The organism is Marinobacter litoralis, from assembly GCF_003336705.1.
In the GTDB taxonomy this organism is placed as follows: Bacteria; Pseudomonadota; Gammaproteobacteria; order Pseudomonadales; family Oleiphilaceae; genus Marinobacter; species Marinobacter litoralis.
The window spans coordinates 576,149-806,834 of record NZ_QMDL01000001.1 but is presented as its reverse complement, the minus strand read 5'-3'; the positions used below and the strand labels follow the sequence as shown (position 1 = coordinate 806,834).

Below are 230,686 nucleotides of genomic sequence, written 5' to 3'. Positions count from 1 at the left end.
CACGAGCAGGTGGTTAGACTGAGTGAACGCATGCAAGCGGCGATACAACACAACCTGAGGCAGCAACAAGACAAGCTCCAGTTTCAGGCTCAGACCCTGAATGTTGTCAGCCCCCTTGCTACGCTCGGGCGGGGTTACGCCATTGTCAAAAACGAAAACGGCGACATCGTTCGAAACGCAAACCAACTCACAAAAGGCGACACCATTCGCACTCAGCTCGGCCAAGGATATATTTCCGCAAACGTGACAGAGATTGAAACATCGTAAATCGGCCCCGCACCGATCACTACGCCTATGGTCTACTAGCTCAGCCCCGCAAAACTCCTACAGTTGAGGAAACCAAACATAGAATAAAAACCACTCAACTGAGGTGGAGCCTATGAGCTACAACTCCGCATTTCGCCGTTCCATCGATCAGCGTGACGATTTCTGGCGCGAACAAGCCCTGAACATCGACTGGAGCTCGACACCCGACACCATCTGGCGGCCACTCGATAACGGTCATGGCGAATGGTTCCCAGACGGCACACTGAACACCAGCGACGTTGCACTGGATGCCAACATTCGCGCCGGCCGAGGCGATCAGGCCGCCCTGATTTACGACTCGCCGGTAACCAACACCCAGCAAACATACACCTACAACCAATTACGAGACGAAGTCGCACTGTTTGCGGGCGCGCTTAAACAGCAAGGCATACAAAAAGGTGACCGGGTCATTATTTATATGCCCATGATCCCGCAAGCCGCGATCGCCATGCTGGCCTGCGCACGCCTTGGCGCGATCCACTCGGTGGTGTTCGGCGGGTTTGCCGCTCACGAACTGGCCGTGCGCATCGATGATGCCACCCCCAAAGCACTCATCACCGCTTCGTGCGGCATCGAAATCAGCACCGTAATCGAATACAAACCTTTGGTCGAAAAAGCTATCGAGCAGTCGAACCATAAGCCCGAGATATGCGTGGTGTACCAACGCCCCCAGGCTAAAGCCACCCTGCAAGCGAGCCGGGATCATGACTGGAACGATCTGTGCGCAAACGCCACACCCGCCGAACCCGTGCCGGTAAAAGCAACCGATCCGCTCTATATCCTTTACACGTCTGGCACCACCGGCAAACCGAAAGGTGTGGTTAGGGATAACGGAGGCCACGCCGTTGCGCTCAAGTACAGCATGAACCTGGTCTACGATGCGAAACCCGGCGATGTGTATTGGGCAGCCTCGGATGTTGGCTGGGTAGTCGGGCACAGCTATATTGTTTACGGCCCTCTCTTTGCTGGTTGCACCACAGTACTTTACGAAGGCAAACCCATAAAAACGCCTGATGCCGGAGCCTTCTGGCGGGTAATTCAAGACCACAAGGTAGACATCCTGTTCACCGCCCCCACCGCATTTCGCGCTGTGCGCAAGGAAGACCCCGAGGCCGCGCAATTCAGTAAATACGACACATCGTCATTGAAACGAATCTATCTGGCCGGTGAACGTCTGGATCCGCCAACCTACGAATGGCTGAAGGAGAACACCAACCTTCCGATTCTCGATCACTGGTGGCAGACCGAGACCGGTTGGGCAATATGCTGTAACCCGGCGGGAATCGAAATGATGGCCACAAAACCCGGCTCTTCAACGGTGCCGTCACCCGGCTACGACGTTCGGGTGGTCAGAATGAACGGCTCCACCGTTCCTAATGGCGAGCAAGGCCAGATTGCGATCAAACTTCCTTTGCCACCCGGCTGCCTGATGACCGTATGGGGCGACGACGAACGCTTTCTTAACAGTTACCTACGCCCAATTCCGGGCTATTACAGCTCCGGTGATGGCGGCTACGTTGACGAGGACGGTTACGTCTTCATCATGGGGAGAACCGATGATGTCATCAACGTAGCCGGGCACCGTCTTTCAACCGGCGAGATGGAAGAGGTGGTTGCGTCCCACCCAGCCATCGCAGAATGCTGCGTTGTTGGGGCCCATGACGACCTCAAAGGTCAGCTGCCCATTGGCTTGGTGCTAATTAAAGACGGTGCGACCATCGACCCGGACGAGCTTGAAGAAGAGCTTATCGAGATGGTGAGAGAAAAAATTGGCGCAATCGCCTGTTTCCGGCGCGCCATTGTGGTCGAGCGTCTACCGAAAACCCGATCCGGAAAAATTCTTCGACGGGTCATTCGCCAGATCGCCGATCACGAATCGTACAGCGTGCCAAGCACGATAGACGATCCAGCCATTCTGGACGAAATCAGCGAAGCACTCAGGCGCTGATCATCCAGAACCGGCTTCGGGTAAAAGATTCGAGGCTACCTCGCCAGGGGTAGCCCGCCGCGCCAGCAACAAATGTAAGCAACTGTTTTTTATCAAAAATTTTTTTAAAAAAGCAACACATAAATAATTGACGGACTGCAAAGTCGGTCTATACTGAAATTGCTGTGTAATTCTGCAGCGGTATTTGGCGAATGTGCTCCAACGTCCTGCCCCGGCTTTTCGTTGTCCCTTTCATCAGAACGCCCCGAATTATTCAGCATGCATGGTCCCGTGAGGGCAAACCTTTTTGTAAGTACAGGAAAGATCAATGTCTGATACAAAAACTGGCCAGGTCAAATGGTTTAACGAAGCTAAAGGCTTTGGCTTTATTGAGCAGGAAGGCGGCAGTGACGTTTTCGTTCACTACAGCGCAATCAACTCCGGTGGTTTCCGCACTCTGGCAGAAGGCCAGCAGGTGCAGTTCACCGTTACTCAGGGCCCGAAAGGCCCGCAGGCAGAGAACGTAACGCCACTATAACGGGCTTATGTTCATTGCCTGATGCCCCTCACGGGCAGACGGGAAAAAAACAGCCGGCATTCGTGCCGGCTGTTTTAGTTTCGTTTTAGGTTAACTGGCGAACGTCAGGCCGAGACCGACTCCGAGCTATCCATAATTTCCGGCATCTGTTCGCCAACTTCCTGAGCTACAGCCGAGAACAAAGCCTGCAAGGTCGCAGATGTCGTATCTTCAGCCAATGCCGCCGCACTGCAAAGCCTGCCATTAGCGTTCAGGCGGATACACGCCAAAGCATTAGCCTTAGTACCCTCACCCAATGCAAACTCATCGTATGCCTCTACCGCGATGGATACGCCAAACCGGCGGGTTAACGCATCGGATACAGCCTCGACTGCGCCCAAACCGCGCCCCTCCAAGGTCACCGAGGTGTCATCAGCGCCTACGACCACATCAGCTCGGACACCATCGTCATCACGATGCAGGTTGTAGGTGCGCAGCGTCCAGTCTTTCGCCACCTTCAGGTACCGCTCTTCAAAGAGATGGTGAATGGTGTGTGAGTCAATCTCGCCACCGTTGGTTTCGGCTTCCGATTGAACCACCTTACTGAACTCGATCTGCAGCCAACGAGGCAGGCTGATGTCGTAATCCCGTTCGAGCACGTACGCTACGCCACCCTTGCCAGACTGGCTGTTGATCCTAACCACCTCTTCGTACCGCCGCCCCAGGTCTGAAGGGTCGATGGGCAAATAGGCAACGTTCCAGACATCGCCGTCCTTGCGGCGCGCCAGACATTTTCGGATCGCGTCCTGATGGCTGCCGGAAAACGCAGTAAAGACCAATTCACCAGCATACGGATGGCGAGGATGAGTCGAGATCTCCGTGCAAGCTTCCACCACCTCGGTGATTTCAGCCATGCCCGACAAATCCAATTCAGGATCAACACCTTGAGAGTATAAATTCATGGCCATTGTGACCAAATCCATATTGCCCGTGCGCTCACCGTTACCCATCAAGGTGCCTTCAACTCGATCAGCTCCGGCCATCACCGCCAATTCGGCTGCCGCCACCCCACACCCGCGATCGTTATGGGTGTGAACACTGATACTCAAAGCATCCCGGTATTGGATCTTTTCACAAATCCATTCCACCTGATCCGCAAAAACGTTCGGCGTGGACATTTCTACGGTTGCAGGCAAATTAATGATCACTGGCTGACCCTGATCCGGCCGCCACACTCCGGTGACCGCATCAATAACGTCCGCTGCGAAATCCAATTCAGTACCGGTGAAGCTTTCCGGGGAATACTGGAACGTCCACTCGGTATCCGGATACCGGCTCGCAATCTCTTTCACCAGCGTTGCCCCGTTGCGGGCAATATCGCAGATACCCTCACGATCCAGCCCGAACACTTGCTCACGCTGCACCGTAGAAGTCGAGTTGTAGACATGCACAATCGCTTTCTTTGCGCCATCAAGCGCCTCGTAGGTACGCTCGATTAATTCAGCACGGGCCTGGGTCAGCACCTGGATAGTGACATCGTCCGGAATACGGTTCTCTTCAATAAGCTTCCGGCAAAAATCGAAATCCGGCTGACTCGCTGCAGGGAAACCTATTTCAATTTCCTTAAAACCCAGCTTCACCAGCAAATCAAACAGTCGCTGTTTTTGAGCAACCGACATCGGTTTGATCAGAGATTGGTTACCGTCCCGGAGATCCACAGCACACCAGGTGGGCGCCTTTTCAATAACGGCATCCGGCCAACGGCGATCTTTTTTGGCAACGGGCTTGAAGGGTGCGTATTTCCGATGATCAAAAGCCATGACTGACAGTTCCTTTCACTGATCGAAGAGATAGCGCCAGTTTAACCCGTTTAAAGCGCTATGCGATTGCGAATTTTATCTTCACTTGCTGAATTTGTGGCACAATATTGTCAATATGAACAGGATGGTGAAATATTATGTCGGGCAATGACAAAGCATTAGCTAAAATCGACAAAACAGACCGAAAAATTCTGGAGCAGTTGCAGAAGAATGGGTCGTTGACCAATCAGCAGCTTGCCGAAAAGGTCGGTTTATCGCCCTCACCTTGCCTGCGGCGGGTACGATCGCTGGAAGAGGCGGGCATCATTGTCAGAACCGCCACGATTCTTGACCATAAAAAATTGGGATTATCCCTGACTGCTATCATTCTGATCGGTATGGACCGGCACACCCCGGAACGGTTTGCAGACTTCGAGGAACAAATCTCGAACTACCCCGAAGTACAGGAATGCTACTTGATTACCGGGCAAAGCGCGGATTACATGCTGAAGGTCGTGGTACCCGATATGGACCACTACCACCAGTTCCTGTTGAACCGCATTACCCGTATCCCCGGGGTCAGCGGTGTCCACTCGAGCTTTGTATTACGGAGAGTCATCGACAGCACAGCCCTGCCCTTGGGCTACTTGTCCTGACGAATCAGCTCCATCAGATAGGCACGGGCCATACACTTAAGCTCGGTTGCCAACAATGCGCCCTGAGACTCCGGCAAGGTCGCTGCCAGCCTGAGAATTGAGCCAGCGGACCGAGGCAACAACAGGCTAGCAGTCCAACGCCGCTCTTCAGGTATGCCCGGGTATTCCTGCTTGAGCCGTGCGTCAAAATCCCGGGCGTTGCTGTAGAGTTCGCGCAAATCCAGATCTCGCAACTCCGGCATCGATTCAACGCCGCTCCAGATCGCCGTATAAGCCGGTTCTGTCCGGTAAAATTCGTAAAACAAGTCGATCAGCACATCGACGGCTTCAGACAACCCGACTTCTTGCAGGCGCTCACGCAGCGCCGTTTCCATTTTTTCGACATGCCCTTCTGCAAGAGCGTGAACAATGGCCGCTTTGTTCGGAAAATAACGATAGAGCGAGGCCAGCGACATCCCCGAGTTCCGGGCAATGGCCGACATACTGGTGCCATCTACACCATTCTCGTGAAAGATCTCGGCCGCGTGGCGGAGAATGCTGTCTACACGCTCCCGGCTACGTGCCTGCACCGGCTTACGACGCGGCGCTACATTTATAGATTCGTCTGTCATCATCTGTACCTTATGGGGCAGGCTCCGTACAATAACGCTCACTTTAAGACAATGAAAGGCAGTTTCGGGCCAGTGCCACTGCCAATTAGTCCAATCCCCACTTTTCAATAAAGCGGAAGACACGATGCGAGCTAGCCGTTATCTGATTGCCACCCAAAAAGAGACCCCTGCTGACGCGGAAATTATCAGCCATCAGCTGATGTTACGTGCAGGTATGATCCGTAAATTAGCCGCTGGCCTATACTCATGGCTGCCACTCGGCCTGCGAACTTTGCGTAAAGTAGAACGGATTGTACGTGAAGAAATGGACAAAAGTGGAGCCCAGGAAGTACTCATGCCTGCGGTTCAGCCGGCTGAGCTTTGGCAAGAGTCTGGCCGCTGGGAACAATACGGCGGCGAATTGCTGCGCCTGCACGACCGACACGGCCGTGATTTTTGCGTTGGCCCTACTCACGAAGAAGTCATTACCGATCTGGTGCGCAATGAGCTGAAAAGCTACAAAGAATTGCCTGCCAACTTCTATCAGATTCAAACCAAGTTCCGCGACGAGCGTCGCCCGCGTTTTGGCGTGATGCGTGCCCGCGAATTCATCATGAAGGACGCTTACTCCTTCCACATTAATGCCGCATCGCTGGACGACACCTACCAGCTCATGCATCGGACCTACTGCAATATCTTTGACCGCTTGGGGCTGGATTATCGCCCGGTGCAGGCGGACTCAGGCTCCATCGGCGGCAGCAGCTCTCACGAATTCCATGTACTTGCTTCCTCCGGTGAAGATGCCATCGTATTCAGCACCGGCGGTGACTACGCCGCCAACATCGAGAAAGCAGAAGCGGTAGCCCCGGCTGGTGATCGTCCTGCGGCCACCGAAGACATGAAAGAAGTGCACACGCCGGATCAGAAGACGATTGATTCCGTCTCTGAATTTTTGGGCCTGCCGGCTGAGCGCAGCGTAAAAACGCTGATCGTGAAAGCCGAAGCTGACGAGAATGGCGAGTCCGGCCTGGTTGCCCTCATTGTGCGTGGCGACCACACCCTAAACGAAATCAAAGCCGAAAACCTGCAAGGCGTGGCCGAGCCACTGACCATGGCAACCGACGAAGAGATCGAGAAGGCCATTGGCTGCAAAGCCGGCTCCATTGGTCCGGTTAACCTGCCGATCCCGACCATCGTTGATCGCAGTGCGGCCCATCTGGCTGACTTCGTGTGCGGCGCGAACAAAGACGACTACCACCTGACCGGCGTCAACTGGGAGCGTGATGTTGCGGTTGGCCGCGTTGAAGATATCCGGAACGTTGTTGAAGGCGACCCAAGCCCGGACGGCAACGGCACGCTGGAGATTCGTCGCGGTATCGAAGTTGGGCACATCTTCAAGCTGGGCAACAAATACAGCTCGGCCCTGAACGCCACGGTACTGGACGAAAACGGCAAATCGGTTGTCATGGAAATGGGCTGCTACGGCATTGGCGTTTCCCGCATTGTGGCCTCATCCATTGAGCAAAACCATGACGACAAAGGCATCATCTGGCCCGACGCGATTGCGCCGTTCCAGGTGGCGATTGTGCTGCTGAACGGGCACAAAGCGCCGGCTGTTGCCGAAGCCGGAGAAAAACTTTACAACGAACTTCGCGAAGCGGGCTATGACGTTCTGCTGGATGATCGCAACATGCGCCCGGGTGTAAAGTTCGCGGATATGGAGCTGATGGGTATCCCGCACCGCTTCGTTATCTCCGAGCGCGGCCTGAATGCCGGCACGTTGGAGTACAAGGGTCGCCGCGATGAAGATAAACAGGATATTGCAGTAGAAGACGCACTGCCTGTGCTGATGAAGGCCTCGCCAAAAACCGGCCTGTAAGACGAAAACAGTTCCGGGCAGCCCGAGAGGCTGCCCGGAATGATCTACATCGGTTTAGTAAGAGCCGACGATACCAGGCTCTACTTCCAGCCCTACCCCGAATTTTTTCTGCACCGACCCCCTCACTTCCTCGGCTAACGCTAATACATCCGCGCCATTGCCATGGGAGTGGTTAATCAGCACCAGCGCCTGTCGATTATGGATGCCCACTCGGGCGTTACGGAAACCTTTCCAGCCGGCCTGATCAATCAACCAGGCAGCCGCCAATTTCACGCCATCGGCAAGTGGATAAAACACCACATCCGGAAAAGACTTTTGCAAACGCTCAAACTGCGCTTGGCCGATAACCGGGTTCTTAAAAAAACTTCCGGTATTGGGCAGGGTGTCTGGGTCGGGTAATTTTCTTCGGCGCACGGCCATGACCGCTTCAGCCACTTCCAGAGGCGTAAGCTCTATACTTTCGGTATCTCCGAGATAATCCTGAAGGTCGCGATAACCGAGTTTAAGGGGAGCCGAACGAGACAAGCGCAGGCGAATCTCCAGAATGATATAACGCCCCGGATTGCGCTTGAAAAAGCTGTCCCGGTAGGCGAACTGACACGCCTCAGTGTCCAACGTAACCACCTTCCGGGAAACACAATCCAACGCGGTCACGCTCTCAAGGGTATCGCACAGCTCCACGCCGTAGGCGCCAATGTTCTGAACCGGCGCAGCCCCCGCCGTTCCGGGAATTAACGCGAGATTTTCAATTCCGCGATAACCGGAGCGAGCTGCGTAAAGCACTGCATCGTGCCAGATTTCCCCTGCAGACAACGCCAGCACTGCCGAATCACCGTCTATCTTCTCCCAGCGCCTGCCTCGTATCGCTATGTGCAGAACCAGCCCGTCAAAGTCACCGGCAAAGACCAGGTTACTGCCACCGCCCAACACCAGCGTTTCCAGCTGTCTCTCGGCAGCGATGTCGAGCGCCTCAACCAGTTGGTCGGCATTTTCGATATCCACAAATTGTTTGGCGTTGACATCAATCGCCATGGTGTTCAGGTCTTTCAAGCTGACCTGTTCGCGGATATGCAGCCCGTAGCTCAAGCCAACCTTCCTCGAATGTGATCCAGCAACCCTTCACTGGCCTCTTGGATCAAATCCAGAACATGCTCAAAGCCCTGATCGCCACCGTAATAAGGATCCGGCACTTCCACTTCGTCGGACCGACCAAATTCAAGGAACAATTGTGGCTCAGTACCGCCGTTTTGGCGCCAAATATCTCGCACATCAGCCAGATTCGAGCGATCCATCACCAATACATAATCAAAAGTATCGAGGTCATTCGGCTGGATCTGACGAGCCTTGAGATCAGAAAGATCAATTCCTCTGCGCCCAGCCGCCTCGATAGACCTGGAATCAGGCGACTTCCCGGTGTGCCAATCTGCGGTACCGCACGAATCGATAAATACTTTGTCTGTCATACCTTGCTTGTTGACGAGCTGGCGAAACACGCCTTCTGCACTGGGCGAACGACAAATATTTCCCAAACAGACAAAAAGAACCCGAACGGATTCAGACATCACGCCCTCCGGCTTCCATCAACTTTCTGATTCGCTCTAAATCTTCTTCCGTATCCACTCCAGGCGCAGGAGGCCGCTCTGCAACATCCACATGAATGCTGGCTCCGTTATAAAGCGCCCGTAACTGCTCCAAAGCTTCTACTTGTTCCGTTGGCGCCGGAGCCCAACTAACAAAGTCGCTCAGAACACTGGCTCGGTAACCGTAGATTCCAATGTGGCGGAAGTACCCGATTCCATCCGGCAGGTCGACCTCTACGGAACTGGCATTTTGAGGCCAGGCGTCACGAGCCCAGGGAATCGGCGCACGGCTGAAATAATGGGCGATGCCCCGAGCATCAAACACCACTTTAACTACGTTTGGGTTAAATACCTGATGAGCGTCATGAATGCGCTCACACAAGGTCGAGATCGCCACCTCGGGATAACGTTCCAGATTGTCAGCCACCTGATTAATCAAAGCCGGCGGCAACAATGGCTCATCGCCCTGAACATTCACAACCCGGTACTCGGGCTCAAGTTCCAGTTTGCGAGCCACTTCTTCGAGCCGGTCCGTACCACTGGCGTGATTCGGTGAGGTCATAACCACTTCAGCCCCGAACGCGAGGCAAGCTTCTTCGATACGTGCATCGTCGGTCGCAACCACGACACGGCCCGCCCGGCTTTCCTGAGCACGTTCATGAACATGCTGAATCATGGGCTTGCCGGCAATCATCGCCAACGGCTTGCCCGGCAATCGGCTGGACGCATAGCGGGCGGGAATCACGACAGTAAAAGACATACAGACAATCCTGCTTGCGGTTAACTCAGTGCTTGTCCAGACGCTCGTCTGTGCTCAGAGTGCGCGCCTCTACGGCGATCATGACGGGGATCCCTTCCCGAATGGGAAACGCCATGGCGTCCTGGTAACACACGAGTTCCGTGCGATCGTCGTTCAGTTTAAGCTCGCCCTTGCACACTGGGCATGCCAGCATAGACAGAAGTTTCTTATCCATGATTTGATCTCTCGGTCATTTGAGACTGTAACTGCTCAGCGCATTCGTTGAGCCGTTCCAGAAAGCGTTGTTCAAAAGGTTCAGACAAGCAGGCATCAACGGTCAAGACCCAAGCGTTATCGGGGGCAAAGCCGCGACATTTCACTGCGTCTTTTGCGGTCATCACTAACCATTCTCCAGCCCCTGAAGCCAGGTCTTCAGGGCGGAACCGATGATGATCCGGAAACGCTTCTTCTTGCACGTGCGCTCCCAACTGTCGCAGAGTGTCGAAGAAACGACCCGGGTTACCAATGCCTGCAACTCCGCGCACGGGCTTCCCGTTAAGGGCATCCGGCGATCGGGTTTCCCCGGAGTTGATATTAACGAGCGAAGCCGGTCGCAAGGACATAGCATGAATGTTTGCGTGTTCGGTGCCGGCAAATTCTTCGATCCGTTGGCCGGATACCGGAAATTCGCCTCCATTGAGTATCACGAAATCGACGGAATTCAGCCGGTCAACGGGCTCTCTCAAAGGCCCCACTGGCAGAATAGCGCCATTCCCGATGCCTCGCTGAGCATCAAACACGGCTAACTCTATATCTCGGGGTAGGCGGTAATGCTGAAGGCCGTCATCGCAAATCAACACATTGCCCAGATCCTGCTCCAAGGCCCAACGCGCTCCGCGAACACGCTGAGGATCCACGACCACCGGGCAACCCGTTGCCAAGGACAACATAAGGGGTTCGTCACCACAAACGCCTGCAGGAGTCCCCTCCTTCACCAGTAACGGGTAGTTATCACTCTTACCGCCATAGCCCCGGCTCAAGATAACCGGCCGCCAACCCTGCTGGCGTATGCATTCCACCAATCGAGCCGTTAACGGCGACTTACCCGTACCGCCGACCGTAATGTTACCCACTACAACCACCGGCACCGGCAAACTTTCAGTGTGAGCCTGCCACGCCTGTCGGCGCTTGGATTCCGATATTGCACGGTATAGCCAAGCGAACGGTGCCAAAACGCTCAAAGGGCGCTTTTCGCCGTACCATAATCGATCAATTACATTACTCATGCATGCTCGCTGAACTGCACCTGGTGCAGTTGCGCATAGGCACCGCCCGCGGCCAACAATTCATCATGGGTTCCAGATTCAACGATGCGACCGTTGTCCATCACCAATATCCGGTCAGCCTTTTCGATGGTTGAAAGCCGGTGCGCAATCACCAACGTAGTACGCCCCTGCATAACGGTTTCGAGCGCCTGCTGAATATGGCGTTCGGATTCGGTGTCCAAAGCCGATGTGGCTTCATCCAATATCAAAATAGGCGCATTTTTAAGCAATGCCCGGGCAATAGCCAACCGTTGCCTTTGGCCGCCCGACAACATCACCCCGTTGTCACCGATCACGGTATCCAGACCTTCAGGCATACGATCAATAAACTCTAGCGCATGAGCCTTAGCCGCGGCCTCGCGGATCTCTTCCCGGCTGCAATCCCGCAGCGCGCCATAGGCGATGTTCGCTGCAATGGTGTCGTTGAACAACACCACATTCTGGGTCACCAAAGCGATTTGGGCACGCAGCGATTCGAGAGAGAAGTCCATCAACGAACGTCCATCAACCCGGATGTCTCCCCCGGTGAAGTCGTAAAACCGCGGTAACAGACTGACCAAAGTGGACTTACCACTCCCTGAGCGCCCCACCAAAGCGACACTCTGGCCCGCCGGTAAATCGATCGAAATCTGGTCCAGAACATTATCGAGCTGATCGCGGTAACGAAACGATACCTGATCAAATTCGATACGCCCTTCTACACGATCAGGAGCATGGGTGCCGCCATCCTTTTCCGGCTTCTCGTCCATGGTTTCGAACACGTCGTAGGCTGCCGCAACACCTTTCTGGATTTTGGAATGGATAGACGTAACCTGGCGAATGGGCTTCGCCATGGTGGTAGCGGCGGTAATGAACGCTATTAACTGACCGGTCGTCATTTCACCGCGGATTTCAGGGGCGAGCATAGTCCAGACCAGTGCTGCGATTGCAATGGCAACCAGCACCTGAATCACCGGAACACTGATGGCCTGCGTGGAAGCCATTTTCAAACTTTGTTTCAGGTTGCGTGCACTGACCTGTCGAAAGCGATCCCTTTCGTAGTCGGCACCACCGAAGGTACGAACCACGCGATATCCGGAAATCGATTCCGTCGCCACATGGGTGATATCTCCCATCGAACCCTGGATTCGCTTGCTGATCTTGCGAAACCGCTTACTGGCATAGCTGACAACAAAGCCAATTACCGGCCCAACCGTCAGGAAGACCAGCGTGAGTTTCCAGTTGGTGTAGATCATGAAGCCGAGCAAACCGACGATGGTCAGGCCTTCTCGCAAGGTGATGGTGATCGCGTTGGTCGCAGCTTCGGCCACCTGCTCAACGTTGAACGTTAATTTTGACACTAACCGGCCAGCGGCATTTTCGTCGAAATAACGAGACGGCAGTGTCATCATTCGATCAAACACATCGTTACGCAGAGCGTTAATCACGTTACGGCCAACGTAACTGATGAAGTACTGACTGAAAAAGGTGCCCAACCCACGAAGGGCAAACACCCCAACAATCAAGGCGGTCAACATCACACGATTCTGCGAAGTCGGGTTCTCGATCGCGGTGATGACGTACTCCATGGCAGCGGCCATGCCCGTGGACGCTGCAGCGTAAAGCACATTACCCACAACGGCTAATGAAAAGGCCAACCAGAAGGGCTTCACATAAGTCAGCAAGCGCTTGTAGGTTGCCCAGCTGCCCGTAGGCGGTGTTTTAAGAGGTTCGGGAATTGAGCTGCTCACTGAGACTCAGCCTCCCGCTCGGTGGTGATGCTCAGTTTGGAGAAACCCAACCGGCCGGCTACATCCATCGCACGAACAACAAACTCATGAGGTGTACGAGCGTCTGCAGTAATAATATAAGGCAAGCTGTTATCCCCTTCAGCCAATTCGCTGACACCTCTTTCCAGAGTCTCCCTGCGATTGTTGACCAACGTCTTATCGTTCAGGATGTATTGCCCCTCGGCATTAATGACTACGTCGATCTGACGCACTTCAGCCGGCTCTGCAGGATCTCCACTGGCTTCGGGCAGCTCGACCTCAAGATGACTTTCCCGAGTGAACGTAGTCGAAACCATAAAGAAAATCAGCAGCAGGAACACCACGTCAATCAGTGGCGTCAGGTCTACCCCGACTTCCTGGCTTCTCTGGCGCTTGAACTTCACGGTGTTCAGGCTCCTTCCACGTCGATTTCGCGATCACCATGAACCACTTCAACCAACTTAATGGCTTCTTGCTCCATATTGACCACCAACTCATCAACCCGGCGAATAAAATAGCGATGGGCAATCAGCGCCGGGATAGCTACGCTCAACCCGGATGCAGTAGTAATCAGGGCTTCCGAAATGCCACCGGCAAGGTTGCCGGCGTTGCCAACGCCTGCCAGCTGAATTTCGGCAAACACCTTGATCATACCAATGACGGTGCCCAACAAACCGAGCAGCGGGGTAATGGTTGCGACGGTTCCCAACGGGTTAAGGAAACGTTCGAGCTCGTGAATAACCTGACTCGCTTCGTGCTCAATGCTTTCTTTCATGATCTCGCGACCATGTTTAGCGTTCATGAGGCCGCTTGCCAGCACTCTGCCCATGGGGGACGAGCCCTGCAGAGCCTTAAGCTTCCGCCCATTCAGCTCTTTCTTTTTAATCCAGCGCCAAAGTTCGTTAAGCGATTGGGAAGGTGCCACGCGGGAAGCACGCAACGACCAGAAACGCTCCAAAATAATCGCAAGCGCTAAAATGGAACAGGCAACAATAGGCACCATCAGGATGCCACCAGCTTTCAACAGCTCAAACACGCTTGATCTCCCTGATTAATGACAAGCCGCGCTACTTTAGCATAGCTGCCGGTGCAGGCCACACCTGCAATGTCACGGTATTTTACATTGATCCCGGGTAAGGCCTGGGCCGGCAATCCAGAACGGTGCGTGCTGCGTTGATTCAATGATCTTCGGGCCCTCGGCGGCAAAACGCACGGACACCTGCCCTGAACACGCAGTATTCAAAGGAATCGCGCCCACTTGCTCGTACCGACTGACAACACTTTGATGCGGATGGCCGTAACGATGCCGATATCCCGCGGTATAAATAACCCGATTCGGCTTAACTGCCGACACCCATTGCATCGAAGACGATGTTTTGCTGCCATGATGCGGCGCTACCAGAATTCGGTGCCCCGTAAACGCCAACAACCAAGTCAGCCCGGGGTCAGCCAACATTTCCGCTTCCACTTCATGACCAATATCGCCGGCAAGAAGCACATCCGCTCCAGACTCGCGATGAAACAGCCTCAGCACACAAGAGGCATCATTTCCCGACCGCGGCAACCGGCTTCGCCAGAAATTTAACTGCAACGATCCCAGCATCTGCGGTAGACGCGGGCACAGCTGAATTGGCGTAACAGGTTGGCCCTCCAGTTTATTTTGAACCACTTCAGGTTCGCCTGTTGTGATCACTCCTACGGAGAATTCGTCCAGCAACCGATCCAACCCGCCCGAATGATCACTATCACCATGACTCACCACAAGATGATCGATTCGATTCACACCAAGCGCCTTCAGGTTCGGCAGCAAAACCGACTCGGCAGCAGAATAAACGCCTTTCACTTCGGGCCCCGTGTCATACAACAAGACTTGTTTTCCCGAACGGACCAATACCGATAATCCCTGCCCGACATCCCAAATGTGAACTTCGGGTGGGTCCACGGACCTATTCTCGGGCTCGGGGTTATTCAGCCAGCCTACCCCCAACCAAGCCAGGACAGCCGTTACACTCAGTGCCCGGAACGACCGGCTCGGAAAACGTAGCAACAGCAAAGCAACAACCGCGAAAACCACCAATACGGTTTGCGAAGCGCTTGGCAGTGGTTCTACCGGCAAAGCCGCCACCCCCTGAAGCAACGCCCATAGCATGCCAAGCGCGGCATCGAAGATCTGGATCACATGAACGGTTAAGAAACCACCACTCACCATTACCAACACGGTTCCGGCGAATAACACCGGCATCACCACAAACGACACCCAGGGAATGGCAACCAGGTTTGCCAGCACACCCGCTAAGGGCTGAGTTTGGTCAAAAGACTGGAGAACCGGCCATAGCCCGACAAACACCGCACACTGGGCCAGCAACAACCCTGAAAGCCAGCCCATACCTGCCAAACGATTGGCGAACACCCAAATGAGCAGTGCAACTGCGGAAAAAGACAACCAAAAGCCCTGATCAAGGGGCGCGAAGGGATCGAGTAACAGTACGCCTGCCATGGCAATCACGAACGGCCACCAGGGACTGACCTCCCGAGCTTTAAGAAGAAACCACCCGCCAACCACTACCATGATCAACGCTCGTCGAGTGGGTACTGTCATTCCCGCCAACAAGGCATAAAACAAGCACGCGATCAGCACTGCAAAATAGACGGTGCTACGAATGGCACTTTCCGAGATAGATCCCGGTGGTAACATCAGCAAAAAACGACGAATCACCAACCCGGAAATCAGCGCCACCAAGCCCAAATGCAATCCGGAAATCGCGACCAAATGAATCGTGCCGGTTGCCTTAAGAATCTGCCAGTGATCTGCAGACAGGTGCCCACGATTACCAATCAGCAAAGAGGCGATTAAAGCGTAGTGTTCTGCATCACCAAAAAAGCGTTCAACAGTGGAGGCCATTTCCCTGTGCCACGCGTGATAGGTGCAAGCCAATCCACAGGAAGCACCCGGCAATTCAGCGACTTCCCGGACACTTCCCGTTGCGTTCACCCCCTGCCTGAACAACCAATCCTCGTACCGGAAACCAACATTATTGAGGCTTCCGTGCGGTCGTTTGAGAACCGCCTGCAGCGCGATTGATCCTATCGGCAATACCTTCTCGCCAGAGCCGTACCAAGCCAGGCGAATCTTGTCCGGGCGCGCACCGTCTTCCACGGAATCAGGGGCTTCCGGCCAACCGTTCACGCAAAAGTTGAATCGAACGCTGTTAAAGTTTCCGGGCTGAGGTAGGTCGCAGACATATCCGAAGACGGTTAATGGAACCCCTTCCTCCAGAGGTGTAAGCTGTTTCTCTAGACGAGTGTCGGCGTTCCAGGTAGCCCAACCCAAACCAACCGCAAGCCAAAGGACAGCAAGAACAACCACACGAAAACGGGCTGTTTTCAGCTTCAAAAGCAGCGGTATTGCAAATAGGGATGAAAACAACCACGGATAAGGTGGCAAAACCGAGAACCGATACAGTAAGATAACGCCGCAACTAAATGCGAACACGCCCGCTGGGCAAAGTAGAGATCTTTCAGCTTTCGGGCTGAACTGGGTGTTTCTGGACAATCCTTGTCCTCCGATCAAAATCGACGCTCCTCATGCGCCGGTTACCATCCATACCGAGAGAACAGGCCGAACGTCCAATGCCGAAGAGGTTTATGAAACGGTATTTGCCGACCCCAGAAAAAGTGCAGTCTATGAAGAGTCTGCACTTTTTAGGCGATATCCTTCACGAGCCCAATCTGTGGCATATCAACCGCCACTGCGTGGCACGAGCTTTTCTGATCGGCATCTGGTTTTGTTTTATTCCAATGCCTTTCCAAATGGTGGCCGCAGCCTTTTTCGCCATTTGGTTCAACGCAAACCTGCCGCTCTCCGTCGCATTGGTCTGGATCAGCAATCCGCTGACCATGCCGCCTATTTTCTACTTCAATTACAAAGTAGGCGCCTGGATACTGGACCGACCGCTACTGCCATTCGAGTTCCACGCAAACTGGCACTGGTTCAGCGATCGCCTGTTTGAAATCGGCATTCCGCTATATCTGGGCTCACTACTGCTTGCAACAATCAGCGCTTGTATTGCCTACCTGGCCGTGCAATTCCTTTGGCGCCGAAAAGTACGTTCCGATTGGCAACTGCGCCGCCGCCTGAGAGCCAGACGACAGCGCAGCAAGGCTCAAGACTCCTGAACCAAGGTACCTTGTTCTAACCGCAGTACCCGCCCCAAACTTTTTGCCATGCCCATATCGTGGGTCACCATGATAAAGGCCGTACCCGAGTTATCGCGCAAGTCCTGAATCAAAGCCCGAATACCTTCTCCGGTATGCTGGTCGAGGTTACCGGTAGGCTCATCCATCAATACACAATTAGGCTCGTTGACCAAAGCCCGTGCAATGGCCACTCGCTGGCGCTCACCACCCGACAGTTCGCCAGGCTTGTGTCGCAGACGCTGCCCCAGCCCTACCCGCTCCAAAAGCGCTTCAGCCTTAGGCTTCGCCTGCCGTGGAGATTGACCTGCCAGCGCCAACGGCATCATGACATTCTCAAGTGCGGTAAATTCGGGCAGAAGATGATGAAACTGATAAACAAAGCCCAGATGCTGATTACGGAAACGCGCACGGCCCGCTTCAGACATCCCATGAATATTCTGACCACAGATTGCTATCTGGCCGGATGAGGGTTTGTCCAACCCTCCAAGAAGGTTCAGCAGCGTGGTTTTACCGGCACCGCTACTGCCCACAATCGCAACGGTTTCGCCTGCCGACACTTCCAACGAAATATCGGAAAAGATGGTCAGCTTTTCCGGGCCCTCACTGTAGGTGCGCGTAACTTTCCGGCAATCAATCACTAAAGGCGTGGCTGTGTTTGTCATCGTTGCATCACTCATAGCGCAAAGCCTCCGCCGGTTCGACTCGCGACGCCCGCCAAGCCGGGTAAATTGTTGCCAGCAGACTCATCGCCAAACCAGCACCACTGATCACTGCCACATCCTGCCATTGCAACTGAGACGGCAGGTAGCTGATAAAATACACATCGGCACTCAAGAACTGGTGCCCCATGGCCGCCTCAAGCCAGGAGATGAAGGCACTGATATTCAACGCACCCAGTACGCCCAGCGCTGTTCCAATCAAGGTGCCAAACACCCCGATCACTGCGCCCTGTATAATAAAGATGCGCATAATTCGGCCCGGGGTAGCCCCCATAGTCCGAAGAATGGCGATATCGGCGGTTTTATCAGTAACGACCATGACCAACGTAGACACAATATTGAAGGCCGCAACCGCAACGATAAACATCAACAACAGCCCTATCATGGTTTTTTCCATGCGAATGGCGTTGAACAAGTTACCGTGGGTGCGCGTCCAATCCGACACGTAATAACGACCACCCAAGCCAGACGCTACGTCGTTGACGACTCTCGGGGCCGAGAACAAATCATCCATCAGCAGTCGCAGCCCTTCCGCTTTGCCACCGGTGCGCATCAAGCGCGACGCATCATCCATGTGAATCAGCGCGTAATTACCGTCCAGCTCGGCACCGACACTGAAAATACCTTTTACGGTAAAACGCTTGAGTCTTGGTAACACGCCCGCCGGAGTCACTGAAGCCTCAGGCAACACCACCGTCAATTTGTCACCTATGCCCAATCGAAGGCTGTTGGCCATCAGCCGGCCGATAATAATGCCGAACTCACCGGATTTGAGATCGCTCAGGCCACCCTCTACAAAATGGTTTTCAATGATCGAGACAGAGGCTTCCTGCTCCGGCAAAATGCCGTTCAGCATCACACCTCGCACATTACCGCCTCCGGTAACCATACCCTGCCCCTGAATAAACGGCGCAGCGGCCAGAACATCAGGATTCTGCTCCACCCGGCGGTCCAGCTCCTCCCAATCGTTTAACGGGCCTGACGCACCCTGGATGGTGGCATGGGGAACCATGCCCAAAATTCGTTGTTTGAGCTCCTGGTCGAAACCGTTCATCACTGACAGCACAATGATCAGTACCGCCACACCCAGCATCAAACCAATCATGGATGTGAGGGAGATAAACGAAATGAAATGATTACGGCGCTTGGCTGCGGTGTACCGCAAACCAATATAAAACGATAAGGGTCTGAACATGGGGAGGTGCCTGTCGCTACCTTCGGGTCTGTCGTGGTTTAAGAAACTGCTAAACTACTTTGTACTATCAACATTTCTTAGCTATCCGGAGAAAGGATGCCAAGCCAAGATACTACGGGCTCAGTGCCCCGGTCGCCACAAGATCGTCGGGAGTTTTTCCGGATCCAGGATCGTATTGGGCTCGAAGTCCGGCGACTCGGAGACAATGACCAGGCCGATCCAGATCTTTTTAAGGACACGCCGCTGGACTCATTGAAGGCCGAATACCGTCGACTGGACCAAGACATAAAAACCCAGCTGGCCAATCTTTCCGAACGCGACCGCTTGCTAACCGGCTTGATAACAACGCTGAACAGCAAGCTGGATACGTTGGCGCGCATTATCGCCTTTGAGCAAAATCCGTTGCAACCGGATGACTGGCAAGATGTGACACTGAGCGAAGGAGGCCTCGCCTTTTTTAGCCGGTCTAGTGCCTGGCAGTCAGGAGATCTTATGGCCGTGCGTATGACCTTGCCCCCAGAACTTTACCAACCCCAAGGAATTGCTCGAGTGATCGACCTGGACCGCACCACCGCTGGAGGCGCGTGGGTTCAAGCCGCATTCACAGAGTTGAACGAAAGCGATCGTCAACAAATTGCCCGCCATGTGATGCGGTGGCAGATACGACAGAAACAAAACCGGTAAACTCTCAATAAAGTGTTGGCTTTTAGTAAGCTTTTCACCATATTACGCTTTATCCATGTGCCGAACGGGCAGCAGCAAACTCAGCATTAACGGAGTCGATGATGAAAAAGAAACACAACCTGAGCGCAGCACTCGGCCTCGCAGCCTTGCTCGTCACCGCAATGGCACCGGCCGTTCAGGCAGAAAATCTGGCGGTTCCGGTGGGCAGCCAGGCAGATCGCAGCGCAATCAGCCTGCCCAGCAACGGCATGAGCCAGGCTTCGGTGCGCCAACGCTGGGGCAACCCGCTCGACATCCGCGGTCCCGTTGGCCAACCACCTATCAGTCAGTGGCACTACACAGACTTCGTCGTCTATTTCGAGCGTGACCTCGTCATGCACGCTGTAGTGAAGCGCCAGAAAAACTGAACACTTAGATTAGAATGACAACTTTCTTCTTTTATGGCCTGACGTTCCGATAACGGTCAGATAGAATGACAGTTTTTGTGAACCAAGGTGGCTTAATACAGTGAGTTCCAAACGAGTTTTGCCTGCAGAGTGGGCACCCCAGAGCGCCGTCCTGCTGACCTGGCCCCATCCCGGTACTGACTGGGCCAAGGTGATGTCCGAAGTAGAGCCTGTGTTTCTGGCAATCGCCAAGGCCACCCTCCGTTTCGAGCATCTGGTTATTAGCTGCGAGTACGTTGCCCGGTTACAAGAGCTCGGCAACGAACTCAATGCATGGGCAGAAGATAATCAACTGCCCGGTAGAGTGATCACCGTTCCAGCGCCTGCCAACGACACATGGGCGCGAGACCATGGCCCCATCACCGTTGAGACGGAAGATGGCCCTACCCTGATCGACTTCAAGTTCAATGCTTGGGGTGGAAAATTTAACTGGGAAAAAGATAACGCTCTCAATATGCATTTGGCCGGTGCTCGGGTATTTGGCAAGCACCCCATGCAAACCGTGGACTTCGTGCTGGAAGGCGGCTCCATAGAATCAGACGGTGAAGGAACACTCCTCACCACCAGCGAATGCCTGCTGACACCATCCCGCAATCCAACGATGGACCGCACCAGCATTGAACAATTGCTGACAGAAATGATCGGCGCTGAGCGCATCCTTTGGCTAAACCACGGCTATTTGGCCGGCGATGACACCGACAGCCATATCGATACTCTGGCCCGCTTCTGCGCGCCCGATCACATCTGTTACGTGGCCTGCCCGGACGTTGCTGATGAACATTACAGCGCACTTGCCGCCATGGAAGAAGAGCTACAAGGTTTCTGCCAAAAAGATGGAACACCATACAAACTAACGGCCTTGCCTTGGCCCGATGCCATTTTTGATGAAGATGGCGAGCGCCTGCCAGCAACCTACGCCAACTTTCTGATCATCAATGGTGCCGTGTTACTGCCGATTTACGACGTGCCGCAAGATCAAGAAGCCATTCGCATTTTGGGTGACATTTTTCCCGACCGGGAGATTATTCCCATTAACTGCCGCCCACTGATCTATCAGCATGGCAGCTTACACTGCGTCACCATGCAAATTCCCGCTGGAGTTGTAGAAGTATGACCCGGGTAGAAGCCCCCAACACTCTGACCGTTGCCGCCATCCAACAACGCTGCAGTGACGACAAAGCCGTCAGCCTGGCTACGTCTGAACGGTTAATTCGTGAAGCGGCAGACAATGGCGCACAGTTAGTGGTTTTGCAGGAACTGCACGCCACCCTGTATTTCTGCCAAGCCGAAGACACCGACGTTTTTGAGTTGGCCGAACCCATCCCCGGGCCGACCAGCACACACTTATCTGCTCTCGCGAAAGAGCTGGGCATCGTATTGGTGGGCTCAATTTTCGAGCGCCGGATGAATGGCGTTTATCACAACACCTCTGTTGTTTTCGAAGCGGATGGCAGCCTTGCCGGCATTTATCGGAAAATGCACATACCCGACGATCCGGGCTTCTACGAAAAATTCTATTTCACCCCGGGCGATGCAAACTTTAACGACGGCAACAGCGGGTTTACCCCTATCCAGACCTCGGTTGGCAAATTAGGGGTTTTGGTGTGCTGGGATCAATGGTACCCGGAAGCCGCACGACTGATGGCATTGGCCGGCGCCGAAGTTCTGATCTACCCCACCGCCATTGGCTGGGACATCACCGATGAGAAAGACGAGCAAGCTCGTCAGCTCGATGCCTGGATCACCGTGCAGCGAGGCCATGCCGTGGCCAACAACCTGCCGGTGATCGCACCGAACCGGGTAGGCACAGAACCAGACCCGTCAGAACAAACCGACGGTATTCGTTTTTGGGGTAACAGCTTCATCTGCGGCCCCCAGGGCGAATTTCTTGCGCGGGCCGACGAACAGCAAGAAGGCATCCTGATTGCCAAGCTGGACCGAAATCGTTCGGAATCCGTTCGCAGAATCTGGCCGTACCTGAGAGACAGGCGAATTGATGCCTACGGCGATATTCTGAAAAGGGTCAGGGACTAACCTAGGTATGAAGCAGAAGCTGGACAAAGTCGTTAACGAACTCAACACCATTTTGTTGGGGAAGGAGCCACAAGTACGCCTTGCTCTTTGCGGCTTACTCGCTCGCGGCCACCTGCTGATCGAAGACATTCCAGGCATGGGCAAAACAACACTGTCCCACGCTCTGGCCAGCATCATGGGCCTCAGCTATCAGCGAATCCAGTTTACCAATGACCTACTGCCTGCCGACGTACTGGGCTACTCCATGTACGACAAGCAGGCCAATAACCTAGTGTTCCACCCGGGCCCTATTTTCGCACAAGTGGTATTGGCCGACGAAATCAACCGGGCATCCCCGCGCACTCAAAGCGCTCTGCTGGAAGCCATGGAAGAGCGGCAAGTGTCCATAGAAGGCGAAACTCGCCCCCTGCCCGCTCCGTTTTTCGTGATCGCCACCCAAAACCCGATCGAACAGGGTGGCACTTTCCCTCTACCCGAATCTCAACTCGACCGTTTTCTGATGCGCCTGAAACTGGGCTACCCGGATCCGAAAGCGGAACGAGAACTTCTGGAAGGCGAAGACAGGCGAGCATTGACGGCCCGCCTCGAGGCAATCCTGCCACAAGCAGAATTGGAACAGGCTCAGGCTGCCGTTGAGAAAGTCTCTACCAGCCCGGCTCTGCTTGATTACCTGCAGCGATTACTAGAGCAAAGCCGGCGGATGCCTGGCCTGATGTACGGCCTATCTCCTCGCGCCGGGCTTGGATTGTTGCGTGCAGCCAAAGCCTGGGCGTTGATGGCTGGACGCGACCACGTGTTACCGGACGATCTTCAGGCGGTGTTTCCGTCAGTGGCAGAACATCGCCTCGAGCAAGGCGAAACTGGCAAGAGTCAGGAACGCGTTCGCCAGCTCTTAAGCACGGTATCGGTTCTTTAATTCCAGCCAACGCACATATAGCCAGTTTCAATGAACGGTATATTGTGAAACAAATGGCAGCCAATCAAATTCATGATAGCCTTCTACCACACTTCGAACACCGAGCTTGCCTTACGAGCTCGAACCAGACCAAACTATTAGCGAGATTTCGATGAGCACAACCCAACACTCCCGCCTAATCATTCTTGGCTCCGGCCCGGCCGGTTACACCGCTGCAGTTTACGCAGCCCGCGCCAACCTGAACCCGACACTGATTACCGGCATAGAAGTGGGCGGGCAGCTCACCACCACCACCGATGTCGACAACTGGCCGGGTGACAACGACGGCGTTCAGGGCCCCGAACTGATGCAGCGCATGCAGAAGCATGCAGAGCGTTTCGAAACTTCAATTGTTTACGACACCATCAACGAAGCCGATCTGCAAAGCCGCCCCTTCCGCCTGAAAGGCGACAGCGGCGAATACACCTGCGACGCACTGATCATCGCCACCGGTGCATCCGCTATGTACCTGGGCATGGAATCTGAAGAAAAATTCAAAGGCCAAGGCGTATCGGCCTGCGCGACTTGTGACGGTTTCTTCTACCGCAAACAGAAAGTCGCGGTCATTGGCGGTGGTAACACCGCAGTTGAAGAAGCGCTGTACCTGTCCAACATCGCGGATGAAGTCACTCTGGTACACCGCCGCGACAAGCTTCGCTCGGAAAAGATCCTGCAGGACAAACTGTTTGAAAAAGCCGAGAACGGCAATGTGAACATCATCTGGAACCACACTCTGGATGAAGTACTGGGTGATGGTACCGGTGTTACCGGTATGCGCATCAAGAGCACAGAAGATGGCAGCACTCAGGAGATGGACCTTTCCGGTGTCTTCATTGCCATCGGGCATAAACCAAACACCGATCTGTTCGCCGGTCAGCTGGACATGGAAAACGGATACCTGAAAATCAAATCCGGACTGGAAGGTATGGCCACTCAAACCAGCATCCCTGGCGTGTTTGCTGCCGGTGATGTCGCAGATCACGTTTACCGTCAGGCTGTAACGTCTGCAGGCTTCGGTTGCATGGCGGCGCTGGATGCCGAGAAGTTCCTGGACCAGCAGGGCTAAGGCGTCTCGGCAACATGACGTCGTTACCATGGATAGAGCCAGACAAACTCTGGTTCCCTCCCGCAGACGAAGCGCTAGACGACCCCGACGGCCTACTGGCCGTCGGGGGAGATTTATCTGCAGATAGGCTGCAACTGGCCTACCGCAATGGAATCTTTCCTTGGTTCAGCGATGACCAACCCATTTTATGGTGGTCACCTAACCCAAGGTGCGTGCTGATACCCGGGAAAGTCCATGTGTCCCGGAGCCTTCGCCGCACACTAAATCAACAGCGTTTCCGTGTCACTTCAGATCAGTGCTTTGGCCGTGTGATCCGGCTTTGTGCCTCAACTCGAGCTGAAGGCACCTGGATCACCGACGATATGATCGACGCCTACAGCGAACTTCACCGCCTAGGCATCGCTCATTCTATCGAAGTGTGGAACCAGAACGGCGATCTTGCAGGCGGCATGTACGGCGTGGCTATCGGCCGATGTTTCTTTGGCGAATCCATGTTCTCGCTTGAAACCAACGCCTCAAAAGTTCTCATGGTGCACCTTGCCCACCAGCTGCAAGAGTGGGGTTATAAGATCATGGACTGCCAGGTGGAGAGTAGCCACTTGTTATCCATGGGTGCTACGACAGTTTCCCGCCCGGAATTTTTATCTATACTCAAAGCATGTGTAGACGCCAAGCCCAGAGAGTCCGGGTGGAATTTTACATGGCAGTGGCCCCGTTAGGAGAAGTGCATGAGTAATCTCCGAACGCTCGTTTTCTTTGCGACACCCGCCCACGATTGCAGCTACCTCCCTGATCGTGAAGCCACCACGATGTTTGTAGACCCGCGGGCGGAAATAGATAAAAAACTCTACAGTCAGCTCACAGCACTGGGTTTTCGTCGCAGCGGCTCGCATTACTATCGGCCGCACTGCGAATCTTGCTCGGCCTGTGTGCCTGTACGCCTGAAAGTGGATAATTTTCAGCCAGATCGAAGCCAGCGCAGAGTGCTCAAAAAGAATGACGACCTGCAATGCCGGCTCGTTCCGGCAGCCTACAGCGAGCGTTACTACCGCTTGTACGCGCACTACATCGAAGAACGCCATCAAGACGGCGACATGTACCCGCCGACGCGAGAACAATTCACGTCGTTTTTAGTCGAAGGCTCCACCGACTCCTGGTTTCTGGAAATCTCTTTAGGCAACGAACTGATAGGTCTGGCCGCCATCGACTTACTCGACGACGGCCTGTCAGCGATATACACCGTCTTCGCGCCGGAATACGAGCATCGCAGCCTAGGTACATTTGCAGTGCTTTGGCAAATAGAAGAAGCCAAAGCGCGAGAGTTGCCCCATCTATATCTGGGGTACTGGATAAAAGACTGCAAAAAAATGAGCTACAAAACCCGCTACAGACCCATCGAGGCACTGCAAGATGGTCAGTGGCATGAAATGAGCAGTACCTGATTTTTGCCAAACGGGAAGAATTCAGGCAGAATTGCGCAATTTAAAATCACCGAAAGTATTCCGAACGAGGTTTTTACTGAATGGCGAAATCAGATGTCATTGAAATGGAAGGCGTTATTCTAGACACGCTTCCCAACACCATGTTCCGCGTTGAGCTGTCAAACGGCCACGTTGTGACCGCACACATCTCAGGAAAGATGCGCAAGAACTACATCCGCATCCTGACTGGAGACAAGGTCAAGGTAGAGCTGACTCCCTATGACCTGAGCAAAGGCCGCATCGTTTACCGCGCCCGTTAATGCTCCAGTGACATCTGAAAAGCCCCGCTAAAGCGGGGCTTTTTTGTTGCTTCAGATGGCTTCCGCCGGTTCGTCTTCGTACTCAAAGACAAGCTCATCGTTTTCGAGCTGGATGAACACATCCCCACCCTTCTCCGACAACTTCCCGAACAGAATCTGCTCTGCCAAAGGCCGCTTAATCTTATCCTGGATCAAACGGGCCATTGGTCTGGCACCCATGGTCACATCGTAGCCTTTCTCTGCCAACCAGGACTTGGCAGCCTCATCCACATGCAAGACCACATGCTTCTCATCCAGCTGCGCTTGCAGTTCGGTCAAGAACTTGTCTACCACGTGAGTGATGGTCGCCTTTTGCAGGTCGCCAAACTGGATAATGCCATCCAGCCGGTTTCGGAATTCCGGTGTAAAGGTTTTGCTGATCACTTCCATACCGTCTGTGCTGTGGTCCTGCTCGCTAAAGCCAATCGAGCGACGTGCCATATTTTCCGCACCAGCGTTGGTTGTCATCACCAAGATCACATGCCGGAAGTCCGCTTTACGGCCGTTGTTGTCCGTCAGCGTACCGTGGTCCATAACCTGTAGCAGCAGGTTAAAGACTTCGGGATGCGCCTTCTCGATCTCATCCAGCAACAAGACACAGTGCGGGTGCTTGTTAACGGCTTCCGTCAGCAGACCACCCTGGTCATAACCGACATATCCCGGAGGCGCGCCAATCAAGCGAGACACCGTGTGGCGCTCCATGTATTCCGACATGTCGAAGCGAACCAGCTCGATACCCAGAACCTTGGCCAACTGCTTGGTCACTTCCGTTTTACCAACCCCCGTCGGGCCAGCAAACAGGAAGGCACCTTCAGGCTTCTCTGGCGCTTTCAAGCCTGCGCGAGCCAGCTTGATGGCGGTCGATAAGGATTCGATCGCCGGATCTTGCCCGAACACCACCATTTTCAGGTTGCGCTCAAGGTTGCGCAGAAGATCTTTGTCGCTGGTGGACACATTCTTCGGCGGAATCCGGGCAATGCTGGCCACCACATCCTCGATATCAACCACTTCAACGGACTTCTTACGCTTGTCCTCAGGCTGCAAGCGCTGGCGAGCACCGGCTTCATCGATCACATCAATGGCTTTGTCCGGCATATGCCGGTCTGTGATGTAACGATCCGCCAGCTCAGCAGCAACCCGAAGCGCCTGATCGGTATAGGTCAGGTCGTGGTGCTTTTCAAAGCTTGGCTTCAGCCCTTTAAGAATCTGATACGTGTCTTCAACGCTCGGCTCGTTGACATCAATCTTCTGGAAGCGACGCGCCAAAGCGCTGTCTTTCTCAAAGATGCCACGGAATTCCTGATAAGTGGTTGAACCAATGCAACGCAGCTCACCGGAACTCAGCATGGGCTTGAGCAGGTTGGACGCATCCATGACCCCGCCCGATGCTGACCCCGCACCAATAATGGTGTGAATTTCATCAATGAAAAGAATCGCATGCTCTTGCTTCTTCAAATCACTGAGCAGCCCCTTCAGGCGTTTTTCGAAATCACCGCGGTACTTCGTGCCCGCGAGCAAAGCCCCCATATCCAGCGAGTAAACCACCGCGTCCGAAATGATGTCGGGCACTTCGCCGTCAACAATGCGCCGCGCCAAACCTTCCGCAATCGCCGTTTTACCGACACCAGCTTCACCCACCAACAGCGGGTTGTTCTTCCGACGACGCGCCAGAATCTGCACGACCCGCTCTACCTCGGTCTCTCGGCCGATCAGTGGGTCAATGCGTCCTTCACGGGCTTGTTCGTTCAGGTTCGCCGCGTAATTTTCCAACGGACGCGCATGGCCACTTTCCTCGCCCGCGTCTTCCTGGGCTGCGTGGTCTGCTCCCTCTTGGTCCTCTGCGCCCTGCACTCGGGAAATGCCATGGGAAACAAAATTCACCACATCAATGCGGGCAATGTTCTGTTTCTTGAGAACATAAACCGCCTGACTTTCCTGTTCACTGAAGATAGCCACCAGCACGTTGGCACCTGTGACTTCCTTTTTGCCCGATGACTGAACGTGGAATACAGCCCGCTGCAGCACACGCTGAAAACCGAGTGTCGGCTGGGTTTCCCTATCGCCGTCGCTGGACGGAATCAGCGGTGTTGTGGAATCCACAAACTCAATCAATTCATCCTCAAGTTGCTTGAGGTCTGCACCACAGGCTTTCAACACTCCCACTGCCGATTCATTTTCCAGAAGAGCCAGCATTAAATGCTCCACGGTCATGAACTCATGGCGCTTGTCGCGGGCATTTTTGAAGGCTGTATTCAGCGTAAATTCAAGATCTTTACTCAGCATGGGCTACCCCTAGGTCTGTCAGTCCGCGCGTTCTATCTCGCAAAGCAATGGGTGTTCGCATTCTGAAGAATACTGATTCACCTGCGCTGCTTTCGTTTCTGCGATGTCGCGGGTATATACCCCACATACGGCCTTTCCTTGCGTATGGACGAGCAGCATCACCTGCGTCGCCTTCTCTTCGTTCATACCGAAGAACGTCATCAACACTTCCACCACAAAATCCATGGGGGTGTAATCATCATTCAGGAGCAACACCCTAAAGCGGGCGGGACGCTTCAGGGCCGGCTTTTCGGGCGCTACACTCACCCCGTCTTGACGCCCGGGCTGGTCGTCCTCCCCCTGATTAAATATTAGTAGAGAATTTTCAATTGTCCGCATGGTTCTATGTACCGATTATTCGGATGGCTATCTTAATGTGGTTACCCGGCCAGACATTTTCAAGGCAAGCACCTATTCAAGCGCGGGTTCTCTGGCTCTTAGAACATGATACCGATTCCATACCCTGATGAAACACTTATTCAATCAGCTGTGATCCTTGACTCAGAAACGTGATTGGTCGACAGTTAACATTGTATGTAATTTAATGTAACGGTTTGCAGCGAAAATGTATCAGCATCATCCGTAACGGCCGAGGCAGGCCCTGCCGGCAATGAGTATCTACTGCTGACAACTGAAAACGCTCCAATAATAAAAGAGACAGCTAAGGGACGGGGGAGTTCATCATGCCGAGGGGCAAGGTTAAGTGGTTCAACAACGCCAAGGGATACGGCTTCATCATAGAAGATGGCTGCAACGACGATTTGTTCGCGCACTTTTCTTCTATTCAGATTGAAGGCTACAAAACCCTCAAAGCTGGCCAAACAGTTACATTTGATAAAAAGCCGAGCGACAAAGGTGTTCATGCTGTCAACATTGTGCCAGATCCCGCCGACAGCGACAGGATACCCGCACAGCACGACACTCAAACCGGCGATAATCGAGACGGTTATTCTTCCCGAGCCGCTAACGCCTGAATAATTCCGGCCCAGCGCGATCGCTTCCCTGCCGGTATTTGCCGGCGGGATCCATCCCCATCTTTTTTCGTTGCCCCCATTACAGTAGGCTTGTCAGCTCAGCCCACCCGCAACTGACAGGAATCTGTGAATGGCGGACATCATCCTGTTTAACAAACCGTTCCAGGTTCTCAGCCAATTCACGGACGAGCGAACCCGGAATCCTCGGTTAACACTCGCAGAGTGGATAAAAAAACCGGGCTTTTACGCGGCAGGGCGACTGGACTACGATTCCGAAGGGCTGCTTCTTTTGACGGACAACGGCCCCCTGCAACACCGCATTGCCTCACCCCGTAACAAGATGCCCAAAACTTATTGGGCACAGGTGGAAGGTGATATCCCCGCGGGCGCAGTCGATCAACTGTCCCGAGGCGTCAACCTTAAAGATGGCCCAACGCGCCCGGCGAAAGTCCGGAAAATTGATGCGCCTGATCTGTGGCCACGCACCCCACCCGTGCGGCACAGGGAAACCGTCCCTACAAGCTGGATTGAACTGACCATCAGTGAAGGTCGCAACCGGCAAGTACGAAGAATGACAGCAGCGGTTGGCTACCCTACCCTGAGATTGATACGTTACCGAATTGGCGACTGGACACTCGGCACGCTGCAGCCGGGTGAATTTCGAACAGAACACGTGCACCTTCCCGATGCGCCACCCGCTCCTTCCGGGCCGGCGCGCCGGCCCGGCTCCCGCTCAACGAAAGCGCGCCGCCCCAACAGGAGACCTTCATCGAAATGACTTGGAAGCCGCATGCAACCGTCGCCGTGATTGCCGAAGATGATCAAGGCCGCTTCTTACTGGTTGAAGAGCTCAGTAATGGCCAGATTGTCTTTAATCAACCGGCTGGGCACATCGAAGAAGACGAACTGATTCTCGATGCTGCCTGCCGCGAAACGCTGGAAGAGACCGGATGGGAAGTTGAGCCCACTTATTTCCTGGGCATTTACACCTACAAGGCGCCAGCCAATGGCGTTACCTATCACCGGTTCTGCTATGCAGCCAAACCGGTTCGCAAGGTAACGGACGAACTCGACAACGGCATTATAGGCCCGCATTGGCTGACTCTGAACGAGATTCGAGAGCTCGGATGCAAATTACGCAGCCCTTTGGTACTGCAATGCATCGAGGATTACCGAAACGGCCGCCGATTCCCCCTTGAAGTCGTCATCGACGGACAGACGTAACCCTCACAAGGTGATAAAATCGCCGCTTTCTAACCGGTTACCAATAGGCCCATGACTCCAAATCCTGATCTCAAAGCCCCAGAAAACACCCGCGTCATCGTTGGCATGTCCGGCGGTGTAGACTCCTCGGTTGCCGCTTGGTTATTGAAAGACCAGGGTTACCAGGTGGAAGGCCTGTTCATGAAGAACTGGGACGAAGATGACGGCACGGAATACTGCACGGCCATGACCGACCTTGCCGACGCGCAAGCGGTGGCCGATGCCATTGGCATTAAGTTGCACACCGCCAGCTTTGCTGCCGAATACTGGGATCGGGTGTTCGAGCACTTTTTATCCGAATACAGTGCCGGGCGCACGCCCAACCCCGACATACTGTGCAACAAAGAAGTAAAGTTTCGGGCCTTCCTGGACTACGCCGTAACGCTTGGCGCAGATTACATTGCAACGGGCCACTATACCCGTCAGCGGCCATTGAATGATGGCAGCGGTAAAGCTGAATTACTGAAAGGGCTAGACCCGAACAAAGACCAAAGCTATTTCCTGCACGCCGTCTCTGGTGATCGCATAGCTCGCACCCTCTTTCCGGTCGGTGAACTGGAAAAACCCGAAGTGCGCCGCATTGCCGAAGAGCAAGGGTTCATCACACACGACAAAAAAGACTCCACCGGCATCTGCTTCATTGGCGAACGCAAGTTCACCGACTTTCTGAAGCAATATCTGCCCGCCCAACCCGGTAACATTGAAACCCCGGATGGTGAAGTCATCGGTAAGCATCAGGGGTTGATGTACCACACCATTGGCCAACGCCAAGGTCTGGGAATCGGCGGGCTGGCCAAATACGGCGATGACCCTTGGTACGTAGCCGAGAAAGACCTGAACCGAAACGTATTGATCGCGGTGCAAGGCAAACACCACCCACTGCTATTTTCCCGTGGACTGGTGTCTGGCCCTATTGACTGGATTGCCGGCGAAGCGCCTTCAACACAGTTCCGCTGCAAAGCCAAAACCCGTTATCGTCAGCCGGATCAGGATTGCGAAGTCACCGTCATCGATGGCGGCGTCAAAGTCGTCTTTGATGAAGCCCAGCGAGCGGTAACACCCGGCCAGTCGGTGGTGTTTTACATCGACGACGTCTGCCTTGGGGGCGGCGTTATCGAGGAAACCTGGCGCGACGACGAAGCCTTACCCGCCCGAGTGATACAAGAGAATTCAGCCGAGGCGCGCTCATGAGCCGCACCCTGCACGACCAGACACTGGCTCTGGCCGGGTTGTTTCAAGCAGCTTCGTTAGTGCAACAAGTTGCTCACAAAGGAACTTGCGACGAAGAGAGCATGGAAACCTCGCTGCGCTCACTGTTCGCCACCGACCCGGCATCGACACTCGATGTTTATGGTGGCGAGTTGTCGGATATACAGGAAGGCCTGAAAGCTCTGTCAACTTCCCTGGCCCAACAAAGCCGCTCTCAGGATGTCGAGACACTTCGCTATGTACTGAACCTGGTACAACTCGAATCCAAGCTCAAAAACAGCCCGGACATCCTTGACGTGATCGGTAGCCGTATTGAGCAGGCACGGCACACGGCCAGCCATTTCGGCTACAACCACAGCAACCTGATCGGCAATCTGGCCTCGATCTACACCGACACCATCAGCACCTTCCGCCTGCGCATTCAGGTCAGCGGTAATCCGCAAGTCCTGCAGCAGGACGAGAACGCCGCCAAGGTTCGCGCGCTGCTTCTTGCCGGCATTCGTTCTGCGGTGCTCTGGCGTCAATGTGGTGGCCGCCGCTGGCAGCTTATCTTCTCCCGGAAAAAAGTGATCAACCACGCCCGCGAGCTGTTGCGCTGATTCGTAACGCGCGCTGGTGTATCATAGATACCCTAATTTTCTTATCCGATTCTTTGATGAACTGAGAGGTTTTCGATGGAACTCAACGCCCTGACCGCCATTTCCCCGGTCGATGGACGCTACGGCAGCAAAGTCAGCGTATTTCGCAGCATCTTCAGTGAATATGGCCTGATCCGTAATCGGGTAACCGTCGAGATCCGCTGGTTGCAAAAGCTGGCTGAACACCCGGGCATTACCGAAGTGCCGGCGTTCTCGGCAGAAGCCAATGCGTTTCTGGACAAGCTGGTCAGCGAATTCAGCCTGGCTGACGCTGAACGCATCAAAGAGATCGAGCGCACCACCAACCACGATGTCAAAGCGGTCGAATACCTCATCAAAGAAAAGATTGCCGACGTTCCAGAACTGCACGCCGTTACCGAATTCGTTCACTTCGCGTGCACCTCTGAAGACATCAACAACCTGTCTCACGCCCTGATGCTGCGCGAAGGCCTGGATCACGGCTTGCTACCGGGCATGGAAAAAGTCGTCGATAAGCTGGCAGAGCTTGCCAAAGAGCATGCCGAACAGCCTATGCTGTCGCGTACGCACGGCCAAACCGCCTCCCCTACTACGGTCGGTAAAGAGCTGGCCAACGTGGTTTACCGCCTGCGCCGCCAGCTCAAGCAGATTAAGTCTGTGGAATTGCTGGGCAAGATTAACGGTGCCGTCGGCAACTACAACGCGCACTTGTCAGCCTACCCACAAGTCGACTGGGCAACCAACGCCAAAGAATTCATCGAACGCCTCGGCCTCGACTGGAACCCGTACACCACCCAGATCGAACCCCACGATTACATCGCGGAACTGTACGATGCCATTGCCCGCTTCAACACCATCCTGATCGATCTGGATCGTGACATCTGGGGCTACATCTCTCTGGGTTACTTCAAGCAGAAGACGGTTGCCGGCGAGATCGGCTCTTCTACCATGCCGCACAAGGTCAACCCGATCGACTTCGAAAACTCCGAAGGTAACCTGGGCATAGCGAACGCGATCTTTGGCCACCTGTCCGCCAAACTGCCGATTTCCCGCTGGCAGCGTGACCTGACCGACTCGACGGTATTGCGTAACCTAGGCGTTGGTTTTGCGCACAGCCTGATCGCGTACGAAGCCACACTAAAAGGCTTGGGCAAACTGGAAATCAACCCGGTTCGTTTGGCCGAAGACCTTAACAACGCATGGGAAGTTCTGGCTGAGCCCATCCAGACCGTCATGCGTCGTTACAACATCGAAAAGCCCTACGAAAAGCTCAAGGATCTGACCCGCGGCAAAACAATGTCTGCCGAAGTGATCCAGAATTTCGTGGAGACACTGGAGATTCCGGAAGAAGCGAAAGCAGAGCTGCGCGCCCTGACACCGGAATCCTACATTGGTAACGCCGTCGAACAAGCCGGCAACATCTGAATCTGGAGCAGTAACATGGACATGCTTGGCGGACTGACAGCCTCTGAATTTCTGCGCGATTACTGGCAGAAGAAACCGCTTGTCATCCGTCAGGCTTTCCCCGGTTTCCAATGCCCGGTTAGCCCGGATGAGCTGGCCGGTTTGGCCTGCGAAGAAGCGGTCGAATCCCGCATCGTTATAGAAAATGACGCAGGCAAACCTTGGCAGCTCCACAACGGCCCGTTCACACCGGAACGATTCAGCACACTTCCCGAACAAGACTGGACCCTGCTGATTCAAGGTTTAGACCACTGGGTTCCGGAAATGTCCGATCTGCTGGAAGCCTTCCGCTTCGTCCCCAACTGGCGGCTGGATGACATCATGGCCAGCTACGCCCCCAAGGGCGGTAGCGTAGGGCCTCACTACGACCAGTACGATGTATTCCTGCTGCAGGCAGAAGGCCACCGGCGCTGGACCTTTGGTGGCCAATGTGACCACACCTCCCCCAGAGTCGATGGTACCCCGCTTCGGATACTCAGCAGCTGGGACGGCGAAGAAACCGTCACTCTAGCACCGGGCGATATGCTGTACCTGCCACCCGGCATCGGCCACCACGGCGTTGCTGAAGACGACTGCATCACCCTGTCCATCGGATTCCGCGCGCCCACCATTGACGACTTGCTGACGGGCTTCACGGACTTCCTGTGTAATCAGGAAAAAGCCGCTGAGCATTTGGGCGACCCTGACCTGCAAGTTCAAGACAACCCGGGCACCATCGCTCCGGAAGTGATTGACCGGCTTGACCGGGTAATTCGTGAACAGATCAGTGACCGGCGCAAATTAGCCCTGTGGTTTGGCCAATACACCACAGCACCGAAAAGCCTCGACATCGTCGTTCCGGCCGAAGAGCCGGCGACACCCGAAGACTTGGCTGCCGCCATTCAGGCCGGCGAACAACTGCGCTGGAACGAAGGGTCTCGGTTTGCGTACCACGAACTAGAAGGCGAAACTGCCCTGTTCGTTGATGGGGAACAGTATCTTCTCAAGGGGGATGCGCAGCCAATGGCACCACTTCTGTGTGCAGGCGCGCGAATCGACCACACACAGTTGGCAGCTTATGCCGGCGATGAAGCCCTTGTTGGGCTGCTAACCACGCTTTACAACCAAGGTTCCGTGTACTTCGAGTAAGCAATGACTCCAAGATTCCGCAAGTACAGTTGGCAACTGGCACCGAGCTCCATTCGAGATATCCGCCAGCGGGTATTTATCGACGAACAGAATGTGCCGCCAGAGCTGGAGTGGGATCACACAGACGAGATCGCCGATCACTACTTGGCGGTCGACGAAAACAACCAACCCATTGCCACCGCTCGACTCTTTTCAGCCTTGGAAGAAACCGGTTACATCGGGCGCATGGCGGTGCTCCCGGAATATCGCGGACGCGGTATTGGCGAAGCGCTCATACACCACCTGCTTATAGAGTCTGCGGGCCGTTATCAGGAGCTCAGGCTTTCAGCACAGCAACATGCCATCGGCTTTTATCAGCGCTGCGGCTTTCATGTGTGCTCCTCACTCTATGACGATGCAGGCATCCCCCACCTGGATATGCGCTGCCTGGCGCCGGCTCTTGCTCACCGTGGACTCAGCCATCGCACACAGCCCTTAATCCTGGGAGCAGACACTGAAAGCTGGCTATTCGATCAGGAAACCACCTTCCGGGAACTGACGGACTCGCTGGTTGGCCAAGCAAGACAACGCCTTTGGATTTATGACCGCATGCTGGATCATGATCGCTACGACCGCCATCAGCTACGGGAACTGATCTCAGCCGTTGCACGACATCACCGGCTAAGTGAAGTCCGCATTCTGATCCATGATGACAAGCCCTTGGTGCAGAAACGCCATCGCCTGATCGAACTGATGCGCCGTTTACCCAGCCGCATCGAGCTCCGAATAATCAACAACGATTATCCGCTGGAAGACCAGCCGTTCATGGTGGTGGACCGTGACGGCTTACTCTGCCGCCACGATTTCAACAAACCAGAAGGTTTTGCCAATTTCACCGCCGGACGGCGGCTGAAACTGAAAGAAGAGGCCTTTCAGCGCATGTGGGAAATGGCCCAACCCTCAGTGGAATTGCGAGAATTACCGATCTGAACCTTGCGCCTGAGGTGATTCAAACTGGGCCCCGAAGGGGGCAAATTCGTCGTCCACTTCTTCAGCAACTTCCGCAATCAACTTCCTCAGCCATTGATGGTCCGAGTTGTGCTGTAGCAACGGGCTCCACGCCATTTTGAGTTCAAACGGTGGAATTTCAAAAGGCGGAACCTTCACCACAAGATTCGGATTATCCTTCTGAAGCCAGGCTGCTCGCGAAGGCAAAGTGGCTATCAAATCGTGCTGTTCGGCCAACAACATGGCGACCTGATAGTGCCGGGTGAACACCGAAATCTGACGTTTACGACCCATCAACCCTAACGCTTCGTCAACCCAACCCAAACGCTGCACATCCTTTGGGTTAACCCCCACCCCCACGCCAAAGCCCGTTTTACTCACCCATATATGGCTGGCGTCCAAATAGGTATCCAGAGTAAAGGGCTCCACCAGAACCGGGTTATGGGCATTCATCAAACAAGCGAAGTATTCCGTCCAGAGCGTTTTCTGGTGAAACGATTGCGGTATCTTATCGAACCGGTTAATGGCCATATCCAAACGGCCCTGCTCGACATCCAGAAAGCTGACATCACTCGGCGTCAGCACATCCAGCGTCACGTGCGGCGCTTCCTGTCGAATACGGCGCAATACCCGAGGCATCAGACAGGATTCGGCATAGTCACTGGCCATAATCCGGAATACCCGCTGACTGTTCTCAGCCGCGAATGGCGTTTTTTCCTGAACCGCTTGTTCAATATTCGAGAGAATCGAACGCACCAACGGCTGCAACTCTTGAGCTCGCTCGGTGGCCGTCATTCCCTCACTGGTGCGCACCAGAATGGGATCGCCGAAAAGGTCCCGAAGCCGTCTCAAACCATTACTCATGGCCGGCTGAGTGATACCCAGATGATTGGCGGCTTTGGTGACGTTTCGCTCCCGCAGCAAGACATCGAGGTACACGAGCAAATTAAGATCCACACGGGAAATATCCATCAAGACACCTTACGATCAGGAAACAAAAGGCAGAAACAACAACCATTCACCAAAACAATATACCGCGTTATAAAAATTCATTACATCTATACATCTCACAATTGTCTTTTTGTCGGGCGGACGAACCAAAAGATTTCTGCTAGTCTTTCATACTGTTATAACGCAAAATTCGCTGACATCCTTCGCGCTGTCCTCTTTTGCCACTCTCTATTTGGAGCCACACCAAAACATGGAAGCGACCACCATTGTCATCGTACTTGCGGCTATCGTTGCGCTGTCTTTAGTGATCATCGTGGTTAGCCAGATGCGCGAAAAGGCCCGCATTGAACGCATGCGTAAAATTCGGACACAACGAGACAACTACAATCGGGCCTTCCGGTTGCTGTCCGAAATTCCTGGCCAATATTTAAATTCAGGGCTCAAATTTATCCTGCTGAAACAGATGGAAGATGCCTGTAAGAACCTGGTCACCCTGAAAACCGACAAACCCGTTGACGAGTGGCTTAATACCGTCAAACAAACCCGTCAGCAGGTTCTTGATAAAACGGACAATCATCCACCCGTTAAAATTGATTCCCCTGAAAAATCCGAGCAAGTCAAAGAACAGCTGAACAATCTTTTCAAACTGATCGAAAGCATGCACAAAAGCGGTCGGATTGATGCCCCAACCGCCAAGCAAAACCTTAAGTATGTGTTGTTTCTGATTCACAAAACCCATGCCGATTTACACGTATTTCAAGCACGAGATCACATCCGTCATAACGAAATCCGCAAAGCCATTCACTCCTATCATTCAGCCAGCATGGAAATGGTTAAATCGAAGGACAATCCACTGGCATTGAAAGCCGTCAAAAGCTTCCGAACGCGGATTAAAGAGCTAGAGGCCAGTCTGCACGATGATGACACCGCTAAAGAACACGGCACGAAACTCGATCAGGAATGGGACAACATGCTGCAAGATGAAGAGTCCTGGAAAAAACGGAAAGACTTCGACAATTAAGCCAAAGACTCGCGCTCAAGAATAAGGACCACCAACCACCGTGCTTAACAGGTTTAAACAGCGGCTTTCGTATCGCCTCACTCGCGATACCGTTCTGGTAGCCATGGCATTAGGGCTGCTGTTGAACCTTCTTCAAATAACTCTGGACTATTCCAATGCCCAAGAGGCAATGGATCAGGAAGTTCACGCCTTACTCGAGATCAGCCGCAGCCCTGCTTCACAGATCGCCTATAACATAGACGTTCGCCTGGCTGAAGAATTGCTGGACGGATTGTTGCTGCACCCGGCCACGATCGATGCCCGAATTATTGATAGTGACCAGAAAACCATGGCAGCGTCCAGCACTCCCAGTGTGAGCTCGCCATACCGCTGGATCAGTGATTCGCTATTCGGACAAAGCCGCACGTTTTCAGAAACCCTGCAGGTGCCGCAGCTTAAAGATCTGTCCCTTGGCCGCCTGGTCCTTACCATCGACACCTATCATTACGGCCTCCAGTTTCTGAAGCGTGCAGGCAATACACTCATGATCGGCATGCTGAAAAGCCTGGTTTTAACCCTGGCGCTTCTGGCAATTTTTTACGTGGTACTGACCCGCCCCATGATGGGACTGATCAGCGCCTTGGGGCAGGCAAATAATCGGTCACCAGAGAAAGTGCGACTCCCGATTCCTCAAAATCATGAGCACGACGAAATTGGCTCCATGGTCGGAATCATCAACGACCACCTGCAAAACATGGAAGCCAGTGTCGCCAGGCTCCGTTCAGCAGAACGCACCATGAAAAACTACTCGACTCATCTGGAACAAGAAGTCGAAGAACGGACCCGTGAGATTTCCGAGAAAAACAGCGCCCTGCAGCGCGGTAACTGCGCCCTCGTCAAAGCGAAGGAAGACGCCGTGCGCAGAGCCCGCGCCCGCGCAAACTTCCTTGCCAGCATGAGCCACGAAATACGCACACCGTTAAACGGCATGCTGGGCATGCTCGGGCTCGCCGTCGAAGACGAAAGCGATCCACGGCAAAAGAGCCGCATAGAAATTGCCTCCAAAGCAGGCGAGAATCTACTGGACCTTCTCAACGACATTCTCGATATATCGAAAGTTGAAGCTGGAAAACTGAGCCTTGAACTCATTCCGTTTTCAGCACGAGAGTTGATCAGCGACTGCACAACTCTGCACGCGCAGCAGGCTCGGCGTAAGCACATTGCGTTGGTCAACGAGATCGACGGCGATTTGCCCGAATATTTTCTGGGCGATCCAACGCGAACCCGCCAGGTGCTTAACAATCTCCTGAGCAACGCCATCAAATTTACAGAAAGGGGCAAGGTTAAGGTCAAGGCCAGCCATTCATCCGGAAAGCTTCGCATTGAAGTCATCGATACCGGCATCGGGATGTCGCGGGAAGGACTGCACAAGATCTTTTCACCTTTCTCGCAAGCTGACACCGATACCACTCGCCTCTATGGCGGTACCGGGCTGGGTCTAACGCTTTGCCGGCAGTTGGTTGACCGCATGAACGGCAGAATCGAAGTGGATTCAACGCCGGGAAAAGGCACGCACTTTACGGTTACACTTCCTTTGCCTGTTCACGATAAACCGATTGAGGAAAAGACACGACCCGAGGAAACATCGTCCGATTCGATGCCCCTGCTGAAGATTCTTCTGGTCGAAGATAACCACGTAAACCAGTTGGTGGCGAGCGCAATTCTCCGGCGAATGGGACACAAGGTAGATAACGCTGAAAACGGACAGCGCGCGATTGAAGCCCTCAAACGCGAGAGCTACGATCTGGTTCTCATGGACTGTCAAATGCCGGTTATGGATGGCTACGAAGCCACTCGCGAGATACGGCGCAACCCCCACTGGAAGAATCTGCCAGTAATCGCCGTAACTGCAAACGTTATGCAAGGAGACAAAGAGGAATGCCTTGCCTCCGGCATGGATGACTACATCACAAAACCCTACAACCGCGAAGAGCTGAAAGCGGCTATTGTGCGGTGGGCTCCGCCCCTTCCAGCACCTCAAGAAGACTCCTGAGCTCGTCCCGCAGCGAGACTATCTGCGCCGGATCAACATCAAGCCCACACATGAGGCGCTCAGGCACAGACACCGCCAGTTCGCGCAAAGCACGCCCAGCGGGCGTCAGAGCCACCCTTACCACCCGCTCGTCTTCCGCTCCTCGGGTGCGCTTTATCAACGCACGTTCTTCGAGCCGCTTCAACAGCGGCGTCAAAGTGCCTGAATCAAGCCGCAAACGCTGCCCGAGTTCCGACACTTTAGGCGCCGGTTCATTTTGATCTTGCTGCCAAAGCACTAACATCACCAAATACTGGGGATACGTCAGGCCCAACTCTTTCAGCAACGGACGATACCGCGCCGTAACCGCCCGATTAGCCGCATAAAGCGCGAAGCACAGCTGGTTGTCCAGCGCCAGTAACTGGTCGGCTGGCGCAGAATCAGAGCAACTTTTCGATGTCATTCCGGATATCCGCAGGCTTGACCGTCGGCGCATAGCGTCGCACCACCTGGCCGTCTTTATTGACCAGGAATTTGGTGAAATTCCACTTCACCTTCTCGCTGCCCATCAAACCTTTTGCTTCTTTTTTTAGGAACCGGTAAAGCGGGTGGGCACCCTCACCATTGACTTCGATTTTCGCAAACATGGGGAAATCAACCCCATAATTCAGCGAACAAAACTCCGTAATGGATTCATTGCTACCCGGATCTTGGCTCATAAACTGGTTGCAAGGGAAGCCAAGCACTTCGAAGCCGTTGGCACCGAGTTCGCTATGGAGCTGCTGAAGACCTTCAAATTGCGGGGTAAAACCGCATTTGGATGCCGTGTTTACAATCAACAACACCTTACCTTTGTAATCGGCCATCGCAACGTCGTTGCCTTTCACGTCCTTGGCACTGAAATCATAAATCGACTCGTTCGCCATATTCTTCGCTCCTTTGAATTAAACGTCTCAATTTATATTGTGCACAATTTAATTGTAGAAGGCTATTCCTGAATTCGAGAACCACACGGCACTTCCGATCTTTCACTTCAACATTCGATCGTAAACTCGTCCAAATTCGCCACAATTGAACACATTTGCCCCTGTTACCCCTGCCCCTCCCTCCGCTAGAATAGAAAGCTTGTGTTATCCCGTATAACTCTTCCAGACCGTTTGTTAAGGACCTCTGCACGCCATGCATAACTTCTCCAAATCCGCCAAGCTCGACAATGTGTGTTACGAAATCCGCGGCGTGGTTCTACGGGAGGCGCGCAGGCTGGAAGAAGAGGGGCACCGCGTCCTTAAGCTGAACATCGGCAACCCGGCGGCCTTCGAACTCGATGTTCCGGAAGAAATCCAGCAGGACGTGATTTACAACATGCCTCAGGCACAGGGTTATGTTGAATCCAAAGGCCTGTTCTCGGCTCGCAAAGCCGTCATGCACTACTGTCAGCAGCGCGGTATCGCTAAAGTTGATATTGATGACATTTATCTGGGCAATGGCGTCAGCGAGCTGATTGTTATGTCCATGCAGGCGCTGCTCAATACCGGTGACGAAGTACTCATCCCAGCCCCGGATTATCCACTTTGGACAGCCGCGGTAACCCTGTCCAGCGGCAAGCCGGTACATTACCGCTGCGACGAACAGCAGAACTGGTTCCCGGACATCGAAGACATCAAAAAGAAGATCACTCCGCGCACCAAAGCCATTGTCTTGATCAACCCGAACAACCCGACCGGTGCGGTCTATTCGGTCGAGTTGTTACATCAGGTGATCGAGTTAGCCAGAAAGCACAATCTGATCGTGCTGTCAGACGAGATCTACGACAAAATTCTCTACGACGGAACCGTGCATACCTCTACTGCATCATTAGCGGAAGACGTTCTGTTCTTCACTTATAACGGTTTGTCGAAAAACTACCGGGCCGCGGGCTATCGCGCCGGCTGGATGATCATCAGTGGTGCCAAACATAGAGCCAAAGATCTGATCGAAGGCATCGAAATGCTTTCCAACATGCGCCTGTGTGCCAACGTTCCTGCGCAGCTTGCCATTCAAACCGCCCTCGGTGGTTACCAGTCTATCAACGACCTGGTCGCCCCGGGAGGACGCCTGTACGAACAGCGGGATACTGCATGGCGCATGCTGAACGACATACCGGGCGTCAGCTGCGTAAAACCTCAGGGAGCCCTCTATCTGTTCCCTAAGCTGGACCCGAAACATTTCCCGATCCACAACGACGAGAAGTTGGTTCTGGACCTGCTGTTACAAGAAAAGATTCTTCTGGTGCAGGGCTCGGCGTTTAACATAGACGATCATCAGCACCTACGCGTCGTGTTTTTGCCGCGCAAAGAAGCACTTGCAGATGCCATGGGCCGATTGGGCAATTTCCTGGAACACTACCGGCAGTAATCGGAGCGATCATGGCCGATATACACGTAGAAGAATTTTACAAAGACGTTGCCATTGCCCTGGCCCAGCTGTACGCCGCCTTTCCGCGGCGCATCAGTTTATTTGTAGAAGACATAGCGGGGCCAGACGACCCGGACGATTTCGGGCTGCACAGCAAGCGGCACATGGCGTGCTTCGGAGCACTACTCTGGCTGTCAGAAGAAGGGTTCCTGCGCTACGTGGACACCATCCGACAGGAAGCCCTCGATCAAGCGGTTTTATCCCGGAGCGCATTCACTCGGCTGAGCGCGCCGGCACCGCAGACATTGACCGAAAAATTTGGTCCGAACCCGAGCGATTCCGAATTGCCGACCTCTGTCGAACGGGACAGATCAACCTATATACATCTTTTGCGCACTGCCCTGAAGAGTGGCAGCTCGAATCAAATCAGCCTGATCGTGCAGGCAACGTTCTTCCTGGATCGCGACATTCAGACGGTTCATTAAATCGCCTTGAGCCTCTTGAAGACGTGAACCCAGCCCACATATATCGGTCAGATAGAAAACGACGTTTGGCGTAATCTTAAACAGGAAAACTCTATGCGCATTTTGTTGTTTCTGGCCACTAACCTGGCCGTTATTCTGGTAGCCAGTTTTACTCTGCGTTTGCTCGGGGTAGACAGCTATCTGGCCCATCAGGGCATCAACTACAGCTCTCTGCTCATATTCGCAGCGGTCTTCGGCTTTGCGGGCTCTTTTATTTCCCTGTTGATTTCCAAACCAATGGCGAAATGGAGCACCAAAGCCCGGGTAATCGAAGCTCCCCGCACCCCGGCCGAGCGCTGGTTGATGGAAACGGTTGCGGATCTCGCTCAGAAAGCCGGCATCGGCATGCCCGAAGTGGCAATTTTCCCTGCCTCTCAGTCCAACGCGTTTGCTACGGGCTGGAACAAAAACGATGCTCTCGTGGCGGTCAGCGAAGGGCTGCTCCATCGATTCAACCAAGATGAAATCCGCGCCGTGCTCGGCCATGAGATCGGCCATGTGGCAAACGGCGACATGGTCACGCTGTCGTTGATTCAAGGCGTTGTAAACACCTTCGTGATTTTCGCCTCACGGGTGATCGGCTCGTTTGTGGATCGGGTTGTGTTTAAAAACGAAGATGGCCACGGCATGGGCTTTTTCATCGTCAGCTTAATCGCCGAGCTCGTGCTGGGTATTCTGGCAAGCACCATCGTGTTCTGGTTCTCCCGCCGCCGGGAATTTCGAGCCGACATTGCGGGTGCGCAATTGGCGGGTCGAGGCGCCATGATCAATGCGTTGGCGCGCCTGAAACAGGAAAGCGAAGTGCCCGATCAAATGCCGGATACGCTGCAAGCCTTTGGCATCAACCGCGGTTCACGCTCGGGTTTGGCTGCGCTGTTCATGACCCATCCGCCGCTGGAAGACCGGATTGCCGCATTGCAAAAGGCATCGCTTTAAGCGGCAAGTTGTCTGGAAGAAACAAAAGGGGGCGCATGCGCGCCCCCTTTTGTTTACAGCAAACGCCAGTAGTCAGATTTTCAGTTTAAACCCCATCGCTCGGAAGCGATCCTGCAAAGACTTACTGCTGCCTTTCAATTGAATTTTCAGGCTGGAGCACTCCCGGCGTACCGGATAATCACGGCGCAAACGATCGAAGGCTTCTGCTCGTTTATCCTCAGATTCTTTCATCGCACGCCTCAACCGAAGGTCATCTTTTCTCGGATCGTAGCAGGCTCCAAGAGCAAGTCGCAGGGCTTCATCTTCAATGGCATTACGGGTAAACGACATTTTGCTGAGGGCTGGCTCGGGCAAAAACTGCCCGGCTTTTTTACGCACCGGCAGGCCAAGAAAACGGCACAAAGCCTTATACACCATTTCGGTACCCTGCATTTTCCCTTCGAGGCTATACCCTGCTATGTGTGGGGTCGCCAGCCACACTTTATCAACCAGGTCAGGGTCAATCGCAGGCTCGCTCTCCCACACATCCAGTGCGACAACAGGAGCATTAGGCTGCTCAAGCCTGCGCTTCAAAGCCGTGCCATCAACAACCTCGCCCCGCCCGGCATTAATGAGCAGCTGGCCGGCGTTAAGTCCGGCAAGCTGTTGATCAGATACCATATGAAAAGTCGGGTGTTCGCCAGTGCGCGTAAGCGGAGTGTGAAAGGTCACCACATCGCACGACATTGCTTCTGACAAGTCTACAAAATTATCGGCGTTCTCCGGCTCGGCAAGCTGTCGCGGGGGATCACACAATTTCACATCGAAATCGAGACGTTCTAACATTCGGGCAAGCTCGCTGCCAACGTTTCCGGCACCAACGATACCCACACTCAGTGTCGACCAATCACTCAGATCCCGTTGATCAGCAAACAATGAAATGACCGCAAGAACATACTCGGCGACACTTCCCGCATTGCAGCCCGGGGCCGCCGAAAACCCAATGCCTTGCGCCTTCAGCCACTCCACATCAACATGATCAGTGCCAATCGTTGCGGTACCCACGAAGCGCACCCGAGTTCCTTCAAGCAGTTCCCGGTTCACACGGCTCACGGAACGAACCAACAGAACATCCGCATCCTCTACTTCGCTCCGAGTCAGCCCGCGCCCGGTTACCCGGCGAATCTCGCCAATATCTCCGAAAAACGAATCCAATAACGGAATATTTTCATCAGCAACGATCAACATAACCCGCTCCTTTTTGCGCTAATCAGTTGCGACGAGGGCGCTGAGAACTACGCCCGCCGGTATTCCGTCCGCCACCGCTTCGGTTGCCCTGAGGCCTGCGCCCGCCACGCTTGCGCGTAATAGGCGGGTGCTCCATCGCAACCATCAAGTCCTCTTCCGGTATAGCGGTTTTCAGTTTCTGGCTAATGTAGGTTTCAATAGACGGCAGCGCATAAGCATCGTCTTCACCGGCAAAACTGATGGAGACACCGGTCTGCCCCGCGCGGCCAGTGCGCCCGATCCGGTGCACATAATCTTCCGCATTTTCCGGCAAATTGTAGTTGAACACGTGGGTCACGCCGTTTACGTGGATACCCCGGCCAGCCACATCGGTTGCGACCAACACCTGAATATCGCCTTTTTTGAACTGATCCAAAGTCTTAAGGCGCTTATTCTGTGCGATTTCACCCGACATCAAAGATACTTTGACTCCCTGATTCCTGAGGTCCTCCTCAAGGTCCCGGCACTGGTCACGACGGTTGGCAAAGACAATGGCTTTTTCCACTTCCGGGCGTTTCAGGTAGTTCACAAGTACGGGAAGTTTGTCTTCGTCGGAAATCAAATAAACCGTCTGCTCTACTCGCTCAGCGGTTTTCTGATCAGGCTCAATCTCAACGAATTCAGCGTTCTGAGTCCACATGGACGCCAGATTTAAGACATCCTGATTAAAGGTAGCGCTGAACAACAAGGTTTGGCGCTCTTCCTTCGGCGTACACTTGCGAATGATACGTTTCACATCGGGAATAAAGCCCATGTCCAGCATACGATCGGCTTCATCCAGAATCAGAATATCCAGCTGATCTAGAAACACATCCTGCGAGCCCAGGAAGTCGATCAAGCGGCCCGGCGTCGCCACCAGAATATCAACCACTTCGTTCTGTAATTGTTCCCGCTGCTTATCGTAATTCATGCCGCCCACTACGGTGACCACATTGTGGCCGGTGTACTGGCACAAGTGCTCTGCATCTTTGGCAATTTGCATGGCCAGCTCACGGGTAGGCGCAAGCGCCAGAACCCGCGGCTCAGAGGCGAAGCGGTCCCCTTCTTTCACAGGGGTTTCCAGCAGCGTCTGAATCGCCGTGATCAAAAACGCGGCGGTCTTGCCAGTACCGGTTTGGGCCTGACCGATCAGGTCTTCACAGGCCAGAGTCCATGGCAGTGTTTCGGCTTGGATCGGTGTGCAGTATTCGAAGCCAATTTTACTGATGGCGTCGAGCAGTTTCTGATCCAGATTCAAATCACTAAAACGAAGTTTACTGGTGTCTGTTGTTTCAATCGTCATAAAGTTTCAGGTGTCCTTGTGTGATCGGTTTCCAGGCCCGTTGGTGCGATGCGAACCTGGTCGAGGTTCCAGCGCTGCGTAAAACGGGCTGAAGTCATATAGAAATCTTTGAGGGTTTCGAAGAATGCTTGCGCGCGCTCAGGCAAGCCATGTTCGAGATAGTGAGCCGCCTGTTTAAGCACATTCGCGCGAAAGCCTTGCTCGTTAGCCGCGCCATTGCCCGCCAGATTATCCACGCTGATGTGGAAACGTGATCCGGCGGCCAAAGAAAACAACCACTCAATGGCTTGCGGCTTTATTTCAACACTTTCAAAGGCTTGCTGTTGCTCGAGCGTACGCCCGTCAGGACAATACCAGTAGCCGTAGTCATGCAGCTTACGGCGATGCTCACCAGCCAGGCACCAATGTGCGATTTCGTGCAACGCACTGGCAAAAAAACCATGGGCAAAAACAACCCTGGCGAGCCCGTCGGGTTCGCTGGCTGGTTGATATTCTGGTTCGTCACTGCCTTTGACCAGTATAGTCCGGTACTTTTCCCGGAACAGGTCATTAAACAGCATGATAAGATCGTCTGGATTGTGATTCATTGGTTCGCTATTGTGCGACTTTAAAGCAGCCAATGCCAGCGGGAACTTCTGACAGCTCGCTTGGTCAATCCCACCGACGTAACCTCTACACGCATTGACGACACAGGATATTAAAATAGCCATGACAGTGTCCCCACGAGCTCAGCACTTTATGTCACTAAAAGTGTTGTCTGCTGTTGCCGTTTTCACACTACTCAGCTTTTTTGTTACCGCCACAGCATTCGCTGCAGGAAGCTCTTTTTTTAACACCTCGAACAGCGACTTTTTGCCCGTAGAGCAAGCTCTCCCGTTTAACTACACCTCTGACGCGGGCGATCTTGTGTTGTCCTGGGACATCGCGCCTGAGCATTATTTATACAAAAGCCGAATCAAAGTGACCCCTCTGACCGATGGGGTCACCATTGGAGAGCCTCAGTTTTCGCTGCCCGGCACTTTGACTCACGACGAATTCTTTGGAGAGATGACGGTGTTTTTCGAGCCCGTCGAGGTTCGCTATCCAATCACTTTGCCAGAAGGGGTTACTGAAGCAAACGTGCAGGTATCATTTCAGGGCTGTGCAGAAGCTGGCCTGTGTTACCCGCCACAAAATCACGACGTTCTTTACTATCCCGGCTCAGGCAACTCTCAGTCCGCTGCTAACACAACGGCCTCCTCGAACGCTGCGCCACCAACCGCAAGCACAGACACCCGCAGCGCCAGCGGCCTCGCGGGCTTTCTGTCCAGCCAATCGATCTGGATGATCGCGGGCCTGTTCTTCTTGCTCGGCCTGGGATTAACTTTTACCCCTTGCGTGCTCCCGATGGTTCCCATCATTTCCAGCATGGTGTCTGGCCAAAATACACGCACCACGGGCCATGCCCTTCTGCTTTCCGGAAGCTACGTGCTCGGCATGGCGATTACTTACGCGGCAGCAGGCGTTATCACCGGCTTACTGGGTGCCAGTTTTAACCTTCAAGCACAACTCCAGTCCCCTTGGGTGCTCGGGGTGTTTGCGACTTTATTTGTCGTGTTCGCACTGTCCATGTTCGACTTATTCGAAATCCAATTACCGCGATTTATCCGAGAACCGCTTAACGATGCCAGTCAACGGCTGACTGGAGGGCGCGTACTGGGCATTTTCGGTATTGGTGCGCTCTCTGCTTTAGTGGTTTCGCCCTGCGTATCCGCCCCTTTGGCGGGCAGCTTGCTGTACATCTCCACCACGCAGGACGCTGTCATCGGCGGGGTTGCCCTGCTATCGCTCGGATTAGGCATGGGCGTGCCGTTAATTCTTGTCGCCGTTGGTGGTCGCAAACTGCTCCCCACCTCTGGGCGCTGGATGACAACCGTCAAACATTTTTACGGCGTGATGTTGATAGCCGTCGCGATCTGGCTGGTAGAGAGACTGATTCCCGCTTGGGCCGGATTGACTCTGTGGGGGTTGCTGATCACCGTTACCGCCGTTCAATTAGGCGCATTTGATGCAGCAAAGGCGGGCTGGGGGCGCACTCGAAAAGGGTTTGGATTAGTGATGTTTGCCTATGGTTTGGCTTTACTGGCGGGAGCCGTCAGTGGCGCCACTGACCCGCTTCGCCCGCTGGCCCCCTTCACTGCAACAGCTGGAAGCGTTCAAGGCACCACGAAAGCCCACGCGAACTTTGAACGAGTAGAAAATCCGGAGCAGATTCGCTCGCTGCTAACTCAGGCCCACTCAGCCGGCAAGCCCGTATTGCTGGATTTCTACGCCGATTGGTGCATTTCCTGCAAAGTGATGGAGCGCAATGTCTTCAACCAGCCGGAGGTGATTCAGGCACTGCGGCCTTTCACTTTGCTGCAAATCGATATGACAGACAACACGCCAGCCCAACAAGCATTTCTGGACGAACTTGGTCTGTTCGGGCCGCCGTCCATTCTGTTTTACGACGGTACAGGCGAGGAACTGGCCCAAGCCCGCATTCTAGGCGAGATGAACAAACAGGAATTCCTCAATCACCTCAGCCAGCTCCCCTCAGCAACACAAGGCTAGCAAACCGGTATCTGATCAGGCCTCACAACGCCTGATCAGATACACGAACTCTCCACTCTGCTCGCCATGCTCGAGCAGCTCGTGCCCTAAAAACTGGCAAAAACGAGGAATATCCCGAGTGGTTGAAGGGTCTGTCGCAATCACTTTAAGCACCTGCCCTACCTCTACATCGGTGATGCGCGTGTGCAACATCATCACCGGTTCCGGGCAAAACAAACCCCGAGTATCCAATTCCGCGTGAAAATTCTGGTCCGCCAAAGGTGACTTCCTCTAGTTCTCGTGATTTTAAGAATTCGGTGCTAAATTATTGTTTATAGCAACGAAAAAACGGGAGACTTACATGATTCGGGTTTTAATTGAACGCCACATTGCCGAGACACTTGAAGCCGCTTACGAAGATCGCGCCCGAAAGGTGCTGCAGCAAGCGGTCAGCGCTCCAGGCTTCATATCTGGCGAAACTCTGGTCGACAGCAAGGACTCCAACCACCGTATTACTCTGGCCAACTGGCGCTCAGAGCTTGATTGGGATCGCTGGTACAACTCCGAAGCACGTAAAGACCTGATGTCAGAGCTGGTGCCCATGATGGATCAGGATGAGCATATCACCGTTCTCTATCAAAGCCCCATGCCCTAAGGGTTCTATTCGTGCCGCTCGATAAAGCAGGTGATTTCTTCGCGGTCATGATAAAGATGTCGGGCCTTTAACGTGCAGTTGAGGCCCGCTTCTTCCAACCCGCGGATGATCATATCCCGACAGACCAGCCATTCTTCGTAGCGCTTTTTCATCGGAAGCTTCAGATTGAATACGGTATAGCGACAAAGCCTGTTGCCAACCCAGTCAACGGCCAATTTGGCTGTGCGCTGGGGTTTATCGATGATGTCACACACCATCCAGTCTACCGCACGCTTGGGCTGCCAACTGTAACCATCAGCCACTACGTGCTCAACATGCCCGCTAGCCATCAATTCCGGGTTCATCGGCCCGTTATCAACCGCCGACACCAGCATGCCCTGCTGCACTAACTGCCAGGTCCATCCGCCCGGCGCAGCTCCAAGATCAACCGCTTTTTTTCCGCCCCCGAGATAGTCCAGCCAGCGTTCTTTGGGCAGAAACACTTTCCAGGCTTCCTCCAGCTTCAGGGCCGAGCGGCTTGGCGCAGAAGCCGGCAGCCGCAAACGAAGAATACCGTCAGGGAATGGTGAACGATTACCTTCGAGACTAAAACCCACTACGGCGGACCCAAAATCACTAAGCAGCACTTCCAGGCGAACTTTGGCCGGCGCTTTCGCATCGGCTTTTAACAAACCGGCTTCGCGCAACCCCCGAGATAAAGGAGAAACCCACTTGCGCGCGAAATTACCTAGATCCCTATCCTCGTTATTCTCGGACAACCGCACTTCCACACGGGCGCAATCACCACCCGACCAATCGTGCTCTTTGAGAAACGCCACGATCGCACCTACCCGATCCCTGCTAGGCAATTCACACTCACCCACCACGGCAAACCAATCACGGGAAAATACCAGCCGGTTCAGGGGCAAGCGGGCCATCAACTCCTCGGCTGTCTCGCTACCAGCGATCGTAAAACGTACCTGACCCGAATTCCGCTCAGGCTGGAAGTACCCGAAAATTCCCTTTTCCGCGGCCTGATCCATCAACTCCTGCCCGGCTTCCGGCTCAAAGCCGGGCCGGCATATCAACATAACCTGCTGCATTTATGACCTATGTATTCATGTGATGCCGAATTTCTGACGCACCGAAGGGCACGAAACTCAACCTGCTTAACAGCAAGTTCTAAAAACACTCGTTACAGTTAAGCTACATTTTAAACAGATAACGCCTACGATGCTCGGCACACGGTTTCGGATTTTTACACGCTTCCTTATTTTGGCCAGTCTATTCGTGGCCTCTGAAGCTATTGCCCAAAACCCGTGCCCGACCCTTGTGGCCAACGATGCCGATGCCCGTCAAACCCTTAACAATTACCTCTGCTATGCGGTTACAAATCCGGGCGAACCTGCTCACTTGGCAAATGGCCCGGACAATCTACCCAGCTCGCTAAAATGGCAGCCGGCCGGTGGCCACGACCTGGTCTTTAGCCACACCCAAGCCACTTACTGGATCAAACTCACAGTAACAAACACCGGCACCCAACAATCCCTCTGGTACTTAAAGCTCAATTACCCATTACTTGACGAAATCACGTTTTGGCAGACACGTGAAACGCAAACAGACCACAGTTCGGCACCCGCTTTAACCACAGGAGATCACCATCCTTTTACAAGCCGGGGCATAGACTATCGCTATTACCTGCTCCCCGTCACACTGACGGCCAACGAAGTCGCCACGGTCTATATACGAGTTCACAGCAGTGGCGCTCTCAATGTGCCACTAAGCTTAGTAACACCCGACCAAGCCATAGAGGAAAGCAACCACCTGACGCTGATCCACGGGCTGTTTTACGGCGCGCTGCTCATACTCGCGATATTCAATCTCTTGTTATATGCCAGCTCTGGCACCCGCTACTACCTTCTCAATGCGTTCAACACAGCGTCTATGGCCATGTTTCTGTTTGCCATGGGCGGCTTTGCGAACCAGTATTTCTGGCCGGATAACTCTCAGCTGGCCAATCTTTCTATTCCACTCTTACTGGCGGTGACCGGACTGGCCATGACACTCTTCGGCTGGTCTTTTTTGGAGGTGCCTCGGCGAACATTATCCGGTAGAACACTGCACGTTCTGGCCTGGACCGGCTTCGGCTTGCTTGCGCTCACGTTGGTGATTCCCTACACCAAGTCCATCGTCATCAATACCGTTTTTGTACTGGCCGCTATCGCAATTCTCACTGTGATTGCATCGCTACGTTGGCGCCAGGGGTATCAGCCGGCATTCTGGTACTTGGCGGCCTGGATGGTGATGGTCGTTGGTGCTTTGTTCTACGCCTCCGCAGCGTTCGGGTACCTGGGCGACTACTTAGCGAGAGAAGTGACTATGCAGGCAGTGGTTGGCGCCCAAGTTGTCCTTATTAACTACGCACTGGTGCAACGCTGGCGCCTGCTGAACGAAAAGCTACTTAATGTCGAACATCAAGCCCGAAGTGAGCTGGAAATAAAAGTTCACGAACGCACCGCCCAGTTACGCACCGCTATGTATCGTCTGGAGCAGGCCAATCGAAAGCTTGAAACCTTGAGCCTTAAAGATGCGCTCACCGGCTTACATAACCGAAGACATATGGATAACTTACTGCCCGAACTTTGCCTTGAAGCCCAGAGGACCGGGAAGCCACTGACCCTGGCGCTGCTGGATGCTGACCATTTCAAACGCATTAACGATACTTGGGGGCACGATTTCGGTGACACCTGCCTACGGCGGATTGCCGACATTCTGACCGAACATGTTAAACGCCCCCGTGATGTTGCTGTGCGGTTCGGCGGCGAAGAGTTTGCTCTCCTGTTGCCGGACACAGACACCAGCGGTGCCGTCCGAATATGCAACGGCATTCTGGAAACCATCCGCACCACCCCGATTCATACGCCAATCAACGAAGCTGTCACGCTCACCATGAGCGCAGGTATCGCCGAGTTCGCCGGCCACGAAAATGCACAAGAATTGTTTCAAAGCGCCGATGAAGCGCTCTATACCTCGAAACACCGAGGGCGGGACACACTGACCTGCGCGGGAACAGTGCCTCAACCCCCTGCATAATCCTCCAAAAACTGGCGGGTAATCTTTGCTGCTTCGCGGATCAAATCAGACTGATTCAACGGGTGCCTAACCAAGGTGGCGAAATCGTGGTTGCCACCGTCCAGCCAGCGAAGCCGTGCGATACCTTTTATACTGCCCAGCGCATCCAGCTCTTCCGGTTTGCCAAACGGATCGCGCGTCCCTTGCAGTACCAGAAGCGGGCAGGACACATCAGGCAAATGGTCAATACGCCAGCGATCAAGCTTACCCGGCGGATGAAAGGGGTAGCCAAAACAAACCACCGCATCCACTTGAGCATCACCTTCACTTGCGACCAACGAAGCCATCCGCCCCCCCATGGATTTCCCCCCGATGACGAGCCGGCACTGAGAACCAACCTCCGCACGGACCTGTTGAATCTGTTGTTTGAAGGCCTCGAGCAAAACAGGCGCTCTGTCGGGAGGCCTCTTCTTCCCATCTTCCCGACGTTTTTGCATGTAAGGGAACTCGAAACGCACGCACGCAATGCCCTGTTTCTCCAGTTCGCCGGCCAACTGCTCCATAAAGGGTGAATCCGCCGGGGCACCTGCCCCATGGGCCAGAATCAGAACGGCTTTAGCACTTTGCGAATAGCTTTTACTGGTAATTCTGACCACAACTTTCACCTTAATGTTATCTGGCGGTATCATTAGCACCTTGAGAAAAACCTGCAAGACCCTTTTAAGAAACAGGAATCTACGCCAACCCACTGGCAACGCTGCCGATTATGGCAAATTTGACGGATGTCAGTAGTTGACCTGAGTCATTGCAAAGGGGTCATGGTTTCTCCATACTTGCGACCGCATAATTTCCCCATCCTGAACCCATTGGTAAGGCTATGAGCACAGTAAACGCAAACCTGACATACAACTACAAGGTGGTGAGACAGTTCGCCATCATGACAGTAGTGTGGGGTATTGTTGGCATGGCTCTGGGTGTGCTGATTGCAGCACAGCTGGTTTGGCCATCTCTCAACCTCGATCTACCCTTCACGCATTTTGGCCGTCTGCGGCCGTTGCACACCAACGCCGTCATCTTCGGTTTTGGTGGTAGTGCCCTGTTCGCAACTTCGTACTACGTTGTTCAGCGAACTTGTCAGGCACGTTTGATTTCTGACGGCCTCGCCGCCTTCACCTTCTGGGGCTGGCAAGCCATTCTACTTTCAGCTGTCATCACCTTGCCGATGGGGCTGACTTCCACAAAAGAATATGCCGAACTGGAATGGCCCATCGATATCGCTATCACCATCGTTTGGGTAACTTACGCACTGGTATTCTTTGGTACGATCACTAAGCGCAGCACGCCTCACATCTACGTTGCCAACTGGTTCTACGGCGGTTTCATCCTGACCGTTGCCATGCTGCATATTTTCAACAACATGGCACTACCTGCAACGGCCTTCAAGTCTTACTCTGCCTATGCCGGTGTTACCGATGCCATGATGCAGTGGTGGTACGGCCACAACGCGGTAGGCTTCTACCTGACAGCTGGCTTCCTGGGCATGATGTACTACTTCGTTCCGAAGCAGGCTGAACGCCCGGTCTATTCCTACCGCCTATCGATCGTTCACTTTTGGGCACTGATCGCTACGTATGTTTGGGCTGGTGGTCACCACTTGCACTACTCAGCACTGCCTGACTGGGCGCAAACTGCAGGCATGGTTATGTCTCTGATTCTACTGGCTCCCTCTTGGGGCGGCATGATCAACGGCATGATGACTCTGTCAGGTGCATGGCACAAACTGCGTACTGACCCCATCCTGCGCTTCCTGGTCGTTTCACTGTCCTTCTACGGCATGTCCACCTTTGAAGGTCCGATGATGGCTATCAAGACCGTCAACGCCCTGTCACACAACACTGACTGGACCATCGGTCACGTACACGCCGGCGCTCTGGGCTGGGTTGCCATGATCAGTATCGGTTCGATCTACCACTTGATCCCGAAACTGTGGGGTCTCAAAGAAATGTACAGCACCTCTTTGATCAACGTGCATTTCTGGCTCGCAACTGTTGGCACCGTACTTTATATCGCGGCTATGTGGGTTAACGGCATCATGCAAGGCCTGATGTGGCGCGCAGTCAACGAAGACGGCACTCTGACTTACAGCTTTGTAGAAGCTCTTGAGGCTTCCTACCCGGGCTATCTGGTTCGCTTCATCGGTGGCGCCACCTTCCTGACTGGTATGCTGATCATGGCGTACAACGTTTACATGACAGTGCGTCAGAAAGAGTCGGCTGCTGTTAACAATGCAGCAACTCAGGCGGCCTAAGGGGAGATTCATCAGATGAAACACGAAACTATCGAGAAAAACCTTGGCCTGATGATTGTGCTGATCATCATCACAATCAGCGGCGGCTTTCTGGCGGAAGTTGTTCCTCTGTTCTTCCACAAAGAAGTTAACCAGCCGATCGAAGGCCTGGAGCCTCTGAACGCACTGGAGCTGGAAGGCCGGGACATTTATATCCGTGAAGGCTGCCACGTGTGCCATACCCAGCAAATCCGTCCTTTCCGTGCGGAAACTGAGCGCTATGGCCACTACTCCGTTGCGGGCGAATTCGTATACGATCGCCCGTTCCTGTGGGGTTCCAAGCGTACCGGACCTGATCTGGCCCGTGTTGGCGGCCGTTATTCAGATGCCTGGCAGCGCCAGCACCTGTTTGACCCACGCAGCGTGGTGCCCGAGTCCAACATGCCAGCGTTTCCATGGCTCTTCGAAAACCGTGCTGACCACGGTTCAATCGAGGCCCGCATGAAAACCTTGCAGACGCTTGGCGTGCCCTATACCGACGAGCAAATTGCCAACGCAGCCGATGAGCTGAAAGGTAAATTTGAAATCGAAGCATTGGTCGCGTATCTGCAGCAGTTAGGCACCGTGCTTTCAGAGAAACGGTGATCCCATGGATATCAATGAGTTACGCGGAATTCACTCTCTATTGGTAATGGCAGCGTTCTTCGGCATCATCTGGTGGGCGTACAGCGCCCACCGCAAGAAAGCCAATGAAGAGGCGGCACATCTGCCCTTCGATGATGACGAAGTGGATAAGCGTACGCTCGAACAGGAAAAAACGGAGAAAAAGCAATGAGTACCTTTTGGAGCGTCTGGGTCATCGTGATCGTGCTCGGTACCATATTCGGCTGCGCTTGGCTGCTTTTGGCCACCCGCAAAGGGCAGACAAACGACACCGAAACCGAAAACACCACAGGCCATTCTTACGATGGCATCGAAGAATATGATAATCCGCTGCCTAAGTGGTGGTTTTATCTGTATCTGGGCACCTGTGTATTTGCACTGGGTTACCTGGCTCTCTATCCGGGTCTTGGCAACTACGAAGGCCTGCTGGGCTGGACTTCCACCAACCAGTGGGAAGCCGAAGTGCAAGAAGCCGAAGAGAAATATGGCCCGATCTACGCACAGTTCGGTGAAACCGCTATCCCCGAGCTCGCCCAGAACGAAGACGCCATGAAAATTGGCCAGCGCCTGTTTGCGAACAACTGTTCGGTTTGCCATGGCACCGCAGCACGCGGCCAGGTTGGTTTCCCTAACCTGACCGACGACGACTGGCTGTGGGGCGGAGAGCCCGAGCAGATTCTGCACACCCTCGTCAACGGTCGTCAGGGCAACATGACTCCTAAGGGCGTGATGCCTAACATGACCAATGAACAGGTCGATCAGGTGGTCAACTATGTTCTGAGCTTCAGTGGTCGTGAAAAAGAAGCAGAGGCAGCTGAGGCCGGTGCCGCTGTGTTCGCACAAGCTTGTGCAGCCTGTCACGGCGCGGACGGCAAGGGTATGCACGCAGTAGGTGCTCCGAACCTGACAGACGACATCTGGCTTTACGGCTCCACCTACGAGTGGATCAAAGAGACAGTTGTCAACGGGCGTCAGAACCAGATGCCCGCTCAGAAAGGTCGTCTGACAGATGATCAGATTCATATCTTGGCGGCTTACGTATATAGCTTGTCAAACTGAATCAAACCCGGCCGGGTAACCCCCGGCCAGGTCTTTTCAACCCTGTATCTGCGCTGCGGGTACAGGCTTGAGAAGATCCGCAGACCCTCCGAGGCCCGCTCCCAGCACGTTTATTTACCGGGAGGTATCCATGAGCAATCAGATTCCTGTAAAACAGGTAGATCCCAACCCTTCCGACAACAACAAAAATCCCGGAACGTACGATCTCTACGAAAGCCGTGAAAAGATCTACGTAAAAGAAGTCAAAGGACTATTCCAGAGAATCCGCAACGTCAGTCTTGTTGCGCTCATGGGCATGTACTTTGTTTTTGCCTGGCTGACCCTGGACGGCCAGCCACTGATTCATTTCGATCTTCCAGCCCGTGAGTTCCATCTATACGGCATGACCTTCTATCCGAAGGACTTCTTTTTGCTGTCTGCGATGCTGATCATCTCGGCATTCGGGCTATTTTTCATAACCACTTTGTTCGGGCGTGTCTGGTGTGGCTACACCTGCCCTCAAACGGTCTGGACCTTTATCTTTATGTGGATTGAAGAGAAGGTCGAAGGCAATCGCAATAAGCGGATCAAGCTTGATAAGGCCCCCAATTCGGCCGAGAAGATCACGAAAAAAACGATCAAGCACGCGCTCTGGCTTTTCGTCGCGCTGGCGACTGGCATCACCTTCATTGGTTACTTTTACCCCATCCGCGAACTGATCGTGGACATGTTCACCTTACAGGCGAACGGCTGGGCCTATTTCTGGGTCGGTTTTTTTACTGTAGCGACCTATCTGAATGCTGGCTGGATGCGTGAGCAGGTGTGCCTGTATATGTGCCCTTACGCGCGATTCCAATCCGTCATGTTCGATGAAAACACCCGAATCGTATCCTACGACCCGAACCGGGGTGAGCCTCGAGGCAAACGCAAAAAAGGCGTAGAGCCTTCCGAGGTGGGTTTGGGTGACTGCATCGACTGTGAACAGTGCGTTCAGGTCTGCCCTACCGGTATCGATATTCGGGACGGCCTTCAGTACGAATGCATTGGCTGCGCGCTTTGCATTGATGCATGCGACGAGATTATGGAAAAAATGGATTATCCGAAAGGCCTGATCCGCTATACCACGGAAAACGAACTCGAAGGAAAAACCTCGAAACTGCTTCGCCCTCGCACTTTTGGCTACGGCCTTTTGTTGGCGGTCATGATTGGCGCGGTAGGTTACATTATCGGAACCCGAGTGCCCGCAAAACTTGAGGTAATACGAGACCGTGGCGCACTTTTCAAGTTCAATGGCGAAGGCCGTGTAGAGAACTCCTTCACCCTGAAACTGCAGAATATGACGGAAGTTCCACAAACGTTCGTGCTGTCGGTAGAGGGCATGGAGGGTATCCGTATTCTGACCCAAACCAGCGTAAAGATTAAAAGCGGTGAAAACCTTTCCTTGCCGACCGTGGTGGACGTGATTCCAGAATCGATCGAGCAAACCAATAACACAATCAGCTTCCGCGCCGTGTCGAAAACCGATCCGTCACTTGAGCTTGAAACTGAAAGCCGATTTGTAGGTCCAAGACCTCGTTAATCGTCATGTTCGGCACTAATACTTAATTTGAGACGAATTGCATTATGACTGACAACACCCCCGTAGCCCCGTGGTACCGCCAGCCTTGGTTCTGGTTTCTGACCATTTTCCCGCTCGCGTCGATCACGTTTGGGCTGACCATGCTCGTGGTTTCCGTGAACCTGGACACCGCCATGGTCACGGACGATTACTCGAAGGAAGGCCGAGGCATCAATATGGCCATCGCTCGAGATCAGAAAGCTTCTGAAATGAAGGTATCTGGCAAACTGCAGTTGGCTAACCGCAAGGCCACATTACTATTAGATACGAAGGATGGCCCTGCAGATTTTCAGTACCTCATCCTTAATCTTTACCACCCTACCCTGGAAGATAAGGATCGGGTGATTCAGTTCAACCGGTTGGCAGACGGAGAGTATTCCGGGCAGATACTGGAAGATCTTGACGGTCGCTGGTATTTCGATTTGCAAGGCCCCGACAACGATTGGCGTGTCAAAGGTGAATTCTGGTTACCCGCCGAGCACCCTATCACTATTCAAGCAAAGGCTAACGTTCAAGAGTGACCCCCACCACTTGCTTCCATTGTGGCGAGCTTGCCGAGGGTAATCCGGCGATTACCCTGAAACTTAACGATCAAGAGCGACATTTTTGTTGTCAGGGCTGCAAGGCGGTGTGCCAGACCATCCATCAGGAAGGTCTGACTAACTTTTACGACATCCGCACTCAGGCTGCCAGCACTCCGAGAGAGCTCAGCGAATCCGAACTTCTGCGTTTGCGTGAACTGGACCACCCGCTGGTGCAACAATCATTTGTTGCGCCGGTTAAGGCCGGACAGGAAGCGCAATTGCTGATCGGAGAAATCACCTGCGCTGCATGCATCTGGTTGCTAGAAAACCACATGAAGCACCAAGCCGGTGTTCAGAGCTTTACCGTGAACCACACCACTCAGCGTGCCCGCTTGGTATGGTCACCCGAACAAGCTCATTTGAGCGACCTGCTCATCGCTATCTACGAATTGGGCTATACCGCTCGCCCCTACCAGGCGGACGCAGCCGAGCAAGCGCTCAAAGCAGAAAACCGCTCCATGCTCATTCGGCTCGCCGTTGCAGGCATTGCCACCATGCAAAGCATGATGCTGGCGTTCCCGCTGTATTTTGAAATCATCAGCGAGCTTTCCCCCGAATTCATCAATATGTTCAGGTGGTTTGGTTTTCTGGTGGCAACGCCGGTGGTGTTCTACAGTGCGCGGCCGTTCTTCCGGAATGCCCGACGCGACCTTGTATCTCGCCATCTAACCATGGATGTACCGGTCGCGATTGCGATTGGGCTTGCTTACGCAGCAAGCGCCTGGGTAACCGTATTTGGCGGCGAAGAAGTCTACTTTGAATCGGTATGCATGTTTGCGTTTTTCCTGCTTCTGGGCCGTTACATCGAGGTACAGGCCCGCTATCGAGCAGGACTCAGCGGCAACGCGCTTGCCGGGTTCCAACCTGCGGTTGCAGCACGGGTGACCAACGGCGAAGCAGAGATTGTTCCAGCCCACCAGATCAAACCTGATGACGTCATTCGGGTGCGGCCCGGGGAAACACTGCCGGCAGACGGCATCATCCTTTCCGGCCAGTCCACACTGAATGAAGCCGCACTGACGGGCGAATACTTGCCCGAAACCCGCTCACCCGGCGATACGGTCCACGCGGGTACAGTCAACGGCGAGAATCCGTTGGATATTCGGGTAACCCGCGCCGGGGCACAGACCCGCCTGTCCGGTATTCTTCGGGTACTGGACCGGGTTCAATCCGAGAAACCACCGGTAGCCCGAATGGCAGACCGGATTGCCGGCAAGTTTGTGGGCCGGGTTCTTATACTCGCTCCGGTAGTCTGGATTGGCTGGTGGCTGGCTGGCGCTGACAATGCCTTTGATATTACCTTGTCCGTTCTGGTGGCCACTTGCCCTTGCGCGCTCTCGCTGGCGACACCTACTGCCATTACGTCTGCCACCGTTCGCTTGCGAAAACTGGGATTTCTTCCGACTCGCGGCCATACACTGGAATCGATGAACGCAATCGATACCGTTGTATTCGACAAAACCGGCACGCTCACTCGTGGTGAACTCACGCTCACAGACCACACTGTTTTCGGCCCGATTGACGAAGCGACGTGCCTAAGAATAGCCGCAGGCCTGGAAAAACAGTCCGAACATCCGATCGCAAAAGTGTTTCACAACATGCCGTCGCTTCCGGTGACTCAAGTCACTAACCATCTGGGCGGAGGCTTATCGGGAGAGTTTGAGGGCGAAGCGGTTTATATCGGTCATAAAGCCTTTGTCGCCAACCATATCAAGGCGCCCGAACCTGAAACCGCCAGTGCCGGCGGCATGGAAATTTGGCTGGCAACCGCCTCCCACTGGCTGGCCAGTTTCCAGCTGGACGACAAGATTCGTGACGACGCAGTCAAAGCAATCCGAACACTTCAAGGCATGGGTATCGAAACCGTGCTTCTCAGCGGCGATCGATCCGGCCATGTTCAGCATGTCGCATCGGAACTCGGGATTTCACGTGCCATCGGCGAGGCATCGCCGGAACAAAAACTCGAGGTATTGGATAAGCTGAGTCAGGAAGGCCACCGTGTTATGATGGTCGGAGACGGTTTGAATGACTTGCCCTCAATGGCCGGTGCCGGCATCTCGGTCGCTATGGGCACCGCGGCTGACCTAACCCAGCTGAAAGCCGATGCTGTTTTGCTAAACGGTCAGCTTTATCAACTCGTTGAGGCCATCCATACAAGCCAGAAGACTCGCCATATCATTCGCCAAAACATGATTTGGGCGTTCGGCTATAACGTGTCTGTGCTGCCTTTGGCTGCGGCAGGGCTCGTGCCTCCATGGCTTGCCGCGATTGGCATGTCCCTAAGCTCACTCATCGTCGTTCTTAATGCTCTTCGTCTTAGCAGGGCTCGACGTACCACTTAGGAGTTTACAATGAACATTGTCATGCTTCTGATTCCCCTGATGTTGATGCTGGTAGCCCTAGGCATCCTTCTATTTTCGTGGGCGGTGAAGAGCGGCCAATATGACGACCTCGACGGACCGGCTCACCGAATTCTGCACGACGACGACAAAGATATGATTCCTACAGAGGCCCGCCCTTCAAAACCTTCCTCGAAAGATAATCAAACCGAGAGCGAGCCGGACAAAACAACCAAGCGCCCCGACTGACTCGATTCATGCATCCGGAACTTTACCTCAGTTATTCAAGCGCTTTTGCTATTGGTCTTCTTGGCAGTACCCATTGTTTGGGTATGTGCGGAGGTATCAGTGCTTCTCTCTCGATGGCGTTGCCGGTCGGGCGAGGCTTCAGGTTTCGGCAAACACTTCTATTGCTGGCGTTCAACTTCGGCCGAATCGGTAGCTACTCTCTGATTGCGGCGGGCGTAGCATTGCTCAGCACCCAAGCTGCCGGCCAATGGGCTTGGGCAGGGCTACTACTCATGACGCTCGCCGGGGTACTGCTGATATTCATGGGGCTATCGATGGGGCAATGGTGGCAAGGGATTCGCTACATCGAACGAGCGGGCGCGCCCGTTTGGCGCACCCTGTCACCCCTCACCAAACGGTTTCTTCCGGTTAATAACGCCGGGCAAGCATTGGCGCTGGGCTCTTTATGGGGCTGGCTACCCTGCGGCTTGGTGTACAGCACGCTCGGCTGGGCGGCTCTTCAGCCCACCGTACCTAGCGCCGCACTAACCATGTTCTTTTTTGGTTTGGGCACCCTGCCCTCAATGCTGGCAACGGGGTACGCAGCGCAATGGATCCGCAGCATTAAGAGCCATCAAGGCGTACGCAAGATTAGCGGAATTCTGCTGATCCTGTTTGGATTATGGACGCTGCCCATTCAAGCGCTATTGAACCTCTAACGACTAGAGATTCAACACATCCAACCGGCCAAAGTCTTGCTCGGGCTCGGCATTCTGCACCACAGCCTGACGCTTACCCCCCAAGCGCTTTCCTTCCTTAAAATCATACAGATTCGGGTCAGCAAGATGAGAAGGTTCAACATTGCACATCGCACGGAACATGGTTTCGAGACGCCCCGGGTGCTGCTTGTCCCAAGTCTGTAACATATCTTTGATGACCTGACGCTGCAGATTCTCCTGAGAGCCGCACAGATTACAGGGAATGATGGGGTATTCGCGGAGTTCACCGTACCGCGCAATGTCCTTTTCCCGGCAAAAAGCCAAAGGTCTGATCACGGTATTACGGCCATCATCACTATGAAGAACAGGTGGCATCGACTTTAACTTGCCACCGTAGAACATATTCAGAAACAAGGTTTCCAGCATATCGTCCCGGTGATGACCAAGCGCTATCTTGGTGACCCCATGCTCTTCCGCAAAGTTATAGAGAATTCCGCGACGCAGGCGCGAACACAATCCGCAAGTGGTCTTCCCTTCCGGGACTTTTTCCTTAACAATGCTATAGGTGTCTTTCTCAATGATGTGGTACTCGACACCAAGCGCATCCAAATAGGCAGGGAGCACCTCCTCCGGAAAGCCGGGCTGCTTTTGGTCGAGGTTAACGGCAATGATTTCGAAGTCGACCGGAGCGCTCTTCTGGAGATTGAGCAGTATATCCAACATCGCGTAGGAATCCTTGCCCCCGGACAAGCAACACATAACCTTGTCGCCGGCCTCAATCATCGAGTACTGAGCAATTGCCTGCCCGACCTCTCGGCGCAAGCGCTTCTGGAGTTTATTTAGCTCCACCTTGCGGAGGCGCTCTTGCTCAGAAACAGGTTGGGACTCAGATATTGCAGACATTGCTTCAGACATCAGTTATACGCTCACGAGGTAAGTGAGCCCGGAATTATACGCATGACAAACATTCAGGGACAGGACAGCAACATGGATATGTTGAATTCGAAACCGGAAACTACGGGTAAACGCGCATTAAACCGGCGGCGTAACCGTCGGGCCATCCTCGAAGCAGCTAGAGATTGCTTTCAGGAAAACGGCTACGACAACACATCCATTCGCGACATCGTACGTAAGACGAATCTGGCTTCGGGCACCTTCTACAATTACTTTTCCAGTAAGCAAGACATCTTTGCCGCTCTACTGACCGATTTTCTCTCCTCTCTCAACGATGACATATCCAGCCGAAGAAATGCGGCGTCCTCGACAAAAGAACTGATTTTCTCCACTTATCACGCGCTTTATCGGGCAACCGCAAAAGACCCCGTAATCTACGAACTGGCCCATCAGAACCAGCGGGCGCTGAGAAATCTTTTTGGCTCTGACATCCTCGGCCTGACCCTTCTGTCGCTGGAACAGGACGTTCGTACCGCAATAGAACGCGGATTGCTGCCTGAAACTGACCCGGAATATCTGTGCGCCACGTTTTTTGGTGTTGCTTACGATATGAGCCTGCTGGTCGCACGGAAGGCTCGTTCCTGCCCTAACGGTATTCACGATGAAGCCGAACGTGCCGCCAAGTTCTCGACCGACCTGTTTCTGGGCGGACTACCGGCGCTGGCGGCCCTTCCAAGCTAAGACTGACTCGCATACCATTCGTGCATGACAACTGACCATACATCCCGCCCAACAGGCAGGAACACCCGCGAAGAATTGAGCTGGTTACATAAGCAGATTGAACACCTTATCGTGGCCGCTGAGCACGAGTTAAGGGCGGCGGGCCCGTCAGGGCTCACCGAGCTGGCTCTGATCAAAGCGCTTCAAAGTGACCGCTGGGAGTTAATCGGGCCGATAGATTTTTCCCGGACCGAGCAACTTTACCCCATACACTTCCTACTGTTTCACGCGCTGCACCGTCTCAGCGATGAGTTATTGGCCGGTGGTGAAAGCATTCACCTATCGCCTCTTCAAATTCGCCTGTTTCCGACAGATTCAGTAAGTGGCACATCCCTCCCGGGGCCAAAGGATGCACTTCGGGAGTTTTATATGGATTTGGAGCAGTACTATCTGTCCAACACCGCAATCAGTGACATGATGGATCGTTTTTGGGCAGGTACAATAGTGCAGAAACCGAATAGCGCATCCGTTATTTCAGCTGCTGAAGTTCTTGGATTTGAGTCACTACCTCCAACGTTCGACACAGCAAAGCGTCGATTCAGACAGCTGATGATGAAAGCACACCCCGATCGCGGTGGCAGCACCGTAGAAGTGCAGCACCTGAACGAGGCTTTCGCGGTTCTCAAAGCGCACTATTCGTAACGTACCATCCCGCGTCAACTGGAATGCCCTGCTCATGATCAATTTCAGAAAACTGTTCGCTCTGCCCGCTCTGTCCTTGATGATGGCCTTTTCTTGCACCGCCCAGGCCGACTTGGTGGTATTGCAATATCACCATGTGGCCGACAGCACGCCGCCGGCGACCAGCACATCACGCTCTCTTTTCGAAGCGCAATTGCAAATGATCTCCGATCTGGGGTTAAAAGTGGTTCCACTGGGGCCCGCAACTCGCCAAGCGCTCGCCGGTGACGCGCCAGCAACCAATCAAGTCGCTATTACGTTTGATGATGCCTATGAATCGGTTTACAACGTTGCTGCTCCGATTCTGGATCAACAGAAGATGCCCTACACAATCTTCGTAAACACCAATGCGGTAGGTGGCCAGGGCTATATGGACTGGGCCGAGTTAAAAAGACTGAGCAGCAAAGACTGGGTAACCATTGCCAACCACAGCGCCGATCATGGACATCTGGCACGCAGGCCCGGTGAAGCTGAAGCAGATTGGCACAAGCGAGCTAACCGCAGCCTCGACGACGCCCAGCGCATCTTGGAAAAACAGTTGGGAACCACCGAGCGCCTGTTCGCCTACCCTTATGGAGAATATGACGAATCGCTCGAACAGAAGCTGAGCGAGCGAGGTTGGCTGGGTTTTGGTCAGCAATCCGGTGCCATAGGGCGCCAGTCCCATGGCACGAGACTCCCCCGTTTCCCAATGGCCAATGCCTACGGACAACTGGGCAGTTTAAAAGACAAGCTGCTGAGCAAGGCGTTTCCTGTTGACGCCAGCCGCCTACCGGATGGCGTTGTATCCAATAACCCACCGTCGTTAACGTTGAAGCTGGAAGCCCCTCTATCGGCGTCCCGCCTCACCTGTTTTGCTTCCGGGCTGGGCCGGATTGATTTCAACGTAAGCGGGGATACCGTCACAGTCCAAGCACCAAAGGCCTTGAACGCCCGCCGCTTCCGCTACAACTGTACCCACCCGGCAGGCAACGGCAGCTATTACTGGTTATCACAACAATGGCTGAATCTGGATGCCCCTGAAGACTAACCGGGACTTACGGCTCAAAGGTTGCGATACCCAGTTCGCCTTTTTCAGTATGGGGAATGGCTTGGGGGCCCGAATCGGTGGTGATGACCGTCTGCGCTTTCAGGTCCTGTGACCGCGTATAGATGACAAGCCACCGCTCACCTTGGCCCGGGAAAGCCGGGACCCAAGCTTCAAGATACCCTCGGCGGTGCCAGTTCTCGGGCGTATAGTCCATCACTAGGTCTGTGACCACTCTCACCACCTGAAATTCCCGGTCAAGGAACGCCAGGCTCGGGACAAAAACACCGTGATGATCATAGGCACGAAGACGCATAACAAATCCCGAGTTCGCCACCGACGACGGCAAGGCAATTAACTGAAAAGGGGACTCACCAGAACTAAACCGATGGCGAGGTGAATTGTCATTCATCTGCACACCAAATTCATTCCCCTCTACCCAGTTCTGAAAATCCTTGCTTGCCAAGCTTTTACAGCAGTACTCAACAAACTCGCCAAATTCACTGGTCGACTTTTGCTCAATGCCCAAGATCGCAAAAGCATTGGGATCGTAACCCTCCACGGGCTCCACTTCGCCCACGGATTGCGATGGCAGGTGCACAGAGGCAGGGGTTAGGTTGATCGGGCTGGCCCGCGAACCTGTGTTTCGGTCATTAAAATCAGGCGTGTAATAGCTGACACGAACATTGCCTTCGGCATCAAGCCACGTGAAATACGGCTGTCTCTGGCCATCACGAACAAAACCTCTGTCCGCAAGCGCTTCACCATCCGGATAGTTTTCAGCGGTAAAATCATCGTCGCTGGGAGGCGTGCTGGCCAAGAATGGGTCCTTGTCTTCCGCGCCCTGGGACTCGGCTTTTTGGGGAGTTTTTTCAGATGTCTCCGACTCGGGAATACGGGTATAACGTACCCGCCCCTGCTCGTCCACCCAAGTAAAATAACCGTCACGCTCGGCAACTTGAGCTCCCGCGCCGCCAAGCTGGCACCCGGCCAGAACAAACGCCGCTACACACAACAGCGATAAACCTTGTACGCGGGCCAGTGTCATTGGCAAACTCCGCAGTTAAATCAGAATTTGGTTCTGAAGCTTAAACCGGCCATTACAACCCGCAATGAGGTTTTAATATCCAAGCCAGCATAAGGGTTGTAAATGATGTTGGTTATGTTGTCACAGTTTACGTTGCAACTGGAATCCGCCGGAATCGTCTCAATCGACTGCAAGTACGACAAGTTCATGTCAATTTCAGTGTCTTTATCCCAGCGATACCCCATACCGATACTGTAAAGATTCGCACCACCGAATGGTGCCATGATCGAGCGCTGATCATCGGGTATGACGGAGTCACGAATTTCTACCCCTGCTCTCAGATCCAGACGCGAGGAAGCATGAAACTCCATCCCAAACGCCCAGTTCCACTGACTTTTGAAACCAAGCGGAAGCTTCAGCGTATTAGGTGTTGCATTATCAGGAGACAAAATTCTCGCCGCATTCAGGAATTCCAGATCCCGGTCAAACCGCAAATTGAATGCGTCCCACTGAGCAAAATCTGTCCAGCCGATGTCTGCGTTTAGCGTCAGCTTGGGATGCACATCCACGCTGATCCCGGTTTGAAAGTGCTGCGGGTAAACCAGGTCCATCGACACGTTACCGGCCTCTCGGGGCGCACCAGAGGGCAAACTGAGAATGGCTGAGGTGATCGCCCCCAGTACCGAGTCATTCAAGCCTTGCCAGAAACCGGCCCAATCGTCGGTGTACTGAATCTCGAACTGCCCTTTCAGATTCATGTTTGCTTCGGAGGTATAGCTGGCCCCCCACCGGAACCAGTCTGTTGGCTCCCACATGACACCCAAGGCATAGGTCGGAGAGACACTCTCCTGCATGTTCAGACTCAGAGCCCCGATATCATCAAACGGCCCGATATTACCGCCGCACAGTGCCAGCCAAGGTTGCAGTGGCTCATCGCCACTTTCACAGTTGAAGGCATCTTGCAGCACTTCAGCGACACCCAGCAGCATATTCGGGGCTCGCATGTACTGATCAGCCGCCAAACCGAAATGTGACAAATGGATACCGGCACCCACCGACCATTCATCGTTTATCTCGTAACCCACCGATGGGGAGAGGTAGGTGGTTCTTTGCAGCGCTGTTGCTTGAGGCTGGTATCGACCCGGATCTTCCTTGTCCCGGTAAAAACCCGCTGCCATTGGCATAAAAAAAGCGTTAGCAAAGGTCAGCTTCGACCCAGGCGATTTGATACTGATCCCCGCTGATGGCGCAACTGCCGGACCCGGTGGTAGACGCAGAACACCGTATCCCGGTACGTAAAGCGCGACGTTGTTGGTATGACTGTGGCTATTAGCGACTGGGTCACGCTGCTTCCCTGTTAAGGGATCAGTCTCCAGCCCTTTAATACCAAATATCTCGTACTCTTCATCCGCGATGAAATCTGCATCAATATCCAGATAGATGCTAAGAATATTCACTTCCAACTGGCGGTCGTCCAGCTTCGTCAAACCGGCCGGGTTGTAGTGAATCGACATGATACCTGGAGGATCAGCGGTCACGGCGTTACCGAGTGCGAGCGCTTTAGGGTGAATCGTCAGGTTTTGCGTCATCTGCGCCTGCGCACCACACGAAAGACCGGTCGCCATTAAGGCTGCCAAAACGTGCTGTTTGTAGCTAGGTTGTCCCATGGAATAGATCCCCTTCCCTTAGAATATCTACCGCGCCAATCACTCTTTGAGGCCGGAGAAATTAATGGGCAGGGATAGACCCAGGGAAAAGTCTGGAGCATCTTCGGTTAAACCAATCCCCAGACTGGTATTCACAATGGTCGTATCACTGACACGCGTACCGAGTGACATACTCAGAAACCCGGTCATCTGATCTTGTGCCGAGGCCTGGTCTCCGTTCGAGAACGTCAGAATCGTTTCATCGCTATAACTGACCTGAGCCGACACACTCAAGGAAATATCGTATGACAATGAGTAGGCAAAACCGGCCGATCCGGAGAGCCCGAAGCCAGGTTCAACTTCGGTCAGCAAGCGGCCACCCCGTACTTGCTCCAGATCGTCAGCCGTGAGGTTATAAGTTGCACTCAGGGAACCGAAAACAACCACCGGGTCCAAAACCTTCGACATACTCAAACCGCCACCAACCGAGTAGTAGCCACTGCCTGTCGACAACTGTTCCTTAATATCGATTTCGTATGGGCTAACGCCGGTTTTGGTGCTCAATGTCCCGAAAAAGGTGGTCGACATCTTTCCAGGCACGTAAGCAAACGGCTGCCAGCGACCTGTGAAGGAAACATCTCCCATGTCGTAGACGTTCAATTCGTCTTCCGTATCGTACTTAACCACTAAGGGGAGCCGGGCACCAATCGTCAGATTGTCCAGAAGCCCGTAATCGTAGGAAAACGAATTGGTAAAACTGTGTGTGGCGGAAGGCACCACATCCAGATTCCGCACCGAACCATTCGTAATAGCAAGATCAAGACGCTGATCGCCGGTATACGAATAATCAAAGGAGTAGTTAAGGGAATGAGTACCCTTCTTCTGCAAAGAGTAGTTTTTTTCCGCCGCCTGGAACACTTCCTCCAGCTGACGGCTGGAATCCTCATCCCCATCCTGCCGCGACAGCGCTTCCCGCGCCTGATCTACACTTCCCTCTTGGCCCAGTGCCATACCCGGAAGCAGACCCGCCGTGGAAACAAGGAAAAAGCCTCGCACTAACCAACGATTCATCCTGACTCCCTACTCTTATTGATTTTATTCCTGTCCCGGTTGCTAACCGGAAAATTAGTTACGACGGTAGTGAAGTTGTTTTCGTGTGTTTTCCACACTACCGTCGGGATTATTTTTCTGACGTTCCAACAGGTTCTGCAGCCTGCGCTCCGTGGCTTCATGAAAGGCTGGAATCTCATGCTGCGCGAGCAGGGTCATGGTCTGGTCATCCACGAACCGGAGGTCTTCCTCTTTCAGTTCCAGGTTATCCAGAGGTTTATCGCTCCCCGGAAAGACGATGAACAGCACATTGTCGTCCCACTTTTCCTCGAATTGAGCCAATGTAAACGAAATGTTGCCCACGGCCGGATCAGCCAGATATACCCGTCCATCGCGAATAGTTCGAAGAACAACAAAGTGCTTGAAACCTGCGTGCTGAATCGGAACGATGGCTGGATGATCGAGCTCCATTAAGTCATCGATACCGGCACGAAACCCGCCTGAGGGGTAACCAAGGGCAGTCACCAGTTTTTTCATATCCAGCATGGAGAAAGCACGGCGTTCGACAATGCGCTCGCTTTCGCCGTAATGAAGCAAGCCCTCCATTACCTGGCGTTCTGAAAGTGTTCGCCCCAGATAATTGTTCAGGACGGTTGTCAGCGCGGCACTACCGCAGCTGTAGTCATAGGCTTGCCGGACGATATTCCGGAAGTTTTGCTCCACCAAAGGCTCAACGCGAACATCTGTGCGATGCTCTACGGGGCTGGAGTCCACTTTGTGCTCGAGCACGATAGTGCCCCGCTCAAACGGTTCAACTTCGGTAGCTTCCTGCACCATCGCGAACGTTAGGATAGACCCGGCCAACACCAGCAGCATTATGGAAAGTCCCTGTTTTTATTAGACATGCAACTTAGTGGTTACATCATGTAACGGTAAGATACCGAAATCGGAAAAGGCTTAAAGATAACTGTGCCTCAAATCTATCGCTGCAGCCGAGGCGAGTCCCCGCGGGAGTGAGAACTGGTTCAAGGGCGGGCCTTATAACCATCAAGAGGTACAGACTAAGGATGTAAAGACTAAAATTTAAACAGCACGTATAGTCTTTAGTCATCAAAACGCGTCATCCGCCAGGCGGAAGGAGGCCCCTATGCTTGGTATGGATTTTTTCGGTAAGACGGCAAGCCAGTTACTGAAGTCTTTCGAGCCACGAATTCGTGACAGTCAGCAGCAAATTGAGACGTTACTGGGTGATGCTGGTTTGATGGACTACGCCAAACTATCGACCCTGTCTGAAATGTCAGATGCGTATCGCGCAATGGCGGAGGACCTTCTGCTGCACCCCCTCAGATTCGCCAGTGCCGAGATGGATCTCGCGAAGAAACACCTTGGCCTTGCCCGTTACACGCTAAATCGAGCCCGCGGGAAAGAAGAAGCCCCAGTCGCCAAACCCGACCCGGATGATCGACGTTTTCTTGCAGAGGACTGGCACAAACATCTGCCGTTCGATGTGTTACAACAAGCGTACTTGATCAATTCCCAAGCCTTTCTGGATTGGGTAGAAAATATCGAAGGGTTGCCAGCCCCTACCCGGGATCAACTGATGTTTTATGCCCGTCAGTTAACCAGTGCGCTTTCGCCCGCAAACTACCCGCTAAGCAACCCTGAGGTGCTTCGCATTACGTGGGAACGTAAAGGCATGAATCTGATCGATGGTGCCCGTAACCTGGTCGAGGACATTCGCCAAAATCCGGCATTGTTCAACGTAGGGATGACCGATCGCACCGCGTTCGAGATAGGCAAAAACCTGGCAACAACGCCCGGGAAAGTGGTCTATCAAAATGAACTCATGCAGCTGATTCAGTACACCCCAACCACTGAAACCGTTGCCAAGCGCCCGATCCTCATCGTTCCGCCATGGATCAACAAATTCTATATTCTGGACCTGTCCGAGCAGAATTCTTTTATTCGCTGGCTGGTCGGCCAGGGGCAAACGGTGTTTATTATTTCGTGGCGAAACCCGGGGCCTGAACATAAAAATCTGGGCTGGGACGACTATGTAGAATCAGGCCCGTTAGCAGCCATTGAGGCCGTGAAGCAGGCCACCGGCGAAGACAAATTGAATGCGATCGGCTACTGCATCGGGGGAACCCTCCTGGGCACTACCATGGCAGTTCTGGCCAAGAAGAAACTCAAGCCGATTGTCAGCACCACCTATCTGACAACTCTGATGGACTTCTCGGACCCCGGCGGCATCGGCGTGTTCATCAATGACCACTCCCTGCGCGGTATCGAGCGTGCTATGGAGAAGAAAGGCTATCTTGATGGCCGGGCCATGGCTTTCACCTTCAACTTGCTGCGTGAGAATGACCTGTTCTGGTCGTACTGGACCAACAACTATTTGAAGGGCATAAAGCCAAAAGCGTTTGACTTGCTGTATTGGAACCAGGATGGCACCAATCTGCCCTACCGCATGCACAGCTACTATCTACGTGAAATGTACCTTCACAATCGCTTGGTCGAACCGGACGCAATGAGCATTTGCGGTGAAAAGATCAATCTCAGCGAGATCAAGGTGCCATCGTTCTTCCTGTCGGCACGCCAAGACCACATCGCCAAGTGGAAAGGCACCTACAAAGGTGCAAAGGCGTATGGAGGCGATGTCCGCTTTGTGGTTTCAGGTTCCGGCCATATCGCAGGGGTCATCAACCCGCCGTACAAGGAGAAATACGGCTACTGGACCAACGACGCCCTGCCAGATAACCCGGATGACTGGTTTGACACCGCCGAAGCTCACAAAGGTTCGTGGTGGCCACACTGGAGTGAATGGATCAAAAAATACGAAGGTACCCAGGTCCCCGCCCGCCTGCCCGGAGAAAAGGAGTTGAAAGTGATTGAAGATGCACCCGGCAGCTATGTCAAAGTCAAAGCGGGCGATGTGATCTAACCGAGGATCTCGGCAACACGCTCCTGCAACTGCGGCAGCACCTCCTCCTCAAACCAGGCATTCCGTCGAAACCACAAATTGTTTCGGGGGCTGGGATGGGGGGTTGGCAGCAGCCGCGGCCAGTACGTTCGCCACGCTTTGACGTTATCGGTAACCGAACGCCGACTGTCTGGTAAATGCCAAGCATGTGCGTACTGGCCAATCACCAGGGTCAATTCAATCTGATTCAGCCGGGCCAGCAAGGCGGCACGCCAGGTATCGGCGCATTCCGGAATGGGCGGTAAATCCCCGGCCTTCCCGGTACCGGGAAAACAGAACCCCATTGGAAGAATGGCTATTCGACTGGCATCGTAAAACGTCTGCCTATCTATCCCCATCCAGCGACGAAGCCTGTCTCCGCTTGGGTCGTTAAACGGTATACCCGTTTCATGGACTTTTCTGCCGGGCGCCTGCCCCACGATCAAAATGCGGGACGACTCGGACAGCTGAACAACCGGCCTCGGTTCATGGGGCAACTTGTCACGGCACAAGGTACAAGCCCGGACACGCATGACCAACTGTTCAAAACTGAGGCTGTCGAGTTCATGATTATGTGACACCACAATCAGTGCTCCCAGTTTACTTTCATCAAATCAACGAGCCACGACCTTCGGGCGTCCAAAACACACTGGCACCCTGCTCCGGATGACTCACCCCATGCCGCATCCAGCCAAACAGCTCACGACCGTAGTCTTGATGTTGCCGCGCAAGATCACGGCAGACCGCCTTACGGGCATTCCAGGTGGCGTCGTCTACCAACACAGATAACTGCCCGTTTACAGCATCCATGCGGATCAAATCGCCGCTTCGAACCTTTGCCAGCGGGCCACCGTCCAGCGCTTCGGGATAAACGTGAATGGCGGCAGGTACCTTGCCGGAGGCGCCCGACATACGACCATCGGTCACCAGCCCGACCCGAAAGCCACGATCCTGAAGAACGCCCAGGTAAGGCGTTAACTTGTGAAGTTCCGGCATACCATTAGCCCGGGGCCCCTGAAAACGCACCACCACAATGCAGTCCCGGTCAAGATCGCCAGCCTCAAAGGCCGCCTTCAGGTCGTTCTGGTCTTCGAACACAACCGCAGGCGCCTCCACATAATGATGTTCCGCCGCAACCGCTGAGACTTTAATAATGCCTCGGCCAAGATTGCCTTCAAGGACTTTCAACCCACCATCGGGAGCAAATGGCTGTTCGACAGAGCTGAGCACATCAGGCTTCAGACTCTCACTAACTGCCGGACGCCATCGCAGCCCCTGCTCGCCCATTTCCGGCATACGTGCATACTGGGCCAAGCCGGGGCCCATAACGGTGTTCACGTCTTCGTGAAGCAGACCAGCGCTGAGCAATTCCTGAATCAGATAGGGCGTTCCACCTGCCTCATGGAAAGCATTGATGTCCTCTTGGCCGTTGGGGTAAATACGAGTCATGGACGGAACAGCAGACGAAAGTTCAGCATAGTCGTTCCAGTCAATCAGAATACCCGCCGCCCGGGCAATCGCGACCCAGTGAATGGTGTGATTGGTTGAGCCTCCCGTGACCAGCAAAGCCACCAAGGCGTTCACGATTGCCTTTTCATCCACCATATCGGCGAGCCCAAGCTTACCTCCCTGTGGTTGAGACAAACGAACCACCTGTTCCGTGGCTGCACGAGTTAAAGCATCTCGCAACGGCGTGTTCGGGTGAACAAAGGCGGCACCGGGCAAATGCAGGCCCATCACCTCCACCAATAGCTGGTTGCTGTTAGCGGTTCCGTAAAACGTGCAGGTGCCCGGGCTGTGGTATGACTTGCTCTCGGCTTCAAGCAGTTCGCCCTGCCCTATTTTCCCTTCCGCAAACAACTGGCGAACCCGCTGTTTCTCTTTATTAGGCAAACCGGACGGCATCGGCCCCGCCGGTATCAGAACGGCAGGTAGATGACCGAAGCTCAGTGCACCAATAAGGAGGCCTGGCACAATTTTGTCACATATACCCAGTAAGGTGACGGCATCGAACATGTTGTGGCTTAACGCAACGGCCGTGCTCATGGCAATCGTGTCGCGGGAAAAAAGGCTTAGATCCATGCCGGGCTGCCCTTGGGTAACACCGTCGCACATGGCAGGTGTGCCGCCCGCAAACTGGGCCACCGAACCCATCCCGTGAGCCGCTTCGCGAATAACTTCCGGGAAACGATGATAAGGTTGATGCGCAGAAAGCATATCGTTGTACGCCGAGACAATCGCCACATTGGCTCGGTTCATCAGTTTGAGTTGCTCCTTGTCACTTGGCTGGCACGCCGCAAAACCGTGCGCCAGATTACTGCACGACAAGGTTCCTCGCTGCGGCCCCTGTTCTCTGAGCGCCCTCATTCTGGCCAAATACGCCTGCCGTGTTGCCCGGCTTCGTTCGATAATCCGGTCGGTAACCTTGGAAACAACAGGCTGCATGGTATGACTCCCAAATCGATTAACACACGACGTAAGTGTACTTCCTTAAAGACTCACGCTCAGATTCAATTAACCATACTCAATACACTCTCCGTTTTCGACATATCAAAAGGACAAGCCCTATGCTCCGGCGCACAAAAATTGTAGCCACTCTTGGTCCCGCCACCGACAGCAAGGAAGCACTGGCAGGCATTATTGCTGCCGGTGTGGATGTCACTCGCCTGAACTTTTCACACGGCAGCGCGCAGGAACACATCGAGCGGGCAAAAAATGTGCGTGAAACAGCGGCAGCGCAGGGTCGGTTCGTGGCCCTGTTAGCAGACCTTCAGGGCCCTAAACTGAGAATCGCTCGCTTCACCAACAACAAAGTAACTCTGGAACGCGGCCAGACGTTTGTACTGGATGCCGCTATGGACAAAGCCGCCGGCACCGAAGCCGCAGTCGGCATCGATTACGAAGAGCTGATCAACGACGTAACCCCCGGCGACATTCTGGTGCTGGACGATGGTCGCATCGAAATGGAAGTAACGGCCGTTGACGACCACAGTATCACCTCTACTGTTCTCATTGGCGGCCCCTTGTCCAACAACAAGGGCCTGAACAAGCGCGGCGGTGGGCTATCCGCTGACGCGTTAACCGAAAAAGACAAGCAAGACATCATCACTGCCGCTAATCTTGGTGCCGACTATGTTGCGGTTTCCTTCGTTCGTACCGCCGAGGATATGCACGTTGCTCGCCGGTTGCTGAAAGAAGCCGGCTCTGATGCAGGCCTGGTGGCCAAAATTGAACGCGCTGAACTGGCACACGATACCGAAGCTCTGGATGCCGTTATCAAAGCATCCGATGCGGTGATGGTTGCTCGAGGTGACCTGGCGGTTGAGATCGGCGATGCTGAATTGGTGGCGGTGCAGAAGCACATTATTGCCAGAGCACGGGTACTCGACCGGGTGGTCATTACCGCCACTCAGATGATGGAGTCCATGATCACCAACCCAATGCCTACCCGAGCAGAAGTGTCAGATGTGGCCAACGCGGTCATGGACTACACCGATGCGGTGATGTTGTCGGCAGAAACCGCGGTGGGCGATTACCCCATCGAGGCTGTCGAGGCCATGGTACGAATCTGTAAAGGTGCCGAGCGCCACCCGTCCATGCGCCAGTCGAAGCACCGCATTAACGAAAGCATGGAAGCCGTCGATGAAGCCATTGCGCTATCCGCGATGTACGCAGCGAACCACCTTCAGGGCGTAACAGCCATTATCTGCCTGACAGAAACCGGCTCAACGCCCCGCCTGATGTCGCGCATAAAATCGGCTCTGCCGATTTTCGCATTCTCCCGGCACCACTCCACCCAGCACAAAGTCGCCCTTTACCGGGGGGTGCAAACCGTACCCTTTGACTCCGCCAACCATGCAAAAGAGCAGGTTAAGAATCTGGCTCTGGAAGAATTGGTCAAGCGCGATTACGTGAAACAGGGAGATCTCGTGGTCATAACCAACGGCGATTTCGTCAACGCTCAAGGTGGCACAAATACCATGAAGATTGTTCAGGTAGGCACCGACATCCGTTAGTCACAGAGCTAGCTCTGTCGTTTGGCATCAACAAGGCTGGTGCGTGCGATACCCGTGATCGCAGCCCAGTCTTTCGCGGCAATTTTGTCAGCCGGTGTTAGCCAGCTGCCACCCACCGCGGAGACATTCTCGAGTTTCAGGTAGTCAGCCGCCGTATCTTGGCGAATCCCCCCTGTGGGACAAAACTTCACATCAGGAAACGGGCCGGCCAACGCGTTGAGCGCGGCAACTCCACCTGCCACCTCTGCCGGGAAGAATTTGAAATGCCGGTAGCCGTGAATGTGGCCCATCATCAGTTCTGAGGCCGTCGAAATACCCGGCAACAAAGGCGCTTCAGAGGTTACCCCAAATTCCAGAACCGCTTCGGTAACGCCGGGAGTGATCACAAACTGGGCTCCGGCCAGTTCAACCTCGCGATACTGCGCAATGCTGGTCACGGATCCAGCGCCTACCAGTGCATCCGGCAGTGCTTCGCGGACCAAGCGGATGGCATCGACGCCAAACTCTGTACGCAGGGTGATCTCAAGAACACCCAGCCCTCCTTCGTATAACGCCTTACACAAAGGTACCGCATCATCCAAACGATTAACGGTAATTACAGGTATTAGCGGCGATCGCGTCAGTATCTTCTCAATTTCCAGCTTATGGTCGTTCGAGAGTTGTGGCATCACGGGCTCCAGTAAACGTGCAATCCGGCTTGGAGGAAAGCGCGAATCGGCATGGCTGACCAATCGGCCGGAGCTTCAATAGCTCGAGCCAAGGTGGCAATCTTGTCTTGTCCTTTCAGGTGCAGCGCCGTAAACCGAGCTTGCGTTAAAACCGGCAACGTTAAGGTCACCCGCTGGTGCGCCTGTGACGGCGGCGTCATCACCATTACCCGCTGCTCCACGGAAAGGTCCATGGCGCGCGCCAACTCTGGCGCATCCGGGAACAGCGACGCGGTATGACCGTCATTACCCATGCCTAACACCAAAACATCGATCGGCAAAGGTAACTCGGCTGCAGCAGCCTCGAGCTCAGGCAACGCATCCAGCGCTCCTTTGTTTGCATAATGAAACAGCACAAGCCGGGCATCGGCCGCCGCTCCTTGTAACAGCTCCGATTGCACCAAGGCCGCATTGCTGGCCGGATCACTCACCGGTACCCAGCGTTCGTCTGCCAGTGCCACTTTCACTCTAGCCCACTCCAATGGCTTTTCCCGCAATGCCCGGAAAAATGGTAGAGGCGTTGACCCACCCGAAACAACCAGCGTTGCCTCGGGGTTTTCAGCAAGGTGGAGCCTTAAACATTCCGCGACCTGATCGGCGAGCATTTGAGCGACGGCGTCCTGCGTCTCCGCCAAATGCGGAACAACACCCTCCGGGAGCTGCAATTCAGACATCCTCATACCAACTCCTACCGTCTCGCGTAATCAGCGCAATGGATGCGACCGGTCCCCACGTACCAGCTGCGTAGCGTTTTGGCGGCTCTCCCAGGTCATGCCAGTTTTGAATAATCTGGTCTACCCAGCGCCAAGCGTGCTCAACTTCATCACGCCGAACGAATAAATACTGGCTACCCCGCATCACCTCCCACAACAGCCGTTCGTAAGCATCCGGTATACGCTCAGCACCAAAGGTTTCAGAAAACGTCAGCTCGAGCGGCCCTTGGCGTAACCGCATACCCTTATCCAAGCCGTGTTCTTTGGTGAGGATTTTCAGAGCCATGCCTTCATCGGGCTGAAGCCGAATGATCAGTTTGTTGTTAGCCAAGTGCTTCTGGTCGGGATCAAAAATGTAATGTGGAGCCGGCTTGAAATGAATAATGATCTGAGCCATTTTTTCGGGCATACGTTTGCCGGTACGGATGTAAAAAGGCACGCCTGACCAACGCCAATTATCGATCTCTACTTTTAGGGCAACAAACGTTTCCGTGAGGCTAGCCTTGTCGGCACCGTCTTCCTCCAAATATCCCGGCACCACCTTGCCATTACTGGCACCTGCTGCGTACTGGCCTCGCACCACGTACTGCCCCATCATATCCGGCGTGATCCGCTTCAGCGCTTTCAGGATTTTGACCTTTTCGTCTCGAATACTGTCCGCTGACAAGTCAGCCGGGGGGTCCATAGCAATCAGGCAGAGCAATTGCAGCAAATGATTCTGAATCATGTCCCTAACCTGCCCGGCCTTATCAAAATACCCCCAGCGACCATCGATGCCAGTGCTCTCGGCCACGGTAATTTCAACGTGAGAGATGTGATTCTGGTCCCACTGGGAAGCGAACAGATTGTTGGCAAAACGCAGGGCGATAAGGTTCTGGACCGTTTCTTTACCCAGGTAATGGTCGATACGAAAGAGTTGGCTTTCGTCGTATACCTCAGCCAAGGCATCATTAATCACCTTCGACGATGCCAAATCATGACCTATCGGTTTCTCCACGACGACCCGGGTACGTGCCGTGCAACAGCTTTGATCTTTAAGATTGCGCGCAATTTCCCCGTACATGGCGGGCGGTGTCGCCATGTAAACGATCAGATGATTCTCGGAGTTGCGCCAACTGTTCAGTTCAGAGAAAGCTGCGGTGTCGGTGAAATCGAGAAGCTGGTAGTCCACCCTAGCGGCAAAGCTGGCTGCCAACTCCGGATCGAACTCATCGTCCGCAACCGCCGCTTTCAGATTCTCGATCAATCCCGCTCTCATCTCTTCGAGGCTCAAGTCACGCCGGGCAATGGCCAGAATACGACTGTTCTCTGCAAGCAAACCGGCCCGATCCAGTTGGTAGAGCGCGGGAAACAGCTTCTTTCGGGCGAGGTTCCCCAGCGCTCCGAAAAGCATAAGATCACAAGAGGCTGGCAGTGGCTCAGACATTCGACTCCCCATCCCAGTGGCGCATTATTGTCGTAACTTTAGCTAAATAATGACACTGCCGATCATGGAATCCAAGGAGCCCCACCAGTTATGACGTTTTTACTACTCAGATTTTAACTGAAGACAGGTATAATGCAGCTTCATTGCTCATATTGCGTGAAGACAGGGAGTAATCGGTATGGCAGTCAGTGCGGTCCGTAGAGAAGAGAATTTACTGGAAGAAATCCAGAACCGCCTGGAAACTCTTAACAAATCCGAGCGTAAAGTTGCCGGCGCCATTCTCCGCGACCCCAGTGCTGCAACCCGCTACAGCATTGCCGCACTGGCCAGGGCTGCCGATGTCAGTGAACCGACCGTTAACCGCTTTTGCCGCGGCTTTTCGGCCACGGGCTTTCCCGATTTCAAAATACGTCTGGCACAAAGCATCGCCACTGGCACGCCCTATGTCGGGGAGAATATCAAACCCGATGACAGTGCTTCTGATTATGCCGACAAGATCATGCTCAGCACCATCGCCAGCCTGGATAAAGCCCGTCAGGCCCTAGACCCCGATTCTATTGCAACGGTAGTGGATTACCTGATTCAGGCAAAACAGATCATCTTCTTTGGTATGGGCGGATCCGCTTCGGTAGCGATGGACGCCCAACATAAGTTCTTCCGGTTTAATACGCCGGTATCCGCTTACGAAGACGCACTGATGCAACGAATGATCGCCGCCGGAGCCGGCGTTGGAGATACCATTGTGGTGATTTCCTATACCGGCCGCACACGGGAGTCGGTCGAATCAGCCGAACTGGCTCGCAGCAATGGCGCTACAGTGATAGGAATTACCAATCCGGACTCACCGTTGGCCGAGGTGTGCACCACCGTTCTAGGGGTGACCTCCCCGGAAGACACTGAAGTGTATATGCCTATGTCCTCACGCATTATTCACCTAACCGTGATCGACATCCTGGCGACGGGTGTTACTTTGAAGCGAGGCCCCGATTTCCTTAATCACCTCAAAAAGGTAAAAGAGAGCCTTAAAGCTACGCGCTTCCCTCTTAATCCCAAGACATAAAAAAAGGGTGCCGAAGCACCCTTTTTCTTTTGCGCGATGGATCAGTTACGTTCCACCTCAGCGGTTTCTCTCAGGTATTGCTGATATACCGCGTATTCGCGCTGACCTTCCAGCTGCGTCAGGAACTGCTGAACTTGCTGGAACTCGGGGTTTTCACGATCAACGTCACCTTCGTTAACCGCATCAAGCACGATAATATGCGCTTCCGCCAAGCCCACAACTGCGTCCACCGAAGGCTGCTCGCCACCGGGGCGAGGCATGGTGAATGCTTTGCGCAGAACCAGCTGGCTTAGATCGCCGGCAGCGCCACGCCCTTGGGCTTCATACTGCTTCCAGCTGCCGTCCTCAACGCTCTCGCCAGCTTCAATTTCAGCTACCAGATTGTTCGCCTTCGCTTGCAACGCTTCTCGTGTGGCCATCACTTCAAGAGTTGCTTTGATGTCATCCCGAACATCAGCCAATTCAAGCTGACGGGCCTCATGGTGGGTTTTAACACGCGCTACAATGGAGACGTTATCGCCCACATCGATCAGCTCAGTGTTATAACCATCTTCCAATACATCCGCAGAGAACAGCTGGCGCACCAAGCCGGCATGATCAAACGGTGCTACACCGCCATCACGGGTGACACCCTGAACTTCACGCAGCTCCAGCCCCAGCTCGTTTGCAGGCCCCGCTAGGTCATCTGCCGCATAGGCAGCGTCTGCCAAGTCGGCACGAACTTCAACATAGCGCTCTTCCGCTTTGGCTCGAGCCAACTCATTACGCAGTTGGCCTTCCAGCTCTTCGAATGCTGGAACGTCGGAACGACGAACATCATCCAAGCGAATCAGGTGGATACCAAAGCTGGTTTCAACGGGTTCAGAGATTTCACCCTCTTCCAGTGCAAACAGCGCTTCTTCAAACGCTTCGTCATAAACACCGCGACCTGCGTACCCCAAATCACCCCCATCGCGACCAGAAACTGTGTCTGCCGAGAACTCTTTTGCGAGCTCAGAGAATGATTCACCAGCATCCAACCGAGATTGAATGGTGGACAAGGTTTCGTCTGCTTCAGCTCCCGCTTCAATCAAGATATGGGCAGCTTTACGCTCTTCTCGCGCGAACTGCTCTGCCCGAGAATCGTACTCGGCGCGCAGCTCGTCTTCACTCACTTCAACGGCTTCTGCCAATGTTGCCTGAGACAGCGTCAGATAGACTGCATCAACGTTTTCCGGCTCTTGGAATTGGGCTTTGTTCTCGTCGTAGTAGGCCGCGATATCCTCATCTGTCACGGACACCTGGTCAACAACTTCGTCTTGGGACAGCGACAGGACACGGAAATCCCGGGTCTGATTTTGAATCGACAGCAGCTGAGCCGCACTCTCGGGTGCCGCTAATGCCGTTTGGGCAATCGCAGCGCGAATCTGGTTGGTGACGTAGCTTTTCTGCATGCTGGCCCGGAACTCGGCAACGCCCATGCCCAGATTACGAACCGTTGCCGCGAATCTTTCAGGGCTATACTTACCGTCCACCTGGAACTGTGGCATTTGAGTGATCAAAGCATCGATATCGGCATCCGACAACTCTAGCCCTTGCTTTTGCGCGTCTTGTGTCAGGACCGCCTCTTGAATAAGGGCTTCGAGAACGTCTGTGCGTAACTGATCTTCATCGATTAAAGATGGATCTGGATTTTCCATCTGCATAAGACGCTGTTGGGTTTCCAGCTGAACGGTTCGGAGAAACTCTCGTTCGGTGATGTCGGTGCCATTCACCGTAGCCACTTCGGGCTCACCGGAAAAACCGCCAATAATGGCATCCATTCCCCAGATGGAAAGGGAAACAATTAAAAGGCCAACGATTACCTTGGCGATAGTACTCTGGGCGTTATCCCGAATATCTTGAAGCATGTTAGTTCTGAATCCCTGTTCAAGGTCGTGCTGGTGATTATTGTGCGAGCTGTAGCCCCGGCTGCCTTTAACGTAAAAAGGCGCACCCTGATCGGAATGCGCCTTGAATTCTTATGGCAACTCCCGCCAGCGGAAGCTGCCAGAGAAAGAGCTATTACTTAACAGCGTCTTTCAGGGCCTTGCCTGCCTTGAATCCAGGCACCTTAGAGGCCGGAATCTTGATCTCAGCGCCAGTCTGCGGGTTGCGGCCGGTACGGGCGGCGCGCTCTTTCACAGAAAAGGTACCGAAGCCGATCAGAGTAACCTGATCGTCGTTCTTCAGAGCACCAGTGATGGTGTTCGTCATAGCATCCAGCGCACGGCCAGCTGCAGCTTTAGAAATATCTGCGGATTCTGCAATTGCATCAATCAGTTCGGACTTGTTCACACTAAACCCCTTCGATGTCAGGTTGAAGATGTTATAGGTTGGTTTGTTTTTCGCGGACGCTCACGACTATCGCATAAGCGGTCGGAGAATTCCATTCTTCACTATTATTATTCCTTGCGGCGATTAACCGATGTTTGGAATAGGCACATACTGCGCGGGAGCCCTTGGTATTGGCTGCTTCACGGCGAAACAGTTATACCAATGGGCTCTCCGGCATGTCAACAACTCATCCAGTGTTTAATGTGTATTTATGCGCTCTGCAGCATCACTGGAATCGTCGTTACTCTTCGAAGAGGACGCTTTATCCTCGCCTTTTTCCGCTCTCGGCTCGGGCGGATAAGCCAGCGCAATATCCAGCACCTCATCGATCCATTTAACCGGCTTAATCTCGAGCGATTCCTTTATATTCTCCGGTATCTCTTTGAGATCACGAACATTTTCGTCCGGAATCAAGACGGTCTTTATGCCGCCGCGGTGGGCCGCAAGGAGCTTCTCTTTAAGGCCGCCGATCGGCAATACGCGACCTCTAAGGGTAATCTCCCCGGTCATAGCAACGTCAGCGCGGACCGGTATTTTCGTGAGTGAAGAAACGAGAGCTGTGCACATCCCGATACCCGCACTCGGACCATCTTTTGGCGTTGCACCTTCCGGAACGTGCACGTGTAAGTCGTGCTTTTCATGGAAATCGTCGGCTACGCCAAGCCCGGTTGCACGACTTCTGACCACAGTGAGAGCCGTTTGTATCGACTCCTGCATGACATCACCGAGGGAGCCGGTCTTCACAACCCGACCTTTACCCGGCGTTAAGGCACACTCAATCGTTAGCAATTCCCCGCCAACCTGGGTCCAGGCCAAACCGGTCACCTGACCAATCTGATTGCTCTCTTCGGCAAGGCCGTACTTGAACTTCTTCACGCCCGAATAGTCTTCCAACATCTCTGGCGTAATCGTTACCGAAGCCTTGTCGCTGCTCTCAACGTGCTCCCGCACGACCTTCCGGCAGATCTTGGCGATTTCACGCTCCAGCCCTCGAACACCCGCTTCACGAGTGTAATAACGAATCAAGTCCCGCAGCGTTTCTTCCGGCATTTCCAATTCGTTCTTACGCAAACCATTCGCCACAATCTGCTTTGGCAACAGGTATCTCAGCGCAATGTTGACCTTCTCATCTTCGGTGTAACCCGGGATGCGGATAATTTCCATCCGATCCAGCAGAGCCGGAGGTATATCCATAGAGTTCGATGTGCATACAAACATCACATCGGAGAGGTCGTAATCCACCTCCAGATAATGGTCGTTAAAGGTGTGGTTCTGCTCCGGGTCGAGCACTTCCAGCAACGCAGACGCGGGGTCACCACGATGATCCATGCCCATCTTGTCGATCTCATCGAACAGGAACAGCGGATTCTTTACGCCAACCTTCGACAGTTTCTGCAGCAACTTGCCCGGCAAAGCCCCGATATAGGTTTTCCGGTGACCACGGATCTCGGCTTCATCGCGAACGCCACCCAGCGCCATGCGGGTGTACTTGCGATTGGTTGCTTTCGCAATGGATTGGCCAAGCGAGGTCTTACCCACGCCCGGAGGCCCAACCAGGCAAAGCACAGGGCCTTTCACCTTTTTCACCCGGCTCTGAACTGCCAGATACTCGAGAATCCGCTTTTTGACTTCATCCAGACCGTAATGATCCTTGTCCAGAATCTCACGAGCCTTCTCGAGGTCGTGGCGCACCCGGCTACGTTTTTTCCAGGGCACTGCCAGCATCCAGTCGATATAGCCACGAACCACCGTTGCCTCGGCAGACATGGGCGACATCATCTTCAACTTATTGAGCTCGGCCTCGGTCTTTTTGCGAGCCTCTTCCGGCAAGCCGGCTTCTTCCAGCTTCTGCTCCAGCTCTTCGAAGTCGTTATTCCCCTCACCGAGCTGACCCATCTCTTTCTGGATCGCCTTCATTTGCTCGTTCAGGTAATACTCTCGCTGGCTGCGCTCCATCTGCTTCTTAACGCGACCACGGATACGCTTTTCAACTTCAATCAGATCCGTTTCGCTGTCTAGCTTGCCGAGCAGCAGATCTACCCTCTTACGGATATCCAGCGCTTCCAGAAGCTCCTGTTTTTCAGGAATCTGCATATCGAGATGCGCCGCCATGGTGTCCACCAACCGATCAATCTCGTTAATGCCGGTCAGGGAATTAGAGACTTCAGACGGCACTTTTTTAGAGAGCTTTACGTACTTTTCAAACTCACCTTGCAGGGTTTTGATCAATACACCTTGTTCGCGCTCAGGCAACTGATCTTCGTCCATCAGTACGGCGCCGGCAGTTAGGTAATCACCTTCTTCGATACCAGAAATACTGGCTCGGGCATTACCTTCTACCAACACTTTCACGGTACCGTCCGGCAACCGCAACATCTGCAACACGGTCGCCAGTGTGCCCATTTCAAACACGTCAGCCGAACCCGGCTCGTCTGTGGCCGCATCCTTCTGTGCAACCAACAAAATCTCTTTACTACCCTCCATCGCGGCTTCGAGTGCCTGAATGGACTTTTCGCGTCCTACAAACAGTGGCACCACCATGTGCGGAAACACCACCACATCGCGAAGCGGAAGCAGCGGATATTCTTGCACGGTTTCTTCGGATATAAGGGTCATAGAGAATCCTCTGAAAGCATTTTATTCAGCATATCACCCATCATTGGGGCGCAGACCAAAATTGCAATCTTTTTACAGGGTAAAATTCTTGACGGGTATTTTATCAGCAGCCATGAAAAAGGGGCGTTAAACGCCCCTTTTCAGGTAACCGATCTTTCGTCAGCTGCGAAAGTCAGTCTTCGGATGCAGCCTTCGCATGATCGCTGTTGGCGTAGATCTTGAACGGCTCTGATTCACCGTTGATCACGCTTTCATCAACCACCACTTTGGATACGTCTGTCTCAGACGGAATCTGGTACATCGTATCCAGCAGCGTCGCTTCCATGATGGAACGCAGGCCTCGAGCACCGGTTTTACGCGACATAGCCTGACGAGCGACTGCGCGCAGCGCGTCGTCGCGGAAGTCCAGCTCAACACCCTCCAGATCAAACAGCTTCTGGTACTGCTTGGTCAAGGCGTTCTTAGGCTCGGTCAGAATCTGCACCAGCGCATCTTCATCCAGCTCTGTGAGTGTCGCCACAACAGGCAAACGACCCACAAACTCCGGAATCAGACCGAACTTAACCAGATCTTCCGTTTCTACGTCCTGAATGATATCGCCAGCACTCTTACTGTCGTCCTGACTCTTCACGGTAGCCGAGAAACCGATAGAGCTGCGCTCTGAACGTTCCTGAATAACCTTTTCCAGGCCGGCGAAGGCACCGCCACAGATAAACAGAATGTTTCCGGTATCTACCTGGAGAAACTCCTGCTGAGGATGCTTTCGACCGCCCTGCGGGGGCACCGAAGCAACCGTACCTTCGATCAGCTTCAGCAGCGCCTGCTGCACGCCTTCACCAGACACGTCTCGAGTGATAGACGGGTTGTCTGACTTACGGGAAATCTTGTCGATTTCGTCAATATAGACAATGCCGCGCTGGGCTTTCTCTACATCGTAGTCACACTTTTGCAGCAACTTCTGAATGATGTTTTCAACATCTTCACCCACGTAACCGGCTTCGGTCAGTGTGGTGGCGTCGGCAATAGTAAAAGGCACATTCAACGTACGCGCCAAGGTTTCCGCCAACAGCGTTTTACCGCTACCGGTAGGACCAATCAGCAGAATGTTACTCTTACCCAGCTCAACGTCACTCTTGCCTTCGCCGTAACGCAAACGCTTGTAATGGTTATAGACGGCTACAGCCAGCACAATCTTGGCGCGATCCTGCCCAATGACGTATTCATTCAGAGTGTCACGGATCTCTGCCGGAACCGGAAGGCGATCACTCGCTTCTTCCTGGGCATTCTCCTGAATCTCTTCGCGAATAATGTCGTTGCAAAGATCAACGCACTCGTCGCAGATGAAAACCGAGGGCCCTGCGATGAGCTTACGGACTTCATGCTGGCTCTTTCCGCAAAACGAGCAGTACAGCAACTTGCCGTTATCGTCGCCTCTGCCGTTTCTTTCATCTGCCATTTAAATACCTCTGTTCTTCGTTGGCCTGCCGAAACATTAAATACGCAGGCCAAGGGTGATGCGATGACTTTCAGTATTAGTTATTCGGTACGCGCTTATCAAGTACTGTATCGATTAGCCCGTACTCTTTCGCCTGGTGTGGATCCATAAAGTTGTCGCGATCGGTATCACGAGCAATGGTTTCCAGATCCTGCCCAGTATGGTTCGCCAGAATTGTGTTCAGGGTGTTGCGGATCTTCAAAATCTCACGGGTGTGGATTTCGATGTCCGTCGCCTGCCCCTGATAACCACCCAATGGCTGGTGAATCATGACGCGGGAATTTGGTAGGCATGCACGCTTGCCTTCTGCGCCACCAGCGAGAAGGAACGCACCCATGCTGGCCGCCTGGCCAATACACAAAGTAGCTACATCCGGCTTGATGAACTGCATGGTGTCGTAGATCGACATACCCGCAGTAACCGAACCACCCGGGCTGTTAATGTACAGATGAATGTCCTTATCCGGGTTTTCGGATTCCAGGAACAACAACTGAGCAACGACCAGGTTGGCCATGTGATCTTCAACCTGACCGACAAGAAAAATGACCCGCTCTTTCAGAAGGCGAGAATAAATGTCGAAGGACCGCTCTCCACGTGCCGTCTGCTCGATTACCATCGGCACCAGACCGGCGCTCGTTATCATTGTTGGGCCATCAAACGGTTTTTGCGTCATGTGTGCCTGAACTCCTTAAAGACATTGGGCATGGACTCCTGCAGCAGGATATCCGGAATATAAAGCCAAGATACCCTTATACTTTGCCAGCAGTGAGCCCAGATGAAAACAGCCGGATACACCGGCTGTTTCCAGAAAGCGACTCAGGGCTATGCCCGAGCTATCAACGCTGGGCTTGGCCAGCTTTGACTGCTTCCTCGTACTTCATCTTCTTTTCTTTCACTTTGGCCTGACCCAGCACCAAATCAACAACCGCTTCTTCGAGAACAACCGACTCTACCTGAGTCTTCTGCTCCTGGTTGCTGTTGAAGTGAGCTACCACTTCTTCTGGCTGCTCGTAAGTAGACGCGATTTCCTGAATCTTTTCATCTACTTTCGCCGCATCAGCTTTCAAATCGTTGGCTTTAACGACTTCCTGGAACAACAAGCCTGTCTTAACTCGACGCTGAGCCTGATCCTCAAAGATTTCCTTCGGCAGCTGCTGGAAGTCTACCTGACCACCAAAGCGCTGAACGGCTTCCTGGCGCAGACGATCGATTTCCTGATCAACCAAAGACGACGGAACGTCCAGCTCAGTTGTTTCCAGCAGACCTTCAACAACGTCATTCTTAACTTTGTTGGATACAGCCTGCTTCAGCTCGCGCTCCATGTTTTTCTTAACTTCTTCACGGAACCCGGCTTCATCTTCGGCTTCGATACCGAACTTCTGGAAGAACTCGGCGTTCAGCTCAGGCAACTGAGGCTCTTCTACTTTATGAACCTTGATTGCGAAGGTAGCCGGCTTACCCGCCAGATCCTCGTTGTGGTAGTCCTCGGGGAAGGTCACTTCGATATCGAACTCTTCGCCGGTCTTACCGCCAACGATAGCCTTCTCGAAACCCGGAATCATCTGGCCAGAGCCCAGAGTCAGACGGTGCCCTTCAGCGGCGCCACCTTCAAACTCTTCGCCATCAATAGTGCCTTTGAAGTCGATGGTCACAACGTCCTTGTTCTTGGACTTGCGCTTAACTTCTTTCATAGGCGCCTGCTGACGACGCAGGTTATCGATCATGGTATCGATATCTTTGTCGGTTACTTCAGCAACAGGCTTCTCGACATTGATTTTGCTCAGGTCGCCCAGCTCGATTTCCGGCAGCACTTCGAACACAGCCACGAACTCGAGGTCTTTACCCTCTTCCATGGTCTTTGGCTCAAACCGAGGCCAACCTGCTGGATTGATGTCCTGCTCCTGCAGCGCCTTGATGTAGTTGTCGCGCATAACTTCGCCAACGATTTCTTGACGGATGCTGTCACCGAAACGACGCTTAACCACGCTCATGGGCACCTTGCCTGGACGGAAACCGTTCAAGCGAACAGTGCGAGCAGTTTCCTGTAGGCGTTTCTGAACCGCCTGATCAATTTCCTGGGCGGGCACACCAATCGTCATGCGACGTTCGATGTTAGAGGTCGTTTCAACAGACACTTGCATGGAAGATCCTCGAATTACAGATTCTGTATGTGAATGAAAATTAAAACAAAATCCCTTTAAGAGCGAAACACTCTAGCGGGACGCAAAATTAAAAGCCGGTAGTTTATCACGGTTTACCCTGCCGAGAGAATCATTGCGCCAACCAGAATGACGGTTTAACAGCATGATGACAGCGGGAAACGTAAAAAATGGGGATAAAAACAGAAAAACAAAGAAGGATGGTGCGAGAGGAGAGACTTGAACTCTCACAGGTTGCCCCGCTGGAACCTAAATCCAGTGCGTCTACCAATTCCGCCACTCTCGCATGCCCGAATAGGACCTGAAGACTCAGATCTTCGGAAACCGCCATACAGATAAAGTGGGGTGGACGAAGGGGTTCGAACCCTCGACCGCAGGAGTCACAATCCTGAGCTCTACCAACTGAGCTACGTCCACCACATTAAAAAAGTGCCCTATGGCACTTTAATCTGTCTAGCTTTAACTTTGCTGGTTTGACGAGCCCGGTGCAGACCGAACTTAGAGCCTAATGGCGCGCCCGGCAGGACTCGAACCTGCGACCATCCGCTTAGAAGGCGGATGCTCTATCCAGCTGAGCTACGGGCGCTTGACCTTTCGCCCACCTGAATATTCAGAAAATGGTCGGGGTAGAGAGATTCGAACTCCCGACATCCTGCTCCCAAAGCAGGCGCGCTACCAGACTGCGCTATACCCCGATAAGACTGAACAACAAGTGCTTCAGCAAAGTTGGCGCGCATATTACCTTCGAGATTCGCATCCGTCAACAAAGAATTTGAAAATCATTTAGATAATTATGAAAGCGCCTTCTCACGACCCTCTTGGGAGGAACATTTACGCCACCTACTTACGTTGGCGAGAATGCTGAACCATGAGACAATGCCTGACCTTCACTATTACACCATTATTCATGCCCAACCTACAAGATGGAAACATGAGCGCCACACTAATTAAAGGAAAAGAAATTGCCGCACAGGTTCGACAGCAAGTTGCTGTCGGCGTTGAAGCCCGCAAACAGAAAGGCCTCAGAGCCCCGGGCCTGGCGGTCATTCTGGTCGGCAACGACCCAGCCTCACAGGTATATGTGGGCAACAAACGCAAGGCCTGCGAGCAAGCAGGTATTATGTCGTTGTCGTACGACCTGCCGGAAGACACATCTCAGGATGCCCTGGAGGCACTAGTAGACGAGCTGAACGAGAATCCGGCAATCGACGGCATTCTCGTGCAACTCCCCCTACCCTCGCACCTGGACGCAGACCCTATACTGGTAAAAATTCGCCCAGACAAAGATGTCGATGGCTTCCACCCGTTTAACATCGGCCGCCTGATGCAGCGTAAACCCACCCTGCGCCCCTGCACGCCAGCAGGCGTCATCACCCTACTCGACTCCATCGGCACCCCTTACAAGGGCCAGCACGCCGTCATTGTGGGTGCATCCAACATCGTAGGGCGCCCTATGAGCATGGAACTGCTACTTAAAGGTGCTACCGCGACCGTATGTCATCGCTTCACAGCCAACCTTGAAAAATTCGTTGGTGAAGCCGATATTCTGATCGCCGCTGTAGGCAAACCGGGAATCATCAAAGGGGAATGGGTCAAACCCGGCGCCACCGTCATTGACGTAGGCATCAATCGACTCGAGAACGGCTCCTTGTGCGGCGATGTCGACTTTGAGGCCGCCTCAGAGCGCGCAGCGTTCATTACCCCGGTCCCGGGCGGCGTAGGCCCCATGACCATCGCCAAGCTGCTTGAGAACACCCTGTACGCCGCTGACGTGTTGCACGCAGACTGACACGGCGCCGACACATCACGGCAACCCTCGCCGCCATCATCCGGCAACCATAAAAAAACCCCGCAAAAGCGGGGTTTTTCATTTCTTAAGCCTTGTTACTGGCTAGCTTTCGCCTTCAGGCGGTAAGCGTGCAGTAGCGGCTCAGTGTAGCCGTTCGGCTGCTCACGACCCTTCAGAACCAGATCCATGGCTGCCTGGAAGGCGATGCCATCGAAGCCTGGCGCCATGTTACGGTAAGACGGGTCGTTGGCGTTCTGACGGTCAACAACAGCGGCCATGCGCTTCATGGTTTCCAAAATCTGCTCTTCAGTGCAGATACCGTGGTACAACCAGTTAGTCAGCAACTGAGAGGAGATACGCAGAGTCGCACGGTCTTCCATCAGGCCCACATCATTGATGTCTGGCACCTTAGAACAACCAACACCACTGTCAATCCAACGAACAACGTAACCCAGGATACCCTGAGCATTGTTGTCCAGCTCCTGCTGAATGTCTTCAGCGGTCAACGAAGACGGGTCTTCCATAACCGGCACAGTGAGAATATCGTCCAGAGCAGCGCGCTGACGGCTAGCCAACTCTTTCTGAACATCAAACACGTTCACCTGGTGGTAGTGAGTCGCATGCAGAGTGGCCGCAGTCGGAGACGGAACCCAAGCAGTGTTCGCGCCAGACTTCGGATGACCGATCTTCTGCTCCAGCATGCCTGCCATTAGATCTGGCATCGCCCACATACCTTTACCAATCTGCGCAACACCAGAAAGGCCGGCCTCAAGACCGATATCAACGTTCCACTGCTCGTAAGCGCCGATCCAGGCAGCCTGTTTCATCTGACCCTTGCGGATGAACGGGCCCAACTCCATAGAGGTGTGCATTTCATCACCGGTGCGATCCAGGAAGCCGGTGTTAATGAAGACCGTACGCTCTTTCGCTGCGTGGATACAGGCTTTCAGGTTAACGGTGGTGCGACGCTCTTCGTCCATGATGCCCACTTTCAACGTGAAGCGCGGCAGACCAAGAGCATCTTCTACGCGACCAAAGAACTCGTTCGTGAACGCAACTTCTTCCGGTCCGTGCATCTTCGGCTTAACAATGTACACAGATCCCTTGGTGCTGTTCTGGAACTGGCCATTACCCTTCAGATCGTGGATAGCGATCAAGGAGGTAACAAAGCCATCCATCAGACCTTCAGGAACTTCGCTGCCGTCAGCCAGAAGAATGGCAGGGTTAGTCATCAGGTGACCCACGTTACGCACGAACATCATGCTGCGACCCTTTAGAGTCAAGTCGCTGCCATCCGCCGCCGTGTAAGCGCGGTCCGGATTCATACGACGAGTCACCTGCTTGCCGCCTTTTTCGAACGACTCTTCCAGGTCACCCTTCATCAGGCCCAGCCAGTTCTTGTATGCCACAACTTTGTCTTCGGCATCGACCGCAGCAACAGAATCTTCGCAGTCCATAATGGTAGTCAGAGCAGACTCCATCAGAACATCTTTCACGTTCGCGCCGTCGTCTTTTCCGATCGGATGCGCTGCATCGATCTGGATTTCAAAGTGCATGCCGTTCTTAACCAGCAACAGGCCAGTCGGCTCATCAGCCGCTCCCGTGAAGCCGACGAAACCAGACTCGTCTTTCAGGCCAGTCACTTCGCCATTTTGCAGTTTGACCGCCAGCTTGCCGCCATCAACGTAGTATTTGGCCGCATCTTTATGGCTGCCAGCTGCCAGGGGTGCAGAGCTGTCCAGCAGGTTACGAGCCCACTCGATTACCTTGGCACCACGTACCGGGTTGTAGCCACGACCTTTCTCAGCGCCATCTTCTTCTGACAGTGCGTCGGTGCCGTACAGTGCATCGTACAAGCTACCCCAGCGAGCGTTAGCAGCGTTCAGGGCGAAACGAGCATTCATCACCGGCACAACCAGCTGCGGGCCAGCCATGGTGGCAACTTCAGGATCTACGTTAGAAGTAGAAATCTTGAACTCTTCTGGCTCATCCACCAGATAACCGATTTCTTTCAGGAATGACTTGTACTCAGCCATGTCCAGCTTCTGACCTTTATGGTCACGATTCCAGGTGTCCAGCTTTTCTTGAATGGCATCACGCTTGGCGAGCAAATCACGGTTGCGCGGTGCCAGCTCGTTCACAATCTTGTCGAACTCGGCCCAGAATTTGTCGGCATCAATACCGGTGCCTGGAATGGCTTCGTTGTTCACGAAGTCATACAGATTCTTTGCGACCTGAATGCCGCCAACTTGAACGCGTTCTGTCATCGTTACCTGCCTCAATGGGTTATGTTTCCCGACTCCCTGATTGCATCAAGCTCTCAAGGGCATGAATATTTGAGCGCCGCATTGTACGTGAAATTCCCTACAAGGTCATTCCCGAAAATAACAATACGGCTTTTGTCGAAACTCCGAGCATTAAGCCCGACGCCAAGTAGTCCCTTCCCGACTGTCGTCAAGAACGATACCCTTCTCGAGCAACTCGTCCCGGATTCGATCACTTTCTGCGAAGTCCTTGGCTTTACGAGCCTCGGCACGGGCCTGAATCATGGCCTCGATATCATCCGCATTCAGCTCGCTACCGGTATCGGCCTGGAAGAAGGCTTCCGGGTCTTGTTGCAGCAACCCCAGCACACTACCCAAGCGCACCAGAACAGCAGCACTATACGCCGCCTTTTCTTCATCGCCTTCACGACGATGTTGATTTATATCATTTGCCACCGCATGCAACACAGCGATAGCGCCCGCGGTGTTAAAGTCGTCGTCCATCACTTCCGCAAATCGACGGTCGTGTTCGGTTTCCGGAACATCGTCGCTCGAAGCTGGTGTAACGCCGCGCAAGGCATGATAGAGCTTGGTCAGCGTGCGACTAGCTTCGGCCAGACTGTCTGCCGAGTAATCCACCTGACTCCGGTAATGGCTGGACACCAAGAAGTAGCGAACCACTTCCGCCGGGTAAGTTTCCAGAATCTCGCGAATGGTAAAAAAGTTGCCTAATGACTTGGACATCTTCTCTTTGTTCACGCGAATGGCACCGGCGTGCATCCAGGTATGAACGAACTTATGACCCGTGGCACATTCAGACTGGGCAATTTCGTTTTCATGATGCGGGAACAACAAGTCCGGACCGCCACCGTGAATATCAAAGGTGTCCCCCAAGCATTTGGTGGACATGGCCGAGCACTCAATGTGCCAACCAGGGCGACCATCGCCCCAGGGCGAAGGCCAGCTCACTTCACCCGATTTAGCAGCCTTCCAAAGAGCAAAGTCCGCCGGACTGCGCTTGGCTTCCTGCACACCCACTCGCGCCCCGGCCACCAGATCTTCCAGCTTTTTCTTGCTGAGCTTGCCGTAATCCGGGAATGAATCCACCGCGAAGTACACATCACCGTTATCGGCAGCGTAGGCGTGACCACCGGCAATCAAAGTCTCAATCATTGAGATGATTTCGCCGATAAATGCGGTTGCCCGAGGCTCTTCGTTCGGGGACTGCACCCCCAAACGCGCCTCGTCTTCGTGCATGGCATCGATCATGCGCTCGGTCAGGTCGGTATAAACCTCACCATTTTCCTCAGCCCGGCGCAGAATCTTGTCATCAATGTCGGTGACGTTGCGCACGTAGTGCACGTCATAACCTCGGTGACGCAGGTAGCGGCTGATCACATCGAAGGCCACCAGCACACGCCCGTGGCCCAAGTGGCAATAGTCATACACGGTCATGCCGCACACGTACATGCGCACCTTGCCCGGCTCGATCGGCTTAAACTCTTCTTTTTTCTGCGTAAGCGTATTGTAAATTCGCATTACTTGCCCCCCTTGCCCCAGGAATCCCGCAAGGTCACGGTCCGATTGAAGACAGGCATTCCAGCACTGTCGGTCAGCGCCTGATCACAGAAGAAGTATCCTTCACGCTCGAACTGATAAGGCAAATCGGTGCGAGGCGAAGCCAAACTTTTCTCTACACGCGCGCCCTCAAGAACAACCAGAGAATCCGGATTGATGTGATCCATCATGTCACCTTCCTTGTCGCTGTCCGGTGCTTCATGATTGAACAAACGGTCGTATTGGTTGATGCGCACTTCAACGCTGTCCGCAGCCGACACCCAGTGGATCACGCCATTCGGCTTGTAGCCTTCCGGATTCACCCCCAAAGTTTTGGGATCGTATTCGCACTTGAGTTCAACGATCTCACCGCTGTCGTCACGAATCACTTCTTTGCACGTCATCACATAACCACCGCGCAGGCGCACCGCCTGATCCGGAGCCAAACGCTTCCACTTACGCGGAGGTTCCAGCGCAAAGTCTTCACGGTCGATATACAGCACCTGGCTCCAGGTGACTTCACGCTCACCCATATCGGGGTTCTGCGGATGAACCGGCAGGGTCAGTGTTTCGGTCTGCCCCTCGGGGTAGTTGGTCAACGTCACCTTGATCGGGCGCATCACACACATAGCTCGCGGTGCACGGGCGTTCAAATCTTCGCGGATGGCATGCTCAAGCATACCCACATCCACTGTTCCGCCAGCCTTATTGACACCGATCATGTCACAGAAGGTCCGGATAGACTCCGGCGTAAAGCCACGGCGACGCATACCGGAGATCGTCGGCATACGCGGATCGTCCCAGCCATCCACTACGTTGTCGTCAACCAACCGCTTCAGCTTACGCTTACTGGTGACGGTGTAGTTCAAGTTCAGGCGGGCAAACTCAATCTGCCGCGGATGGCAAGGAATGGTGATGTTGTCCAGCACCCAGTCGTACAACGGGCGATGGTCCTCGAATTCAAGAGTACACAAAGAATGAGTGATGCCTTCCAGCGCATCCGAAATCGGGTGCGTGAAGTCGTACATCGGGTAAATGCACCACTTGTCGCCTGTCTGGTGATGATCCGCATAACGAATGCGGTACAGAATCGGGTCACGCATGTTGATGTTCGGGGACGCCATATCGATCTTGGCACGCAACACCAACTCACCGTTCTGGAATTTGCCATCACGCATGTCGCGGAACAACTGCAAACTTTCGTCTCTCGGGCGATCACGGTACGGGCTGTTCTTACCCGGTTCTTTCAGGGAGCCACGGTATTCGGCCATTTCATCCGCCGTCAACGCGCAGACATAGGCCTTACCCTTTTCAATCAACTCTTCAGCGAAAGCATAAAGTTGATCGAAGTAATCGGAGGCGTAACGCACTTCGTCCGCCCATTCGAAGCCAAGCCATTCGACATCACGCTTGATGGCGTTAATGTATTCCAGGCTTTCCTTCTCCGGGTTGGTATCATCGAAGCGGAGGTTGCATTCGCCTTCAAACGTCTCAGCAATGCCGAAGTTCAGGCAGATAGATTTGGCATGACCAACATGCAGGTAACCATTGGGCTCAGGCGGAAACCGGGTAACGACTTTGCCCGTGTGCTCGCCCTTGGCGACGGCATCTTCGATCAGGCTCTGAATAAAGTTGTGGGCTTTCTTCGACTCGGCGCTCATACAATCTCTGTCAACAGGGAATGAATTGTGGGAGCTATTCAGAGGCTCCGTTAAACCGCCTATTATACTCACAAATCCTGGCAGTACTCATGCACAGGACGAAACTCTTCAGTACAATGCTTACTTTGAACCTTTACACACCCATTACAGGAAGCCCTGATGATTCTGCTGCAAACCAATCTCGGTGATATCAAACTGGAACTCGATTACGAAAATGCTCCGGAAACAGCGAAAAACTTCGAACAGTACGTTCGCGACGGTTTCTACGACGGCCTCATTTTTCACCGGGTAATCAGCAACTTTATGGTTCAAGGTGGCGGATTCGAACCCGGCATGAAGCCGCGTCAAACCCGCGACCCCATTCAAAACGAAGCGGACAACGGTCTGAGCAACATGATTGGCACCGTTGCCATGGCTCGCACCATGGATCCTCATTCGGCAACCGCCCAGTTCTTCATCAACGTTGAGAACAACGGCTTCCTGGACCACACTGGAAAGAACGCTGAAGGCTGGGGCTACTGTGTATTCGGCAAGGTTGCTGAAGGCATGGAAACCGTGAACAAAATCCGTGCGACCCGCACGACCATGCGCTCCGGCCATCAAGACGTGCCGGCTGAAGACATTGTGATTATTAAAGCTGAGGTCGTGGAGGCCGCGTGAGCACACTGTTCATCTCGGATTTACACCTTGAAGAAACGCGCCCGGACATCACGGGCGCTTTTCTTAGCTTCCTTCGGAATGAAGCCATGGGCGTTGAACGCCTCTACATTCTCGGCGACTTCTTCGAAGCCTGGATTGGCGACGACGAGCGAACTCCGCTGCAGGAACAGATAGCAGCAGCTCTGAGAGAAGTCAGCACTTCCGGAACCGACATCTATCTGATGCACGGCAACCGGGACTTCCTTATTGGTGAAGATTTCTGCGAGCGCGTTGGTGCAACCCTGCTGGATGACCCGACAGTAATCGACCTGTACGGCACGCCTGCCCTGCTGATGCACGGCGATAGCCTGTGCACGGATGACGTGGAATACCAGAAATTCCGCGCCAATATGCGCAATCCGAAGACCGTCGAAATGTTGCTGGCGAGACCATTGAAAGATCGTCAACTGATGGCGCGTCAGCTCCGGGAAATCTCCATGGCGAAGAACCAGGGCAAGGCCGAATCCATCATGGACGTGAACCTTGACGAAGTGGTGAACGAATTCGAACGCCACGATGTTCAACTGATGATTCACGGGCACACTCACCGCCCGGCGATTCACGAACTGAAAGCCAACGAAAAGCCCGCTCGCCGCATAGTACTGGGTGACTGGGACAAAAACGTCTGGTGGCTTGTCGCCAGGCCCGAAACGCCACTCGAACTCAAGAAGACTCCGCTGGATAGCGCGTAATCCTCCCCCCCCTTTGTGAGCAGAACTATGAGAAAGCCCCCGTTACTCCGAACGATCTCGAAAACACGGTTAATGGGGCTGCTCATACTCTGCCTAACAATCGGGGCGGTGTCCGCGCAGACGCCAGAGAGTTCACAGAGTGCACAACAGCAGGACACGCCCCCCGCCGAGGAGGCGCTCCCTGCCGTCAAGCCCGAGTTACAACAAAGCTTGACCACCCCACCCCAAACCGAACTTCCCGATTCCGTTAACTCCGACATCAGGGAACAGATCCAAACGCTGCAAACATCACTCAAACAACGTCGTGCCGCGCTAACGGAAAGCCGGGAACGCTTGAGCTATGCAGAATCGGTCCTGACCCGTTTAGAGAATGAATATCAAAGTTTTGAACTGCGGCTGGAAAACGCTGGACTAAACCTGACGGCCGATTATGCGGAATTACTAAAACAGCGACTAGAAAGACTTCAGAAGCAAAGCGTTGCGAGCGAATTCATTAAAGGCATTGAAGACAAACTGGCAACGGCTCGTGAAGAACAATTACGACTGGAAGAATTTGAAGCCATCACAAACCCGGGTGAAGATGCCCGAAGCCAACTCCGCAGCCTTCGCTCTCAACTGTTACGCGAATTGCACAAGGCCGTCACCGAACACATCAACGTACTCAACGAGTACTTCAATACGGTGACCACCCTGCAAGAGCAGATAACCAACTACCAAACGCTGCTACAACAGCGCCTGTTCTGGCTCCCCAGCGCTGAGGTTATGAGCCTCGACACCACCGAGCAACTTGTCGAGTCAGTTCTGTGGCTATCCTCGCAACTACGATATGACGATCTCAAGTCCGCAATATCCCACTCTGCCAAAGAACGAGGCGGGCGCATTGCGTTGGTTGCCGCCTTGCTGCTCCTGCTGTTGATCAAGCGCAAAAAAATCAAAGCCAACCTTCTCGCCAACCAACACTATGTTGGCCATGTGGGCATGGACCGTACCGCATTTACTTTACTTGCCCTGGTAAACAGCGTCTTACTGGCATTGCCCGGTGTCCTGACGTTTTCACTGGTCGCGTTATTGCTGATGGAAGGTAATGCGTTTTTCGAAGCACTTTCCAAAGGTTTTACTGCGGCCGCGTTCATAATGTTCTTACTGGCGTTAATCCGCAGTGTCGCCTCGAAAGACGGATTGGGTGAAAAGCATTTCCACTGGAACCCGGGGTCTTTAAACGCTGTCCGAAGGGAACTGCTACTCCTGATGGCCTGCATCGTACCCGTGACCATCGTCATGACGGCCATCAGCGCAAACCCGGAAAGTGCCAAATTCGATGACAGCCTCGGCCGCCTGCTGTTCATCTTCGTTTCTATTGCGCTGGCCGTCTTTGCTCAGCGAATCATGTCCGCCATTCGAAACGAACAGCCTCGCCACCGTCTTTTCATCCTTTTACATGCATTCGCTGTAGCGTCACCAATTATACTCGCTGTTGCATCAACGATTGGTTATCACTACACCGCACTCCAACTCGAACGAAATCTGTTTATTTCCATTTGCTGGCTGGCCTTTACGTCTCTGCTCTATTTTACCGGCTTGAGAGCCCTCTCCGTTCGCGAGCGGCGTCTCACTCTCAAACGACTGATCGAACAACGAGCCGCTGAACGCAAACAGGCAGAAGCCAGGGAAACTTCCGACACATCCGGTGAAGGCGCGCTCATCACACCGGAAATGCCGGAAATGAACCTGAAAGACATCAGCGAGCAAAGCGCTTCTTTGCTACGCATTATGGTGTCTGCCGTTGCCATAAGCGGGCTTTTACTACTCTGGACCGATGTCATTCCCGCTTTACAGCTGTTCGAAGATATTACCCTATGGACCATCGCAACTGACCTTGAAGGCGGTGATCCTCTACCGATCACACTCGCGGATGCGCTTTTGTCCATACTCGTTGCGGCGGGAACCATCATGGCGGTCAAAAACCTGCCCGGCACTCTGGAGGTAACGCTGCTTAGCCGGCTGGACCTTCAGCCCGGCTCCGGCTATGCCATCACGACCATTACTACCTACCTCCTCGTATTCTTGGGGGTCATCGTCTGCCTTGGTGTCATCGGGGTGCAATGGTCGAAGCTGCAATGGTTAATCGCCGCACTAGGGGTCGGACTGGGCTTTGGTTTGCAGGAAATAGTGGCTAACTTTGTTTCCGGCATCATTCTTCTGTTTGAGCGCCCGATACGGGTGGGCGATACCGTAACCATAGGAGGGATCACCGGCAAAGTTTCGCGCATTCGCATTCGCGCCACTACGCTGGTCGACTGGGATCGCAAAGAACAAATCGTTCCGAATAAAACCTTTGTGACTCAGGATCTGACCAACTGGACCCTGTCTGATGCCACGGTTCGACTCATCATCCGCGTGGGCGTCGCCTATGGTTCCGACGTCGACCAGGTTCAAAAGTTGCTTTCCGACGTAGCCCTCAGTAACGAACGAGTCATGGAAGATCCGGCCCCAGCGGTGTTTTGTGTCGGGCTCGGAGAAAGCAGCATCAACTTCGAAGTGTGGGTCTTTGTCAAAGATCTGCCTGATATGATGCCGCTTTACCACGAACTGTATTCTGCCATTACTCAAACACTAACCGACGCCGGCGTTACGATCCCCTTCCCGCAACGGGATATCCGCATTCACTCGCTGTCTGAAACATCATCGACCACACAGTCCGAGTCCCCCTCGCAGGATGCCCCCTCCTGAACTGGACCGAGGCGATCGGCGGGCTCGTTGTAAGTTTGCAACCGCTTGAGCCATCCCGGCAGCCAACGCTCACGCTCTATAGGGTTGGCGGCATTGCGTGCTCGTCGCGTTAGCACCTCGGCGGCAGCCTCTCGAAACGCTACCAGCGGGGGAACCGCCCCCTCAGGCATCTCGAGTAAAACCTGCAGCAACCCCCAACCTTGCCCCCGATACCGCTCGGTTTCCGACACGCCCTCTCCTTTGAAATTCACATAGTCCATCACAGCGTATACCCCTCCCGGGGTCTGCATAAGTGCGTGCAGCTTCTGGCGGAGCGTGTGTTTTGCGTTATCCGGAGCCGCTGCTACTACTTGCTCCAAAGAGGCACGCGCTCGCCGCTGTATAAACCGAACTTGCAGGCCGCGAGTGTCATACAGAAATGTTCGTAAGCCTTGAACACGATCAGATTGAGAAGCGACGTCGTAGAAATAGCTTCGATCGGGCCAGGGTGCGCCTTTGGCCTCAGCCACCCAAGCCGGAATATTCGCGCCCTCACTTTGCATAAACGCCAGCAATTCGGGAAAACTTTCGGTAAACCGACCACTCACCCCCTCGGGATACCAAATGAAGTGCCCGATACCCAGTGAGGGAAATGCCTCGCCTTGGTTCCAATGCACAAGACACTGCCGCCGACCCGCGCACTCGTTTTGAAAAATCCGCTCTCCGACCCAGGCCAACTCAGCCGGGCTTAACCCCAACCCGTCTTGCTCGGCGCCCCCCCTAGCTGCCGCCGGAGATGCCAGTACAACAACCAGCAAGACAGTCACCACACAGCGAAACGACGAGCGCATGCCTTCACCAATTACGATATGGACACTTTGTTTAAACACACACACCTCTGATCAAAAAAACCTTTTAAAACAAACGAGTGTTCATCCGTGCAATTAACAACGGTTGGATATCCCGTACACCTGCACGGTTGAAGCGTTCGAACGGTTGCCCATACTGTACCTTTGGCTCTCAAAAACAGACATTACATATGACCAAACCACATCGGCTAACCCGCCACGCACTGACTCGCACCTTCTTGCTGTCCTTTGGCTGGCTGGTAGTTGTCCGGGGCTTACTTATATTACAAAGCGGTGTCGTACCCAGCATGCCGGGCATGCTGGGTGGCGATATTGCGGGTGCTATTCTGCTCACACTTATTCTTCAGGGAAGCCGGGGCATCTTGCGCGGTTTGGTTATCACGGCTCTGGGCTGCGCACTTTACGTTGCCGGCATGCATCTAACGGCTCACGGCACTCTGTTCCAATTGGCGTTTGCCGGCAAAAGCGTCGACAGTACGTTTATCTCCGGTAGCCTACTGAACGTTTACTTACTCACCTTACCGGTCTACCTCGCACTGGCTTGGCTCCTACACCGTTTACATCGGCGTTGGGTTCCACTCTCACGCCCCCAAGCTCTACCCTTTACCGGCGCGGCTGCAGCGACATTGATCATCTATTCTCTGTCCTTTCCAAGCTTGACCACCCCCGCCAACAATCTGGTGGTGAGCACCTTGGCTCAAATCCCGGGCGCGCTGATTAACCCGGTTGGCACGGCTATTGGCAACAACGAGGTAGAGATCAGCCCGGATTTGGAAAACCGAACCCATTTTTTTCACCAACAGGTAAGTGGTCGAAACATATCACCGGCCCCCAACGTCCTTCTTATCATGATTGAAGGCATGTCCGGCGGTTATCTGCCGTCCGTCAGTAATTATCACGGACTTTCGCCGGTGGTATCGTTGCCCAATCTGGAGCAGACCTTCAATAATTTCGGCTTTCGTATTTACAAGAATGTTCTGAGCATGGAACGGCAGACGGACCGAGGAACCTTTACGCTTACCTGCGGCCGTTACCCGGACTTAAGAAGAGCTTCGGAAAAAGTGCGTTTGGTGGCAGGCCAGCAGGCAACGCCGGATTGCCTTCCTGAAAAGCTGCAAGCCCAAGGCTACCATACAGCCTACTGGCAGGCCGCTCCCATCGAGTACATGAACAAAGACGAATTTATGCCTCAGGCCGGTTATATGGACGTTACGGGCGCCGAAGTGTTTACCGGTGCAAACGAAGCCGAAGGCTGGGGACCTCCCGACCCGGTTTTCTTCAGCAATATTACAACCAGACTCCGCTCGCTGGATCGCCAACACCAACCGTGGTTCGTGACCACCCTTAACGTTGGTACTCACCACCCCTTCAACATCGGCGACAAAACCGAGAAACGACTCGCGTCTCAAAGAGCAGAGGATGATAACGAAACCATTCTCCCGATACCTTCTCCGCAAACCGCACGAATTAACGCCATGAAGGTTATGGCTGAAACTCTCGACAACTTTTTGCAACAGTTAGAGCAAGACGGCATTTTGGAGAATACTCTCGTGATCGTCACTTCCGACGAATCCGGAGGATTTATTCGCGAAGACCACGAAACTCTGCCGTTGAACAACAACGTAGGCATGCTTGCGGTAAAACCTGCCGCGCAGGACAGTCTTTCCTACTACGCCCCTGATACGGCGCTGATATCCCAATTGGACATTGCCATTTCGGTTCTCGATGCCAGCGGTCACGGATCAACGGCGGGGGGAATGATTGGCACCAGCTTGTTGGCCATGAACTCCAAACCAACTCGCGACCTTCTGTTGGCAGATACGTATACCGGCATGAAATACTTCCTGCGGAATGAAGGAAAGTTATTGGCCTGCACAGAACTGATGACCCGCTGTCAGAGTTGGACATTCGACCCGAAGAGAATTTTTGGCACCTTAGCCGAAACCGACGAAGAGCCCTTTCTTACTTTAGAAGAACGGCTGGCACTGGTAGAAAACGCAAACCGGTTAACCACCATCGACAACTGACATGCTCAAGCTTACCTCTCGAACTCTGGCACTCTTGCGCCAACACAGCCGCGCACTCCTTGCCTTGCATCTGACCATCACCGGGGTTTCGGTTGCCCTATTGCCCTCGCTGGTGACAGCCGCGCTGGCCGCCATTCGCCCGCTCACCGGCGAAGCCGCTATCACAACGGCGGGGTTGATCCGGTTTTTAAGCTCGCCGGGCGGAGTTACCTGGGCTGGTTTTACGATGTTCGTTACGGTCGCTATTATCGTTTACCAGCAGGCAGGCATTACGCTGATCGTTGCCCAGAATGACCAGCACCCAATGAAAAATATCGCCCGTGCTTTGTTCGGTGTAGTACGCAGAATCACAGGCCTGACAACGCTAGCCTTGCTACTGACTCTCGCACATTTTTTGACCGCCCTGCCGTTTCTCGCAGCCATTATCAGTGGGTCGAAACTTTTACTTCATCATTACGACCCCTATTTACTCAATCTTGAACGCCCACCGGTACTCTGGTGGTACGGAGCTTTCTGCCTTGCCATGCTAGCAGGACTTGTCGTCGCCAACGGCACCTTGATTGTGCGTTGGAGCCTGGCCATCCCCCGGCTCATGCTTAACGGTGCCAAGCCTGTGGCGGCCCTGCGTTCCAGTTACCACCTCACCCGAAAGCGCTCACGAGACGCCGCAACAACGCTGGCGTTGGGCGCAGCCCTTACAGTTGCCATACCGCCATTAATCACGCTGATCTTCAATGCAATTGCGGCTGGCATATTTCAGGTTCTGCCAGACAATAAAGCCTATCTGTTCCCCGCTGTTATCACGCTCGTAGGGAGCTACGTGTTAATTGGGCTGGCCGTCACTTTTCTGGCCACTTCCGCTTTCGGCACTCTGATAATGGCCTACTATGAAGAGCGTTCAGGCTATCCTTTTAAAAGACCGGCACCTTCTGCCCCTAAACACGCTGCGATCCTGATACGCCGAGCCTGGATTTTGGAAGCAATTGTGGTCGCAGTGGTATTGGCGCAAAGTTATCCGATCATCAGCTCGCTCAACCAAAGCACCGAGGTCGGGATTACCGCGCACCGTGGCAACGCCGCTCTTGCTCCGGAAAATACCGTCAGCGCCATTCGACAAGCAATCAATGATGGTTCGGATTACATCGAGATCGACGTTCAACTGACCGCCGACGGTGTACCGGTGCTTTGGCACGACACCGATATGCAGCGCATCTTTGGCCTACCCGAACGAATAAACGACCTGCCGTTCAAACAACTGCGCACACTGGATGCCGGATCCTGGTTTAGTGAAACATTCGCGGACGAACGAATCGCGACTCTGGCCGAAGCCATTGACGCAACCCGAGGCAAGGCAAATCTCTTGGTTGATCTTAAGCCAAACCGGAATGACGAGGCGTTGGTCAACGCGGTGGTGGAGATGTTGCAAGAGAAGGATGCGGTTGAGGGCACGGTGATTGCCGCCGCCGACTGGCCTATTCTTGAAATGGCGAAAAGCCGGGAACCTAACCTCAGGACAGCCTTGTTAGCCCAGTTCGTGGTGGGCCCTCTGTGGCAAGACCGCTACGATATTCTGGGCATACGCGCGAACCGTGCCAGCCCGGCAATGGTGGCACGGGCCCATAACGCGGGTAATGAACTGTTCGTATGGACGGTAAACTCACCAAAAGCAATGTCACGTTTTATTGACATGGGGGTAGACAACATCATCACCGATCGCCCGGATGTGCTTTCTCAGCTTCTGCGAAACCGGTCCGAGATGTCAGATGGTGAGCGCTTGGCCAGCAAACTTCACAACTGGTTGCGATAACGTTCAACGAAAAGCCATGAATGAGCCCCACCAAAAACCAAAAAGCCTCCCCGACTGACGTCGAAGAGGCTTTTCGATTATTACACCGAACTAAACCGTTAAGGTTACTGCTCTACGAATGCGCGCTCGATCACATAGTGCCCCATATCGCCACCACGCGCTTCTTTGAAGCCTTTGTTATCCAGAATGGCGCAGGTATCTTTCAGCATGCTGGGGCTGCCGCAGATCATGAACCGGTCCTGTTCAATATCGAATTCTGGTAAGCCCAGATCACGAGTGATTTTGCCGCTTTCCATGGCATCGGTCAGTCGGCCCTGGTTGCGGAACGCCTCACGTGTCACCGTTGGGTAATACAACAGTTTGCCTTTGACCATCTCGCCGAAGTACTCGTTGTCCGGCAAGCCTTCGATTTCACTTTGGTATGCCAACTCCGATACATAGCGTACACCGTGGGTCAGGATAACGCGGTCATACGCCTCATAGACTTCCGGATCCTTGATGATGCTCATAAACGGCGCCAGCCCGGTACCGGTACTGATCAGCCACAAGTTACGGCCGGGCAGCAGATTATCCAGAATCAAGGTGCCGGTCGGTTTACGGCTCACAAGAATTTCGTCACCCACGTTGATTTTCTGCAGGCGGGACGTAAGCGGGCCGTCAGGCACTTTTATAGAGAAGAACTCAAGCTCTTCTTCGTAGTTGGCGCTGGCGATGCTGTATGCACGCATCAAGGGCTTACCTTCTGATTCCAACCCGATCATGACGAAATGCCCGTTCTTGAAACGGAACCCGGGATCCCGGCTTGTCTTGAAGCTGAACAAGGTGTCGTTCCAGTGATGAACACTGGTCACCGTTTCTTTCATCAACTTACTCATGATGCCCTCGCAAGCTAGCAATGGTTAAGAATTTAAGATGTGCCCAGTGTAAGCTTTTTCTTGAAATCGACAAAACGGGATGCTTTCATAATGCTATTCGATTTTATGAATAAACGAATTTTACCTTGGTAGCCAAACCATGAAATACAGCTTTCGCCAATTAGAAGTTTTTCTCGCTGCCGCACATTTTCAGAACATCACCCGGGCTGCAGAATCGTTATCCATGTCCCAATCTGCAGCCAGCAGTGCACTGAAAGAACTTGAAAGCCAGTTCGACATCCGGTTATTTGACCGGGTTGGCAAGCGGCTGCAGTTAAACGAATTAGGCCGGCTGTACCGCCCAAAAGCCGAGGCACTGCTCGCTCAAGCCACAGAACTGGAGCAAGCATTCAGCAAACACTCTGAAATAGGGGCACTTAAAGTTGGTGCAACCCTAACGATCGGGAACTATCTCGCCGTTGGCGTTATGGCTCAATACATGAACACCCCTACCCGGCCGAAAGTGTCGCTGGAGGTTGCCAACACAAGCACCATCGCCCGGCGGGTTAAAGACTTTGAACTGGACATTGGCTTAATCGAAGGCGAGTTGCAGGCCACCGAGCTTGAAGTTATGCCGTGGCGTGAAGACGAACTCATTGCATTTTGTGCGCCCAATCACCCGCTGGCCCACAAAAAACAGCTAACCGATGACGATTTACGCCAAGCAACCTGGATTATGCGGGAACAGGGCTCCGGCACCCGACAAAGCTTTGAGAGAGGTATGCAAGGCCTGCTGCCAGACCTCAACGTGTTGCTTGAACTGGAACACACCGAAGCCATAAAGCGTGCGGTTGAGGCCAATCTGGGCATCGGCTGTTTGTCATGGGTGGTACTTGCAGACGCGTTTAAACGTGGCAGCCTGGTGCCGCTTGCAATGCCGGAACACCGCTCATTTAAGCGGCAGTTTTACTTTATTCTGCACAAACAAAAATACCGCAGCGCCGGTATCGCTCAGTGGATAGAGCTGTGCAAACAGCTTTGACGAGCGCCCGAACCTCATAACCTCAGCGAGGCTCGGGCTGCTGCATCAAGCCGGTACGGGCCCGCTGTGAAAGCGGAATTCAATATCCGCCTCTTCAATCAACGCCTTCTCTACGGCCATAAACTCCGCAACGCGCTCATCCACTGGCGCACCATTCGCCTGAACCGCTAGTTTCAGATAATCCTGATAGTGCCGCGCCTCGGACTTTAACAATCCGGTGTAAAACTCGGCCAGTTTCTCGTCAAGAAACGGTGCCAAAGCGGCAAACCGCTCGCAGGAACGTGCTTCGATAATCGCTCCCACAATCAACACATCCACCAATCGGCCGGGATCGTCCTTACGCACCAACTCCCTCATCCCCCCCGCGTACCGTGCCGGTGTCAGGTGAGCATAAGTCACACCGCGCTTTTTCATAATCGCCAACACTTGCTCGAAGTGCCGCAACTCTTCGCGGGCCAAACGGGACATTTTGTTCAGCAGTTCGGTATTTTCAACGTATCGATACATCAGACTTAGCGCCGTCGAAGCCGCCTTTTTCTCACAATGAGCATGGTCGATCAGCAGCAAATCCTGGTTCGCCAGCGCATTCTCAATCCACTGCTGTGGCGTGCGGCAGGGCAGAAAGTCATGTATTTCTTTCAAGGCATCAGTCATATCATTGAATCTGGTCAGGTTCGAAAGCGCGAGAGTATACCGCAGCTATCAGACAGCTCCGACCTCTGTCCAACTTAACTTTATACGTGCTTTCCTATAGAATGCAGCGCCGGATCAAGGTGTCTCTGAATAGAATCTGAATGTCCCGCCGGCCAAGTTAGGCGTTATTCAGAGGCTCCTTCGGCCTTTTCGCCAAAAAACTCCCGTCAGGCAGCATGTCGCCGGCGAGGAAAATTCCAACTGATGAGGGTCCATATCGTGTTAGAAGCTTATCGTGAACACGTTGCCGAACGTGCAGCTCTGGGTATCCCACCAAAGCCGCTGAACCCCGAACAGACTGCTGCTCTGGTAGATCTGCTGAAAAACCCACCGGCCGGTGAAGAAGCAACTCTGGTTGATCTTCTGGAAAACCGTGTCCCACCAGGAGTTGACGAAGCTGCTTACGTTAAAGCTGCGTTCCTGACCGCTATTGTTAAAGGTGAAGCGACTTCTCCGCTGATCGATAACAAAAAAGCTGTTCAGCTGCTGGGTATGATGCAAGGTGGTTACAACATCGAAACCTTGGTTGACCTGCTGGACAACCCTGAACTGGCCGAGCTGGCCGGTGAAGAACTGAAGCACACACTGCTGATGTTCGACGCGTTCAACGACGTTAAAGAAAAAATGGACGCTGGCAACGCTGTTGCTAAGTCTGTTGTTGAGTCTTGGGCCAACGCTGAGTGGTTCACCAACAAAAACAAAGTTCCTGAAAGCACCAAAATGGTTGTTTTCAAGGTGACTGGCGAAACCAACACCGACGACCTGTCTCCGGCTCCGGATGCATGGTCCCGTCCTGACATCCCGCTGCACGCCCGCGCTGCCTACAAAATGGAACGCGATGGCCTGAAGCCGGAAGAGCCAGGCGTAACTGGCCCGATGAGCCAGATCGAAGAAATCAAATCCAAAGGCCTGCCTGTTGCTTTCGTTGGTGACGTTGTAGGTACTGGTTCTTCCCGTAAGTCTGCCACTAACTCTGTTCTGTGGTTCTTCGGTGACGACATCCCGGGCGTTCCCAACAAGCGCGCTGGTGGTGTATGTATCGGTAACAAAGTTGCCCCAATCTTCTTCAACACCATGGAAGACGCCGGCGCTTTGGTATTCGAAGCACCCGTTGACAACATGAACATGGGCGACGTGATCGAGATCCGCCCATACGAAGGCAAGATCCTGAACGAAGCTGGCGAAACCATCTCCGAGTTCAAGTTCAAGTCTGACGTTATTCTGGACGAAGTTCAGGCCGGCGGTCGTATCCCGCTGATCATTGGCCGTGGCTTGACCGCCAAGGCTCGTACAGCACTGGGCATGGGCCCGACCGATCTGTTCCGCCTGCCGGAAGATCCGGAAGCTGGCGACAAGGGCTTCACTCTGGCCCAGAAGATGGTTGGTAAAGCATGCGGACTGGAAGAAGGCCAAGGCGTTCGTCCAGGCACCTACTGCGAGCCGCACATGACCACCGTTGGTTCTCAGGACACCACTGGTCCTATGACCCGTGACGAACTGAAGGATCTGGCGTGCTTGGGCTTCCAGGCTGACCTGGTCATGCAGTCTTTCTGTCACACCGCTGCTTATCCGAAGCCGGTTGACGTAGAAATGCAGCACACCATGCCGGACTTCATCCGTAACCGTGGCGGTGTTTCCCTGCGTCCGGGCGACGGTATCATCCACTCTTGGTTGAACCGTATGCTGTTGCCAGACACCGTTGGTACTGGTGGTGACTCCCACACCCGTTTCCCGATGGGCATCTCCTTCCCGGCCGGTTCTGGTCTGGTTGCGTTTGCTGCGGCAACAGGCGTTATGCCTCTGGACATGCCAGAGTCCGTTCTGGTTCGCTTCAAAGGCAAAATGCAGCCGGGCATCACCCTGCGTGACCTGGTACACGCGATTCCGCTGTACGGCATCAAGCAAGGCATGCTGACTGTTGAGAAGAAAGGCAAGATCAACGAATTCTCTGGTCGTATCCTGGAAATCGAAGGTCTGGAGCACCTGACTGTTGAGCAGGCGTTCGAACTGTCTGACGCTTCTGCCGAGCGCTCTGCTGCCGGTTGTACCATCAACCTGTCTGAAGAGTCTGTTGCCGAGTACCTGCGCTCTAACATCACCATGCTGCGCTGGATGATCGCTGAAGGTTACGGCGATCCACGTACTCTGGAGCGTCGTGCTCAGCAGATGGAAGCTTGGTTGGCTGATCCTAAGCTGATGCGCGCTGACAAAGACGCTGAGTACTCTCACGTTGTAGAAATCGATCTGGCTGACATCAAAGAGCCGATCGTTTGCTGCCCGAACGATCCGGACGATGCCAAGTTCCTGTCTGAAGTGGCTGGCGACAAGGTAGACGAAGTGTTCATCGGTTCCTGCATGACCAACATCGGTCACTTCCGTGCCGCTGGTAAGTTGCTTGAGCAGCACAAAGGTTCTCTGAACACCCGTCTGTGGATGTCTCCACCGACCAAGATGGATCAGGCTCAGCTGATGGAAGAAGGTTACTTCAACATCTACGGTACTGCCGGTGTTCGCACCGAAATGCCGGGCTGTTCACTGTGTATGGGTAACCAGGCGCGTGTGGCTGCGAAGTCTACCGTTCTGTCTACCTCTACCCGTAACTTCCCGAACCGTCTGGGTGATGGTGCCAACGTGTACCTGACCTCTGCGGAACTGGCATCTGTTGGCGCGATCCTTGGCAAGCTTCCGACTCCTGCGGAGTACATGGAGTACGCTAAAGATCTCGACAGCATGTCAGCTGAGATCTACAAGTATCTCAACTTTGACCAGATGGAGAACTACACCAAGAAGGCGTCTGAAGCGACTGTCGCTTAAGCACTAACCTTTTCGGTTTAGCTCCAATGAAACGCCAGCCTTCGGGCTGGCGTTTTTTTATGCCTGCTAGATAGTTCCTTGGTACGTGTGTCCCGGCCCAATTACGAACACAAACAACGATTAGCTATTTCAGGTACAAAAAAAGGGCTCCCGCAGGAGCCCTTTCATCGTTTAGTACGCTCTAACCGATACCCATTACCGGCTGATGTGCTGATACTCTCCAGCATCGGACGTAGCCAGACTCACCACAATGATGGCGATGAAGGCAGCGACGAAGCCAGGGATGATCTCGTAAACGCCCGGACCACCCATGAAGCTGCCATTCCAGCCCAGAGAGATCCAAACCATAACGGTCACAGCGCCTACTACCATGCCTGCGATAGCACCAGCACCGTTCGTGCGGGACCACATCAGAGACAGCAGAATCAGCGGACCGAAGGCGGCACCAAAGCCTGCCCAAGCGTTACTGACCAGCGCCAGAACCTGTGAGTCAGGATCAGAGGCGATCACCGCGGCAACCAGACCAACAGCCACAACACAGGCACGACCCACGTTCACACACTCACGGTCCGTGGCTTCTTTGCGCAGGAACAAGCGGTAGAAGTCCTCAGTCAAAGAAGAAGACGACACCAACAACTGACTGGAGATGGTACTCATAACCGCCGCCAGCAGCGCTGCGTACAAGAAACCAGTAATCAGCGGGTGGAACAGCATGTCAGACAGGATGATGAAGATCGTTTCGGGGTCGGCAATGTCCAAGCCGTTACGAACCGCGTAAGCGCGACCGAACACACCCAGAGATACCGCACCAATCAGGGAAATACCCATCCAACCCATACCAATGTTACGGGCGGTCGGTACGTCTTTCAGGGAACGGATCGCCATGAAACGAACAATGATGTGCGGCTGACCGAAGTAACCAAGACCCCAAGTTACTGCCGACAACCAACCAACAAACGTCAGCCCTTCTGTCCAAGACAGCAATGTCGGATCGACCTCGTTAAGAGTCTGTGCAGCCTGGGCGTAACCGCCGCCACCTTCACCGAACAGCACAACAGCTGGCATGATGACCAAGGCGAGCATCATGATGCAGCCCTGAACAAAGTCGGTCATGCTCACCGCCAGGAAGCCGCCTACAACGGTATAGGCCAAAACCACACCTAGAGTGATCACGATACCTACTGCGTAATCGCTAAGACCACCGAAGTTGAAGATGCCAGCAAAGGCACTTTCAAACAATTTACCACCGGCCACCAAGCCAGAAGCGGTGTACACCGCGAAGAACACAACGATAACGATTGCCGACACGGTTCTTAGCGACAAAGCCTGCGTTGGGAAACGGTTGGCTAGGAAAGACGGGATAGTAATGGCATTACCATAGTGAACCGTTTGTTCACGGAGGCGAGGCGCTACCAGCACCCAGTTGAAAAACGCACCCACGAACAAGCCGATACCGATCCACGCCGATGCCAAACCAGATACATACAACGCGCCTGGCAGGCCCAGCAGCAACCATCCACTCATATCAGACGCACCGGCCGACAGGGCCGCTACTTTCGGGCTAAGGGCTCGCCCGCCCAACATGTAGTCTTCCGACGAAGACGTAGACGTACGCATTGCATAAATGCCGATGGCAATCATGAGCGCAAAGTAAGCAAAAAGACTGATCCAAACACCAATAGCCATAAGGCTCCTCCGGTTTAATGAGTCGGATTAGATCCGCTCTCTAAGCGCAGCTGTGGCGCTCAGGCCAGCCCACCGCGCTGTTATTCTTGTTTAGCCGAATTCCATCCTCGTTGGAGCGAAGCGCACCTCGCACAGATACTCCTTCAATATAGTTAAACTTCAGTATTTTGCGACTGAAATCAACAACAAGTCGGCAATACGGGACTTCAGACGACACAAGTTAGTATTACTACCCACTCAAGGCTTACGAAATCCTACGATTTTTTTGCACAATCCAACGGTACTGCTGATTTTTGCTGGAATTATGCGACATATTCGCCAATCTGGAGCCGAGAGGGTGTTGTTCCTTTGTATTTGCGTAACGCATTGGTGAGAGCGCTTTGGGAGGAGAATCCAGTTCGGTAACTGATTTCAGAGACCGAAAGCTGGCTACTGGAGAGCAGACTGGCAGCCTGCTCCAGGCGGGTTTGTAACAAAAACTGATGCGGAGTAATCCCGGCTACTTCCCGGAAAATTTCGTGGAACCGGCTAACACTTAAACAGGCTTCACCGGCAAGATCCTTTACGGAGATTTTCCGGTGCAGGTTCTCAAGAATAAAACGACGGGTTGATTCCGGGCTAACGCTGTGACGGGCTGGTTTGACCGAAGCTCCATCAATAACCCGATCTGCCATGCTATACAGAATGCTCGCAGCCAAATGGCGGTGCAGGGGCTCGTTACCCGGCGCACGATCAAATTCACCGGCTGCAAACTGGACCAAGCCCTGCAATCGATGATCCATCTGAACCGTGCAAGGTTTATCAAACATTCGAGCCAACAACTCGTATTCTCTATGAGCCGAGGATGCAAGCGCCGGACTCTGAGGGTCGAGGTTGATCACCAACACATGGTTTGTCTGATCGCCGCAGTAATCGTGCTCAATCTCTGTAGGCACCAGACACGCTTTCCAAGTATCGAGATACGCCCCTAGCCCATCCACACACAACTCGGCAGCACCACGAACACCAACAACAACCTGGTGGTGCTCGTGATGATGTTGCTGGGCGTTCGCCGGGAGTTTTACGATCCTTGCATCAAGCATTGCCTTAACCCACCAACTGAGGCGCTTTGGCCAGAGCGGTCAGCAAAGCCGCCACACTTGCAGAAACTTGTTCTAGCGGCAACGCAGCATTCACTATATGGTATTGCCCCGGAGCGGCCGTCGCGCGCTCAAGATAGCTTTCGCGAATACGCTGGAAAAAATCGACATCTTCCTGCTCGAAACGATCAAGTTCTCCGCGTTTTTTGGCGCGCGCCATTCCGGTTTCAACAGGCGCATCCAACAAAATAACGTGATCAGGGCGCACATCACCCTGAACCAAGGTTTCAAGCACCGAAATGCGTTCCTTCGAAACGCCACGCCCACCACCTTGATACGCGAAGGTTGCGTCGGTAAACCGGTCACACAGCACCCACTTACCAGCATCTAAGGCGGGGAGTATATGCGTATGCAGGTGTTGAGCCCGGGCTGCAAACATCAACAGCAACTCCGTCATTTCATGGACTGATTCTTCCCGGGGAGCAAGCAGAAGTTCACGAATGTTTTCCGCCATCGGCGTACCGCCCGGTTCCCGAGTCACAAGACAATCGATACCCAACGATTCCAGAGTCGCCGCGGCATTTTTCATTTGGGTAGACTTACCCACGCCTTCGGTTCCTTCAAAGGTAATAAAACGGCCTCGAGCTGCCATCAGTTGTCTCCGCCGTTGTTGGTCTTGGCATCCGGAACCGGATAAGACCGATACCCTTCTTTCCGGTTTAACTGAAAAGCCCGGACTGCCTTCTGGTGTTCCGCCAGAGTTTTCGAGAATTTGTGGCTGCCGTCACCCCGGGCAACAAAGTACAGCGCATCACCATCATCCGGGTGCAAGGCTGCATGAATAGAATCCCGCCCCGGAAGTGCGATCGGCGTGGGCGGCAGGCCATCAATGCGATAGGTGTTGTACGGTGTGTGCGTACGCAGATCGCGCCGACGAATTCGACCGTCGTACTTATCCCCCATGCCATAGATCACGGTAGGGTCTGTCTGAAGGCGCATGCCCTTCTGCAATCGCCGAACAAAAACACCTGCAACCTGCTCGCGCTCATAAGGAGCACCCGTCTCGCGCTCCACGATGGAGGCCATAATCAAGGCTTCATACGGCGTGTCGTAGGGTAGGTTTTTGGCTCGGCCGACCCATTCCTGCTCCAGTAAACCAGTCATGCGGTTATATGCCCGTTTCAGAATGTCCAAATCTGTTTCGCTGCTGCTGAACATGTAGGTATCCGGGAAAAACCAGCCTTCAGGGTGCTGCCCCTCGGCTCCGACGGCTTCCATGATCTTTTGATCTGTCCAGTCTGTCGTTACTTTTGTCAGATTGTCGGATTTTGCCAGCGCGTTACGCAGGTCCGAAAATGTCCAGCCCTCGATAAATTGCACCGCCCATAGCTTAACCTTGCCTTCAACCATCGAATCAACGATTTCCAGCGGTGTCATCTCGGGTGTCAGTTCATAATCCCCGGCCTTGATGCGGGTCAGCTCCGGCTTCAAACGCCCATACAACCGCAACCAAAGTGAATCGGAAACCAATCCTTGCCTGGCAAACTCGTGCGCCAGGCCATTGAACGAGGTTCCATGCTCAACACTGAACAAGACTGGCTCTTCGAGTGCCACCGGCCGTTTCAACGTTTCTAAGCCCTGCCAAACCCAAAGCCCTGCAGCCGCCGCTGCAATCACGCCCAGAGCAAAAACTGAAACAATTAACTTCCTGAACACACGCATTATTCCGTTTTGGGAGTTGAGCCGCAGATTGTCGCAAGCCGGCCGGTAACAGGCAAATCCTGTCCAGCCAATGTCCGCACAGAAACCACACCTAGCACACTGTTGGTCAAATAAACGCCACGACAACTGGATGCGAGCATATCATCCAGCAAGATAGGCGCCTCGTGAACCTCCTCGGCGTTTGCTCGAAGCCGCTCGATAACATACCTGCGCATCACGCCCCTAACCGCCACGGAATCAGGCGACGGCGTACGCCAACCGTCATCCGTTTCAATAAAGAGGTTAGTGCGTGTGCCCTCAACAATATGGCCCGCAGGGTTTGCCATCAGTACCTCAAACAAACCATCCTGGAGCTCTGAGGCAGCCATTACCTGCTCAATCCGGTTCAACGATTTAATACCGGCTAACAATGGGTTTACAGTGAGTGGAACACGAGAGAAATCGACCGCTACACCGCTGGCAGGCGCCAATGGAGGCATAGCGGCATGAGAAACCAGGAGGTTGGGCTTCATGTTTGGTGACGGACGGTACCCTCGCCCCCCTGAGCCCCGAGTGAGCGTGAGTTTAAGGATCCAGGAATCGACAGAATAATGAACGGAATACCGCTCTACCGCCTGATGAAATATATGCTCAAGCTCTGAACGGTTAACAGGAATGTGCAGGCGTGCCGCATCCCGGGTCATCCTGTCCAAATGATAGGCCTTCAAATGGGCGCTGCCACCATCAACACGGATGGTTTCAAACAGCCCGTCGCCATAGGCCAGCCCCCGGTCACCGGGCGGAAAACGACCGTCTTCCGCCCAATATAGTGCGATCACAACGGGCTCAGCCCTCGAATCGGCTGAAAATCAGCGTACCGTTGGTACCACCGAAGCCGAACGAGTTGGACAAAGCCACTTTAATATCCGCCTTTCGACTGGTGTGAGGCACAAAATCCAGATCACACCCTTCAGCCGGGTTATCCAGATTAATGGTGGGCGGCAAAATACCTTCTCGAACCGCCAGAACCGAGAATATCGCCTCCACTGCACCCGCAGCACCTAAAAGGTGCCCCGTCATCGACTTTGTACTGCTCATTGCCAGCGTTTTGGCATGCTCACCAAACACCGATTTAACCGCAGCCACTTCGGCCACATCCCCGGCTTGGGTAGACGTGCCGTGGGCGTTGATATAATCCACCTGATCCACCGACAACCCGGCATCTCGCACCGCATTAGCCATTGAACGTGCGGCCCCTTCACCATCTTCTGGGGGGGACGTAATGTGGTGCGCATCGTCACTCATGCCGAACCCGACTACCTCGCCATAAATGGTCGCGCCGCGAGCTTGCGCGTGCTCAAGAGCCTCCAGCACAAGCACGCCGGCGCCGTCACTCAACACGAAACCATCACGCTCTTTGTCCCAGGGACGACTGGCCTTCTCTGGCTCATCGTTACGTGTCGACAAGGCGCGTGCAGACGAGAAAGCTGCAACCGCTGAACGTGTGGTTGCCATCTCGGAACCGCCCGCCAACATAACATCCGCATCACCGTAAGCAATGGTTCGCGCTGCGTAACCAATGTTGTGGGTACCGGTGGTGCAGGCAGTAACAATCGCAATGTTAGGCCCTTTGTACCCAAAGCGGATGGCAGCATTGCCCGAAATCATATTGATGACCGATGCCGGCACGAAGAATGGAGACACCTTGCGAGGCCCGGATTTCTCCATCTGAATAATGTTCTTCTCGATGTACTCCAAACCGCCAATACCGGAGCCAATTGCAATACCGACCCGTTCACGATCCAGCTTTTCGTACTGTTCTAACCCGCTGTCGTCTACTGCTTGCTGTGCCGCGATCAAGCCATAGTGGATAAACGCATCGAGTTTTCTCGCTTCCTTGCTGGACAACCAGGGCTCCATATCGAGATTTTTGACGGCACCGCCAATGCGTGTGTTGTAGTCGGTAGCATCAAAGCGATCTATCGCACCAATACCGCTCCGCCCGGCGCACACCGCATCCCATGAGGACGCTACATCGTTCCCCACCGGCGAAAGCATTCCCATGCCCGTGATAACAACCCGTCGTTTACTCATAACCTCATTCACCTGATCGTTCTTTCAAAAAATCCATCAACACTACGGATGTTTAGCCAATAAAAAAGCCGTCCTTCAATTTACAGAAAAGGACGGCTTTCGCCTGGCAATCTGATCAGCAGAGTATCAGGTATGCGCGACGATGTAGTCGATCGCGTTCTGAACCGTGCCCAGCTTTTCGGCTTCTTCATCGGGAATTTCAGTTTCGAATTCCTCTTCAAGGGCCATAACCAGCTCAACAGTGTCCAGTGAGTCAGCGCCAAGATCCTCTACAAAAGAAGATGTGTTCTGAACTTCGGACTCTTTAACGCCCAACTGTTCACATACGATCTTCTTAACGCGCTCTTCAACTGTACTCATAATGTCCTCACTTTAGTGTCAACCAAGCAACTCAATGATTGCCAGTTTAGTTTAAACCCTACCTGCAGACAAGCAGGGCAATCAGTTAAACATGTTGTACGACAAGGGGTTGCATTACTGCCCGACAAGGGCCTTACCCCATGTACATGCCGCCATTCACATGAATCGTTTCACCTGTAACGTAAGCAGCACCCTCAGATGCCAGGAAGGCCACAACGGAAGCAATCTCTTCCGGCTCTCCCAAACGCCCTGCAGGTATAATTTCCAGCATAGCGTTACGTTGCTTTTCGTCCAGTTTTTTAGTCATATCGGTATCAATAAACCCCGGAGCTACACAGTTCGCGGTAATTCCCCGGTTCGACATTTCCTTCGCCAAGCTGCGAGTGAAACCTTCAACGCCTGCTTTGGCCGCACAATAGTTGCCTTGGCCCGGATTCCCCATGCTGGCAACCACTGAACTGACGTTAATCACCCGACCCCAGCGCGCTTTAGCCATGCCTCTCAACACCGCCTTGCTGGTGCGGTAAACACTGGATAAGTTGGTTTCTAAAACCGCTGACCAGTCATCATCTTTCAAACGCATCAATAAATTATCACGAGTAATGCCCGCGTTATTGACCAAAATCAGCGGTGCGCCTGATTTCTCTGCAATTTTTTTCAAACCGGCATCAATGCTGTCCGGATCGGCTACATCCATTACAAGCCCGTAGCCATTATAACCGGCCGCTTTCAGCCCTTCCGAGATAGAGTCAGCGCCTTCAGCACTTGTTGCGGTACCAATAACTTCGGCACCCAAGCGCGCCAATTCGTGAGCAATGGCCTTACCAATGCCCCGGGTTGCCCCGGTAACCAGCGCTACCTTGCCTTCCAACGACATAACCTACTCCGTTTATCAGGATTGGCTCAGTGCTTCAATTGCACCCGCCATAGAATCAGGATCTTCAATACCATGCACTGGCAAGCCACGCTCAATACGCTTGACCAAGCCGGCCAAAACCTTACCTGAACCACACTCAACCGCTACTCCGACACCCTCGCTGGTCAGCGTACGGATTGAATCTGTCCAAAGCACCGGCGAGTAGAGCTGCTTCAGCAAGTTCGATTTCAATGTATCTGCGTCTGTCGCAACACCTGCATGAACATTCTGCACTACCGGGATGACAGCATCGTTAAAACGCACATCGTCCAAGGCATCCGCCAACTCTTCGGCTGCGCTCTTCATCAAAGCACAATGAGACGGCACACTGACCGGCAAAGGCATGGCTTTTCGAGCACCGCGGGCCTTACACGCTTCAATGGCTCGCTCTACCGCAGCCAAAGAACCGGCAATAACCACCTGCCCCGGCGCGTTAAAATTCACCGCAGCAACCACATCGCCTTGCGCAGACTCTTCACAGGCCGCAATCACTTCAGCATCATCCAGCCCAAGTATAGCGGCCATTTTGCCTTCGCCAGCGGGGACCGCCTCTTGCATAAGCTCGCCACGCAGCTGCACCAACTTAACAGCCTCAACAAAGTCGAGACTTTCTGCAGCCACCAAGGCGCTGTATTCACCCAAGCTGTGGCCCGCCACAAAGCTGGGCTGCGGACCACCGGATACCAACCACTGGCGCCACAGAGCAACGCTGGCCGTCAAAAGGACTGGCTGGGTAATCATTGTTTGATTAAGTTCGTCAGCCGGACCGTTCTGACATACGTGCCAGAGGTCATAGCCAAGAACATTCGAAGCATCACTAAAGGTTTCAGCGATCATCGGCCATGCTTCAGCAGCACCTGATAACATGCCAACCGACTGAGAACCTTGTCCGGGAAAAATAAACGCTGATTTCATAGGAGCGATCTTATCGTTATTGGGGATTGGAGGAGATTAGCCAATAGTACAAGCCAGGCCAATTATCCGCGATAAAGTAAGTTAATGTGGGCCGACTTTAGTCTCAAATGACCTAAAACAACAAGTCATCAAGCCGCTCATTAATCCTGCGGGGAACTTCGTGAGTCACTTCGCACACTGCCTGCCGTATCGCAGCCAACATAGCGCGCTCGTTGGCGTTTCCATGACTTTTTATAACGACACCTTGCAACCCTAAAAGGCTGGCACCGTTATGCCGGGAGGGGTCCATCAACTGCAACAATCGCCCCATTACCGGTCGAGCCAACAAACCCACCATGCGCCCGTAAACAGAGCGTGTAAATGCCTGCTCGAGCAACTCAATCAGCAACCCGGCAACACCTTCACCCGTTTTGAGCGCGATGTTGCCAACGAACCCGTCACAGACTACAACATCAGCCACGTTCCGAAACAGGTCGCTCCCTTCGACATACCCTATATAGTTCAAAGTGTCGGACTGGGCGAGCATGTGCGATGCCAGGCGAACCTGTTCGTTACCCTTGATCTCCTCTTCACCCACGTTGAGCAAGGCAACTCGGGGCTCCGCGAGCTCGGAGACGGCCGTTGCCATCAAGGAACCCATCAGCGCATATTGATAGAGGTTTTCAGCACTGGAATCGACATTGGCACCAAGGTCCAACACCAGACAACGGCCACGAAGAGAAGGAATAAGTTTGGCGATAGCAGGCCGTTCAATCCCGGGATACATACGGATCAAAGACCGCCCGAAAGCCATTAATGCACCGGTGTTTCCGGCACTTACACAGCCTTGAGCTTCGCCATCACGAACCAAGCCAAGGGCGATAGCCATAGAGGAATTGCGCTTATGGCGCAGAGCATGGGAGGGGCGCTCATTCATGCGCACCACATCCGCCGCCTCAACAATGCGGATTTTGGGATGCCCACCATGCAACAAGGCCTCGAGCTCGCTCCGGATACCTACCAGAACAAGACTCAAGGCCTCATTTTCACGCACTGCTTCCAGCGCAGCATGAACGACTACCTCGGCGCCACGATCACCGCTCATGGCATCGACGGCAATGGTGATTGGATTACTCACCGCTCGTCCATACGACACAGGTCAGAAGATATCGCGTCGAGTATTACTCGTCGCGCGCTTCAACAACCTGCTTGCCGCGGTAGAAACCATCCGGAGATACGTGGTGGCGACGATGAACTTCTCCAGTTGTTGCATCAGTAGACAGCGCGGAAGTTGGCAGCGCGTCGTGTGAACGGCGCATGCCGCGCTTGGAACGGGTCTTGCGACTCTTCTGTACAGCCATGGTTAAACTCCTGACCTATTTATGAAAACGTTAATGCTTAGTCGTCTTGAAACCCGCCAGCACGCTGAACGGATTATCATCTCTTTTCTTTGCCTCGGGCTCGACAGGAGCGTTTGACGGCTCCAGCGCTTCAAGGTCTTCTTTCGCCGGGCACTCATCCCTTTCATGAAGCGGGAACGGAGGCAACACCAGAAGAAGTTCATCTTCCACCATTGCCCACAAGTCCGCCGTAAAATCCTCACAAAGGAACGGCTCCAACGTTTTTGGCAACCGTTGAGCCTGTTCATCACTGCTGACCAGACCCAAATCAAAGCTCGACGTCAACGTGACCTGCATGTCGTTCATACAACGCTGACACACCAGAGTGACCGGAGCCGATAACTCTCCTGATACAACCCTCCGGCGCTCACCATCCTGATAAAAGGACAGTTTTGCGTGGCATTCGCGGCCTTCTTGCGAGCCACCTACCGCTTCCCCAAAACGAGCAAGACCCTCGAGCGGAATTACCCCCTCAAGTGTCGCTTTTTGTTCCGCCAGCCGGATGGGCTCAACAGATTTTGGAAGTTCGGCGTTCGGCGCTTTAGTCATAGGCGCGCAATTTTAGGGAGGAGACTGCCTGCTGTCAAAGACTTAATCGCTTTTATGGCAAGCCTTCCCGTTTAAGTAGGGGTATTCTACGATAATCCCGGCAATTCTCTCAATGAACACACAGCAATCAGGCCTTTATGAAACGCACTATTTTGCTTGCCTCATCATCACCTTATCGGAAACAACTTCTGGAACGCCTCGGCCTGCCCTTTGATTGCGCCAGTCCGGACATCGACGAAAGCCCCGAATCCGCAGAAAGTGCTGACGCACTCGCCGTGCGCTTGGCCACTCAAAAAGCACAAGCTCTAGCGGAGAACCACCCCGACACACTCATTATCGGATCCGACCAGGTAGCCACCCTGCCGGATGGAAGCTTACTGAATAAACCCGGCTCACACGAAAAAGCCGTAGAACAGCTAACACGCAGTAGCGGCCAGTGCGTAAAGTTCCACACCGGTCTGGCAGTGCTGGACACCCTAACGGGCGATTTAAAAACACATTGCGAGCTGTTCACAGTAAACTTTCGGAACCTCTCACAAGAAGAGATCGCCGGCTACCTTCTTAAAGAGAAGCCCTACGACTGTGCGGGCAGCTTCAAGATGGAAGGCTTGGGCATTACGCTATTCAGTAGCCTGGCAGGCCAAGACCCTAACAGCCTTATCGGCTTACCCCTCATTGCCCTCACCGCCCTACTCGGAGAATTCGGTGTAAACCCGCTCCTCGCCCGCTAAATAATCATTCAGCCACGGATTAGCGCAGCTCCAGCCGGGACTCCAGCAAATGTGCAGCCACACCTTCGCCAAACGACACCCCTAACTGCTCAACAAACTGTTGAAATGGCGAAGGCCCGCGGCTGTAGTCCACCAACTCTTCAGCGCCAACAACTTCCCGGGCCACCCAAGAACTGCTGCCCAAGCCATCTATCAAGCCCAACTCCAGCGCTTGCTCGCCACTCCAAACCAGACCACTGAACAACCTTTCATCGTTCGCCAGTCGGTCGCCACGCCCCTCTTTTACAGCAGCAATAAACTGTTTGTGCGTGTTCTCCAGCACGCTCTGCCAGAACTCTACGTCTTCTTCACGCTCCGGAGTGAACGGATCCAAAAACGCCTTATTTTCACCGGCGGTGTACAAACGGCGCTCCACACCCAACTTTTCCATCAACGCATTAAAACCGAACCCGCCAGCCACAACACCAATCGAACCCACCAGGCTCGCCCGGTTCGCGTAGATCTCGTCGGCCGCTGCCGCGATATAATAAGCACCTGACGCACCGACATCCGCAATCACTGCATACACTTTCTTATCGGGATATTCTTCCCGAAGGCGCTTGATCTCGTCGTACACATAGCCTGACTGCACAGGGCTACCGCCCGGGCTGTTTATCCGAATAACCACCGCTTTAGAGTTTTCTGCCTCAAATGCAGCGCGCAGCGAACCCACCAAATTATCAGCACTTGCCAGTTCATCCGCAGCGATAGGGCCATTCAGCTCAATCAACGCGGTGTGCTGCTCTGGCACCACTCCCATACCCTCACCAATTGGCGACCGGATCATCACAATCAGCGCAAACAAATAAACGAACGTGAGAAGCTTGAAAAATATACCCCAACGTCGGCTACGCCTTTTCTCCGCGTGAAGCGACATCACCAGCTTTTCAATCAACTTCCAGTCGCGGTTCGACTCAGGCGGCATTGCCGGCTTTCTGGAGCCAAAAATACCGCCCTTACCCGATTCCGAATCACTCATTAGCTATTCCTTAACTCGCAAACACCTAAAAACTCTCTTTACAGCCCAAGGACACGGCGCAAATCACCGACCGAGTTCACCACCGCATGAGGCTGGCAATCCAGCAGCACTTCTCTTGAATGAGCACCCCACTCCACACCAATAGCAGGCATACCTATACGTTTCGCCATTTCCAGATCGTAATGGGTATCACCAATCATCACTGCGTCTTCTGGCTGAAAACCGTAGAACTCGAGAATTTCCTCAAGCATTAACGGGTCTGGCTTCGAGCGGGTTTCATCGGCACATCGAGAAGTATCAAAGTGATGCCCCAGGCCACTGGTCGTAAGCGCCTGCGCAAGCCCCCGCCGGCTTTTTCCCGTTGCCACCGAACAGCCTCGGCCAGACGTGCGAATATCAGCAACCACATCCGCCATGCCATCGAACACATTCTGAGGCGTCGTTACTTTCTTGAAAAAATAACCTGCATAACCCTCGCGAATGCGCACAATCTCTTCATCGCTCACGCCGGGATACAACTTGTGAAGCGCCTCAATCATGCCCAGCCCAACGATATCCCGATAGGCTTCAAGCTCCAGATTCGGATACCCCAGCTCTATGGCAGCCTGCTGCAAGCTTTCGGCAATATGATCAACAGAATCGATCAGCGTTCCATCCCAATCAAATATCACTGCTTTTACGTTCATTTCTGCGAACCCTTACTGCGTCGAGTTAGTTGATCAATAAGTTTTCCGAAAGCCTTATCATACGGTGCTTCGAGGAACATAGACTCCTCGGTACCCGGCAATCGGAACTCCAGCGAACGTGCATGAAGCATCAAACGTTCACCACCTATCTTTCTGAAAGCCTTCAGGCTTGCATCATCCATGTACTTGTCATCACCCGCAATCGGATGCCCACCCCATGCACTATGAACACGGATCTGATGGGTACGCCCAGTCACCGGCGACGCTTCTACCAAGCTGTAGCCTTCGTAGTCTGCCAGGCTCTTATATAAGGTGAGCGACTCCTTACCCTCGGCACTCACCTTCACCCGACGCTCACCATTCGGCATCTCGTAGCGTAACAACGGCTCGGCAACGCGCGTTAGTTTTTTCGGCCAAGAACCGATAACAAGCGCGTGATAACGCTTTCGCATGCGCTTGTGACGCAACTCGTCCTGCAAGAACCGCAGCGCCGAACGCTTTTTGGCCACCATAACCAAACCGGATGTGTCACGATCAAGCCGGTGCACCAACTCAAGAAACTTTGCCTGCGGACGAGAAGAGCGCAGCACCTCAATCAACCCGAAGCTCAGACCACTACCACCGTGAACCGCAATGCCGGAAGGCTTATTGACCACCAGCATGTCGCTATTCTCGAAAACCACGGCAGCCTCAACCACATTCTGAACCCGGTCGCCCGGCTTCGGCTGCTCTGGCTTAGCCTGCTGAACAATAGGAGGAATACGAACAACATCCCCCTCTTTTACCCGAGTATCCGGCTTCACGCGCCCTTTATTAACTCGAACCTCGCCCTTCCGAACAATGCGGTAAACAATACTTTTGGGCACACCGCGAAGCCGGGCCAGAAGAAAATTATCAACTCGTTGCCCTGCCATGTCGGCATCAACTTCAACAAATTGAACACCCTTCTGCACCTGCCCGACTGGCTGCGCCACCGAGCCGGACGCATCACCACGACTTTCTGCAGAACGCTGCGCAGGTCGGGCTTTTTTGGGGTGTTTCCGGGAAGCCGGTTTCTGTGACATGAAATACCTTATACCGGCTTGCGCCGGGCGCTTGGATACAGGATTGTACAGCTGCGGGTTTGCTGTTATATTCCGACGTGCTCTGCCGTTTGTCTACGGCCTGAAGAATTTTGTTCAGAAGCCGGAGCGGCAGCAGTATACCGACACTGATTAATAGATTGAACGCCGAATACCCAATCATTACCGGGCCCGGCGTGAGACAAACTCCCGACGCACAGGGCAGACCATAGAGTGGCTGCTACCTCCTCGGGAGAAGAAAAAACCGACCGGGAAACCGTCGGACGGGAACATCACGAAGAATCACTGCCACGCAAAACCGGGCCGTCAGCTTACCAACACGACGTGAGACCTAGGAGTTTGTGTGAACCTGAAAACGGATACTATGCGTCAACAGACACTCACCCTATTCGATCTTTCTCTGCCGTCAGGCAGCCAAAGAATCAGCGGTGGTTTCAGACATACAGGGTCAAAACCCGTAAAGGTATGACTCGTCTGGCCGCCGGCCTGCCCTGCTAATTCAGGGCCCGCGGCACGCAAATCCCGATTCGCTGATGCGAACGTCTCCGGTTTCCTGTCTTAACAAACGACAGGAACTCACTTTTCCCATGAAAAGAATGCTGATTAATGCAACTCACCCTGAAGAGTTGCGCGTAGCACTGGTAGACGGCCAAAGACTGTTTGATCTGGACATCGAATCCAGCACCCGCGAACAGAAAAAAGCCAACATTTACAAAGGCAGAATCACTCGCGTAGAGCCCAGCCTTGAAGCGGCCTTCATCGACTTTGGCGCCGATCGCCACGGTTTCCTGCCCCTGAAAGAAATCTCCAAAGAATACTTCAAGAAATCACCCAGCCAGATCGAAGGCAAAATCAACATCAAAGACGTGCTTTCTGAAGGCCAGGAAGTCATCGTTCAGGTCGATAAAGAAGAGCGCGGCAACAAAGGCGCAGCGCTGACCACCTTTATTTCTCTGGCTGGTCGCTACCTGGTGCTGATGCCTAATAACCCGCGTGCGGGCGGCATCTCTCGCCGTATCGAAGGCGAAGATCGCGCTCAACTAAAAGAAGCGATGAACGGCGTACAGGTACCCAAGTCTATGGGCATCATTGTTCGTACCGCCGGCATCGGTCGCACCACCGAAGAACTGCAGTGGGACCTCGATTATCTGGTCCAGTTCTGGGAAGCCATCACCCAGGCCGCTGACGAGCGCAAGGCCCCCTTCCTGATCCACCAGGAAAGCAACCTGATCATCCGCGCCGTTCGCGATTACCTCCGTCAGGATATCGGCGAAGTATTGATTGATTCGGAAAGCGTTTACGAAGACGTGCTGAGCTTCGTTCGCGCCGTCATGCCAACGTTCGAAAACAAGATTAAACTGTACAAAGATGAAATCCCTTTGTTCAGTCGTTACCAGATCGAAGGTCAGATCGAGACCGCCTTCCAGCGCGAAGTAAAACTGCCTTCCGGTGGTTCTATTGTTATCGACCCGACCGAAGCCCTGGTTTCTATTGATATCAACTCGTCTCGGGCCACCAAAGGCCACGACATCGAAGAAACCGCCCTGCAGACTAACCTCGAAGCAGCTGAAGAAATCGCTCGCCAACTTCGCCTGCGCGACATGGGCGGCCTGATTGTCATCGACTTCATCGACATGACACCTGCCAAGCACCAGCGCGAAGTTGAGCAGAAGATGCGTGAGGCGCTGGAAATTGACCGCGCCCGCGTTCAGGTAGGCAAGATTTCCCGCTTTGGCTTGCTCGAAATGTCCCGTCAGCGCCTGCGCCCGTCACTCGGCGAAACCCGCAGTGAAGTTTGCCCGCGCTGCGAAGGCCAAGGCACCATCCGAGGCATCGAATCTCTGGCGCTGAGTATCATGCGCCTGATCTATGAAGAATCGTCCAAGGAAAAAACCGCAGAAGTCCGTGCCATCGTGCCGGTCTCTGTCGCCACCTTCCTGCTGAACGAAAAACGTAAGCAGCTGGCCGACATCGAAGCAGGCCAAGGCGTATCCATCGTTGTTGCACCTGTACCCAACATGGAAACCCCGCACTTCGAAATCATTCGTATGCGCCAGGACGAAACCGCGCCCGAGCACATTTCCAGCCATCAGGTGGCTCACGAATACAACGAACGTGAAGAAGAATCCGTTGTTGAAGTAACCAGCACCGAGAAGCCCGTCCGTGAGCAAGCGGCCGTAAAAGCCATTCGCCCCGCACCGGCCCCTACCGCTCAAGCGACAGCCAAAACCGAATCGACGGAAGCCGACGAGGGCTCTTTCCGCAAGCTGTGCAAGAAGATCGCCAGCTTCTTTAGCGGCGAGGCAGACACCACCTCCGGCAATAACAAAGCCGCGAAGAACACCAGCAACAATCGCCGCCCTCAGGCTCGCCCTGACCGTCAGGATCGCCGGAAGTCCCGGGTAGCTCGTGATGACCAGCGCGGTGGCAATCGCAATGGTAACGAGCGTCGCCAAAACAACCGCAACCGACCTAACCGCAATGACGACCAGAATCGCGGTGCTCAAGGTCGCCAGAACGCGCTAGAGAAGCCTTCCGAGAACAAGGGCAATGACAACCGTCGTGATGGCCGCAAAGACAACCAGAACCGTGGCCAGGGTCGCAACCGTCCGCAGCGTGATAGCAAAGATCAGAAGGATCTGAAGGACCCCAAGGACAACCGCGACAATCAGCCTAGCCAAAAGGCCCCGGCTAACGATAAAGCCGGTGATGACAAGCGCCGCAAACCTCGTCGTCAGCGAAACCGTGACGGCTCACCTGCGGAAGCACCGGCATCGACTCCAGCCGCCCGTAAAGCGGAACGTAGCGATAAACACCAAAAAGACACGCAGCCAGAAAAAGCCGTTGAAGAAAAACCATCTTCTACGCCACAGGCTGCTGTAGAAACCGCTACTCAAGCAAAAGAAGCTCCTGCACAATCGAAACAGTCCGCAGAGCAAGCTCCGAAAGCGGACGATCGCAAGCCTGCTGAGGCACCCAAGGCTGAAACAAAGCCCGCGACCAACGATCAAGAGGCTGCGCCAAAAGAAGAAGCCAAGGCATCTAAGGCGAACGAAGCAGACAAAGGCGACACCGAAAGCAAGCCAGAGAAGCGCAAGCCAGCCCCACGCCAGCGCAAGCCTCAGGCTGCTAAAGAAGCTAAAGCCGAGCCCGCCAGCGACCCTGTCGCCGAGAGCAAAGCAAAAGAAGCCAGCAAGCCCGCTGATGCTCCCGAAGTAGAGGCCAAGACTGCCCCGGAAGAAAAGCCAGCAGCGACGCCTGCAGCTGAGAAAGCTGAGAAAGCTGAGAAAGCTGAGAAAGCTGAGAAAGCTGAGAAGCCAGCCGAAGCTAACGAACAGCCAAAGGCAACTGTTAAGGCAGACCCGAAGCCTGAAGCTAAAGTTGAAGCCGAGCCTAAAGCGGAACCGGCCAAAACGGAAGCACCCAGCGCCATTGACGTGCCGGTAACGCCAGGTCGCGCTTACAACGATCCAAGAGAAGTCCGCAAGCGCCAGCGAGCGGCCGAAGCAGCCAAAAAGGCCGAGGATAATTGATTATGCTGACCAATTCCGACATCGAAGCATTGGAAGACATTCTGTTTGCAGAGCCTTGGGGCGATGAGGCCCTGGACTTCTTCGGCCTGCACGGAGCCGTCTGTGCCAGTGTGATCGGCCCGGTCAACCTGCAGGTGGAAGACATCTTCCGCCTGGCGACAGGCTCCGAGAGCCTGCCCGATGGCAAAGTGCCAGAAGTCTTCGCTCAGTGCGTTAGCAGTCTTACCCGCGACATGGCCCAATCTCTGGATATGGGTCATGCACTGGAACTGCCCGAACCCGAAGACGGCGACCCAATGAACGCCCTGGAAAACTGGTGCGCGGGCTTTGTGGAAACCTTCCTGGAAAACGAAGACAAGTGGATGGAAGAAGCCGCTGAAGAGGAAGTTGCAGACCTGATGGTGCCGATCCTGACACTGTCTGGCCTGTTTGAAGACGAAGACTTCCAGCGCGCCCGTGAAGATGAACAGGTTGCCAGCCGAATGGCAGAAGCCATTCCAGACTCACTGACCGACCTGTACCTGTTGTTCCACGCGCCGGAGTAATTTACCCGCGAACAGGTTCACGAAAATGATGCCAGACGGGCTCCAGCCCCTCTGGCATTTTTGTTATACGGCCAAGCTCACACCAAGCAGCCCCCGGAAAATGAAAATCACTGCCTTGTGAGGCCAGCAATCCTTCACGTCTGGCAAGCTCTGCTACAAAACCCAGGTCGCCACTTGATTGGCCAGAAATAGAAACCTCGATCGCACGCCCGCCCGCTTTACCAAAATCGCTCACTAATTCCCGCAACCGGGTTGCTGACAGCTTGTACTTGCGAGGGTGCGCTAAAACCGCAATGCCTCCCGCATCCCGAATCCACTGAATTACCTCACTCAGCTCCGGCCAGCAGGCCTTCACATCACCAGGCTTACCCGCACCAAGATGACGCTTAAAGGCATGAGCCACTTTGGGGACCACTTCAGCATCAACCAAAGCCTGAGCAAAATGCGGACGGCCCGGAACATCTCCCCCCGCCAACGCCGTTGCTTTCTCCAGCAGCGAATCCACTTTCAGGCGGGAAAGCTTGTCCGCAATAATGCGAGCACGCTGCCAACGGTTTTCATTCTGGATAGACAGAGCGTTCAGGAATACCGGACTGGTTTCGTCAAAATCGAGTCCAACGACATGAATGGTGTAAGTTCGCCATACACACGACAACTCCACACCATTAATCATCGTCAGTCCGCCCGCGGTGGCAGCTTCTTTCGCTTCGGGCAGCCCGGCGATCGTGTCGTGGTCAGTCAGAGCCAAATGGCTCACCCCCTTTTCAATAGCGCGGGCAACCAGCTCTGCCGGTGCGAGAGCTCCATCCGAGGCGGTGCTATGGCAATGCAGATCAATGCATGGTTTCGGGTCTTGAGGTATAGTCACAAGCATTCCTGATAATAATCTGGCTAACAGTGTATCAGCCTTGCGCTGCACGCCCTAACACTGGCCTCAACGACATTGGAGCACCCTATGTACTACGCGATCATGAGCGAAGACGTACCGAGCAGCCTGGCACTGCGCAAACAAGCACGCCCGGCCCACCTTGCCCGGCTGGAAGCGTTAAAAGCAGACGGTCGTCTACTGGTGGCCGGCCCGCATCCTGCCATCGACACCGAAGACCCCGGCGACTCCGGCTTTACCGGCAGCTTGGTGATTGCTGAATTCGACTCTCTGGAGTCTGCACAAGCCTGGGCTGATGCAGACCCGTACATTGAGGCCGGTGTTTACCAATCGGTCTCCGTAAAGCCGTACAAAGTTGTACTGCCTTAACCTCGCCAATACCGCTCAATATAAGCGGCAGCACACAGTATGAGCGGATTGTAACGCGGGACTGCTTGAATACAGGTCAAGCTGTGACAAAATTGCTGCCTTATATAATCTAACTATCGTCAGACTCAGGGAATGCAACCAGTGACACCGCTCCGCCTTGCTCTCAGCTTTCTTATTATCTTCAGCTCCATTTCCGTAGCTCAGGCGCGAACCGTATGGGTTGACGACCAACTTTACCTGCCCGTTCGATCCGGTGCCGGCACGCAATTTCGAATTATCGAAAACGCCGTGCCATCGGGCACACCTCTGGAACTGATCGAAACTCAGGAAGGTTACTCCAAAGTCCGTACACCCAAGGGCACGGTTGGCTGGGTTTCCTCCCAGTACATCAGCCAAACTCCGGTCGCTAAAGATCAGCTTGCACGCGCTACCCGCGAACTGGAAAAGGCCAAACAAGACGTAGCCAGCCTTCGTGAACAGCTCTCAGCCGTGACCGAAGAGCGTGACACGCTACAAAACACCGAAAACAACCTGTCCAGCCGGACCAAAAACCTGCAAGATGAGCTCACGAAGATAAAAAGCATTGCAGCCGACTCCATCAACCTGGAGCGTCGTAACCGAGAACTGCGGGAAGAAAACCAGAGATTACAGAACGATCTGGAGATACTAACCGCCGAAAACGAACGATTAGAAGCAGGCCGCGAATCTGATTTCATGCTCTTGGGGGCGGGATTGGTATTTGGTGGCGTATTACTGGCCTTGATCATTCCAATGCTCAAGCCAACTCGGAAAACCGATAATTGGGCCTAACCATGAAAGACTATTCGGAAAAGCGCGATTTCTACCGGATGCAGGTCAACAGTACGATCCAGATCACCGACAACAACGGTGAAACCATCACTGGAATCTGCCAAGACCTAAGCGCTGCAGGCATGCAACTTCAGGTAGACCGCCCTTTTCCGGTTGGCGCAGAACTGAAAACGGTGATGGAAGCCGCAGGGGATCAGTTTCCGCCTCTGGAAACCGTTGGAGAAGTGTTGCGCTGTGCGCCAGATGAAACCGGGTATATTTTGGGCATCAATATCCTGGAAGTCCGGTAAAATTCTTCGGCACAAAAAAACGGCGACCTGATTGGTCGCCGTTTTTGTATCCGCCGAGAAAACTCCGGATTACACCAGGGGCTTCTCGGATACGATGATGCCGTTGTTGTCGGCATAGACGTACTGGCCCGGATGGAAGGTCACGCCATGGAAGGTTACCGGGATATTCAGGTCACCAATATTGCGCTTCTCCGTTTTACGGGGCACCGTACCGAGCGCCTGAACGCCCAGCTTGGTTTGACCGATCTCATCCACATCGCGAATGCAGCCATAGATGATCAAACCGGCCCAGCCATTCTCGGCAGCTTTCTCGGCCAGCATGTCACCCAGCAGTGCGTTGCGCTTTGAAGCGCCGCCATCAACCACCATGACACGGCCGTTGCCTGGCAAACCCACCTGCTCTTTCACGACAGAGTTATCTTCGAAGCACTTCACGGTGACGATTTCACCGCCGAACTGACGAATACCACCGTAGTTATTGAAGCCAGGCTCTACCACCTGCACTTCCGGAAACTCATCACACAGATCCGGAGTAATAATATTGCTCACGCTTTCGTTCTCCTTTCCCGTTTTCAGTTCAGTCGATTTTTTCGTCAGCGAGGAAGAACCAGGTATCCAGAACGGAATCCGGATTCAAAGAAACCGTGTCGATACCCTCATCCATCAACCACTTGGCAAGATCCGGGTGATCGGACGGCCCCTGACCACAAATGCCAATATACTTACCCGACTTGCGGCAAGCCTGAATGGCGTTGGACAACAGTGCTTTAACCGCATCATTGCGCTCGTCAAACAGGTGGGCAATGATGCCGGAGTCCCGATCGAGCCCCAGAGTAAGCTGCGTCAAATCGTTGGAGCCGATAGAGAAGCCGTCAAAGTGCTCCAGGAACTGCTCAGCCAGGATCGCGTTTGCCGGCAACTCACACATCATGATCAGGCGAAGACCGTTCTCGCCGCGCTTCAGGCCGTTCTCAGCCAGCAAATTAACGACCTGTTCCGCTTCACCCACGGTCCGTACGAACGGAACCATCACTTCAACGTTGGTCAGCCCCATTTCGTCGCGTACTTTCTTGAGTGCACGGCACTCAAGCTCGAAACAATCACGGAAAGTTTCAGAGATGTAGCGAGACGCACCGCGGAAGCCCAGCATCGGGTTTTCTTCGTCTGGCTCGTACAAGGTGCCGCCAATCAGGTTGGCGTATTCATTCGATTTAAAGTCAGACAACCGAACGATCACTTTCTTCGGCGCAAACGCTGCGGCCAGGGTTGAGATACCTTCAACAAGCTTGTCGACATAGAAATCAACCGGCGAGCTGTAACCGGAAATACGCTTATCTACGGTCTGTTTGATATCACCCGGCAGGCCGTCGTAGTTCAACAGCGCCTTCGGGTGCACACCGATCATGCGGTTGATGATGAACTCCAGGCGCGCCAAACCAACCCCTTCGCTAGGCAGCGACTGAAAATCGAAAGCGCGGTCCGGGTTACCCACGTTCATCATAATCTTGAACGGAATATTGGGCATGGAATCCACGGTGTTTTCACGCAGTTCGAAGTCCAGAGCACCGTCGTAGATAAAGCCAGTATCCCCTTCCGCACAAGAAACTGTCACGTTCTGGCCGTCTTTCAGCTCTTCAGTCGCATCGCCACAACCCACCACCGCTGGAATACCCAGTTCGCGGGCAATAATCGCTGCGTGACAGGTACGGCCACCACGATCGGTAACGATAGCGGAAGCACGCTTCATGACGGGCTCCCAATCCGGGTCTGTCATATCGGTAACCAGAACATCACCGGGCTGAACGCGATCCATTTCGTTAATGCTGGTGATAATCTTCACCGGACCGCTGCCGATTTTGTGACCAATACTGCGGCCCTCGATCAAAACCTTACCGGTTTCTTTCAGCAGGTAACGCTCCATCACGTTGGCAGAAGCACGGCTCTTAACGGTTTCAGGTCGGGCCTGAACAATGTAAATCTTGCCGTCGTCGCCGTCTTTCGCCCATTCGATGTCCATCGGGCGCTGGTAGTGCTTCTCGATAATCATGGCCTGCTTGGCCAGCTCTTCTACTTCCGCATCGGTAATGGAGAAACGCGTACGCTCTTCCATATCTACCTTCACGGTTTCAACAAATTTACCTTCACTTGGGTCGGTGTGGTAAACCATCTTGATGGCTTTGCTACCCAAGTTACGGCGCAGCACTGAAGGACGGCCGGCAGCCAACGTGGGCTTGTGGACGTAAAACTCGTCAGGGTTAACCGCACCCTGAACCACGGTTTCACCCAAGCCGTAGGAAGACGTGATGAATACAACGTCACGGAAACCGGATTCGGTATCCAGCGTAAACATAACGCCACTGGATGCGGTTTCGCTACGCACCATTTTCTGGATACCGGCAGACAGAGCAACCAGCTTGTGATCAAAGCCGTGGTGAACCCGGTAAGAAATGGCGCGGTCATTAAACAAAGAGGCAAACACCTCTTTAACGGAAGTGCGTACCTGCTCGAGGCCGACCACGTTCAGGAAGGTTTCCTGCTGGCCTGCAAATGAAGCGTCCGGCAGATCTTCGGCCGTTGCGGAAGAGCGCACAGCTACGGCCATGGCGTCGTTTCCGGCGCGAAGTTTTTCGTAGGCTTCTTTCAAAGCCTTTTCAAGCGGTTCAGGGAAATCGGTATCAATAACCCATTGACGAATCTGCGAGCCAACCCGGGCCAACTCATTGACGTCATTAACATCCAGCGCATCCAGTGCCTGATCGATACGATCTTTCAGCCCGTCTGTCGCCAGAAACTCCCGGTATGCATGTGCTGTGGTGGCAAAACCGCCTGGGACGGTAACACCGGCATTGGCCAGATTACTGATCATTTCACCGAGGGACGCGTTTTTACCCCCAACACGGTCAACATCGGACATTCCTAGGTGGTCAAACCAGATAATGTAATCTTCCAAAGCGTGGTCTCCCTTGTATCTTGAGTGGCGCGGAGTCTCGAAACTGGCGAGTATAATACTGTAAGCTGCGGAAATTACCTAGGGAACCGCCTCAAAACCTGAGTGGATGAAACCATGAAAAGAACTGCTTTTTTTATCTCGGACGGCACCGGCCTGACCGCGGAAGCGCTGGGACACGCGCTCTTAGCCCAGTTTGAAAAGATTGAATTTGAACGCATTACCGTGCCGTATATCGACGATGAAGAAAAGGCCCGGGAAATGGCCACACGCATTAATACCGCCGCCGAAATCGATGGTGAACGCCCTTTGGTGTTCGACACCATCGTTAACAGCACCATTCGCGAGATCGTAAGCGGTGCCAATGGCTTTATGGTTGATATCTTTGGCACCTTTCTGAACCCGCTGGAACGAGAATTGAACTCGTCGTCCTCTTATTCCGTTGGTAAATCCCACGCCATCGATAACGTCAGTAGTTATGAGCGCCGGATTCACGCGGTCAACTTTGCACTGGATAATGACGACGGTGCCAGAACGCGGCACTACGATGAGGCCGACTTGATCCTGATTGGCGCATCCCGCAGCGGTAAAACACCGACCTGCCTGTATTTGGCACTGCAATACGGCATTAAAGCGGCAAACTACCCGATCACCGAGGAAGATCTGGACGATCAGAAAATGCCGGGCGCACTGCGTGCCCACAAGCAAAAACTGTTTGGTCTGACCATTCAGCCGGAACGGTTAGCCACCATCCGCAACGAGCGCCGGCCGAACTCCCGCTACTCCTCCATGCAGCAATGCATGCATGAAGTGGAGGAAATCGAACTGATGTACAAACGGGAGCGCATCCCCTATTTGAACACCACCGCGTATTCCGTTGAAGAAATTTCCACCCGGATCATGGTCTCGACCGGGCTCAAGCGCCACCGGTAAGTTCGGCCAATAAAAAAGGGTGGGTGACTCACGTCCCCCACCCTTTTTCGTGCCTGAAACTCCAGGCTTACAGCTCCTGGATGCTCAGGCCCAGCTGCTCCGCCACCTCACGGTTGTCAGGGCTGGTAATGACTGCCACGCTGGCATCCTCCGGCTTCAGCCAAAGATCTGCCACTCGGCGCATTTCATCCAAGGTCACGTTCAACACACGCTCGCGGAAACGCGCGCGTTGCTCAGGGGTGCGCCCGAACAAGTTGTTATGGAACGCGTGTCGAGCCGCACCGGCAGGAGAATGCGGCCGATCCAGCTGACCAATCACACCCAGAATGGCTTCTTCCAGCGCTTGCTCTTCATGCTCTTCTGTTCGCAACCAATTCAAAGCCGCGTCGAAATCGTCCAACGTTTCTGCAAAGCGCGGATCACGGTATGAGAAGAAGCGGAACACACCGTTCACACTGTCCTGCCCGGCACCACCACCGTAAGCTCCACCTTTCTCTCGAATCGCCCGGTGCAGGTATCCGTTACGCAGGAAACCACCCAGTACCGTTAACGCAGCGGCATCCGGGTGGTCAACCGCAACCGTTGCATAAGCTTTGGCGCAGAAGTTCACCTGAGTAGAGGTCAGCCAGGCTTCGTGAGTTTTGTAGTTCACCGGCTTCATCGACCAGTCACCCTCAACCTGAGCTTCCCCGCTTTGCCAGCAGGTTTTCACGCTATCCAGCATCGGAGCTAACTGGGCTTCTTCACCAATCAACAAGAACTGACGCCCTTGCTTACGAATCTTTTCATGCAGCGCGGCAAGCCTGTCACAGAACTCCGCCAGAGCGGATTCATCATTCAACGACTTATCGAGCTCCTTGGTGCCTCGAATACCCGCCAGACCACCCAAACGGAAGCTCAACCAGGAACCGGGGCTCAAGCCCTGAGCCGCAGCGCCCATTGCCAAACCGTGGCCACTGCCAGTAACGGCTTGTTCTCGGCGTGCACGCACCTGAGCGATGATTTCGCGAATGCGCTCTTTCTCGTCGAACCGCGCACCGGTGTATACATCTTTAAGCAGCTGAGTCAGCGCACTGCTGTTACGGGCCAGTGCCTTGCCGCTGAAAATCAGATACCCGGACATAGCCTGAACGTCGTCAATCTGTCCTTTGGCAAGGAACGAAGCACCAATACCGCCGGATTCCGCTGAAATACGATCCTGCATTTGCAGATAATCCAACTCACCACACCCGACTTCGGAAATTAGCGTGGTGTAGTAAGGCAGCAGCAATAACTCGTCCTCACTCAACGCCGGAACGGGTAACACAATTTGTTGATAGACCAATCCGTTGGTGCCACGGGCATAGAGAGTGGCCCCGGTTTCAGCATCGTACTTGCCTTCCGGCTCCGGCATCTGCAACGGCACATCAGACAAGCCAACCTTCGGCAGGATGGAATCGTCGTCTTTGCGAAGTTGCCGTTCTTCCAAGGCTTGCGCACGCTCTACAATCAGCTTCACTTCATCATCGGTGAGGCTGGCTTTGCGCTTGGCCAGTGACTCTCTCAATGCCGCCTGATGTGCACCTTCGAGCTTTTCATCCGGGCGCAGGGTCAAGGTAACCCGGTGCGGGTTTTCCAGCAGTTTGCGGCGAATAAGGCCCGGCACATATTCCGGGTCTTTGATCTTTTCTCGCAGCGTTGCCAATACCGGCTCCAGATCCAGCAATTCAACCGGGTCACCACCATGAACCATGGGCGAAATGGACTGCATGATCAGCTGCAAACCGTAAGGGAAGCCGTCGCCGGCAATTTCCCGCTGGTGCAATTCCAGCTGATGGAGAATGGCCTCAAGCCGTTCCGGGCTGACACCTTCTTCCACCACCTTCGCCAGCGTCTCTTCAACCAGAGCTTCCAGATCCTCGCGACGGCCCGGCTCACTACCCTCAATACCGCACACGAACGTCATTTCGCGGTTAGAATCTTCAAGCCCGCACATAGGCGACGGCGCATGGCCGATGTCGGTGGTCTCCAGTGCCCGCATCATGGGTGAAGCACTGTTCTCGAAAAGCACCGATGACAATAACTGAGCTTCAAGGTTCTCTTGCAGGTCGAAGCTGTGCCCCAACAACCACCCCATCACGATATGGGTTTTCGCCTCGGTATCTTCACCCTCACTGACCGCGTAGCCCTGCTCCACCCGCATCGGGGAAAACATGCGTTTCTCATCGTGTACCGGCAGCTTCACTTCCTGTCGGTCAAAGCGCTTCAGTGCCAGCTCTTCAAACTTTTCGTGATGCTCGTAGGCCGGAATGTTCCCGTAGGTCGCGAAAATCGCGTTGCTCGGGTGGTAGTGGTGACGATAGAACCTAACCAAGTCGTCATAGCTCAGATCCACAATATGATCCGGCTCACCGCCACTGTTGTAGTGATAGGTTGTGGTTTGGAACAGGTGGCTAGACAGGTTCTGCCACAGCTGGGAGGTAGGCGCACTCATGGCACCTTTCATCTCGTTGTAAACCACTCCCCGGTAGACCAGATCACTGTTTGGGTCATCCGGCTTTTCGAACTCTAAACGGTGCCCTTCCTGGGCAAAATCCAGCGGATCAAGCTTGGAGAAAAATACTGAGTCCAAGTACACCGTGAGCAGATTATCGAAATCCTTCCGGTTCATACTTGCAAAGGGGTAGGCCGTCCAGTCGCTGCTGGTGAACGCATTCATAAATGTGTTCAACGAACGGCGAATCATCATGAAGAACGGATCGCGTACCGGAAAACGCTCACTGCCACACAAGGCGGTATGCTCAAGAACGTGCGCGACCCCGGTGGAATCCATCGGGAAGGTACGAAGGGCTACAAAAAACACGTTTTCATCGTTATCCGCCGCCAGATGCAAATGACGCGCACCGGTCTTCTTGTGGCGATACTCCTCAACATCCAGGTTGAGGGTGCTAATCCGGTGACTACGAAGTTTCTCGAAAGCCGGATGGATTACGTTGTCTGTCACTGCCGCCATTAAAACGATCCTATGCATTGAACAATTGGAGAATTACAGGGTAACACGTACTATCGGATATGATGCATCGTACAAACCCAACTAGGTAGCCTGCCGATCCATGACAGACGAAACCACTAAAACAAAAGCCATTGATGCCCCCGAAGTAGCCGCTTGGTGGGCCGAACGTCGCCAATACCTCAAGCGCATTCGCAAAGTACCCGAAATCCGCCAAAAATTCTGGCGAGAAGTCGGTGTATACCTTCTCAGACGAATACTCTGGTCTTACGGTTTTTTCCCGGTGTTTATTGCGTTCTGGTTCCCCTTCGTGATGGCCAGCTTCAACCCCGTGGTACTGGCCACAGATATGATCCCAATCCTGCAAGGTTTTATCGACTCCAACCCGGAGCAGCAAGCCACCACCATCAGCACGTTGATGATTGCCTGGTTCTCGATTGGTACTTTTTTCCTGGTATTCGATTTCGTGTTGACACCGTTCCGCTCGCCCTATCAATATGAAGCGGATGTGTACATGAAGTCCTGGGAACAGCTCAACCATGACCAGTTTCCGGACAAAATGTGATTTGGCCTGCATTCTGACCAACTTCAGACACTTTCTGTTACATAACGTTGCGGACAGTGGTTAAGATGAATCCATAATAAAAGTATCCAGGAAGTTGGGATAAGAGGTTTTACCATGGTCGATTTCAGACCGCTGATGTTCGTCAATGCGCTTGCGCTGATGTTACTTGTAACAGCAGGCTTTGCCTCCGTGCAGCAGGGTCCGATACTGGAAAGTAGCGGAAAGGCTTCCGTTGCCATGGAGCAACACGGCCTCGACACTCTACCGCCGCCGGCTGCCGCACCCCAAAAACCAGCAGAGAAGGATCACACCGCTACTCCGAAGCCTGAAAAACCACGCGAACACGTCTCAGTGGAACAGCCTTCTCCGTTGGCTCCATCTCCGGAACCCGCACTCACCGCCGAGGTATTCGAGGTTGAACCGCTTCCGGATGGCCTTGAAACGGTTGCAATCGCGCAGCCCTCTAAATCGCTTACCAACCCTGAATTCGTTTCACCCGCCAAAAAGCCTGAGCCAGCGACAACCGGAAAACTGGTGCTTCGCTCTAACGTAGTGGGTGATCAGGTCACCATTAATGGCAAAAATTACGGAGCCACCCGACTTGATTTAGAGCTAGACCCCGGCAGTTACGAGATCACAATACAAAAGCCGGGTCATAAGCCTTGGGAGAACACCATTGCTCTGAAAGCAGGCCAGGAGCTCACTCTGGTCGGCCAGCTCGAGCAGTACACCACCGTGAATTACTCCAATGGCCGATGGGTTGGTGGCGTCAAAACCGGTGACGGCAGCTGGATAGACGAAACTGGACTACGCTATGAGGGCCACTTCGTAAATGGTCTGTTTGATGGTACGGGCACAGCATGGTACCCCGACGGCAGCCGGTATGAAGGCGACTGGGAAAAAGGGCAGCAACACGGCGAAGGCCAGTGGCGCGGGGCAGATAACGCTCAATACACCGGCCGCTTTGAACGCAACGAGTTTCACGGTCAGGGCACGTTAACCAAAGCCAATGGCGACATACTTACGGGCAACTGGGTGCAAGGAAAAATGCAAGGCCCGGGCTCACTCACCACCGCGGACGGCCACTTGTACGTTGGCAGTTTCAGGAATGGTGAGTTTCATGGTGAAGGCAGGTTGACCTACCCCGATGGACGATCCTACGAAGGCCAATTCTCGAACGGCTCGTTCCACGGCCAAGGCTCGGAAATCTTTGCCGACGGTAAAAAGTACGATGGCCAATATATGGACGGCAAATTTCATGGCGCAGGCCTGCTACGCAACCCTAACGGCAGCTCCATTGAAGCTACGTTCCGCCTGGGTGAACCTTATGGAAAGGTGCGCCTGACGACAGCGGCCGGTGAAGTCTTTACCGCCCGCACAACTGAGCCCGGCGTGTGCTATCGGGACAAGAGCTATCGGGCCACGCAATGCCCGCAACTGGAAGGCTGGTAGTAAACCCCGGTCGCCACACCAACGAGTTTGCAGTAACAGGTTGAGGTAGTGAGATGGCAATCAAAAATGCTTTGCTGGTTGATGATTCCAAGGTTGCCAGGTTCGCCCTGAGCAAAATCCTTGAGAGTCGGAACATGGATGTGAACATGGCAAGCTCTGCCGAGGAAGCTCTGGAATTTCTGAGCAAGAATCCAGCACCTGATGTGATCTTCATGGATCACCTGATGCCGGGCATGAGTGGCGTTGAGGCTGCAAAGGCGATCAAAAGCAATCCAGACACCGCCGGTATCCCCATCATCATGTGCACATCGAAGAAATCTTCTTCGTTCACAGATGAAGCGAAAAACTTCGGCATCTACAGCATTCTTACCAAGCCCCCCCAAAGCGAAGGGCTAACCATTATGCTGGAGCAGCTGGCCACAGACGTTGAGCGGGGAACGCTGCCAATGCCTGAAAGCCTCTCAGCGCCTGTAGCTGACGAAGACGATGCAATCACCCTACCCACACCGAGCGCAGCTGACAGTGTGCCCGGCGCCGGAGATTCAAGCGCCGTGCCCTTAACCGCCGATCTGATCGAACAGATTTCCCGCTCGGCCGTTAAGACTCACATAAATAACCGCTTGCACGAACTGCTGAACGACTTGTTCGATGAACAATACGTTCACCTGAAACGGGCACTCGAAGACACCGAGAAAAAGCAAGACGCCCGAATCGAAGAACACCTGAAAACACTGACCGAGCTGGTTGACGAACGCACCCGAAACCTTCGCGATGAAGTGGCCGCGGAAATCAACATGAATCTGAGCCGAGAGCTGGCTATCTCGCGCAAAGAAATGGCGAAGAATTCCGGCTTCACTTCCGACCACATGGCGGAACTGAAAGACCACATCACCAGCGTGCAAACCATTGATACCGAGTTCTGGCAAACCCTTCAGTCAGAAGCCGTTCAGCAGGCCCACGAAATCTCCCGCGAAACCGCGGAAGACATCGCCCAACGCACCATCGATCTTTATGTCGCACAACAAAAGGCCGCCAACTCTCGCATCTACACTTTGGGACTGGCCGTGAGCTTGGGTATTTTCAGCGTGGGCATTGCGTGGTTATCAGGTTTGTTCGGCTAACATCTGCTTTATTTGTTGCCAGCGTGCGGGAGTGTCGACATCCAGCTCCACTCCCGCAATATCCACCCGATTCGCCCGGGCTTGATTGAGCACGCGCCCTGCCCCCGAATCTCCCTGCAGCCTGAGCACTTCCGGCCAAAGGCTCCGCGGAATCCAGGCTGGCACCCCCACTCGCGCGCCATAATCCGCAGCCCATACTTGACCAGGTGCTTGCCGTACGCTGCGGTGAAGCCGTAAAAGACCCTGTTCGGCCAGCAAAGGTTGATCCCCAACCAGCACATAGACACCTCGCGCCTTCGGGCTCAAAGAGCGGATTCCCGCCGCCAAAGAGGCCGACATGCCCTGGCGCCAGTCAGAACAATACACCCACCGAGAAGGTGTCTGCGGAGTCCGGTACCGAATCATAGGATAACGCGCACCAACAACCACCGAGACACGACCGGACAAAATCCTGGCTTGCTCGATAGCATGCCCAAGCAACGTACCCTGACCCGGGATGCTCAGGGTTTGCTTCGCTCGCCCCATGCGTTTGCTACGACCTGCCGCCAACACCAATGCCGGAAACTGCTGATCGAGTTGAGCGCTGTTCGTGGCTATGATGCGGCCTCCTGTTAGACGTTCTCATTTGCAAACTGCTGAAGTGAACGATTTTTGCTAGAATCACGCCACCATGCAACCAATATAGCCAGGCCATTCATGAACCATCTTTTCGTCGACAACCTCACTGTGATTGATTTCGCGTACCTAGACCCCGCGCGGGGCCTTGTAGGCGAAAGCTGGATTGCCGACGTGGTCCTCGGCGGCGAGCTGGACGAGCAAGGCATGGTCTTTGATTTCAGCAACGTCAAACGCACCATCAAACGGGTTATTGATGAGCGTGTAGACCATCGACTGGTGATCCCGAGAGGCTACGAAGGCCTGCATTGGGACGAAGACCAGCCCCACACTTTCCGCTGGGACCTGACAGACGGCAGCCACATAACCCACACCTCACCAGATGAAGCGGTTGTATGGCTATCGTCCGAGCGGGTCGAGAAGCCGGCTGTAGCAGCCTTATTGGAAACAGAACTAAAAGCTGTGCTGCCCGGAAACGTTACCACCGTAGAAATCAATCTGCGCGAAGACGTGATCGAGGGCGCTTATTACCACTATGTCCACGGCCTGAAAAAGCACTTGGGCAACTGCCAGCGAATCGCACACGGACACCGCTCCCCCATCCGCATTGATCGCAACGGCCAGCGCGACACAGAGCTGGAGAAGCGCTGGGCGAAACTGTGGGAAGATATTTACGTAGGGACCGAAGAAGACGTTACCCGCCGCTTTGTGGGCGACGACAGCCAGCACTACATCAGCTTTGAATACGAAGCCAATCAGGGTGAGTTTGCCCTTACCCTGCCAGAGAGTCGCGTCTACATGCTGGAAACAGATACCACCGTAGAGTTGATTGCAGCCCACATGGCGGACGTACTGAAAGCCGAATTCCCCGCAGACGAGATCCGCGTAAAAGCCTATGAAGGGGTTGGTAAGGGCGCTATTGCGGTTCGGTGAGAACAGGGGCTAGCCCCAACGTTGATAGCGCATCTATAACAAGTGCCTGTTCACCTGCATTTGCAGTATATTAGCCACCCCATTTATTAGGAGTTATAACCATGCTGAGTGTAAATGAGTACTTCGACGGTAAAGTGAAATCCATTGCCCTTCAGGGCGACACGCTACCTGCCACCGTGGGCGTCATCAGTCCGGGCGAGTATGAGTTCGGTACCAGTAAAAAAGAAGTTATGACGGTTGTCAGTGGTGCGCTGACGGTTCAGCTGCCGGGTAGTGACAACTGGGTTCGTTACGGGGCTGGCGATGCCTTTGAGGTGGTAGCGAATGCCAGCTTTAAGGCGAAGGCTGAGGTTGATACAGCGTACTTCTGCACCTACGAGTAACCTACGGGGCCATTTCAGATTTGAGGTCAGACCGGTCGGGCCTGACCTCGAGTTGCGCTAGTCGGAAGCCACGCTGAATCACTTTCTTTCAGACACAAAAAAACCGCCCGAAGGCGGTTTTTTTGATGGCTTCCCGGTGGACTAAACCGTGAAGCCGTATTGGCGTCCCCTAGGGGGTTCGAACCCCTGTTGCCGCCGTGAAAGGGCGGAGTCCTAGGCCACTAGACGAAGGGGACTAGAAATTGGTGGAGCCAGGCGGGATCGAACCGCCGACCTCAACACTGCCAGTGTTGCGCTCTCCCAGCTGAGCTATGGCCCCTCAACGGATGCGTATATTAAGGATCCGCCCCTAGGCCGTCAACACCCAACACTGCTTTTTTTAAAGTTTTTTCGACTTCCCTGTCGTCATCGTTCAATTAACAAACAAACCGCTCATCAAACACCCAAAGCGGCGTATTCTTTCTCTACTTTCTTGGTTTCTTTCTTGGAAAAACCGCCCAAAACATCCAACGCACTGCGTAAACGAGCACGGGTCATATCCGGGCCCAGCAGTTCCATCGAGTCCATTACCGACCAAGAATTCGGCGTTCCTGCAATGGCAACGAAGATCGAGAACATGAAATCGCCCATCTTCAGATCCATCGCCTTCGCCAGCGCTTTGATATCGGCAAAGATCGTATCTTTGCTCCAATGGCGCTGAGCTTCCAACTTCCAAAGCGTAAACTGAAGCACCCGCTTAACCTGCGCCTCTTCCAGTTTCTTATGCTCGAAGTCTTCCGGCTTCAGATCCAGCATACCGCTGAACATGAACTGGGCCATCGGGGCCACATCTGAAAACACTTCTGCCCTGCCCTTAATGTGCGGAACCAGAGCCTTCAGAGCATCTTCGTTGAACCACCAGTCGCGCAGGCGGGCCATAAACTGCTCGTCGCTCAGGTCGTCACGAACCCACTGGCCGTTCAACCAACGCAACTTCTCAACATCAAATACAGGGCCACCCAGCGACACACGCTGGATATCGAAGTTTTCAATCATCTCGTCCAGTGAGAACTTCTCGCGCTCGTCCGGCATAGACCAGCCCATGCGGCCCAAGTAGTTGGTCACCGCTTCCGGCATGAAGCCCATGCGCTCATAAAAATTGATACTGGTCGGGTTCTTACGCTTGGACAGCTTGCTCTTGTCCGGGTTACGCAGCAGCGGCAAGTGACACAGCTCGGGCATATCCCAGCCAAAATATTCATACAGCAACTTATGCTTAGGTGCAGAGTTGATCCACTCCTCACCACGCAGAACGTGAGTGATTTCCATCAAATGGTCATCTACCACGTTGGCCAAGTGGTAGGTAGGCATACCGTCTGACTTCAACAGAATCTGGCAATCAACCTGTGCCCAATCAATCTCGATGGTGCCACGGAGCATGTCCTTAATCTCGCACACGCCTTCATCGGGTACTTTCATACGAATCACGTAGGACTCACCTGCGTCCAAACGGCGCTTCACTTCTTCCTGAGACAGCTCAAGATCACCTTTAATGCCCGGGTTCTGACCGTTTGCTTTGCGCTCTTCGCGAATGGCATCCAGCTCTTCCGGGGTGCGGAAACAATAAAAAGCATGGCCAGCCGTTACCAGGTCTTCGGCGTATTGGGCATACATGTGCTTGCGCTCAGACTGGCGATACGGGCCATGAGGACCACCCACATCAGGACCTTCGTCCCAGTTCAGGCCCAACCAACGCAACGCTTTGAGAATATCCTGCTCGGACTCGGCCGTACTGCGCACCTGGTCGGTATCCTCAATCCGCAGAATAAACTGGCCACCGTGCTGGCGCGCAAAGCACAGATTAAACAAGGCCACGTAGGCGGTACCAACGTGAGGGTCACCCGTGGGCGACGGGGCAATTCGAGTACGTACTGTCATGAAACCATCCTGAAAATAAGTGGCCGATAAATAAGTTACGCATTATAGCGAGCCTGACCCGGTTTCGCATGATTCGGTTTTACGAACGCCGGACTTAATGTTACATTATAACGTATCAAACGAACTGCAGGACCCCACCATGAACGTCAGCAAAACCACCCTTGCCCTGGGCTTGGCCGCCTTGGTTGCAACCACACCGGTATCCGCTACCAACATTGTCGCTTCCATCAAGCCGATCGAACTCGTTGTTAAAGCGGTTGCGGGCGACAACATGAACGTATCGACCATCGTGCCGCCGGGTTCCAGCCCCCACAATTACAGCATGAAGCCATCACAGCGCCGCGCACTGGAACAAGCCGATGCGATCTTCTGGGTGGGGCCAGACATGGAAACCTTCCTCAGCCGCCTGCTGGGCGGAACAGAATTCGCAGGCAAGGTAGTTGCGTTCACGGAACCCTCTGCAAAAGAGGCGAAAACGCACCACGAACATGATAACGATCACCATCATGGCCACGATCACGGTGACGGCGAAGACCCGCACCTATGGGTTGATCCGGGTATGGCGCTGGAGATGGCGAGGGCCGTTCACACCAGGCTCAGCACTCTCGACGGCATCAACACCGCTGAGCTGGATGCCAACCTGGAACGCTTCGAGCAAAACCTGCACAAGGCCGAACAGACCATCAAAGCAAGCTTAAGCCAACTCGACGGCACCAGCCTGTTCGCCTACCACAACGCATTCGAACGGTTTGCCGAACACTATGAACTGGATCTGGCTGGCGTGCTCACTCTGAACCCGGAACTGTCGCCCGGAGCCCGCCACATCGCAGAAGTGCAAAGCAAATTGCGCAAAGCCAACCAACCCTGCCTGCTCACCGAGCCCCAGTTTAACCGCCAGTGGTGGCGCTCAATTACTGAGGGGCTCCATGTGACTGTCAGCACCTGGGACCCGTTGGCTACAGACATCGAATCAACCGCTAACGGCTACATCGAGTTCCAGCAATCCATCGCAGACGCTGCCCTCGAATGCCTACCAAAGTAAACTGAGCATCAGCGGGATAGATACCATCGCAAGAAGTGTCTGCCCGCTGATAATCCCTGCCATCAAGGGCGCGTCACCACCCAACTGACGGGCCAGAATATAAGCAGATGTGGCCGTTGGCAGAGTGGCCAGAAGCACCGCCACCTGCACCAGCAGCCCACTCAAACCAAGCGCCCAAGCCAACCCCACGGCCATCAGCGGAAACGCCAGCAGCTTAAGCGCAGACGACACCAGAAACGGCGCCGATGCGCCACGCAAGGCACTCAACTGCAGTCCGGCCCCAACCGTCATCAGCCCCATAGGCAGAGCCAGATTACTCAAAGGTTCCAACGTGCCCGCCAGCAGCGGATGAAACCCGATCTCGAAATAGCTCCACAAAACCCCCAGCACCGAACCAACAATTAACGGGTTCGTCGCAATGGCTTTGAGCACCTGTTTCACGCTGACCTTGTCTTGGCCTGCCACCAAAGAAAACATAAGAATGCATAACAGGTTCAACAAAGGCACCATAATCGCAACGGCGATAGCGGTCAGTGACAAACCATCGTCACCCAGCAGCATTCCGCCGGCGGCCAGCCCCACATAGGAGTTGAAACGAATCGCACCCTGATAAACCGATGAAAAGACCGGCCCACTCCAACGCCAAAACAACTGGACCACCACCAACGCCACAGTCATGGCAAGCAACATGGAAACAATCAGCAGTGCGGTATCTGCGTACGCCGACACCGGAAGCCGTGCCTGCCCCAATTTAAACACCAACATGGCCGGGAAAAGAATGTAGTAAGTGAAGCGCTCAGCCTGCGGCCAGAAGTCCCCGCCGGGGAAATTAATCCGCCTGAGTACGTGCCCCAACATGATCAAAACAAACACCGGCACCAGTGCCTGAACAACTACCTGCATGCTATAGACCTTATAACCGTTGCCATTTTGCTCCCCTAGAGTTAGATTCAGGGTATTGCTTTCCTAAACGGCGTAATGTGAACAACGTGAACACCCCGATTTACGGCATTCATACATCAATCATCGCACTGCGGTCTTCTTTCGAGAACACTGGCAGGGCTGTTATACGCCTCTGATTCCGCTGAATCCACACACTCCCTCTTCCGGATTCAGCGCTTAAACCACACTTGTTTTTTTGATTTTTCAGGAGATTCCTATGGCTGAATTACCTTCAATCGTAGTTGCAGAAGAAGATTACAACCGCTTGAGCACACTGATCGAGCGTATGGCCGGGCAGTCCGTAGTAATAGACGGCCTGGAAGACGAACTTAGCCGCGCAGACCTTAAGCCTCTGAGCGAAATGCCAGAAGGCGTCGTCACCATGAACTCGATTATCCGCTTCGTGGACGAAGACGCAAAAAAAGAACATGAGATGATGCTGGTGTACCCGCACGAAGTGGGCGACAACGACCACAAAGTCTCCATACTGGCACCGGCAGGCGCAGCCATGCTGGGCTTAAGCATCGGCGACAGCATCGAATGGCCGATGAAGGGCCGTAAGCCGATTCACCTGAAGGTGGTCAGCGTCACCCGTAGCGCATAAAAAAAGCCGCGCCAGGCATAAAACCGGCGCGGCTTTTCTAATGCGGTATTCAGTCTTCGATGAACACCAGACTTTCTTCCGAACCTTTCTCTTCCAAGCGCCCCATAGGCTGAAGCTCCAACCCATGCTCACGAGCGGCGGCTTCAAACACTTCACGACTGCTTTCGGCCACACTCACCATCAAACCACCACTGGTTTGCGGATCACAGAACAGCAGCTTGTCCGCCTCGGTCATACCCGAAATCGCTTTACCAAAAGCTGCCGCATTGCGGTGCGTACCACCCGGAATGCAATCGGCATCAATGTAGGGCTGCAAGTTTGGCAAAGTAGGAATAGCCTTGCGGCTAACCGTGGCTTTCACACCACTACCGCGGCAAATCTCCAGCAAGTGACCCGCCAGGCCGAAACCGGTGACATCGGTCATCGCACTAACGCCTTCGATTTGGGAGAACACCTCACCCACTTTGTTCAACGTGGACATATTCTCCACCGCAACCGCCAAATCGTCAGGCGACACCTTACCCTTCTTCGAAGCGCTAGTCAGAATACCCACACCCAACGGCTTGGTCAGGTACAAAAGGTCGCCCGGCTTGGCTGTATCGTTACGAATAATACGGTCTACATTCACGGTGCCGGTAACCGCCAACCCAAAGATTGGCTCCGGGGAATCAATACTGTGACCACCGGCCAACGCAATGCCCGCCTCGGCGCATACCGCCCGACCACCATCAATCACCTTGGCCGCAATTTCTGGTGCCAGCTCGTTCACAGGCCAGCCCAGAATCGCAATCGCCATCACCGGCTTGCCGCCCATGGCATACACATCGCTGATCGCATTCGCAGCAGCAATTCGCCCGAAATCGAACGGGTCGTCTACCACCGGCATAAAGAAATCTGTGGTACTGATAACGCCCACACCGTTGCCAATATCTGCAACCGCTGCATCGTCCCGGCTGTCGTTACCGACCAACAATTTCGGGTCGTGGAAGTCCGGCATATCCGTGTGAAGAATTCGGTCAAGAACGTCTGGAGCAATCTTGCAGCCACAGCCAGCACCATGGCTGAACTCGGTCAATTTGATAGACAAGGTTTCTTCCTTCTATACGTTACGGAGTGAGCTTGGGTTTTTGGTAGTATACCCAGTACTAATCAGTTTACAGCTCAGCACACTCTGCAGCCAGCCAACAGGAACGTCAATGAGCAATCCAGACAGCAAGCCAGAAGATCAAGGCCCCGCCACTCGCATCATTCACAACCAACGACATAAAGACGCGTTCGGTAGCCCCTACTCGCCGATATACAACACCACCACTTACCGGTTCGAGAACACCGCCGCCCTGCTGGATATGATCGAAGGGCGCAGCGAAGGCTACCTGTACACTCGATGGGGCACCAACCCCAGCATTCAGGAACTGGAGCAAGGTTTGGCGGGCTTAGAGCAGTCTGAATCTGCACTTGCGTTTGCCTCCGGCATGGCTGCCATATCCGCAACCCTGCTCACCCACGGGCGCAACGGCATTGTGTGCGTGGGCGACCTCTACGGTGGCACGCAAGCCTTTCTGATCGAGCAATGTCAGGCTTTAGGCATTCCGGTGACCTTCCTGTTCCGTGACGAACAACATCAGTTGGCCGAGCACCTGAACACTCCCGGCAAGTTGGTGTACTTTGAAACGCCCGCCAATCCGAACATGGCCATTCTGGATATAAGGGCCATAGCAACCGTCGCTCACCAGCACGGCGCATTGGTTGCGGTAGATAACACCTTTGCCAGCCCCATCAATCAAAAACCCTTGGCGCTAGGCGCTGACCTGGTTCTGCACAGCGCCAGTAAATACCTGGGTGGCCACAGCGACATTACCGCCGGCGCATTGATGACGTCAGCAGAACTTGCCAAACCGGTAGCCACCTGGCGCAAAAACCTGGGTCAACTCATTGCCCCGGAAACGGCCGCCCTGCTCTCACGCAGCCTTCGCACGCTGCCCGTCAGAATACGCCAGCACAATGAAAACGCATTCGCCGTAGCAAAAGCTATGGAAGCTCACCCCAAAGTTACCAACGTGTTCTACCCGGGGCTGCCATCGTTCGAAGGCCACGACCTCGCCACCAAACAGATGACCGGTTTCGGCGGCATGCTCAGCATTGAGGTGGAAGGCGGCCAAGAAGCGGCAGCGCGTGTTGCCGACAGCCTCAAAGTGTTTCTGCTGGCCACCAGTCTCGGCGGCGTTGAAAGTCTCGTTAGTCAACCCAGTGCCACCAGCCATCATGGCATCAGTCGGGAAGAGCGCCTCAAACGGGGAATCGGCGACGGCATGCTGCGCCTGTCGGTAGGCCTGGAAGATGCGGCAGACCTGATAGCAGACCTGACACAAGCTTTGGGCTGAAAATTGGTGCGACTTCCTTTCAATCAACCGGGAGTCGCACTACATTATAGGTGGCCTGATTGCTCACCCACGCAAACCAGTAAATAAGACCCTTCACAGGACCCGAGGGGAACCATGATGCACGGACGAAAACACCTCATTGCCTGGATGCTGATAACGCTGTGCGTCTCAACGACCAGCCAAGCGACCGAACCTCAGAAAGAACTTAAAATCGCCGCCATCATTGATGTGGCGATTACTGCCGCAACCACAGAATTTCTGCAGCTAGCCTATGAGCGTTTGGACGTTAGCATGCAGACACTCCACACGCCGTCTCGCCGCGCGCTGATGATGGCAAACACAGGGATGTTGGATGGCGATTTGTTTCGCATTGAACAAGCGGCCTTCGATTACCCGAACCTTGTTCGCGTAGACTACCCGTTACTGCTAGGTGAATTACATGCCGTGGTTCGGCCCGGTGAAGGCGATCTACTAAGCACCCCATCCGCGAAACCCAAAACCGCCGCAATCCGGCGTGGCATCATCATTGCCGAACAAACAGCGAAAGCGATGGGTCTGGAACTCGTACAAGCCAACACCTATGAACAAGTGCGCGCACTGCTGGAATCTGGCCGCGTGGACACAGCCTTGGTAGCTGACATTCAAGGTTTTGGCCCGCTTGCACTGGAAAGCTGGCAAGAATTTGAAATACTTCCGGCGCCTGTCGCCACGTTCACACTGTTCCACTACCTGAACCGCCGCCATGAGGAATTAGCCAAAGCCTTACCCGCAATACTGGCTGATCTTGAAAAAGACGGCATGAAAACCAAAATACTCCGCAAGTTCCGCAAGAAACAAAGAAAGTGGGACAGTGAAGAATATTCAACCGGAAGCTCAGGCACCGACTCCGCACCGAATAACCCGCAGTCCCTGCTAAAACGCCTGCTATACTTTTTATAGCCCTACCGACAAACCGAACCTGTCTTCTGAAGACAGCCGACCACGCCGAATGAGTGATGCATCCATGCTCACCATTAAAAGGTTTTATGCTTGGATTCTGGCCGCGTTACTAATGCTGCCTGCTGGTACTGTTGCAGAACAATCCGATCAAATCAAGATCACAGCAATCTTTGACGAACCAACCACAGCGGCGGGTTTCGCCATACTCAAACAGGCCTACCAACGACTAGGCGTAGATGCTTCCATACTCATCACTCCATCACGCAGAGCCTTGATGATGGCCGAAACGGGGCTGGTGGATGGCGACCTTTTCCGGATTAAACGCGTAGCCCAGCTGTACCCTAATCTTATTCGCGTTGAGCACCCGCTACTCCATGGCACCTTGAAAGCGGTCGTGCGGAAAAACGAAGAACATTTTCTGGCCCTGCCCCCGGAGCCATCACGCGCCGTTGCGGTACGCCGAGGCATTATCATCTCGGAATTGACTGCCCAGAATATGGGCATGATCCCCGTGTACGCCAACAGCAACGCTCAAGCTCTTAGTCTTCTTGAATCGAAACGGGTGGACGTTGCTTTGTTTACCTTTGTTGCTCAGTTTTCACCACTCAAACAAAAGGATCTGGCCAACATTCACATTATTGAAGAGCCCCTGGCGGCCTATGATCTTTACCACTACCTGAACCGGCGCCATTGGAAGTTAGCCAACGCCCTGCCTGAGGTTCTGAAGCAGCTTGAGGAAGAAGGTATCAAGGAGGAGATTTTGGAGGATTTTCGGGAGCGGCAGGGGGAGTGGGGTACGCAACAATAAAGGCAGTACGATTTAATGAATCCATTCGTGCAAGAGAAGTGCCCTGAACGATCACTGTGAAACAATCAGCTCTCTAAACCCCTAACCACTCTGAGAGTTGCAGGTTTGCCTTCAAACGTAGTCGCTGCTGTAGCATACCCTCAAACACTCCCTCGGCTGTTCTCTCTTGCCCAAACAAAGGCAGTGCAGCTTCTGCCTCAGAGAAGAATTGGGCTTCTCTTTCCGTGCCAAGAATGGCTCGTTCCCACCAACTCAAAACTCGCGGTCGTGCCTGTCTAAGGAGCGAGTCCGCAGGAAGCTTTTCAGATTTAGCCGCATTAGCTGTGTGAGTTGCAGGCATTAGATTCCATAGATCATTGTTATTCCATCGTGACCATGGGAAACAGTGATCCACTTCAAACCTCCGCCCCTTAAGGCTTTTGGCAGTCCAAATGCATTCGACATTACCCGTCTGCAGTTGAAGATCCACCATATGGCGAACAGTAGATGTATCACGACGGCCCTCTACCCATTGCAACCCCTGGTGATACACATCCATTGAATAGCGAACTTCCCAGCTGCTCATCAAACCAATCCATTCATTCACGATCGCCGGTTCGACCCAACAGGCGTATCGACTGAACGCATCCCATAGCATCACCGGAACCCGGAAAGTGCCAAAACGAGCCAAGGTAGCTTTATCTAGCCGAACGGACTCACTTTTGATGGCTATGCGCTGAGAGCCACCCTCAAAAATCGGGCGGTTACTTCCCGGCCAGGTAGTAAAATGCGCTGGATTTTTAAGGATATTGGCACAGGCATCGCGAATAGCTCTGAGCACAATGGGAGCTACTTCAGCCGACAAGGACATACCCACCCTGAAATCGAGAGGCGCGAATTTCTGAAGCTTAAAAAAATCGTCCTTGGCAAAACCATACCCAAGCTTGCCGGGGGATTGCCTCAATTGATGACGGAGTACCAATGGGTGGTACAGCATAATCCAAAATAAGCCAACTGCACCAAGCGGAACTTCTACCCAATCATCGGTGCGATTCAACACTAGGCCCGGGGCGCCGTCAGCAATTCGAACCAGAGTTCGAAGCAATCCGAGTTTGTACGTTGAAGCCTTATTGTCATTGACTATGACGTGACGCAGCGTGGGCAGCGCTCCCGTTCCGTCATCGGGCAACTTGTATACCGCCGTTTCCCACCACACATCCTGACGCTTTAATTCATCAGCACGGGGTGCTTGCAGAGCAGGTACTGGCATAACAGCTCGCTGACGGGCAAAACTGTCCAATTCGGCCCTACTCACCTCGAAGAACTGCCTGTCGCTATCGCCTGGGCCATGGCGGAGGGTAATAACCAACATTCCAGCGGGTGCTAACTGTTCGGTGAGAATACGAAACGCCCTCTCCCGAGAGCTGGGCGCCAAATGCATCCAGACAGCCGACACCAAAATCAGATCAAAACGATAACTTAGCTTACGGACCTCACTTAAATCGGGAAGCGAATCAGCTAACCACTGAACACTGCTATGGGCCGTTAACTCTTCACCCAACCGACGTAGCTCTAAAGCTGGCTCAACCGCCAGCACATCCCAACCCCGTTCGGCTAACGCCAAAGCATCGCGACCACTACCGGCACCAACGTCCAAAACAAGGCCATTTTGCTTTTCTAATAGCGGAAACCAATCGCTATGAACTTGCTCGAAGGTCAACGACTGGTATTGGTCAAAAAAATGCTGAGCGTTATGATTGTAAGAAGCGACTGTCATGCTACCGCCAATTTTGCCGCCTGCTGCCACATAAAGTTTGGCATTGGCGTGCGAAGTTTCCATGTAATGCTCATAGGTTGTGAGCCCGTATGAGATACATAGTCAACCTCACCATAATTCACAAACCCCACGGTTCGGCCGTACTGATCTTTCGCTTGCTCTCTCACAAACAAGAAGACTCGTTTATTTATCGCACTGTGTTGAATGTAATCTTTCCCCCTACCACGATCAGGTCGAGCGCTATTTTGTGACTGCCAATGGAACAACTGCTCGCTTATGGCGTAATCGTGGTACATAGTGGTTGGAGAAAATTGCTTTTCATTTTTGTCTAAGGTTACAAAAAGAAGTTCGATGTTCTGATCTTGAATGACGAAAACACCTTCTCGTGAAGGAGGCTGGTACCCAAACGTGATGGCTCCAAACCCAACCAAAATCTGCTCTCTGGAATAACGCGCATGTAATCTCAGAGGTACTTGCTGCAGGTCTGGCATAGTTGGCTGCTCATGCTTGGTGCGCGCCAATTTCCAATCCAGCACGTAAGACAACTCTTTAGACAGCCCCATCTTGCTGAGTTTGCTTAGGCTTTGCGTCAGCGACTCAAACTTCAGATCCGAACCAGACTTCTGCCAGAAATCATAATGGCACATCAACGCACGGCGCTGATCGTCGTTTTCAAACTGAAAATCTGAATCACACAGATTCTTAAGGAACAATAAGTATTGGTGGTCGTCGCCCGTCAAAATCCGATTGAAGATTCCTTTCTTCATCAGCTTGAAGGAGCCGGCATGTACCACAACCTCATCACTGGCCTTGCTCACGAGCTCTAACCAACTACCCCGTTTATACAGCTCATTCAAATTAATATGAGGGTGATGATTAATAAAATTCCGAAGCGTCAACGGCTGCGTCGAATGCTGAGGGAACTGGCGAATCATGGACACAAGCCGTGTCAGCGTCAGAGTTGCCTGCCGAATGTTTCGTAACACCATTTCCTGAGTTTTCTTGGTCAACTCAATCCGGCAACCTAATGGTGCATGAGGGAAACCCTGCTTTAATTCTTCCGTGATCGAACGCTCAGACTTACCTACCAGTGCTCGGAACTTATTAGCAAAATCGTACTCTGGCCGAGAGTTACCCACGAAATCCAATACCGTGCAGCAATCCTTCCCCTCTGAAAGGCGAAGACCGCGACCAAGCTGCTGCAAGAATATGGTCAAACTCTCTGTTGGCCGTAAAAACAAAAGGGTATCCACTTCCGGAATATCAACGCCTTCGTTGAATATATCGACAACGCACAACACGTTGATTTTCCCTGACCGAATATCCTGCTGCTTTTGATGTCGGTCATCACTGTTGTCGCTGGTCAACACATCTGCCTTAATGCCATGTAACAGAAATTGCTTGACCATAAAATTCGCATGGTCACGGCTCACACAGAAAGCCAAAGCTTTCATATCTCCCAAATCCGTGACGATCTCCTGCAAACTCCTTAAGATTTTCTGTACTCGGCTTTGGTTATGCGTGTACAGGTTTGTTAGTTGCGCTACGTCATAACGCCCGCGACTCCAAGGAATGCTGCGAAGGTCAGTATCGTCATCGATTCCAAAGTACTGAAATGGGCAAAGGTGACGACGGTTGATTGCTTCCGGTAAGCGAAGCTCAGCCGCAATCACGCCACCAAAATCACTGAGAATATCCCCACCATCATGTCGCTCTGGTGTCGCTGTCAGCCCGAGGAGTATTGCTGGGGAGAAGCTCTTAAGTAACGCTCGATAGCTTGATGCGGCAATGTGGTGTACCTCATCAATCACAATGTAATCATAAAAATCTGAGGTTAATTGGAGCTGATCGAGTTGATTATTTAAAGTCTGAACCGACACGAATAATTGTTGGTAATGGTCAGGTTTCTGCCCACCAACCCAGAGCTCACCAAAAGCACTATTCCTTAGCACTCCACGAAAGGCTTCACGGGCCTGCCTCAAGATTTCTTCTCTGTGTGCAACAAACAAAAACTTTGCATCAGGCTTGGCCCTTAAGAATCTGCTGAAATCAAAAGCTGAAATCAGTGTCTTACCAGTACCCGTAGCTGCCACTACAAGATTTCGAAAACGTTGGTGAACATTCCGCTCGACCGTGAGCTGTTCAAGAATTTCTTTTTGATGGGGAAACGGTGTTATCTCAAAGAAATGTGCCGAATTGGGTTCATACGTTCCTTTCTGCTGTTTTAACGCTCGCTTCAGTTTCTCTGCGCTTTCAGCCAGTCCATCAAATTGCTCAAACTCCTCCGATGCCCAATAAGTTTCGAACGTACTGAGGGACTTGGTGATGATATGCGGAATTTCCTGAGAGGTTATTTTGAGGTTCCATTCAAGGCCATTGGTCAACGCAGAACGAGAGAGGTTTGATGACCCGATATACCCCGTATGAAACCCTGAATCTCGGAGAAATAAATAGCTTTTCGCATGAAGCCTTTCACGCTCGGTGTTGTAGCTTAGTTTCACTTCCGTATTGGGCAAGCCGGCCAAATACTCAACGGCTTTTGCGTCTGTTGCGCCCATATAGGAGGTCGTAATGATCTTGAGCTCCCGACCACTGGCGGTGAACGCTTCTAACTCTTTCCTAAAAATACGAATCCCAGCCCACTTTATAAACGACACCAGCCAATAAATCTTATCGGCAGAAAGAATTTCTCGCTTTAACTCTGACTCAAGCGATAAGCCCGCATTACTGCCGGAAAAGAGCTCACTTTGGGTAAGACCTGTGAGGGGGAATATGTCTTCAACATACTGCTTAAGGTTAGCCGCGACTGGGTTTTCTAGCTCATAAAGAGCTGTCAGGATTTTCCCTTGGCTATCCAGAAGGTTCTCTTCGAGAAAGCCATTATCCTGAATTCGGCTTTTCAACCACATAATCAGCTGATTGGATAGCTCAATCTGCTTGTGTAAACGATCGTCTCCTGCTGGAACTGACTCAACAGCAAACTCTAGAATCCCAGTTAGAAAGCGAGACAACCACACGGATGCTTCGGCGCTACTTAGCTGTCGTTCACCGACAAAGAATCTATCTCGATCTAAACGGCTTTCAATGAGCTGGGTAATTAGCTGCTCGTAGATTCCTGCTTGCTGCATAGTCTCAAATCCGTGCAAAGGCGGTAAAACCCGACCTTTTACCAATGAATTGGACGACATGAGATGAGTTAAATGGAAACCAGGTACAAGGAGGTTCCGACATCCATTGTCGTCAACATTTTTATGATAAAGCTGTTTGGTGAAACATTAGCCTTCTATGTATAGGAAGCCAAGTCTTTCAGTACAATCTGGCAAGGACTCGCTAGGTCAGCCGGAAACCCCCAACCAAGCCGCCCCACGCACCCCACTGGAATCCCCATGCACTGCCCGCACCACGGGCGTGTCGCATTCGCCACCAAACACGTAGTTCGGCAGCCTTTTCGGCAATTCTTGGTAGATTTGCTCGGCATTACTCATGCCGCCGCCCAGCACGATAATGTCTGGGTCTAGCACGTTGATCACAGCCGCCAGGCCTCGGGCTAAGTGCTCTAGGTAGTGGTTCAGTGTTTCGTTCGCAGCTTTATCACCTTGGAGGGCGTTTTCGGTGATGGTTTTGGCCGGTGCGTTGTGGCCGTGCAGGAATTGATGGGTCAGTGATAGGCCGGTACCAGACAGGAAGGTTTCGTTGCAGCCATAGCGCCTGCAGAAGCACGGGCGCTGCTCCAATTCGGTTTGCGGGGTCCAGGCTAAGGGGTTGTGGCCCCACTCACCCGCTACGCCGTTAGGGCCGGTGAGGAGGCGGCCATTAATGCTGACTCCGGCACCGCATCCGGTGCCCAGTATGGCGGCGAATACCACGTTGTGGCTTTTGCCGGCCCCGTCGGTCGCTTCGGATAGTGCCAGGCAGTTGGCATCGTTGGTGACGGTTACCGGCCGTTTCAACAGGGCGCTCAAGTCGTCTTTCATCGGCCGGCCGTTAAGCCAGGTGGAGTTGCCGTTCTTCACCTGGCCCGTAATACCGGAAATGCTTCCGGGAATGCCAATACCCACGGGCAAACCGCTTACACCGGCTTTTACCTCGGCCGCCAGCACCAGCGATTGAATGGTTTCAAGGGTAGCGCGGTAATCTCCGGCCGGTGTCGGCACCCGCTGCCGGAAGTGTTCGTTGCTTTGCCGGTCCATCAGGATGACTTCGGTTTTGGTGCCGCCCAAGTCGATTCCAATCAGCCAATCGCTGTGCATAAAACTCGCCTTTCAATCCCGATGTCCCGATGTCCCGAAAAAGGAGATTCTATTTCTTCACCCACTGCCCCTCAATCAGCACGAACTGGCCGCTGGGGGTTATGTCGATCGCTTTCTTACCGGCAACGGTTTCCACCTGGGTAACAGGTATGGCGTGTTTTTCGGCAATGCGTGTGTATTCATTGCGGCGGGCTTGGTTAATGGCTTCAACCACCTCACGAGCTTCGCCTGTTGCGCGAACAACGTCCAGATAACCGGTTGGGGTTTCGCCCACCAAGCCTTGCTGTTTTACAGACTCCAACTTGTCTTTGGCCTCATCCAGCTCCATAGCCAACGCCGGGATAGCGAGAACCATGGCCAACAGAATGGCACTCAGTTGTGTCAGTTGTTTCATCGTTAACCTCCTTGCTCAGCTTTTGAGATTGCCTGCTTGGTATCAGAACAGGCCTTTTTCGCTGAACAGTTCATCCACGTCTTTATCCACTTTTACGTAGATTTCGTGCTGGATCTTTACGTTCAGGTTTACGGTAATCGGTTCTTTGGGTGCGGCCATTTGCACCGTTGGTGTGCAGGCGATTAACCCTACTGGCAAGATTGCCAACCATAAGGTGGTGATCGCAAGCGGCCGGCGCAGCCGCGATACATTGATCATGGTGCTGTCTCCTGTCCGGTTTGCTTCAGTCGCTCCCGAACGCGTTCCGTTACGGCTTCGTTGACCCTGCCGCTCAACTGCAGGCTGGTTAACAGGGCCGGGATATCTTCTTCAAGATTGAGATTGAGCACGATGGGCTGCTCCCTGCGATCGCTGGCTTTTTGGCCCTCAAGCCTTAAGCCCAACACCAATCTCCCCTTACTATCGTAGTCTATCGTGCTGTTGAGCACCTTGTAGTGAAAGTTTTGCAAAGCTTCCACTACTTGCTCCATCCCCTGGCTGCTACCCAGCATCGCTTTCAGGCGCTCGGCGGGCAGGCGCAGGATGCCGCCGGGCGATTCGGCGGCCATTCTGCCCCCCGCCACTTCAATACCCGCGGAGCCAACCGTCACCGGTATGCGCCCTGTCAGTTGGCCCGTTCCGGAAAGCCCTTCAGCGGGGTACACCTGCAGCAATTTGGCCAGTGAAACGTCATAGGCTTCGATAGGCAACGACCAGGGGTCTTCGGATAAGTCGATGCTGCGGGGAGCCACTCGCACGCGTCCATCCAGAAACTCGGCGGTTGCCTGCTGGATGTTAAGCACGCCCGCGAACAATTCGGCCAGCGGCGCCCGATAGTCGGCAAATAAACGCAGTGGCCCGATGCCAATACCTGAGTTAATCTTAGCGATGGTCAGGTCGCTGGTGCGGGCGGTAATCTGGCCCTCTTCCAAGCTTACCCGCAATTGGCCATGCAGGTCGGTAACGGCAGTAGTGCCAATCAGCCCACTAACCCCCTCAAGCTCAAACTGGCTTTCAAGGGCGAACGGGGTATCAGGCTCTATACGCACGGTTGAAACGGAGCGGACTTCGCCGCGGGAAACTTCGAGAAGTTCCGGCCAATCGGCCAGCGTTGCGGCCAGCACTTGTTGGATCTGCTCACCGCTCAGGTTCAGTACGAACCGGCCCGCAAGGAATTCTCCGGTGACGTTCCTGATCACCACATCCGCTACCAGACCAGAGTCTGCACGCACCCGGCCTTGAAGAGTCAGGTCCGCCAAGGTGCCAGTCGCCCTGCCCTCAAACTGCCACCCTTGCGTTTTAAGCTGCGGGTGTTTGAGCTCCGCCACGCGCAGTCTGACATTTCCCGAAACGGTGCTTCGCTCCGCCAGAGAACCAATACCAGCGAAGTTTACGGCGAGATTCACTCCGCCCAGGTTGACGTGGATTCCCTTCATTTGCCAATCACCCGATCGGGTATCTGGCAACGTTAGGTCTATCACCCCCTTCTCTAGAATAAAGGCCCAGTCGAGGGCGGCAGCTCGAAGCGGCAGCAATAAACTGACGACCAAAACGACGAAGGAAAACCAGCGAATACACGGTGAGCAGTCTGGTGTTCTGCACCCCGTGGCCCTTCTCAACGGCATTTACGCTTCCGGTAGTTGTTGAGGCAGCTTAAGAAGCTCTTCCAGAGGCACCGGCCGGGAGAAATAAAAACCTTGCAGTATGTCGCAACGACGCTTTACCAGGTCACTGCGCTGTGAGTCCGTTTCAATACCTTCAGCCACCACTTCCAATCCAAGATGATGGGCCATGGTGATGATACCTTCTACAATCGCGGCGTTTTCCCGGCCGGTATCGATATCATGAATGAAGCTCCGGTCTATTTTTACTTTATTGATTGGCAACTGCCGCAAATAGCTCAAGCTTGAAAAACCGGTTCCGAAATCGTCTATAGCCACCCTGACACCAAGATTCCGAATGTTCTGGAGCAGCTCAATCGCTTTCTCGGAACCAGCCATCATCAAACCTTCGGTAACTTCCAGTTCCAGCTTCTCCGGGCTCAACCCGCTTTCATCAAGAGCTTGTTTTACTTCATCAAAGAATCCGTTGCGACGGAAATGCACAGGGGAGATATTTACCGCTACCGAGAGCGGCTCTTCGCGGCCCGCGTTGATGCGCCCCAAGTCGTGGCACGCCGTCCGCAGCACCCAGCGGTCCAGATCAATGATTTGCCCTGTGCGCTCTGCTAGAGGAATGAAATCCCCTGGCGGCACCATGCCACGTTCGGGATGCCTCCATCGCACAAGCGCTTCCAACGATGTCATTTCGCTGGTCACTGCATCCACCAGCGGCTGGTAGAAAAGCACCAGCTGGTTCTGCTCTACCGCCTCAAGCAGCTCTCGCCTCAGTTCAATATGTTCGCGAACTGTTGAATCCACATCACCGACGTACCACTCCCAGGTGTTACGCCCCTGCGATTTGGCTTCTCGCACGGCTAAATGCGCATGCTGAATAAGGCCGCAGGCGTTTTTGGATGAGGCCCGCCCAAGCGCTACTCCAATGCTGGCACTGACATGCACCACATGTTCATCAATGACAAACGGCTTCGCCAACAAACTTAACAGCCCTTCTACCACTGGCAGCGCTTGCTCTACACGGTTTCGTTCTGTCAACAACACTCCGAACTCGTCACCGGCAAATCGGGCAAGAAAATCTCCGGGTTCCAAACCGTCCACCAATCTCTTGGCCACAGCCTGCAGCAAACGGTCCCCAACTGCGTGACCCAAGCCATCATTGATGGAGGCAAAGCCATCGAGATTGATGAGCAAAACCGCCACATGCCCCTTCGCCAGTGGAAGATCCTCGGCAAGCCTGGATTCAAAACCCACGCGATTGGACAGCCCCGTGAGCAGGTCGTGGCTACGCTGAAAGTGTAACTTCAGTTCGCTTTCCCGTTGGCTGGTAATGTCTTTGGCGATCCCGTAAACCCCTACAACTTCGTCATCTACGATAATCGGCAGGTTGGTCACGTCGATCAAATACTCGTCGCCATTAATGTTATAGGCGACAACTTCGTAATTTTGAGGGGTACCTTTGAGCGCCTGCTCAAAAGCTTGTTGCGCGATGTCATGGTGTTCACTTTTAAGGAACTCATTAAAGTGCAAACCAAGAATATTTTCTTGCGCAAAGCCGGCGATATTTTCGGAGCCGCGGTTAGCCGCCACAAAACGACCCTGCAAGTCGAGTTCGAAAACAGCATCCGGGTGATAATTGAACAGAGACTGGTAACGCTGTGATTGAATACGAAGAGCGCGCTGATCTTGCTGTCGTGCTAAAGCAAACGCTAACAGCCCTGCGGCCCTCATGATCAACACCAGTTGATCATCGGTCGGAATTCCAGGTGTTGGGTGGTAAGTCGAAAAGGTGCCTAAAAGTGTATCGTTGGTCATCGTAACGGGGATAGACCAACAGGCTCTCAAATTCTCTGCTAAAGCAATTCCCCGATAGTCGGCCCAATTCGGGTCATCGGAGATATCACGGGTTATCACAATTTTACGTGTGGCGGCTGCTCTTCCACATGACGCTACCTGTGGGCCAATTTTCACGCGTTGCATGGCCTCGCGATAGGTCTCGGAAAGACCATCGCCTGCAACCAGACTGAGCGTTTCATCGGTTGGATCGAACAACATAAAAGTGACAATAGCGCTTGGCATTTCCCGCGCTACCATTTTTGTCACCTCCGCCAGAATAGCCATGAAAGGTTCATGACTGGCGATCATGTCCTGAATTTTTTGCTGATCCGCCAATTCGGCCAGGATGCGATTCATTCTTATGCCTTAAATGAGAAGCATGATTACTTTAAGTTACCGTTGATCTTAGAAGATTAGCAGCCAATGAGCAGTCTACCCAAGATCGCGAAAGGTCTAAGTACATCATAGTTCAAGCGTTTCAAAACATAAGGCGCGGCGTGGGCTCTCCTTCTTTTAAAAGATATAGATCAGTTGCAGATATATAACCAGCAAGACGTGCCGGTTAACTGCGCACAGTGTGAGGCAGTTAACCGGACACCTTCCTTCGCGTTTCGCCAAGGCAATCTTCGAAAGAGCTTTAACCTTTCAGCTTGGCGGCAATCTGAGCAACGTGCTCACCCTGATGACGGGCAATACCCAGCTCGCGCTCATCCGGCTGGCGTGATCCATCGCCGCCTGCGATGGTCGCTGCACCGTATGGGGTTCCGCCGCTTACATTCGAAATATCAAATAGCGCCGGGGAAGTATAGCCAATCGGTACGATAACCATGCCGTGGTGCGCCAAGGTGGTCCAGGTAGATGTGATCGTCATTTCCTGCCCGCCACCGGTGCCGGTAGAAGTAAAGACACTCGCCACTTTGCCCGCCAAGGCGCCTTTCGCCCACAGGCCTCCCGTCTGGTCAAAAAACGTGCGCACTTGGCCAGCCATGTTACCGAAACGCGTCGGTGTACCCACGATGATCGCGTCGTATTCGGCCAATTCTGCCGGCGTGGCTTCAGGGGCTTGCTGATCTACCTTGCCACCGGCAGCGGCGAACGCATCGGCATTCATGGTTTCAGGTACACGCTTTACCGTCACTTCCACACCGGAAACAGCACGAGCGCCTTCAGCGACTGCGTGAGCCATGGTTTCCATATGGCCGTACATGGAATAATAAAGAACCAGAACCTTTGTCATCTCAATTCCCCTTTTTCGTCTCGTTATACAACTTCAGAGCAAATTTAAAACCGGGGAGAGAGTCTCTCCCCAAGTGAAAGCAAGTCGCCTTGCTTACGCCACATCTACCAACACGATTTCACTGTCTTCGTTCGCGCTGACGGTCAATACCTCTTCATCGCGAATCGCCACGCCATCACCGGCATTGGCTACAACACCGTTTACCTTGATCTGGCCTGTAGCCGGTACAAGGTAGACCTTTCGACCAGAAGCAATTCGGTACTCAGTGCTCTGGCCCGCTTCCAGTGTAGCTGCAACCATACGAGCATCTGTACGAATCGGAAGAGCATCTTTATCTTCCGGCAAACCGCTGGCCAGCGTGACGAACGAGCCGCTTCGATCACCCTTTGGAAACGGTTTTGCGCCCCATGCGGGTGGCAATCCGGTTTCGTTTGGCATGATCCAGATCTGGAAGATCTGTGTAGTCTCGTCTTCTTCGTTCATCTCGCTATGCGCTATACCGGTGCCCGCACTCATCACCTGCACATCGCCCGCTTCAGTGCGGCCACGATTGCCAAGGCTATCCTGGTGCGTAATGGCACCTTTGCGAACATAGGTGATAATTTCCATGTCGCGGTGCGGATGGCGCGGAAAGCCCGAATGGGGTGCGATGGTGTCGTCATTCCACACTCGCAGGTTTCCCCAGTTCATCCGGTTCGGGTCGTAGTACTCGGCAAATGAAAAATGGTGACGAGTGTCGAGCCAACCGTGATGCGCTCCGCCCAGTTCTTTATGGGGTCTAAGTTCAATCATTGCAGGACCTCCTCTTGATTCGATTCAACTGCGCTGTTCGATGGATTCACCATAGTCACGGGGCATGAACAATGAAAACGGAACGTTTTGACCGTACTGTTCAATAAAATTGAATCGTTCTCACAGGCACTGCGACTAAGGGCATCCCCTCAATCAATCGGGCCGATTTCCTGATAGAATTGTCATCTCAAACGGGCAACCCTGAGCATTTAATGATCGATCAAACACCTCCCAAAAACACTGGGCCAGAGCCATCCCGGCGCTTTTCCATTGCCCCGATGATGGATTGGACCACGCCTCACTTTCGCTATTTGGCGCGTATTCTCAGTCGCCGCGCACTTCTGTATACCGAAATGGTGACCACAGGCGCGTTGATTCACGGAGACACTCAGCGCTTTCTTCGCCACGACCCGGCTGAATACCCGCTAGCGTTGCAGCTGGGCGGCAGCAATCCGGATGAGTTAGCGAAATGTGCAACGCTTGCTGAGGAGTACGGCTTCAGTGAGGTAAATCTGAACGTGGGCTGCCCGAGCGACAGGGTTCAAAACAACATGATCGGCGCGTGCCTGATGGGGCACCCGGATAAGGTCGCCGAAGGTGTGGCGGCGATGAAAGCAGCTACCAACCTACCGGTGACCGTTAAACACCGGATTGGCATCAATGGCCGTGAATCCTGGGAAGAGTTGTGCGAGTTTATCGAGAAGGTGTCAGCCGCCGGTTGCAACACGTTCATTGCCCACGCCCGCATTGCCATTCTCGAAGGGCTCAGCCCGAAAGAGAACCGCGACATTCCCCCGCTGAAGTACGATTGGGTGTACCGTTTAAAGCAGACCTATCCGGAACTCGAGATCATCATCAACGGTGGCATCAAAACCATCGAAGAATGCCACGACCATCTTCGCCATACCGACGGCGTCATGCTGGGCCGGGAGGCATACCATAACCCTTGGCTGCTAACTGAAGTAGACCCCGAGTTTTTCGGCGAAGAAGCCCCAGTCACCAGCCGCCACGATGCCCTGCGTGCGATGTTCCCGTTCATTCAGAAAGAACTGGACCGCGGCGTTTACCTCACCCACATTACCCGCCACATAATGGGCCTGTTTTTGGGCATGCCGGGCGGCCGGCAATTCCGGCGTCACTTAAGTGAAAATGCCAACAAGCCGGGCTCGGGGCTGGAAGTAGTGGAACAAGCACTTGCGAAAGTGCGAGAGCCAGAAGCGGTTTTGGAAAACTAACGGTCACAGCCTTTAGTTGTCTTGTTCCTGTTGTAAGCTGCCGTTATTGTAGAGGTTACTAAAGTGTTCCGGAGCCGAACACTTCAATAACAACTATCAATGCGGACGACAGCACGAATGACGAACAAGCTAGACCAATTGAAAACCATGACAACGGTGGTTGCCGACACCGGCGACCTCGACGCCATTGCCCAGTGGCGGCCACAAGATGCAACCACCAACCCGTCCCTGCTTCTAAAGGCAGCGGCGTCGGATGCTTATCGCCCCATGCTGGACAACGCCATTATGATGGCCACCCGTCAAGGCGGCTCTTCGGCCGATCAATTGACACTGGCAACCGACATGCTGGCGGTACTGGCAGGCAAAGAAATTCTGGAGCTTATCCCGGGCGTGGTATCCACTGAAGTTGATGCCCGCCTGTCGTTCGATACCGCTGCGACGCTAAAGCGTGCACGCCGAATCATCGAACTTTACGATCAGCAAGGGGTCGATACCAGTCGGGTTCTGATCAAAATCGCCTCAACCTGGGAAGGCATTCTGGCCGCCGAGCAGCTTGAAAAAGAAGGCATTCGCTGCAACCTGACACTGCTGTTCTCATTCGTGCAGGCCGTTGCCTGCGCTCAAGCCGGGGCCCATCTCATTTCACCCTTTGTCGGCCGAATTCTGGACTGGCATTTAGCCAATTCTGGCCGCGATAGCTACCCGTCCGAAGAAGATCCCGGCGTACAATCCGTTACCCGGATCTACAATTACTACAAAGCCCACGGCTTCAACACGGTAGTGATGGGGGCGAGTTTCCGAAATACCGGGGAAATTGAAATGCTGGCCGGCTGCGACCGCCTGACCATTAGCCCCGCTCTGTTGCAGCAGCTCCAGGATGACAACGGGCCGTTAACCCAAAAGCTCAAAGCCGAAACCGCCGCGAGCAGTGATGTTATCGGTCCGGTTGACGAAAAACTGTTCCGATGGGAATCCAACGAAGACGCCATGGCTACCGAGAAGCTGGCCGATGGCATTCGCCGGTTCTCAGCCGACCAGATTGAATTGGAAAACCAGGTACGTCAGCAGGCCAACGCTGCGTAGGTTACGGCTTGTGCCGGTAGCGCCAGTGATCGCCCGTTAAATCGAGGATTTCATCATGTTAGCCATTCTTCACCCGAATACTGAGCTGAATAGCGAAGCTTACCGCCAGACCATGCACTACCTGGAAAATCTGCCCGGCGTGAGTCTGCGGGTTCACGAGGTTCAAGGTGCCAGTCAGCGGCTGACCGAAATCTATCTGCTTGGCGACACAAAGCCGCTGGATAAAGACGAGATCGAGGCGTTACCGGCGGTTGAGCGGGCCATCCGGATATCCGAGGACTACCGCATTCTGGGGCGGCATAAGGACGATAATCGCCAAAGCGGGTTCAACTACAACGGTGTCGACTTTAACCAGAACAATTTGAATGTCTTTGCCGGTTTGTGTGCCGTGGATGTGCCTGAACACGTCGAAATCATGATGAAGGCGCTGGAAGAGAATGGCCAGGTATGTACGCGCATGGGCGCCTACAAACCCAGAACCAACCCGTACTCGTTCCAGGGGCACGGCAAAGGCTGTTTGCCTTGGGTGTTCGAGAAAGCCGGTAAGCATGGCATTAAAGTGGTCGCGATGGAGATCACCCATGAAAGCCACATCGAAGAAATTGATACCTGCCTGGAAAAACTGGGCCGGCCCACCGGCGTTATGCTGCAAGTGGGCACCCGCAACACCCAGAACTTTGAACTTCTGAAAGCCATTGGCCGCCAAAGCACCTACCCGGTTCTGTTAAAGCGGGGCTTCGGGATCACCCTGAATGAATCGTTGAATGCTGCGGAATATCTGGCAAGCGAAGGTAACGCCAACGTGATCTTCTGTCTGCGCGGTATGAAAACCGAAGCGGGCCAGCCACACCGCAACATGGTCGATTTTGCCCACGTTCCGGCAGTGAAACGACTAACGAGGATGCCGGTCTGCGTCGACCCGTCTCATTCCGTTGGTACCCGTCAGCATTCTCCGGACGGCATTCTCGATGTTATGCACGCCACCGCTCAGGGCGTTATCGCCGGCGCCAATATGGTGCTGGTAGACTTCCACCCGAAACCCGAGAAAGCCTTGGTAGACGGCCCTCAGGCCCTTCTAATGAATGAATTACCGGCCTATCTGGAAGACATCCAGTTATGCCATGACACCTGGAAGAAGCGCCAGGCTATCTACAAACGATTAAAGGATAACGCTACAGAATGATCATTTATGGTCACCGCGGGGCCAAAGGTGAGGCCCCTGAAAACACCCTGCCCGGGTTTCTTCATGCCTACCGTCAAGGTGTACGGCACTTCGAGCTTGATTTGGCATTATCAAAAGACGGCATACCGGTCTTGGTACACGATTTAACCGTAGACCGCACCACAGGCCAGAAAGGTGGCATCAGCAAATTCACCGCGCAAGAACTCAGCCAGATGGATGCCCGGCGAAACACCAGCTCGTGGCCTCACCCTACGGGCATTCCGGCTCTTGAAACCTTACTGGATCAACTGGCAGATCTGGAGCACCTTCAGCTCGAGGTGAAGAAAGACAACCGGGACCGGCTCAACATTCTGTGCAACCGGCTGACCGAAATCATTCAGCGGCGTAACCTGTATCAAACAGCAGCCATCACTTCGACAGACCCTTGGTTTCTGCGTGAAATCCGCCGGCGAGACAAGAACATTCGTCTGGGACTGGTGGCTGAGCGGAAGTTTCCCAAACCGCTAAAAATAGCCAGCTCTCTGGGCTGCGAATACTTTTGTGCGAATTGGCGAATTCTCAGCAAGGAGATGATCGATACCGCTCACAAACGCAATATGCACGTCTCTGCGTGGACGGTAAACCGCATACACGACATGCTCAGCCTGGAGGAGATGGGAGTGGACAGCATCATCACCGATTTCCCGACCAGCACTCGAATGTACTTCGATAATCGGGCTAACTCGTTAATGACCTTAACTGCCCAAGAAACCGAGCAGCCAGAATCGTAACTGGCCGCCCGGGACTCGGCCTGAATCAGAAGATCCGATTCAGGCCGTTCAGTGCAGCTACCCGGTAGGCTTCCGCCATGGTCGGGTAGTTAAAGGTGGTGTTAATGAAGTAGTTCAGGGAGTTTGCCTCCCCTTCCTGATTCATAATGGCCTGGCCGATGTGTACGATCTCGGCCGCTTGGTCACCAAAGCAGTGGATACCCAGAATTTCCCGCGTTTCCCTGTGGAACAACAGCTTCAGCATGCCCACGGCTTCGCCGGTAATCTGTGCACGAGCCAGGTCTTTGAAAAACGCCTGCCCCACATCGTAGGGCACTTTCGCTTCAGTCAGCTCGCGCTCGGTTTTACCAACGGAGCTGATTTCAGGGATGGTGTAAATGCCGGTCGGCACATCATCCACGAAACGGAAGTACTCATCCTGCACCACATCAGAAGAAGCTGAACGCCCCTGGTCGTAGGCCGCACTTGCCAAGCTTGGCCAGCCGATCACGTCGCCCACCGCGTAGATATGCTCTACCTCGGTGCGGTAATGATCGTCTACCGACAACTGGCCACGGCTGTTCGGCTCAAGCCCGACTTTGTCGAGCCCCAGGTTATCGGTATTGCCACTGCGGCCGTTACACCACAGGAACGCATCTGCCCGGATTTTTTTACCGGATTGCAGCGTGACCACCACACCGTGGTCGTCCCCTTTGACGGTTTCGTACTGCTCATTGTGGCGAACCAGCACACCGTTGTTTCTCAGGTGGTAGCTGAGCGCGTCCGAAATCTCGTCATCCAGGAACGACAGCAGCCGACTGCCCGGATTGATCAAATCTACCTTCACCCCCAAGCCCGCAAAGATTGACGCGTATTCGGAGCCGATCACGCCAGCACCATAGATGATCAAGGTGCGCGGAGTATGAGACAGATTCAGAATGGAGTCGGAGTTGTAAATCCGGTGGTGACGGAAATCCACATCGGGCGGCAGATAAGGGCGCGAACCGGTTGCAATGATGGCCTGCTTGAAGTGGATGGTTTCTACCGATTTATGACCACGAATTTCCAAGCGGTTCTTGTCCAGAAATGCGGCACGGCCGTTAATCAGATCGACCCGGTTTCGGGAGTAAAACTGCGTGCGTAATTTGACCTGCTTACCAATGACCTTCTGAGCACTTTGCAGAACACGAGGAAATGAGAACCACCGAGGTTCACCGATGTCCCGGAACATCTGGTTCGTGTTAAACGTAATGATCTGCTTAACAGAATGACGCAGCGCCTTGGAAGGAATGGTTCCCCAATGAGTACAGTTACCCCCTACCGTGGCCTTGTCTTCAATGATCGCAACGCGCTTATTGTGCTTAGCCGCGTTCATCGCCGCCCCTTCACCCGAGGGGCCGGCGCCGATCACAACAACGTCGTAATGATGTTCTGCCATGCGCGCAGTATCTCCTTATCTACGTCTCGTGAGCGTAGCTTTAATTATTGAGTGTGTGTTCGCTTGCTGTTACTTATCAATTTTGCTGGCATCGTAAGCCAGATTTTCTGCTTTCGCTGGCTCTGCAGAGTCAGTACGACTCTCTTCACACTTCTGGGTGTTACCACCACAAATATCACAAGAAGAACTGATGCCGAGTGCACCAATGCCACCGCAAGTGCCGCTGATTGGCTTACGGCCGAAGATAACACCAACGGACATACCCACCATCAGTAAAACCACAATCGCCAAAACTAACAAAAAGGTACTCATATCTGCCCCCTTTACTGGACAACGTAAGACGAAAACGCCGGCGTGCTGTGCACGTCAAATCCAGCTTCACCCCTTACAATAAAATACGCCGGAATATTTTCTCGGGTCGCCAGACTCATTGCCCGCTCGAACCCCATGACATTAAAGGCCGTTGCTAATGCATCAGCCGTCATGCAGTCATCCGAAATCACCGTCACCGATGCTAACCGATGTTCAATCGGCCTACCGGTATCTGGATCAATTGTATGCGAATATCGATGCCCTTCCGATTCGTAGTAGTTCCGATAGTCACCGGAAGTTGCCATGGATTTCTGATCCAGCGCCACCACCACATTTACTTGTCGGGCTTGCTCCGAAGGGGTCTCCACCGCCAATCGCCAGACTTCGCCATCGGGCTTACGGCCACGGGTACGCACCTCACCGCCTATCTCCACAAGGTAGGCTGGAACACCTTGGCTGTCGAGGTAGCGGGCGACGACATCCACACCATAGCCCTTAGCAATGCCCGACAGGTCGATGTACTGAGGATGTGTACTGCGAATAGCCGAGGATTCTTTGTCCAGCTCCAGGAATTCCCACCCGGTGACACTCAGCAGGTTTTCCAGTTCTTCATCGGAGGGAATGTGCTCTGGCCGGGCATCCGGGCCAAATCCCCAAAGATTAACCACCGGACCAATGGTGGCATCGAAGGCCCCATCCGTCTGGGCAGATATTTCCTGGGCACGTTGAATCACTTCAAACAGTGGCGCGGAAAGTGTTGTCCAGTCAGCCTGATTCGGTTTTCGATTCAACTTCGAAAGTTCTGAATCCTGCTTCCAGGTAGACATAGCGCTGTCAACCTGCTCCAACTCCGCCTGGATACTCTGCGCCAATACGTTAAGCCTGGCGTTGTCTTCCGGCAATACGACATTGATGTGATAAGTCGTCCCGAAGATCCCACCAGAAATCTCCCAGACTTTTTCTTCTTCCTGAAACGAGCAACCCGCCAGGGCGGCCACAGCCAGCGTCATAATGACGCTGGCCATAACCACCCTGACGGGTTCATACATGCGGGATGTCATTTGAGCTAATTAACCTCCAAAGTCATCCAGCATGATGTTTTCATCTTCTACACCAAGGTCTTTCAACATCTTGATGACCGACGCGTTCATGATTGGAGGCCCACACATGTAGAACTCACAATCTTCAGGCGCCGGATGGTCCTTCAGATAGTTATCGTACAACACGTTGTGGATGAACCCGGTCGGGCCTTCCCAATTATCGGTTGGCAGTGCATCAGACAACGCAACATGCCACTCGAAGTTTTCGTTCTCTTCGGCCAAGCCGTCGAAGTCTTCAACGTAGAACATCTCGCGAACACTTCGTGCACCGTACCAGAAGCTGATCTTACGCTTCGACTTCAGGCGCTTGAGCTGGTCAAAGATGTGGGAACGCATAGGCGCCATACCCGCACCACCACCAACAAACACCATTTCAGCATCTGTCTTCTTGGCGAAGAACTCACCGAACGGCCCCATAACGGTAACCTTGTCACCCGGCTTCAGGTTGAACACGTAGCTCGACATGATGCCTGGTGGGTGGTCGGTGCCAGGAGGCGGTGTAGCGATACGGATGTTGAACTTAAGAAGACCCTTTTCTTCCGGGTAGTTCGCCATGGAATAGGCCCGGATAGTTTCTTCTTTATTGATCGCCTTATAACGCCAGATGTCGTGCTTGTCCCAATCTTCGTGGAACTCTTCCTCGATAGCGAAATCTTTGAAATTGATTTCGTAAGGAGGGCACTCCAACTGCACGTAACCACCAGCTCGGAAGTCTACTTCCTCGCCTTCCGGAAGCTTCAATACCAATTCTTTGATGAAAGTGGCCACGTTGTGGTTAGAAATGACTTCGCATTCCCACTTCTTCACGCCAAAGAATTCTTCTGGCACTTCGATCTTCATGTCCTGCTTAACAGGAACCTGACACGACAAACGCCAGCCTTCTTTTTCTTCACGGTTGGTGAAGTGTGTCTTTTCAGTCGGCAGCATCGCGCCGCCGCCGTCCAGAACTTTACACTTACACTGGGCACAGGTACCGCCGCCGCCGCAAGCGGAGGACAAGAAGATACCACTGCCTGCCAGGGTGCCCAACAGTTTGCCACCGGCTTCCGTTTTCACGGTGTGTTCCGGGTCGTCATTGATTTCGATGGTCACATCACCGGTGCTTACCAGTTTGGATCTCGCTGCGAGGATGACCGCAACGAGCGCCAGAACGATAACGGTGAACATGACCACGCCGAGTATTATTTCTGTATACATGGTCTCGCCTTTTCGTTAAACCGAATCACCGGGTGAATTACAGGGAAATCCCTGAAAAGGACATAAAGCCAAGGGACATCAAACCAACAGTAATGAAGGTGATCCCCAAGCCACGCAGGCCTTCCGGAACATCGCTGTACTTGAGCTTCTCGCGGATACCAGCCAGGGCAACGATTGCCAACGCCCAGCCAACACCAGCACCAAAGCCGTAAACCACACTTTCACTGAAGGTGTAATCACGCTCTACCATGAACAGTGCCGCACCCATGATGGCGCAGTTCACCGTGATCAATGGCAGGAACACACCCAGCGCGGAGTAAAGCGCCGGAATGTATTTATCCAGAATCATTTCCATGATCTGAACAATGGCCGCAATAACACCGATGTAAGTGATCAGGCCGAGGAAGCTCAGATCAACCTCAGGCAGACCGGCCCACGCCAGCGCACCTTCACGCAGAATGTTGTTGTAAATGAGGTTGTTCACCGGAACGGTCAACGTCAGTACAACAATTACCGCGATACCCAAACCGGTAGCAGCTTCAACTTTCTTGGAGATGGCCAGGAACGTACACATACCCAAGAAGAACGCGAGCGCCATGTTCTCAATGAAAATTGCCTTGAGAAGCAGGCTGATATAGTGCTCCATCAGAACGCCTCCTTATGGGTGTGACGGGACATCTTGTAGTCCGGCTCTTCAACCTGCTCAGGCATCCAGGTACGAAGACCCCAGATCGCCAAACCAATGATGAAGAACGCACTGGGTGGCAACAGCAACAAGCCGTTAGTGATGTACCAGCCGCCTTCGTTAACCGGAGTCAGCAAGGTAACACCGAACAAAGAACCTGCGCCCAGCAGCTCACGGAAGAAAGCAACGAACAACAGCATGACCGAGTAGCCAAGACCGTTACCGATACCGTCCACGAAGCTCAACCAAGGGCCATTCTTCATGGCAAAACCTTCGGCACGACCCATAACGATACAGTTAGTAATGATCAGTCCAACGAAAACCGACAATTGCTTACTGATTTCGTAGGCATAGGCCTTGAGGATCTGGTCTACCACGATTACCAGAGAGGCAATGATAGTCATCTGTACGATGATCCGGATACTGCCCGGAATCTGGGTACGTACCAGCGATACGGCCAGGTTCGAAAACGCGGTAACCGCAATAACCGACAAGCACATAACGATGGTGACGCTCATGCTCGTGGTTACGGCGAGCGCTGAACAAATACCAAGGATCTGCAGCCCGATCGGGTTGTTACTGAATATCGGTTCGAAAAGAACCTGTTTGGCGCTTGCTTCAGCCATGATCAGACCTCCCCTTCACGAAGTTTCTTGAGGAACGGCGCGTAGCCACGGTCGCCCATCCAGTAGTTGACCAGTTGTTCAACACCGCGGCTGGTGAGTGTGGCGCCTGAAAGAGCATCAATTTTGTGCTCTTTGTTCTTGGCATCCGCACCAACTCCACCTTTGACCAGCTTGATTTGAGGCTCGGTCGGGTCGTCGCCGTACAGTTCCTTACCCACCCACTGCTGCTTCCAGCGGGGGTTGTCCACTTCACCACCGAGACCCGGGGTTTCTGCGTGAGCGTAGAAACCAAGCCCTTCGATGGTATTCAAATCACCTTCAAGAGACACGAAACCGTACAAGGTAGACCACAGGCCGTATCCGTGTACTGGCAGAACCACTCGAACCAGATCTCCGTTTTCGCTCAAGGTGTATACCTTTGCGATGTTCGGGCGGCGCTTAATGCCCGCCTGGTCTTCGGAGGATGGAATGTTAGTGCTCAATTTCGGGTCAGAAGCCGCTTTATACATGTCGTACTTCATAGGATCTTCTACACCGACGGCAGAAGGCTCTACGAAATCACCGGTTTCAAGATCAACCAGGCGAACGTCGAACAGTTCAAAGCGTTCCTCGATCTGATCAGCGCTTGCGCCGGTTTCCAGCATACCGGCTGCTGCCAGAATGTTGGACTTGATGTCCAGGTTCTGGTTTTTAACCTGAGCCGGACGGAGCGATACCGCTGCGGTAGAAACCACCACAGAGAATACGATACTCAGTACCAGTGCAACGATCAGCGTTCTGGAGACAGTTTCTTTAGCTTTAGCCACGAGCAAGCCTCCGTTTGATGTTTGCTTGAACCACGTAATGATCCATCAACGGAGCAAACAGGTTAGCAAACAGAATCGCCAACATGATGCCTTCCGGGAACGCAGGGTTAACTACGCGGATAAGGACGGTCATTACACCCACCAGAATGCCGAAGCACCAGCGGCCGGTGTTGGTCATAGACGCTGAAACCGGATCTGTTGCCATGAACATCATACCGAAGGCAAAACCACCCATTACCAGATGCCAGTGCGGCGGTACGGCAAACATGTTGTTGGTTTCAGATCCAACCAGGTTCAGCAGCAGAGACATAGCAATCATGCCGATCAGCACGCCCCCAACAATGCGGTAGCTGGCAATACGCATGGCGATCAGTGCCAAGCCGCCAATCAGCACAGCAATTGTGGAGGTTTCACCCATAGAACCTTGAATGGTCCCGACGAACGCGTTCATCCAGCCGATCTGCTGGTTCAACACTTCCATACCTTCGCTGGCCGCTACGCTTAGCGCAGTCGCTCCGCTGAAACCGTCAACAGCCGTCCATACGGTGTCGCCGGAAATCTGAGCCGGATACGCAAAGTAAAGGAACGCACGACCCGTCAGCGCCGGGTTCAGGAAGTTTTTGCCAGTACCGCCAAAGACTTCTTTACCGATCACAACGCCGAAGGTGATGCCCAGAGCCACCTGCCAAAGAGGAATGGAAGGCGGGCAAATCAATGCGAACAGGATAGACGTTACGAAGAAGCCTTCGTTTACTTCGTGACGACGCACGGTTGCAAACAGAACTTCCCAGAAACCGCCCACAATGAAGGTCACCGCATATACCGGAATGAAGTAAGCCATCCCGTATACGAAGTTGTCCCACAGGCCAGCTCCAGCACCTGTAACGGCGAGAGCTTGAATAAATGCGGTACGCAGACCACCGTCGCCTACAAAAGCGTCCGGGTTAGCGGCCAGGAAATTGTTGGCCTGATAGCCAATATTCCACATACCGAAGAACATCGCCGGGAACGCACACAACCACACGGTGATCATGATGCGCTTAAGATCAACACCATCACGTACGTGAGAAGTTGTCTTGGTTACCGATCCGGGCGTGTAGAAAATAGTGTCGGCAGCTTCGTACAGCGCGTACCAGCGCTCCCACTTGCCACCTTTCTCAAAGTGATGCTCGATACCATCGAGATACTGTCTGATAGACATCTTGTTAGCCCTCGATCTCGATTCGGGTCAGGTTCTCGCGGAGAATCGGACCGTATTCATATTTACCCGGACACACAAAGGTGCACAGGGAGAGATCTTCTTCGTCCAGTTCCAGAGCGCCCAGCTTCTGAGCCACTTCGGTATCACCAACAATCAGCGCACGCAGCAACTGAGTTGGCAGAATATCCAGCGGCATCACCTGCTCATAGGCACCAACGGGGACCATCGCGCGTTCACTACCGTTGGTGGTGGTGGTGAAGTCGAAGCGCTTGCCGCCCATCAGCTTGGACAAGTAGATGTTCAGTACGGAGAACTTGTTGGCACCCGGGGTCAACCAGCCCATGAAGTGGCGCTTAAAGCCCTCTTCCAGAACAGACACTTGGTTGGCAAACCGGCCCAGGTAGGCACAAGGACCATCACCACGACGGCCACCGAAGACAGAACCGGAGATCGCACGGATCTCGCAATCGGTTGCTACTTCACCGTCCAGAAGCTCAGGCAAGCTGGCACCCAAACGGGTACGAACGAGGCGAGGCTTCAGAGCTTTCGGGCCACCGATAGCCACGATGCGCTCAACCGGTACTTCACCGGTTTCGAACAGCTTGGCGATATCGATCACGTCTTGGTAATTGATTGACCAGACGGTCTTGTTGGCGGAAACCGGGTCCAAATAATGGATGTGGGTTCCCACGTTGCCGGCAGGATGTACACCATCAAACTGATGCACTTCGATGTTGTCGGCTTTCGGCACAGACACGTTAGTGCCCGGTTTACCCGTAACGAATACCTTACCGTTAGTGAGGCGAGAGATAATGGTCAAACCTTTTTCAAAAGCCTGACTGTTCTCGCCAATGATCACCGCAGGGTCCGCCGCTAGCGGATTGGTGTCCATCACTGACACAAAAATGGAGTTCGGAGCAGAGTCGATAGCCGGAACCTTGCTGTACGGACGAGTGCGGAACGCTGTCCACAAACCGGATTCAACAAGGTTATCGACTACTTGCTGGCGTTCCAGGCCGGCGAGATCCGAGTCGTTGTAGCGGGCATAGGTTTCAGCCTCGTCACCATCGATCTCGATGACAACAGATTGAAATACTCGACGCTCACCGCGATTAACTTCTTTCACCACACCGGCAGCCGGTGAAGTGTAACGAACGCCTTCGGTCTTCTTATCCGTGAACAGCAGCGTACCGCGCTTAACACGGTCCCCTTCTTTTACAGCCATAGTCGGCTTCATGCCGTGATAGTCAAAGCCAATAAGCGCCACGTGGCGAATCGGCTTGCCATCGGTAATGGTCTGTTCGGGAGCGCCGCTGATGGGAAGATCCAGGCCTTTTTTGATCTTGATCATTAGCCTCATCCAGTCATCAGAAACTATTCTGTGGATTCTTAAACGCCCAACTCCTGAGAAACGTACCGCGGAGCAAGACACACCCAAAATCGCGCCAATTATAGAGATTACGGAAACCTATTTCCACCGGTAACCAATATGCTTTTGATGCCAAAATATACAAAAAAGCCCCGGCAACTCTCGTTACCGGGGCTTTCCTTTCCGCCTCTCTCGAGCCGAACTACGACCTTAGTCGCGTGCGCGCTTCGGGAAGATCGGGTAATCAACGCCAGCCATCTGGTTAACGCAACGGATAACCTGAGCGCTGTAGCCGAATTCGTTGTCGTACCATACGTACAGAATCAGGCGCTTGCCGTTGGCGATGGTCGCCTGAGCGTCAACCACACCCGCGTGACGCGAGCCTACGAAGTCGGTTGAAACCACTTCTGGCGAATTCACAAAGTCGATCTGCTTTTGCAGCTCAGAGTGCAGAGCCATTTCACGCAGGTATTCATTCACCTTTTCCACGTCTACATCAGACTTCAGGTTCAGGTTCAGGATCGCCATGGAAACGTTCGGAGTCGGAACACGGATCGCGTTGCCGCTCAATTTGCCCTTCAACTCAGGCAGAGCTTTCGCAACCGCTTTAGCCGCGCCTGTTTCAGTGATAACCATGTTCAATGCTGCACTACGACCGCGACGGCTGCCTTTGTGGTAGTTGTCGATCAGGTTCTGGTCGTTGGTGTACGAGTGAACGGTTTCAACGTGACCGTCTTCAATACCGAACTCGTCGTTGATCGCCTTCAATACAGGGGTGATGGCGTTAGTGGTGCAAGAAGCAGCAGACAGAATCTTGTCGTCTTCGGTGATCCAATCGTTGTTGATACCGTAAACTATGTTCTTGATGTCGCCCTTACCCGGCGCCGTCAGAATCACCCGGCTAACACCTTTGGACTTCAGGTGCAGACCAAGGCCAGCTTCATCACGCCAGATACCGGTGTTATCCACAACGATGGCGTTGTCGATACCGTATTCGGTGTAATCCACCTGATCAGGACCACCAGAGTAGATCACTTTGATGAAGTTGCCGTTAGCGATCAGGGCAGAGTTTTCTTCATCAACGGTGATAGAACCATTGAAAGGCCCGTGCACAGAGTCACGACGCAGCAAGCTGGCGCGCTTCTCGAGATCGTTTTCAGCACCGCCCTGACGCACGACGATCGCGCGCAGACGCAGGTTGTTACCGCCACCTGCCTTTTCGATCAGGATGCGAGCCAGAAGACGACCAATACGACCGAAACCGTACAGAACCACGTCTTTGGTGTCGTTGTTGGCGTCTTGCTCGGACTGCGCTTCGTACTCACCAACAATAGGGCCGATCTCGCGCTTCAGAAACTCAACAAGGTCACCGCCTTCATCTTTGAACTTGACCGCAAGCTTACCGATATCAACGTGAGCACGGCCCAGATTCAGCTTATCCATCTCTTGCAGGATCGGCATGGTGTCATGCACAGACAGTTCGCTATCTTCAACCTGGCGAACGAAACGGTGAGCCCGCAGGATATCGATCACAGACTGGTTAATGATCGAACGACCGTAAACAGATGTTACTACATTGTTTTTACGGTAAAGGCGGCCGATCAGCGGAATCATCGCTTCCGCGGTGGACTCTCGTTCAGTCCAGTTGGACAGATGCTGGTTGATCTTGTCGTGACTCACGGTTGAAACCTCGTTTAGCACAGGGGGAGTAATTTTGTGGCGCACATTATCCAACTTAACGAGCCTCACGGCAAATGGCTTTGTGTATCCCTATAACAAGCGGCGACCATGACACTGCAATCCCTGAGCGATAGAATGATGCGCTTTCGGTTCCCAGACGCTTCAAATCAGGAGATGGCCAAGCCCATGGCTCAAGGTTCAACCAACACCTTTGCGAACATCACGCTGATTGCACCTGCAGCACCCGCGCAGGCCGCAGATCACAGAAAATGGGGGCAACTGCAGGGTTGCAGCCAGGCTCTCGCAATTTGTGAAAGCGCAAGAAGCCACAAAGGCCTGACGCTAGTCGTTACCAGAAGCACCGATGAGGCCATCCGACTGGAGCAAGCGGTTCGGTTTTTCCTCAGCCTGCCACCCGAGGAAGACGGCGCGACCCTCTCTGACGATGGGCTGGAACTGTTATCGTTGCCTGACTGGGAAACCCTGCCCTACGACCTTTTTTCACCCCACCAGGACATTACCTCGCGGCGCATTCGCACCCTGCACCGTCTGCCATCAACCGATCACGGCATTTTGATTGTCCCGGCGCGCACCCTCATGCATAGGCTAGCTCCTCCCAGCTATTTGCAAGGCAACACCTTACTGCTGAAAACCGGCCAGACTCTGAATATAGATAACTGGCGCATGCAGTTAGAAGCTGCCGGCTACCACCATGCAGAGAACGTCTACGAGCACGGTGAATACGCGGTTCGAGGCGCCATTCTCGACATTTACCCGATGGGTTCCAACCTGCCCTACCGGATCGACCTGTTCGACGATGAAATCGAAACCCTGAGAACCTTCGACCCGGAAACCCAGCGCTCGATCGACCGCATTGAGCAGATCGAGCTGCTGCCCGCCCACGAATTCCCGTGGCACAAAGAGGCACGCTCCGGGTTTCGCAACCGGTGGTTTGAGCACTTCCCTAACTCGGATAAAGACTCACCGGTTTATCAGGATGTCAGCAACGGCATCACACCACCCGGAATCGAATATTATTTGCCGTTGTTCTTCGAGCAAACCGCAACGCTCTTTGACTACCTGCCAGCCTCAACATTGGTATTCACGGAAGATGGCCTGAACGATGCAGTTCAGGCATTCGATTCCGAAACCCGCGCACGCCACGAAGACCGCCGGCACGATCGCTTGCGACCGATTCTTCCCCCCGCCGAGCTCTTCCTTTTGCAAGACGAAGTCTTTGGCCAGTTAAAACGTTACCCTCGAGTGACGTGCAGCCCTGAATCTATGTCGGGGGCAGGTACCGCCAATTGCGCTGCCGATGCCCTGCCCGACATCGCGATGGACGGCCGCGCGGCCGACCCGGCCGGGCGACTGAAACGCTTTCTCAACGATTTCCCCGGCCGCGTGCTTATTTGCGCCGAGTCTTCAGGTCGTCGCGAAGCACTGATTGAAAACCTCGAGAGCCAAAAGCTGAGACTGAGCACCGTGGCCAGCTGGCAGGAATTTCTCGCCAAAAACGACATCAGCCTGGCGATTACCGTTGCCCCGATGGAACAGGGCATGGTGTTACCCCAGCAGAATCTGGCGCTCATCACTGAAACCGCTCTGTTTGGTGAGCGAGTTTTACAGCGGCGGCGCCGGGAAAAACCCACCGAGGTGGACGACGCTGGCTACCGCGACCTCTCTGAACTCAGAATTGGCTCTCCGGTCGTGCACATTGACCACGGCGTAGGCCGCTATAAAGGATTGGAAACCATCAGTGCCGGCGGCGAATCCAATGAATTCCTGACACTGGAGTACGCCGGGGGTTCGAAACTGTATGTACCGGTTTCCAGCCTGCATCTGATTTCTCGCTACGCCGGCACCGATGAAGAACACGCACCGCTGCATAAGCTAGGCACAGACCGTTGGAGCAACGCCAAGCAGAAAGCACTGGAGAAAATTCGCGACACCGCAGCTGAATTGCTGGACGTGTACGCTCGCCGTGAGGCCAGAAAAGGCTTCCAGTTCGAAGATCCAAAAGAAGCCTACCGCGCCTTTGCCGCAGGCTTCCCGTTTGAAGAAACCCCGGACCAACAGGTTGCGATTCAAGCGGTATTCGAAGACATGACCAGCGAGCAGCCCATGGATCGCCTGGTGTGCGGCGATGTCGGCTTTGGCAAAACCGAAGTGGCCATGCGCGCAGCTTTTCTGGCCACTTGGTCTGGCAAACAAGTCGCCGTACTAGTGCCAACCACCTTGTTGGCCCAACAGCATTATGAATCTTTCCGGGACCGTTTCTCGGATACCCCGGTTTCTATTGAACTGCTGAGCCGTTTTCGAAGCAGCACGCAAACCAGTAAAGCGATGTCCGCCATAGAGGAAGGCAAAGCCGATATCGTGATAGGCACTCACAAACTCCTTCAAGGCGACGTAAAATTCAAAAACCTGGGTCTGGTCATTATTGACGAAGAACACCGGTTCGGCGTTCAACAGAAGGAGAAATTAAAAGCTCTCCGGGCCGAGGTCGATATGCTTAACCTCACCGCCACGCCAATTCCGAGAACCTTGAACATGGCCATGGGCCACCTGCGGGATTTGTCCATTATTGCCACCCCACCCGCTCGCCGGCTCTCGGTTAAAACCTTCGTGCGCCAACGTGACGAAGCCATGGTCAAAGAAGCCATTCTTCGGGAAATCCTCCGGGGCGGTCAGGTGTACTTCCTGCATAACGACGTGTCCACCATTGAGAAAACCGCCGAAGACCTTCGCCGCCTGATTCCGGAAGCCCGAGTGGGCGTTGGCCACGGCCAAATGCGGGAGCGCCAGCTGGAACAGGTTATGTCGGATTTCTACCACAAGCGTTTCAACGTGCTGGTATGCACCACCATTGTCGAGACCGGTATCGACGTACCCAGCGCCAACACCATCATCATTGAACGAGCAGACAAATTCGGCCTCGCCCAGCTGCACCAGCTGCGTGGTCGGGTTGGCCGTTCACACCACCAGGCTTACGCCTATCTGTTAACACCGCCACCCAAAAGCATCTCGGCGGACGCCAAAAAACGACTGGACGCGATTTCAGAAGCTCAGGATCTTGGCGCCGGCTTCATGCTAGCCACCCACGACCTGGAAATTCGTGGGGCCGGTGAGCTGCTGGGCGAGGAGCAAAGCGGACAGATTGAAAGCATCGGCTTCACCCTCTATATGCAATTGCTGGACGAAGCCGTAAAGGCCATTCGCGAGGGCCGCACGCCCAATGCGGAACTACCTTTGAGCCACGGTACGGAAATGAACCTTCGTATTCCGGCAATTATTCCAGAGGACTACCTGCCGGACGTTCACAACCGCCTGATGCTCTATAAACGCATCGCCAGCGTAAAAGACGAAGCCGAATTAAAAGAACTTCAGGTAGAAATGATTGACCGCTTCGGATTATTACCGGAACCCGCAAAAAACCTGGTGCGCCAAACCCAGCTTCGCCTGATGGCGGAAGCCTTGGGCATTGATAAAGTGGACGCTGGTAAGGAATGGGTGCGTTTAGAGTTCGGAGCCAGCACGCCGGTAGACCCGTTGATTCTGGTTAAAAAAGTGCAATCCGCACCCGACACTTTCCGGCTTGAAGGCGCCAACAGCTTCCGCTTCCGGCTGAATGATGACTCAACCAGTGGTAAACTCGACGCCATCGCAGCCATGTTGACCGAGCTTGACCCTCAAGACTCAAAAGCCAAAGCTTCTTGAACCAACCTGATTTAGCCGGAGTGAGACACTTGCAAGCCACGAAACGCTTTTCTAAACCATTGCTGACAGGCGCCGCATTGGCCCTTGCGTTCACGCTGCTGCCGGCGACAAGCGCTCAGGCACAGGATGGGCAAAAAGACTTTTATCGAGCGGAAATCGTCATTCTCCAACGGTTGGTTGACCCAGCTGCTGTGGAAGAACAAATGGCGGGTAAGCAAATCGAGCCTTCACGCAATGTTGCGAAGTCGCTTTGGGTTGAAGACGCCAGCGGGCGCCGCATGTCAGACCTGAAACTGGCCGCTAGAAATGAGCTGCACTTAGGCCGAGCCGCCAGTCGTTTAGAGAATAGCGGCAATTATCGCATTTTGGCCGCTGCAGGCTGGTATCAGAGCTTCCCGCCGAACTACGATGGCTCCCCCATGAGAGTAGCCGTTGGCGACTGGCTCACCGGAGCACAGCAAAAAGCGGTGGAAGGGCACATCGAAATCGACCGAAAGCGTTACCTGCACGTGGGCGTTCACCTGAACCACTGGCAGGATGGCCCTGCACCGGAAGTGAGTGCGCCTGCGGTTGCAACAAGCAGCTCCCCAGAAACATCAGGTGCAGAGAAAACAAGCTCCATCGCTGACATGGCCGAGAAGCCACAGCCTGTCGTGGCCGAGCCTGCTCCTGCCGAGTTGGTTACGTGGATCAAGGAAACCCGCCGCATGCGCAGTGAGGAAATCCACTTTATAGACTCCCCCACGATTGGCGTGCTGGTGTTTTTCAGGAAACTGTAGACAGAGGTTCCAGCTCGCCCAGCTTGGCCATTGAGCGCTCCAGAATATGCTTGACGCCTGTCATGCCCTGCTCGATGGCCGCTTCAATCTCATCCATTGTAATGATGTGATCAGACTTTCCAGCCGCCCAGTTCACCACCAAACCCAAGCACACATACCGCATACCCAGCTCTGCGGCCAAAACAGCTTCTGGCATGCCGGTCATTCCCACCAGATCACAACCGTCTTGTTCGAGGCGACGAATTTCCGCAGCCGTTTCCAATCTCGGCCCCTGTGTCGCGCCATAAACCCCGAAGTCGGAGAACTCGAGACCCAACGCTTCAGCTGATTCAATCAGCAAAGTGCGGCCATCGTGGTCGTAGGGATGAGTAAAATCAATGTGAGTCACCTCCTCCAAATCATCTTCGAAGAAGGTACTGGCGCGGCCCCAGGTATAATCAATCAACTGATGGGGAATCACCACATGAGCAGGCCCCATGGCCGGATGAATGCCGCCTACCGCATTAACGCCTACCACAGTTCGAACACCCGCATCGTAAAGCGCCTGCAGATTGGCCCGGTAGTTCACCCGGTGCGGTGGTATCCGGTGCGGGTTGCCATGACGAGCCAAAAACACCACCGGCTGCTCACCCAGAACACCTTTAACCAAGGCGTCAGAGGGCTCTCCCCAGCGGTTGCGGTCGGCCTCTTTACTCAGAATCTCGAGTTCACTGAGCTTGGTCAGCCCCGTGCCGCCAATAATGCCTACAGGACGATTAATCGCCATCAGAACTACCCCCTTCACCAGAACCTACGCTATCGCCGCGGGACTGAGCCTCACCCTGGTTTTCTCGATACTCAGGATTTTCGCGGGCGGCCTTATCACCGCGCTTTTCGTCTTTTTCCTTCGCATCCTGATTGTTAACGGTTACCCCCTCGGGCAAATGCAACGTACGCGTCGGGAAGGCAACTTCCGCACCATGACTTTCAATAATGTCGCTGATTTTCAACAACACATTTTCCTTGATGCCATGATAACGCACCCAGTCGGTTGTTTTAGTGAAGGTGTAAATCATGATGTCGAGCGTCGAGGCGCTAAAAGCCAGGAAGTTCACGATCAGGGTCTGATTGGAATCAATCTCATCGTGATTTTTAAGCATGTCACGAATGTCATCGACAATGCTTTTCATTGAAGCGACATCCGCATAGCGGATACCAATGGTTTCGGAAATCCGGCGATTGGTCATGCGTGACGGGTTTTCCACCGCTATTACGGTAAAGGCCGCGTTCGGCACGTAAAGCGGGCGCTTATCAAAGGTTCGAATGGTCGTTAAACGCCAACCGATGTGTTCCACCGTGCCTTCGATGTTCCGGTCTGGCGAGCGGATCCAGTCCCCCACTTTAAAAGGGCGATCCAGATGGATAATGAAACCGCCAAAAAAGTTCGCCAGCAAATCTTTTGCAGCAAAGCCGACAGCGATACCACCGACACCGCCGAAGGCCAGAACGCCCGAGATACTAAAGCCCAGAGTCTGCAATGCGGTTAGCACCGCGGTAATAACAATGACAGCGCGAAGCAACTTGCTGATGGCATTCACCGTGGTGAAGTCCATGGGCTTGCGCATTTTGACCGGCGAAACCAGAACCTTCTCGACCTCTTTGACCAACCCGAACAGGGCCCAGACAATGACCCACATGAAGCCAATTTTCATCACGATTTCGTTGGCGTTGAAGACTTCGGCGTCGGAAAAATGATGAGCAATTTCTGCCGCCCAATACACACCCTGTAACCAGATAAACGCCACCAGAGGACGTCGGCCGGCATGCAGGACGGCATCATCCCAGAGGTTTCGTGTATGGCTGAACTTGTTCTCGAGGTATAGAACAACACGACTAACAATAAAGGCCACAACGGCTGTGCCGAACACCACGGCAAAAATCAGGATGCCCGCGCGCCATCCTTCGGTAAGCATTCCGAACTGTTCAATCCACTCGTTCATTATGCGTAATGTATTTCCGATCATCCTGGTCCTCGGGGTTCGTCAACCTACTCAATAGTTACGTGCATACCCACTGGCGCACGCTCGAACAATTCTAGCAAATCACTGTTTCTCATACGCACACAACCGTGGGACATTGGTATACCCATCGGTTCAGTATCAGGTGTTCCATGAATGTATATGAAACGTCGGAAGGTATCGACACCGGGCCCTCGGTTGCGCCGCCATTCCCGGCCGCACAACCAAAGTATGCGGGTCAGAATCCAGTCACGATCAGGGTAAGCTGCTGCAAGGTCCGGCGTGTAAACCTCGCCGGTTGGCCTGCGCCCCCGGAATACCGCATTCAGAGGCTGCCCATCGCCAATTCGCGCTCGAATATAGTGCTTGCCTCTGGGCGTGCAGCCACTGCCATCGCGTTCACCGGCGCCATTTAACGCCGTGGATACCGGGTATTCCGCTAACAGAGAGCCTTCATCAGTCAGCAGTCTAAGGGACTGATCGACGAGAGAAATGTGGATATGCGCCCGTTGGGGCCATGGGGTATTCAAAGGGCAAGCTCCCTCGGGCAAAAACCAGAGGGAAGCCTACCTGAGGTCGGGGAGTTCAGGCAACCGTAGCACCCGAGAGCGTTGGGGGAACCTGCAGTTTGTCGGGCGCTTTCATACCCTCTGCAAGGAACGGCACCAAACGGGCGGCAATCTCCTGAACCGTTGCCTGTACGCCCAGCTTGTTGTCGAGTATATCAATCAAAGCATCACTACTGGACATAGTGAACGCTGTTGCTCCCAACATGAACTGTATGCGCCAGTAACGATCAACGTTAGACAGCTCCGGAGTGGCTTCTTTCAACAGCCTCATAAAACGACTGAACGGTTGCCCGTATTCCTGCTCCAGAAACTTCCGCAAATGTCCCTGAGACTGGGTATAGGCAAGGCCCAGCAAGCGCATGAAGATAGAAATGCCCTTTTCGTTACGCTGAGGCATACGTATCGCGCTTTCAGTCAACACCCAGAGAGTCTGGTTCAAAGTTGGGGGTTTTCCCTGACACTTTTGCTCTAACTCGTCGAATGCGGCTTCCAGTGTCGATGAGAACGGTGTCAAAAAACGGGCAAATACGGCGTGGATCAACGCTTTCTTTGAGCCAAAATGGTAATTGACCGCAGCCAGATTTACGTTAGCCTTACTGGTAATCATACGAAGTGAGGTTTCTGCGAAACCACGCTCCGCGAACAGTTCTTCAGCTGCATCGAGAATGCGATCTACGGTATCTGACTGTGCCATTTTATTATCAGCGCCTCTAACAAACGTCTGTTTGAAACATACGTTTGAGAGCTAATAATGTCAAGCACGAGGCTCGGGGGCCGCAGCCACCTCTTGCCACCCTTTATCTATGGCAGCCTGGTTGCCGTCAAAAAACGCTTGCTGGATTTTGTTGTAGGCTCTTTCCGCTTCCAGCATATAGATCAAATAAAGGCGAAAATGCTCTCGCTTGGTGAGGTATCGTGGCAAAACCCGCTGTTCCGAAAGCCGCACCATGTCGCTGAAGCGGCCGTGCCGCAAGCTTGCGTTATAACCAGCCATCCGGGCACATTGCCAAACCAGCCCATCGTCTCCTTCCAGGTGTGCGACATGCTTGCGGGCATCGCTCAACATTCGCTGGCGTTGCCATATCAAATCCAGGTAAGAAGGCTTGTTGGTATAGATGCGCCGAATAAACGGCACTCCTAAAAGCAGAATGATGACACAAGCGCCAAAGCCCCCACCGGCCACCCACGCCGGCACGAAACCTGTCAGTCCGCTGAGAAAGACCGCCGCAGCCACCACCGCAGACAACAACCAAAGATCCCGGCTCCGCCTTGCTTGCGCCAACGAGTAGTTATCAGGCCAGTCCGACATCGACAGCAGGTCAAAATCCAACAGGAGTACGCGGTCACATTGCCGCAGCATCAACCTGAGATTCTTCAATTCCGATTTGGCCTGCAGATACTCGTCGTTTTGCTGGTTTTGCTCATCTTCAGCGCCGGGACTGCTCTGATCAGATTGCTCGCCACTGACTGTTGCCGTGGCTTCTGCCTGACCAGCATCGCCTCCTTTCTCTAGGTCGCTCTGGGTGACCTCGGCAGGATCGGCCGGCCGACCTGCACGGAGCTGGGCGGGTGGTGAATCAACACCTCCGGCCAAAGTTGTTGTGGCATTTTCCGCCATGAGATTCCCGCTATTAAATGCTTTGGTTAATTTGGTTATCGACCACGGGCGTTACAACTTGAGCGGGCACCAACTGCCGCTACTTCTTGGCAACCGGCACCACCACCGGTATCCTTTCGACATTCATCGCACTTCAGGAGACGGTTTATGTTTACCGGTATCGTTCAGGGCATTGCCAAAGTAGTCGAAATCCATACTGCACCGGGCCTGAACACCCTCGTTATCGAACTTCCTGAAGACAAGGTGCACGGGGTAACGATTGGCGCGTCCGTTGCCATTAACGGCACTTGCATGACGGTAACGCGACAGGAAGGCCAGCAGCTCTATTTCGATGCGATGCAGGAAACCCTGCGTTTAACAACGCTGGGACAGCTCAAGATAGGCGACTTAGTTAACTTCGAACGTGCTGCACGGATTGGCGATGAAATTGGCGGGCATTTATTGAGCGGGCATGTGCATACCACCGCTCGATTAGCCGAGATCATTCGAACCGAAAACAACGTCACCCTGTGGTTTGAAGTGCCGGAAAGCTGGATGAAGTACGTGTTTCCGAAAGGCTTTATTGCCATCAATGGCGCGAGCTTGACCATCGGTGAGGTCGAAGCCAATCGTTTCAACGTTTATTTGATTCCTGAAACACTTCGCGCCACCACCTTCGGCGGCATCGAACAAGGCGAAACGGTGAACATCGAAGTGGATAGCCAGACACAAACCATCGTTGATACGCTTGCACGCATGGGGTATGACCGCCCTGCTTCGACGGTTTAACTCAAACCGTTACAAGGCTGCCTCGAACACCACAAAGCGCGGGCTTGCCGCCCGCTGCTGCACCGATCTGAAGTAACGTTTCAAGGTGCGGTGATAGCCCAAATGGCGATTACCCACCATCAACACCCGCCCGTCCGCCGCCAGATGCTCTGCAGCCTCTTTGAACAGCCTTAGTGCAATATGGTCCCCCACTACGCCGCCTTCATGAAATGGCGGGTTTAGTATGATCAGCTGATACTTACCACTTTCTTTCGGGACCCCGTCACTGTGGAGCAATTGCGCGCGTTCCAGGTAACCGCAATGCTTTAGGTTATGTTCAACGCTGGCAACCGCCTGACTGGAAACATCACTAAACGTGAGAGCGATATCATCCCGGCAAGCCAGTGCCGTGAGCCCCAGAACACCGTTACCGCACGCAAGATCAAGCACGCGGGCGCCGGAATTTAACGTTTTGACCGCCGGCTTTACCAAAGGCAACAATTCACGGGTGCCAATATCCAGACGCTCTCTTGAAAACACCGCAGGCATGGCTTCTACCCGAGCCGGCAGTCCTTCTTGCTCGTACCCTTTCCAGGTCGCTGGCCAGCCCTCCAGAGTCGCTTTACCCTGACGACATACAACAACCCTGGCTTTTTTTCGGGCTGGAAGGACCGACTCAGTCACCACCGCTGCAGAGAACACATCAACACTGCGTTCTGGCAGGTGCTTTATCATGCCACCCGCCAACACACAGCCATTTTCTGACAATTGAGCATTCACCCAACGCAGCAGCCAAGCCAGATACTCAGCGTGTCTGGGGATCCGCATCACAACGAGATCAAAAGGCCCATCCGGCGGATTAAGCCAACTGTGTGGTTCCGGCGGGGTCTGCAGAGCTTTATTCCGCGCAGCGTTGGCCTTTAGTGAAAGCGCCAGACTCGCACTATCAGCAATCGAAACCGGCGCAAACTCTCCCAAGCCTATGGTCAAGGCGCCAAAGGTGTCGTCTATTACAAGAACACGTTGTTCCGCAGTGATTCGCTTCAACGCTTCATCTAATAACAGTTCGTCGGCGGCATCCCATGCCCTTAACGTCGAGGCCGCAATGCCAGGCCGCTGCAAAATTAAACTCTTGCCAGCAATTTCGAGCACTTCACTTGTCATTTCAGGCATCCGACCGCCAATTTGAGATAAATAACGTTTTTAGGCTGTTTACTCTAGAAATAAACCCTAAATTAGCCCTGTTCACGCCGAAAACCCCTTTCGGTCAGAGAGTCGGCTCCATGCCGATTGACCGATCGTTTTCTGCACATGCTTTTTTTACCCCTCCCCAGGGGTTTTTTTATGCCTGAAATTCAGCGCGGCACCCGCTGAAACGCTCGATACACGGTAAATCGCTTATCTTGAGCCAGTGTTTGCACAGGGCCAATAAACCTTTGCAACAATGCTTCGTAGGGCAAGAAGCTGTTCGCCACTAATCTCAGCTCGCCACCGGGTACCAAGTGCTTCGCAACCTGGCGAATAAACTGTTCGGTCATTGATGTATCGGTTTTCACACCGGAATGAAACGGCGGATTTGTGACAACCGCTTGCCAACGGCCTTTCAAACCCGCCAGCCCGTCTTCGGCATGTATTTCTCCCTGAGCACCCGCCCGCTCATAGGTTGCCTTGGCGCAGGCTACCGCTTGTGCTTGTACGTCTACGCCATCGACCACTCCGGGCTCATCACCCGCTACACGCCGATAACCCTGGATCCAGCTACCAATAACGCCAGCACCACAGGCAAAATCCAGCACTTTCTCGCCAGATAACGGCTTTTCTGCGAGGTTTTCCAGCAGCAACCGGGTTCCGCCGTCCAGCTCACCCTCACTGAATACGCCCGGCAAGCCGGCAACCGACACGTCTACGCCGGCACAGCTAACCGGTGTCCATTCCAGATAGTCTTCCAGCGTAAACACGTCTTTAGGCTGGCTGTTGGTTCCGCACCAAACCTGACAGTGCCGGGCACTGTCAATTTTCATACCATCGGGCACGGCCTGAAGAAACTGCTTGGAGCCGCCAGCAACGCCTTCTTTCTTCTCGCCGATCATCACCAGGCTTGCTCCCGAACGAGCAAGAAATTGCGCCATAGCCAAGCGTAAGCTGAGTTCCGCTCGGGCTTTGGGCAAAAACACGATTACGGTATCGAACGCGCCGGATTGCAAACCTTCGGTGTCGTATCCGAAGCACTGCTGCCAGTCCGTGTAGGGTGTCAAGGTTTTGAACACGCCTGCGTGCTCGGTCATAACCAACCCTGCCAAAGGACACTGGGGCAATAAACCAGCGTCAGAAAGCCCTAATATGGCCACACGGCCATTCAGTAAGTGAGCATTGCGGAGGAGCACTTCGTGGGTATTCGGTAGTGAAGACATGGCAAGCCGGCCTGAAGGTGATGCTGAAAAGCCCGTATGCTAACCGGAAAAAAGCCCTGAGTCTGCCTTCATGGCATCATCAGGGCTTTTACCACTCTATTTACGCCTGATCTTACTCGCCAGGCTGCTGATGCAGTGTGCTTTGAGCCAGATCCAGCAGCTCTCGCAGCGCCACGGAGAACATCGCGTACTCGGGTTCTCGTACGCCCTTCAACTCCGCCAGCATGCTGTTCCAGCGCTCAATCATGTGCTGATTTTTCTCTTCCCAGGCTTGCACGCACTCCGGCACTTTCTCCGCTTTGCCCGCCAACTGCAGGACACCGGTGGTCAATGCACGCTGCTGCCAATCGAGATCTTCACGGAAGCTTTCTCGCGCCAAAGCTTGCCAATGGGAGTTCGGGGTCAACGCCGCAATGGCATCAGCAAACCAATTCAGATCGAGCCGGTCGCCCAGGTCGTAATACAAATTTGCCACGGCCTTGAGCGGCATCTTTGTTGTCTCTTTGGCTTCAATGACACCCAGAGACGAATACAAATAACCCGTTCCGGAGAGCACCGAGGCCAGATCTTTCGGAATGCCGGCTGCCACCAACTCTTTATTTCGTTTTTCCCAATCCGCCTTCGCTTGGGCACCCAGATATTCCGGCAGATTCGACGTAATGGCCCAAACACTATCGGCAAACCGTTCCATGTGGCTTTGGATGTTTAGCTCTGCACGGCGGTTGCGGAGCAGCCAGCGCACAGACCGGCGCATCAAACGCATCAGATCTTGCATCAGCTCCAGCTGAAGCCCGGCCGACACGTGGTAGTCCAAGGCTTCGATGCGGTCCCACCAGTTATCAATGCGGAACACGTCCCGGGCAATGATCCAGGCCAGCGCAATGGTTGCCGGGTCGGCACCGGTGGACTGCTGCAAGCGCTCAACAAAGGTAATGCCCATGTGGTTTACCATGTCGTTCGCAATCTGCGTGGCTATGATTTCCCGCCGCAACTGATGCTCGCCCAATTCCGCTTTGAACTTGCTGGTTAGCTCTTTCGGGAAGACCTTGTACATCTCGCCTTCCAGCAGCGGATTGTCCGGCAGGCTGCTGTCTATCAGGGTTTGCTTGAGATCCCCTTTCACGTATGAAATCAGCACCGATAACTCGGGCCGGGTAAGCCCCTTCGAGATCAGTTTACGTTCAGACAACGCCTCGTCGTCCGGCAGGAATTCCAGACTCCGGTTAAGTTTGTCTTCGCTTTCGAAAGAGTTCATCAAACGGCGGTACTCTTCAAGCCGAATGAAGGTATCTTCGTTGGCAATACTGATGGCCTGCGTCTGGCGATAGTTGTTTTTCAACACCAGTGCAGACACGTCATCGGTCATGTCTTCCAGCATTTTATTACGCTGTTTCTGGGTCAGATCGCCCATGGCCACGGCGCGATTGAGCAGGATCTTCATGTTGACCTCGTGGTCGGAACAATCCACACCACCGGAGTTGTCGATGAAGTCGGTGTTCAAACGCCCGCCCTTAAGGGCGTAATCAATCCGGCCAAGCTGGGTAAAGCCGAGGTTACCGCCTTCACCGACCACTTTGCAGCGCAACTCTCCGCCATTAATCCGCACGCCATCGTTGGCTTTGTCTCCCACATCCGCGTGGGTCTCCGAAGCCCCTTTCACGTAGGTGCCAATGCCGCCAACCCAAAGCAGGTCCACTTCTGCCTTCAAGATATGGCCAATCAACATATTCGGCGGAACGCTGTCAGCTTTAATGCCAAGCAGCTTCTTGATTTCAGGCGTCAGGGCTATGGATTTTGCCGTACGGCTAAACACGCCGCCGCCTTTGGAGATCAACTTAGAGTCAAAATCTGTCCAAGCCGAGCGCGGCATTTCGAACAACCGCTTACGTTCTTTGTAGGTTTTTGCAGCATCCGGGTTCGGATCGATGAATATGTGGATGTGGTTGAATGCGGCCACCAACCGGGTTTTCTCGGAGCACAGCAGGCCATTCCCAAATACGTCGCCGCCCATGTCGCCAATACCGATGGCGGTGAATTCGTCTTCGGCCGGGTTGATCCCCATTTCACGGAAGTGACGTTCTACAGAAACCCAGGCACCACGGGCGGTAATACCCATCTTCTTGTGGTCATAGCCATTACTGCCACCGGAAGCGAAGGCATCGCCCATCCAAAAGCCGTATTCCGCGGCCAAGCCGTTCGCAATATCGGAGAAAGTCGCGGTTCCCTTGTCTGCGGCCACAACCAGGTAATGATCGTCCTCGTCGTGCCGCACTACCTGCTCCGGAGGCTGAATTCCGGCATCCACCAGATTGTCGGTAATATCCAGCAAGCCCCGGATGAAGGTTTTATAGGCTTCTTTTCCTTCTGTCTGGAAGGCCTCACGGTCTGACGGCGACGGCAGCTGTTTGGCCACGAAGCCACCTTTGGCACCAACGGGCACAATGACCGCATTTTTAACCTGCTGAGCCTTAACCAGCCCCAACACTTCGGTGCGGTAGTCCTCGTAACGGTCTGACCAACGCAAGCCGCCTCGAGCCACCTTGCCACCTCGCAAGTGCACACCTTCCACCCGCGGCGAATAGACGAAGATCTCAAACATCGGCAACGGAAGCGGCACATCCGGAATACGGGTCGGGTCAAACTTCACACTGATGTACGGCTTGGGCTTGCCTTCACCGTCTGACTGGAAGTAGTTGGTTCGCAGGGTTGCCTGTATTAACTCGAGATAGAGCCGGAGAACCCGGTCTTCACTCAGATTATCAACGCTGTCCAAGCCCGCATGAAATTCAATCTCCAGCTTTTGCTGCGCCGCCTCGCACTTAGCAGCACTCTTATAACGATCCGGATTAAACCGAACATCAAAGAATTCCAGCAAGAGGTTGGTCAGATTGACGTGATTCACCAAGGTGTTGGAGATAAACGTCTGACTGTTCGAGAAACGAATCTGGCGCATATAACGGGCGTAGGTGCGCAGCAACGCAATTTCACGCCAGCCCATGTAGGACGTGAGCATCATCCGGTTAAAGGCATCGTTCTCGGCTTCACCATGCCAAACCCGGCGGAACAGCTCTTCAAAGATTGGACGGATACGATGAATATCCAGCGTCTCTCCGGTGTAGGCCTGCAAGGTGAAATCATGGATCCACACCGATTGCCCGGAGCGCTCCGTAACTTCAAACGGATGTTCACCAATAACGCGGAAACCCAGATTTTCGAAAATCGGCATCACGTCCGATAGCGGCAAGGGTTCGGTCGGATAGAACAGTTTGAAATGCAGCGTGTTTTCATCTTCTTCCAAAGCCCGGTAGAAACTCATGGCCAGGTCTTTATCACGCACCGCTGCCGTGATGTGCTCAAGATCGACCGCTGCACGCCGGGGTGAGAATTTTTCTACATAACTGGCCGGAAATCCGCTCGCCCACAAACGAAAGAGTTCATTGCCCGATTCTTCGCCAAACGCTTCAGTCAGTGCCACATCCAGCCCGTCACGCCATGATTGGGCAAGATCGATCACCTGATCACGAATGTCTGCCAGAGGAAGATCACGGTTTTCAACTTGGGGAACCCGAATGGTGAATTGCACCCGAGCCAACGGTGACTCGGAGAAATGCGTCACGAATTCAATATCGTGGGCACCCAACCGATCCATCAACACCTGCTCCACCTTTACGCGCAGTTCGGTGTTGTAGATGTCCCGGGGAAAGAAAGCCAGACAAGTCACGAACTGCCCGTAGACATCTTCACGCATGAACAGCTCGATACGCCGGCGCTCCTGTATATACAGAATGCTTTTCGCCACTTTCAGCAATTCATCCGTTTCGATCTGGAACAGCTCGTCGCGCGGATAGAGCGTCAAAATCTGCACCAACTCTTTGCCAGCGTAATCGCTGGGCATAAAGCCCGATCCGTCCATGACCGCTTCAAATTTTCGGCGCAGCAGCGGAATCTCATCCGGGCGTTCGTTGTATACGCGGGAGGTATACAAACCAAGGAAGCGACGCTCGCCCACCACTTCGCCTTTACTATTGAACTTCTTGACCGCGATATAATCCGGGTACGCCGGGCGATGCACCCGGGAGCGCTGGGCCGACTTGGCAAATATAAAGATGTCGTCGGCACGGGTCATGGCATGACGGGTACGCTGAGGCAGTTCGTTCAGCCGCACTTTTTCCGGGCGTTCGTTATTAACTCGGAAAATCCCCAGCTCGGAATTGGCGACACGCTGCACCACCATGCCTTTTTTATCTTTCACGAAATCGTATTCGTCGTAACCCAGGAAGGTAAAGTGGTCGTCCGCCAGCCAGCTCATGAACGCCTTGGCTTCTTTCTTGTCGTCGGCACTTACCCCGGCGGTCGTGCTATCCAGCTCCTTGATAATGCCCGCAACCTTGTCTTGCACAATCGGGAAATCTTCAACGGCTATACGGACCTCATGCAGCACGCTTTGCAGGTTTTCCTCAAGACTGCTGAGATCCTGAGGCGACGTGTGCCGGTCAATTTCCAGTACGATAAAGGCCTCATAACCTGCTGAAGCAGACTTTTTGGCAGCGTGGATTTTTTTGAGTTTGCCGGATTTCTCGCGCTCGACCTGAAGTACCGAATGCTGGATCGAATGGGTTCCGATCTCACGCTGATTGACCGCCATACGCAGCGAGTCGATCAGGAACGGAATATTTGGATGCAGGATAAAAATAACGGTGTGGGTGGATTGCCACCCGTCACTCTCGAGGTCCGGGTTGAATACCGATACCGGGGTTTCATCGGCTGTTCGCTTCTGCAAAAACTGCCAAGCAGCGAGAACCGCTCCGTAGGTATCAGAGAATCGTCGGCTTACCAGCTCTTCCAACGGTATATGGGCGTAATGCAACCGGGCGAACTCGGCAATCTTCTTCGCTTCGCTCTTCGCAATCTTTTTTGCAAAGGCTTCTGACAACTGATCAAAAAATTGCTCTTTGCTGGCGATTGTCAGCGCGTTCATATCCGACCTCAAATTAGTTTGTGTGAAAGAAACGTAATCCGCTTATCGTCACATAAGCATAGTCAAACCCTTGATTTTTGCTGGCCCGCCCTCAAAACTTCGGCAACTACTTAGCCGCAATTTTGGTGGCGCCAACAGACCTTCAATACCAAGAGCAGTAAACCTCATGTCGTTACAGCAAACTTTCGGTGCCCTCAGAGCACAACTGGCGAAGCGCATCATCGGCCAGGACAAGCTGGTAGACCGTCTTTTGATTGCCCTCTTGGCCGACGGCCACCTTTTGGTGGAGGGTGCGCCCGGGCTGGCGAAAACCACCGCTGTAAAAGCCCTTGCCGATCATATCGAAGGCGATTTCCACCGGATTCAGTTCACGCCAGACCTGTTGCCTTCAGACGTTACAGGCAGTGAAATCTACCGGGCTGAAACCGGCCTGTTCGAATTCCAGCGCGGGCCCATATTCCACAATCTGGTGCTTGCAGACGAAATCAACCGCGCGCCCGCAAAAGTGCAATCTGCGCTGCTTGAGGCCATGGGCGAACGCCAGATCAGTGTGGGCATGCAGACCTTCCCGCTGCCAAAACTGTTTATGGTGATGGCCACCCAAAACCCGATTGAACAGGAAGGCACTTACCCTCTGCCCGAAGCTCAGCTCGATCGCTTCCTCATGCACGTGGTGATTGATTACCCCAGTGCCGATGCTGAAAGAGAGATTCTGCACCTGGCCCGCAGTGACTACCGTCAGGGAATTCCGAACGTAGACATTCGTCTAACAGAAGATCAGGTGATGGAAGCACGGCAGGAAATTTCCAACATCTATATGGCCGAACCGGTTGAGCAGTATTTGCTGGCGCTAATACTGGCGACTCGAGATGCCGCTGCACTCGACCCGGAACTGGCGCGCTGGACGGCCTTTGGTGCCAGCCCGCGCGGCACGATTGCCCTGGACCGCTGCGCCCGGGCACTGGCTTGGCTGGACGGCCGGGACTACGTTACACCCGATGATGTTCGTACCATGGCCTTTGACGTTCTTCGTCACCGGATTCTTCTGACCTTCGAGGCGGAAGCCGAAGGCATGACCGCCGACGCCGTGCTTCAAAGGCTGATCGACCGGGTTCCGGTAACCGCCTGACGTGTTTGCAAAACCCGCCTCGGCGACAAGAGAAATACCCATGGGCAACACAGCAGTCACCCACGCCACCTTGCAGGATCTGGTTCGCTTACAAGCCGACGCCAGGGCTTTGAAACTGCCCTCGGCCCGGCAGGTGCGGGGCCGTCAGGCGGGCTTAAGGCAATCGCGTCAGCGCGGCCGGGGCATGACCTTTGCCGAAGTACGGCAATACCAGCCCGGAGACGATATTCGCAGTATTGACTGGCGCGTGACCGCTCGGCGCCAATCGCCCCACACCAAACTGTTCGAAGAAGAACGCGAGCGCCCGGTGCTGCTCATTGCTGACTTGGGGCCCACCCTGTTCTTCGCCAGCACCGGCGCTTACAAACAAGCCCGATGCGCTCAGATAACCGCGCTGCTGGCGTGGCTTGCTCTTATGGCTGGCGATCAAGTGGGAGGGCTGGTTTTCAATCATCAGGAGCTTGACGTATTGCGGCCGGCCCGGCGCAAAAAATCGCTGTTACGGCTCTTGGATACAATGGCCAGGCTGCAACACAAACCCGGCATTCCTCCAAGCCCGGCGTTTTCTGAAGGACCGAACTTGAACAAAGCGCTGTCCGAGGCACGTCGAGTCGCTCACACCGGCAGCCGTATTTTCATCGTCAGCGATTTCATGAATCTATCCGACGAAACCACCAGTTTGTTAGGAGCGCTGTCGAGGCATAACAGCGTGAGCGCTCTGAGAATAATGGATCCGCTCGAAAAAGAACTCCCGCGCAGCGGTCAGTTTGCCGTTGCCGGGCCTGAGGGCCCCGTCTGGTTTGATGCAGCCAATCCGCATTTCCAGCAGGCTTGGCAAGCCAAGATCTCCAGCCATGAACAGCAGTTGGCGGAATGTTTTCGCACCGCCGGCGTACACGCTTCAACCATCATGACGCAGGACACTCCGGCCGAAGCATTGAGGCTTCAGCTCGGGCCGGGAGGACGGATCTGATGAACCCCCAAGACCCACTCGCCCAGCTGAAAGACATTTATCTGCCTGAAACCGGTGGCTGGTGGCCTCCTGCGCCCGGTTGGTGGTTGCTTGCGGCCTTTTGTCTGATCGCATTGATCGCTTTGTTATGGGCTTGGCAACGTCGTCGTGCGCGAAGCTTATGGAAGCGTCAGGCCAAAGCAGAACTGGCAACGTTGAGTCAGCAGGTGCGTAATGAACCAGGCTGGTATGGTGACCTGAACCGGCTGCTCAAGCGTGTTGCACGCCAAACCCACCCGGACCGTCATCCGGAATCTATGACCGGCGACCAATGGGTAGATTTCTTACTGGAAACCCTTCCCAAGGACCGCATTGCATCCCGTCCCACAGCGGAAGCGATGGTTACCGCTGCCTGGCAACCCAAGCCTGCGATTGATCCCCGTAATGCGCTGGCATTTACGTCGCTTTGGTTGGAGGCCCAGCTATGATCAACCTGGCTTACCCATGGGCGTTATTGCTTGTTTTTCTACCCCTGCTTCTGATTGCCAGAAAGCAAAAGAGTGAGCCCGTGGATGCTCCGGTTATCCCAGTGGGGCATTGGCTTGCCGATATGCCGGGGGTCAGCACACAGGGCAGGCCCAATCCGTGGTGGCGAAGCTTGTTGATTCTGGCCGCCTGGATTTGTCTGGTGATCGCACTCGGCCGGCCTCAACATGTTGGCGAGCAAGTTCAGATGCCCATCACCGGGCGCGACCTGATGTTAGTGGTGGATATATCGCCCAGTATGGAAGAGCAAGACATGGTGTTGCATGGGCGCAGCATCAATCGCCTACAAGCGGTAAAGCGTGTGCTTAACGACTTTATCGATCAGCGGGAAGGCGACCGGCTCGGACTCATTCTTTTCGGCACTGAGCCCTACGTTCAGGCCCCCCTCACCTTCGACCGAGAGACGGTTCGGACACTTTTGATTGAATCCGGTCTGGGCATGGCGGGCCGCGCGACCGCCATCGGTGATGCCGTGGGTCTTGCAGTGAAACGGCTGCGTGACCGGCCCCAAGAACAGCGCGTCGCCATCATGCTTACCGACGGTGCCAATACGGCAGGCGAAATCAGTCCGGACAAAGCCACGGACATCGCGGCCGCAGCCGGCGTAAGGCTCTACACCATCGGTATTGGTGCGGAATCCGTGATTCAACGCGGGTTGCTGGGCACCCGTCGCGTGAATCCGTCACGGGATCTGGACGAAGAGCTGCTTACCCGTATGGCCGAGCATACCGGTGGCCGATACTTCCGGGCCCGCAGCCTGCCCGAGCTCGAGATGATTTACGACAGCATTAACCAACTGGAGCCCATTGAACAGGAGGGCCAGTTCTTCCGACCGGTGACCGAGCTTTACATTTGGCCGGCGGGCCTTGCCATCGTGATCTGGCTGACGTTGATGGTGCTCCGCTTCGCCAATTCCCGGTCTCGCTCTATGCCTGAAACGGAGGCTGATCGTGGCTGATTTCCATTTTTTACGGCCGCTTTGGCTTTGTTTAGTCTTCGCCATCCCTGTGATATACGTGCTGCAAAACCGCCTCAAACAAGGCGATGCTGGCTGGGGCCGGTATATTACGCCGGAACTGCTCAAACCTTTGATTCGCCGGCCCGGCAGTGCCTCTGATCGTGCCACCGCATCCCCCTTCTGGCCCTTTAGTCTTGCGCTTATCGTTCTTGCCGTTGCGCTGGCTGGACCGAGTTGGCGGCAAGCACCCACACCGCTGAAACAACCCCAAGACAGCCTTGTGATTGCGCTGGACTTGTCGCTGTCGATGCTGGCCACGGATACCGAGCCGGACAGGCTGACCCTCGCCAAACGCAAGATCCGGGATATTCTCGAGCAACGCCAAGGCGGCCTTACCGCTCTGCTGGTGTATGCCGGTGATGCCCATGTGGTAACGCCGCTTACCGAGGACCACCGAACCATTCAAGCTATGCTCAGCGTGCTCGAGCCCACAATCATGCCAGCACAAGGCAACCGCACCGATCTTGCCGTAAAGGAAGCTGTCAATTTGTTGAACAATGGCGCGCCCGGGCGTGGCCGCATTCTTCTGATTGCCGACGATGTATCGGAAAGCTATAGAAACAGCGTTATCGAACAGCTCAGCGTTACGCCATACACTCTCAGCACTCTGACCGTTGGCACCGAAGAAGGCGGCCCGATCCCCCTACCCCGTCACGGTTTCATTCGGGACGGGAACAACATCGTGATTACCAAAGCAAACCCCGATGCGCTCGCGAACCTTGCCAACCAATCTGGTGGGCAAAGCCACCAAATAACACTGGATGACACCGACATACTGGCATTAAACGTAGAGCCCAAGGCGACTGAAGATTGGCAGGAAAGCGAGGACGGCCTCACCATCAACCGCTGGCAAGATGACGGTTATTGGCTGCTATGGTTGGCATTGCCGTTATTGCTGATGGGCTGGCGCCGAGGGGCTTTTGCGATTCTCGCGCTTTCCATGCTGCCAATCACCATGGCCCCAAGGCCCGCGATGGCGCTGGACTGGGGTAGCCTGTGGCAAAGGGAGGACCAGCGTGGTCCTGAGCTGATCGAGCAAAATCCGCACAAAGCCGCCGAGTTATTGGAACAACCCGCTTGGCGAGGCTCCGCGCTTTACCGGGCCGGAAAGTATGACGAGGCCACCGAAGCATTTTCAGAATCCGGCGACATTGCCGGTGACTACAATCGTGGCAATGCCCTCGCCCGAGCAGGCAAGCTGGAAAAAGCTCTTGAAGCCTACGAGCAAGTACTAGAAAAGCACCCTGAACACGCCGACGCCCGTTTCAATTATGATCTGGTCAAGCAACTTCTGGAGCAACAACAGAACCAGGATCAAAACGGCGAAGAGAATCAGCAGCAAAACCAGAATTCGCAGCAAAACAATTCCGACAACCAGAGTGGCGACTCTCAACAAAGCGATGAATCGCAGTCCAATGATGGCACCGAAAGCCAGAACGGTGAACAACAGGATCAGGACAACCAGCAATCTCCTGAAAGCCAACATCAGGACGATCAGCAGCCACAAGGGCAGCAAGAGCCAGAGCAGTCGGAAACCGAGCAAGAGGCCAACGCCCAGCCATCGGACCAAAATCCCGAACAGACACCCGGCGCCGAAGCGCCTGTACCACTGAACGAGCAACCCCTGAGCCAAGGGCAAGAACAGATGCTTCGGAAAGTGCCTGACAACCCGGGGGGGTTGCTGCAACGTAAGTTCCTGCAGCAGTATCAACAACGCCAGACCCAACGCGACGAGGGCGGTACACCATGGTAAAGAACCTTCTGTCTTCCCTCTTGTGCCTTTTGCTCGTTCTTTCCGGCCCACTGTCCGCCAATGAGCTGACGGCGGAGCCGGATCGGACTCAGCTCTATGAGGGCGAAGTGCTGACATTGACCGTAAAAGGATCGATGGACATCGAACTCAATCTCAGCAACCTGTTCAACTTCGATTTGTCGCAGTTACCCTCACCGAACATTGAGCAAGTGGAACCAGATTTCGAGATACTCGCACGCAATCAACGCTACAGCGTGCAAACCGTCAATGGCGACATGGTGGGCGAAATCACCTGGACCTATCAACTCGCGCCGACACGCACCGGCACCCTGACTATCCCGGCGCTTAAATTCAAAGACGCCAGCTCCAAACCTGTCACTGTTGAAGTCGTCTCAGGCACGCCTCCGGATCAACCGGTCGCTAACCGTGACAGTTTTGTCGAGTTGTCTGCAGACAAGGCAGAAGTCTATGTGCAGGAGCAGCTGGTCTTAACGGTGCAGCTCTATTTCTCGGGCAACCTGATACGCGGTGAGCTGTCCGATCCTCAACACCCCGATGCCATTATAGAAAGCTTGGGTAAACAGCGGGAGTTCACCACCCAGCGCGATGGAAAACGGTACCGTGTGGTTGAGCGGCGTTACGCAATTTTCCCGCAGACACCCGGAGAACTAGAGCTGCCGGCCATCCGCTTTGAAGGTCAAGTCAGAGAAGCCAACGGCGCCCTTCGATTCTTAAGGGACAGCCAGCAGCTCTATCCCGTGCAAGTAAAACCTGTGCCCGCTGATTACCCAGCAGGCCAGCCCTGGCTGCCGGCCGACAATCTCGCGTTGGAGGAAGACGGCCTGCCCGACAACGAAGTATTAACGGCAGGCAGCAACCTGACCCGAAACATTGTAATGCAGGCTTCCGGCCTTCCCTCCGAAGCCCTGCCACCGCTCTCGGTTAAATACCCTGGCGCCCTTCGGCACTACCCCGAACAACCCCGAAGAAACACCGAATCCACTCCGGACGGTATTGAGTCCACCTTGCAGCTGGAAGCTGCGCTGGTTCCGGTACACTCAGGAGAGATTGTTATTCCTGAAGTTCGAGTACCTTGGTGGAACACCCGAACGGAGCAATTGGAAGAAGCCGTATTACCTGCCCGGAGTTACCGAATCGAAGGTGGTACAGCAACAGCAACGCCGACTGTCTCCGAACCTTCGGGGCCTGAGCCAACAACCGACCAGCCGCCAGAAGGAACACTCGATACCGACGCTGATAAGCGTTCTCCCTGGCTATGGACCACCTTATTGTTGGGCAGCCTTTGGCTGATCACCGTTGCGCTCTGGTGGCTCTCTCGCAGAAAACAACCCGCCACAAAGTTGAACGATACCCCCACCGTCGGTGGTACCGAGAAAGACCGTTTTCTACGGCTTACAACCGCAATTCAGAATGGAGCACCCGAAACCTCAGTTTTGCTGGTTCGCTGGGCACGCGAACGATTCCCTGAGCAGAACTTTAACGATACTTCTGATGTCGTTCGCTACAGCAACAACCGCAATCTTGATGAAGCACTTAGAGATTTCCAGGCCAGCCTCTATGCAGCGAAAACGCCAGACTCCGCAGGCTCTGACAAGACCGTAAGAGACAATCTGGCGAAGGCGGTGACGCAACTAAGGCAAGGGGAAACTCGGAAGGAAGATCAAAACGGACTGGCTCCGCTTTACCCGGCCGGACTGTCTAGCTAGCCGACCGGGCATTCATAAGACCAATCAGTTGGTAAGCTGTTGGTTGATAATCAACTCCACCGGCTGGCCAGCAGCATCAGGCGCAACAACATCCGCCGTGACCTGCCCTTGCCAATCGCCGGGCTGGGCGCTGATGGAGCCGCTGCGGCTCAGACGCGCCACCACCACGACTTCGTCAACAGCCGAAATGGTCGCTTCCGGGGACATCGCATAGTTGTCGTCCAAGCGAACGTTAACTGGCAAGGCTCCGGCCGTTAAGCGCGTCACGGCTACCGGAGCGCCGCCAGTTGCCCCCGCCGGGCGGGCGAAAATAAACAATGTCGTGTCAGCAGGCACCTGCTCCTTAAATGCGTCATCAATGGACACCCGAAGATCTACACCAGCCGATGTGGCCTGGGCTTGTTCAACGGCCTGAGACGGCGGTGTTTCACCCAACCGTCCATAAGCTTCGGCAATACCACCGCGAATCGATGCAATTTGCGGATGATTTGGCGCAGCTTCCGTAATGGTTTCCCAATACTCAATCGCTTTACGGTAATTCTGTTGGCTAAAGGCGTGAATACCCAGCAAGCCGAGCGAATTCACTTCGGTCGCATCTAACGCCAATGCGTTATCGATGGCCTGCTGAACCCTTGGCGTGATTTCACCTTCCGTTTTGAAAAATAAAGCCTGTGCAGACAAACCGTAAGCAACCGCACTCGAGGCCGGGTCGTCTTTAACCAGCTCAGCCAAGCGCTGATACGCCGCAGCGGCCTCTTGATAACGCTCTACCCGCATATAGGTTTGAGCAAGCATGGCCCAGCCATCAATATTCTCGGGGTTTTCTTCCAGACGTTCCCGCAGCTGGTCGGCGAGTTCCGACATACGTGCCACCTGGTCGGCTCCGGAAGCGTTCATCTCCTGCATGGTGAGATACTGCTCCACCTGTCCCATAGAGCCCCATTCCTGGTACGCAAAATAAGCACTTGGCGGCAGTAACAAAAGCGCCAACAAAGCCACTGCCGTGGCACTTCGGCGCCCGGGAATTCGCTTCTCGGGCCGGGCATTTTCAGGCACGTCATCCAGCATCGAACCGGCCAGTTCATCTTTCAGCTGTTCGTAACTTTGCTGATCCAAAATACCTGCTTCGTGTTCGACTTCCAGCTCCCGGAGTCGCGACTTGTAGGCCAACAGGTTTTGATTTCTAAGATCTGTTTCAATTCTTGATTTGGGCCGATGGAAAAGCACCGGATACAACACGAATGCCATAGCGAACAAAATCAATACCGCTGCGGCAATCCAAAAGGTTTCTTGAGTCATGGTGAAGTCATCATCACAGTTAGAAATGTGTTGCGTGGATCAGCTTCAGTCTTGCTGATCCTTGTCTGCCAGCATTTTTTTGACGCGGGCCAGTTCTTCGGGGCTGAGCGCCGGCTCTTCCTCTTCGCGCTTTCGGGATCGTATGGCAACGCCCGCTACGATGGCGACACCCGTAATGACAGCAATGGCAGGGAAGGCCCATAACAGGATGGTCCGTTTATCCACGGGCGGTTTGTATTGCACAAACTCCCCGAAACGACCCACCAGATCGCCCACGATTTCATCGTTAGTGGCACCGTTCTTCATCAAGCGATATACCTGATCCCGCATATCTTTGGAAATCGGTGCGTTGGAATCAGCAATGTTCTGATTCTGACACTTAGGGCAACGTAACTCGGCTATCAAATTCTGATAGCGCTGTTCTTCGGCACGGGTGTCAAAGTCGTACACTTCTCTCACTTCAGCCTGAACACCAAAGGCACAAACGATCAATAGCAATAACGCACTCTGAATATTACGCATTAACTATTCCCCTTCGCCTTCTGAATAACCGGCTGCAGGACCTCTTCCCATACTCGCTTATTCACCACGCCTACGTGGCGGTACTGAACGATGCCGTTCGCATCGATGACAAAGGTTTCCGGCGCGCCGTATACGCCGAGATCAAAACCCAGCGAGCCCTTGGGGTCGAAAATAATTTCATCGTAGGGATTACCCAAGCGCCCGAGAAAGCTGAATGCCGTTTCGCGCTGATCTTTATAGTTAAGCCCCACAATGCGAACACCTTTCTCTTTCGACAACCACATCAGGTATTCATGTTCGTCCCAGCAGGATGGGCACCACTCCGCCCACACATTCAACAGGGCCACCTCGCCTTTCAGCACAGATTCATCCAGCAGTTGAGTTGGATTATTCAGGCTTTCCAAGCTAAAGGCCGGTACCGGCTTGCCGATGCGCGCAGACTCCAGCTTGGTGGGATCTTTGCCGATACCCGCGGCCAGAAAAACACCGACAGCTACCGCAATAACCAGCGGCAAAAACAACAGCACACGCTTCATGATGTGGCTCCTGCAGCCTGTGCGCTACCGACCTTAGCACTCGGGTCAGTGACCTTCGCCTGATTCTTCTCCCGAATGCGATAGCGTTTATCGGCAATCGCCAGGAAACCACCAATGGCCATAATCAAAGCTCCCAACCAAAGCCAGCGAATCAACGGTTTGTACTGCAAGCGAATGGCCCAGGCATCGTCGGAAATCCGTTCACCAATAGCCACGAAAATATCCCGGAACAGACCACCATCAATATCGGCCTCGGTCATCACGCTCATTCCTACCGGGTAATTCCGTTTCTCCGGATGCAATTCGGAAATCTTTTTGCCGTCCAAAAGCACATCGAAGCTGCCGTATTGAGCGGTAAAATTAGCCCCGCGACGGTTACCAATATCCGTAAAAACGATTTCGTAATCGCCCACCATGGCCGAGTCACCCGGCACCATGCGGACATCTCGCTCGATGCCATAGTTCGACACCACCGTTGCCCCCGCCATAACCATGGCAACGCCGAGGTGCCCCAGAACCATGCCCCAGTAACTCCGTGACTGGCGCTTAAGGCCGTGCAAACGCCCCTGACGGGACGACGACTTGTCCCAAAGATCCCACAGTGTCGCCACGGCCACCCAAATTGCGGTGAACACACCGGCAAACGCCCAGGGCTTGAAACTTCCATAGAGCAGAATCACAGCCACACTGGCTGTCAGGCTCAAGGCCAATGGCCACAGCAGCTTCCGGCCTAGCCATCCACCGTCCGTTTTTTTCCAGCGGGAGAACACACCCGCGCCCAACAACAGTCCGGTCGCGACCGCCAACGGGCTAAAGGTAGTGTTAAAGAACGGTTCACCAATGGACAGTTTCCCCATATCCAAATAGTCCAGAACCAACGGGTACAGCGTTCCGATAGCGACCAACAAGGTTGCCGTCACCAGCAGCACGTTGTTCAGCAACAAGAAAATCTCTCGCGACAATGAACCGTAACGTGAACGCACATGCACCACCGGCGCGCGGAATGCATACAGCGCCAAACTACCAATCACGGTAATACCCAGCAGCATGAGCAGGAAGGTGCCCCGCTCCGGATCAGATGCGAACGCGTGAACGGAGGTCAATACGCCGGAACGAACCAGGAAGGTACCCAGCAGACTCAACGCAAAGGTTACAATGGCCAACAACACGGTCCAGCTTTTGAATACGCCGCGTTTTTCCGTCACCGCCAAGGAGTGCATCAGTGCGGTGCCCGACAACCAAGGCAGCAAGGATGCGTTTTCGACCGGATCCCAGAACCACCAGCCGCCCCAGCCAAGCTCGTAGTAGGCCCACCAGCTTCCCAAGGCAATACCAATGGTCAGGAACGACCAAGCAACGGTTGTCCAAGGCCGCGACCAACGGGCCCAAGCAGCATCTAAACGGCCATTAATCAGAGCCGCCAGCGCAAAGGCGAAGGCCACAGAGAATCCTACATATCCCATGTACAGCATGGGCGGATGTACGATCAGGCCAATGTCCTGCAATAGAGGGTTGAGGTCTTGGCCGTCTGCCGGGATGTTCGGCAGCAGGCGATCAAAGGGGTTGGACGTCAGAATAATGAACAAGAAGAAGCCAACACACACCATACCCATCACAGACAGAACCTGTGAGACCATGGTCGATGGCAACTTACGGCTGAAAACAGCCACCGCCAGCGTCCAGCCCGTCAGCATAAGAATCCACAACAGCAACGAGCCCTCGTGGCCTCCCCAAACGGCACTGAACTTATAGAACCAAGGCAGCATGCTGTTGCTGTTGTTGGCCACGTAGGCAACGGAAAAGTCATCAACCACAAAAGCGTGGGTTAGGATGGCAAAGGCCAGCGCGGTAAACACAAACATGCCCGACGCCAAGGGTCGGGCAAAGGCCTGCAGGCTATCTCGCCCGGTGAGGGCCCCCGCTAACGGCACAACAGACAGAAGTAACGCCAACAACAGCGCGAGTATCAGTGAAACTTGCCCGAGTTCCGGATACATCAGGACTCTCCAACATCAACAATAAATGGGGGCTCAGTAAGCCTGGGATTCAGCAGCTTTGTCTGCGTATGGCGATTTGTGCTGTCCTTTCGATGACTTTTCCAAGGCATCGGCCACTTCGGGTGGCATGTAATTTTCGTCGTGCTTGGCCAGAACCTGATCCGCCACAAAAAGACCGTCGTTGTTCAAGCGGCCCATGGCAACCACGCCCTGCCCTTCAGCAAAGAGATCCGGCAGGATACCGACGTACTCAACCGAAACAGAATCCGTGAAGTTTGTTACCCGGAAACGCACAGAAAGGCTTTCAGGGTCACGTTTTACGCTACCCTCTTCTACCATACCGCCAGCCCGAATCCGCACATCGACCGGCGCATTGCCGGCGGCAATTTCAGTGGGGTCATAAAACAGATTGATGTTCTGGCGTAATGCGTAGGTGGTCAGACCAACCGCAACGGCCAAACCAGCAACAAGAAAAATCAATATGGTCAGTCTTTTCTTACGAATCGGATGCATGGGTTACCTAATGATCAATCCTGAGAGATTTCAACACGTGTAAACGTGGCTGCGGCTTTTGGCACGTTTTGCCCTTTCGGGTTCTCCTGCTCATAGCCGCGCTTACACATGTGATACGTAGCTTGATGGCGTTTCGCCGACCAAAACACCGTGCCCGCAACCAGAATGACGAACACGGCATAACAGGTCCACACGTAGGGACCATGGCCTTCCATGGCGAGAAATGCAGAAAATGATTCAAATGCCATTGGTTATTTCCTTCCCGCCAGAACGAGTTCTTTTACCCACCGGGTACGACGTTCCCGCACCAGAATCTCGGTTTTCATTCTCAGGCAAGCCAGCCAGCCAAACAGCAGATAGAGCCCCAGCACCGACAGTAACAGCGGCACCCACATCTCCATGGCCATGGCGGGCTTTTCGGTGAGCTTGAAAGTGGCCGGCTGGTGCAATGTGTTCCACCAATTCACTGAATATTTAATGATGGGAATATTCACCACTCCGACCAGTACCAGAACCGCGACCGCTCGGGCTGCCGATTTCTCGTCATTGATAGAGCGATCAAGGGCGATCACACCGCCATAAAGGAACAGCAAGATCAGCATGGACGTCAGCCGTGCATCCCAGACCCACCAAGTGCCCCACGTCGGCTTACCCCAAACCGCGCCCGTAAAAAGCGCCAGAAAGGTAAACAACAAGCCAACCGGCGCCACGGATTTCACAAAGACATCCGCCAACTTCATGCGCCAAACCAACGTTACCACGGCCGCCGAGGCCATCATGATGTAAATCGACTGGGCCAAAAACGCCGAAGGCACGTGAATAAAGATGATCCGGTAGCTATTGCCCTGCAGATAATCTTTCGGGGCAAACGCCAGCCCCCAGACTAACCCCGCAACCAGAAGGATCAGGCCTCCCGCCAACAGCCAAGGCATAAAGCGGTTCGCAATTCCAAAGAACCACTTCGGAGAGCCCAGCTTGTGAAAGAATTGCCACATCAGTTAGTCACCGTCTTACTGTTCACTGTTCGTTTCTGCCCGGCTGACCATCGTTCAGCTATTGGACAGGCTGATTCGTAATGCTGCAGCCGATGCAAAGGGCGCCAATGTCAGCGCCAACACCAAAAAAGCACCCATCAACGCCAGATAACCGGAAACTTGCGCGCCCTCTGCAGCTGCGGCCACTGTTCCGGTGCCAAAAATGAGCACAGGAATGTACAGCGGAATAATCAGCAGTGACAAGAGCACTCCGGCCGAACGCAAGCCCAACGTCAATGCTGCGCCTATCGAGCCAATCAAACTCAATACCGGAGTGCCGATCAGCAGCGTTAGACACAAAGTTGCCACGGAGTTCCCGTCCAGATGCAACATTAATCCTAAAACGGGTGTTAACAGCACCAAAGGCAGCCCGGTCAGTATCCAGTGGGCCAGAGTTTTCGCCAACACCAGTAAAAACAAGGGCTGAGGCTGCAACATTAACTGTTCCAAGGTGCCATCATCAAAATCGTGTCGAAACAGATGGTCCAGCGATAACAGCACCGACAATAAAGCCGCTACCCAAAGGATACCGGCTCCGGACTGTTTCAGGAATGCCACTTCCGGGCTTACACCAAGGGGGAATAGAGTTACCACCATGGTAAAAAACAACAGCGGATTGAGCAGGTCTTGCTTTTGCCGAAACGCGACACGGACATCACGCAAAAAGACCGACACCATAGCCTGAGACACGCCTACTGAAGCACTCACTGCTTTCACTTTGACTGGCACATTAGCATTCATCACTCGGCCCCACTCCCAGGGTGATGCGCCCCATGTCCGGCAAATTAAGATCGTGATGGGTCGTAACAATCACAGCGCCCCCCTCTTGAGCCCGCTGAAGCAGCAAAGATTCAATAGCTTCTACGCCAGACGCATCAATGGCGGTAAACACTTCATCAAGCAGCCATAAAGGCTCATCCGCAATCAGCAAACGGGCCAATGCCACCCGGCGCTGCTGCCCCGCGGACAAATTTCGACAGGGCACATGCTCAAAACCCGACAGACCTGTTCCAGACAGTGCCTGAAGCAGCGCATCATCGTTAAGGGGCCGGCGCCCGGCCATCAATGCCCGCAAATTCTCCAGCGGTGTTAACAGCGGTTTGATGCCGGGACGATGCCCAAGGTAAAGCATATTACGCAGATAGGATTCGCGGTGCTGGTCTCTGGGCTTTCCACACCAACTGAGATCCCCCGTCCAGGCATCATTCAAACCCGCCAGAATTCTCAGCAGGGTTGTTTTACCGGAACCATTGGGGCCCTCGACACGGGTAACCGTACCGGGCAGTATGGAAAATGACAGGTTCTGGAACAGAAGGCGCTCGTCGCGCTCACACTCAAGACCAACGGCCTGTAGTAACGGCTCGGGCATCTGGGTTCCGTTTTAAAGCGAAGGATGCAAATACAGCATCAGGTGTATGAATGAAGACCAAACAGCGACCAACATAAAATCCGGGCATTCATAGTCAACGTCGCGCATTATAGCGAAAGCGATCACAGATTACTCTTGCCCGATATCAAAACAATGCCAATGAAACTGAACGGCGGGCCAACGCCCGCAACCCCAGTGAACAAACAGTCGGGAGGCGGCCAAACCCATACAGGTTTACCCTCCGCCGGAATCGATCGTACGCAGTCTGCCCAGCAGCAGCTGGCGCAGTTGAAGCTGGGTAACCGAGAGTCTACCGTCGCCAAAGTGGCTGAAGTATTGCAGCGGAAAGGCGGAGGAAACGAGCTCATTTTAGAAGTAAAAGGTCGCTCTCTCCCGGTCGCCACCGGTGACCAGGCCCCGGATTTAAAAGCTGGCGACTTGATTAAGGTCATGCGCGCTGGCAACGAACTCAGACTCATCGGCAAGTTAGCGACCAGCCAGGAATCCGGTATAGCGAAAGCTCTGGCGCAACGTTTGCCGTGGCAACAAAACCTGCAAAGCGGACTGGCTCAACTGCTTAACAGCATGAATGCCGGACTTAAAGCTGCCCCACAACCCGGCCAGCCACCTGCAGCCAACACCACCCAACCACTGCCAGTAGCCGCAAGACAGACTCTTGAAGATCTATTCGCCAATATGGCAAAAGCTAACTCGCTGCAGCCGGGCGCAGGCAAAGCGGAGGGAAGCGCATCACAAGTAAAACAGTGGTTATCTGAAAGCGGCGTATTTGCGGAATCCCGCCTGTTGCAAACCAGTGGCCCACAGGGCGCACCCACCGATTTAAAATTGGCGCTGGCCCGCATCGTTACCGCCTTGCTCGCAAGCCAAGGGCAATCCCCAGAAGCTTTTAACCGTCTGACACCACTGGCAAGCCAGGACCTGTTGAATGCGCCTCTTCAGTTCCCGAGACTGACCGCAGCCAATGTGTCACAAGGCAGCAGCGAACCGGCAAGCGTTGCTCAGACTTTGCGTATGCTGGCAGGCATGCTGAACCGCATTACCGTGAACCAGCTACACAGCCAAACTCTGACCGCAAGAGCCGGGGCGGAACCCGGCACACCCGCCAGTACTTTGCTGCTAGAGATTCCCTGGCTAACCCCGCAACATGAACCACGTATGGCCCAACTCCGGATGGAGCAATATCAACAAGAGAGAAATACGAAAAATAATCCGGAGCGAACATCTGTAAGCGAGTGGCGCCTCAATCTGGCAATGGATCTGGACCACGCAGGCCCCTTGCACTTTGAAGTGGCCTATCGGCACCCCAGTGTCAGCGCTCACATATGGGCAATAAAACAATCAACCCTTCGTCAGGTAAACGAAGAGCTTCCGCTACTACGCCAAAGCTTGGCAGATCTAGGCCTTGAAGTAGCGGATTTGGAATGTAGACGAGGCAGCCCCCAGCACGCCGAAACCCGACTGGAACATCGACTGGTAGATACCAAGGCATGAATCAGGACGATAAATACCAAAATCGCGATGACAATACAGCCCCCGCGGCCGTTGCCCTGAAATACGATGGCAAGCGAGCTCCGATCATTTCAGCAACAGGCACCTGGGAGTTGGCGGAGGAAATTATTCGCATCGCTCAGGAAAACGATGTCCCCTTGTATGAAAATGCCGAATTAGCAGGCATTCTGGCGCGCTTATCTCTAAACGAAGAGATCCCCGAAGAGCTCTATCGGGTGATTGCCGAAATTCTGGCGTTTGCGTTTCATATTCGGGGTAAAACGCCAGATGACGCCCACCCCGAGGCCGGCACAGCGGCCGACGAACCCTGATATTATGCGGCTTGGCGCTTCTTGAGTGCTGATACCAGTTCTGCTTCTGGGCGAGATATGCCGCAAGTATTCATTAAATCGTCGATATCCGCACCAAGATCAACCAACCGGGCGGCTTCGTCGTAAGAAATCCTGAGGGGGTCGTTCTGGCGCATTTCGTCCATGGCGTTGCGCAGCTCGAACAGTTGACGCTCACAGGCGACCAATCTCTGGCCCACGCCCATGCTGCCACTGGTGGTGGCATGCAGCTCTCGCCCAAGGGTATCGCAACGGTTCTTGAGGGATGTCTGAAGTGCTTGAATCTTGCGGCCATGGACAATGCCCTGCACAAGAACCAGAACAATCGCCACAGCGGTCAGGCACCAAGGAAGCCAGGAAGGAATGTTAAAGCTCATAATGGACATCTCCGTTATTGGTTACCACGGTAGACGTCCATCAGAAACGCTGTTGGCTTGGCCGTTTACAGCGCTGCGATTTCAGCCCACTCGTGGTCTGTCAGCATCTTTTCAAACTCGACGAGAATGATCAGCTCGCCGTTCTTGTTACACACACCCTGGATGAACTTGGCACTTTCCTCGTTCCCCACGTTGGGCGCTGTTTCAATCTCGCTGGACTTGAGGTAGATAACCTCAGCCACTGAATCCACCAGCACACCCATCACTTGGTTTTCAGATTCCATCACCACAATGCGCGTTGCTTCGGTGACATCGGCGTCCATCAATCCGAACCGGCGACGGGTATCAATCACCGTCACAACGTTGCCCCGAAGGTTGATGATACCTAGCACGTAATCCGGAGCACCCGGCACCGGCGCTATCTCTGTGTACCGGAGCACTTCCTGGATTTGCATTACGTTGATGCCGTATGTCTCATCATCCAAGTGAAAGGTCACGTACTGGAGTACCTGATCTTCCTGGGCCTGATTGTGCTGTCCGCTCGGGGCTGCCATAACTCGTTCTCCTGCTCGGCTGCCCGGCGGGCAACCTGATCGTCAAAAAATCATCATCAGCGCCCAATACTATAGTTATGGGCATAATCCGTGCCAGCATTGCACGGTTTCATTCAGTAACTGCGAAATTAACTCAGGTCCAACCGTTGTTCTCGCTCTGCGCGCATGAGTAACTCAGACATTGCACGCACATCAATCAACGCACACATATGATCAATCACTGTGCCGGCCAACCAAGGCCTTTGACTTCTGGCTGTGCGCCATCGCACCTGCCCGGGATCAAGCGTGAACGATTGGCCGACACTGTCACAGGCTAGCCCCCAGGGGCTGTCATCCAGACGGATAATGAAGCGGTAGTTCTCTCTGGCATTTTCTGGAACACGACCCGCCATGATCCACTGTGCACTGTCCACCACCCGCAGATTGCCGTCGCTGCCCGGGCGAATGCCCATGTACCAGTCAGGACTCCCCGGAAGTGAACGGATTTCCTCTTCAATCTTATGTATAGCACCCAGTAGCACCAAAGGCACCGCCAACTGAAGCCCTGCCACCGTAAAGATCAAACACTCGAACGGCTGCTCTGACCAGTCCGGCCTTGCCGGCGGCACGGTGGAAACCGGCTCCGCTTTTTTTTGAACCTCGGGAGCGGGTTCCGGCACCTCAGCCGGCTCTTCAACCACCGGCTGAGGCGCTTCGGTCATGGGAAGTTCGACAGATACCGGCTCAGGCTCCAGCGCCTCGGTAACCGGGGCCAAAAGCTGCTCTTGTTCAGCAGTTGACGTTGCGGTATGCAACAACTCATCCAGATAACTGGCGATGGCCGCGTCTGAAACCGTCAGCTGTGTCATTTTTTTGTCAGCCATTCTGCTGCCCTTTTACCGCTTCCGTCTGAGCCAGCAAGTCGTCAAGTAAATGACTGTAGGCTCTCACGCCGTGAGTGTTGGCATCGAGGACGGATGGAAACACCCCTTTCTCACTGGAATCACGAAATTTGGTATCCACCGGCACCGCAAACCGCCACAGGTTATCCGGGTAGGTCTTACGCAACAGGTTCAAACTTTTAACGGAGGCTTGTGTCCTTCGGTCGTACATCGTCGGCACAATGGTGTACGGCAACTCGTTCTTCTGAGAGCGCATAACCATCTGCAGTGTGTGCAGCATGCGCTCAAGCCCTTTGATCGCCAAAAACTCTGTTTGTACAGGAATAACCAAATGCTGCGCCGCAGCCAAGGCATTCACCATCAACACGCCCAACGAAGGCGTGTTATCCAAAAGAACGTAATCAAAATCGTCCCAAAGCTGCGCCAAAGCCCGCGACATGATCAACCCCATGCCGCCAACGCCCACCATTTTCCGCTCAAGCGTCGCCAAGGCCGTGCTTGCCGGCAGCAAGAACACACCGGGATGACTGGTATCGGCAATTAACTGAGCCGGCAAGCCTTCAGGCACCGTGCCTTGGTGCTGGAACAAATCGAATACACTGTGGGCGATGGTGTCCGGGTCGTAACCGAACCATGAGGTCAGCGAACCATGGGGGTCCAAGTCAACCACAAGCACCCGCTTGCCCCGCTGAGCTAATAATCCACTCAGTGAAACAACGGAGGTGGTTTTTCCCACTCCACCCTTTTGATTGGCTACGGCCCAAATACGCACACGTGTTACTCCAGCTACAAGCCCTAACGTTCAATAACGGCTCAACAGTTATATCGGCGGCAGCGCAGGCAACTTGAAGAATGAACGTTCTACAAGCGGCAAGCATTTGCCGTTTCTGATTATAAGGATGAGTTAATACAGAAAGTGTGCCAGATCGGCTATACGCATGAACAACCTGTTGCGCTATCGGACAATGCCGCGAATGCTCGATTCTTTTGAAATTAACAAGATAACCCGGCGGTTCCGTCGCCGCCCTTCTTCTGTGTCGTTTCGCGCAATGGGCTGATGTTCGCCATAACCGATGGCTGCCAGCCGTTCTGGCTCAATTCCCTGCATCACCAGCATTCTTGAAACCGCAGAGGCCCGAGCAGTCGAGAGCTCCCAGTTGGAAGGATAACGCCCGGTACGGATAGGCTGATTATCGGTAAAGCCCTCAACTTTTACGGCGTTATCCCGATCGCGCAACACTTTTGCAACCTTTTCAATAACGGCAAAGGCATCGTAATGAGGTTCCGCATCCCCACTATTGAACAACATACTGTTTGGCAGGCTTAGCTCTATCCAGTGATCACTGGTTTCAAGGCTAACCACACCTTGATTAATCAAATCATCAAACTCCATCGCCAGCTGGTCGGCCATCGCTCGTAGCGCTTCAACCTTACCTTGTTCGCTGACATCAGAGTTGCCGGGCGCATCGGTGACCACCGGGGGGATGACATTTTCGTGCTGCCGCTCGGGCACCGCCGCCACATGCTCCCCTACTTCGATCGGCTTTATCGATCGCTGCGGAGCATTAAAAACACCGGTAAACGTTTCCGACAGCACTTTGTATTTGCCTTCGTTAACGGAAGACACCGAGTACATCACCACGAAAAAAGCGAACAACAAGGTGATGAAGTCCGCGTAGGAGATCAGCCAACGTTCTTTATTGTGCGTATCTTCTTGCTGGTATCTACGGCGACGCATGGTAACCCGACTCCTGATCACTGCGGGTTAGAGAAAGCCCCGGAGCCGAAGCTCAATGGTTTTGGGGTTTTCACCTTCGGCAATGGCAATGATGCCATCGATCATCATGTCTTCGTAGCGAGTGCGCTCTCTCACAATACTGCGGAGCTTATTTGCAACGGGGAAGAACAACAGGTTGGCCAGCGCGACACCGTATATGGTGGCAACAAAAGCGGTTGCGATACCATTGCCCAGCGATTGCGGGTCTTCAAGGTTGGTCATCACCTGTATCAGCCCCATCACCGCACCAATAATACCAATGGTCGGCGAATATCCTCCCATGGCTTCGTAAACTTTGGCCGATTCGGTATCCCGCTCTTCACGGCACTCCAGATCGACTTCCAAGGTATTGCGAATGGTTGATGGCTCGGCACCATCGACCAACAGCTGAAGCCCTTTCCGGGCGAACTTCTCCGGCTCGCGCTCTGCCAGTCCTTCCAGCCCTAACAAACCTTGTTTGCGGGCTTTCACGCTCCAATCCACTACTTTCCCGATACCATCTTCCAGAGAAATGTATGGAGGTATAAACACCCAGCGCACCTGAACAAAGGCTCGTTTCAGCGTTGGCCAGGATGTCTGAAGAATGGTGGCCGCCAATGTCCCGCCAATCACGATCAGTGCTGCAGGTGTGTTGAAGAGCGAACTGACGGCACCACCTTCCAGCAAGTTGCCACCCAAAATGGCAACGAAGGCGAGGATAATCCCCAGCAGGCTCAAGATATCCATTAGCTTACGCCTTCAATCAATCGTAAACCCACGTCGTTCAGCGGCAACACTTCATCAGAAAGCCCCGCTGTCGCAACCGCCATAGGCATGCCGTAGATCACCGACGTTTCTTCATCCTGTGACCAAACCACGGCCCCGCCCTGTTTCATCATGCGGCAACCTTCACGGCCGTCGGCCCCCATACCCGTCAAGATAACCCCCAAGGTTTTGCCTGGAAAACTGCGAGCCAGTGAGCCAAAGGTAACGTCAACACAGGGCCTGTAGTTCAACCGCTCGTCACCGGGTAAAATCCTCACTCGCCCTCTTCCGCCACGATTTTCAATCATCATTTGCTTGCCGCCGGGAGCAAGCAACGCAAGGCCCGGTTGCAGAAAATCACCGTCTTCCGCCTGACGAACTTCAATCTTGCACAGTTTATTCAAACGTTCGGCGAATGCCGGAGTAAAACTCGCAGGCATGTGCTGCACCAGAACGATGGGCGCTGGAAAACTGGCCGGCAATACACTGAGGACTTTCTGAAGAGCGACGGGCCCTCCGGTTGAAGTGCCAATACCCACCGCACTGTATTGCCGTGCGGGTGTTTTTTTTGCGTTTCGCCGCGCCGGGCTGGCAGGCGCGGTTGCCTGATGCGGAGTATTCGCTGCGGCCCTTAAGGACGGTCGTTCAGTACGGGCAGCAACGTCTTTGCGCTGCACAGATGCCGCTGTCGCCGGCTTTGCTGGCGCAATCGTCGCACGCGCACGCGGCTGGCTTTTGGCGATATCCAGCACGCGATTGATCAACACGTTTTGCAGCTGGCTGGTATCTCGGGCGATTTCTTCAAAATTTTTCGGAAGAAAATCTACGGCACCGGCTTCCAGCGCATCGAGTGTAACTCGAGCGCCTTCGTAGGTCAGCGAGGAAAACATCAAAACCGGCGTTGCCTGCTTGGCCATGATTTCACGAACCGCTGAAATGCCATCCATCACGGGCATTTCATAGTCCATGGTGATTACATCGGGCTTTAATTTTTCAGCCAGCTCAACACCTTCCCGGCCATTGGTGGCGACCCCGACTACGGTGATTTGACCCGAGGCAGTCAGGATTTCCGTCAGCCTTTTTCTAAAGAAACCTGAATCATCAACCACCAGGACAGAAACTGTCATCCCTTTCTCCTAAACGCCCGGAATCACCCGTAGTGCTGAAGCAAACTGGGCACGTCAATAATCAAGGCAATGCGGCCATCACCCGTAATGGTTGCTCCCGCCATACCCGGCGTGCCCTGAAGCGCGCGTCCCAAAGGCTTTATGACCACTTCTTCCTGCCCGACCAGCTGGTCAACCACAAAGCCAACCTGCTTGGTGCCCATCGCCACGATCACCACATGGGCATTGGCGACATCTTTTCGGGACTCTTCACCGTGAACAAGCCAGCGTTTGATATGAAACAGAGGAAACACTTTATCCCGAACCACAATGCATTCGCGCCCGTCCACCATATTGGTTTTGGTCAGATCCAGGTGGAAAATCTCCACAACGTTTACCAAAGGCAACGCAAACGATTGCTCGCCCAGCATGATCATCAGGGTTGGCATGATGGCCAGTGTGAGCGGCACCTTGATAATGATTTTCGTGCCTTTACCCAGCTCCGACTCAATGGCGATCTGGCCGTTCAGCTGAGAAATCCGGTTTTTGACCACGTCCATGCCGACGCCGCGGCCAGATACGTCAGAGATCTGCTCTTTGGTGGAAAAACCAGCGGCAAAAATAAGGTTGAAGCATTCGTTGTCGGTCAAACGATCCGCTGCATCCTGGTCATACAACCCCTTTTCGACCGCCTTCCGGCGCAGTACATCCGGGTCCATTCCACCGCCATCATCGGCAATGGACAGCAAGATGTGATCGCCTTCCTGTTGCGCCGACAAGGTGACCGTACCGGCTCGGGATTTGCCTGCGCCTTCCCGGACATCCGGCGCTTCGATGCCGTGGTCAACGGAATTACGAACCAGATGGACCAATGGATCCGCGAGCGCTTCTACCAGGTTCTTATCCAGATCGGTCTCTTCACCATGCATGACAAGGTTGACCTCTTTCTTCAGGTTACGCGCAAGATCGCGTACCACCCGAGGAAAACGGCCAAAGACCTTCTTAATGGGCTGCATGCGGGTTTGCATCACCGCAGCCTGCAAATCGGTGGTCACCACGTCCAAATTGGCGACGGCCTTGTGCATGTGTTCGTCTTCACTTTGCGAACCCAAACGCTGCAGTCGGTTTCGAACCAATACCAGCTCACCCACCATATTCATGATGTCATCCAGGCGCTTGGTATCAACCCGAACGGTGGTTTCGCCCACGGGAGCGGACTCTCGGGCCGGCGCTGAAGTTTTAGGCGCAGGTGCGGGCTTGGGTTCTGCTTTAACAACCGGCTCCGGCGCGGGTTCTGGCGAAGCACTGGTATCGGGCTTAGCCCCCTGACTCTGCTCGGGCTGCACGCCGGGGCCTGCACCTTTGCCATGGAGCTCATCCAGCAGACGTTCAAATTCATCGTCAGTGATCAGGTCTGAACTTTCGTCGCCAGTGGTTTGGTCGCCCGAGACGTTTCCGGAGCTTTCCGTTTCAGCGGCATCGGGAGCAGCAAACTTGCCTTTACCGTGAAGCTGATCCAACAAAGCTTCAAATTCGTCATCGGTAATTTCGTCACCGCCGCCTACGTCAGAAACAGATTCAGGCGTCTGTTCAGAAGACTCCGGCTGAGCTGACGCTCCGGCTTTGTCGTCCGCAATTGCGTCAAGCAACTTTTCGAACTCTTCGTCGGTAATATCGCCTTGATCCTGAGGCTCTGGTGCCAAAACCTCATTCGACGACTGAGCCGGTGGCGGCGCTGGCGTTTCGGATTCCGGGATCGCCAAGGCATCCAAAGCCGCAATCAGACTGGCTGGCGCCGGCGTCAGCTCTTCACGATTCCGCACTTCTTCGAACATGGCGTTGACGTTGTCGAGGGCCTGCAGCACAACGTCCATTAACTCGGGCGTGACTTTGCGCTTGTGGTTACGCAAGATATCGAACACGTTTTCTGCGGAATGGCAGCAATTGACCAGCGGGTCCAATTGCAGGAATCCGGCACCACCTTTTACCGTATGAAATCCGCGGAATATGGCGTTAAGCAGATCACTGTCGTCTGGATGCTGTTCCAGATCGACTAACTGCTCCGACAGCTTTTCGAGAATCTCGCCGGCTTCGATCAAGAAGTCCTGAAGAATCTCTTCATCGGCATCAAACGCCATGGGTAACCCTCTTTGTCATTCAGAAACCGAGACTGGATAGCAGGTCGTCAACGCCGTCTTGTCCCGAGACTACATCGTCTCGCTCAGCGGCTTTGATTTGTGGACCTACTCCCTTTTCGGCCGATTCTTCTTTTTCTTCAATCTGATGAACTGTGCCTGTCAACTGGTCAACATGACTGGCCATGACCACCAAGCCCAACAGATTCTCTTCAACTTCTTTCACCAGCGCGGTGACTTTTTGAATCACCTGCCCGGTGAGATCCTGAAAATCCTGAGCCAGAAGAATTTCAGAGAGATTTTTATACAGGTTGTCCGAGTCGTTACCCAAGGTTCCGAAAAAAGAATCGATCCTTGCGTACAGCTCGCGGAACTCGGCGGGCTCAATCTCGCGACGACGCAAGCGTTCCCATTCGTCCTTCAGACTCACCGCCTCATCACGAATGGCATGGGCCACGGGCATGCTTTCCTCAACCAGATCCATGGTGCGGTTAGCAGCCTGGCCGGTCATTTGAACCACATAGGCTAAACGATCCGAGGCATCGGACATTTTCGAAAGGGCTTCTTTCTGCTCCGCATTCCGCGGATCGATCTGAAAGTTGCGGATTGCCTCGTGCAGACTCCGGGTCAGCCGCCCCACTTCCTGGTACAGGCTTTGGTCACGAACTTCACTTAGCTCGTTGATGATGGTCATCGCCTGTGCGAAGTCACCGCCGTTGACGCTCTCAACCAATCGCGAGGTCTGCTCCTGCAGCTTTTCTGTGACCTCCGGATCGAGACCCCGTTGGGTGTGTTTGCTGTCACTCATGCGAGCTACCCGACCTTTGGTTACTGAATACGTTCAAAAATCTTCTCGATTTTTTCTTTAAGAACAGCGGCAGTAAACGGCTTCACAACGTATCCATTCACGCCCGCTTGAGCCGCAGCGACAATCTGGTCACGCTTGGCTTCAGCAGTCACCATCAGTACCGGCAGATTCTTGAGGCTTTCATCAGCACGAACCGCTTTCAGAAGATCAAAACCTGACATACCGGGCATGTTCCAGTCGGTTACCAGAAAATCGTAGTGGCCATTCTTCAGCATCGGCAGCGCCGTGTTGCCATCATCGGCCTCATCGGTATTGGTAAAACCCAAGTCACGCAGAAGGTTTTTGATGATTCTTCGCATTGTGGAGAAGTCGTCCACAATGAGTATTTTCATGTTCTTGTCCAAAGGGACCTCCAGTAAATAACACCCGGATGTAGGTCAACCTGCTGATATCCGACAGGTTGTGTAAGATTCTTTTCAGGGCGCCAGTCGGTCAGTTGTCGCTGTTTTCCCGCCAATCTGACAACCGGCCCCGCAGGCGCAAAGCCGCCTGACTGTGAATCTGGCTGACTCGGCTTTCGCTGACCCCGAGCACGGCTCCGATTTCCTTAAGATTCAATTCTTCCTGATAATACAAACTCAAGACTAACTTTTCTTTCTCTGGAAGCGCTTCAATCGCCTCGGCCAAACTGCGCTGAAAAGCGCCGGCCGAAATACCATCCAGAGGATTATCACTGGCTTCTAGTTCTTCTAACGGCAGCTCACCGGATTCATTGAGCTCATCCAGACTAAATAACCGACCACTGTTAGCATCCGCCAGGGACGAGTGATATTCCGACAAATCAATACCGAGCTCTTCCGCCACCTCGGCATCCTGAGCTTCCCGGCCGTTTCGGTCTTCAATTATTTTGATTGCGGCGGAGATTCGGCGGGCATTGCGGTGCACTGAACGAGGCACCCAGTCGCCTTTTCGGATTTCATCAACCATCGCGCCCCGAATACGAATGCCCGCATAGGTTTCGAAGGTTGCGCCCTTGCCCGCAGAATAACGCTGAGCAGCTTCAAGCAAGCCGATCATTCCTGCCTGCATCAGATCGTCAAGCTGAACCGATGCGGGCAAACGGGCCATCAAATGCAGGGCTATCTTTTTGACCAGCGGCGCGTGATCTTCGATCAAATTCGAAGTGTTGGGTGCGCCCGCTTGCTGATATATTCCCAGATTCTTCGTCAATGTCATGTATCCGGCTTTTATTGGACTGGATTCAGATCAGACTTCGACGAGCCGCTCCACGAAGAACTCCAGATGGCCTCGAGGAGAAGATGGCAGCGGCCAACTGTCCACTTTATCTGCCAATGCTCGCACAGCAATAGATGCTTTCGCCCGAGGGTATGCCTCCAGAACAGCACGCTGGCGCTGAACGGCTTTCTTGACCGCTTCGTCATAAGGCACGATACCCACATATTGTAACGCCACATCCAGAAAACGCTCGGTAACTCGCGTCAACTTTTCGAACAAATGCTTTCCTTCTTCCTCGCTTCGAACCTGATTGGCAAGCACCCTGAAACGATCTGTTCCGTAATCACGATTCATTAGTTTGATCAGCGCGTATACGTCCGTGATCGAGGTTGGTTCGTCGCACACCACCAACAACAACTCCTGCGCCGCCCGGAGGAAACTCACAACAGACTCGGAAATACCGGCAGCAGTATCGACAATCAGAACGTCGATCTGATCACCCAACTCACTGAACGCATTAATCAAGCCCGCATGTTCCATGGGGCTGAGTTGAGTCATACGCTGGGTGCCGGATGAAGCAGGCACAATTTTGATACCACCCGGCCCATCCACCAGCACGTCTTTCAGGTCACACTCGCCACTGAGAACGTCGTGCAAATTCTTGTTGGCCGTCACACCCAGTAACACATCCAGATTGCCCAACCCCAAATCGGCATCCAGCACGACAACACGACGGCCCTTTTCTGCCAACGCGATCGCGAGGTTGACCGACACATTGCTCTTCCCGACACCGCCTTTACCGCCGGAAACCGCAATCACCTGAACCGGATGTGGTTTGCTCATACTGTTTTTTGTCTCTTACTGCGTCGTTAACGGGCTCGATGCCAGTGATTGTTGGTGTAATGATTACGCCAGTGCACCTTCAACAGTTGCCTGCGAATGCTGCATCTCTCTCAGGCGCTCAACACCCATACGAACCAAGGGAGCTGCTTCAGCCCGATGGAGATCTTCCGGTATTTTTTGACCGTCGGTATACCAAGCGACCGGAAGGCCGGTTTCCATCACAAACCCTAGAGATTCGCCCAAGGTAAGGGCTTCGTCAATCTTGGTCACAATGCAGCCGGCAAGATTTGCCATCTTATAGCAATGCCAAACGGATTTCATGATACGCGGCTGACTGGTCGCAGACACCACCAAATGTGTATGAATATTGTGATCGCTGCGAACCAACTCCGCCAGCTGCTCCTGATAACCCCGGTCCGCACTGGTCAGCCCGGCAGTATCTATCAGCACAAGATGGCGATCGGAAAGCTCGTCCAGAATGTCATCCAGAGAGTGGCTTTCATCGACCACTCGCACAGGCACGTTCAGAATTCGACCGAACACAAACAACTGTTCGTGAGCGGCGACCCGATAGCGGTCCGTGGTAACCAAGGCCAAACTGTCGGCCCCGTGTTCCAATACGTATCGGGCGGCCAGTTTACCGATTGTTGTTGTTTTTCCGGAACCGGTCGGCCCAACCAGAGCGTAAACGCCTCCAGATTCCAGCCAATCCTCCCGTCCGGTCCGAACGCCGGTGGCGACCATTTTCAACGATGTTTTCCAGCCCTCTTCCAATCGGCCATTGCGGTGCTGCCGAGAAACGGATGCCGCCAATTCAGAACTCAACCCAAACTCTTGCAAGCGCTCGCTCAACAATTGCTGCACAGCATTCTTGGCATTACCCTCGGCAGGCTCATTCGAACCAGCAACAGCTGCCGATTGTGCCCCCATCAACTCGCGCAGCGAACTGATCTCGGCTTTCATTGCGGCCAATTCGTCTGAGTAGCCTTGTGCACGATGTGAAGCAGGCGTTTCAGACTCTTGGCCCTCCACAACATTTTCTCTGCCACCCCAACTCATGTCCGAATCACTGTTCAGCGGTACTTGAGGATAGCGGGCACCCACCGCGGCTCGTTTCTCACGAACATCCTGGATCCGACTGCGAGTTCGGCTAAGTTCATCTTCCAGGCGACGATGCTGATCAGCCTGCATTTCAGCCAAACGGGACCCATTGGTGGCTTCTGCCGCTTTCGCACCCAAGCTTTGCCGAGCCATGTTTTCGTCATAATCCAGAGCCGTCACAATTTCGACGCCCCCATCCACCCGGCGATTGGACAAAATAACGGCATCCGGCCCCATTTCGTGACTGACCTGCTTTAGGGCCTCGGCCATGGACTGTGCAAAAAACCGTTTAACTTTCATAACTTCCATCCTCTATCGCCAAGCTGACCTCAGCTGACCGCGCTGCTTATCTGCCCTACTGGCCGACAGACGCAACGATCGTAATCTGTTTGTTATCCGGTATCTCTTGGTAAGAAAGCACGTGCAAGCGCTCTACACCGTAGCTGGCAAACTTCGCCAATCCAGGCCGCAACGGCCCGGAAACCAAAAGAATGGCTGGTTTGCCTAACATTTCTTGCCGCTGCACGCTGTCTTGCAGCGAGCGTTGCAGCTTTTCCACCATGTTGGGCTCTAGCACCATGCCAATATCATCCTGTCCGCCGGATTGTTGACTCTGCTGAACAGACTTAAGCAACATCTGTTCCAAGTCCGGATCCAGAGTAATCACAGGAATCTCGGCATCGTTACCGCAAATGCTCTGCACAATCATTCGGCGCAGCGACTGACGGGCCAACGTGGTCAGCAGTTTCGGGTCCTGACTCTTCGGATGAACGTTGACGATGGCCTCGGCAATCGAGCGCATGTCACGGACCGGCACTTCTTCTTTCAACAGATTCTGCAGCACCTTGAGCAAGATGCTGATCGAGATTGTGGTGGGTACCAACTCTTCCGCCAGCTTGGGCGAAATTTTCTCCAGCTGATCCAGCCACTTTTGCGCTTCATCGTGGCCAATCAGCTCGTGGGCATGCTTCTGGAGAATCTGATTCAGGTGGGTAGCCACCACCGTACTGGCGTCCACCACTGTATAACCCAAGGTTTGGGCCTGATCTTTTTGCTCCGGCTCAATCCAGATGGCATCCAAACCAAATGCGGGATCTTTCCCCGCAATACCCTCAACTTTCCCGAACACCTGCCCCGGGTCAATGGCCAACTCCCGCTCGGGATGGATCTCGGCTTCCGCAATGGTGACACCCATCAGAGTCACTCGATACACATTCGGCATCAGGTCCAGATTGTCCCGGATGTGCACCGAGGGCATCAGAAAACCCATGTCTTGAGACAATTTTTTCCGAACACCCTTAATACGGCTGAGCAACTGGCCACCCTGCGATTTGTCCACCAAAGGTATCAGGCGATAGCCCACTTCCAGCCCGACAATATCCACTGTGGCGACATCATCCCAACCCAATTCCCGCGTCTCGCCGGGCGGCGGCAGAGCCTGCCCGTCACCACCGCGATCCGGAATAACTTCGCCGCCTTGGCGAGGCACCGCACCGGGCATACCACCCCGCCCAGCAAACACGCCTTCTTCCTCAACCGTTTGTCTCTGCTTTTTCCAGATGAACCAAGCAGCTGCAGCGGCCAGCGAACCCAGCCCCAAAAAAGCCACATGCGGCATTCCCGGAATCAAGCCCAGCAAAATCAAAATACCTGCAGCAATCCCCAGCACTTTGGGTGCACTGAACATCTGCTGAAGAATCTGCCCACCCATATCTTGGCTGGAGGTCACTCGTGTCACCATGATGGCGGCTGCGGTCGACAACAGCAGCGACGGAATCTGAGCGACCAGACCATCACCAATGGTCAGCAAGGCGTAACGCTCCATCGCCAGCGAAAAATCGAGACCGTGCTGGACCATACCAATAGCCACACCACCAATGATATTGATGGCCAGAATCAGCAAGCCGGCGACTGCATCGCCTTTCACAAACTTAGACGCACCGTCCATGGAGCCGTAAAAGTCGGCCTCTTGAGCAATTTCTGAACGCCGGGCCTTGGCCTCTTCCTGGTTCACCAAACCAGCGTTCAAATCTGCATCGATGGCCATTTGCTTACCCGGCATGGCATCCAAAGTAAAACGCGCACTGACTTCGGATACCCGGCCCGCACCTTTGGTGACCACCAGAAAGTTAATGATCATCAGAATCGCGAACACCACCAAACCGACGGCGTAGTTACCACCAATCAACACCTCACCAAAGGATTCGATCACCTTACCAGCAGCGTCACCGCCTTCGTGGCCATTAAGAAGAACAATCCGGGTGGAAGCCACGTTCAAACCTAATCGGAGCAACGTAGCCACCAACAACACGGTCGGGAAAGCCGCAAACTCCATTGGCCGGAGCGCATACACACACACCAACAGAATCACGATCGACAGTGTGATGTTGAACGTGAAGAACACGTCGAGCAAAAAAGCAGGCATGGGCAGAATCATCATGCCCAACAACCCCATCAGCATGATCGGAACGCCAAGATTCCCTCGCGTCAGAGTTTTGACGTTATTCAGAACGAACGCTCTGTCCATACTGCCTGCTTCTCCGGATCACTGTACTTTGAGGCCATTTGAGGTGCCCGCCGGGTCGAAATTCTGACGCGGCACCCCTGCATGAATACCGTGTCGCAAGATCTGTACCATCCCCTATAAATTTTATGAATTCCCGGTAACAGATCGCCTGACGTGAGCGCCTGGATACGGTATCCTTTCGCCGTTTGACTGATCAAAATCCAAGCCAGAAAATCCGAACCCACAGGTGACCCCGATGCCTATCCACGAAGTGAAGCACCCACTGATCCAACACAAGCTCGGCCTGATGCGCCGCTCAGACATCAGCACCAAAAATTTTCGTGAACTGGCTCAAGAAGTTGGCGCGCTACTGACCTACGAAGCGACTAAAGATTTCACTCTGCAAGAAGAAACCATCGACGGCTGGGCCGGGCCGGTAACGGTAGAGCAAATACACGGCAAAAAGATCACCATTGTCCCGATCCTACGAGCAGGCTTGGGCATGCTGGATGGCGTACTCAGCCTGATTCCTGTGGCCCGAGTCAGCGTGGTTGGTCAGATCCGTAACGAAGACACACTTGAAGCGGAAACCTATCTGGAAAAACTGGTGGGCGAACTGGACCAACGTACCGCGCTGATCATCGACCCAATGCTGGCGACCGGCGGATCCATGATCTCCACCATCGACCTACTCAAACAGGCCGGTAGCACCGAAATCCGCGCACTGGTCTTGGTTGCCGCACCGGAAGGCATCGAAAAAGTTCTGGAGAAACACCCGGACGTTTCCATCTACACAGCCTCTGTTGATGACTGCCTGAACGAAAAAGGCTACATCCTGCCAGGGCTCGGCGATGCGGGAGACAAAATCTTCGGCACCAAACAGAAGGATGTTTAAGAATGCAGGACATCACGACTGACTCAACCTGGAAACAGGCCATAGCCGGGTCGCAAATGCTACTGGTCGCCTTTGGCGCGCTGGTACTGATGCCACTGATCACCGGACTTGACCCGAACGTCGCGCTGTTCACAGCCGGTATCGGCACACTGATCTTCCACATAGTGACAGGCGGTCAGATCCCCATCTTCCTGGCCTCCTCCTTCGCCTTCATTGCCCCGATCATGGCAGCCAAAAGCCAGTTCGGCCTGCAAGAAACACTGGGCGGCCTGATGGCGGCTGGTATCCTCTACATCATCCTCTCCGGCGTCATCCGCATGCGCGGAACCGGCTTCGTCACACGCCTGCTGCCGCCGGTGGTGATCGCACCGGTGATCATGACCATCGGCTTAGGCCTGGCACCCGTTGCCGTGCACATGGCCTCTGGCCGCACTGGTGATGGTGCCGCCCAACTCGTGCCGGAAGACACCGCACTGATGATCGCGATGATCTCATTGCTGGTAACCATCATCATGACCGTCTGGGCCAAAGGCATCTTCCGCCTGATCCCGATCATGATCGGCATTATCGTGGGCTACATCCTCTCCGCCTTCGCCGGCATCGTTGACACCACCGCCATCCAGGAAGCCGCCTGGTTTGCCGTGCCGAACTTCGTCGCCCCCGCCTTCAGCTGGAGCGCTATCCTGTTCATGATCCCGGTTGCCATCGCACCGGCTATCGAACACATCGGCGACGTACTGGCCATCGGCAACGTCACCCGCAAAAACTACCTCGAAAAACCCGGCCTGCATCGCACCCTGCTTGGCGACGGCCTGGCCACCAGCGCCGCCTCCATGCTGGGCGGACCACCAAACACCACATACTCCGAAGTGACCGGTGCCGTCATGCTCACCCGCAACTTCAACCCGAAAGTGATGTGGTGGGCCGCAGCCACAGCCATCGTGCTGGCCTTCGTCGGCAAATTCGGCGCTGCCCTGCAAACCATCCCGGTTCCCGTCATGGGTGGCATCCTGTGCCTGCTGTTCGGCTCCATCGCCGTGGTCGGCCTGAACACCCTGATCCGCCACCAGGTAGACCTGTCCCAGTCCCGTAACCTGGTTATCGTGGGCGTGACCCTGGTCTTCGGCATCGGAAACATGGTGCTGGGAACACTGGAAGGCATTGCCCTGTGCGCAGTCGTCGCGATTGTCTTGAACCTGGTCCTGCCCGGCGAAAAAGAAGCCTGGGGCACACGGATTCAGGAAGGCACCGCAGAATAAACGGCATTAGTTCCTCTACTGGCTAAGTACGCAGTGGAGTGTTGGGTCGGCCTCCCAAAAATATCGAAGGCCAAGGATGGCCTGAGAAAAGCGCACATGGATGTGCTCGTAGCGGTTTTTGGGAGGGCGGCCCAGTGCCACGCAGCACCAAACGTTCAGGCTACCCTTGGCAACCTCCCCCAAACCAAATCAAAGATCGCGCCGCATCTCCGGCGGAATAGGAAAGTCCGGCATCCCAGGCTTAGGCCCGCGCCCCTTCCGGAACTGCCGCAACTGAAACACATACGCCAATACCTGAGCGATCGCCATATACAAACCGTCAGGAATCTCCTCTCCAATATCCGAATTATGATAAACCGCCCGAGTCAAAGGCGGCGTACGCAACACCTCCACCTTATACTCCCGAGCCACCTCCATAATCTTGAACGCCACCTCATCAGCACCCTTAGCGACCACCACAGGCGCACCCATCGCATCCTGATCGTATTTTAGCGCCACCGCATAATGCGTCGGGTTAGTAATCACCACATCCGCCGTAGGCACATCCTGCATCATCCGGCGCTGCGCCATCTCCCGCTGAAGCTGACGAATCTTACCCTTAACTTCCGGCTTACCCTCAGAATCCTTATATTCGTCCTTCACCTCTTGCTTCGTCATCCGAAGCTTCTTCTGATGGTCATAAATCTGAAACGGCACATCAATCATCGCAATAATGATCGTGGCGCAAGACAACACCAAAAAACTCCAGCCCAACGTCCACAACACATGCTCCATCGCCGGTACCACCGGCTCCTCCGCGATGCTCAACAAATCGTCCGTGCGAAGATTCAGAATTATGATCGCAATCGCCAGCACCAGCCCCACCTTGGCAATGGCCTTCACCAACTCAATCAGCGAACGCATTGAAAACATCCGCCCCAACCCTTTGATCGGATCCATCCGGTTGGCTTTCGGCGCAATGGCTTTGGCGCTGAACAACAGACCACCAATACCGATAGAACCGGCAATGGCCGCAATCAGAAGAAGAATCAGAATCGGAGACAGCGCATACGCGGCCTCTTTGGCCGAGACAATCAACTGCACACTCATATGGCGGGTATCGAAGATCGACGCACGCTCAATCACAAACGCATCTCGCATGATGCCCTCGAACGTAATCGCCAATGAAGTACCAAACATCAGCAACCCACCTGCCCCGGCAAGCAACACGGCCATAGTGGCCAGCTCTTTTGATCGGGCAGCCTGACCATCCTCCTTGGCCTTCTCGAGCCTTCGGGGGGTGGGTTCTTCGGTTTTCTCCTGACTGTTGTCGTTCTCTTCAGCCATGTTTAACGCCCTTGCAACTGACGCATAAAGTCGAACGTCTCACGGGTGTACTGATCAAAGTGTGGCAGAAAATTCCCGTGTAACACCCAGATGGCGAACAAACCAAAAATCAGACCAATCGGGAAACCCAGCGCAAAAATGTTCATCTGCGGAGCGGCCCGCGTCATCACACCGAATGAAATATTCACAATCAGCACCGCGGTTACCGCCGGCAGCGCCAACAACATAGCCGACGCAAACATCCAACTGATCCGGTGCGCCAACTCCCACACACCGCTTTGCCCCAGGCCCTCCAAGCCAATCGGCATGGTATGAAAGCTTTCAATGAAGATCTCGAACGCTACCAGGTGGCCGTTCATCAACAGAAACAAAAGGGTGATAGTAATCGTATAAATCTGCGCCAGAACCGGCACGTTCACGCCGTTCGCGGGATCCACCATCGAAGCAAAGCCCAAGCCCATTTGCATAGCAATCATCTGGCCGGCAATCACGAACAACTGCCATAGAGCGGTCAAAGCAAAGCCCAACCCCACGCCAATGAGGATTTGTTGAAGCGTGATCACGACCGCATCAGCACTCAAAGCTTCAACTTTGGGCACTTCAGGAATCATCGGAACGATCAGAATGGTCATCAGCAACGCCAGCCCCAGCCGCACACGCGCTGGCACCAGCTGGGTACCAAAGATAGGGATAACCATCAGGAAGCTGGCAAGGCGGAACAGCGGCCAAAGGTGCTGCCCTACCCACTGACCCAGCAGGTCTGCACTGAACTCCGCAGGAAACATCCGCTAGCCGATCAGGTAAGGAATACTGGAAATAAGCCCTCGGGCATGGTCCAGCAGGGTGGTGAGCATCCATGGTCCGGCGGCAATGATCACGATCAGCGTAACCAGCAACCTCGGCAGAAAGCTCAACGTTTGTTCGTTGATTTGGGTGGCAGCCTGAAAGGTACTGACCACCAAACCGATCACCAAGCCGGGGCCAATGATGACGCCTGCGAACAGAACGATCATCCAGAGTGCTTCACGGACAATATCAATCGCGGTTTCAGGCGTCATGTCTTGACTCCTATATGCCGTAACTGGCGGCTAGGGTACCCATAATCAGAGCCCATCCATCCACCAGAACGAAGAGCATGATCTTGAACGGCAACGATATGATGATAGGCGAAAGCATCATCATACCCATAGCCATCAAAACACTGGCAACCACCATGTCGAGAATCAAAAACGGTATAAACAGAATAAACCCGATCTGAAAAGCCGTTTTCAGTTCACTGGTGACGAACGCTGGCATCAAAACCCAGAACGACACATCTTCCGGAGTTTCGTACTCCACGTCCGCCAGCCGCATAAACAGCGCCAAATCCGATTCCCGGGTTTGTTCCAGCATGAATTTCCGGAACGGCTCACTGGCCAGCTCCACGGCCTCCAGTGACGTAACTTCCTCCTGCAGATAGGGTTGCAACCCTACCCTGTTGGCCTCTTCCAGAACCGGCTTCATGATAAAAATACTGAGAAACAGCGCCAGCCCCAATAAAATCTGATTTGAGGGCGTGGCCTGCAGCCCCAGTGCCTGCCTCAGGATCGCGAACACCACGATGATACGTGTGAACGATGTCATCATCATCAACATCGCGGGCAGGAATGTCAGCGCGGTCATCAGCGCCAGTATTTGCAGAGTTACTGAATACTCTTCAGTACCGTCTTCACCCGGTTGAACGGAAAAGGCGGGAATGCCCGGCAAATCTGCTGCGGCGACAGCCGGTAAGAAAAGTCCCGCAAGCAGCGCCAAGCAAGGCAGACAAGATCGAATAGCGGCATTCACCATAGCGTTACTCTTTATGCTCGGGAGCTGTCCATGACTTACCCATCAGGCCCTGAAGTTTGCGGGCGAAGTCATTGGTTCCGGTGCTGCTGGAATCCACCACAGGCTCATCAAAAACC

General features: G+C 53.9%; 212 protein-coding genes and 6 tRNA genes (2 of these 218 cut by a window edge). 88 read left to right on the top strand and 130 right to left on the bottom strand.

What is annotated here, in order from left to right; all coding sequences use genetic code 11:
- The 3 genes from xseA to DOQ08_RS03730 form a co-directional block, all read left to right on the top strand.
- Positions 1 to 267: the end of an exodeoxyribonuclease VII large subunit gene (gene xseA / locus DOQ08_RS03740; RefSeq protein WP_114333541.1), read on the top strand. 1,083 nt of this gene lie to the left of the window's left edge; only the last 267 of its 1,350 coding nucleotides appear in the window; the start codon falls outside the window, past its left edge; the stop codon is at positions 265 to 267.
- Positions 268 to 379: 112 nt separating this feature from the next.
- Positions 380 to 2,254: a propionyl-CoA synthetase gene (locus DOQ08_RS03735; RefSeq protein ID WP_114333540.1), complete on the top strand. Its 1,875-nt coding sequence runs from the start codon at positions 380 to 382 to the stop codon at positions 2,252 to 2,254.
- A gap of 307 nt (positions 2,255 to 2,561) precedes the next feature.
- Positions 2,562 to 2,771, top strand: coding sequence for a cold-shock protein (locus tag DOQ08_RS03730; protein WP_114333539.1), 210 nt, complete (start codon positions 2,562 to 2,564; stop codon positions 2,769 to 2,771).
- A 104-nt stretch (positions 2,772 to 2,875) separates the two neighbouring features.
- Here the strand turns inward: DOQ08_RS03730 and leuA are convergent, their stop codons facing one another.
- Entirely contained in the window at positions 2,876 to 4,570 is a 1,695-nt protein-coding gene (leuA, locus tag DOQ08_RS03725) for a 2-isopropylmalate synthase (protein WP_114333538.1), read from the bottom strand.
- 137 nt (positions 4,571 to 4,707) lie between these two features.
- Between leuA and DOQ08_RS03720 the strand changes: the two genes are divergently transcribed.
- Positions 4,708 to 5,205 (top strand): Lrp/AsnC family transcriptional regulator, encoded by a 498-nt coding sequence (locus DOQ08_RS03720; protein WP_114333537.1) that lies wholly within the window; start codon positions 4,708 to 4,710, stop codon positions 5,203 to 5,205.
- Here the strand turns inward: DOQ08_RS03720 and DOQ08_RS03715 are convergent.
- Positions 5,193 to 5,816 (bottom strand): TetR/AcrR family transcriptional regulator, encoded by a 624-nt coding sequence (locus DOQ08_RS03715; RefSeq protein WP_114333893.1) that lies wholly within the window; start codon positions 5,814 to 5,816, stop codon positions 5,193 to 5,195. The genes DOQ08_RS03720 and DOQ08_RS03715 overlap by 13 nt on opposite strands.
- A gap of 124 nt (positions 5,817 to 5,940) precedes the next feature.
- Here DOQ08_RS03715 and DOQ08_RS03710 point away from each other — a divergent pair, with 124 nt between their 5' ends.
- The gene (locus DOQ08_RS03710) at positions 5,941 to 7,674 is read left to right on the top strand and encodes a proline--tRNA ligase (protein ID WP_114333536.1); all 1,734 of its coding nucleotides are present in this window, start codon (positions 5,941 to 5,943) and stop codon (positions 7,672 to 7,674) included.
- 54 nt (positions 7,675 to 7,728) lie between these two features.
- On the opposite strand, the gene murB is transcribed toward DOQ08_RS03710, so the two are convergent.
- The 9 genes from murB to DOQ08_RS03665 all read right to left on the bottom strand — a co-directional run bounded on the left by murB (position 7,729) and on the right by DOQ08_RS03665 (position 16,559).
- Positions 7,729 to 8,760 (bottom strand): UDP-N-acetylmuramate dehydrogenase, encoded by a 1,032-nt coding sequence (gene murB / locus DOQ08_RS03705; RefSeq protein ID WP_114333535.1) that lies wholly within the window; start codon positions 8,758 to 8,760, stop codon positions 7,729 to 7,731.
- Positions 8,757 to 9,236, bottom strand: a complete 480-nt coding sequence (locus tag DOQ08_RS03700; protein ID WP_114333534.1) for a low molecular weight protein-tyrosine-phosphatase — start codon at positions 9,234 to 9,236, stop codon at positions 8,757 to 8,759. Before DOQ08_RS03700 ends, murB begins: the two co-directional genes overlap by 4 nt.
- Positions 9,229 to 10,014 carry a 3-deoxy-manno-octulosonate cytidylyltransferase gene (gene kdsB / locus DOQ08_RS03695; RefSeq protein WP_114333533.1) on the bottom strand — a complete coding sequence of 262 codons (786 nt, stop codon included), beginning with the start codon at positions 10,012 to 10,014 and terminating at the stop codon, positions 9,229 to 9,231. Before kdsB ends, DOQ08_RS03700 begins: the two co-directional genes overlap by 8 nt.
- Before the next feature lie 25 nt (positions 10,015 to 10,039).
- The gene (locus DOQ08_RS03690; RefSeq protein ID WP_114333532.1) at positions 10,040 to 10,228 is read right to left on the bottom strand and encodes a Trm112 family protein; all 189 of its coding nucleotides are present in this window, start codon (positions 10,226 to 10,228) and stop codon (positions 10,040 to 10,042) included.
- The gene (gene lpxK / locus DOQ08_RS03685) at positions 10,221 to 11,279 is read right to left on the bottom strand and encodes a tetraacyldisaccharide 4'-kinase (RefSeq protein WP_114333531.1); all 1,059 of its coding nucleotides are present in this window, start codon (positions 11,277 to 11,279) and stop codon (positions 10,221 to 10,223) included. The genes DOQ08_RS03690 and lpxK overlap by 8 nt, the downstream gene beginning before the upstream one ends.
- Complete coding sequence (msbA, locus tag DOQ08_RS03680) at positions 11,276 to 13,048, bottom strand: lipid A export permease/ATP-binding protein MsbA (protein ID WP_114333530.1); 1,773 nt, start codon at positions 13,046 to 13,048, stop codon at positions 11,276 to 11,278. The genes lpxK and msbA overlap by 4 nt, the downstream gene beginning before the upstream one ends.
- Complete coding sequence (locus tag DOQ08_RS03675) at positions 13,045 to 13,470, bottom strand: ExbD/TolR family protein (RefSeq protein WP_114333529.1); 426 nt, start codon at positions 13,468 to 13,470, stop codon at positions 13,045 to 13,047. Before DOQ08_RS03675 ends, msbA begins: the two co-directional genes overlap by 4 nt.
- Before the next feature lie 5 nt (positions 13,471 to 13,475).
- Entirely contained in the window at positions 13,476 to 14,102 is a 627-nt protein-coding gene (locus DOQ08_RS03670) for a MotA/TolQ/ExbB proton channel family protein (RefSeq protein ID WP_114333528.1), read from the bottom strand.
- A 72-nt stretch (positions 14,103 to 14,174) separates the two neighbouring features.
- Positions 14,175 to 16,559 (bottom strand): DNA internalization-related competence protein ComEC/Rec2, encoded by a 2,385-nt coding sequence (locus tag DOQ08_RS03665; protein WP_227537513.1) that lies wholly within the window; start codon positions 16,557 to 16,559, stop codon positions 14,175 to 14,177.
- Positions 16,560 to 16,696: 137 nt separating this feature from the next.
- Here DOQ08_RS03665 and DOQ08_RS03660 point away from each other — a divergent pair, with 137 nt between their 5' ends.
- Positions 16,697 to 17,242, top strand: coding sequence for a DUF2062 domain-containing protein (locus DOQ08_RS03660; protein ID WP_114333526.1), 546 nt, complete (start codon positions 16,697 to 16,699; stop codon positions 17,240 to 17,242).
- Here the strand turns inward: DOQ08_RS03660 and lolD are convergent.
- Both lolD and DOQ08_RS03650 read right to left on the bottom strand, forming a co-directional pair.
- On the bottom strand, positions 17,230 to 17,940 hold the full coding sequence (lolD, locus tag DOQ08_RS03655; RefSeq protein ID WP_165823597.1) for a lipoprotein-releasing ABC transporter ATP-binding protein LolD: 711 nt from the start codon (positions 17,938 to 17,940) through the stop codon (positions 17,230 to 17,232). The two genes, DOQ08_RS03660 and lolD, sit on opposite strands and share 13 nt — an antisense overlap.
- Positions 17,933 to 19,177, bottom strand: coding sequence for a lipoprotein-releasing ABC transporter permease subunit (locus DOQ08_RS03650; protein ID WP_114333525.1), 1,245 nt, complete (start codon positions 19,175 to 19,177; stop codon positions 17,933 to 17,935). Before DOQ08_RS03650 ends, lolD begins: the two co-directional genes overlap by 8 nt.
- Before the next feature lie 96 nt (positions 19,178 to 19,273).
- On the opposite strand from DOQ08_RS03650, the gene DOQ08_RS03645 reads away from it, so the two are divergent.
- From DOQ08_RS03645 to infA, 9 genes are all read left to right on the top strand, one after another.
- Positions 19,274 to 19,861 (top strand): PilZ domain-containing protein, encoded by a 588-nt coding sequence (locus DOQ08_RS03645; protein WP_114333524.1) that lies wholly within the window; start codon positions 19,274 to 19,276, stop codon positions 19,859 to 19,861.
- 101 nt (positions 19,862 to 19,962) lie between these two features.
- Positions 19,963 to 20,268, top strand: a complete 306-nt coding sequence (locus DOQ08_RS03640) for a phosphodiesterase (protein ID WP_227537469.1) — start codon at positions 19,963 to 19,965, stop codon at positions 20,266 to 20,268.
- Between the two features lie 100 nt (positions 20,269 to 20,368).
- Entirely contained in the window at positions 20,369 to 21,421 is a 1,053-nt protein-coding gene (locus DOQ08_RS03635) for an agmatine deiminase family protein (RefSeq protein ID WP_114333523.1), read from the top strand.
- A complete protein-coding gene (locus DOQ08_RS03630) occupies positions 21,418 to 22,341 on the top strand; it encodes a carbon-nitrogen hydrolase (protein WP_114333522.1) in 924 nt (307 codons plus the stop codon). Before DOQ08_RS03635 ends, DOQ08_RS03630 begins: the two co-directional genes overlap by 4 nt.
- Before the next feature lie 7 nt (positions 22,342 to 22,348).
- A complete protein-coding gene (locus tag DOQ08_RS03625) occupies positions 22,349 to 23,257 on the top strand; it encodes an AAA family ATPase (protein WP_114333521.1) in 909 nt (302 codons plus the stop codon).
- 151 nt (positions 23,258 to 23,408) lie between these two features.
- Positions 23,409 to 24,362: a thioredoxin-disulfide reductase gene (gene trxB / locus DOQ08_RS03620; RefSeq protein WP_114333520.1), complete on the top strand. Its 954-nt coding sequence runs from the start codon at positions 23,409 to 23,411 to the stop codon at positions 24,360 to 24,362.
- 14 nt (positions 24,363 to 24,376) lie between these two features.
- The gene (gene aat, locus DOQ08_RS03615; protein WP_114333519.1) at positions 24,377 to 25,081 is read left to right on the top strand and encodes a leucyl/phenylalanyl-tRNA--protein transferase; all 705 of its coding nucleotides are present in this window, start codon (positions 24,377 to 24,379) and stop codon (positions 25,079 to 25,081) included.
- A 9-nt stretch (positions 25,082 to 25,090) separates the two neighbouring features.
- Positions 25,091 to 25,804, top strand: a complete 714-nt coding sequence (locus DOQ08_RS03610; RefSeq protein ID WP_114333518.1) for an arginyltransferase — start codon at positions 25,091 to 25,093, stop codon at positions 25,802 to 25,804.
- An 80-nt stretch (positions 25,805 to 25,884) separates the two neighbouring features.
- Positions 25,885 to 26,103, top strand: coding sequence for a translation initiation factor IF-1 (gene infA / locus DOQ08_RS03605; RefSeq protein ID WP_044386042.1), 219 nt, complete (start codon positions 25,885 to 25,887; stop codon positions 26,101 to 26,103).
- A gap of 51 nt (positions 26,104 to 26,154) precedes the next feature.
- Here the strand turns inward: infA and clpA are convergent, their stop codons facing one another.
- Together clpA and clpS are read right to left on the bottom strand one after the other, a co-directional pair.
- Entirely contained in the window at positions 26,155 to 28,425 is a 2,271-nt protein-coding gene (clpA, locus tag DOQ08_RS03600) for an ATP-dependent Clp protease ATP-binding subunit ClpA (RefSeq protein WP_114333517.1), read from the bottom strand.
- Between the two features lie 18 nt (positions 28,426 to 28,443).
- Positions 28,444 to 28,803 carry an ATP-dependent Clp protease adapter ClpS gene (gene clpS / locus DOQ08_RS03595; protein WP_114333516.1) on the bottom strand — a complete coding sequence of 120 codons (360 nt, stop codon included), beginning with the start codon at positions 28,801 to 28,803 and terminating at the stop codon, positions 28,444 to 28,446.
- Positions 28,804 to 29,147: 344 nt separating this feature from the next.
- On the opposite strand from clpS, the gene DOQ08_RS16025 reads away from it, so the two are divergent.
- The 8 genes from DOQ08_RS16025 to DOQ08_RS03555 all read left to right on the top strand — a co-directional run bounded on the left by DOQ08_RS16025 (position 29,148) and on the right by DOQ08_RS03555 (position 36,088).
- Positions 29,148 to 29,438 (top strand): cold shock domain-containing protein, encoded by a 291-nt coding sequence (locus DOQ08_RS16025; protein ID WP_114333515.1) that lies wholly within the window; start codon positions 29,148 to 29,150, stop codon positions 29,436 to 29,438.
- Positions 29,439 to 29,568: 130 nt separating this feature from the next.
- Positions 29,569 to 30,216: a pseudouridine synthase gene (locus tag DOQ08_RS03585; protein ID WP_114333514.1), complete on the top strand. Its 648-nt coding sequence runs from the start codon at positions 29,569 to 29,571 to the stop codon at positions 30,214 to 30,216.
- Positions 30,213 to 30,662, top strand: a complete 450-nt coding sequence (locus tag DOQ08_RS03580; protein ID WP_114333513.1) for an NUDIX hydrolase — start codon at positions 30,213 to 30,215, stop codon at positions 30,660 to 30,662. Before DOQ08_RS03585 ends, DOQ08_RS03580 begins: the two co-directional genes overlap by 4 nt.
- Before the next feature lie 51 nt (positions 30,663 to 30,713).
- Complete coding sequence (gene mnmA, locus DOQ08_RS03575) at positions 30,714 to 31,892, top strand: tRNA 2-thiouridine(34) synthase MnmA (protein ID WP_114333512.1); 1,179 nt, start codon at positions 30,714 to 30,716, stop codon at positions 31,890 to 31,892.
- Positions 31,889 to 32,509 (top strand): high frequency lysogenization protein HflD, encoded by a 621-nt coding sequence (gene hflD, locus DOQ08_RS03570; RefSeq protein ID WP_114333511.1) that lies wholly within the window; start codon positions 31,889 to 31,891, stop codon positions 32,507 to 32,509. Before mnmA ends, hflD begins: the two co-directional genes overlap by 4 nt.
- 75 nt (positions 32,510 to 32,584) lie before the next feature.
- Positions 32,585 to 33,952 (top strand): adenylosuccinate lyase, encoded by a 1,368-nt coding sequence (purB, locus tag DOQ08_RS03565; protein WP_114333510.1) that lies wholly within the window; start codon positions 32,585 to 32,587, stop codon positions 33,950 to 33,952.
- Between the two features lie 15 nt (positions 33,953 to 33,967).
- Positions 33,968 to 35,119 (top strand): cupin domain-containing protein, encoded by a 1,152-nt coding sequence (locus DOQ08_RS03560; protein ID WP_114333509.1) that lies wholly within the window; start codon positions 33,968 to 33,970, stop codon positions 35,117 to 35,119.
- 3 nt (positions 35,120 to 35,122) lie between these two features.
- On the top strand, positions 35,123 to 36,088 hold the full coding sequence (locus tag DOQ08_RS03555; RefSeq protein ID WP_114333508.1) for a GNAT family N-acetyltransferase: 966 nt from the start codon (positions 35,123 to 35,125) through the stop codon (positions 36,086 to 36,088).
- On the opposite strand, the gene DOQ08_RS03550 is transcribed toward DOQ08_RS03555, so the two are convergent.
- Entirely contained in the window at positions 36,077 to 37,078 is a 1,002-nt protein-coding gene (locus DOQ08_RS03550; RefSeq protein WP_114333507.1) for a LysR family transcriptional regulator, read from the bottom strand. The two genes, DOQ08_RS03555 and DOQ08_RS03550, sit on opposite strands and share 12 nt — an antisense overlap.
- A 229-nt stretch (positions 37,079 to 37,307) precedes the next feature.
- Here DOQ08_RS03550 and DOQ08_RS03545 point away from each other — a divergent pair, with 229 nt between their 5' ends.
- Together DOQ08_RS03545 and DOQ08_RS03540 are read left to right on the top strand one after the other, a co-directional pair.
- Positions 37,308 to 38,078 (top strand): hypothetical protein, encoded by a 771-nt coding sequence (locus DOQ08_RS03545; RefSeq protein ID WP_114333506.1) that lies wholly within the window; start codon positions 37,308 to 37,310, stop codon positions 38,076 to 38,078.
- Between the two features lie 40 nt (positions 38,079 to 38,118).
- Positions 38,119 to 40,110, top strand: coding sequence for an ATP-binding protein (locus DOQ08_RS03540; RefSeq protein ID WP_114333505.1), 1,992 nt, complete (start codon positions 38,119 to 38,121; stop codon positions 40,108 to 40,110).
- Here the strand turns inward: DOQ08_RS03540 and DOQ08_RS03535 are convergent.
- Positions 40,061 to 40,552: a MarR family winged helix-turn-helix transcriptional regulator gene (locus DOQ08_RS03535; RefSeq protein WP_114333504.1), complete on the bottom strand. Its 492-nt coding sequence runs from the start codon at positions 40,550 to 40,552 to the stop codon at positions 40,061 to 40,063. The two genes, DOQ08_RS03540 and DOQ08_RS03535, sit on opposite strands and share 50 nt — an antisense overlap.
- The gene (locus DOQ08_RS03530) at positions 40,530 to 41,015 is read right to left on the bottom strand and encodes a glutathione peroxidase (RefSeq protein ID WP_114333503.1); all 486 of its coding nucleotides are present in this window, start codon (positions 41,013 to 41,015) and stop codon (positions 40,530 to 40,532) included. Before DOQ08_RS03530 ends, DOQ08_RS03535 begins: the two co-directional genes overlap by 23 nt.
- A 253-nt stretch (positions 41,016 to 41,268) precedes the next feature.
- Here DOQ08_RS03530 and DOQ08_RS03525 point away from each other — a divergent pair, with 253 nt between their 5' ends.
- The 3 genes from DOQ08_RS03525 to htpX all read left to right on the top strand — a co-directional run bounded on the left by DOQ08_RS03525 (position 41,269) and on the right by htpX (position 43,943).
- Positions 41,269 to 42,483 carry a pyridoxal phosphate-dependent aminotransferase gene (locus DOQ08_RS03525; protein ID WP_114333502.1) on the top strand — a complete coding sequence of 405 codons (1,215 nt, stop codon included), beginning with the start codon at positions 41,269 to 41,271 and terminating at the stop codon, positions 42,481 to 42,483.
- A gap of 11 nt (positions 42,484 to 42,494) precedes the next feature.
- Positions 42,495 to 42,968, top strand: coding sequence for a hypothetical protein (locus DOQ08_RS03520; RefSeq protein WP_114333501.1), 474 nt, complete (start codon positions 42,495 to 42,497; stop codon positions 42,966 to 42,968).
- Between the two features lie 93 nt (positions 42,969 to 43,061).
- Positions 43,062 to 43,943 (top strand): protease HtpX, encoded by an 882-nt coding sequence (htpX, locus tag DOQ08_RS03515; RefSeq protein ID WP_114333500.1) that lies wholly within the window; start codon positions 43,062 to 43,064, stop codon positions 43,941 to 43,943.
- A gap of 72 nt (positions 43,944 to 44,015) precedes the next feature.
- Here the strand turns inward: htpX and pdxB are convergent, their stop codons facing one another.
- From pdxB to DOQ08_RS03500, 3 genes are read right to left on the bottom strand one after another with little or no spacing between them, the layout of a single operon-like run.
- On the bottom strand, positions 44,016 to 45,170 hold the full coding sequence (gene pdxB, locus DOQ08_RS03510) for a 4-phosphoerythronate dehydrogenase PdxB (RefSeq protein WP_114333499.1): 1,155 nt from the start codon (positions 45,168 to 45,170) through the stop codon (positions 44,016 to 44,018).
- A 22-nt stretch (positions 45,171 to 45,192) separates the two neighbouring features.
- Positions 45,193 to 46,491 (bottom strand): DEAD/DEAH box helicase, encoded by a 1,299-nt coding sequence (locus DOQ08_RS03505; protein WP_114333498.1) that lies wholly within the window; start codon positions 46,489 to 46,491, stop codon positions 45,193 to 45,195.
- A complete protein-coding gene (locus DOQ08_RS03500) occupies positions 46,488 to 47,201 on the bottom strand; it encodes an elongation factor P hydroxylase (protein WP_227537468.1) in 714 nt (237 codons plus the stop codon). Before DOQ08_RS03500 ends, DOQ08_RS03505 begins: the two co-directional genes overlap by 4 nt.
- Between DOQ08_RS03500 and dsbD the strand changes: the two genes are divergently transcribed.
- Complete coding sequence (dsbD, locus tag DOQ08_RS03495; protein ID WP_114333496.1) at positions 47,200 to 49,083, top strand: protein-disulfide reductase DsbD; 1,884 nt, start codon at positions 47,200 to 47,202, stop codon at positions 49,081 to 49,083. The two genes, DOQ08_RS03500 and dsbD, sit on opposite strands and share 2 nt — an antisense overlap.
- Positions 49,084 to 49,098: 15 nt before the next feature.
- Here the strand turns inward: dsbD and tusA are convergent, their stop codons facing one another.
- Entirely contained in the window at positions 49,099 to 49,341 is a 243-nt protein-coding gene (gene tusA / locus DOQ08_RS03490; RefSeq protein WP_114333495.1) for a sulfurtransferase TusA, read from the bottom strand.
- Between the two features lie 82 nt (positions 49,342 to 49,423).
- On the opposite strand from tusA, the gene DOQ08_RS03485 reads away from it, so the two are divergent.
- On the top strand, positions 49,424 to 49,717 hold the full coding sequence (locus tag DOQ08_RS03485) for an antibiotic biosynthesis monooxygenase family protein (protein WP_114333494.1): 294 nt from the start codon (positions 49,424 to 49,426) through the stop codon (positions 49,715 to 49,717).
- 5 nt (positions 49,718 to 49,722) lie between these two features.
- On the opposite strand, the gene rlmM is transcribed toward DOQ08_RS03485, so the two are convergent.
- Positions 49,723 to 50,799, bottom strand: a complete 1,077-nt coding sequence (gene rlmM / locus DOQ08_RS03480; RefSeq protein WP_114333493.1) for a 23S rRNA (cytidine(2498)-2'-O)-methyltransferase RlmM — start codon at positions 50,797 to 50,799, stop codon at positions 49,723 to 49,725.
- 187 nt (positions 50,800 to 50,986) lie between these two features.
- On the opposite strand from rlmM, the gene DOQ08_RS03475 reads away from it, so the two are divergent.
- Positions 50,987 to 52,789: a sensor domain-containing diguanylate cyclase gene (locus DOQ08_RS03475; RefSeq protein ID WP_227537467.1), complete on the top strand. Its 1,803-nt coding sequence runs from the start codon at positions 50,987 to 50,989 to the stop codon at positions 52,787 to 52,789.
- Here DOQ08_RS03475 and DOQ08_RS03470 read toward each other — a convergent pair.
- Positions 52,774 to 53,457, bottom strand: a complete 684-nt coding sequence (locus tag DOQ08_RS03470) for an alpha/beta family hydrolase (RefSeq protein ID WP_114333491.1) — start codon at positions 53,455 to 53,457, stop codon at positions 52,774 to 52,776. The genes DOQ08_RS03475 and DOQ08_RS03470 overlap by 16 nt on opposite strands.
- 188 nt (positions 53,458 to 53,645) lie before the next feature.
- On the opposite strand from DOQ08_RS03470, the gene ccoN reads away from it, so the two are divergent.
- The 9 genes from ccoN to DOQ08_RS03425 all read left to right on the top strand — a co-directional run bounded on the left by ccoN (position 53,646) and on the right by DOQ08_RS03425 (position 62,244).
- Positions 53,646 to 55,076 carry a cytochrome-c oxidase, cbb3-type subunit I gene (gene ccoN, locus DOQ08_RS03465; protein WP_114333490.1) on the top strand — a complete coding sequence of 477 codons (1,431 nt, stop codon included), beginning with the start codon at positions 53,646 to 53,648 and terminating at the stop codon, positions 55,074 to 55,076.
- Positions 55,077 to 55,091: 15 nt separating this feature from the next.
- Positions 55,092 to 55,700 carry a cytochrome-c oxidase, cbb3-type subunit II gene (gene ccoO / locus DOQ08_RS03460; RefSeq protein ID WP_114333489.1) on the top strand — a complete coding sequence of 203 codons (609 nt, stop codon included), beginning with the start codon at positions 55,092 to 55,094 and terminating at the stop codon, positions 55,698 to 55,700.
- A 4-nt stretch (positions 55,701 to 55,704) separates the two neighbouring features.
- Entirely contained in the window at positions 55,705 to 55,890 is a 186-nt protein-coding gene (locus DOQ08_RS03455) for a cbb3-type cytochrome oxidase subunit 3 (RefSeq protein WP_114333488.1), read from the top strand.
- A complete protein-coding gene (gene ccoP / locus DOQ08_RS03450; RefSeq protein ID WP_114333487.1) occupies positions 55,887 to 56,777 on the top strand; it encodes a cytochrome-c oxidase, cbb3-type subunit III in 891 nt (296 codons plus the stop codon). The genes DOQ08_RS03455 and ccoP overlap by 4 nt, the downstream gene beginning before the upstream one ends.
- 130 nt (positions 56,778 to 56,907) lie before the next feature.
- Positions 56,908 to 58,335 carry a cytochrome c oxidase accessory protein CcoG gene (gene ccoG / locus DOQ08_RS03445; RefSeq protein WP_114333486.1) on the top strand — a complete coding sequence of 476 codons (1,428 nt, stop codon included), beginning with the start codon at positions 56,908 to 56,910 and terminating at the stop codon, positions 58,333 to 58,335.
- A 44-nt stretch (positions 58,336 to 58,379) separates the two neighbouring features.
- Positions 58,380 to 58,895, top strand: a complete 516-nt coding sequence (locus tag DOQ08_RS03440) for a FixH family protein (RefSeq protein ID WP_114333485.1) — start codon at positions 58,380 to 58,382, stop codon at positions 58,893 to 58,895.
- On the top strand, positions 58,892 to 61,300 hold the full coding sequence (locus DOQ08_RS03435) for a heavy metal translocating P-type ATPase (RefSeq protein WP_114333484.1): 2,409 nt from the start codon (positions 58,892 to 58,894) through the stop codon (positions 61,298 to 61,300). The genes DOQ08_RS03440 and DOQ08_RS03435 overlap by 4 nt, the downstream gene beginning before the upstream one ends.
- A gap of 9 nt (positions 61,301 to 61,309) precedes the next feature.
- Entirely contained in the window at positions 61,310 to 61,546 is a 237-nt protein-coding gene (ccoS, locus tag DOQ08_RS03430; RefSeq protein ID WP_114333483.1) for a cbb3-type cytochrome oxidase assembly protein CcoS, read from the top strand.
- 8 nt (positions 61,547 to 61,554) lie between these two features.
- Positions 61,555 to 62,244: a sulfite exporter TauE/SafE family protein gene (locus DOQ08_RS03425; protein ID WP_114333482.1), complete on the top strand. Its 690-nt coding sequence runs from the start codon at positions 61,555 to 61,557 to the stop codon at positions 62,242 to 62,244.
- Positions 62,245 to 62,247: 3 nt separating this feature from the next.
- Here the strand turns inward: DOQ08_RS03425 and ttcA are convergent, their stop codons facing one another.
- The gene (gene ttcA, locus DOQ08_RS03420) at positions 62,248 to 63,147 is read right to left on the bottom strand and encodes a tRNA 2-thiocytidine(32) synthetase TtcA (RefSeq protein WP_406565343.1); all 900 of its coding nucleotides are present in this window, start codon (positions 63,145 to 63,147) and stop codon (positions 62,248 to 62,250) included.
- A gap of 54 nt (positions 63,148 to 63,201) precedes the next feature.
- On the opposite strand from ttcA, the gene DOQ08_RS03415 reads away from it, so the two are divergent.
- From DOQ08_RS03415 to DOQ08_RS03405, 3 genes are all read left to right on the top strand, one after another.
- Positions 63,202 to 63,879, top strand: a complete 678-nt coding sequence (locus DOQ08_RS03415; protein ID WP_227537466.1) for a TetR/AcrR family transcriptional regulator — start codon at positions 63,202 to 63,204, stop codon at positions 63,877 to 63,879.
- 75 nt (positions 63,880 to 63,954) lie between these two features.
- Positions 63,955 to 64,560, top strand: a complete 606-nt coding sequence (locus DOQ08_RS03410) for a DNA-J related domain-containing protein (RefSeq protein WP_227537465.1) — start codon at positions 63,955 to 63,957, stop codon at positions 64,558 to 64,560.
- 34 nt (positions 64,561 to 64,594) lie between these two features.
- The gene (locus DOQ08_RS03405; RefSeq protein ID WP_114333479.1) at positions 64,595 to 65,629 is read left to right on the top strand and encodes a polysaccharide deacetylase family protein; all 1,035 of its coding nucleotides are present in this window, start codon (positions 64,595 to 64,597) and stop codon (positions 65,627 to 65,629) included.
- Between the two features lie 7 nt (positions 65,630 to 65,636).
- On the opposite strand, the gene DOQ08_RS03400 is transcribed toward DOQ08_RS03405, so the two are convergent.
- The 4 genes from DOQ08_RS03400 to DOQ08_RS03385 are packed head-to-tail and all read right to left on the bottom strand — an operon-like array spanning position 65,637 to position 70,225.
- Entirely contained in the window at positions 65,637 to 66,674 is a 1,038-nt protein-coding gene (locus DOQ08_RS03400) for a MalM family protein (RefSeq protein ID WP_114333478.1), read from the bottom strand.
- Positions 66,675 to 66,694: 20 nt separating this feature from the next.
- Entirely contained in the window at positions 66,695 to 68,320 is a 1,626-nt protein-coding gene (locus DOQ08_RS03395; protein WP_114333477.1) for an OmpP1/FadL family transporter, read from the bottom strand.
- Between the two features lie 39 nt (positions 68,321 to 68,359).
- Positions 68,360 to 69,370, bottom strand: a complete 1,011-nt coding sequence (locus DOQ08_RS03390; RefSeq protein ID WP_114333476.1) for a transporter — start codon at positions 69,368 to 69,370, stop codon at positions 68,360 to 68,362.
- Between the two features lie 54 nt (positions 69,371 to 69,424).
- Positions 69,425 to 70,225, bottom strand: a complete 801-nt coding sequence (locus tag DOQ08_RS03385) for a C39 family peptidase (protein WP_114333475.1) — start codon at positions 70,223 to 70,225, stop codon at positions 69,425 to 69,427.
- A 271-nt stretch (positions 70,226 to 70,496) separates the two neighbouring features.
- Here DOQ08_RS03385 and DOQ08_RS03380 point away from each other — a divergent pair, with 271 nt between their 5' ends.
- Positions 70,497 to 72,293, top strand: a complete 1,797-nt coding sequence (locus tag DOQ08_RS03380) for a PHA/PHB synthase family protein (RefSeq protein ID WP_114333474.1) — start codon at positions 70,497 to 70,499, stop codon at positions 72,291 to 72,293.
- On the opposite strand, the gene DOQ08_RS03375 is transcribed toward DOQ08_RS03380, so the two are convergent.
- Both DOQ08_RS03375 and edd read right to left on the bottom strand, forming a co-directional pair.
- Positions 72,290 to 72,892, bottom strand: a complete 603-nt coding sequence (locus tag DOQ08_RS03375) for a uracil-DNA glycosylase family protein (RefSeq protein WP_227537464.1) — start codon at positions 72,890 to 72,892, stop codon at positions 72,290 to 72,292. The genes DOQ08_RS03380 and DOQ08_RS03375 overlap by 4 nt on opposite strands.
- Positions 72,893 to 72,920: 28 nt before the next feature.
- Entirely contained in the window at positions 72,921 to 74,756 is a 1,836-nt protein-coding gene (edd, locus tag DOQ08_RS03370; protein ID WP_114333473.1) for a phosphogluconate dehydratase, read from the bottom strand.
- Between the two features lie 122 nt (positions 74,757 to 74,878).
- On the opposite strand from edd, the gene pyk reads away from it, so the two are divergent.
- On the top strand, positions 74,879 to 76,327 hold the full coding sequence (gene pyk, locus DOQ08_RS03365) for a pyruvate kinase (protein WP_114333472.1): 1,449 nt from the start codon (positions 74,879 to 74,881) through the stop codon (positions 76,325 to 76,327).
- A gap of 8 nt (positions 76,328 to 76,335) precedes the next feature.
- Here the strand turns inward: pyk and DOQ08_RS03360 are convergent, their stop codons facing one another.
- The 3 genes from DOQ08_RS03360 to zwf are packed head-to-tail and all read right to left on the bottom strand — an operon-like array spanning position 76,336 to position 79,173.
- On the bottom strand, positions 76,336 to 76,995 hold the full coding sequence (locus tag DOQ08_RS03360) for a bifunctional 4-hydroxy-2-oxoglutarate aldolase/2-dehydro-3-deoxy-phosphogluconate aldolase (protein ID WP_114333471.1): 660 nt from the start codon (positions 76,993 to 76,995) through the stop codon (positions 76,336 to 76,338).
- Positions 76,995 to 77,708, bottom strand: coding sequence for a 6-phosphogluconolactonase (pgl, locus tag DOQ08_RS03355; RefSeq protein ID WP_206074767.1), 714 nt, complete (start codon positions 77,706 to 77,708; stop codon positions 76,995 to 76,997). Before pgl ends, DOQ08_RS03360 begins: the two co-directional genes overlap by 1 nt.
- Positions 77,701 to 79,173, bottom strand: coding sequence for a glucose-6-phosphate dehydrogenase (gene zwf / locus DOQ08_RS03350; RefSeq protein ID WP_114333469.1), 1,473 nt, complete (start codon positions 79,171 to 79,173; stop codon positions 77,701 to 77,703). The genes pgl and zwf overlap by 8 nt, the downstream gene beginning before the upstream one ends.
- Positions 79,174 to 79,351: 178 nt before the next feature.
- Between zwf and hexR the strand changes: the two genes are divergently transcribed.
- Entirely contained in the window at positions 79,352 to 80,233 is an 882-nt protein-coding gene (gene hexR, locus DOQ08_RS03345) for a transcriptional regulator HexR (RefSeq protein ID WP_114333468.1), read from the top strand.
- A gap of 41 nt (positions 80,234 to 80,274) precedes the next feature.
- On the opposite strand, the gene DOQ08_RS03340 is transcribed toward hexR, so the two are convergent.
- From DOQ08_RS03340 to DOQ08_RS03295, 10 genes are all read right to left on the bottom strand, one after another.
- A complete protein-coding gene (locus DOQ08_RS03340) occupies positions 80,275 to 82,122 on the bottom strand; it encodes a SurA N-terminal domain-containing protein (protein WP_114333467.1) in 1,848 nt (615 codons plus the stop codon).
- Between the two features lie 154 nt (positions 82,123 to 82,276).
- Positions 82,277 to 82,549, bottom strand: a complete 273-nt coding sequence (locus tag DOQ08_RS03335) for an HU family DNA-binding protein (protein ID WP_114333466.1) — start codon at positions 82,547 to 82,549, stop codon at positions 82,277 to 82,279.
- A 237-nt stretch (positions 82,550 to 82,786) separates the two neighbouring features.
- Positions 82,787 to 85,204 carry an endopeptidase La gene (lon, locus tag DOQ08_RS03330; protein ID WP_114333465.1) on the bottom strand — a complete coding sequence of 806 codons (2,418 nt, stop codon included), beginning with the start codon at positions 85,202 to 85,204 and terminating at the stop codon, positions 82,787 to 82,789.
- A gap of 172 nt (positions 85,205 to 85,376) precedes the next feature.
- Positions 85,377 to 86,660: an ATP-dependent Clp protease ATP-binding subunit ClpX gene (gene clpX, locus DOQ08_RS03325; protein ID WP_114333464.1), complete on the bottom strand. Its 1,284-nt coding sequence runs from the start codon at positions 86,658 to 86,660 to the stop codon at positions 85,377 to 85,379.
- Between the two features lie 76 nt (positions 86,661 to 86,736).
- Positions 86,737 to 87,372 (bottom strand): ATP-dependent Clp endopeptidase proteolytic subunit ClpP, encoded by a 636-nt coding sequence (gene clpP, locus DOQ08_RS03320; RefSeq protein WP_114333463.1) that lies wholly within the window; start codon positions 87,370 to 87,372, stop codon positions 86,737 to 86,739.
- Positions 87,373 to 87,535: 163 nt separating this feature from the next.
- Entirely contained in the window at positions 87,536 to 88,840 is a 1,305-nt protein-coding gene (tig, locus tag DOQ08_RS03315) for a trigger factor (RefSeq protein ID WP_114333462.1), read from the bottom strand.
- A gap of 219 nt (positions 88,841 to 89,059) precedes the next feature.
- Positions 89,060 to 89,144 (bottom strand) — tRNA-Leu (locus DOQ08_RS03310).
- Between the two features lie 55 nt (positions 89,145 to 89,199).
- Positions 89,200 to 89,275, bottom strand: a tRNA-His gene (locus tag DOQ08_RS03305).
- 92 nt (positions 89,276 to 89,367) lie between these two features.
- Positions 89,368 to 89,444: transfer RNA gene (locus DOQ08_RS03300), tRNA-Arg, on the bottom strand.
- Positions 89,445 to 89,476: 32 nt separating this feature from the next.
- Positions 89,477 to 89,553, bottom strand: a tRNA-Pro gene (locus DOQ08_RS03295).
- A 236-nt stretch (positions 89,554 to 89,789) separates the two neighbouring features.
- Between DOQ08_RS03295 and folD the strand changes: the two genes are divergently transcribed.
- Entirely contained in the window at positions 89,790 to 90,647 is an 858-nt protein-coding gene (gene folD / locus DOQ08_RS03290; RefSeq protein ID WP_114333461.1) for a bifunctional methylenetetrahydrofolate dehydrogenase/methenyltetrahydrofolate cyclohydrolase FolD, read from the top strand.
- 95 nt (positions 90,648 to 90,742) lie between these two features.
- On the opposite strand, the gene DOQ08_RS03285 is transcribed toward folD, so the two are convergent.
- The 3 genes from DOQ08_RS03285 to DOQ08_RS03275 form a co-directional block, all read right to left on the bottom strand.
- Positions 90,743 to 92,914, bottom strand: coding sequence for a malate synthase G (locus tag DOQ08_RS03285; RefSeq protein ID WP_114333460.1), 2,172 nt, complete (start codon positions 92,912 to 92,914; stop codon positions 90,743 to 90,745).
- Between the two features lie 150 nt (positions 92,915 to 93,064).
- Positions 93,065 to 94,450, bottom strand: coding sequence for a cysteine--tRNA ligase (gene cysS, locus DOQ08_RS03280; protein WP_114333459.1), 1,386 nt, complete (start codon positions 94,448 to 94,450; stop codon positions 93,065 to 93,067).
- Positions 94,450 to 96,129, bottom strand: a complete 1,680-nt coding sequence (locus tag DOQ08_RS03275) for a glutamine--tRNA ligase/YqeY domain fusion protein (RefSeq protein ID WP_114333458.1) — start codon at positions 96,127 to 96,129, stop codon at positions 94,450 to 94,452. The genes cysS and DOQ08_RS03275 overlap by 1 nt, the downstream gene beginning before the upstream one ends.
- 159 nt (positions 96,130 to 96,288) lie before the next feature.
- Here DOQ08_RS03275 and DOQ08_RS03270 point away from each other — a divergent pair, with 159 nt between their 5' ends.
- From DOQ08_RS03270 to DOQ08_RS03260, 3 genes are all read left to right on the top strand, one after another.
- Entirely contained in the window at positions 96,289 to 96,789 is a 501-nt protein-coding gene (locus DOQ08_RS03270) for a peptidylprolyl isomerase (protein WP_114333457.1), read from the top strand.
- Entirely contained in the window at positions 96,786 to 97,520 is a 735-nt protein-coding gene (lpxH, locus tag DOQ08_RS03265; RefSeq protein ID WP_114333456.1) for a UDP-2,3-diacylglucosamine diphosphatase, read from the top strand. The genes DOQ08_RS03270 and lpxH overlap by 4 nt, the downstream gene beginning before the upstream one ends.
- 210 nt (positions 97,521 to 97,730) lie before the next feature.
- Positions 97,731 to 100,250 (top strand): mechanosensitive ion channel domain-containing protein, encoded by a 2,520-nt coding sequence (locus DOQ08_RS03260; protein ID WP_227537463.1) that lies wholly within the window; start codon positions 97,731 to 97,733, stop codon positions 100,248 to 100,250.
- Here the strand turns inward: DOQ08_RS03260 and DOQ08_RS03255 are convergent.
- Positions 100,184 to 101,119, bottom strand: coding sequence for a hypothetical protein (locus DOQ08_RS03255; RefSeq protein WP_206074765.1), 936 nt, complete (start codon positions 101,117 to 101,119; stop codon positions 100,184 to 100,186). The two genes, DOQ08_RS03260 and DOQ08_RS03255, sit on opposite strands and share 67 nt — an antisense overlap.
- Before the next feature lie 149 nt (positions 101,120 to 101,268).
- Between DOQ08_RS03255 and DOQ08_RS03250 the strand changes: the two genes are divergently transcribed.
- Both DOQ08_RS03250 and DOQ08_RS03245 read left to right on the top strand, forming a co-directional pair.
- A complete protein-coding gene (locus DOQ08_RS03250; RefSeq protein WP_114333454.1) occupies positions 101,269 to 103,125 on the top strand; it encodes an LTA synthase family protein in 1,857 nt (618 codons plus the stop codon).
- 1 nt (position 103,126) lies between these two features.
- Positions 103,127 to 104,932, top strand: a complete 1,806-nt coding sequence (locus DOQ08_RS03245) for a glycerophosphodiester phosphodiesterase (RefSeq protein WP_114333453.1) — start codon at positions 103,127 to 103,129, stop codon at positions 104,930 to 104,932.
- A gap of 104 nt (positions 104,933 to 105,036) precedes the next feature.
- On the opposite strand, the gene DOQ08_RS03240 is transcribed toward DOQ08_RS03245, so the two are convergent.
- Positions 105,037 to 105,807 carry a ferredoxin--NADP reductase gene (locus DOQ08_RS03240; RefSeq protein WP_114333452.1) on the bottom strand — a complete coding sequence of 257 codons (771 nt, stop codon included), beginning with the start codon at positions 105,805 to 105,807 and terminating at the stop codon, positions 105,037 to 105,039.
- 139 nt (positions 105,808 to 105,946) lie between these two features.
- Here DOQ08_RS03240 and DOQ08_RS03235 point away from each other — a divergent pair, with 139 nt between their 5' ends.
- Positions 105,947 to 106,828: a LysR family transcriptional regulator gene (locus DOQ08_RS03235; RefSeq protein ID WP_114333451.1), complete on the top strand. Its 882-nt coding sequence runs from the start codon at positions 105,947 to 105,949 to the stop codon at positions 106,826 to 106,828.
- A gap of 45 nt (positions 106,829 to 106,873) precedes the next feature.
- Here the strand turns inward: DOQ08_RS03235 and miaE are convergent, their stop codons facing one another.
- Entirely contained in the window at positions 106,874 to 107,482 is a 609-nt protein-coding gene (gene miaE, locus DOQ08_RS03230; RefSeq protein WP_114333450.1) for a tRNA-(ms[2]io[6]A)-hydroxylase, read from the bottom strand.
- Between the two features lie 258 nt (positions 107,483 to 107,740).
- On the opposite strand from miaE, the gene DOQ08_RS03225 reads away from it, so the two are divergent.
- Positions 107,741 to 110,335, top strand: a complete 2,595-nt coding sequence (locus DOQ08_RS03225; protein ID WP_114333888.1) for a bifunctional aconitate hydratase 2/2-methylisocitrate dehydratase — start codon at positions 107,741 to 107,743, stop codon at positions 110,333 to 110,335.
- Positions 110,336 to 110,530: 195 nt separating this feature from the next.
- Here the strand turns inward: DOQ08_RS03225 and putP are convergent, their stop codons facing one another.
- The 12 genes from putP to DOQ08_RS03165 all read right to left on the bottom strand — a co-directional run bounded on the left by putP (position 110,531) and on the right by DOQ08_RS03165 (position 121,014).
- Positions 110,531 to 112,021 (bottom strand): sodium/proline symporter PutP, encoded by a 1,491-nt coding sequence (gene putP, locus DOQ08_RS03220; RefSeq protein WP_114333449.1) that lies wholly within the window; start codon positions 112,019 to 112,021, stop codon positions 110,531 to 110,533.
- Between the two features lie 302 nt (positions 112,022 to 112,323).
- Entirely contained in the window at positions 112,324 to 113,103 is a 780-nt protein-coding gene (locus DOQ08_RS03215) for a helix-turn-helix transcriptional regulator (protein WP_114333448.1), read from the bottom strand.
- A 4-nt stretch (positions 113,104 to 113,107) separates the two neighbouring features.
- The gene (gene tmk / locus DOQ08_RS03210; protein WP_114333447.1) at positions 113,108 to 113,752 is read right to left on the bottom strand and encodes a dTMP kinase; all 645 of its coding nucleotides are present in this window, start codon (positions 113,750 to 113,752) and stop codon (positions 113,108 to 113,110) included.
- Positions 113,752 to 114,822 carry an endolytic transglycosylase MltG gene (gene mltG, locus DOQ08_RS03205; RefSeq protein WP_114333446.1) on the bottom strand — a complete coding sequence of 357 codons (1,071 nt, stop codon included), beginning with the start codon at positions 114,820 to 114,822 and terminating at the stop codon, positions 113,752 to 113,754. Before mltG ends, tmk begins: the two co-directional genes overlap by 1 nt.
- Entirely contained in the window at positions 114,822 to 115,640 is an 819-nt protein-coding gene (gene pabC / locus DOQ08_RS03200; RefSeq protein WP_114333445.1) for an aminodeoxychorismate lyase, read from the bottom strand. The genes mltG and pabC overlap by 1 nt, the downstream gene beginning before the upstream one ends.
- Positions 115,641 to 115,647: 7 nt before the next feature.
- Positions 115,648 to 116,895 (bottom strand): beta-ketoacyl-ACP synthase II, encoded by a 1,248-nt coding sequence (gene fabF, locus DOQ08_RS03195; protein WP_114333444.1) that lies wholly within the window; start codon positions 116,893 to 116,895, stop codon positions 115,648 to 115,650.
- Between the two features lie 126 nt (positions 116,896 to 117,021).
- Positions 117,022 to 117,255 (bottom strand): acyl carrier protein, encoded by a 234-nt coding sequence (gene acpP / locus DOQ08_RS03190; protein ID WP_114333443.1) that lies wholly within the window; start codon positions 117,253 to 117,255, stop codon positions 117,022 to 117,024.
- Between the two features lie 133 nt (positions 117,256 to 117,388).
- The gene (gene fabG, locus DOQ08_RS03185) at positions 117,389 to 118,132 is read right to left on the bottom strand and encodes a 3-oxoacyl-ACP reductase FabG (protein ID WP_114333442.1); all 744 of its coding nucleotides are present in this window, start codon (positions 118,130 to 118,132) and stop codon (positions 117,389 to 117,391) included.
- Between the two features lie 15 nt (positions 118,133 to 118,147).
- Complete coding sequence (gene fabD / locus DOQ08_RS03180) at positions 118,148 to 119,086, bottom strand: ACP S-malonyltransferase (RefSeq protein WP_114333441.1); 939 nt, start codon at positions 119,084 to 119,086, stop codon at positions 118,148 to 118,150.
- Positions 119,087 to 119,198: 112 nt separating this feature from the next.
- A complete protein-coding gene (gene plsX, locus DOQ08_RS03175; RefSeq protein ID WP_206074764.1) occupies positions 119,199 to 120,203 on the bottom strand; it encodes a phosphate acyltransferase PlsX in 1,005 nt (334 codons plus the stop codon).
- 43 nt (positions 120,204 to 120,246) lie between these two features.
- Positions 120,247 to 120,426, bottom strand: coding sequence for a 50S ribosomal protein L32 (rpmF, locus tag DOQ08_RS03170; protein WP_114333439.1), 180 nt, complete (start codon positions 120,424 to 120,426; stop codon positions 120,247 to 120,249).
- 30 nt (positions 120,427 to 120,456) lie between these two features.
- Positions 120,457 to 121,014: a YceD family protein gene (locus DOQ08_RS03165; protein WP_114333438.1), complete on the bottom strand. Its 558-nt coding sequence runs from the start codon at positions 121,012 to 121,014 to the stop codon at positions 120,457 to 120,459.
- A gap of 137 nt (positions 121,015 to 121,151) precedes the next feature.
- Here DOQ08_RS03165 and DOQ08_RS03160 point away from each other — a divergent pair, with 137 nt between their 5' ends.
- Positions 121,152 to 121,745 (top strand): Maf family protein, encoded by a 594-nt coding sequence (locus DOQ08_RS03160; protein ID WP_114333437.1) that lies wholly within the window; start codon positions 121,152 to 121,154, stop codon positions 121,743 to 121,745.
- A gap of 19 nt (positions 121,746 to 121,764) precedes the next feature.
- On the opposite strand, the gene DOQ08_RS03155 is transcribed toward DOQ08_RS03160, so the two are convergent.
- The 3 genes from DOQ08_RS03155 to rluC form a co-directional block, all read right to left on the bottom strand.
- A complete protein-coding gene (locus DOQ08_RS03155; RefSeq protein ID WP_227537512.1) occupies positions 121,765 to 122,709 on the bottom strand; it encodes a S49 family peptidase in 945 nt (314 codons plus the stop codon).
- Positions 122,710 to 122,801: 92 nt separating this feature from the next.
- Positions 122,802 to 123,449 (bottom strand): HAD family hydrolase, encoded by a 648-nt coding sequence (locus tag DOQ08_RS03150; RefSeq protein WP_114333435.1) that lies wholly within the window; start codon positions 123,447 to 123,449, stop codon positions 122,802 to 122,804.
- Positions 123,446 to 124,513: a 23S rRNA pseudouridine(955/2504/2580) synthase RluC gene (gene rluC / locus DOQ08_RS03145; RefSeq protein WP_114333434.1), complete on the bottom strand. Its 1,068-nt coding sequence runs from the start codon at positions 124,511 to 124,513 to the stop codon at positions 123,446 to 123,448. The genes DOQ08_RS03150 and rluC overlap by 4 nt, the downstream gene beginning before the upstream one ends.
- A 605-nt stretch (positions 124,514 to 125,118) precedes the next feature.
- Between rluC and rne the strand changes: the two genes are divergently transcribed.
- The gene (gene rne, locus DOQ08_RS03140; protein ID WP_114333433.1) at positions 125,119 to 128,064 is read left to right on the top strand and encodes a ribonuclease E; all 2,946 of its coding nucleotides are present in this window, start codon (positions 125,119 to 125,121) and stop codon (positions 128,062 to 128,064) included.
- Between the two features lie 2 nt (positions 128,065 to 128,066).
- Positions 128,067 to 128,609, top strand: coding sequence for a YecA/YgfB family protein (locus tag DOQ08_RS03135; RefSeq protein WP_114333432.1), 543 nt, complete (start codon positions 128,067 to 128,069; stop codon positions 128,607 to 128,609).
- Between the two features lies 1 nt (position 128,610).
- On the opposite strand, the gene DOQ08_RS03130 is transcribed toward DOQ08_RS03135, so the two are convergent.
- Positions 128,611 to 129,477 (bottom strand): PHP domain-containing protein, encoded by an 867-nt coding sequence (locus DOQ08_RS03130; RefSeq protein ID WP_114333431.1) that lies wholly within the window; start codon positions 129,475 to 129,477, stop codon positions 128,611 to 128,613.
- A gap of 87 nt (positions 129,478 to 129,564) precedes the next feature.
- On the opposite strand from DOQ08_RS03130, the gene DOQ08_RS03125 reads away from it, so the two are divergent.
- The 3 genes from DOQ08_RS03125 to DOQ08_RS03115 all read left to right on the top strand — a co-directional run bounded on the left by DOQ08_RS03125 (position 129,565) and on the right by DOQ08_RS03115 (position 130,964).
- A complete protein-coding gene (locus tag DOQ08_RS03125; RefSeq protein WP_114333430.1) occupies positions 129,565 to 129,864 on the top strand; it encodes a YciI family protein in 300 nt (99 codons plus the stop codon).
- A 141-nt stretch (positions 129,865 to 130,005) separates the two neighbouring features.
- Positions 130,006 to 130,674 carry a TIGR04211 family SH3 domain-containing protein gene (locus DOQ08_RS03120; RefSeq protein WP_114333429.1) on the top strand — a complete coding sequence of 223 codons (669 nt, stop codon included), beginning with the start codon at positions 130,006 to 130,008 and terminating at the stop codon, positions 130,672 to 130,674.
- Between the two features lie 2 nt (positions 130,675 to 130,676).
- Positions 130,677 to 130,964, top strand: coding sequence for a PilZ domain-containing protein (locus DOQ08_RS03115; RefSeq protein WP_114333428.1), 288 nt, complete (start codon positions 130,677 to 130,679; stop codon positions 130,962 to 130,964).
- 69 nt (positions 130,965 to 131,033) lie between these two features.
- Here DOQ08_RS03115 and rraA read toward each other — a convergent pair whose 3' ends face one another.
- The gene (gene rraA / locus DOQ08_RS03110; RefSeq protein ID WP_114333427.1) at positions 131,034 to 131,513 is read right to left on the bottom strand and encodes a ribonuclease E activity regulator RraA; all 480 of its coding nucleotides are present in this window, start codon (positions 131,511 to 131,513) and stop codon (positions 131,034 to 131,036) included.
- Positions 131,514 to 131,541: 28 nt separating this feature from the next.
- Entirely contained in the window at positions 131,542 to 133,914 is a 2,373-nt protein-coding gene (gene ppsA, locus DOQ08_RS03105; protein ID WP_114333426.1) for a phosphoenolpyruvate synthase, read from the bottom strand.
- 114 nt (positions 133,915 to 134,028) lie between these two features.
- Between ppsA and ppsR the strand changes: the two genes are divergently transcribed.
- The gene (gene ppsR, locus DOQ08_RS03100; RefSeq protein ID WP_114333425.1) at positions 134,029 to 134,844 is read left to right on the top strand and encodes a posphoenolpyruvate synthetase regulatory kinase/phosphorylase PpsR; all 816 of its coding nucleotides are present in this window, start codon (positions 134,029 to 134,031) and stop codon (positions 134,842 to 134,844) included.
- A 67-nt stretch (positions 134,845 to 134,911) separates the two neighbouring features.
- On the opposite strand, the gene DOQ08_RS03095 is transcribed toward ppsR, so the two are convergent.
- On the bottom strand, positions 134,912 to 137,836 hold the full coding sequence (locus DOQ08_RS03095; protein WP_114333424.1) for an insulinase family protein: 2,925 nt from the start codon (positions 137,834 to 137,836) through the stop codon (positions 134,912 to 134,914).
- A 100-nt stretch (positions 137,837 to 137,936) separates the two neighbouring features.
- On the opposite strand from DOQ08_RS03095, the gene DOQ08_RS03090 reads away from it, so the two are divergent.
- From DOQ08_RS03090 to DOQ08_RS03080, 3 genes are all read left to right on the top strand, one after another.
- Positions 137,937 to 138,398: a hypothetical protein gene (locus DOQ08_RS03090; protein ID WP_114333423.1), complete on the top strand. Its 462-nt coding sequence runs from the start codon at positions 137,937 to 137,939 to the stop codon at positions 138,396 to 138,398.
- A 114-nt stretch (positions 138,399 to 138,512) separates the two neighbouring features.
- Entirely contained in the window at positions 138,513 to 139,850 is a 1,338-nt protein-coding gene (locus DOQ08_RS03085; protein ID WP_114333422.1) for an MORN repeat-containing protein, read from the top strand.
- 53 nt (positions 139,851 to 139,903) lie between these two features.
- Positions 139,904 to 140,971, top strand: a complete 1,068-nt coding sequence (locus DOQ08_RS03080; RefSeq protein WP_114333421.1) for a response regulator — start codon at positions 139,904 to 139,906, stop codon at positions 140,969 to 140,971.
- Here the strand turns inward: DOQ08_RS03080 and DOQ08_RS03075 are convergent.
- Positions 140,954 to 141,523, bottom strand: coding sequence for a nucleotidyltransferase family protein (locus DOQ08_RS03075; RefSeq protein ID WP_227537511.1), 570 nt, complete (start codon positions 141,521 to 141,523; stop codon positions 140,954 to 140,956). The genes DOQ08_RS03080 and DOQ08_RS03075 overlap by 18 nt on opposite strands.
- Positions 141,524 to 141,667: 144 nt before the next feature.
- On the opposite strand from DOQ08_RS03075, the gene DOQ08_RS03070 reads away from it, so the two are divergent.
- Positions 141,668 to 142,519 carry a 6-carboxytetrahydropterin synthase gene (locus DOQ08_RS03070; protein WP_114333419.1) on the top strand — a complete coding sequence of 284 codons (852 nt, stop codon included), beginning with the start codon at positions 141,668 to 141,670 and terminating at the stop codon, positions 142,517 to 142,519.
- A 101-nt stretch (positions 142,520 to 142,620) separates the two neighbouring features.
- Positions 142,621 to 142,902: a pyrimidine/purine nucleoside phosphorylase gene (gene ppnP / locus DOQ08_RS03065; RefSeq protein WP_114333418.1), complete on the top strand. Its 282-nt coding sequence runs from the start codon at positions 142,621 to 142,623 to the stop codon at positions 142,900 to 142,902.
- Positions 142,903 to 143,062: 160 nt separating this feature from the next.
- Here the strand turns inward: ppnP and DOQ08_RS03060 are convergent.
- The 3 genes from DOQ08_RS03060 to gltX all read right to left on the bottom strand — a co-directional run bounded on the left by DOQ08_RS03060 (position 143,063) and on the right by gltX (position 144,819).
- Positions 143,063 to 143,138, bottom strand: a tRNA-Glu gene (locus tag DOQ08_RS03060).
- Positions 143,139 to 143,145: 7 nt separating this feature from the next.
- Positions 143,146 to 143,221, bottom strand: a tRNA-Ala gene (locus DOQ08_RS03055).
- A 116-nt stretch (positions 143,222 to 143,337) separates the two neighbouring features.
- Positions 143,338 to 144,819, bottom strand: coding sequence for a glutamate--tRNA ligase (gltX, locus tag DOQ08_RS03050; protein ID WP_114333417.1), 1,482 nt, complete (start codon positions 144,817 to 144,819; stop codon positions 143,338 to 143,340).
- A 139-nt stretch (positions 144,820 to 144,958) separates the two neighbouring features.
- Between gltX and DOQ08_RS03045 the strand changes: the two genes are divergently transcribed.
- A complete protein-coding gene (locus DOQ08_RS03045; RefSeq protein WP_114333416.1) occupies positions 144,959 to 145,861 on the top strand; it encodes a zinc ABC transporter substrate-binding protein in 903 nt (300 codons plus the stop codon).
- Here the strand turns inward: DOQ08_RS03045 and DOQ08_RS03040 are convergent.
- Positions 145,850 to 146,764, bottom strand: coding sequence for an AEC family transporter (locus DOQ08_RS03040; RefSeq protein ID WP_114333415.1), 915 nt, complete (start codon positions 146,762 to 146,764; stop codon positions 145,850 to 145,852). The two genes, DOQ08_RS03045 and DOQ08_RS03040, sit on opposite strands and share 12 nt — an antisense overlap.
- 256 nt (positions 146,765 to 147,020) lie before the next feature.
- On the opposite strand from DOQ08_RS03040, the gene rnk reads away from it, so the two are divergent.
- On the top strand, positions 147,021 to 147,407 hold the full coding sequence (rnk, locus tag DOQ08_RS03035) for a nucleoside diphosphate kinase regulator (RefSeq protein WP_114333414.1): 387 nt from the start codon (positions 147,021 to 147,023) through the stop codon (positions 147,405 to 147,407).
- A 49-nt stretch (positions 147,408 to 147,456) separates the two neighbouring features.
- On the opposite strand, the gene selD is transcribed toward rnk, so the two are convergent.
- Complete coding sequence (gene selD, locus DOQ08_RS03030) at positions 147,457 to 148,494, bottom strand: selenide, water dikinase SelD (RefSeq protein ID WP_114333413.1); 1,038 nt, start codon at positions 148,492 to 148,494, stop codon at positions 147,457 to 147,459.
- Between the two features lie 109 nt (positions 148,495 to 148,603).
- Between selD and DOQ08_RS03025 the strand changes: the two genes are divergently transcribed.
- From DOQ08_RS03025 to DOQ08_RS03015, 3 genes are all read left to right on the top strand, one after another.
- Complete coding sequence (locus tag DOQ08_RS03025; RefSeq protein WP_114333412.1) at positions 148,604 to 149,788, top strand: trans-sulfuration enzyme family protein; 1,185 nt, start codon at positions 148,604 to 148,606, stop codon at positions 149,786 to 149,788.
- Positions 149,789 to 149,902: 114 nt separating this feature from the next.
- Positions 149,903 to 150,727, top strand: a complete 825-nt coding sequence (locus tag DOQ08_RS03020) for a substrate-binding periplasmic protein (protein WP_114333411.1) — start codon at positions 149,903 to 149,905, stop codon at positions 150,725 to 150,727.
- Positions 150,728 to 150,776: 49 nt separating this feature from the next.
- Positions 150,777 to 151,535: a type 2 periplasmic-binding domain-containing protein gene (locus DOQ08_RS03015; protein ID WP_114333410.1), complete on the top strand. Its 759-nt coding sequence runs from the start codon at positions 150,777 to 150,779 to the stop codon at positions 151,533 to 151,535.
- A 73-nt stretch (positions 151,536 to 151,608) separates the two neighbouring features.
- On the opposite strand, the gene DOQ08_RS03010 is transcribed toward DOQ08_RS03015, so the two are convergent.
- The 9 genes from DOQ08_RS03010 to DOQ08_RS02970 form a co-directional block, all read right to left on the bottom strand.
- Positions 151,609 to 153,354 (bottom strand): class I SAM-dependent methyltransferase, encoded by a 1,746-nt coding sequence (locus DOQ08_RS03010; protein ID WP_227537461.1) that lies wholly within the window; start codon positions 153,352 to 153,354, stop codon positions 151,609 to 151,611.
- Positions 153,288 to 156,419, bottom strand: coding sequence for a DEAD/DEAH box helicase (locus DOQ08_RS03005; RefSeq protein WP_114333408.1), 3,132 nt, complete (start codon positions 156,417 to 156,419; stop codon positions 153,288 to 153,290). Before DOQ08_RS03005 ends, DOQ08_RS03010 begins: the two co-directional genes overlap by 67 nt.
- Positions 156,420 to 156,626: 207 nt before the next feature.
- Positions 156,627 to 157,541: an ROK family protein gene (locus DOQ08_RS03000; protein WP_114333407.1), complete on the bottom strand. Its 915-nt coding sequence runs from the start codon at positions 157,539 to 157,541 to the stop codon at positions 156,627 to 156,629.
- Between the two features lie 49 nt (positions 157,542 to 157,590).
- A complete protein-coding gene (locus DOQ08_RS02995; RefSeq protein ID WP_114333406.1) occupies positions 157,591 to 157,935 on the bottom strand; it encodes a YdbL family protein in 345 nt (114 codons plus the stop codon).
- Positions 157,936 to 157,977: 42 nt separating this feature from the next.
- On the bottom strand, positions 157,978 to 158,193 hold the full coding sequence (locus DOQ08_RS02990) for a YnbE family lipoprotein (RefSeq protein ID WP_114333405.1): 216 nt from the start codon (positions 158,191 to 158,193) through the stop codon (positions 157,978 to 157,980).
- Positions 158,190 to 159,410, bottom strand: coding sequence for a YdbH domain-containing protein (locus DOQ08_RS02985; RefSeq protein WP_165823593.1), 1,221 nt, complete (start codon positions 159,408 to 159,410; stop codon positions 158,190 to 158,192). Before DOQ08_RS02985 ends, DOQ08_RS02990 begins: the two co-directional genes overlap by 4 nt.
- A gap of 189 nt (positions 159,411 to 159,599) precedes the next feature.
- Positions 159,600 to 161,783, bottom strand: a complete 2,184-nt coding sequence (locus DOQ08_RS02980) for a bifunctional diguanylate cyclase/phosphodiesterase (protein ID WP_114333403.1) — start codon at positions 161,781 to 161,783, stop codon at positions 159,600 to 159,602.
- A gap of 280 nt (positions 161,784 to 162,063) precedes the next feature.
- Positions 162,064 to 162,663 carry an NAD(P)H:quinone oxidoreductase gene (gene wrbA / locus DOQ08_RS02975; RefSeq protein WP_114333402.1) on the bottom strand — a complete coding sequence of 200 codons (600 nt, stop codon included), beginning with the start codon at positions 162,661 to 162,663 and terminating at the stop codon, positions 162,064 to 162,066.
- Positions 162,664 to 162,756: 93 nt separating this feature from the next.
- A complete protein-coding gene (locus DOQ08_RS02970; protein WP_114333401.1) occupies positions 162,757 to 163,455 on the bottom strand; it encodes a pirin family protein in 699 nt (232 codons plus the stop codon).
- 212 nt (positions 163,456 to 163,667) lie between these two features.
- On the opposite strand from DOQ08_RS02970, the gene dusA reads away from it, so the two are divergent.
- From dusA to DOQ08_RS02950, 4 genes are all read left to right on the top strand, one after another.
- Positions 163,668 to 164,690, top strand: coding sequence for a tRNA dihydrouridine(20/20a) synthase DusA (gene dusA / locus DOQ08_RS02965; RefSeq protein ID WP_114333400.1), 1,023 nt, complete (start codon positions 163,668 to 163,670; stop codon positions 164,688 to 164,690).
- A gap of 117 nt (positions 164,691 to 164,807) precedes the next feature.
- Positions 164,808 to 165,773, top strand: a complete 966-nt coding sequence (gene tal, locus DOQ08_RS02960; protein ID WP_114333399.1) for a transaldolase — start codon at positions 164,808 to 164,810, stop codon at positions 165,771 to 165,773.
- A gap of 55 nt (positions 165,774 to 165,828) precedes the next feature.
- Positions 165,829 to 166,956, top strand: coding sequence for a 3-deoxy-7-phosphoheptulonate synthase (locus DOQ08_RS02955; protein ID WP_114333398.1), 1,128 nt, complete (start codon positions 165,829 to 165,831; stop codon positions 166,954 to 166,956).
- On the top strand, positions 166,953 to 167,726 hold the full coding sequence (locus DOQ08_RS02950) for a glycerophosphodiester phosphodiesterase (RefSeq protein ID WP_114333397.1): 774 nt from the start codon (positions 166,953 to 166,955) through the stop codon (positions 167,724 to 167,726). The genes DOQ08_RS02955 and DOQ08_RS02950 overlap by 4 nt, the downstream gene beginning before the upstream one ends.
- A gap of 25 nt (positions 167,727 to 167,751) precedes the next feature.
- Here DOQ08_RS02950 and sthA read toward each other — a convergent pair whose 3' ends face one another.
- The 10 genes from sthA to DOQ08_RS02900 all read right to left on the bottom strand — a co-directional run bounded on the left by sthA (position 167,752) and on the right by DOQ08_RS02900 (position 178,053).
- The gene (gene sthA, locus DOQ08_RS02945; protein WP_114333396.1) at positions 167,752 to 169,143 is read right to left on the bottom strand and encodes a Si-specific NAD(P)(+) transhydrogenase; all 1,392 of its coding nucleotides are present in this window, start codon (positions 169,141 to 169,143) and stop codon (positions 167,752 to 167,754) included.
- Between the two features lie 69 nt (positions 169,144 to 169,212).
- Positions 169,213 to 169,455, bottom strand: a complete 243-nt coding sequence (gene nqrM / locus DOQ08_RS02940) for a (Na+)-NQR maturation NqrM (RefSeq protein ID WP_114333395.1) — start codon at positions 169,453 to 169,455, stop codon at positions 169,213 to 169,215.
- Positions 169,456 to 169,466: 11 nt separating this feature from the next.
- Positions 169,467 to 170,516 carry an FAD:protein FMN transferase gene (locus DOQ08_RS02935; RefSeq protein ID WP_114333394.1) on the bottom strand — a complete coding sequence of 350 codons (1,050 nt, stop codon included), beginning with the start codon at positions 170,514 to 170,516 and terminating at the stop codon, positions 169,467 to 169,469.
- Between the two features lie 9 nt (positions 170,517 to 170,525).
- Positions 170,526 to 171,752, bottom strand: coding sequence for an NADH:ubiquinone reductase (Na(+)-transporting) subunit F (nqrF, locus tag DOQ08_RS02930; protein ID WP_114333393.1), 1,227 nt, complete (start codon positions 171,750 to 171,752; stop codon positions 170,526 to 170,528).
- A gap of 37 nt (positions 171,753 to 171,789) precedes the next feature.
- Entirely contained in the window at positions 171,790 to 172,398 is a 609-nt protein-coding gene (gene nqrE / locus DOQ08_RS02925) for an NADH:ubiquinone reductase (Na(+)-transporting) subunit E (protein WP_114333392.1), read from the bottom strand.
- Complete coding sequence (locus tag DOQ08_RS02920; protein ID WP_114333391.1) at positions 172,398 to 173,063, bottom strand: NADH:ubiquinone reductase (Na(+)-transporting) subunit D; 666 nt, start codon at positions 173,061 to 173,063, stop codon at positions 172,398 to 172,400. Before DOQ08_RS02920 ends, nqrE begins: the two co-directional genes overlap by 1 nt.
- A 2-nt stretch (positions 173,064 to 173,065) precedes the next feature.
- Positions 173,066 to 173,869, bottom strand: a complete 804-nt coding sequence (locus DOQ08_RS02915; protein WP_114333390.1) for a Na(+)-translocating NADH-quinone reductase subunit C — start codon at positions 173,867 to 173,869, stop codon at positions 173,066 to 173,068.
- A complete protein-coding gene (locus DOQ08_RS02910) occupies positions 173,862 to 175,070 on the bottom strand; it encodes an NADH:ubiquinone reductase (Na(+)-transporting) subunit B (protein ID WP_114333389.1) in 1,209 nt (402 codons plus the stop codon). Before DOQ08_RS02910 ends, DOQ08_RS02915 begins: the two co-directional genes overlap by 8 nt.
- Before the next feature lie 4 nt (positions 175,071 to 175,074).
- Positions 175,075 to 176,421, bottom strand: coding sequence for a Na(+)-translocating NADH-quinone reductase subunit A (locus DOQ08_RS02905; RefSeq protein WP_114333388.1), 1,347 nt, complete (start codon positions 176,419 to 176,421; stop codon positions 175,075 to 175,077).
- Between the two features lie 228 nt (positions 176,422 to 176,649).
- The gene (locus tag DOQ08_RS02900) at positions 176,650 to 178,053 is read right to left on the bottom strand and encodes a glyceraldehyde-3-phosphate dehydrogenase (RefSeq protein ID WP_406565342.1); all 1,404 of its coding nucleotides are present in this window, start codon (positions 178,051 to 178,053) and stop codon (positions 176,650 to 176,652) included.
- 252 nt (positions 178,054 to 178,305) lie between these two features.
- Here DOQ08_RS02900 and mfd point away from each other — a divergent pair, with 252 nt between their 5' ends.
- Complete coding sequence (gene mfd / locus DOQ08_RS02895) at positions 178,306 to 181,839, top strand: transcription-repair coupling factor (protein WP_114333887.1); 3,534 nt, start codon at positions 178,306 to 178,308, stop codon at positions 181,837 to 181,839.
- 20 nt (positions 181,840 to 181,859) lie between these two features.
- Positions 181,860 to 182,618, top strand: coding sequence for a CsiV family protein (locus tag DOQ08_RS02890; protein WP_114333886.1), 759 nt, complete (start codon positions 181,860 to 181,862; stop codon positions 182,616 to 182,618).
- Here the strand turns inward: DOQ08_RS02890 and DOQ08_RS02885 are convergent.
- The 5 genes from DOQ08_RS02885 to DOQ08_RS02865 all read right to left on the bottom strand — a co-directional run bounded on the left by DOQ08_RS02885 (position 182,605) and on the right by DOQ08_RS02865 (position 186,802).
- Complete coding sequence (locus DOQ08_RS02885; RefSeq protein WP_114333386.1) at positions 182,605 to 183,384, bottom strand: S-methyl-5'-thioinosine phosphorylase; 780 nt, start codon at positions 183,382 to 183,384, stop codon at positions 182,605 to 182,607. The genes DOQ08_RS02890 and DOQ08_RS02885 overlap by 14 nt on opposite strands.
- A complete protein-coding gene (locus DOQ08_RS02880) occupies positions 183,374 to 184,621 on the bottom strand; it encodes a mechanosensitive ion channel family protein (RefSeq protein WP_114333385.1) in 1,248 nt (415 codons plus the stop codon). Before DOQ08_RS02880 ends, DOQ08_RS02885 begins: the two co-directional genes overlap by 11 nt.
- A gap of 23 nt (positions 184,622 to 184,644) precedes the next feature.
- Positions 184,645 to 185,109 (bottom strand): L,D-transpeptidase family protein, encoded by a 465-nt coding sequence (locus tag DOQ08_RS02875; RefSeq protein ID WP_406565341.1) that lies wholly within the window; start codon positions 185,107 to 185,109, stop codon positions 184,645 to 184,647.
- Positions 185,110 to 185,200: 91 nt separating this feature from the next.
- Positions 185,201 to 185,878, bottom strand: a complete 678-nt coding sequence (locus tag DOQ08_RS02870; protein WP_114333383.1) for a TetR/AcrR family transcriptional regulator — start codon at positions 185,876 to 185,878, stop codon at positions 185,201 to 185,203.
- Between the two features lie 60 nt (positions 185,879 to 185,938).
- On the bottom strand, positions 185,939 to 186,802 hold the full coding sequence (locus tag DOQ08_RS02865) for a hypothetical protein (protein ID WP_114333382.1): 864 nt from the start codon (positions 186,800 to 186,802) through the stop codon (positions 185,939 to 185,941).
- Between the two features lie 147 nt (positions 186,803 to 186,949).
- Between DOQ08_RS02865 and DOQ08_RS02860 the strand changes: the two genes are divergently transcribed.
- Positions 186,950 to 187,570: a riboflavin synthase subunit alpha gene (locus tag DOQ08_RS02860; RefSeq protein WP_114333381.1), complete on the top strand. Its 621-nt coding sequence runs from the start codon at positions 186,950 to 186,952 to the stop codon at positions 187,568 to 187,570.
- A 9-nt stretch (positions 187,571 to 187,579) separates the two neighbouring features.
- Here the strand turns inward: DOQ08_RS02860 and DOQ08_RS02855 are convergent, their stop codons facing one another.
- From DOQ08_RS02855 to DOQ08_RS02845, 3 genes are all read right to left on the bottom strand, one after another.
- On the bottom strand, positions 187,580 to 188,722 hold the full coding sequence (locus DOQ08_RS02855; protein ID WP_227537458.1) for a class I SAM-dependent methyltransferase: 1,143 nt from the start codon (positions 188,720 to 188,722) through the stop codon (positions 187,580 to 187,582).
- Positions 188,723 to 188,904: 182 nt separating this feature from the next.
- A complete protein-coding gene (locus DOQ08_RS02850; RefSeq protein WP_114333379.1) occupies positions 188,905 to 189,960 on the bottom strand; it encodes a class I SAM-dependent methyltransferase in 1,056 nt (351 codons plus the stop codon).
- 112 nt (positions 189,961 to 190,072) lie between these two features.
- Positions 190,073 to 194,938, bottom strand: a complete 4,866-nt coding sequence (locus tag DOQ08_RS02845) for an NAD-glutamate dehydrogenase (RefSeq protein WP_114333378.1) — start codon at positions 194,936 to 194,938, stop codon at positions 190,073 to 190,075.
- Positions 194,939 to 195,104: 166 nt separating this feature from the next.
- On the opposite strand from DOQ08_RS02845, the gene DOQ08_RS02840 reads away from it, so the two are divergent.
- From DOQ08_RS02840 to DOQ08_RS02815, 6 genes are read left to right on the top strand one after another with little or no spacing between them, the layout of a single operon-like run.
- A complete protein-coding gene (locus DOQ08_RS02840; protein WP_114333377.1) occupies positions 195,105 to 196,067 on the top strand; it encodes an AAA family ATPase in 963 nt (320 codons plus the stop codon).
- Positions 196,068 to 196,107: 40 nt separating this feature from the next.
- Positions 196,108 to 197,040: a DUF58 domain-containing protein gene (locus tag DOQ08_RS02835; RefSeq protein ID WP_114333376.1), complete on the top strand. Its 933-nt coding sequence runs from the start codon at positions 196,108 to 196,110 to the stop codon at positions 197,038 to 197,040.
- Positions 197,040 to 197,507, top strand: a complete 468-nt coding sequence (locus DOQ08_RS02830) for a DUF4381 domain-containing protein (protein WP_114333375.1) — start codon at positions 197,040 to 197,042, stop codon at positions 197,505 to 197,507. The genes DOQ08_RS02835 and DOQ08_RS02830 overlap by 1 nt, the downstream gene beginning before the upstream one ends.
- On the top strand, positions 197,504 to 198,523 hold the full coding sequence (locus DOQ08_RS02825; RefSeq protein ID WP_114333374.1) for a vWA domain-containing protein: 1,020 nt from the start codon (positions 197,504 to 197,506) through the stop codon (positions 198,521 to 198,523). Before DOQ08_RS02830 ends, DOQ08_RS02825 begins: the two co-directional genes overlap by 4 nt.
- Positions 198,516 to 200,336 (top strand): vWA domain-containing protein, encoded by a 1,821-nt coding sequence (locus DOQ08_RS02820; RefSeq protein ID WP_206074763.1) that lies wholly within the window; start codon positions 198,516 to 198,518, stop codon positions 200,334 to 200,336. The genes DOQ08_RS02825 and DOQ08_RS02820 overlap by 8 nt, the downstream gene beginning before the upstream one ends.
- Positions 200,330 to 202,063: a BatD family protein gene (locus DOQ08_RS02815; RefSeq protein WP_114333372.1), complete on the top strand. Its 1,734-nt coding sequence runs from the start codon at positions 200,330 to 200,332 to the stop codon at positions 202,061 to 202,063. The genes DOQ08_RS02820 and DOQ08_RS02815 overlap by 7 nt, the downstream gene beginning before the upstream one ends.
- Before the next feature lie 24 nt (positions 202,064 to 202,087).
- Here DOQ08_RS02815 and ccmI read toward each other — a convergent pair whose 3' ends face one another.
- The 9 genes from ccmI to ccmA are packed head-to-tail and all read right to left on the bottom strand — an operon-like array spanning position 202,088 to position 209,333.
- On the bottom strand, positions 202,088 to 203,362 hold the full coding sequence (gene ccmI / locus DOQ08_RS02810; protein WP_114333371.1) for a c-type cytochrome biogenesis protein CcmI: 1,275 nt from the start codon (positions 203,360 to 203,362) through the stop codon (positions 202,088 to 202,090).
- Between the two features lie 45 nt (positions 203,363 to 203,407).
- Positions 203,408 to 203,884, bottom strand: a complete 477-nt coding sequence (locus DOQ08_RS02805; protein ID WP_114333370.1) for a cytochrome c-type biogenesis protein — start codon at positions 203,882 to 203,884, stop codon at positions 203,408 to 203,410.
- A complete protein-coding gene (locus DOQ08_RS02800) occupies positions 203,884 to 204,420 on the bottom strand; it encodes a DsbE family thiol:disulfide interchange protein (RefSeq protein WP_114333369.1) in 537 nt (178 codons plus the stop codon). Before DOQ08_RS02800 ends, DOQ08_RS02805 begins: the two co-directional genes overlap by 1 nt.
- The gene (locus tag DOQ08_RS02795; protein WP_114333368.1) at positions 204,417 to 206,417 is read right to left on the bottom strand and encodes a heme lyase CcmF/NrfE family subunit; all 2,001 of its coding nucleotides are present in this window, start codon (positions 206,415 to 206,417) and stop codon (positions 204,417 to 204,419) included. The genes DOQ08_RS02800 and DOQ08_RS02795 overlap by 4 nt, the downstream gene beginning before the upstream one ends.
- Before the next feature lie 33 nt (positions 206,418 to 206,450).
- Positions 206,451 to 206,930 carry a cytochrome c maturation protein CcmE gene (ccmE, locus tag DOQ08_RS02790; protein ID WP_114333367.1) on the bottom strand — a complete coding sequence of 160 codons (480 nt, stop codon included), beginning with the start codon at positions 206,928 to 206,930 and terminating at the stop codon, positions 206,451 to 206,453.
- A gap of 14 nt (positions 206,931 to 206,944) precedes the next feature.
- Entirely contained in the window at positions 206,945 to 207,178 is a 234-nt protein-coding gene (ccmD, locus tag DOQ08_RS02785) for a heme exporter protein CcmD (protein ID WP_114333366.1), read from the bottom strand.
- A 3-nt stretch (positions 207,179 to 207,181) separates the two neighbouring features.
- Positions 207,182 to 207,925: a heme ABC transporter permease CcmC gene (ccmC, locus tag DOQ08_RS02780; protein WP_114333365.1), complete on the bottom strand. Its 744-nt coding sequence runs from the start codon at positions 207,923 to 207,925 to the stop codon at positions 207,182 to 207,184.
- A gap of 54 nt (positions 207,926 to 207,979) precedes the next feature.
- On the bottom strand, positions 207,980 to 208,705 hold the full coding sequence (gene ccmB, locus DOQ08_RS02775; RefSeq protein WP_114333364.1) for a heme exporter protein CcmB: 726 nt from the start codon (positions 208,703 to 208,705) through the stop codon (positions 207,980 to 207,982).
- On the bottom strand, positions 208,695 to 209,333 hold the full coding sequence (gene ccmA / locus DOQ08_RS02770; protein ID WP_114333363.1) for a cytochrome c biogenesis heme-transporting ATPase CcmA: 639 nt from the start codon (positions 209,331 to 209,333) through the stop codon (positions 208,695 to 208,697). The genes ccmB and ccmA overlap by 11 nt, the downstream gene beginning before the upstream one ends.
- A 153-nt stretch (positions 209,334 to 209,486) precedes the next feature.
- Here ccmA and fliK point away from each other — a divergent pair, with 153 nt between their 5' ends.
- Both fliK and DOQ08_RS02760 read left to right on the top strand, forming a co-directional pair.
- Complete coding sequence (fliK, locus tag DOQ08_RS02765; RefSeq protein ID WP_114333885.1) at positions 209,487 to 210,845, top strand: flagellar hook-length control protein FliK; 1,359 nt, start codon at positions 209,487 to 209,489, stop codon at positions 210,843 to 210,845.
- On the top strand, positions 210,842 to 211,174 hold the full coding sequence (locus tag DOQ08_RS02760; protein WP_114333362.1) for an EscU/YscU/HrcU family type III secretion system export apparatus switch protein: 333 nt from the start codon (positions 210,842 to 210,844) through the stop codon (positions 211,172 to 211,174). The genes fliK and DOQ08_RS02760 overlap by 4 nt, the downstream gene beginning before the upstream one ends.
- A gap of 2 nt (positions 211,175 to 211,176) precedes the next feature.
- On the opposite strand, the gene DOQ08_RS02755 is transcribed toward DOQ08_RS02760, so the two are convergent.
- The 14 genes from DOQ08_RS02755 to flhA form a co-directional block, all read right to left on the bottom strand.
- Positions 211,177 to 211,569: a DUF2802 domain-containing protein gene (locus DOQ08_RS02755; RefSeq protein ID WP_114333361.1), complete on the bottom strand. Its 393-nt coding sequence runs from the start codon at positions 211,567 to 211,569 to the stop codon at positions 211,177 to 211,179.
- A 65-nt stretch (positions 211,570 to 211,634) separates the two neighbouring features.
- Positions 211,635 to 212,123 carry a chemotaxis protein CheW gene (locus tag DOQ08_RS02750; RefSeq protein ID WP_114333360.1) on the bottom strand — a complete coding sequence of 163 codons (489 nt, stop codon included), beginning with the start codon at positions 212,121 to 212,123 and terminating at the stop codon, positions 211,635 to 211,637.
- A 128-nt stretch (positions 212,124 to 212,251) separates the two neighbouring features.
- On the bottom strand, positions 212,252 to 212,986 hold the full coding sequence (locus tag DOQ08_RS02745; RefSeq protein ID WP_114333359.1) for a chemotaxis protein CheW: 735 nt from the start codon (positions 212,984 to 212,986) through the stop codon (positions 212,252 to 212,254).
- Positions 212,979 to 213,776 carry a ParA family protein gene (locus DOQ08_RS02740; RefSeq protein ID WP_114333358.1) on the bottom strand — a complete coding sequence of 266 codons (798 nt, stop codon included), beginning with the start codon at positions 213,774 to 213,776 and terminating at the stop codon, positions 212,979 to 212,981. The genes DOQ08_RS02745 and DOQ08_RS02740 overlap by 8 nt, the downstream gene beginning before the upstream one ends.
- Before the next feature lie 183 nt (positions 213,777 to 213,959).
- Positions 213,960 to 214,742: a flagellar motor protein MotD gene (gene motD, locus DOQ08_RS02735; RefSeq protein WP_114333357.1), complete on the bottom strand. Its 783-nt coding sequence runs from the start codon at positions 214,740 to 214,742 to the stop codon at positions 213,960 to 213,962.
- A gap of 27 nt (positions 214,743 to 214,769) precedes the next feature.
- On the bottom strand, positions 214,770 to 215,507 hold the full coding sequence (locus DOQ08_RS02730; RefSeq protein WP_114333356.1) for a flagellar motor protein: 738 nt from the start codon (positions 215,505 to 215,507) through the stop codon (positions 214,770 to 214,772).
- Entirely contained in the window at positions 215,507 to 216,652 is a 1,146-nt protein-coding gene (locus tag DOQ08_RS02725; protein ID WP_114333355.1) for a protein-glutamate methylesterase/protein-glutamine glutaminase, read from the bottom strand. The genes DOQ08_RS02730 and DOQ08_RS02725 overlap by 1 nt, the downstream gene beginning before the upstream one ends.
- Positions 216,653 to 216,675: 23 nt before the next feature.
- Positions 216,676 to 218,769, bottom strand: a complete 2,094-nt coding sequence (locus DOQ08_RS02720; protein WP_114333354.1) for a chemotaxis protein CheA — start codon at positions 218,767 to 218,769, stop codon at positions 216,676 to 216,678.
- Between the two features lie 19 nt (positions 218,770 to 218,788).
- Positions 218,789 to 219,574 carry a protein phosphatase CheZ gene (locus DOQ08_RS02715; RefSeq protein ID WP_114333353.1) on the bottom strand — a complete coding sequence of 262 codons (786 nt, stop codon included), beginning with the start codon at positions 219,572 to 219,574 and terminating at the stop codon, positions 218,789 to 218,791.
- A 20-nt stretch (positions 219,575 to 219,594) separates the two neighbouring features.
- Entirely contained in the window at positions 219,595 to 219,978 is a 384-nt protein-coding gene (cheY, locus tag DOQ08_RS02710; RefSeq protein WP_114333352.1) for a chemotaxis response regulator CheY, read from the bottom strand.
- Between the two features lie 88 nt (positions 219,979 to 220,066).
- Complete coding sequence (locus DOQ08_RS02705) at positions 220,067 to 220,810, bottom strand: RNA polymerase sigma factor FliA (RefSeq protein ID WP_114333351.1); 744 nt, start codon at positions 220,808 to 220,810, stop codon at positions 220,067 to 220,069.
- A gap of 30 nt (positions 220,811 to 220,840) precedes the next feature.
- Positions 220,841 to 221,653: a MinD/ParA family protein gene (locus tag DOQ08_RS02700; protein WP_114333350.1), complete on the bottom strand. Its 813-nt coding sequence runs from the start codon at positions 221,651 to 221,653 to the stop codon at positions 220,841 to 220,843.
- Positions 221,654 to 221,716: 63 nt separating this feature from the next.
- Positions 221,717 to 223,054, bottom strand: coding sequence for a flagellar biosynthesis protein FlhF (flhF, locus tag DOQ08_RS02695; RefSeq protein ID WP_114333349.1), 1,338 nt, complete (start codon positions 223,052 to 223,054; stop codon positions 221,717 to 221,719).
- 55 nt (positions 223,055 to 223,109) lie between these two features.
- Positions 223,110 to 225,281, bottom strand: coding sequence for a flagellar biosynthesis protein FlhA (gene flhA, locus DOQ08_RS02690; protein WP_114333348.1), 2,172 nt, complete (start codon positions 225,279 to 225,281; stop codon positions 223,110 to 223,112).
- A gap of 235 nt (positions 225,282 to 225,516) precedes the next feature.
- Here flhA and upp point away from each other — a divergent pair, with 235 nt between their 5' ends.
- Together upp and DOQ08_RS02680 are read left to right on the top strand one after the other, a co-directional pair.
- Entirely contained in the window at positions 225,517 to 226,155 is a 639-nt protein-coding gene (upp, locus tag DOQ08_RS02685) for a uracil phosphoribosyltransferase (protein WP_114333347.1), read from the top strand.
- Between the two features lie 2 nt (positions 226,156 to 226,157).
- Positions 226,158 to 227,414, top strand: a complete 1,257-nt coding sequence (locus tag DOQ08_RS02680; protein ID WP_114333346.1) for a uracil-xanthine permease family protein — start codon at positions 226,158 to 226,160, stop codon at positions 227,412 to 227,414.
- A 189-nt stretch (positions 227,415 to 227,603) separates the two neighbouring features.
- Here the strand turns inward: DOQ08_RS02680 and flhB are convergent, their stop codons facing one another.
- The 5 genes in view from flhB to fliO are tightly spaced (at most 10 nt apart) and all read right to left on the bottom strand, a layout consistent with a single transcriptional unit that may run on beyond the window.
- Positions 227,604 to 228,740, bottom strand: a complete 1,137-nt coding sequence (flhB, locus tag DOQ08_RS02675; RefSeq protein WP_114333345.1) for a flagellar biosynthesis protein FlhB — start codon at positions 228,738 to 228,740, stop codon at positions 227,604 to 227,606.
- Positions 228,741 to 228,742: 2 nt separating this feature from the next.
- A complete protein-coding gene (fliR, locus tag DOQ08_RS02670; RefSeq protein ID WP_114333344.1) occupies positions 228,743 to 229,525 on the bottom strand; it encodes a flagellar biosynthetic protein FliR in 783 nt (260 codons plus the stop codon).
- 3 nt (positions 229,526 to 229,528) lie between these two features.
- Positions 229,529 to 229,798, bottom strand: a complete 270-nt coding sequence (fliQ, locus tag DOQ08_RS02665; RefSeq protein ID WP_114333343.1) for a flagellar biosynthesis protein FliQ — start codon at positions 229,796 to 229,798, stop codon at positions 229,529 to 229,531.
- Positions 229,799 to 229,808: 10 nt separating this feature from the next.
- Positions 229,809 to 230,567: a flagellar type III secretion system pore protein FliP gene (gene fliP / locus DOQ08_RS02660; RefSeq protein WP_406565340.1), complete on the bottom strand. Its 759-nt coding sequence runs from the start codon at positions 230,565 to 230,567 to the stop codon at positions 229,809 to 229,811.
- A 7-nt stretch (positions 230,568 to 230,574) separates the two neighbouring features.
- Positions 230,575 to 230,686: the final stretch of a flagellar biosynthetic protein FliO gene (gene fliO, locus DOQ08_RS02655; RefSeq protein WP_264756345.1), read on the bottom strand. Its footprint extends 293 nt past the window's final position; only the last 112 of its 405 coding nucleotides appear in the window; the start codon falls outside the window, past its right edge; the stop codon is at positions 230,575 to 230,577.

Bases quoted from the DNA above. Each gene is read 5' to 3' on its own strand.
- DOQ08_RS03735 (WP_114333540.1), top strand. From the start codon at position 380: ATGAGCTACAACTCCGCATTTCGCCGTTCCATCGATCAGCGTGACGAT.
- DOQ08_RS03730 (WP_114333539.1), top strand. From the start codon at position 2,562: ATGTCTGATACAAAAACTGGCCAGGTCAAATGGTTTAACGAAGCTAAA.
- leuA (WP_114333538.1), bottom strand. From the start codon at position 4,570: ATGGCTTTTGATCATCGGAAATACGCACCCTTCAAGCCCGTTGCCAAA.
- DOQ08_RS03720 (WP_114333537.1), top strand. From the start codon at position 4,708: ATGTCGGGCAATGACAAAGCATTAGCTAAAATCGACAAAACAGACCGA.
- DOQ08_RS03715 (WP_114333893.1), bottom strand. From the start codon at position 5,816: ATGACAGACGAATCTATAAATGTAGCGCCGCGTCGTAAGCCGGTGCAG.
- DOQ08_RS03710 (WP_114333536.1), top strand. From the start codon at position 5,941: ATGCGAGCTAGCCGTTATCTGATTGCCACCCAAAAAGAGACCCCTGCT.
- DOQ08_RS03700 (WP_114333534.1), bottom strand. From the start codon at position 9,236: ATGTCTGAATCCGTTCGGGTTCTTTTTGTCTGTTTGGGAAATATTTGT.
- kdsB (WP_114333533.1), bottom strand. From the start codon at position 10,014: ATGTCTTTTACTGTCGTGATTCCCGCCCGCTATGCGTCCAGCCGATTG.
- DOQ08_RS03690 (WP_114333532.1), bottom strand. From the start codon at position 10,228: ATGGATAAGAAACTTCTGTCTATGCTGGCATGCCCAGTGTGCAAGGGC.
- lpxK (WP_114333531.1), bottom strand. From the start codon at position 11,279: ATGAGTAATGTAATTGATCGATTATGGTACGGCGAAAAGCGCCCTTTG.
- DOQ08_RS03660 (WP_114333526.1), top strand. From the start codon at position 16,697: ATGCCGAAGAGGTTTATGAAACGGTATTTGCCGACCCCAGAAAAAGTG.
- lolD (WP_165823597.1), bottom strand. From the start codon at position 17,940: ATGAGTGATGCAACGATGACAAACACAGCCACGCCTTTAGTGATTGAT.
- DOQ08_RS03650 (WP_114333525.1), bottom strand. From the start codon at position 19,177: ATGTTCAGACCCTTATCGTTTTATATTGGTTTGCGGTACACCGCAGCC.
- DOQ08_RS03645 (WP_114333524.1), top strand. From the start codon at position 19,274: ATGCCAAGCCAAGATACTACGGGCTCAGTGCCCCGGTCGCCACAAGAT.
- DOQ08_RS03640 (WP_227537469.1), top strand. From the start codon at position 19,963: ATGAAAAAGAAACACAACCTGAGCGCAGCACTCGGCCTCGCAGCCTTG.
- DOQ08_RS03630 (WP_114333522.1), top strand. From the start codon at position 21,418: ATGACCCGGGTAGAAGCCCCCAACACTCTGACCGTTGCCGCCATCCAA.
- DOQ08_RS03625 (WP_114333521.1), top strand. From the start codon at position 22,349: ATGAAGCAGAAGCTGGACAAAGTCGTTAACGAACTCAACACCATTTTG.
- trxB (WP_114333520.1), top strand. From the start codon at position 23,409: ATGAGCACAACCCAACACTCCCGCCTAATCATTCTTGGCTCCGGCCCG.
- aat (WP_114333519.1), top strand. From the start codon at position 24,377: ATGACGTCGTTACCATGGATAGAGCCAGACAAACTCTGGTTCCCTCCC.
- DOQ08_RS03610 (WP_114333518.1), top strand. From the start codon at position 25,091: ATGAGTAATCTCCGAACGCTCGTTTTCTTTGCGACACCCGCCCACGAT.
- infA (WP_044386042.1), top strand. From the start codon at position 25,885: ATGGCGAAATCAGATGTCATTGAAATGGAAGGCGTTATTCTAGACACG.
- clpA (WP_114333517.1), bottom strand. From the start codon at position 28,425: ATGCTGAGTAAAGATCTTGAATTTACGCTGAATACAGCCTTCAAAAAT.
- clpS (WP_114333516.1), bottom strand. From the start codon at position 28,803: ATGCGGACAATTGAAAATTCTCTACTAATATTTAATCAGGGGGAGGAC.
- DOQ08_RS16025 (WP_114333515.1), top strand. From the start codon at position 29,148: ATGCCGAGGGGCAAGGTTAAGTGGTTCAACAACGCCAAGGGATACGGC.
- DOQ08_RS03585 (WP_114333514.1), top strand. From the start codon at position 29,569: ATGGCGGACATCATCCTGTTTAACAAACCGTTCCAGGTTCTCAGCCAA.
- DOQ08_RS03580 (WP_114333513.1), top strand. From the start codon at position 30,213: ATGACTTGGAAGCCGCATGCAACCGTCGCCGTGATTGCCGAAGATGAT.
- mnmA (WP_114333512.1), top strand. From the start codon at position 30,714: ATGACTCCAAATCCTGATCTCAAAGCCCCAGAAAACACCCGCGTCATC.
- hflD (WP_114333511.1), top strand. From the start codon at position 31,889: ATGAGCCGCACCCTGCACGACCAGACACTGGCTCTGGCCGGGTTGTTT.
- purB (WP_114333510.1), top strand. From the start codon at position 32,585: ATGGAACTCAACGCCCTGACCGCCATTTCCCCGGTCGATGGACGCTAC.
- DOQ08_RS03560 (WP_114333509.1), top strand. From the start codon at position 33,968: ATGGACATGCTTGGCGGACTGACAGCCTCTGAATTTCTGCGCGATTAC.
- DOQ08_RS03555 (WP_114333508.1), top strand. From the start codon at position 35,123: ATGACTCCAAGATTCCGCAAGTACAGTTGGCAACTGGCACCGAGCTCC.
- DOQ08_RS03550 (WP_114333507.1), bottom strand. From the start codon at position 37,078: ATGGATATTTCCCGTGTGGATCTTAATTTGCTCGTGTACCTCGATGTC.
- DOQ08_RS03545 (WP_114333506.1), top strand. From the start codon at position 37,308: ATGGAAGCGACCACCATTGTCATCGTACTTGCGGCTATCGTTGCGCTG.
- DOQ08_RS03535 (WP_114333504.1), bottom strand. From the start codon at position 40,552: ATGACATCGAAAAGTTGCTCTGATTCTGCGCCAGCCGACCAGTTACTG.
- DOQ08_RS03530 (WP_114333503.1), bottom strand. From the start codon at position 41,015: ATGGCGAACGAGTCGATTTATGATTTCAGTGCCAAGGACGTGAAAGGC.
- DOQ08_RS03525 (WP_114333502.1), top strand. From the start codon at position 41,269: ATGCATAACTTCTCCAAATCCGCCAAGCTCGACAATGTGTGTTACGAA.
- DOQ08_RS03520 (WP_114333501.1), top strand. From the start codon at position 42,495: ATGGCCGATATACACGTAGAAGAATTTTACAAAGACGTTGCCATTGCC.
- htpX (WP_114333500.1), top strand. From the start codon at position 43,062: ATGCGCATTTTGTTGTTTCTGGCCACTAACCTGGCCGTTATTCTGGTA.
- pdxB (WP_114333499.1), bottom strand. From the start codon at position 45,170: ATGTTGATCGTTGCTGATGAAAATATTCCGTTATTGGATTCGTTTTTC.
- DOQ08_RS03505 (WP_114333498.1), bottom strand. From the start codon at position 46,491: ATGACGATTGAAACAACAGACACCAGTAAACTTCGTTTTAGTGATTTG.
- dsbD (WP_114333496.1), top strand. From the start codon at position 47,200: ATGACAGTGTCCCCACGAGCTCAGCACTTTATGTCACTAAAAGTGTTG.
- DOQ08_RS03500 (WP_227537468.1), bottom strand. From the start codon at position 47,201: ATGGCTATTTTAATATCCTGTGTCGTCAATGCGTGTAGAGGTTACGTC.
- DOQ08_RS03485 (WP_114333494.1), top strand. From the start codon at position 49,424: ATGATTCGGGTTTTAATTGAACGCCACATTGCCGAGACACTTGAAGCC.
- rlmM (WP_114333493.1), bottom strand. From the start codon at position 50,799: ATGCAGCAGGTTATGTTGATATGCCGGCCCGGCTTTGAGCCGGAAGCC.
- DOQ08_RS03470 (WP_114333491.1), bottom strand. From the start codon at position 53,457: ATGATACCGCCAGATAACATTAAGGTGAAAGTTGTGGTCAGAATTACC.
- ccoN (WP_114333490.1), top strand. From the start codon at position 53,646: ATGAGCACAGTAAACGCAAACCTGACATACAACTACAAGGTGGTGAGA.
- ccoO (WP_114333489.1), top strand. From the start codon at position 55,092: ATGAAACACGAAACTATCGAGAAAAACCTTGGCCTGATGATTGTGCTG.
- DOQ08_RS03455 (WP_114333488.1), top strand. From the start codon at position 55,705: ATGGATATCAATGAGTTACGCGGAATTCACTCTCTATTGGTAATGGCA.
- ccoP (WP_114333487.1), top strand. From the start codon at position 55,887: ATGAGTACCTTTTGGAGCGTCTGGGTCATCGTGATCGTGCTCGGTACC.
- ccoG (WP_114333486.1), top strand. From the start codon at position 56,908: ATGAGCAATCAGATTCCTGTAAAACAGGTAGATCCCAACCCTTCCGAC.
- DOQ08_RS03440 (WP_114333485.1), top strand. From the start codon at position 58,380: ATGACTGACAACACCCCCGTAGCCCCGTGGTACCGCCAGCCTTGGTTC.
- ccoS (WP_114333483.1), top strand. From the start codon at position 61,310: ATGAACATTGTCATGCTTCTGATTCCCCTGATGTTGATGCTGGTAGCC.
- DOQ08_RS03425 (WP_114333482.1), top strand. From the start codon at position 61,555: ATGCATCCGGAACTTTACCTCAGTTATTCAAGCGCTTTTGCTATTGGT.
- ttcA (WP_406565343.1), bottom strand. From the start codon at position 63,147: ATGTCTGCAATATCTGAGTCCCAACCTGTTTCTGAGCAAGAGCGCCTC.
- DOQ08_RS03415 (WP_227537466.1), top strand. From the start codon at position 63,202: ATGACAAACATTCAGGGACAGGACAGCAACATGGATATGTTGAATTCG.
- DOQ08_RS03405 (WP_114333479.1), top strand. From the start codon at position 64,595: ATGATCAATTTCAGAAAACTGTTCGCTCTGCCCGCTCTGTCCTTGATG.
- DOQ08_RS03400 (WP_114333478.1), bottom strand. From the start codon at position 66,674: ATGACACTGGCCCGCGTACAAGGTTTATCGCTGTTGTGTGTAGCGGCG.
- DOQ08_RS03395 (WP_114333477.1), bottom strand. From the start codon at position 68,320: ATGGGACAACCTAGCTACAAACAGCACGTTTTGGCAGCCTTAATGGCG.
- DOQ08_RS03390 (WP_114333476.1), bottom strand. From the start codon at position 69,370: ATGAATCGTTGGTTAGTGCGAGGCTTTTTCCTTGTTTCCACGGCGGGT.
- DOQ08_RS03385 (WP_114333475.1), bottom strand. From the start codon at position 70,225: ATGCTGCTGGTGTTGGCCGGGTCTATCCTAACGTTCGCGATGGTGCAG.
- DOQ08_RS03380 (WP_114333474.1), top strand. From the start codon at position 70,497: ATGCTTGGTATGGATTTTTTCGGTAAGACGGCAAGCCAGTTACTGAAG.
- edd (WP_114333473.1), bottom strand. From the start codon at position 74,756: ATGCAGCCTGTTGTTTCCAAGGTTACCGACCGGATTATCGAACGAAGC.
- pyk (WP_114333472.1), top strand. From the start codon at position 74,879: ATGCTCCGGCGCACAAAAATTGTAGCCACTCTTGGTCCCGCCACCGAC.
- DOQ08_RS03360 (WP_114333471.1), bottom strand. From the start codon at position 76,995: ATGCCACAACTCTCGAACGACCATAAGCTGGAAATTGAGAAGATACTG.
- pgl (WP_206074767.1), bottom strand. From the start codon at position 77,708: ATGTCTGAATTGCAGCTCCCGGAGGGTGTTGTTCCGCATTTGGCGGAG.
- zwf (WP_114333469.1), bottom strand. From the start codon at position 79,173: ATGTCTGAGCCACTGCCAGCCTCTTGTGATCTTATGCTTTTCGGAGCG.
- hexR (WP_114333468.1), top strand. From the start codon at position 79,352: ATGGCAGTCAGTGCGGTCCGTAGAGAAGAGAATTTACTGGAAGAAATC.
- DOQ08_RS03340 (WP_114333467.1), bottom strand. From the start codon at position 82,122: ATGCTTCAAGATATTCGGGATAACGCCCAGAGTACTATCGCCAAGGTA.
- lon (WP_114333465.1), bottom strand. From the start codon at position 85,204: ATGACCCTTATATCCGAAGAAACCGTGCAAGAATATCCGCTGCTTCCG.
- clpX (WP_114333464.1), bottom strand. From the start codon at position 86,660: ATGGCAGATGAAAGAAACGGCAGAGGCGACGATAACGGCAAGTTGCTG.
- clpP (WP_114333463.1), bottom strand. From the start codon at position 87,372: ATGACGCAAAAACCGTTTGATGGCCCAACAATGATAACGAGCGCCGGT.
- tig (WP_114333462.1), bottom strand. From the start codon at position 88,840: ATGCAAGTGTCTGTTGAAACGACCTCTAACATCGAACGTCGCATGACG.
- folD (WP_114333461.1), top strand. From the start codon at position 89,790: ATGAGCGCCACACTAATTAAAGGAAAAGAAATTGCCGCACAGGTTCGA.
- DOQ08_RS03285 (WP_114333460.1), bottom strand. From the start codon at position 92,914: ATGACAGAACGCGTTCAAGTTGGCGGCATTCAGGTCGCAAAGAATCTG.
- cysS (WP_114333459.1), bottom strand. From the start codon at position 94,450: ATGCGAATTTACAATACGCTTACGCAGAAAAAAGAAGAGTTTAAGCCG.
- DOQ08_RS03275 (WP_114333458.1), bottom strand. From the start codon at position 96,129: ATGAGCGCCGAGTCGAAGAAAGCCCACAACTTTATTCAGAGCCTGATC.
- DOQ08_RS03270 (WP_114333457.1), top strand. From the start codon at position 96,289: ATGATTCTGCTGCAAACCAATCTCGGTGATATCAAACTGGAACTCGAT.
- DOQ08_RS03250 (WP_114333454.1), top strand. From the start codon at position 101,269: ATGACCAAACCACATCGGCTAACCCGCCACGCACTGACTCGCACCTTC.
- DOQ08_RS03245 (WP_114333453.1), top strand. From the start codon at position 103,127: ATGCTCAAGCTTACCTCTCGAACTCTGGCACTCTTGCGCCAACACAGC.
- DOQ08_RS03240 (WP_114333452.1), bottom strand. From the start codon at position 105,807: ATGAGTAAGTTGATGAAAGAAACGGTGACCAGTGTTCATCACTGGAAC.
- DOQ08_RS03235 (WP_114333451.1), top strand. From the start codon at position 105,947: ATGAAATACAGCTTTCGCCAATTAGAAGTTTTTCTCGCTGCCGCACAT.
- miaE (WP_114333450.1), bottom strand. From the start codon at position 107,482: ATGACTGATGCCTTGAAAGAAATACATGACTTTCTGCCCTGCCGCACG.
- putP (WP_114333449.1), bottom strand. From the start codon at position 112,021: ATGGCTATTGGTGTTTGGATCAGTCTTTTTGCTTACTTTGCGCTCATG.
- DOQ08_RS03215 (WP_114333448.1), bottom strand. From the start codon at position 113,103: ATGCTTGATGCAAGGATCGTAAAACTCCCGGCGAACGCCCAGCAACAT.
- tmk (WP_114333447.1), bottom strand. From the start codon at position 113,752: ATGGCAGCTCGAGGCCGTTTTATTACCTTTGAAGGAACCGAAGGCGTG.
- mltG (WP_114333446.1), bottom strand. From the start codon at position 114,822: ATGCGTGTGTTCAGGAAGTTAATTGTTTCAGTTTTTGCTCTGGGCGTG.
- fabF (WP_114333444.1), bottom strand. From the start codon at position 116,895: ATGAGTAAACGACGGGTTGTTATCACGGGCATGGGAATGCTTTCGCCG.
- acpP (WP_114333443.1), bottom strand. From the start codon at position 117,255: ATGAGTACAGTTGAAGAGCGCGTTAAGAAGATCGTATGTGAACAGTTG.
- fabG (WP_114333442.1), bottom strand. From the start codon at position 118,132: ATGTCGTTGGAAGGCAAGGTAGCGCTGGTTACCGGGGCAACCCGGGGC.
- fabD (WP_114333441.1), bottom strand. From the start codon at position 119,086: ATGAAATCAGCGTTTATTTTTCCCGGACAAGGTTCTCAGTCGGTTGGC.
- rpmF (WP_114333439.1), bottom strand. From the start codon at position 120,426: ATGGCTGTACAGAAGAGTCGCAAGACCCGTTCCAAGCGCGGCATGCGC.
- DOQ08_RS03165 (WP_114333438.1), bottom strand. From the start codon at position 121,014: ATGACTAAAGCGCCGAACGCCGAACTTCCAAAATCTGTTGAGCCCATC.
- DOQ08_RS03160 (WP_114333437.1), top strand. From the start codon at position 121,152: ATGAAACGCACTATTTTGCTTGCCTCATCATCACCTTATCGGAAACAA.
- DOQ08_RS03155 (WP_227537512.1), bottom strand. From the start codon at position 122,709: ATGCCGCCTGAGTCGAACCGCGACTGGAAGTTGATTGAAAAGCTGGTG.
- DOQ08_RS03150 (WP_114333435.1), bottom strand. From the start codon at position 123,449: ATGAACGTAAAAGCAGTGATATTTGATTGGGATGGAACGCTGATCGAT.
- rluC (WP_114333434.1), bottom strand. From the start codon at position 124,513: ATGTCACAGAAACCGGCTTCCCGGAAACACCCCAAAAAAGCCCGACCT.
- rne (WP_114333433.1), top strand. From the start codon at position 125,119: ATGAAAAGAATGCTGATTAATGCAACTCACCCTGAAGAGTTGCGCGTA.
- DOQ08_RS03135 (WP_114333432.1), top strand. From the start codon at position 128,067: ATGCTGACCAATTCCGACATCGAAGCATTGGAAGACATTCTGTTTGCA.
- DOQ08_RS03125 (WP_114333430.1), top strand. From the start codon at position 129,565: ATGTACTACGCGATCATGAGCGAAGACGTACCGAGCAGCCTGGCACTG.
- DOQ08_RS03115 (WP_114333428.1), top strand. From the start codon at position 130,677: ATGAAAGACTATTCGGAAAAGCGCGATTTCTACCGGATGCAGGTCAAC.
- ppsR (WP_114333425.1), top strand. From the start codon at position 134,029: ATGAAAAGAACTGCTTTTTTTATCTCGGACGGCACCGGCCTGACCGCG.
- DOQ08_RS03095 (WP_114333424.1), bottom strand. From the start codon at position 137,836: ATGGCGGCAGTGACAGACAACGTAATCCATCCGGCTTTCGAGAAACTT.
- DOQ08_RS03090 (WP_114333423.1), top strand. From the start codon at position 137,937: ATGACAGACGAAACCACTAAAACAAAAGCCATTGATGCCCCCGAAGTA.
- DOQ08_RS03085 (WP_114333422.1), top strand. From the start codon at position 138,513: ATGGTCGATTTCAGACCGCTGATGTTCGTCAATGCGCTTGCGCTGATG.
- DOQ08_RS03080 (WP_114333421.1), top strand. From the start codon at position 139,904: ATGGCAATCAAAAATGCTTTGCTGGTTGATGATTCCAAGGTTGCCAGG.
- DOQ08_RS03070 (WP_114333419.1), top strand. From the start codon at position 141,668: ATGAACCATCTTTTCGTCGACAACCTCACTGTGATTGATTTCGCGTAC.
- ppnP (WP_114333418.1), top strand. From the start codon at position 142,621: ATGCTGAGTGTAAATGAGTACTTCGACGGTAAAGTGAAATCCATTGCC.
- gltX (WP_114333417.1), bottom strand. From the start codon at position 144,819: ATGACAGTACGTACTCGAATTGCCCCGTCGCCCACGGGTGACCCTCAC.
- DOQ08_RS03045 (WP_114333416.1), top strand. From the start codon at position 144,959: ATGAACGTCAGCAAAACCACCCTTGCCCTGGGCTTGGCCGCCTTGGTT.
- DOQ08_RS03040 (WP_114333415.1), bottom strand. From the start codon at position 146,764: ATGCAGGTAGTTGTTCAGGCACTGGTGCCGGTGTTTGTTTTGATCATG.
- rnk (WP_114333414.1), top strand. From the start codon at position 147,021: ATGGCTGAATTACCTTCAATCGTAGTTGCAGAAGAAGATTACAACCGC.
- DOQ08_RS03025 (WP_114333412.1), top strand. From the start codon at position 148,604: ATGAGCAATCCAGACAGCAAGCCAGAAGATCAAGGCCCCGCCACTCGC.
- DOQ08_RS03020 (WP_114333411.1), top strand. From the start codon at position 149,903: ATGATGCACGGACGAAAACACCTCATTGCCTGGATGCTGATAACGCTG.
- DOQ08_RS03015 (WP_114333410.1), top strand. From the start codon at position 150,777: ATGAGTGATGCATCCATGCTCACCATTAAAAGGTTTTATGCTTGGATT.
- DOQ08_RS03010 (WP_227537461.1), bottom strand. From the start codon at position 153,354: ATGGAAACTTCGCACGCCAATGCCAAACTTTATGTGGCAGCAGGCGGC.
- DOQ08_RS03005 (WP_114333408.1), bottom strand. From the start codon at position 156,419: ATGCAGCAAGCAGGAATCTACGAGCAGCTAATTACCCAGCTCATTGAA.
- DOQ08_RS03000 (WP_114333407.1), bottom strand. From the start codon at position 157,541: ATGCACAGCGATTGGCTGATTGGAATCGACTTGGGCGGCACCAAAACC.
- DOQ08_RS02995 (WP_114333406.1), bottom strand. From the start codon at position 157,935: ATGAAACAACTGACACAACTGAGTGCCATTCTGTTGGCCATGGTTCTC.
- DOQ08_RS02990 (WP_114333405.1), bottom strand. From the start codon at position 158,193: ATGATCAATGTATCGCGGCTGCGCCGGCCGCTTGCGATCACCACCTTA.
- DOQ08_RS02985 (WP_165823593.1), bottom strand. From the start codon at position 159,410: ATGAAGGGAATCCACGTCAACCTGGGCGGAGTGAATCTCGCCGTAAAC.
- DOQ08_RS02980 (WP_114333403.1), bottom strand. From the start codon at position 161,783: ATGAATCGCATCCTGGCCGAATTGGCGGATCAGCAAAAAATTCAGGAC.
- wrbA (WP_114333402.1), bottom strand. From the start codon at position 162,663: ATGACAAAGGTTCTGGTTCTTTATTATTCCATGTACGGCCATATGGAA.
- DOQ08_RS02970 (WP_114333401.1), bottom strand. From the start codon at position 163,455: ATGATTGAACTTAGACCCCATAAAGAACTGGGCGGAGCGCATCACGGT.
- dusA (WP_114333400.1), top strand. From the start codon at position 163,668: ATGATCGATCAAACACCTCCCAAAAACACTGGGCCAGAGCCATCCCGG.
- tal (WP_114333399.1), top strand. From the start codon at position 164,808: ATGACGAACAAGCTAGACCAATTGAAAACCATGACAACGGTGGTTGCC.
- DOQ08_RS02955 (WP_114333398.1), top strand. From the start codon at position 165,829: ATGTTAGCCATTCTTCACCCGAATACTGAGCTGAATAGCGAAGCTTAC.
- DOQ08_RS02950 (WP_114333397.1), top strand. From the start codon at position 166,953: ATGATCATTTATGGTCACCGCGGGGCCAAAGGTGAGGCCCCTGAAAAC.
- sthA (WP_114333396.1), bottom strand. From the start codon at position 169,143: ATGGCAGAACATCATTACGACGTTGTTGTGATCGGCGCCGGCCCCTCG.
- nqrM (WP_114333395.1), bottom strand. From the start codon at position 169,455: ATGAGTACCTTTTTGTTAGTTTTGGCGATTGTGGTTTTACTGATGGTG.
- DOQ08_RS02935 (WP_114333394.1), bottom strand. From the start codon at position 170,516: ATGACATCCCGCATGTATGAACCCGTCAGGGTGGTTATGGCCAGCGTC.
- nqrF (WP_114333393.1), bottom strand. From the start codon at position 171,752: ATGTATACAGAAATAATACTCGGCGTGGTCATGTTCACCGTTATCGTT.
- nqrE (WP_114333392.1), bottom strand. From the start codon at position 172,398: ATGGAGCACTATATCAGCCTGCTTCTCAAGGCAATTTTCATTGAGAAC.
- DOQ08_RS02920 (WP_114333391.1), bottom strand. From the start codon at position 173,063: ATGGCTGAAGCAAGCGCCAAACAGGTTCTTTTCGAACCGATATTCAGT.
- DOQ08_RS02910 (WP_114333389.1), bottom strand. From the start codon at position 175,070: ATGTCTATCAGACAGTATCTCGATGGTATCGAGCATCACTTTGAGAAA.
- DOQ08_RS02905 (WP_114333388.1), bottom strand. From the start codon at position 176,421: ATGATCAAGATCAAAAAAGGCCTGGATCTTCCCATCAGCGGCGCTCCC.
- DOQ08_RS02900 (WP_406565342.1), bottom strand. From the start codon at position 178,053: ATGATTCCGCTGATCGGCCGCCTTTACCGTAAAAACAATGTAGTAACA.
- mfd (WP_114333887.1), top strand. From the start codon at position 178,306: ATGGCTCAAGGTTCAACCAACACCTTTGCGAACATCACGCTGATTGCA.
- DOQ08_RS02885 (WP_114333386.1), bottom strand. From the start codon at position 183,384: ATGGCGATTAATCGTCCTGTAGGCATTATTGGCGGCACGGGGCTGACC.
- DOQ08_RS02880 (WP_114333385.1), bottom strand. From the start codon at position 184,621: ATGATCGGAAATACATTACGCATAATGAACGAGTGGATTGAACAGTTC.
- DOQ08_RS02870 (WP_114333383.1), bottom strand. From the start codon at position 185,878: ATGGCACAGTCAGATACCGTAGATCGCATTCTCGATGCAGCTGAAGAA.
- DOQ08_RS02865 (WP_114333382.1), bottom strand. From the start codon at position 186,802: ATGGCGGAAAATGCCACAACAACTTTGGCCGGAGGTGTTGATTCACCA.
- DOQ08_RS02860 (WP_114333381.1), top strand. From the start codon at position 186,950: ATGTTTACCGGTATCGTTCAGGGCATTGCCAAAGTAGTCGAAATCCAT.
- DOQ08_RS02855 (WP_227537458.1), bottom strand. From the start codon at position 188,722: ATGCCTGAAATGACAAGTGAAGTGCTCGAAATTGCTGGCAAGAGTTTA.
- DOQ08_RS02850 (WP_114333379.1), bottom strand. From the start codon at position 189,960: ATGTCTTCACTACCGAATACCCACGAAGTGCTCCTCCGCAATGCTCAC.
- DOQ08_RS02845 (WP_114333378.1), bottom strand. From the start codon at position 194,938: ATGAACGCGCTGACAATCGCCAGCAAAGAGCAATTTTTTGATCAGTTG.
- DOQ08_RS02840 (WP_114333377.1), top strand. From the start codon at position 195,105: ATGTCGTTACAGCAAACTTTCGGTGCCCTCAGAGCACAACTGGCGAAG.
- DOQ08_RS02835 (WP_114333376.1), top strand. From the start codon at position 196,108: ATGGGCAACACAGCAGTCACCCACGCCACCTTGCAGGATCTGGTTCGC.
- DOQ08_RS02830 (WP_114333375.1), top strand. From the start codon at position 197,040: ATGAACCCCCAAGACCCACTCGCCCAGCTGAAAGACATTTATCTGCCT.
- DOQ08_RS02825 (WP_114333374.1), top strand. From the start codon at position 197,504: ATGATCAACCTGGCTTACCCATGGGCGTTATTGCTTGTTTTTCTACCC.
- DOQ08_RS02815 (WP_114333372.1), top strand. From the start codon at position 200,330: ATGGTAAAGAACCTTCTGTCTTCCCTCTTGTGCCTTTTGCTCGTTCTT.
- ccmI (WP_114333371.1), bottom strand. From the start codon at position 203,362: ATGACTCAAGAAACCTTTTGGATTGCCGCAGCGGTATTGATTTTGTTC.
- DOQ08_RS02805 (WP_114333370.1), bottom strand. From the start codon at position 203,884: ATGCGTAATATTCAGAGTGCGTTATTGCTATTGATCGTTTGTGCCTTT.
- DOQ08_RS02800 (WP_114333369.1), bottom strand. From the start codon at position 204,420: ATGAAGCGTGTGCTGTTGTTTTTGCCGCTGGTTATTGCGGTAGCTGTC.
- DOQ08_RS02795 (WP_114333368.1), bottom strand. From the start codon at position 206,417: ATGTATCCGGAACTCGGGCAAGTTTCACTGATACTCGCGCTGTTGTTG.
- ccmE (WP_114333367.1), bottom strand. From the start codon at position 206,930: ATGCATCCGATTCGTAAGAAAAGACTGACCATATTGATTTTTCTTGTT.
- ccmD (WP_114333366.1), bottom strand. From the start codon at position 207,178: ATGGCATTTGAATCATTTTCTGCATTTCTCGCCATGGAAGGCCATGGT.
- ccmC (WP_114333365.1), bottom strand. From the start codon at position 207,925: ATGTGGCAATTCTTTCACAAGCTGGGCTCTCCGAAGTGGTTCTTTGGA.
- ccmB (WP_114333364.1), bottom strand. From the start codon at position 208,705: ATGAATGCTAATGTGCCAGTCAAAGTGAAAGCAGTGAGTGCTTCAGTA.
- ccmA (WP_114333363.1), bottom strand. From the start codon at position 209,333: ATGCCCGAGCCGTTACTACAGGCCGTTGGTCTTGAGTGTGAGCGCGAC.
- fliK (WP_114333885.1), top strand. From the start codon at position 209,487: ATGCCAATGAAACTGAACGGCGGGCCAACGCCCGCAACCCCAGTGAAC.
- DOQ08_RS02760 (WP_114333362.1), top strand. From the start codon at position 210,842: ATGAATCAGGACGATAAATACCAAAATCGCGATGACAATACAGCCCCC.
- DOQ08_RS02755 (WP_114333361.1), bottom strand. From the start codon at position 211,569: ATGAGCTTTAACATTCCTTCCTGGCTTCCTTGGTGCCTGACCGCTGTG.
- DOQ08_RS02750 (WP_114333360.1), bottom strand. From the start codon at position 212,123: ATGGCAGCCCCGAGCGGACAGCACAATCAGGCCCAGGAAGATCAGGTA.
- DOQ08_RS02745 (WP_114333359.1), bottom strand. From the start codon at position 212,986: ATGGCTGACAAAAAAATGACACAGCTGACGGTTTCAGACGCGGCCATC.
- motD (WP_114333357.1), bottom strand. From the start codon at position 214,742: ATGCGTCGCCGTAGATACCAGCAAGAAGATACGCACAATAAAGAACGT.
- DOQ08_RS02730 (WP_114333356.1), bottom strand. From the start codon at position 215,507: ATGGATATCTTGAGCCTGCTGGGGATTATCCTCGCCTTCGTTGCCATT.
- DOQ08_RS02725 (WP_114333355.1), bottom strand. From the start codon at position 216,652: ATGACAGTTTCTGTCCTGGTGGTTGATGATTCAGGTTTCTTTAGAAAA.
- DOQ08_RS02720 (WP_114333354.1), bottom strand. From the start codon at position 218,769: ATGGCGTTTGATGCCGATGAAGAGATTCTTCAGGACTTCTTGATCGAA.
- DOQ08_RS02715 (WP_114333353.1), bottom strand. From the start codon at position 219,574: ATGAGTGACAGCAAACACACCCAACGGGGTCTCGATCCGGAGGTCACA.
- DOQ08_RS02705 (WP_114333351.1), bottom strand. From the start codon at position 220,810: ATGACATTGACGAAGAATCTGGGAATATATCAGCAAGCGGGCGCACCC.
- DOQ08_RS02700 (WP_114333350.1), bottom strand. From the start codon at position 221,653: ATGAGCAAACCACATCCGGTTCAGGTGATTGCGGTTTCCGGCGGTAAA.
- flhF (WP_114333349.1), bottom strand. From the start codon at position 223,054: ATGAAAGTTAAACGGTTTTTTGCACAGTCCATGGCCGAGGCCCTAAAG.
- flhA (WP_114333348.1), bottom strand. From the start codon at position 225,281: ATGGACAGAGCGTTCGTTCTGAATAACGTCAAAACTCTGACGCGAGGG.
- upp (WP_114333347.1), top strand. From the start codon at position 225,517: ATGCCTATCCACGAAGTGAAGCACCCACTGATCCAACACAAGCTCGGC.
- DOQ08_RS02680 (WP_114333346.1), top strand. From the start codon at position 226,158: ATGCAGGACATCACGACTGACTCAACCTGGAAACAGGCCATAGCCGGG.
- flhB (WP_114333345.1), bottom strand. From the start codon at position 228,740: ATGGCTGAAGAGAACGACAACAGTCAGGAGAAAACCGAAGAACCCACC.
- fliR (WP_114333344.1), bottom strand. From the start codon at position 229,525: ATGTTTCCTGCGGAGTTCAGTGCAGACCTGCTGGGTCAGTGGGTAGGG.
- fliQ (WP_114333343.1), bottom strand. From the start codon at position 229,798: ATGACGCCTGAAACCGCGATTGATATTGTCCGTGAAGCACTCTGGATG.